Source organism: Parvibaculum sp. MBR-TMA-1.3b-4.2 (assembly GCF_053628815.1).
Map to the genome: position 1 here is coordinate 1,288,771 of NZ_JBRJHC010000001.1, position 228,813 is coordinate 1,517,583.

General features: G+C 61.4%; 196 protein-coding genes, 3 tRNA genes, 3 pseudogenes and 3 riboswitches (2 of these 205 cut by a window edge). Of the genes and pseudogenes, 78 read left to right on the forward strand and 124 right to left on the reverse strand.

The features are described from left to right. From ACSSVQ_RS06310 to ACSSVQ_RS06325, 4 genes are all read right to left on the reverse strand, one after another. Window positions 1-577 carry the 5' portion of a glutathione S-transferase family protein gene (locus ACSSVQ_RS06310; RefSeq protein WP_454181564.1) on the reverse strand. Its footprint begins 89 nt before the window's first position, so the window shows 577 of its 666 coding nt (coding positions 1-577); it begins with the start codon at window positions 575-577; its stop codon lies beyond the left edge, outside the window. Between the two features lie 106 nt (window positions 578-683). After that, a complete protein-coding gene (locus ACSSVQ_RS06315) occupies window positions 684-2,540 on the reverse strand; it encodes an alkyl/aryl-sulfatase (protein ID WP_454181566.1) in 1,857 nt (618 codons plus the stop codon). Window positions 2,541-2,713: 173 nt separating this feature from the next. Beyond that, a tRNA-His gene (locus ACSSVQ_RS06320) sits at window positions 2,714-2,790 on the reverse strand. 152 nt (window positions 2,791-2,942) lie between these two features. Next, complete coding sequence (locus tag ACSSVQ_RS06325) at window positions 2,943-4,319, reverse strand: sodium-dependent transporter (RefSeq protein WP_454181567.1); 1,377 nt, start codon at window positions 4,317-4,319, stop codon at window positions 2,943-2,945. A 163-nt stretch (window positions 4,320-4,482) separates the two neighbouring features. Here ACSSVQ_RS06325 and ACSSVQ_RS06330 point away from each other — a divergent pair, with 163 nt between their 5' ends. Further along, window positions 4,483-5,406, forward strand: a complete 924-nt coding sequence (locus ACSSVQ_RS06330) for an alpha/beta fold hydrolase (RefSeq protein ID WP_454181569.1) — start codon at window positions 4,483-4,485, stop codon at window positions 5,404-5,406. 132 nt (window positions 5,407-5,538) lie between these two features. Here ACSSVQ_RS06330 and ACSSVQ_RS06335 read toward each other — a convergent pair whose 3' ends face one another. Further along, complete coding sequence (locus ACSSVQ_RS06335) at window positions 5,539-7,515, reverse strand: acetoacetate--CoA ligase (RefSeq protein WP_454181571.1); 1,977 nt, start codon at window positions 7,513-7,515, stop codon at window positions 5,539-5,541. Window positions 7,516-7,662: 147 nt separating this feature from the next. Then, window positions 7,663-9,513 carry an ABC transporter ATP-binding protein gene (locus ACSSVQ_RS06340; RefSeq protein ID WP_454181573.1) on the reverse strand — a complete coding sequence of 617 codons (1,851 nt, stop codon included), beginning with the start codon at window positions 9,511-9,513 and terminating at the stop codon, window positions 7,663-7,665. Between the two features lie 512 nt (window positions 9,514-10,025). On the opposite strand from ACSSVQ_RS06340, the gene ACSSVQ_RS06345 reads away from it, so the two are divergent. Further along, window positions 10,026-12,089: an AsmA family protein gene (locus ACSSVQ_RS06345; protein WP_454181574.1), complete on the forward strand. Its 2,064-nt coding sequence runs from the start codon at window positions 10,026-10,028 to the stop codon at window positions 12,087-12,089. 4 nt (window positions 12,090-12,093) lie between these two features. On the opposite strand, the gene ACSSVQ_RS06350 is transcribed toward ACSSVQ_RS06345, so the two are convergent. Continuing rightward, window positions 12,094-12,582, reverse strand: a complete 489-nt coding sequence (locus ACSSVQ_RS06350; protein WP_454181576.1) for a cupin domain-containing protein — start codon at window positions 12,580-12,582, stop codon at window positions 12,094-12,096. Between the two features lie 107 nt (window positions 12,583-12,689). Here ACSSVQ_RS06350 and ACSSVQ_RS06355 point away from each other — a divergent pair, with 107 nt between their 5' ends. Beyond that, entirely contained in the window at window positions 12,690-12,941 is a 252-nt protein-coding gene (locus tag ACSSVQ_RS06355) for a DUF6460 domain-containing protein (protein ID WP_293329278.1), read from the forward strand. Window positions 12,942-13,034: 93 nt separating this feature from the next. Continuing rightward, the gene (locus tag ACSSVQ_RS06360; RefSeq protein WP_454181578.1) at window positions 13,035-13,835 is read left to right on the forward strand and encodes an SDR family NAD(P)-dependent oxidoreductase; all 801 of its coding nucleotides are present in this window, start codon (window positions 13,035-13,037) and stop codon (window positions 13,833-13,835) included. 11 nt (window positions 13,836-13,846) lie between these two features. Here ACSSVQ_RS06360 and ACSSVQ_RS06365 read toward each other — a convergent pair whose 3' ends face one another. From ACSSVQ_RS06365 to ACSSVQ_RS06385, 5 genes are all read right to left on the reverse strand, one after another. After that, window positions 13,847-14,116, reverse strand: a complete 270-nt coding sequence (locus tag ACSSVQ_RS06365; RefSeq protein WP_454181580.1) for a hypothetical protein — start codon at window positions 14,114-14,116, stop codon at window positions 13,847-13,849. A gap of 96 nt (window positions 14,117-14,212) precedes the next feature. Further along, window positions 14,213-14,656, reverse strand: a complete 444-nt coding sequence (locus tag ACSSVQ_RS06370; protein ID WP_454181582.1) for a hypothetical protein — start codon at window positions 14,654-14,656, stop codon at window positions 14,213-14,215. After that, a complete protein-coding gene (locus ACSSVQ_RS06375) occupies window positions 14,653-15,591 on the reverse strand; it encodes a YegS/Rv2252/BmrU family lipid kinase (protein WP_454181584.1) in 939 nt (312 codons plus the stop codon). The genes ACSSVQ_RS06370 and ACSSVQ_RS06375 overlap by 4 nt, the downstream gene beginning before the upstream one ends. A 67-nt stretch (window positions 15,592-15,658) precedes the next feature. Beyond that, window positions 15,659-16,639, reverse strand: coding sequence for an NADPH:quinone oxidoreductase family protein (locus ACSSVQ_RS06380; protein WP_454181585.1), 981 nt, complete (start codon window positions 16,637-16,639; stop codon window positions 15,659-15,661). 50 nt (window positions 16,640-16,689) lie between these two features. Beyond that, window positions 16,690-17,409 carry a TetR/AcrR family transcriptional regulator gene (locus ACSSVQ_RS06385; RefSeq protein WP_454181587.1) on the reverse strand — a complete coding sequence of 240 codons (720 nt, stop codon included), beginning with the start codon at window positions 17,407-17,409 and terminating at the stop codon, window positions 16,690-16,692. 78 nt (window positions 17,410-17,487) lie between these two features. Between ACSSVQ_RS06385 and ACSSVQ_RS06390 the strand changes: the two genes are divergently transcribed. From ACSSVQ_RS06390 to ACSSVQ_RS06405, 4 genes are read left to right on the forward strand one after another with little or no spacing between them, the layout of a single operon-like run. Beyond that, window positions 17,488-18,531: a phosphotransferase family protein gene (locus ACSSVQ_RS06390; protein ID WP_454181588.1), complete on the forward strand. Its 1,044-nt coding sequence runs from the start codon at window positions 17,488-17,490 to the stop codon at window positions 18,529-18,531. A gap of 39 nt (window positions 18,532-18,570) precedes the next feature. Next, entirely contained in the window at window positions 18,571-19,305 is a 735-nt protein-coding gene (locus ACSSVQ_RS06395; protein WP_454181590.1) for an SDR family NAD(P)-dependent oxidoreductase, read from the forward strand. A gap of 43 nt (window positions 19,306-19,348) precedes the next feature. Continuing rightward, complete coding sequence (locus tag ACSSVQ_RS06400; protein ID WP_454181592.1) at window positions 19,349-20,566, forward strand: acyl-CoA dehydrogenase family protein; 1,218 nt, start codon at window positions 19,349-19,351, stop codon at window positions 20,564-20,566. A 60-nt stretch (window positions 20,567-20,626) separates the two neighbouring features. After that, window positions 20,627-21,397 (forward strand): SDR family NAD(P)-dependent oxidoreductase, encoded by a 771-nt coding sequence (locus tag ACSSVQ_RS06405; protein ID WP_454181594.1) that lies wholly within the window; start codon window positions 20,627-20,629, stop codon window positions 21,395-21,397. A 74-nt stretch (window positions 21,398-21,471) separates the two neighbouring features. Here the strand turns inward: ACSSVQ_RS06405 and ACSSVQ_RS06410 are convergent, their stop codons facing one another. Continuing rightward, window positions 21,472-21,963 carry a VOC family protein gene (locus tag ACSSVQ_RS06410; RefSeq protein WP_454181596.1) on the reverse strand — a complete coding sequence of 164 codons (492 nt, stop codon included), beginning with the start codon at window positions 21,961-21,963 and terminating at the stop codon, window positions 21,472-21,474. A gap of 139 nt (window positions 21,964-22,102) precedes the next feature. After that, window positions 22,103-22,330 (reverse strand): hypothetical protein, encoded by a 228-nt coding sequence (locus ACSSVQ_RS06415; RefSeq protein ID WP_454181598.1) that lies wholly within the window; start codon window positions 22,328-22,330, stop codon window positions 22,103-22,105. Window positions 22,331-22,708: 378 nt separating this feature from the next. Between ACSSVQ_RS06415 and ACSSVQ_RS06420 the strand changes: the two genes are divergently transcribed. Beyond that, window positions 22,709-24,997, forward strand: a complete 2,289-nt coding sequence (locus tag ACSSVQ_RS06420) for an arylsulfatase (RefSeq protein WP_454181600.1) — start codon at window positions 22,709-22,711, stop codon at window positions 24,995-24,997. A 60-nt stretch (window positions 24,998-25,057) separates the two neighbouring features. On the opposite strand, the gene ACSSVQ_RS06425 is transcribed toward ACSSVQ_RS06420, so the two are convergent. The 3 genes from ACSSVQ_RS06425 to ACSSVQ_RS06435 form a co-directional block, all read right to left on the reverse strand. Beyond that, entirely contained in the window at window positions 25,058-26,323 is a 1,266-nt protein-coding gene (locus tag ACSSVQ_RS06425; RefSeq protein ID WP_454181602.1) for a cytochrome P450, read from the reverse strand. 107 nt (window positions 26,324-26,430) lie between these two features. Continuing rightward, the gene (locus ACSSVQ_RS06430; RefSeq protein WP_454181604.1) at window positions 26,431-27,018 is read right to left on the reverse strand and encodes a TetR/AcrR family transcriptional regulator; all 588 of its coding nucleotides are present in this window, start codon (window positions 27,016-27,018) and stop codon (window positions 26,431-26,433) included. A 214-nt stretch (window positions 27,019-27,232) separates the two neighbouring features. Further along, entirely contained in the window at window positions 27,233-27,865 is a 633-nt protein-coding gene (locus tag ACSSVQ_RS06435) for a TetR/AcrR family transcriptional regulator (protein ID WP_454181605.1), read from the reverse strand. 142 nt (window positions 27,866-28,007) lie between these two features. Between ACSSVQ_RS06435 and yghU the strand changes: the two genes are divergently transcribed. Further along, window positions 28,008-28,862, forward strand: coding sequence for a glutathione-dependent disulfide-bond oxidoreductase (yghU, locus tag ACSSVQ_RS06440; protein WP_454181607.1), 855 nt, complete (start codon window positions 28,008-28,010; stop codon window positions 28,860-28,862). Window positions 28,863-28,904: 42 nt separating this feature from the next. Here the strand turns inward: yghU and ACSSVQ_RS06445 are convergent, their stop codons facing one another. The 15 genes from ACSSVQ_RS06445 to ACSSVQ_RS06515 all read right to left on the reverse strand — a co-directional run bounded on the left by ACSSVQ_RS06445 (window position 28,905) and on the right by ACSSVQ_RS06515 (window position 44,096). Continuing rightward, entirely contained in the window at window positions 28,905-29,780 is an 876-nt protein-coding gene (locus ACSSVQ_RS06445) for a fatty acid desaturase (protein ID WP_454181609.1), read from the reverse strand. Beyond that, the gene (locus ACSSVQ_RS06450; RefSeq protein WP_454181611.1) at window positions 29,777-29,971 is read right to left on the reverse strand and encodes a hypothetical protein; all 195 of its coding nucleotides are present in this window, start codon (window positions 29,969-29,971) and stop codon (window positions 29,777-29,779) included. Before ACSSVQ_RS06450 ends, ACSSVQ_RS06445 begins: the two co-directional genes overlap by 4 nt. Before the next feature lie 37 nt (window positions 29,972-30,008). Further along, window positions 30,009-31,238, reverse strand: coding sequence for an FAD-dependent oxidoreductase (locus ACSSVQ_RS06455; protein WP_454181613.1), 1,230 nt, complete (start codon window positions 31,236-31,238; stop codon window positions 30,009-30,011). Beyond that, a complete protein-coding gene (locus ACSSVQ_RS06460) occupies window positions 31,231-32,415 on the reverse strand; it encodes an L-2-amino-thiazoline-4-carboxylic acid hydrolase (RefSeq protein WP_454181615.1) in 1,185 nt (394 codons plus the stop codon). Before ACSSVQ_RS06460 ends, ACSSVQ_RS06455 begins: the two co-directional genes overlap by 8 nt. Before the next feature lie 105 nt (window positions 32,416-32,520). Continuing rightward, the gene (locus ACSSVQ_RS06465; RefSeq protein WP_454181617.1) at window positions 32,521-33,744 is read right to left on the reverse strand and encodes a tetratricopeptide repeat protein; all 1,224 of its coding nucleotides are present in this window, start codon (window positions 33,742-33,744) and stop codon (window positions 32,521-32,523) included. Window positions 33,745-33,760: 16 nt separating this feature from the next. Beyond that, complete coding sequence (locus ACSSVQ_RS06470) at window positions 33,761-34,186, reverse strand: ExbD/TolR family protein (RefSeq protein WP_339614568.1); 426 nt, start codon at window positions 34,184-34,186, stop codon at window positions 33,761-33,763. A 13-nt stretch (window positions 34,187-34,199) separates the two neighbouring features. Further along, window positions 34,200-34,631 carry an ExbD/TolR family protein gene (locus tag ACSSVQ_RS06475; RefSeq protein WP_454181618.1) on the reverse strand — a complete coding sequence of 144 codons (432 nt, stop codon included), beginning with the start codon at window positions 34,629-34,631 and terminating at the stop codon, window positions 34,200-34,202. Between the two features lie 27 nt (window positions 34,632-34,658). Further along, a complete protein-coding gene (locus tag ACSSVQ_RS06480; protein ID WP_454181620.1) occupies window positions 34,659-35,600 on the reverse strand; it encodes a MotA/TolQ/ExbB proton channel family protein in 942 nt (313 codons plus the stop codon). Between the two features lie 80 nt (window positions 35,601-35,680). Then, window positions 35,681-36,322 (reverse strand): energy transducer TonB, encoded by a 642-nt coding sequence (locus tag ACSSVQ_RS06485; protein WP_454181621.1) that lies wholly within the window; start codon window positions 36,320-36,322, stop codon window positions 35,681-35,683. Between the two features lie 191 nt (window positions 36,323-36,513). After that, the gene (locus ACSSVQ_RS06490; RefSeq protein ID WP_454181623.1) at window positions 36,514-36,999 is read right to left on the reverse strand and encodes a flavin reductase family protein; all 486 of its coding nucleotides are present in this window, start codon (window positions 36,997-36,999) and stop codon (window positions 36,514-36,516) included. A gap of 52 nt (window positions 37,000-37,051) precedes the next feature. Next, window positions 37,052-38,422, reverse strand: a complete 1,371-nt coding sequence (locus ACSSVQ_RS06495; protein ID WP_454181625.1) for a peptidase M20 — start codon at window positions 38,420-38,422, stop codon at window positions 37,052-37,054. A 2-nt stretch (window positions 38,423-38,424) separates the two neighbouring features. Further along, window positions 38,425-39,087, reverse strand: a complete 663-nt coding sequence (locus ACSSVQ_RS06500) for a cysteine hydrolase family protein (RefSeq protein ID WP_454181626.1) — start codon at window positions 39,085-39,087, stop codon at window positions 38,425-38,427. After that, window positions 39,084-40,136, reverse strand: a complete 1,053-nt coding sequence (locus ACSSVQ_RS06505) for an LLM class flavin-dependent oxidoreductase (protein WP_293328333.1) — start codon at window positions 40,134-40,136, stop codon at window positions 39,084-39,086. Before ACSSVQ_RS06505 ends, ACSSVQ_RS06500 begins: the two co-directional genes overlap by 4 nt. Before the next feature lie 68 nt (window positions 40,137-40,204). Then, on the reverse strand, window positions 40,205-41,518 hold the full coding sequence (locus tag ACSSVQ_RS06510; RefSeq protein ID WP_454181628.1) for an MFS transporter: 1,314 nt from the start codon (window positions 41,516-41,518) through the stop codon (window positions 40,205-40,207). Between the two features lie 49 nt (window positions 41,519-41,567). Next, entirely contained in the window at window positions 41,568-44,096 is a 2,529-nt protein-coding gene (locus ACSSVQ_RS06515; protein ID WP_454181630.1) for a TonB-dependent siderophore receptor, read from the reverse strand. Between the two features lie 572 nt (window positions 44,097-44,668). On the opposite strand from ACSSVQ_RS06515, the gene ACSSVQ_RS06520 reads away from it, so the two are divergent. Then, window positions 44,669-45,517 carry a TauD/TfdA dioxygenase family protein gene (locus ACSSVQ_RS06520; RefSeq protein ID WP_454181632.1) on the forward strand — a complete coding sequence of 283 codons (849 nt, stop codon included), beginning with the start codon at window positions 44,669-44,671 and terminating at the stop codon, window positions 45,515-45,517. A gap of 42 nt (window positions 45,518-45,559) precedes the next feature. Beyond that, a complete protein-coding gene (locus tag ACSSVQ_RS06525) occupies window positions 45,560-46,411 on the forward strand; it encodes an oxidoreductase (RefSeq protein WP_454181634.1) in 852 nt (283 codons plus the stop codon). A gap of 81 nt (window positions 46,412-46,492) precedes the next feature. Here the strand turns inward: ACSSVQ_RS06525 and ACSSVQ_RS06530 are convergent, their stop codons facing one another. Continuing rightward, window positions 46,493-47,308 (reverse strand): TauD/TfdA dioxygenase family protein, encoded by an 816-nt coding sequence (locus tag ACSSVQ_RS06530; protein WP_454181636.1) that lies wholly within the window; start codon window positions 47,306-47,308, stop codon window positions 46,493-46,495. Window positions 47,309-47,464: 156 nt separating this feature from the next. After that, a complete protein-coding gene (locus ACSSVQ_RS06535) occupies window positions 47,465-48,070 on the reverse strand; it encodes an NADPH-dependent FMN reductase (RefSeq protein ID WP_454181638.1) in 606 nt (201 codons plus the stop codon). 459 nt (window positions 48,071-48,529) lie between these two features. Here ACSSVQ_RS06535 and ACSSVQ_RS06540 point away from each other — a divergent pair, with 459 nt between their 5' ends. The 4 genes from ACSSVQ_RS06540 to ACSSVQ_RS06555 all read left to right on the forward strand — a co-directional run bounded on the left by ACSSVQ_RS06540 (window position 48,530) and on the right by ACSSVQ_RS06555 (window position 54,381). Continuing rightward, entirely contained in the window at window positions 48,530-49,714 is a 1,185-nt protein-coding gene (locus tag ACSSVQ_RS06540) for an aromatic ring-hydroxylating oxygenase subunit alpha (RefSeq protein ID WP_454181640.1), read from the forward strand. A gap of 39 nt (window positions 49,715-49,753) precedes the next feature. Continuing rightward, on the forward strand, window positions 49,754-50,548 hold the full coding sequence (gene ygiD / locus ACSSVQ_RS06545) for a 4,5-DOPA-extradiol-dioxygenase (RefSeq protein WP_454181642.1): 795 nt from the start codon (window positions 49,754-49,756) through the stop codon (window positions 50,546-50,548). Between the two features lie 186 nt (window positions 50,549-50,734). After that, window positions 50,735-51,817, forward strand: coding sequence for an acetamidase/formamidase family protein (locus ACSSVQ_RS06550; protein WP_454181644.1), 1,083 nt, complete (start codon window positions 50,735-50,737; stop codon window positions 51,815-51,817). 188 nt (window positions 51,818-52,005) lie between these two features. Then, complete coding sequence (locus tag ACSSVQ_RS06555) at window positions 52,006-54,381, forward strand: acetamidase/formamidase family protein (protein ID WP_454181646.1); 2,376 nt, start codon at window positions 52,006-52,008, stop codon at window positions 54,379-54,381. Here the strand turns inward: ACSSVQ_RS06555 and ACSSVQ_RS06560 are convergent. After that, window positions 54,374-55,306 (reverse strand): carbohydrate kinase family protein, encoded by a 933-nt coding sequence (locus ACSSVQ_RS06560; protein WP_454181648.1) that lies wholly within the window; start codon window positions 55,304-55,306, stop codon window positions 54,374-54,376. The genes ACSSVQ_RS06555 and ACSSVQ_RS06560 overlap by 8 nt on opposite strands. Window positions 55,307-55,647: 341 nt before the next feature. On the opposite strand from ACSSVQ_RS06560, the gene ACSSVQ_RS06565 reads away from it, so the two are divergent. Genes ACSSVQ_RS06565 through ACSSVQ_RS06580 form a run of 4 tightly spaced genes read left to right on the forward strand, consistent with a single transcriptional unit; the run spans window position 55,648 to window position 61,269 of the window. Continuing rightward, entirely contained in the window at window positions 55,648-56,208 is a 561-nt protein-coding gene (locus ACSSVQ_RS06565; RefSeq protein ID WP_454181650.1) for a helix-turn-helix domain-containing protein, read from the forward strand. A 16-nt stretch (window positions 56,209-56,224) separates the two neighbouring features. Then, window positions 56,225-57,865, forward strand: coding sequence for an amidohydrolase (locus ACSSVQ_RS06570; RefSeq protein WP_454181652.1), 1,641 nt, complete (start codon window positions 56,225-56,227; stop codon window positions 57,863-57,865). Then, entirely contained in the window at window positions 57,865-58,788 is a 924-nt protein-coding gene (locus tag ACSSVQ_RS06575) for a CobW family GTP-binding protein (RefSeq protein ID WP_454181654.1), read from the forward strand. The genes ACSSVQ_RS06570 and ACSSVQ_RS06575 overlap by 1 nt, the downstream gene beginning before the upstream one ends. 15 nt (window positions 58,789-58,803) lie before the next feature. Beyond that, complete coding sequence (locus ACSSVQ_RS06580) at window positions 58,804-61,269, forward strand: GcvT family protein (RefSeq protein WP_454181656.1); 2,466 nt, start codon at window positions 58,804-58,806, stop codon at window positions 61,267-61,269. A gap of 115 nt (window positions 61,270-61,384) precedes the next feature. Here the strand turns inward: ACSSVQ_RS06580 and ACSSVQ_RS06585 are convergent, their stop codons facing one another. Next, on the reverse strand, window positions 61,385-62,323 hold the full coding sequence (locus tag ACSSVQ_RS06585; protein WP_454181658.1) for a MurR/RpiR family transcriptional regulator: 939 nt from the start codon (window positions 62,321-62,323) through the stop codon (window positions 61,385-61,387). Between ACSSVQ_RS06585 and ACSSVQ_RS06590 the strand changes: the two genes are divergently transcribed. Genes ACSSVQ_RS06590 through ACSSVQ_RS06605 form a run of 4 tightly spaced genes read left to right on the forward strand, consistent with a single transcriptional unit; the run spans window position 62,322 to window position 67,438 of the window. Further along, window positions 62,322-63,506 (forward strand): mandelate racemase/muconate lactonizing enzyme family protein, encoded by a 1,185-nt coding sequence (locus tag ACSSVQ_RS06590; RefSeq protein WP_454181660.1) that lies wholly within the window; start codon window positions 62,322-62,324, stop codon window positions 63,504-63,506. The genes ACSSVQ_RS06585 and ACSSVQ_RS06590 overlap by 2 nt on opposite strands. 3 nt (window positions 63,507-63,509) lie before the next feature. Beyond that, window positions 63,510-64,583: a DUF2817 domain-containing protein gene (locus ACSSVQ_RS06595; RefSeq protein WP_454181662.1), complete on the forward strand. Its 1,074-nt coding sequence runs from the start codon at window positions 63,510-63,512 to the stop codon at window positions 64,581-64,583. Window positions 64,584-64,589: 6 nt separating this feature from the next. Then, window positions 64,590-65,783, forward strand: a complete 1,194-nt coding sequence (locus tag ACSSVQ_RS06600) for a hypothetical protein (protein ID WP_454181664.1) — start codon at window positions 64,590-64,592, stop codon at window positions 65,781-65,783. Window positions 65,784-65,809: 26 nt separating this feature from the next. Beyond that, window positions 65,810-67,438 carry an amidohydrolase gene (locus ACSSVQ_RS06605; protein WP_454181666.1) on the forward strand — a complete coding sequence of 543 codons (1,629 nt, stop codon included), beginning with the start codon at window positions 65,810-65,812 and terminating at the stop codon, window positions 67,436-67,438. A gap of 31 nt (window positions 67,439-67,469) precedes the next feature. Here ACSSVQ_RS06605 and ACSSVQ_RS06610 read toward each other — a convergent pair whose 3' ends face one another. From ACSSVQ_RS06610 to ACSSVQ_RS06625, 4 genes are all read right to left on the reverse strand, one after another. Further along, window positions 67,470-68,813: a cytochrome P450 gene (locus ACSSVQ_RS06610; protein ID WP_454181668.1), complete on the reverse strand. Its 1,344-nt coding sequence runs from the start codon at window positions 68,811-68,813 to the stop codon at window positions 67,470-67,472. A 79-nt stretch (window positions 68,814-68,892) separates the two neighbouring features. Further along, the gene (locus tag ACSSVQ_RS06615) at window positions 68,893-69,930 is read right to left on the reverse strand and encodes an NAD-dependent epimerase/dehydratase family protein (RefSeq protein ID WP_454181670.1); all 1,038 of its coding nucleotides are present in this window, start codon (window positions 69,928-69,930) and stop codon (window positions 68,893-68,895) included. 9 nt (window positions 69,931-69,939) lie between these two features. Continuing rightward, a complete protein-coding gene (locus ACSSVQ_RS06620; RefSeq protein ID WP_454181671.1) occupies window positions 69,940-71,919 on the reverse strand; it encodes an SDR family NAD(P)-dependent oxidoreductase in 1,980 nt (659 codons plus the stop codon). Between the two features lie 21 nt (window positions 71,920-71,940). Continuing rightward, window positions 71,941-73,176 carry an aminotransferase class III-fold pyridoxal phosphate-dependent enzyme gene (locus ACSSVQ_RS06625; RefSeq protein ID WP_454181673.1) on the reverse strand — a complete coding sequence of 412 codons (1,236 nt, stop codon included), beginning with the start codon at window positions 73,174-73,176 and terminating at the stop codon, window positions 71,941-71,943. Between the two features lie 93 nt (window positions 73,177-73,269). On the opposite strand from ACSSVQ_RS06625, the gene ACSSVQ_RS06630 reads away from it, so the two are divergent. After that, on the forward strand, window positions 73,270-74,181 hold the full coding sequence (locus ACSSVQ_RS06630; RefSeq protein ID WP_454181675.1) for a carbohydrate kinase family protein: 912 nt from the start codon (window positions 73,270-73,272) through the stop codon (window positions 74,179-74,181). Then, window positions 74,171-74,827 (forward strand): class II aldolase/adducin family protein, encoded by a 657-nt coding sequence (locus tag ACSSVQ_RS06635; protein ID WP_454181677.1) that lies wholly within the window; start codon window positions 74,171-74,173, stop codon window positions 74,825-74,827. The genes ACSSVQ_RS06630 and ACSSVQ_RS06635 overlap by 11 nt, the downstream gene beginning before the upstream one ends. A 152-nt stretch (window positions 74,828-74,979) precedes the next feature. Here the strand turns inward: ACSSVQ_RS06635 and purU are convergent, their stop codons facing one another. From purU to ACSSVQ_RS06670, 7 genes are all read right to left on the reverse strand, one after another. Further along, window positions 74,980-75,843, reverse strand: a complete 864-nt coding sequence (gene purU, locus ACSSVQ_RS06640) for a formyltetrahydrofolate deformylase (protein WP_454181679.1) — start codon at window positions 75,841-75,843, stop codon at window positions 74,980-74,982. Between the two features lie 108 nt (window positions 75,844-75,951). Continuing rightward, complete coding sequence (gene glnT / locus ACSSVQ_RS06645; protein ID WP_454181681.1) at window positions 75,952-77,259, reverse strand: type III glutamate--ammonia ligase; 1,308 nt, start codon at window positions 77,257-77,259, stop codon at window positions 75,952-75,954. 46 nt (window positions 77,260-77,305) lie between these two features. Further along, the gene (locus ACSSVQ_RS06650) at window positions 77,306-78,634 is read right to left on the reverse strand and encodes an FMN-binding glutamate synthase family protein (protein ID WP_454181683.1); all 1,329 of its coding nucleotides are present in this window, start codon (window positions 78,632-78,634) and stop codon (window positions 77,306-77,308) included. Window positions 78,635-78,644: 10 nt separating this feature from the next. Then, a complete protein-coding gene (locus ACSSVQ_RS06655; protein ID WP_454181685.1) occupies window positions 78,645-79,331 on the reverse strand; it encodes a GltB/FmdC/FwdC-like GXGXG domain-containing protein in 687 nt (228 codons plus the stop codon). Beyond that, window positions 79,331-80,230, reverse strand: a complete 900-nt coding sequence (locus ACSSVQ_RS06660; protein WP_454184657.1) for a class II glutamine amidotransferase — start codon at window positions 80,228-80,230, stop codon at window positions 79,331-79,333. Before ACSSVQ_RS06660 ends, ACSSVQ_RS06655 begins: the two co-directional genes overlap by 1 nt. Window positions 80,231-80,334: 104 nt before the next feature. Next, the gene (locus tag ACSSVQ_RS06665; protein WP_454181686.1) at window positions 80,335-80,988 is read right to left on the reverse strand and encodes a helix-turn-helix domain-containing protein; all 654 of its coding nucleotides are present in this window, start codon (window positions 80,986-80,988) and stop codon (window positions 80,335-80,337) included. Window positions 80,989-81,074: 86 nt separating this feature from the next. Beyond that, window positions 81,075-82,019, reverse strand: a complete 945-nt coding sequence (locus tag ACSSVQ_RS06670; protein WP_454181688.1) for a GlxA family transcriptional regulator — start codon at window positions 82,017-82,019, stop codon at window positions 81,075-81,077. Window positions 82,020-82,131: 112 nt separating this feature from the next. On the opposite strand from ACSSVQ_RS06670, the gene ACSSVQ_RS06675 reads away from it, so the two are divergent. The 4 genes from ACSSVQ_RS06675 to ACSSVQ_RS06690 are packed head-to-tail and all read left to right on the forward strand — an operon-like array spanning window position 82,132 to window position 87,162. Continuing rightward, a complete protein-coding gene (locus ACSSVQ_RS06675; protein ID WP_454181690.1) occupies window positions 82,132-83,382 on the forward strand; it encodes a sarcosine oxidase subunit beta family protein in 1,251 nt (416 codons plus the stop codon). Window positions 83,383-83,391: 9 nt separating this feature from the next. Next, window positions 83,392-83,667, forward strand: a complete 276-nt coding sequence (locus ACSSVQ_RS06680) for a sarcosine oxidase subunit delta (protein WP_454181692.1) — start codon at window positions 83,392-83,394, stop codon at window positions 83,665-83,667. Next, on the forward strand, window positions 83,664-86,621 hold the full coding sequence (locus tag ACSSVQ_RS06685; RefSeq protein ID WP_454181694.1) for a sarcosine oxidase subunit alpha family protein: 2,958 nt from the start codon (window positions 83,664-83,666) through the stop codon (window positions 86,619-86,621). Before ACSSVQ_RS06680 ends, ACSSVQ_RS06685 begins: the two co-directional genes overlap by 4 nt. Continuing rightward, window positions 86,614-87,162, forward strand: coding sequence for a sarcosine oxidase subunit gamma (locus ACSSVQ_RS06690; protein ID WP_454181696.1), 549 nt, complete (start codon window positions 86,614-86,616; stop codon window positions 87,160-87,162). The genes ACSSVQ_RS06685 and ACSSVQ_RS06690 overlap by 8 nt, the downstream gene beginning before the upstream one ends. Here the strand turns inward: ACSSVQ_RS06690 and ACSSVQ_RS06695 are convergent. Then, a complete protein-coding gene (locus tag ACSSVQ_RS06695; RefSeq protein ID WP_454181698.1) occupies window positions 87,159-88,154 on the reverse strand; it encodes an alpha/beta fold hydrolase in 996 nt (331 codons plus the stop codon). The two genes, ACSSVQ_RS06690 and ACSSVQ_RS06695, sit on opposite strands and share 4 nt — an antisense overlap. Window positions 88,155-88,166: 12 nt before the next feature. Continuing rightward, window positions 88,167-89,522 carry a type III glutamate--ammonia ligase gene (gene glnT / locus ACSSVQ_RS06700; RefSeq protein ID WP_454181700.1) on the reverse strand — a complete coding sequence of 452 codons (1,356 nt, stop codon included), beginning with the start codon at window positions 89,520-89,522 and terminating at the stop codon, window positions 88,167-88,169. 157 nt (window positions 89,523-89,679) lie between these two features. On the opposite strand from glnT (ACSSVQ_RS06700), the gene ACSSVQ_RS06705 reads away from it, so the two are divergent. Beyond that, entirely contained in the window at window positions 89,680-90,330 is a 651-nt protein-coding gene (locus tag ACSSVQ_RS06705) for a TetR/AcrR family transcriptional regulator (RefSeq protein ID WP_454181702.1), read from the forward strand. A gap of 204 nt (window positions 90,331-90,534) precedes the next feature. On the opposite strand, the gene ACSSVQ_RS06710 is transcribed toward ACSSVQ_RS06705, so the two are convergent. Both ACSSVQ_RS06710 and ACSSVQ_RS06715 read right to left on the reverse strand, forming a co-directional pair. Beyond that, complete coding sequence (locus ACSSVQ_RS06710) at window positions 90,535-92,295, reverse strand: ShlB/FhaC/HecB family hemolysin secretion/activation protein (RefSeq protein ID WP_454181704.1); 1,761 nt, start codon at window positions 92,293-92,295, stop codon at window positions 90,535-90,537. A 53-nt stretch (window positions 92,296-92,348) separates the two neighbouring features. Continuing rightward, window positions 92,349-99,641: an MBG domain-containing protein gene (locus tag ACSSVQ_RS06715; RefSeq protein WP_454181706.1), complete on the reverse strand. Its 7,293-nt coding sequence runs from the start codon at window positions 99,639-99,641 to the stop codon at window positions 92,349-92,351. Window positions 99,642-99,920: 279 nt separating this feature from the next. Between ACSSVQ_RS06715 and ACSSVQ_RS06720 the strand changes: the two genes are divergently transcribed. Continuing rightward, on the forward strand, window positions 99,921-100,865 hold the full coding sequence (locus ACSSVQ_RS06720) for a LysR family transcriptional regulator (RefSeq protein ID WP_454181708.1): 945 nt from the start codon (window positions 99,921-99,923) through the stop codon (window positions 100,863-100,865). Between the two features lie 121 nt (window positions 100,866-100,986). On the opposite strand, the gene ACSSVQ_RS06725 is transcribed toward ACSSVQ_RS06720, so the two are convergent. From ACSSVQ_RS06725 to ACSSVQ_RS06760, 8 genes are all read right to left on the reverse strand, one after another. Then, window positions 100,987-101,412 (reverse strand): ExbD/TolR family protein, encoded by a 426-nt coding sequence (locus tag ACSSVQ_RS06725; RefSeq protein WP_339614568.1) that lies wholly within the window; start codon window positions 101,410-101,412, stop codon window positions 100,987-100,989. A 13-nt stretch (window positions 101,413-101,425) separates the two neighbouring features. Beyond that, a complete protein-coding gene (locus ACSSVQ_RS06730; protein ID WP_454181618.1) occupies window positions 101,426-101,857 on the reverse strand; it encodes an ExbD/TolR family protein in 432 nt (143 codons plus the stop codon). A 27-nt stretch (window positions 101,858-101,884) separates the two neighbouring features. Then, the gene (locus tag ACSSVQ_RS06735) at window positions 101,885-102,826 is read right to left on the reverse strand and encodes a MotA/TolQ/ExbB proton channel family protein (RefSeq protein ID WP_454181620.1); all 942 of its coding nucleotides are present in this window, start codon (window positions 102,824-102,826) and stop codon (window positions 101,885-101,887) included. An 80-nt stretch (window positions 102,827-102,906) separates the two neighbouring features. Continuing rightward, complete coding sequence (locus tag ACSSVQ_RS06740; protein WP_454181621.1) at window positions 102,907-103,548, reverse strand: energy transducer TonB; 642 nt, start codon at window positions 103,546-103,548, stop codon at window positions 102,907-102,909. 32 nt (window positions 103,549-103,580) lie between these two features. Continuing rightward, entirely contained in the window at window positions 103,581-104,600 is a 1,020-nt protein-coding gene (locus ACSSVQ_RS06745) for an isopenicillin N synthase family dioxygenase (RefSeq protein ID WP_454181710.1), read from the reverse strand. Continuing rightward, window positions 104,593-106,026, reverse strand: coding sequence for an AtzE family amidohydrolase (locus ACSSVQ_RS06750; RefSeq protein ID WP_454181712.1), 1,434 nt, complete (start codon window positions 106,024-106,026; stop codon window positions 104,593-104,595). Before ACSSVQ_RS06750 ends, ACSSVQ_RS06745 begins: the two co-directional genes overlap by 8 nt. Beyond that, window positions 106,023-106,211, reverse strand: coding sequence for a DUF4089 domain-containing protein (locus ACSSVQ_RS06755; protein ID WP_454181714.1), 189 nt, complete (start codon window positions 106,209-106,211; stop codon window positions 106,023-106,025). The genes ACSSVQ_RS06750 and ACSSVQ_RS06755 overlap by 4 nt, the downstream gene beginning before the upstream one ends. Window positions 106,212-106,697: 486 nt before the next feature. Beyond that, window positions 106,698-107,432 carry a GntR family transcriptional regulator gene (locus ACSSVQ_RS06760; RefSeq protein WP_293328999.1) on the reverse strand — a complete coding sequence of 245 codons (735 nt, stop codon included), beginning with the start codon at window positions 107,430-107,432 and terminating at the stop codon, window positions 106,698-106,700. Window positions 107,433-107,771: 339 nt separating this feature from the next. On the opposite strand from ACSSVQ_RS06760, the gene ACSSVQ_RS06765 reads away from it, so the two are divergent. Then, window positions 107,772-108,176, forward strand: a complete 405-nt coding sequence (locus ACSSVQ_RS06765; protein ID WP_454181716.1) for a VOC family protein — start codon at window positions 107,772-107,774, stop codon at window positions 108,174-108,176. Window positions 108,177-108,235: 59 nt separating this feature from the next. Here the strand turns inward: ACSSVQ_RS06765 and ACSSVQ_RS06770 are convergent, their stop codons facing one another. The 4 genes from ACSSVQ_RS06770 to ACSSVQ_RS06785 form a co-directional block, all read right to left on the reverse strand. Further along, complete coding sequence (locus ACSSVQ_RS06770) at window positions 108,236-108,769, reverse strand: nucleoside deaminase (RefSeq protein ID WP_454181718.1); 534 nt, start codon at window positions 108,767-108,769, stop codon at window positions 108,236-108,238. A gap of 8 nt (window positions 108,770-108,777) precedes the next feature. Beyond that, window positions 108,778-110,136 carry an FAD-binding oxidoreductase gene (locus ACSSVQ_RS06775; RefSeq protein WP_454181720.1) on the reverse strand — a complete coding sequence of 453 codons (1,359 nt, stop codon included), beginning with the start codon at window positions 110,134-110,136 and terminating at the stop codon, window positions 108,778-108,780. Window positions 110,137-110,177: 41 nt separating this feature from the next. Beyond that, entirely contained in the window at window positions 110,178-111,179 is a 1,002-nt protein-coding gene (locus ACSSVQ_RS06780; protein ID WP_454181721.1) for an ABC transporter substrate-binding protein, read from the reverse strand. A 99-nt stretch (window positions 111,180-111,278) separates the two neighbouring features. Further along, the gene (locus tag ACSSVQ_RS06785) at window positions 111,279-113,600 is read right to left on the reverse strand and encodes a TonB-dependent receptor (protein WP_454181723.1); all 2,322 of its coding nucleotides are present in this window, start codon (window positions 113,598-113,600) and stop codon (window positions 111,279-111,281) included. 413 nt (window positions 113,601-114,013) lie between these two features. Here ACSSVQ_RS06785 and uraD point away from each other — a divergent pair, with 413 nt between their 5' ends. The 6 genes and pseudogenes from uraD to puuE all read left to right on the forward strand — a co-directional run. After that, the gene (gene uraD / locus ACSSVQ_RS06790) at window positions 114,014-114,520 is read left to right on the forward strand and encodes a 2-oxo-4-hydroxy-4-carboxy-5-ureidoimidazoline decarboxylase (protein ID WP_454181725.1); all 507 of its coding nucleotides are present in this window, start codon (window positions 114,014-114,016) and stop codon (window positions 114,518-114,520) included. Next, window positions 114,517-115,986 carry an NAD(P)-binding domain-containing protein gene (locus ACSSVQ_RS06795; RefSeq protein WP_454181727.1) on the forward strand — a complete coding sequence of 490 codons (1,470 nt, stop codon included), beginning with the start codon at window positions 114,517-114,519 and terminating at the stop codon, window positions 115,984-115,986. The genes uraD and ACSSVQ_RS06795 overlap by 4 nt, the downstream gene beginning before the upstream one ends. Then, entirely contained in the window at window positions 115,983-116,330 is a 348-nt protein-coding gene (uraH, locus tag ACSSVQ_RS06800) for a hydroxyisourate hydrolase (protein WP_454181729.1), read from the forward strand. The genes ACSSVQ_RS06795 and uraH overlap by 4 nt, the downstream gene beginning before the upstream one ends. Window positions 116,331-116,340: 10 nt before the next feature. After that, window positions 116,341-117,618 carry an allantoate amidohydrolase gene (locus tag ACSSVQ_RS06805; RefSeq protein WP_454181731.1) on the forward strand — a complete coding sequence of 426 codons (1,278 nt, stop codon included), beginning with the start codon at window positions 116,341-116,343 and terminating at the stop codon, window positions 117,616-117,618. Further along, window positions 117,618-118,877 (forward strand): pyridoxal-phosphate-dependent aminotransferase family protein, encoded by a 1,260-nt coding sequence (locus ACSSVQ_RS06810; protein ID WP_454181733.1) that lies wholly within the window; start codon window positions 117,618-117,620, stop codon window positions 118,875-118,877. Before ACSSVQ_RS06805 ends, ACSSVQ_RS06810 begins: the two co-directional genes overlap by 1 nt. After that, a pseudogene (gene puuE / locus ACSSVQ_RS06815) lies at window positions 118,874-119,770 on the forward strand (allantoinase PuuE); the annotation flags it as partial. The gene ACSSVQ_RS06810 and the pseudogene puuE, both read left to right, overlap by 4 nt. Window positions 119,771-119,793: 23 nt before the next feature. Here the strand turns inward: puuE and ACSSVQ_RS06820 are convergent. Continuing rightward, complete coding sequence (locus ACSSVQ_RS06820; RefSeq protein WP_454181735.1) at window positions 119,794-121,386, reverse strand: gamma-glutamyltransferase family protein; 1,593 nt, start codon at window positions 121,384-121,386, stop codon at window positions 119,794-119,796. Window positions 121,387-121,725: 339 nt separating this feature from the next. Here ACSSVQ_RS06820 and ACSSVQ_RS06825 point away from each other — a divergent pair, with 339 nt between their 5' ends. From ACSSVQ_RS06825 to ACSSVQ_RS06835, 3 genes are all read left to right on the forward strand, one after another. Continuing rightward, complete coding sequence (locus ACSSVQ_RS06825; protein ID WP_454181737.1) at window positions 121,726-122,667, forward strand: isopenicillin N synthase family dioxygenase; 942 nt, start codon at window positions 121,726-121,728, stop codon at window positions 122,665-122,667. Between the two features lie 66 nt (window positions 122,668-122,733). Continuing rightward, on the forward strand, window positions 122,734-123,585 hold the full coding sequence (locus ACSSVQ_RS06830) for an ABC transporter ATP-binding protein (RefSeq protein ID WP_454181739.1): 852 nt from the start codon (window positions 122,734-122,736) through the stop codon (window positions 123,583-123,585). 8 nt (window positions 123,586-123,593) lie between these two features. After that, on the forward strand, window positions 123,594-124,454 hold the full coding sequence (locus tag ACSSVQ_RS06835) for an ABC transporter permease (protein WP_454184658.1): 861 nt from the start codon (window positions 123,594-123,596) through the stop codon (window positions 124,452-124,454). A 435-nt stretch (window positions 124,455-124,889) separates the two neighbouring features. On the opposite strand, the gene ACSSVQ_RS06840 is transcribed toward ACSSVQ_RS06835, so the two are convergent. From ACSSVQ_RS06840 to ACSSVQ_RS06870, 7 genes are all read right to left on the reverse strand, one after another. Continuing rightward, window positions 124,890-125,309 (reverse strand): DUF1636 domain-containing protein, encoded by a 420-nt coding sequence (locus tag ACSSVQ_RS06840; protein ID WP_454181741.1) that lies wholly within the window; start codon window positions 125,307-125,309, stop codon window positions 124,890-124,892. 10 nt (window positions 125,310-125,319) lie between these two features. Then, the gene (locus ACSSVQ_RS06845; RefSeq protein ID WP_454181742.1) at window positions 125,320-126,120 is read right to left on the reverse strand and encodes an ABC transporter ATP-binding protein; all 801 of its coding nucleotides are present in this window, start codon (window positions 126,118-126,120) and stop codon (window positions 125,320-125,322) included. Further along, complete coding sequence (locus tag ACSSVQ_RS06850; protein ID WP_454181744.1) at window positions 126,117-127,151, reverse strand: FecCD family ABC transporter permease; 1,035 nt, start codon at window positions 127,149-127,151, stop codon at window positions 126,117-126,119. Before ACSSVQ_RS06850 ends, ACSSVQ_RS06845 begins: the two co-directional genes overlap by 4 nt. Beyond that, window positions 127,138-128,013: an ABC transporter substrate-binding protein gene (locus tag ACSSVQ_RS06855; protein ID WP_454181746.1), complete on the reverse strand. Its 876-nt coding sequence runs from the start codon at window positions 128,011-128,013 to the stop codon at window positions 127,138-127,140. The genes ACSSVQ_RS06850 and ACSSVQ_RS06855 overlap by 14 nt, the downstream gene beginning before the upstream one ends. After that, window positions 128,006-128,584, reverse strand: a complete 579-nt coding sequence (locus ACSSVQ_RS06860) for a DUF7676 family protein (RefSeq protein ID WP_454181748.1) — start codon at window positions 128,582-128,584, stop codon at window positions 128,006-128,008. The genes ACSSVQ_RS06855 and ACSSVQ_RS06860 overlap by 8 nt, the downstream gene beginning before the upstream one ends. Window positions 128,585-128,644: 60 nt before the next feature. Beyond that, window positions 128,645-130,555 carry a TonB-dependent receptor plug domain-containing protein gene (locus ACSSVQ_RS06865; RefSeq protein WP_454181750.1) on the reverse strand — a complete coding sequence of 637 codons (1,911 nt, stop codon included), beginning with the start codon at window positions 130,553-130,555 and terminating at the stop codon, window positions 128,645-128,647. 165 nt (window positions 130,556-130,720) lie between these two features. Further along, a riboswitch (cobalamin riboswitch) is annotated at window positions 130,721-130,917 on the reverse strand. 43 nt (window positions 130,918-130,960) lie between these two features. Next, window positions 130,961-131,893, reverse strand: coding sequence for a FecCD family ABC transporter permease (locus ACSSVQ_RS06870; RefSeq protein WP_454181752.1), 933 nt, complete (start codon window positions 131,891-131,893; stop codon window positions 130,961-130,963). On the opposite strand from ACSSVQ_RS06870, the gene ACSSVQ_RS06875 reads away from it, so the two are divergent. Beyond that, complete coding sequence (locus tag ACSSVQ_RS06875; protein ID WP_454181754.1) at window positions 131,796-132,953, forward strand: ABC transporter substrate-binding protein; 1,158 nt, start codon at window positions 131,796-131,798, stop codon at window positions 132,951-132,953. The two genes, ACSSVQ_RS06870 and ACSSVQ_RS06875, sit on opposite strands and share 98 nt — an antisense overlap. On the opposite strand, the gene cobO is transcribed toward ACSSVQ_RS06875, so the two are convergent. The 3 genes from cobO to cobW are packed head-to-tail and all read right to left on the reverse strand — an operon-like array spanning window position 132,950 to window position 138,389. Continuing rightward, window positions 132,950-133,570: a cob(I)yrinic acid a,c-diamide adenosyltransferase gene (gene cobO, locus ACSSVQ_RS06880; RefSeq protein WP_454181756.1), complete on the reverse strand. Its 621-nt coding sequence runs from the start codon at window positions 133,568-133,570 to the stop codon at window positions 132,950-132,952. The genes ACSSVQ_RS06875 and cobO overlap by 4 nt on opposite strands. Continuing rightward, complete coding sequence (gene cobN / locus ACSSVQ_RS06885; protein ID WP_454181758.1) at window positions 133,570-137,334, reverse strand: cobaltochelatase subunit CobN; 3,765 nt, start codon at window positions 137,332-137,334, stop codon at window positions 133,570-133,572. Before cobN ends, cobO begins: the two co-directional genes overlap by 1 nt. After that, window positions 137,334-138,389: a cobalamin biosynthesis protein CobW gene (cobW, locus tag ACSSVQ_RS06890; RefSeq protein WP_454181760.1), complete on the reverse strand. Its 1,056-nt coding sequence runs from the start codon at window positions 138,387-138,389 to the stop codon at window positions 137,334-137,336. The genes cobN and cobW overlap by 1 nt, the downstream gene beginning before the upstream one ends. A gap of 115 nt (window positions 138,390-138,504) precedes the next feature. Then, window positions 138,505-138,712, reverse strand: a riboswitch (cobalamin riboswitch). Window positions 138,713-138,754: 42 nt separating this feature from the next. Between cobW and cbiB the strand changes: the two genes are divergently transcribed. The 3 genes from cbiB to ACSSVQ_RS06905 are packed head-to-tail and all read left to right on the forward strand — an operon-like array spanning window position 138,755 to window position 142,187. Further along, window positions 138,755-139,735, forward strand: coding sequence for an adenosylcobinamide-phosphate synthase CbiB (gene cbiB, locus ACSSVQ_RS06895; RefSeq protein WP_454181762.1), 981 nt, complete (start codon window positions 138,755-138,757; stop codon window positions 139,733-139,735). Continuing rightward, window positions 139,732-140,727 carry a threonine-phosphate decarboxylase CobD gene (cobD, locus tag ACSSVQ_RS06900; protein ID WP_454181763.1) on the forward strand — a complete coding sequence of 332 codons (996 nt, stop codon included), beginning with the start codon at window positions 139,732-139,734 and terminating at the stop codon, window positions 140,725-140,727. Before cbiB ends, cobD begins: the two co-directional genes overlap by 4 nt. Beyond that, window positions 140,724-142,187 carry a cobyric acid synthase gene (locus tag ACSSVQ_RS06905; protein ID WP_454181765.1) on the forward strand — a complete coding sequence of 488 codons (1,464 nt, stop codon included), beginning with the start codon at window positions 140,724-140,726 and terminating at the stop codon, window positions 142,185-142,187. The genes cobD and ACSSVQ_RS06905 overlap by 4 nt, the downstream gene beginning before the upstream one ends. On the opposite strand, the gene cobU is transcribed toward ACSSVQ_RS06905, so the two are convergent. The 5 genes from cobU to ACSSVQ_RS06930 all read right to left on the reverse strand — a co-directional run bounded on the left by cobU (window position 142,162) and on the right by ACSSVQ_RS06930 (window position 147,015). Continuing rightward, a complete protein-coding gene (gene cobU / locus ACSSVQ_RS06910) occupies window positions 142,162-142,716 on the reverse strand; it encodes a bifunctional adenosylcobinamide kinase/adenosylcobinamide-phosphate guanylyltransferase (RefSeq protein ID WP_454181767.1) in 555 nt (184 codons plus the stop codon). The genes ACSSVQ_RS06905 and cobU overlap by 26 nt on opposite strands. 3 nt (window positions 142,717-142,719) lie before the next feature. After that, entirely contained in the window at window positions 142,720-143,511 is a 792-nt protein-coding gene (locus ACSSVQ_RS06915) for an adenosylcobinamide-GDP ribazoletransferase (protein ID WP_454181769.1), read from the reverse strand. Further along, on the reverse strand, window positions 143,478-144,128 hold the full coding sequence (locus ACSSVQ_RS06920; protein WP_454181771.1) for a histidine phosphatase family protein: 651 nt from the start codon (window positions 144,126-144,128) through the stop codon (window positions 143,478-143,480). Before ACSSVQ_RS06920 ends, ACSSVQ_RS06915 begins: the two co-directional genes overlap by 34 nt. After that, complete coding sequence (gene cobT, locus ACSSVQ_RS06925) at window positions 144,050-145,123, reverse strand: nicotinate-nucleotide--dimethylbenzimidazole phosphoribosyltransferase (RefSeq protein WP_454181773.1); 1,074 nt, start codon at window positions 145,121-145,123, stop codon at window positions 144,050-144,052. The genes ACSSVQ_RS06920 and cobT overlap by 79 nt, the downstream gene beginning before the upstream one ends. 272 nt (window positions 145,124-145,395) lie before the next feature. Continuing rightward, window positions 145,396-145,529, reverse strand: a riboswitch (cobalamin riboswitch). Between the two features lie 1,063 nt (window positions 145,530-146,592). Then, entirely contained in the window at window positions 146,593-147,015 is a 423-nt protein-coding gene (locus ACSSVQ_RS06930; protein WP_454181775.1) for a very short patch repair endonuclease, read from the reverse strand. A gap of 524 nt (window positions 147,016-147,539) precedes the next feature. Between ACSSVQ_RS06930 and ACSSVQ_RS06935 the strand changes: the two genes are divergently transcribed. Then, window positions 147,540-149,051: a DNA cytosine methyltransferase gene (locus tag ACSSVQ_RS06935; RefSeq protein WP_454181777.1), complete on the forward strand. Its 1,512-nt coding sequence runs from the start codon at window positions 147,540-147,542 to the stop codon at window positions 149,049-149,051. Here the strand turns inward: ACSSVQ_RS06935 and ACSSVQ_RS06940 are convergent. Genes ACSSVQ_RS06940 through ACSSVQ_RS06955 form a run of 4 tightly spaced genes read right to left on the reverse strand, consistent with a single transcriptional unit; the run spans window position 149,048 to window position 156,265 of the window. Next, window positions 149,048-151,126, reverse strand: a complete 2,079-nt coding sequence (locus ACSSVQ_RS06940; RefSeq protein WP_454181779.1) for an AIPR family protein — start codon at window positions 151,124-151,126, stop codon at window positions 149,048-149,050. The genes ACSSVQ_RS06935 and ACSSVQ_RS06940 overlap by 4 nt on opposite strands. After that, window positions 151,119-152,105, reverse strand: a complete 987-nt coding sequence (locus ACSSVQ_RS06945; RefSeq protein ID WP_454181781.1) for a PD-(D/E)XK motif protein — start codon at window positions 152,103-152,105, stop codon at window positions 151,119-151,121. The genes ACSSVQ_RS06940 and ACSSVQ_RS06945 overlap by 8 nt, the downstream gene beginning before the upstream one ends. Further along, window positions 152,098-154,797, reverse strand: a complete 2,700-nt coding sequence (locus ACSSVQ_RS06950; protein WP_454181783.1) for a Z1 domain-containing protein — start codon at window positions 154,795-154,797, stop codon at window positions 152,098-152,100. The genes ACSSVQ_RS06945 and ACSSVQ_RS06950 overlap by 8 nt, the downstream gene beginning before the upstream one ends. Beyond that, entirely contained in the window at window positions 154,790-156,265 is a 1,476-nt protein-coding gene (locus ACSSVQ_RS06955) for an ATP-binding protein (RefSeq protein ID WP_454181785.1), read from the reverse strand. The genes ACSSVQ_RS06950 and ACSSVQ_RS06955 overlap by 8 nt, the downstream gene beginning before the upstream one ends. Window positions 156,266-157,146: 881 nt before the next feature. Here ACSSVQ_RS06955 and ACSSVQ_RS06960 point away from each other — a divergent pair. Continuing rightward, window positions 157,147-158,397 (forward strand): hypothetical protein, encoded by a 1,251-nt coding sequence (locus tag ACSSVQ_RS06960; RefSeq protein ID WP_454181787.1) that lies wholly within the window; start codon window positions 157,147-157,149, stop codon window positions 158,395-158,397. Window positions 158,398-158,445: 48 nt separating this feature from the next. Here ACSSVQ_RS06960 and ACSSVQ_RS06965 read toward each other — a convergent pair whose 3' ends face one another. The 5 genes from ACSSVQ_RS06965 to ACSSVQ_RS06985 all read right to left on the reverse strand — a co-directional run bounded on the left by ACSSVQ_RS06965 (window position 158,446) and on the right by ACSSVQ_RS06985 (window position 167,136). Next, window positions 158,446-159,888 (reverse strand): N-6 DNA methylase, encoded by a 1,443-nt coding sequence (locus ACSSVQ_RS06965; protein WP_454181789.1) that lies wholly within the window; start codon window positions 159,886-159,888, stop codon window positions 158,446-158,448. Continuing rightward, entirely contained in the window at window positions 159,878-161,545 is a 1,668-nt protein-coding gene (locus ACSSVQ_RS06970; protein ID WP_454181791.1) for a DUF262 domain-containing protein, read from the reverse strand. The genes ACSSVQ_RS06965 and ACSSVQ_RS06970 overlap by 11 nt, the downstream gene beginning before the upstream one ends. An 83-nt stretch (window positions 161,546-161,628) precedes the next feature. Continuing rightward, window positions 161,629-163,119 (reverse strand): restriction endonuclease subunit S, encoded by a 1,491-nt coding sequence (locus ACSSVQ_RS06975; RefSeq protein WP_454181793.1) that lies wholly within the window; start codon window positions 163,117-163,119, stop codon window positions 161,629-161,631. Further along, the gene (locus tag ACSSVQ_RS06980) at window positions 163,119-165,881 is read right to left on the reverse strand and encodes a type I restriction endonuclease subunit R (RefSeq protein WP_454181795.1); all 2,763 of its coding nucleotides are present in this window, start codon (window positions 165,879-165,881) and stop codon (window positions 163,119-163,121) included. Before ACSSVQ_RS06980 ends, ACSSVQ_RS06975 begins: the two co-directional genes overlap by 1 nt. A 679-nt stretch (window positions 165,882-166,560) precedes the next feature. Then, complete coding sequence (locus ACSSVQ_RS06985) at window positions 166,561-167,136, reverse strand: hypothetical protein (RefSeq protein ID WP_454181797.1); 576 nt, start codon at window positions 167,134-167,136, stop codon at window positions 166,561-166,563. Window positions 167,137-168,125: 989 nt separating this feature from the next. Between ACSSVQ_RS06985 and ACSSVQ_RS06990 the strand changes: the two genes are divergently transcribed. Then, window positions 168,126-168,302 carry a helix-turn-helix transcriptional regulator gene (locus ACSSVQ_RS06990; protein ID WP_454184659.1) on the forward strand — a complete coding sequence of 59 codons (177 nt, stop codon included), beginning with the start codon at window positions 168,126-168,128 and terminating at the stop codon, window positions 168,300-168,302. Between the two features lie 316 nt (window positions 168,303-168,618). Here the strand turns inward: ACSSVQ_RS06990 and ACSSVQ_RS06995 are convergent, their stop codons facing one another. The 6 genes and pseudogenes from ACSSVQ_RS06995 to ACSSVQ_RS07020 form a co-directional block, all read right to left on the reverse strand. Continuing rightward, a complete protein-coding gene (locus tag ACSSVQ_RS06995; RefSeq protein ID WP_454181798.1) occupies window positions 168,619-169,164 on the reverse strand; it encodes an HD domain-containing protein in 546 nt (181 codons plus the stop codon). 107 nt (window positions 169,165-169,271) lie between these two features. Then, a complete protein-coding gene (locus ACSSVQ_RS07000; protein WP_454184660.1) occupies window positions 169,272-170,165 on the reverse strand; it encodes a tyrosine-type recombinase/integrase in 894 nt (297 codons plus the stop codon). A gap of 57 nt (window positions 170,166-170,222) precedes the next feature. Then, window positions 170,223-170,467, reverse strand: a pseudogene (locus ACSSVQ_RS07005) (Arm DNA-binding domain-containing protein); the annotation flags it as partial. A 406-nt stretch (window positions 170,468-170,873) separates the two neighbouring features. Continuing rightward, window positions 170,874-171,428, reverse strand: coding sequence for a phosphatase PAP2 family protein (locus ACSSVQ_RS07010; protein ID WP_454181800.1), 555 nt, complete (start codon window positions 171,426-171,428; stop codon window positions 170,874-170,876). Between the two features lie 145 nt (window positions 171,429-171,573). Continuing rightward, window positions 171,574-172,974 (reverse strand): sensor histidine kinase, encoded by a 1,401-nt coding sequence (locus tag ACSSVQ_RS07015; protein WP_454181802.1) that lies wholly within the window; start codon window positions 172,972-172,974, stop codon window positions 171,574-171,576. Beyond that, window positions 172,952-173,629: a winged helix-turn-helix domain-containing protein gene (locus ACSSVQ_RS07020; RefSeq protein WP_454184661.1), complete on the reverse strand. Its 678-nt coding sequence runs from the start codon at window positions 173,627-173,629 to the stop codon at window positions 172,952-172,954. Before ACSSVQ_RS07020 ends, ACSSVQ_RS07015 begins: the two co-directional genes overlap by 23 nt. A 206-nt stretch (window positions 173,630-173,835) precedes the next feature. On the opposite strand from ACSSVQ_RS07020, the gene ACSSVQ_RS07025 reads away from it, so the two are divergent. From ACSSVQ_RS07025 to ACSSVQ_RS07045, 5 genes are read left to right on the forward strand one after another with little or no spacing between them, the layout of a single operon-like run. After that, on the forward strand, window positions 173,836-175,149 hold the full coding sequence (locus ACSSVQ_RS07025; protein ID WP_454181804.1) for a TolC family protein: 1,314 nt from the start codon (window positions 173,836-173,838) through the stop codon (window positions 175,147-175,149). Then, window positions 175,146-176,186 carry an efflux RND transporter periplasmic adaptor subunit gene (locus ACSSVQ_RS07030; RefSeq protein ID WP_454181806.1) on the forward strand — a complete coding sequence of 347 codons (1,041 nt, stop codon included), beginning with the start codon at window positions 175,146-175,148 and terminating at the stop codon, window positions 176,184-176,186. The genes ACSSVQ_RS07025 and ACSSVQ_RS07030 overlap by 4 nt, the downstream gene beginning before the upstream one ends. Then, window positions 176,183-179,281 (forward strand): efflux RND transporter permease subunit, encoded by a 3,099-nt coding sequence (locus tag ACSSVQ_RS07035; protein ID WP_454181808.1) that lies wholly within the window; start codon window positions 176,183-176,185, stop codon window positions 179,279-179,281. The genes ACSSVQ_RS07030 and ACSSVQ_RS07035 overlap by 4 nt, the downstream gene beginning before the upstream one ends. Next, on the forward strand, window positions 179,278-179,805 hold the full coding sequence (locus ACSSVQ_RS07040; RefSeq protein WP_454181810.1) for a PepSY domain-containing protein: 528 nt from the start codon (window positions 179,278-179,280) through the stop codon (window positions 179,803-179,805). Before ACSSVQ_RS07035 ends, ACSSVQ_RS07040 begins: the two co-directional genes overlap by 4 nt. A 53-nt stretch (window positions 179,806-179,858) precedes the next feature. After that, on the forward strand, window positions 179,859-180,449 hold the full coding sequence (locus ACSSVQ_RS07045) for a cation transporter (protein WP_454181812.1): 591 nt from the start codon (window positions 179,859-179,861) through the stop codon (window positions 180,447-180,449). An 87-nt stretch (window positions 180,450-180,536) separates the two neighbouring features. On the opposite strand, the gene ACSSVQ_RS07050 is transcribed toward ACSSVQ_RS07045, so the two are convergent. The 12 genes from ACSSVQ_RS07050 to ACSSVQ_RS07105 all read right to left on the reverse strand — a co-directional run bounded on the left by ACSSVQ_RS07050 (window position 180,537) and on the right by ACSSVQ_RS07105 (window position 189,020). Continuing rightward, window positions 180,537-180,612, reverse strand: a tRNA-Phe gene (locus ACSSVQ_RS07050). A 153-nt stretch (window positions 180,613-180,765) separates the two neighbouring features. Then, window positions 180,766-181,014, reverse strand: a complete 249-nt coding sequence (yacG, locus tag ACSSVQ_RS07055) for a DNA gyrase inhibitor YacG (RefSeq protein WP_293328213.1) — start codon at window positions 181,012-181,014, stop codon at window positions 180,766-180,768. Then, the gene (locus ACSSVQ_RS07060; protein ID WP_454181814.1) at window positions 181,011-182,546 is read right to left on the reverse strand and encodes an Rne/Rng family ribonuclease; all 1,536 of its coding nucleotides are present in this window, start codon (window positions 182,544-182,546) and stop codon (window positions 181,011-181,013) included. Before ACSSVQ_RS07060 ends, yacG begins: the two co-directional genes overlap by 4 nt. Window positions 182,547-182,640: 94 nt before the next feature. Then, the gene (locus tag ACSSVQ_RS07065) at window positions 182,641-183,267 is read right to left on the reverse strand and encodes a Maf family protein (RefSeq protein ID WP_454181816.1); all 627 of its coding nucleotides are present in this window, start codon (window positions 183,265-183,267) and stop codon (window positions 182,641-182,643) included. Next, the gene (gene infA, locus ACSSVQ_RS07070; RefSeq protein ID WP_293328207.1) at window positions 183,264-183,482 is read right to left on the reverse strand and encodes a translation initiation factor IF-1; all 219 of its coding nucleotides are present in this window, start codon (window positions 183,480-183,482) and stop codon (window positions 183,264-183,266) included. The genes ACSSVQ_RS07065 and infA overlap by 4 nt, the downstream gene beginning before the upstream one ends. A 126-nt stretch (window positions 183,483-183,608) precedes the next feature. Continuing rightward, window positions 183,609-184,334 (reverse strand): SIMPL domain-containing protein, encoded by a 726-nt coding sequence (locus ACSSVQ_RS07075; RefSeq protein WP_454181818.1) that lies wholly within the window; start codon window positions 184,332-184,334, stop codon window positions 183,609-183,611. Window positions 184,335-184,480: 146 nt separating this feature from the next. Then, a complete protein-coding gene (locus ACSSVQ_RS07080) occupies window positions 184,481-184,942 on the reverse strand; it encodes an arsenate-mycothiol transferase ArsC (RefSeq protein ID WP_454181820.1) in 462 nt (153 codons plus the stop codon). A 2-nt stretch (window positions 184,943-184,944) separates the two neighbouring features. Continuing rightward, window positions 184,945-185,445, reverse strand: coding sequence for a UPF0262 family protein (locus tag ACSSVQ_RS07085; RefSeq protein ID WP_293328240.1), 501 nt, complete (start codon window positions 185,443-185,445; stop codon window positions 184,945-184,947). A gap of 111 nt (window positions 185,446-185,556) precedes the next feature. Continuing rightward, window positions 185,557-186,852, reverse strand: coding sequence for a histidinol dehydrogenase (gene hisD / locus ACSSVQ_RS07090; RefSeq protein WP_454181821.1), 1,296 nt, complete (start codon window positions 186,850-186,852; stop codon window positions 185,557-185,559). A 29-nt stretch (window positions 186,853-186,881) separates the two neighbouring features. Beyond that, entirely contained in the window at window positions 186,882-187,331 is a 450-nt protein-coding gene (locus ACSSVQ_RS07095; RefSeq protein WP_454181823.1) for a DUF2948 family protein, read from the reverse strand. A 21-nt stretch (window positions 187,332-187,352) separates the two neighbouring features. Beyond that, window positions 187,353-188,627 (reverse strand): UDP-N-acetylglucosamine 1-carboxyvinyltransferase, encoded by a 1,275-nt coding sequence (gene murA, locus ACSSVQ_RS07100; protein ID WP_454181825.1) that lies wholly within the window; start codon window positions 188,625-188,627, stop codon window positions 187,353-187,355. Between the two features lie 213 nt (window positions 188,628-188,840). Further along, entirely contained in the window at window positions 188,841-189,020 is a 180-nt protein-coding gene (locus ACSSVQ_RS07105; protein ID WP_293328195.1) for a hypothetical protein, read from the reverse strand. Between the two features lie 250 nt (window positions 189,021-189,270). Between ACSSVQ_RS07105 and ACSSVQ_RS07110 the strand changes: the two genes are divergently transcribed. From ACSSVQ_RS07110 to ACSSVQ_RS07120, 3 genes are all read left to right on the forward strand, one after another. Next, window positions 189,271-189,345, forward strand: a tRNA-Thr gene (locus tag ACSSVQ_RS07110). 254 nt (window positions 189,346-189,599) lie between these two features. Then, window positions 189,600-191,042: a TrkH family potassium uptake protein gene (locus tag ACSSVQ_RS07115; RefSeq protein ID WP_454181827.1), complete on the forward strand. Its 1,443-nt coding sequence runs from the start codon at window positions 189,600-189,602 to the stop codon at window positions 191,040-191,042. A gap of 67 nt (window positions 191,043-191,109) precedes the next feature. Then, complete coding sequence (locus ACSSVQ_RS07120) at window positions 191,110-191,880, forward strand: TrmH family RNA methyltransferase (RefSeq protein ID WP_454181829.1); 771 nt, start codon at window positions 191,110-191,112, stop codon at window positions 191,878-191,880. Window positions 191,881-192,046: 166 nt separating this feature from the next. Here ACSSVQ_RS07120 and ACSSVQ_RS07125 read toward each other — a convergent pair whose 3' ends face one another. Together ACSSVQ_RS07125 and ACSSVQ_RS07130 are read right to left on the reverse strand one after the other, a co-directional pair. Beyond that, window positions 192,047-193,492, reverse strand: a complete 1,446-nt coding sequence (locus ACSSVQ_RS07125) for a cryptochrome/photolyase family protein (RefSeq protein WP_454181831.1) — start codon at window positions 193,490-193,492, stop codon at window positions 192,047-192,049. Window positions 193,493-193,551: 59 nt separating this feature from the next. Then, on the reverse strand, window positions 193,552-194,346 hold the full coding sequence (locus ACSSVQ_RS07130; RefSeq protein WP_454181833.1) for a TauD/TfdA dioxygenase family protein: 795 nt from the start codon (window positions 194,344-194,346) through the stop codon (window positions 193,552-193,554). Between the two features lie 121 nt (window positions 194,347-194,467). Here ACSSVQ_RS07130 and ACSSVQ_RS07135 point away from each other — a divergent pair. Both ACSSVQ_RS07135 and ACSSVQ_RS07140 read left to right on the forward strand, forming a co-directional pair. After that, window positions 194,468-194,656, forward strand: a pseudogene (locus tag ACSSVQ_RS07135) (LysR family transcriptional regulator); the annotation flags it as partial. Between the two features lie 96 nt (window positions 194,657-194,752). Beyond that, window positions 194,753-195,370: a LysR substrate-binding domain-containing protein gene (locus tag ACSSVQ_RS07140; protein ID WP_454184662.1), complete on the forward strand. Its 618-nt coding sequence runs from the start codon at window positions 194,753-194,755 to the stop codon at window positions 195,368-195,370. A 4-nt stretch (window positions 195,371-195,374) separates the two neighbouring features. Here ACSSVQ_RS07140 and ACSSVQ_RS07145 read toward each other — a convergent pair whose 3' ends face one another. The 5 genes from ACSSVQ_RS07145 to ACSSVQ_RS07165 form a co-directional block, all read right to left on the reverse strand. After that, entirely contained in the window at window positions 195,375-196,163 is a 789-nt protein-coding gene (locus ACSSVQ_RS07145; protein WP_454181835.1) for an ABC transporter ATP-binding protein, read from the reverse strand. Next, the gene (locus tag ACSSVQ_RS07150; RefSeq protein WP_454181837.1) at window positions 196,160-197,161 is read right to left on the reverse strand and encodes a FecCD family ABC transporter permease; all 1,002 of its coding nucleotides are present in this window, start codon (window positions 197,159-197,161) and stop codon (window positions 196,160-196,162) included. Before ACSSVQ_RS07150 ends, ACSSVQ_RS07145 begins: the two co-directional genes overlap by 4 nt. Then, the gene (locus ACSSVQ_RS07155; protein WP_454181839.1) at window positions 197,158-198,033 is read right to left on the reverse strand and encodes an ABC transporter substrate-binding protein; all 876 of its coding nucleotides are present in this window, start codon (window positions 198,031-198,033) and stop codon (window positions 197,158-197,160) included. Before ACSSVQ_RS07155 ends, ACSSVQ_RS07150 begins: the two co-directional genes overlap by 4 nt. A gap of 93 nt (window positions 198,034-198,126) precedes the next feature. Further along, a complete protein-coding gene (locus ACSSVQ_RS07160; RefSeq protein ID WP_454181840.1) occupies window positions 198,127-199,095 on the reverse strand; it encodes a hypothetical protein in 969 nt (322 codons plus the stop codon). Window positions 199,096-199,218: 123 nt separating this feature from the next. Next, the gene (locus ACSSVQ_RS07165; protein WP_454181842.1) at window positions 199,219-199,647 is read right to left on the reverse strand and encodes an HU family DNA-binding protein; all 429 of its coding nucleotides are present in this window, start codon (window positions 199,645-199,647) and stop codon (window positions 199,219-199,221) included. A 426-nt stretch (window positions 199,648-200,073) separates the two neighbouring features. Between ACSSVQ_RS07165 and ACSSVQ_RS07170 the strand changes: the two genes are divergently transcribed. Next, window positions 200,074-200,382 carry a MazG-like family protein gene (locus ACSSVQ_RS07170; RefSeq protein WP_454181844.1) on the forward strand — a complete coding sequence of 103 codons (309 nt, stop codon included), beginning with the start codon at window positions 200,074-200,076 and terminating at the stop codon, window positions 200,380-200,382. Between the two features lie 276 nt (window positions 200,383-200,658). On the opposite strand, the gene ACSSVQ_RS07175 is transcribed toward ACSSVQ_RS07170, so the two are convergent. Genes ACSSVQ_RS07175 through ACSSVQ_RS07185 form a run of 3 tightly spaced genes read right to left on the reverse strand, consistent with a single transcriptional unit; the run spans window position 200,659 to window position 204,264 of the window. Further along, window positions 200,659-201,618, reverse strand: coding sequence for a ribonucleotide-diphosphate reductase subunit beta (locus tag ACSSVQ_RS07175; RefSeq protein WP_454181846.1), 960 nt, complete (start codon window positions 201,616-201,618; stop codon window positions 200,659-200,661). A gap of 45 nt (window positions 201,619-201,663) precedes the next feature. Further along, window positions 201,664-202,254 carry a hypothetical protein gene (locus tag ACSSVQ_RS07180; protein ID WP_454181847.1) on the reverse strand — a complete coding sequence of 197 codons (591 nt, stop codon included), beginning with the start codon at window positions 202,252-202,254 and terminating at the stop codon, window positions 201,664-201,666. 21 nt (window positions 202,255-202,275) lie between these two features. Next, window positions 202,276-204,264 carry a ribonucleoside-diphosphate reductase subunit alpha gene (locus ACSSVQ_RS07185; RefSeq protein WP_454181849.1) on the reverse strand — a complete coding sequence of 663 codons (1,989 nt, stop codon included), beginning with the start codon at window positions 204,262-204,264 and terminating at the stop codon, window positions 202,276-202,278. A 451-nt stretch (window positions 204,265-204,715) separates the two neighbouring features. Here ACSSVQ_RS07185 and pip point away from each other — a divergent pair, with 451 nt between their 5' ends. The 3 genes from pip (at window position 204,716) to ACSSVQ_RS07200 (ending at window position 207,719) form a co-directional block, all read left to right on the forward strand. Next, window positions 204,716-205,684: a prolyl aminopeptidase gene (gene pip, locus ACSSVQ_RS07190; RefSeq protein WP_454181851.1), complete on the forward strand. Its 969-nt coding sequence runs from the start codon at window positions 204,716-204,718 to the stop codon at window positions 205,682-205,684. Window positions 205,685-205,691: 7 nt separating this feature from the next. Continuing rightward, window positions 205,692-206,444, forward strand: coding sequence for a type 1 glutamine amidotransferase (locus ACSSVQ_RS07195; protein WP_454181853.1), 753 nt, complete (start codon window positions 205,692-205,694; stop codon window positions 206,442-206,444). 168 nt (window positions 206,445-206,612) lie between these two features. Further along, window positions 206,613-207,719, forward strand: coding sequence for an FUSC family protein (locus tag ACSSVQ_RS07200; protein WP_454181855.1), 1,107 nt, complete (start codon window positions 206,613-206,615; stop codon window positions 207,717-207,719). Between the two features lie 161 nt (window positions 207,720-207,880). Here ACSSVQ_RS07200 and ACSSVQ_RS07205 read toward each other — a convergent pair whose 3' ends face one another. Together ACSSVQ_RS07205 and ACSSVQ_RS07210 are read right to left on the reverse strand one after the other, a co-directional pair. Further along, complete coding sequence (locus tag ACSSVQ_RS07205; protein ID WP_454181857.1) at window positions 207,881-208,651, reverse strand: SDR family NAD(P)-dependent oxidoreductase; 771 nt, start codon at window positions 208,649-208,651, stop codon at window positions 207,881-207,883. Between the two features lie 115 nt (window positions 208,652-208,766). Continuing rightward, entirely contained in the window at window positions 208,767-210,617 is a 1,851-nt protein-coding gene (locus tag ACSSVQ_RS07210; protein ID WP_454181859.1) for a potassium/proton antiporter, read from the reverse strand. Between the two features lie 192 nt (window positions 210,618-210,809). On the opposite strand from ACSSVQ_RS07210, the gene ACSSVQ_RS07215 reads away from it, so the two are divergent. Both ACSSVQ_RS07215 and ACSSVQ_RS07220 read left to right on the forward strand, forming a co-directional pair. Continuing rightward, on the forward strand, window positions 210,810-212,021 hold the full coding sequence (locus tag ACSSVQ_RS07215) for an acyl-CoA dehydrogenase family protein (protein WP_454181860.1): 1,212 nt from the start codon (window positions 210,810-210,812) through the stop codon (window positions 212,019-212,021). An 85-nt stretch (window positions 212,022-212,106) separates the two neighbouring features. Then, window positions 212,107-212,574: a GFA family protein gene (locus tag ACSSVQ_RS07220; RefSeq protein ID WP_454181862.1), complete on the forward strand. Its 468-nt coding sequence runs from the start codon at window positions 212,107-212,109 to the stop codon at window positions 212,572-212,574. 3 nt (window positions 212,575-212,577) lie between these two features. Here ACSSVQ_RS07220 and ACSSVQ_RS07225 read toward each other — a convergent pair whose 3' ends face one another. Then, entirely contained in the window at window positions 212,578-213,204 is a 627-nt protein-coding gene (locus ACSSVQ_RS07225; RefSeq protein ID WP_454181864.1) for a TetR/AcrR family transcriptional regulator, read from the reverse strand. A 142-nt stretch (window positions 213,205-213,346) separates the two neighbouring features. Here ACSSVQ_RS07225 and ACSSVQ_RS07230 point away from each other — a divergent pair, with 142 nt between their 5' ends. Beyond that, window positions 213,347-214,264, forward strand: a complete 918-nt coding sequence (locus ACSSVQ_RS07230; protein WP_454181866.1) for an oxygenase MpaB family protein — start codon at window positions 213,347-213,349, stop codon at window positions 214,262-214,264. Between the two features lie 29 nt (window positions 214,265-214,293). Next, on the forward strand, window positions 214,294-215,496 hold the full coding sequence (locus ACSSVQ_RS07235) for an acyl-CoA dehydrogenase family protein (RefSeq protein ID WP_454181868.1): 1,203 nt from the start codon (window positions 214,294-214,296) through the stop codon (window positions 215,494-215,496). A gap of 69 nt (window positions 215,497-215,565) precedes the next feature. Here ACSSVQ_RS07235 and ACSSVQ_RS07240 read toward each other — a convergent pair whose 3' ends face one another. The 3 genes from ACSSVQ_RS07240 to ACSSVQ_RS07250 form a co-directional block, all read right to left on the reverse strand. Further along, window positions 215,566-215,871: a hypothetical protein gene (locus tag ACSSVQ_RS07240; RefSeq protein WP_454181870.1), complete on the reverse strand. Its 306-nt coding sequence runs from the start codon at window positions 215,869-215,871 to the stop codon at window positions 215,566-215,568. Beyond that, a complete protein-coding gene (locus tag ACSSVQ_RS07245; RefSeq protein WP_293324836.1) occupies window positions 215,868-216,335 on the reverse strand; it encodes a MaoC/PaaZ C-terminal domain-containing protein in 468 nt (155 codons plus the stop codon). Before ACSSVQ_RS07245 ends, ACSSVQ_RS07240 begins: the two co-directional genes overlap by 4 nt. A gap of 534 nt (window positions 216,336-216,869) precedes the next feature. Continuing rightward, complete coding sequence (locus tag ACSSVQ_RS07250; protein ID WP_454181872.1) at window positions 216,870-218,090, reverse strand: acetyl-CoA C-acyltransferase; 1,221 nt, start codon at window positions 218,088-218,090, stop codon at window positions 216,870-216,872. A gap of 376 nt (window positions 218,091-218,466) precedes the next feature. Here ACSSVQ_RS07250 and ACSSVQ_RS07255 point away from each other — a divergent pair, with 376 nt between their 5' ends. Then, window positions 218,467-218,964: a hypothetical protein gene (locus tag ACSSVQ_RS07255; protein ID WP_454181874.1), complete on the forward strand. Its 498-nt coding sequence runs from the start codon at window positions 218,467-218,469 to the stop codon at window positions 218,962-218,964. A 164-nt stretch (window positions 218,965-219,128) separates the two neighbouring features. On the opposite strand, the gene ACSSVQ_RS07260 is transcribed toward ACSSVQ_RS07255, so the two are convergent. Then, complete coding sequence (locus ACSSVQ_RS07260) at window positions 219,129-219,545, reverse strand: secondary thiamine-phosphate synthase enzyme YjbQ (RefSeq protein WP_454181876.1); 417 nt, start codon at window positions 219,543-219,545, stop codon at window positions 219,129-219,131. A gap of 89 nt (window positions 219,546-219,634) precedes the next feature. Here ACSSVQ_RS07260 and ACSSVQ_RS07265 point away from each other — a divergent pair, with 89 nt between their 5' ends. Both ACSSVQ_RS07265 and ACSSVQ_RS07270 read left to right on the forward strand, forming a co-directional pair. Then, complete coding sequence (locus ACSSVQ_RS07265; RefSeq protein ID WP_454181878.1) at window positions 219,635-220,093, forward strand: PaaI family thioesterase; 459 nt, start codon at window positions 219,635-219,637, stop codon at window positions 220,091-220,093. Next, window positions 220,090-220,533 carry a PaaI family thioesterase gene (locus ACSSVQ_RS07270; protein WP_454181880.1) on the forward strand — a complete coding sequence of 148 codons (444 nt, stop codon included), beginning with the start codon at window positions 220,090-220,092 and terminating at the stop codon, window positions 220,531-220,533. Before ACSSVQ_RS07265 ends, ACSSVQ_RS07270 begins: the two co-directional genes overlap by 4 nt. Before the next feature lie 2 nt (window positions 220,534-220,535). Here the strand turns inward: ACSSVQ_RS07270 and ACSSVQ_RS07275 are convergent, their stop codons facing one another. Next, window positions 220,536-221,273, reverse strand: a complete 738-nt coding sequence (locus ACSSVQ_RS07275; RefSeq protein WP_454181882.1) for a transglutaminase-like domain-containing protein — start codon at window positions 221,271-221,273, stop codon at window positions 220,536-220,538. Between the two features lie 274 nt (window positions 221,274-221,547). On the opposite strand from ACSSVQ_RS07275, the gene ACSSVQ_RS07280 reads away from it, so the two are divergent. The 8 genes from ACSSVQ_RS07280 to ACSSVQ_RS07315 all read left to right on the forward strand — a co-directional run. Further along, complete coding sequence (locus ACSSVQ_RS07280; protein WP_339614288.1) at window positions 221,548-222,402, forward strand: MaoC/PaaZ C-terminal domain-containing protein; 855 nt, start codon at window positions 221,548-221,550, stop codon at window positions 222,400-222,402. A 176-nt stretch (window positions 222,403-222,578) separates the two neighbouring features. Next, window positions 222,579-223,844, forward strand: a complete 1,266-nt coding sequence (locus ACSSVQ_RS07285) for a methyltransferase domain-containing protein (RefSeq protein WP_454181884.1) — start codon at window positions 222,579-222,581, stop codon at window positions 223,842-223,844. Between the two features lie 19 nt (window positions 223,845-223,863). Continuing rightward, entirely contained in the window at window positions 223,864-224,316 is a 453-nt protein-coding gene (locus ACSSVQ_RS07290; RefSeq protein WP_454181886.1) for a hypothetical protein, read from the forward strand. 117 nt (window positions 224,317-224,433) lie between these two features. After that, window positions 224,434-225,258 carry a TonB family protein gene (locus tag ACSSVQ_RS07295; RefSeq protein ID WP_454184663.1) on the forward strand — a complete coding sequence of 275 codons (825 nt, stop codon included), beginning with the start codon at window positions 224,434-224,436 and terminating at the stop codon, window positions 225,256-225,258. A gap of 75 nt (window positions 225,259-225,333) precedes the next feature. Next, a complete protein-coding gene (locus ACSSVQ_RS07300) occupies window positions 225,334-226,392 on the forward strand; it encodes a GlxA family transcriptional regulator (protein ID WP_454181888.1) in 1,059 nt (352 codons plus the stop codon). After that, a complete protein-coding gene (locus tag ACSSVQ_RS07305) occupies window positions 226,382-227,011 on the forward strand; it encodes a DJ-1/PfpI family protein (protein ID WP_454181890.1) in 630 nt (209 codons plus the stop codon). The genes ACSSVQ_RS07300 and ACSSVQ_RS07305 overlap by 11 nt, the downstream gene beginning before the upstream one ends. A gap of 60 nt (window positions 227,012-227,071) precedes the next feature. After that, entirely contained in the window at window positions 227,072-228,103 is a 1,032-nt protein-coding gene (locus tag ACSSVQ_RS07310; RefSeq protein WP_454181891.1) for a hypothetical protein, read from the forward strand. Window positions 228,104-228,198: 95 nt separating this feature from the next. Further along, on the forward strand, window positions 228,199-228,813 hold the 5' portion of the coding sequence (locus tag ACSSVQ_RS07315) for an alpha/beta hydrolase (RefSeq protein WP_454181893.1). It continues 357 nt past the right edge of the window; 615 of the gene's 972 nt are visible here — the first part of the coding sequence; the start codon lies at window positions 228,199-228,201; its stop codon lies off the right edge, out of view.

A 228,813-nucleotide genomic window follows, 5' to 3' on the forward strand; every position in this document is an offset into this window, starting at 1 on the left:
TGAGTTCGGGATAGCGGCCGGCCTCCGGCGTCACGCCCGCATGGGCCAGATTGCAGAACTGGGTCCCGATGGAGATGTCGGCAATCGAGAAGGCGTCACCCGCCGCGAATTCGCGGTCCGTGAGTTCCTTTTCCAGATAGTCGAAGAAGCGCGGCAGCTTTTCCGCCACCGTCTTGTCCGCGGTCTCGCGATCCGGCTCCTTGCCCATCAGCTTGTTCACCACGATGGGGCGGAAAACGCCCATCCCCGCCGTCGCGGCCAGTTCACTGTCGCAATATTCCTCCAGCCAGAGCGCGCGGCCATAGTCGCGCGGGTCTGCCGGGTAGAGCGCCGGGCCGCCCTCTTTCTTCTCCAGATAGGCGCAGATGACGGAGCTGTCCGGGAAGGTGACGTTCTGGCCGTCGCTCTCGTCGCGCAGCACGGGGATGCGCTTCAGCGGCGAAATTTCCGCAAACCAGTCCGGCGCGGGGAAGATGTTCACCTGCTCCAGCGTGTACTCCAGCCCCTTTTCGGCCAGAAAGACGCGCACCTTGCGCACGAAAGGCGAAAGCGATGCGCCGTAAACGGTATAGCTCATGGGTCTCCTCCCCGAATTTTGGTCGGGGCGAAGGAAAGCACCGCCGGGCCGCCGGATGCAACGCAAATCGCAGCCGGCGGCCCTTAATCGGGGCTTATTCTGGCACTCAGGGCGTCACAATATTGAAATTGGGCGTCGGCGCCTCGATCATGCCGGTCAGCGTTTCATAGAGCGCGGCATCGCCTTCGATGACGATCGTCTCTTTGAATTGCGACACCGGCATACCGGCCAGCAGGGTCAGCACCAGTTCCATCCAGGCGAGCTTCACCGTCGCGCCCGCCGATTTGTCCACGACACCGGTTTCGTGGATCAGCACGCCGTTTGCCACGGTGACGAGATGGGTTTCCTTGCGGTCGGTCAGCTCGATATTGATGCTGAAATTCGCCGCCGAGGCCTTGTCCGGATTGGTCCGCACGGCTGCGATGTCGAGCAGCATGGGCGCTGTCATCGCCATGAGAACATCGGCGTTGGGGGCGGCGGGCATGAGCTCGGCCACGCCGTCCGTGAGTTCCTGCGCGCCGGTGAGATACATGTTGCGCCAAGTGCCCGCCTCGGACTCGAAGCCGAGCTTCGTGTAGACGCTGGCGAGCTGCTCGCGCGCCTGCTCGTTCTCCGCATCGGCAAAGACGGCATGGTTGAGAAGCGTCGCCGCCCAGCGCAACTCGCCCTTCTCTTCGGCTTCCGCCGCGAGCTTCAGAACGGCATCCATGCCGCCCATCGCCTCGACATAGCGCTGGCCCGCAGGCTCCGGCGGCAGCGGGTTGAGGTTCGCCGGGTTACCGTCATACCAGCCGATATAGCGCTGATAGATGGCCTTGGAGTTGTGGCTCATCGTGCCGTAGTAGCCGCGATTGTACCATTGCTTGGCCAGCACATCCGGCAGCTGCAGCACTTCGGCGATCTCGGTCGCCGTCAGGCCGGTATTCATCAGCCGGATCGTCTGGTCATGCAGGAACTTGTAGGCGTCGCGGTGCTTCATCAGGAAGTCCACGATCTCTTCGGTACCAAAGCGCGGAATGCCGTGGGCGGCGAACATGACGTCGCTCTTCACCGCGAAGAGGCGGATCGATTCCGTCAGATAGTCGGCCCATGCCTTGCTATCGCGGACCAGCGCGCCGCGCGCGGGCAGCAGGTTGTGCATGCAGAGGTTGGCGTTTTCCGCCATGAAGACGGCGCGGAACTCAGGCAGGTAGAAATTCATCTCCGAGGGCGCTTCCGTGCCCGGCGTGAGCTGGAAGACCATCTTCACATTGCCGACCGTGATTTCCTGACCGGTATGGGTGACGTCGATGGTCGGCGCGATGAGCGAGACCTGGCCCATGGACGGCCGGGGCCCGAGGCCGCAGGTCGTCTCGCCGCAGGGCCCGTGATCCAGCGTCAGGCCGAACTGGTAGCGCGCGCGGCGCAGCATGGCCGGACCAGCGATGATGTTTTCCGACACCGCTTCCTTGAGGAAACCTTCCGGGGCGATGATCGAGACCTTGCCGGCCGCGACTTCCTCCGGCGTCGTGACGCCGCCCACGCCGCCATAATGGTCGGCGTGGCTGTGGGAATAGATGACGGAGAGGACGGGCTTCTCGCCCAGATGTTCGGTGACGAGTTCGAACGCGGCGCGGGCCGCCTCGACGCTGGTGAGGGGGTCCACCACAATCCAGCCTTCGCCCGCGTCGATGAAAGTGACGGTGGAGGTGTCGAAGCCGCGCACCTGATAGATGCGGTCCATGACCTTGAAGAGGCCGTGCTTCGTCAGGATCTTGGCGTGGCGCCAGAGGCTGGGGTTCACCGTGTCGGCGGCGTCGCCGTCCAGAAACTCGTAAGCGGACAGGTCGTAGGCGTTGCCCTCCGCGGTGTCGCGGGGAATCACCGGGTCCTTGCGGGTCGCGATGAAGCCGCGCTCGGCGAATTCGAAATCCCGGCGGTCGTCATTGGCGACCAGTTCGCGTGCTTCTTCCAAAGAGCTCATGTCAGCCTCCCTTGATGCCCTTGGACGGGCGTTATGGGAGCAGATGTAAGCCGCTGGCCGGGGCCAGACTGCTACTTATGTAACAATTTGAATTTTCCGCAAAAAAGCGCCGAAATACGGCCCGCAAGCGGCCTGTCGCGGCGTTTCGGCGATGAGGATGGTTCGGGGGGAGATGGTACAGCCACCCCGGTTCGAACGGGGGACCTCTAGATCCACAATCTAGCGCTCTAACCAACTGAGCTATGGCTGCACAGACCCTCGGAAGCGTGGGCCTCTATATAATGAGGGCCGCTTCCCGCGAGTGGCCGGGAACTTAATTCCGCAACGCGCCGATGACAAGACCTCGTTCAGGGTCCTGCAGGGCTTTTGCGCCTTTTCCCGGCGATTTGGGAGGCTGCCTCCTCAGGCCAGGCCGTTGGCGACGAAAATCGAGACCACGCCCAGCGGGGCGACATAGCGGATCAGGAAGCGCCACCAGCGGAACCAGGCCGCGTTCGGATCGACATTCAGCGCCTCCGCCGCGGTTTCCGCGCTCAGCGCCCAGCCCGCAAAGAGCGCAATGAGAAGGCCGACCGTCGGCATGACGAGGCTGGTCGATGTGAGGTCCAGCGCGTCGAAGATGGTCTTGTCCGCGAAAATGTGGATGCCCGAGAGCGGGTGGAAATCCGACCAGATATTGAAGGAAAAGGCGCTGCCAAGCCCGACGAACCAGGCCGCCGCGCCCATCGCCGCGGCAGAAACCTTGCGCTTCACCCCCAGGCTTTCCTCCGCCCAGGACACGACCGGCTCCAGGAGAGAAATGGCGGAGGTCACGGCGGCCACAATGAGCAGGAGGAAGAAGGCCGCACCAAGCTCGATGCCGGTGCCGAGCTTGCCCAGCGTGATCGGCAGCGTGACGAAGATGAGGCCGGGACCGGACCCGGCTGCCAGCCCGTAGGAGAAGACGAGCGGGAAGATGACCATGCCCGCGAGAATCGCGACCAAGGTATCCGCAATCGCGATGATGATGCCCGCGCGCGCGATGTTTTCGTTCTTATCGAGATAGGCGCCATAGGTCATCATCGCGCCCAGCGCGACGCTGACGGAGAAGAAGCCCTGCCCGATCGCCGTCAGGAAGGTGATGGAGGTCACCCTGCTGAAATCGAAATCGAAGAGAAAGGTCACGGCCTTATCGAAGCCGGGCGTGGTGGAGGAATAGACCGCCATGCCGACCAGCAGGATGAAGAGAAGCGGCATCAGAATCGTCACCGCCTTTTCAATGCCCGCATGCAGGCCCCAGATGACGATGCCGACATTGATCCCGATGAAGACGGTGTGCCAGAGCACGACCTGACCGGCATCCGCGGTAAAGGCGTCGAACAGATCTTTCGACGCCGCATTGTCCATGCCGGAGAAAGTGCCGGAGATGGCATAGAGGAAATAGCGGATGGCCCAGCCGCCGATCACCGAATAATAGGAAAGAACGACAAAGGCGCCCAGCGTGGAGCCGATGCCGATGATGACCCAGAATTTGCTGCGCCCGGCCTTCTGCGCCACGGCGCGCATAGCGTTGATCGGGCTTTGCTGCCCCATGCGGCCCAGCATGACTTCGGCGATCAGGATGGGCAGTGCGATGAGGGCTGTTGTCACCAGATAGATGAGGATGAAGGCGCCGCCGCCATTCTCGCCGGTGATGAAGGGAAAGCGCCAGATATTGCCGAGACCGACGGCGCTGCCGATTGCCGCCATAAGAAACGCAAAGCGCGACGACCAATGTTCATGCCGAACCTGAGCGGCCATGTTTTCCCCCGATATTCTGTGCAATCCACCCCTTACGGTAACAAAACTCTACGCAATCCCGGCGGGTTTGTCAGCGTCCGCCCCTTGCACTGCCCCAGGGGAAAGACGCAGATATCCATGTTAAAAATAGTTCAGGCGACGACACGGCTGCGGGGAGAAGGACATGACCAACGACATTCACACGGAGTTCGTGGAAGCGAACGGGCTCCGCTTCGAGACCGATATGTGCGGCGAGGGTGAAAAGCTCGCCCTGCTGCTGCATGGCTTTCCCGAAAGCAAGTTCAGCTGGCGCCATCAGCTGCCGGTTTTTGCCGAGCGCGGCTATACGGCCTGGGCGCCCAATCTGCGCGGCTACGGGCAGAGTTCGCGGCCGCTGGGCAAGGAGAATTATACGCTCGATCACCTGACCGACGATGTGGCGGGGCTGATCGACGCGGCCCGCGCCCGTGGCGTGACCGGCCCGGTGACGCTTGTCGCGCATGACTGGGGCGGCGCCATCGCCTGGCAGTTCGTGCTGCAGAAGAAGCGGCCGCTGGAACGCTTCATCGTAATGAACCTTCCGCATCCGGCCCTCTTCATCAAGGGTGCGCGGACCTGGCAGCAGATGAAGAAATCCTGGTACATCCTTTTCTTCCAGATCCCCTGGCTGCCGGAGAAGGTGACGCTCGCCAACCGGGCGCGCGCCATCGGCGAGGCGTTTTCCGGTATGGCCATCGACAAGAGCCGTTTTCCGGCGGAGGTAACGGAGCATTACCGGCAGAACGCGCTCATTCCCGGCGCGATGACGGCAATGATGAATTACTACCGCGCGAATTTCAGCGGCGGCGCACCGGCGGAATGGACCGATCCGCCCATGGTGGACGTTCCCACACTGATGATCTGGGGCGAGGCCGACACGGCGCTCGGCAAGGAACTTACCTATGGCACGGACAAGCTGGTGACGGATTTCACGCTGCGCTATCTGCCCAAGGTTTCGCACTGGGTGCAGCAGGAAGCGCCGGAGAAGGTCAATGCCATGATCGCGGCCTGGCTCGAGGGCAAGACTGTGCCGGAGGCGGGTGAGATCGAGGCGACGCGCGCGGCGTAAAGCCGCCACTGCAAAGGAATCGTCATTCCGGGCTTGACCCGGAATCCATATGACCGCCCAGCTTCCCGCAAAGGCAGAATGGACCCCGGCTCAAGGCCGGGGTGACGCGATTAACAACGTGGAAATCACTCTCTACTGCTGCAACTGCGGCAGATCCTTGTAGAGGTCCAGCGCGTCCGGGTTTGCCAGCGCTTCCTTGTTCTTGATCGCGCGGCCATGCACCACGTCGCGCACGGCGAGTTCGGTGATCTTGCCGGATTTGGTGCGCGGAATGTCCTTCACCTGCACGATACGGGCGGGGACATGTCGCGGGCTTGCGCCTTCGCGGATGCGGGTGCGGATCTTCTTTTCCAGCGCTTCGTCCAGCGTGAGGCCGTCGGACAGGATCACGAAGAGGACGACGCGCACGTCCCCATCCCATTCCTGACCGATGGCGATGGCTTCCGTCACTTCCGGCAACCGCTCCACCTGCGCATAGATTTCTGCCGTGCCGATACGCACGCCGCCGGGGTTCAGCGTTGCATCCGAGCGGCCATGAATGACGAGGCCGCCATGCGAGGTGATTTCGGCAAAATCGCCATGGCACCAGACGCCGGGGAAGCGCTCAAAATAGGCGCTGTTGTATTTCTCGCCATCGGGATCGTTCCAGAAGCCGATGGGCATGGAGGGGAACGGCTTCACGCAGACCAGTTCGCCCTTGCTCGCCTCGCCCTGCCCAGGCGCGAGCGGCTTTCCTTCCTCGTCCCAGACATCGACGGCCATGCCGAGGCCCCTGCACTGGATTTCGCCGCGCCAGACGGGAAGGATCGGAGAGCCCAGCACGAAGCAGGACACAATGTCGGTGCCGCCGGAAATGGAGCAGAGCGCCACGTCCTGCCTGATGTCGCGATAGACGAAATCGAAGCTCTCCGGTACCAGCGGCGAGCCCGTGGAGAGGATCATGCGCATCGACGACAGGTCATGCGTCTCGCGCGGCTTGAGGCCCGACTTCTTCACCGCGTCGATGAATTTGGCCGATGTGCCGAAGACGTTGATCTTTTCCGCATCGATATAGTCGAAAAGCACGCGCTCGTCGGGTGCGAAGGGCGAGCCGTCGAAAAGGCAGAGCGTCGCTTCCGCCGCGAGGCCGGAGACGAGCCAGTTCCACATCATCCAGCCGCAGGTGGTGAAGTAGAAGAGGCGCTCGCCGGGCTTGATGTCGCAATGAAGCTTGTGCTCCTTCAGATGCTGGAGAAGCGTGCCGCCCGCCGAATGGACGATGCATTTGGGGACGCCCGTCGTGCCGCTTGAAAACATGATGTAGAGCGGGTGGCTGAAGGGCAGCCGCGTGAAGGCAAGCGCAGGATCGCCCGCGCCCTCCAGCAGCGCCGTCCAGCTTTCCGCCTTGGGGACATCGGGTATTTCGTCGCCGAGGAAGGGCACGATGACGGCGTGTTCGAGCGAGGGCAGCCCCGCCACGATTTCTTTCAGCTTGTCGCCGCAAGGGAGTTCCTTGCCCGAATAGCGATAGCCATTGCAGGCCACCAGCACCTTCGGCTCGATCTGGCCGAAGCGGTCCAGCACGCCCTTCACGCCGAAATCGGGCGAGCAGGAGGAAAAGACCGCGCCGATGGAGGTCGTCGCCAGCATGGCGATGATGGTTTCGGGGCAGTTCGGCATGAAGGCGGCGACGCGGTCGCCCGGCTCCACGCCCCAGCCTTTCAGCACGGCGGCGAAGCGGGCCACTTCGGCGCGCAGATCGTCCCATGAGAGGGGCGCGCGCATCCGGCCTTCATTATTGAAAAGAATGGCGGGCTCGCTACCCGTCCGCCGCAGCAGGTTTTCGGCAAAATTCAGCCGGGCATCGGGAAAGAAGCTGGCACCGGGCATCAGTTCGCCCTGTTCCAGCACCGCCTCGCCCTTTTCGCCGATGACGCCCGCAAAGTCCCAGATCTCGTTCCAGAAAGTCGCGATATTCTCGATCGACCAGTCGTGCAGCTCCTCATATCCGCTCAGATGGACGGTATGGCGCTCCCCGAGCCAGTCCATGAAGGCGCGCATATTGCTCGCGGCCACACTGTCGGGAGAGGGGGTCCAGATCGGCGTCGCGCCGGTGGAGCTGTCGGTCATGGTCATCCTGAAACTCAAATAGGGTTACGGAAGAGGGCGAAAGGGACCGCCTTCGCATTTGCAGCAAGCCTAGACCGATTTCCGGGCGGGAGAAAAGAACACACAAGTTCATCGGTCGGACAGATTGGCGGTCCCTCTGGATTTAGCTCACCGATTTCCGGCGGTTTCCGGCTCCACATTTTCGGGCACGGCATCGCGGATGCCCGCAAGCTGGACGGCATGGAGCGCGCGGAACCTGCCGCCCTTTCGGGCCATCAGTTCCGCATGGCTGCCCTCCTCCACGATCCGGCCTTCCTCGAAAACGAGGATGCGGTCCATGCGGCGGATGGTGGAGAAGCGGTGCGCGACCACGATGGTCGTGCGGCCTTCCATCAACCGGTCCATGGCGTCCTGGATCAGCTCCTCCGTTTCGCTGTCGAGGCTCGAGGTCGCCTCGTCCAGCACCAGGATCGGCGCATCGGCGAGGAAGGCGCGCGCGATGGCGATCCGCTGACGTTCGCCGCCGGAGAGCTTCACCCCGCGCTCGCCCACCAGCGTGTCGTATCCCAGAGGCATTTTCGCGATGAACTCGTCGGCATTGGCAAGGCGCGCGGCCTCCTCGACCTCGGCGGGCGTTGCCCCGGGCCGGGCATAGGCGATGTTCTCGGCCAGCGAACGGTGGAACAGCATGGGTTCCTGCGGCACGAGCGCGACCGAGCGGCGCAGGCTCTCGCGGGTCACCCCGGCAATGTCCTGCCCGTCGATGAGAATGCGCCCGTCATCGAGATCGTAGAGCCGCTGCATCAGCTTGACGAAGGTCGTCTTGCCGCTGCCGGACCGTCCGACCAGCGCGACCTTCTCGCCGGGTTTCACATGAGCCTCGAGACCGCGATAGACCGCGCCCTTGCCGTTCGGATAGGCAAAGGAGACATGATCGAAGCGGATATCCCCGCCCTGCACCGTAAGAGGCACGGCATGGGGCCCGGCGGGCTCGGCCGGTTCGTTCTCGGCGAAGCGGATCACATCCTCGATCTCATTGGCCCCGCGCTGGAGGTTCTGCACATGGAACCCGACATCGCGCATATAGCCGGAGATGAGGAGGTAGCTCGTCATCGCATAGGCGACATCGCCCGGCGTGGCCTCGCCAGCCGTCCAGTAGCGAATGACGAGGCCCAGCAGGCCGAGTTGGAGCAGGACGAGCACGCCCATCTGCGCCATCATCACGAAATCCATGGTGCGCCAGGCATACATGGCCTTGAGCGACCAGTCGTGAGAGAGGGTGCCAAGCCTGTTGTCCTCGCGGGGCTCCGTGCCGAAGGATTTCACCACCGTATTGCAGGTGATCGCATCGGCAATGGCGCCGCCCACGGCGGAATCCGCGGCAACGCTCAGCCGGTTGCGCGGCGCCACGAAGCGCCCCAGCAGCCAGATGGTGACGCCCGCATAGGCGATCGTCCCGACCAGCACGTATAGCCCCACCAGCGGCCAATAGAACATGAGGCTCAACGTGATGCCGACCATGACGAGCACGGTGGGCAGGAAGCCCATGAAGAGCGTATCGGCCAGTGCATCGTAAGCCCACATGCCGCGTGTGATCTTGCGGACGGTGGCGCCCGCGAAATTGCTGGAATGCCAGTCCGTGCTGTAGCGCTGCACGCGATGGAACGCTTCATCCACGATGGCGCGCATGACGCGGGTCGCAAGCATGCCCCAGAAAACCATGGAGGTCCGGCGGGTAATCTGAAACCCGACCGTCTGGCCGACGAAAAGGGCGAGCGCGATCCATGCCGCCCTCGTCTCGGACGCGGCGGGCGGGAAGCCGGCCTTCGCCACGGCATCGACCAGGCGGCCCGAGACGATGGGGAAAAGGACGTCGAAGACGATGGAGGCCAGCATCAGGCCCAGCGTGGTCAGTGCAACCAGCGGAAAACGGCGCCAATAGGACCAGAGAAAGCGTGCGGTCCGGACGGCCCCGACCCCTTTGCCTGTGTCGGGGGACTCGTTCATTTGAATGGTCATATCGTTCGACCGCCGGACGATATCCGGACGGTCTCCTTTTGAAGATGGAATCGAATCCGGCGGCACGAGGCCGCGCGTATCAGCAATACCGGGAGAGGATTAGAGAGCGATCTTGGATATTCGCGGCCATATATGGCGGCAGATATGATGGAAAATCGCGGGTAGAAACGCCCGGTGGAAACCCGGGCGGAGCGGAAAGCTCAGCGCGCGCCCGGGAGCGTGATCGGTTCAATGCATACGTCTGCATATTCCATCTGCTGCTCCCTTCTTTGTTCGGTGTGTGACTGGTTCATCGAAACGCTGCGCTGCAACCATACTGGCGATTGCATATTCATACGCATACACACTCCCCGCGCGATTTGGAAGCTCGGCCAGGCATTTCTTCCGCACTGTGACAAATAATTCACGGGCTGTTGCATGAACGCCAAGTGTTTCGCGGCGGGACGCGGCTTGCTATGGTTTCGCGCCGAATTTTTCCGCCTCTTGCCGGAGGCGTCAGCCAGGAGCTTTCCATGTCCCGTGTGATTGCGATTCTCGCAGGCATCATCGTCATCCTCATCGCCGTGGTCGTCGCCGTGCCGATGTTCATTCCGATGGAAACCTACAAGTCGCAGATCCAGAAGATCGCGCAGCAACAGACCGGGCGCGAGCTCAAGATCGGCGGGGACATCTCGCTCTCCTTCTTCCCGAGCATCGGCGTGGAGGTGAACGACGTCGCCTTCGCCAATGCCTCCTGGGCGAAGGCCCCGGAGATGGCGACGATGAAGTCGATGCATGTGTCGCTGAAACTCCTGCCGCTCTTTTCCGGCAATGTGGAGGTGGACAGCTTCACGCTGAAAGACCCCGTCATCAATCTCGAAGTCCGCAGGGACGGCACCCCCAACTGGCAGTTCGACACGGCGGCATCCGCGGCGCCCGCGCCTGCCGACGGCGCGGCGCAGGCAAATGGCGACAGCGGCGCCGGTGCGAGCCTCAATCAGGTGAAGCTGGGCGAGGTCTCGATCAGCGGCGGCACGGCCAGCTATACCAATGCGCAGACGGGCGCGGCCTACAGCTTCAAGGACGTGAACCTCGACCTTTCCCTGCCGAGCCTGGACGATCCGTTCAAGGCGGACGGGTCGCTCGTATGGAACGGGGACAAGATCGATATCGACCTGGCCGCGGAACGCCCGCGCGCACTGATGGAAGGCGGCGAGACGCCGGTGTCGCTGGAGGTTTCCTCTCCGAAACTCAAAACAACCTATAAAGGCGTCTGCAAGGTGATCGACGGCGTCGCCTTCGAGGGCGATGTCTCGGTGGATGTGCCCTCGGTGCGCAAGCTTGCTGCCTGGGCGGGCAACCCCATGCCCGCCGGGAACGGGTTCGGCCCGCTTTCCATTACCGGCAAGGCGAAGGGAGCGGGCGACCGCTACTCCTTCCAGAATGCGAAAGTCTCCTTCGACGGCATGAATGCGAACGGCAATCTCACCGTCCGCACCGGCGGCGCACGTCCGAACATCAGCGGCGACCTTTCCGTCGACAAGATCGATGTGAATACCTATTCGGCCGGCGGCGCCGGGAGCGGCGGGTCATCGTCGGGCGGCGCATCCTCCGGGAGCGGTGGCGATGCGGGCTGGAGCACCGAGCCCATCGACTTTTCCGCGCTCAAATCCGTCGATGCGGACCTGAAGCTCAAAGCGGGCAAGATCCTCGTTCAGGATATCGAAATCGGCGAAAGCGCGGTGGATGTGAAACTGAATAACGGCGTCCTCAATGCCAACCTCACCCGGCTTGCGCTTTACGGCGGCGCGGGCAACGGCACGCTGCAGGTCAATGGCGCTAGGTCGACGCCGCAGATCGGTGCGAACTTCAACATCTCCGGCGTTCAGGCCCAGCCCCTACTGCAGGCGGCGGCGGGCTTCAACAGGCTGACCGGCAGCACGGCCATGAATATCGCCGTGACGACCGCGGGCAAGAGCCAGAAGGCTATGGTGAGCGCGCTGAACGGCAAGGGCGCCTTCAAGTTCACCGACGGCAAGATCAAGGGCGTCGACCTCGCCAATCTCGTGCGGACCGTTCTTTCGGCCACGAAATCGGGCTGGGATGCGGGCGGCAGCAAGGATACCGACTTCTCCGAGCTGAGCGGCAGCTACACCATCACCAGAGGCACTCTGAAAAACGACGATCTGCGGCTCATGAGCCCGCTCATCCGCGTGACCGGTTCAGGCACGGTGGACATGCCCGCCAAGACGCTCAATTACCGCGTCGAGCCGAAACTGGTCGGCACGCTCGAGGGACAGGGCGGCACGACGGATGCCAAGGGCATTCAGGTGCCGATCCTCATTCGCGGACCCTGGTCGAAACCGAGCTTCACGCCCGACCTTGCCTCCATGCTTTCCAATCCTGAGCAGACCAAGGAGACGATCGACACGATCCGCAAGGAAGGCATCAAGGGCGTTCTGAAGCAGTTCGGGGGCGGCGGCGGCGATGCCGCGAACGACAACAGCACAACGGACAGCGGGGCAACGGATAGCGGCACGACCGAGAAAAAGAAAGTCACGCCGCAGGACGCGCTGAAGAGCCTGTTCGGGAAATAGGCGCTTACACCCGCCGGAAGTCGTCGATTTTGGCGACTTCCTTGACGCCGTCGGCGCGGGTCATTTTGAGGCCCGCCGCCGGATAGGTGCAGATGTCGACGGGCGCGCGCGTGCCGCCCATCAGATAGACGAGATCCTCGCCCGCCCCTTCCGGCACCCGCATGACATGGGCGGGCGAGTTTTTCGGGAAGGCCATCACGTCGCCGGCGCCGACCTCGATCCTCTCCTCGCCGATCTGCGCCTGCCCATGACCCGACAGGATCATCAGAAATTCCTCGTCCTGCCCGTGGAAATGGAATTCCGTGCTCTCGCGCCCCGGCTCCAGCCTGACGATATGGAGGCCCATATCCTCCAGCCCCGCCAGATCGCCCAGGGTTCGGGTCATCCGGATGGCATTTTCATTGAACTGATGCTGGTGGCGGCGCTCGGGCAGGCTCGCGATTTCGGCCGCTGAAAAGTAGTATTGGCGGGTATTTCCGTCTTTTCCGCTCATTTCCGTCCCTTTCCGCCTTGCCTGTGTCCGCCCCGGCCTTTGTGTGAACGCCCTTGCGCGACTAAACTGCCTCAGACCCGATTCCCCGGGGGGTTATCGATCGGCACATGCTTTACAATGCGCTGTCAACACTCGCCAAGTTCGTAATCGCCGCCGTCGCCGTCGGCGCGCTGCTGAATGCGTTCGACATTTCGGCGCAGGAAGTGCTGGGCGATCTCGGGGTCACGCCGGATGCGATCATCACATTCGTTCAGGACGGGATCGACTGGGCGCTGCCCAATTTCCTGCTCGGCGCCATGGTGCTGGTGCCCATCTGGGTCGTGATCTTCCTGCTCAAACCCCCGAAAATCGGCCGCTGACGGCCTTTCTGCGTCCCTCTTCGCGGGGTGTCGCCGCGTCAGCCCGATGGCTAGACTTGGCGCAAGCAAAATCACGATTCGGGAGATGAACGCATGGGCAGGCTCACAGGCAAGAAAGCCATCATCACAGGCGCGGGCAGCGGCATAGGCCGGGCGAGCGCCCTTTTGTTTGCGCGCGAAGGCGCCTCGCTGGTCATCATGGACCGGGCGGAAGACGCCGTGGACAAGACGGCGACGCTGATCCGCGACGAGGTGCAAGACGCCAATGTGGTCTCGGTCGCCGGCGATGCGGGGAATGAAGACGACGTGGCCGCGCTGGTTGCTCATTGCGTCGAGAAGCTGGGCGGCGTGGATGCGGTCTATGCCAATGCGGGTATCAGCGGCGGCATGGTTCCGCTGCCCGAACAGACAGCGGATTACTGGCAGGAAATCCTGCGGATCAATCTGATCGGCCCCTTCCTCGCCATCAAACATGTGACGCCGCATATGGTGAAACAGGGCAAAGGCTCGATCGTCTGCACGGCTTCCGTTGCCGGACTGCGCGCCAATGCGGGTGGCCTGCCCTATTCCGCCAGCAAGGCGGGCGTCATCAGCCTCGTCCAGACCTCAGCCAATGCGCTTTACGGCACCGGCGTGCGCGTGAACGCGATCTGCCCCGGCCTGATCGAGACGGGCATGACGAAGCCGATTTTCGACGGCGCGCGGGCGCGGGGCTCGGAAGACAAGATCGGGCAACTCAACCCCACGGCCCGTTACGGCCATCCGGAAGAGATCGCCCATATGGCGCTCTTCCTGGCCAGCGACGACGCGTCCTATGTGAACGGGCAGGCCTATGCGGTGGATGGCGGGCTTTCCAGCACCCATCCTTTCGCCCCGAGCCGCCGGGGCGCCTGACCCGTGGCGGGTTAAATCACCGCAGTCACGCTGGTGGAGGCAGAGGCGTTGGCAAGCGTTGCGCGCAGGCGGCAGGGGCCCAGCGCGAAGCCGCCAACGCCTTTTTCCTGCAACACGACCTGCGAGCCCAGCGCAAACCAGGTCTCGCCGTCCGGGCTCGCCTCCAGCGAGACGGTGGCCCCCTCGAAATCGCCCCATACCCAGAAGGCGCCCGTACCGCCCTGCCAGTCGATAGGCGTGGAACTCATATCCGCCGTCGCCTCGGCCAGAAGTTTCGCCATGTCGTTCTCCCATACCGTCCGTTTCAAGTTCGCGCGGGATCCGTTCCCGGGCGCCATCAGTATGGAGACCGATCTAAAGGCGGGGATAAAAGCGGGTTATTTCTTCCGCAGACGCCATATTCCGGCGATGGCGGCGACACAGCCATGTCCGCCCTCTTCCGCCGCCTGGGCGAAGGGCTCGTCCATCGCCGTGATGGCCGCCTCTCCAAGCGCGGCGAGCAGGCGTTGCTCCATGCGGGCGCACATGTCGAACAGGGCCGCTTCTTCATCCGCACCGAGCGTCATGCCGGCGAAGAGCGTAATCCGGCGGAGCGTCTCGGCATCCTCATCCGGCGTACCGGGCAGAATGTCCCTGTCTTTGAGATTGCCGTTCCACGCCGCCGATGCGCCCGCGAGCGCATCCGCGCGTTCGTTGAGAAAGGCGCGCAGATCCCCATGCGACAGCTCGCGCGCATGCACATAAAAGGTCGCCGCCGCTTCCAGAGCGACGCCGAGGCCCATCAGGGCCGTTTCCTCGGGGCTTCGAAACAGGTTGTTCATTGCGAGGCGAACTCCTTCGATGCCAGAACCTTGAGCGCCCGGTGCTTCACCTCGAAGGTGACGGGCGTTTGCGTCAGCCTTTCACCATCGGCATGAACCGGCAAGGGGCGGCGGGTTTTCAGACGGAAGCCCGTTCCCGACGCGACGACGGCGTCGGGCGACAAATCCACGCGGCCCAGCCCGATCAGCGGGCCGTGCAGGATCAGCGCGAAAGTCGATGCCGGTTTCAGCGCATAGAGATAGATTTTGCCGTCGTCGATGCGCGTGTCGTGATGGACGACCATGCCGCCGCCGAAATAGCGACCATTGCCGGCAAGAAGCTGGACGCAGCGCGTCTTTAGCGGGGTCTCGTCGGGCTCGTCGAGATTGACGACCTCCGCCCGAAAGGGCCGGGAGACCTGCACCGCCTTGAACGCACTCACAATATAGCTGACGGAGCCGAAACGGCTCTTTCGTTCCGGTGTCTGATATTTCGTGACCTGCGCCGTCAGCCCGACGCTTGCCGCGTTCACGAAGGGCTTGCCGTTCGCAAAGCTCACATCGACATCCGCCAGCATTCCCGTATCGAGCAGGGAGAGAGCTTCATCCCCTTCAAGCGGTATGCCGAGAGAACGCGCAAAATCGTTTCCGGTCCCGCGCGGCACGACCAGCATGGGAACGGAGAGATCCATCAAACAGGAAAGAAGACCATTGACCGATCCATCCCCGCCCGCGACGACGACGAGATCGACGTCGCCCGATTTTTCGCGCGTGATATCGCAGGCTTCCTCAATGGAGGAGGTGTCGGGCGCGAGCACCTCGCGGCCCGTCTCGCGGAGCCGTTGCGCGATCTCGCTCTCCCCGCCGCCGCCCGCCTTGCGGTTTTCCAGAAGCAACAGACGGGGAAAGGCGAGCGTTGCGGCGGAAGCCCGCGCGTCGTGTGTCGTTTCATCCATGCACATGATTATGACAGGCGAAAGCGGCCGCGAATATTGCGAAAAACCGGCGAAAGCGTGACGCCTCTCAGGCTTTCATACGGATGACCGGCTTGCCGACGCTTTTACGCTCCAGAAGGGACTGCAATACCGCCCCCGCTTCTTCCAGCGGGAAGGTCGCGGCGGGTTCGGGATGGATCTTTCCGTCCACGACCCATTCCGTCAGCGTCTTCATCAGCGGCACATTGGCGGCGGCATTGACGCGAATTTCCCCGCCCCAATCGACGCCGACCAGCGAGGCACGCTTCAGGAGTGCGAGGTTGAGCGGCAGTTTGGGGATGTCGCCCGCCGCGAAGCCGACCACCAGATGCCGCCCGCCCGGCGCGAGGCAGCGGAAAGCGGTTTCGGAGAAGGCGCCGCCGACGGGATCGTAAACGACATCGACCGCGCTCTTGCCGATCATCTCTTCAAGCGCCTTGCGCCAGTCCTCCTTGGAATAGTCGAGTGTCAGGTCGGCGCCATGGGCGCTCGCAGCCTGACGCTTTTCCTCCGTCGAGGCGGCGGCCACGACTTTCGCGCCCATGGCCTTTGCGACATCGATGGCGGCCATGCCGACACCGCCCGCCGCGCCGAGGACGAGAACGGTTTCGCCCGGTTGCAGCTTGCCGCAATTCTCAAACCCGTAAAGCGCGGTGCAGTAGGAGACGAGGAAACCGGCGGCGGCTTCGGCGCTCATGTTATCCGGCAAAGGAGTACAGACCGCGGCAGGAAGCGCGATCCTTTCCGCCAGCGCGCCGCGCGGGGAGAGCGCCATGACGCGGGTGCCGACGAGCTTTTCCGGCACGCCCTCGCCCACCGCCTCGACGCAGCCTGCGACTTCCGACCCCGGGATGAAGGGGAGCGGCGTCTTCACCTGATAGGCGCCCTGCACGAGAAGCCCATCGACATAGCCAAGGCCGGCGGCCTCCACGGCAAGGAGACATTCGCCCTTGCCCGGCACGGGGGCGGGCACATCCTCGACCGTCAGACGTTTCGGGCTTCCATACTCGGCAACTCGCACGGCACGCATCTCTAACTCCCTGATGAATTTTGTTGTTGGCCGAAGCTTACCAGCGCGGTCTAACCCGGCAAGATACCGAGCGGACCGAGCACCACAGGGTCCGGATCGGGCAGGTCCGGCGCTTTGCTGTCGGCAGGCGCCGGGGCTTCCAGAAGGGCCGTCAGAGTGACGGCGAGATGGGTGAGCGTTTCGTCGGAACTCCAGGTGGGGTGCTGGCGCGAGGCGTCCGACAGGGCGGCTTCGCGAGCGGAAATCACGCTGCCGAGATAGCCGCCCATGAAGACGAAGCGCTGATTGAGCGCGCTCTTGTCGAGGTTGGTCTCCAGCCTGCGCAGATGATCGAGGCAGCGCAGATAGCCCGAGTTCCATTTCCCTTCGAGCGTCTCCATGAAGAAGGCGCGATGGGTCATGCCCAGCATGTAGACGAAGCGGTTGTAGCTGTTTTCAAGCTGCGACCCCTCAAGCGCGCGGATGGACGTCTGGACCAACACCTCGACCACTTCGCGCACGGACGTCGGGCCGCCCCGGGCCTCCAGCGCGTCGAGCATGGCGTTGCGGTATTCGTCGATCGCAATGGCGCCGTCGAGCACAAGCTCGCGGATGAGCGCTTCCTTGGAGCCGAAATGATAGCCGACGGCGGCATGGTTCTTCTGGCCCGCGGCCTCGGCGATTTCACGCACGGTGACGCCGTCGACGCCGCGTTCGGCAAAGAGCCGGCAGGCAATCTGCTTGAGATGTTGCGCGGCCTCGCTGCGCGGCTTGGGTTCCAGTCTGACCATGGATGTCAGAATCCCATTGCATCGCCGGATCGTCAACTGCATTATCCATTTGACTTAAAAATAAGAACGGGTGCGACGGTGGCGGAAACGACAGAAGTGCCGGGCGTGGATCTCAACGCGCTGCGCGGCTGGATGGACGGGAAAGGGCTCGGCGAGGGACCGCTCGAAAATGTCGAGAAGCTGGCGGGGGGCACGCAGAACATCCTGCTGAAATTCGCCCGCGCGGGCCGGACCTATGTGCTGCGCCGGCCGCCGGAGCATCTGCGCGCAAACTCCAACGAGACGATGCGGCGCGAGGCCCGCGTGCTGGCGGCGATTGCGGATACGGATGTGCCCCACCCCCGGCTCATCGCGGCCTGCCCGGAAGAGGATGTGATCGGCGCGTCCTTCTATCTCATGGAGCCGGTCAACGGCTTCAACCCGACGACGGGGCTGCCCGACTATCACGCAGGCTCGGAAGAGGTGCGCCACCGGATGGGGCTGTCGCTGGTGGAAGGGATCGCGGCGCTCGGCGCGCTCGACTACAAGGCGCTGGGGCTTGAGGGGCTCGGCAAGCCGGAAAACTATCTCGAACGGCAGGTGGCGCGCTGGAAAGCGCAGCTCGAGAGCTATCGCGAGCTTGAGGGTTGGACGGGACCCGCAGAAATCCCCGGCGTCGAAAAAGTGGCCGCATGGCTCGACAGCCACCGCCCCGCCGACTTCCAGCCCGGCATCATTCATGGCGATTATCACCTCGCCAATGTGATGTACCGCCATGACAGCCCGGAGCTTGCCGCCATCGTGGACTGGGAACTCACCACGATCGGCGATCCGCTGCTCGATCTCGGCTGGCTGCTTGCCACCTGGCCGGAGGGCAATGGCAGCGGCGCTTCCGCCGTGGCGGTGACGCCATGGAAAGGCTTTCCGAGCGCGGAGGAACTTGTCGCGCATTATCGTCCGCGCACCACGCGCAATGTGGATTCCATCGAATGGTATGCGGTGCTCGCCTGCTACAAGCTCGGCATCATTCTCGAGGGCACGCATGCCCGCGCCTGTGCCGGTCGCGCGCCGAAGGAAACGGGCGACATGCTTCACAACCAGACCATCGGCCTGTTCGAGCGCGCGCTGCGCTGGATCGGCTGAACGACTTCAAAAACCAGAGCAGACTTTGGGGAGGATCTCATGACGGATACGGATTTCAGCGGCAAGACGGTGCTTGTCGTCGGCGGCTCCAGCGGCATCGGCAATGGCATCGCGCACGCCTTTCGCGAGCGCGGCGCGGAGGTGCATATCTGGGGCACGCGCAAAAGCGCGGACGACTACAAGGGCGTGGAAGGCTCCGACATGGAGGGGCTGCACTACGCCCATATGGATGTGTCAGATTTCGACGCCATCGAAGCCTATGTCCCACCCTTCAAATCGCTCGACGTGCTGGTGCTCTGCCAGGGCACGGTCATCTACAAGAAGGGCGAGTTCAAGATGGACGGCTTCCAGAAGGTGATGGACGTCAATCTGAACAGCCTGATGGCCTGCGCTATCAAGTTCCACGACATGCTGGCGGCCAGCAAAGGCTCTCTCATCACGATCAGTTCCACCGCCGCCTTCCACGCGACGCGCGGCAACCCCGCCTATAACGCCTCCAAGACCGGCGCGGTCGGCCTCACGCGCACGCTGGCGCAGGCCTGGGCGAAGGACGGCATTCGCGTGAACGGCGTCGCGCCGGGGCTTGTCGACACCAAGCTCACCAAGGTGACGACCGACAATCCCGACCGCCTCAACGCTTCGCTGCAGGGCATTCCCATGCATCGCCTCGGCACGCCTTCGGACATGGCGGGCGTCACACTCTTCCTCGCCTCGCCGCTGGCGGCCTATGTGCTCGGCCAGACCATTCCGGTCGATGGCGGGCTCATGCTCTGACTTCAAGAAACAAGAAACCAAGACACCAGAACAGGACGGCATCATGAATTTCGATCATACGGGCAAGGTGAAGGAGCTGATTGCCAAGCTCGAAGCCTTTATGGACAAGCACATCTATCCGGCGGAAGAAGAACATTACGAGTGGGTGACGGACCCGGCCAATCTGTGGAAGCACTGGCCGGGCGTCGAGGCGCTGAAGGAAAAGGCGCGGGCGGAGGGCCTGTGGAACCTCTTCCTGCCGGAAGAATATGGCGACCTGAGCCCGGGGCTCACCAATCTGGAATATGCGCCGCTGGCCGAGATCATGGGCCGCGTGCCGTGGTCGTCGGAAGTCTTCAACTGCGCCGCGCCGGACACGGGCAATATGGAAGTGCTCGCGAAATACGGCAGCCCGCAGCAGCAGGAACGCTGGCTGAAGCCGCTGCTCGACGGTAAGATCCGCTCCGCCTACGTGATGACGGAACCGCAGGTCGCCTCCTCCGATGCGACGAACCTTGAGACCACCATCTTTCCCGACGGGAACGACTACGTTATCAATGGCCGCAAATGGTGGATTTCCGGCGTGATGGACGAGCGCTGCGAAGTCATGCTCGTCATGGGCAAGACGCTGATGGACAATCCGCGCCACCAGCAGCACTCCACCATCATCGTGCCGCGCGATACGCCCGGCTGGAAGATCGTGCGCAACCTGAAAGTCTTCGGCTCGAAGAACTCGCCCGGCGGCGAAGCGGAACTGCTGTTCGAAAACTGCCGCGTGCCGAAGGAGAACCTCATTCTCGGCGAAGGACGCGGCTTCGAGATCGCGCAAGGCCGCCTCGGCCCGGGCCGCATCCACCATTGCATGCGTTCCATCGGACAGGCCCAGCGGGCGCTCGAAATCATGGCGCGGCGCGTCGAAAACCGCGTCGCCTTCGGCAAGAAGCTCTCCGACCAGAGCAGCATTCGCCAGGATGTCGCAAAGTCCTTCTGCGAGATCGAACAGGCGCGCCTGCTGACGCTCAAGGCTGCGGACAGCATGGACAAGTACGGCAACAAGGTCGCGAAGGATCTGATCGCGGCGATTAAGATCGTCGCCCCGCAAATGGCGCAGAACGTGACCGACCGCGCGATCCAGGCGCATGGCGGCATGGGCGTCAGCGACGACACGCCGATTGCCGGTTTCTTCACGCTGAACCGCTTCGTGCGCATCGCGGACGGGCCGGACGAGGTGCACATGTCGCAGCTCGGCAAGCAGAAGATCAAGGAATACAACGGCGCATAAGGCCGGTGCGGGCGCTCCCGAGGGAGCGCCCGTTTCCTTTTCAGATAGAGGGAGGAAGCGATGACGGAATTGAGCCGGTCGGTGAAAGGGCTGACGGTGCTGGTGACGGGCGCGGCAAGCGGCATGGGCCGCGCGACGGCGGAAGTCTTCGCCGCCGAGGGCGCCAATGTGGCGGTGACGGATTACAATGGCGAGGGCGCGGCGAAAGTCGCAGACGGCATCACCGCGAAAGGCGGCAGCGCGAAGGCCTGGACCTTCGATGTCGGCAACAAGGACGAGATCACGCGCGTCGTCAGCGACGTGGCGGCGCATTTCGGCGGGATCGACTCCGTCGTCAACAATGCGGGCATTTCAGGCTTCCTGCCCATCGACGACGAGGGCTATGACGCGCTTTTCGAACGGATGCTGACTGTGTGCCTGACGGCGCATCAGCGCATCATCCGGGCGGCGCTGCCTCACCTGCGCAAATCATCCGCGCCGCGCATCGTGAACATCGCCTCCACCGAAGCGCTGGGTGCGACGGCGCTGGACAGCCCCTATTCCGCCGCCAAGGCGGGCGTGACGGGGCTCACCCGCGCACTGGCCGTCGAACTCGGCAAGGAAGGCATCACGGTCAATTGCGTCTGCCCGGGGCCGATCTCCACCGGCATGACGGAAGCCATTCCCGATGAGCACAAGGAAATCTATGCCAAGCGCCGCACGGCGATGCGGCGCTACGGGCTGCCGGAAGAGGTCGCGCATATGACGCTGAGCCTCTGTCTGCCCGCGGCGTCCTACATTACCGGGGTGACCATACCGGTCGATGGCGGACTGATGGCGCGCAACGCCTGAGCGAGACGCTAAACAAAAACAGGGCGGCGCGCCTATGAGCAAAACGCGCCGCCCGGCCCCCCAATTTCAATTCGCTATTCGCGAGTGTAATGCGCCGGGATTTCCGGATTTTCCCCGCCCTTGCGCCAGAGCACGATTTCATTGCCCCAGGGATCGCGGAAGGAATGGTTCAGGCCGTTGAACTCCTTCCAGTAGTGATCGCGCCAGAGGATTTCCGCGCCGCGCTTTTCCGCATCCGCCAGAATGCGCTCCGGGCTGTCATCGTCACTCACGAGAATCCAGAGGCGGGGTTTACGCCCCTCGCCCGCCAGCACGCGCGGCTCCACGCCATCCGGGTTCGGATGGGGGCGCGCATTAGCGGCGTTGTGGATACCGATATGGAAATTGCCGATCTGGCTTTCCGACCCGTCCGGGTTCAAGGCGTTGCCGCCGGGCACCATGCGATGAAAGACGCCATAGGGCCGGGGATCGTTTTCCCAGCCGAATATGTCGGCATAGAACTCGGCGCAGGCCGCCGGATCGTCGGAGGAAAGGTCAACAAAGATAAGCGTATTGGGATAAGGCAAAGTCGGCGTCCCCGTCGTCAAAAACCGAACGCCGGCATGGCGCTCTCAGGGGAGTCTCGTCGGAGCGGGCGAATATTGTCTTGTCCCAATACGCCCTATTGCTGGACCGGCTTCATCGCCCGGGGGCGGACGTCGCTTTTCAGGCGACTTCCACGCCCGGCATGGGGGCCGATGTCCAGCCGAGGATGCGCGGCACGCCGTCGCCATTCATCCAGTCCGATGCCTGCTTGACCGCCGCGACCTCCTCTTCTTGACCGAAGGCGGCCAGCGCATGCTCCCGCGACGGCGCAAGGACAAGGCAGATATCGAGGGGGTGTTCCGATTCCTCGTGCTTCAGATGCAACTCATACAGTTTCATGAGAGCCATGATCCTCTCCCTGTTTTCTTCTTGCTTCTTCAGAGCTCGAAAGGAGTTGCCTGGAGTGCCTTCCGGCATCCTAAGGTAGGGAGAGACTGAGCGCTTTTCCACGCAGTTTTATGAACTCGATCAGTATTATGGAGTGTCTTTGGAATAATTTTTTGTCATGTCGCATTGCACTGCGAATTTTTTGCAATAACCCTGTCTTCAGTGCTGAACGGAAAAAGTAATAGAGGACACAGAATTAATTTAACTCAAATTCTCACAGGCGGGCGCATGCCCCGCCTTGGACAGACCGGATCCCGCCTACTGCCCAACTTAATGATTTACATTAATTATGGTGCGCCCTAGCCTTTCTCCGGAAACATGCTCTGGGAGGAGACAGGAATGAGCTATCGGCACCCCGCGGAACCGGATTTCGAAGGCGAGATCGGCAAGACGGTCCAGGACTCGCAACCGGCCTGGCCGGGCGGTGCCTCGGCCAACGGCAAGCCCAATGTGGTGATGATCGTGCTCGACGATACAGGGTTTGCGCATCTGGGCTGCTATGGCTCCACCATCACCACGCCGAATATCGACCGGCTGGCCGGCGAGGGGCTGAAATTCACCGGCTTCCACACCACCGCTCTCTGCTCCTCTTCCCGCGCCTGCCTGCTGACGGGCCGTAACCACCATGCGGTGGGGATGCGCGCGGTCTCCAATATGGATACGGGCTATCCGAATATGCGCGGCGCGGTGACGAAATCCGCCGCGACCATCGCCGAGATATTGCGCGAAGATGGCTTCACCACATTCGCGACCGGCAAATGGCATCTGGCGCCGATGGCGGAATGCACCGCGGCGGGGCCCTATCACAACTGGCCGCTGCAACGCGGCTTTGACCGCTATTACGGTTTCCTGCAGGGCGAGACGGACCAGTTCTACCCCGAGCTCACCCATGACAATCACTTCATCGACCAGCCCGCTTCGCCGGAAGAGGGCTATCACGTGTCGGAAGACATTGTGGACAAGTCCATCGGCTTCATCCGCGACACGGTGTCGGTGGTGCCGGAACGGCCCTTCTTCCTCTATCTCGCTTTCGGCGCGATGCATGCGCCGCATCAGGCACCGGATGAGTATCTCGAAAAATATCGCGGCAAGTTCGACGAGGGCTGGGACGTCGCACGCGAACAATGGTTCGCGCGGCAGAAAAAAATGGGCGTCATTCCGGAGAACACCGAACTCGCGTCGCGCAATCCCGGCGTGAAGCCGTGGGACGAGCTTTCCCGGAATGAGCAACGCTTTGCCGCCCGGCTACAGGAAGCCTTCGCGGCGATGCTGGACCATACCGACGACCAGATCGGCCGGCTGATGGCGGCGCTGGAAGAGCTGGGCCTCGACGAAAACACGATCTTCCTGCTCGTCTCGGATAATGGAGCCAGCCAGGAAGGCGGGCCGACCGGCGTTTTCGACGAGATGAAATATTTCAACATGATGCCGGAGGATGTCGACAAGGCCGTCGAGCGGCTCGACGATATCGGCACGCTGAACAGCCACAGCAATATTCCCTGGGGCTGGGCGCAGGCGGGAAACACGCCGCTCAAATGGTACAAGCAGAATACGCATGGCGGCGGCGTGCGCGATCCACTGATCGTGCGCTGGCCCGCAAAGCTCGGCAAGGAGGGCGCCATAAGGCGGCAGTTCTGCCATGCGATCGACATTGCGCCGACGCTGATGGACCTGATGGGGATCGAACCGCCGGAAACGGTGGCGGGCGTGCCGCAAATGCCGATCCACGGAGCAAGCCTTAAAGAGATATTGTTCGACGGGTCCGCCGCGCCTTCCCGCTCCACCCAATATTTCGAGATGGGTGGCGACCGCGGCATCTGGGTCGATGGCTGGAAGGCGGTAACGCATCACACGCGCGGCGTGCCTTTCGAGGACGACCAGTGGGAGCTATATCATCTCGATACAGATTTTTCGGAATATCACGACCTTGCGGCGACTGAGCCGGAACGACTGAAGGAGATGGTGGAAATCTGGTGGCGGGAAGCCGAAAAGCACGGCGTGCTGCCGCTGGACGACCGGGGCGCGTTCGACCTCTTCCGCGCCTCACGCCGTCCCGGCATGCCGACCTCGCGCAACCGCTTCGTCTATTATCCGCCGCTCTCGCATATCGTGGCCGATGCCTGTCCGCCCGTCTTCCGCGGCTGGCGCATGACATTTTCGCTGGATCATCCCAAGGGAAACGGCGACGGTGTGCTGGTAGCGCGCGGCAACATCAATAGCGGTTATGTGCTCTATATCGAAAACGGGCAGCTGCATTTCGACTTCAACTGCTTTCACGACCACACGCTGGTGAGTTCCACCCTGCCCGTTCCGACGGGCGCGCATGAAATATCGGCCGAGATCTCGCCCAATCTCGAAGGCGGCGCGGCGGTGGCGCTCCGCTTCGACGGCGAGGAAGCGGGACACGGCACGATCCCCAAAATGCTTTTCATGATTTCAAGCATCGGGATGGATTTCGGCCGGAGCCCCGCTCCCGTCAGCAATGCCTATGACGCGCCTTTCGCCTATCCGGGCCGCATTTCCCGGGTGACGTTCGACCTGCCGCCGCGAAAGCGCGACAAGGACGCCCGGGAGGCCGCCGACAAGGCCGATGAGGCGCAGGTCCGCGCCGCGCTGTCCCGTCAGTAAATGAAAAAGCCCCTCGCCTTTCGGCGAGGGGCTTTGCGTTCATTGCGTTATCCGCGTCGCTCAGTTGCGCTTGGGGATCACGACCTTCATGGACTCATAGCCCTTCACGAAGGTCGAATAGACACGCTTGGGCTCTTCCACCAGCACGACTTCCGGGAAGCGCTTCAGGATTTCCTCCCAGATGATGGTGAGCTGCAGCTCGGCCAGGCGATTGCCCACACAGCGGTGAATGCCGAAGCCGAAGGAGATGTGCTGGCGCGGACGCTCGCGGTCGATGATGTAGGCGTTCGGGTTGTCGATGACTTCTTCATCGCGATTGCCGGAGACGTACCACATGACGACCTTGTCGCCTTCGCGGATCTTCTTGCCCTTGAACTCGGTATCCTGGTTTGCCGTGCGGCGCATATGCGCGAGCGGCGTCTGCCAGCGGATCGTTTCCGAGACCATGGAGGGGATCAGATCCGGGTTTTCGCGCAGCTTCTTGTACTGGTCCGGGTTCTTGTTGAGCGCATAGATCGAACCGGAAATGGTGTTGCGCGTGGTGTCGTTGCCGCCCACCGTCAGAAGCACCACATTGCCGAAATATTCCCGCGCTTCCATGTTCCGGGTTTCGGGATGGTGCGCGAGCATGGAGATGAGGTCGGCATGCGGCTCCGCATTGACCTTCTTGTTCCAGAGCTCCGTGAAATAGGCGTGGTAGTCCTGGAAGATATCCATCTTCTGCTCGAGCGACTCCACCAGGCCGCCCGGCATGGGCGCGGCGGTGACGACATCCGACCAGTAGGTGATCTTGCGGCGATCTTCCTGCGGCGCATCGAAGAGCGTGGCGAGCGTCATTGCCGTCAGCTCCTTGGAGACGAGATCGACCCAGTCGAACTCTTCGCCGATGGGCAGGCCGTCGAGAATGCCCGCTGCGCGCTCGCGGATCTGCGGCGCCATCTCGGCCAGCGCATTGGGCGCGACAGCCGGGCTCACCGCCTTGCGCTGCACATCGTGCTTGGGCGGGTCCATGGCGATGAACATGGGCAGCGGATCGAAATTCGCCTGACCGCCGCCAATGGTGATGCCGCCCTTCGCGAAGTCGGAGGAGAACACCTGATGGTTCGTGTCGATGGCGACGATGTCGTGGTATTTCGTGATCGACCAGTAAGGGCCGAACTCACTCTCGGCGGTGTAATGCACCGGATCTTCCCGGCGCAGGCGCTCGAAATAGGGCCACATCGCATTGGCCTGAAAAAGCGCGGGCTGGGCGGGATCCAGCGTTTCGAGCGGTTCGGCATAGGCGGCTTCGCGTGCCTCTTCCGGATCAAGCAGTGCCATGCTCATCTCAATCTCCCTAAGCCTTTGATATTGTTCATTCGACGCATAGTAGAAGGGCTTCGAACAGCGTTCGGCAATCCCCAAAAAGGGTCCTCCGCGCCCCGCGCCCTACCTCACTCCCGGCGATTGATGAGATAGGAGGCGCCGGTAAAGAGCTTTTCGGCAATCTCGGGCGGCAGCTTGCCGTCCGGATAGGAGGACATGATCGCCGCGATCCCGCGCCCCAGCGCCCAGAGCGCGTAGGCGACATTCGGCCTTTGCCCGGCGGGCATGCGCTCATCGGCCTCCACGACGGCCTGATAGGCCAGAAAGGTCTCATATTCCGCATCCCTCAGGGAGACATGCCGCGCCATCAGGCGCTCGCTGAACATGAGCGAGAACAATGCCGGGTGCGTCTCTGCGAAATCGAAGAAGGCGCGCGCGCTGGCCTGCATCGCATTGTCGTATTCGGGGCTTGTCTGGAACCTGACGATCTGGCGGTGCAGGTCGCGAAAGCCCATCAGCGCTAGATTGAGCAGAAGCTCATCCTTGTTTGCGAAGTAGTGATAGATGGAGGTCGTGCCGATACCCGCACTTTCGGCGATGGCCCTCAGGCTCATCTTTTCAGGTCCGCGTGTCGCCAGAATGTGCGAGGCCGCCGTCAGGGCCCTGGCCCTGACGCCGCCAACTTCCAGGGACGTGAAATCGGGTCCCGACCTCATGTCTTTGCAATCCTCCCGAAGCCGGTGCAACTCCTCTTCCCGGCCATGATGCGGCACGCCCGCCTCCGAAAAAGAGGGCGTTCGCTGCTTTCCCTTATTTTAGCATGTAGGAAAGCCGCACCAATATGTCACGCGTTTGCAGCCAACTAACCGGAAGGCACGCAAGAAGCCGATGAATTTCAGCTATTTAGCGTGGGGAGCATTAAGGGGCCGATCAGGGGGCGATCACGGCCCGGACCGCGCGCGCCGCCCGGTCGATGACGCGCTCGCGGTCGCACTCGGCGGTTTCCAGCAGCATCTCGATGGAGGCATAGCCGAGTTCGACGGCCAGCCGGCACCGATCATAGGCGTCGTCGCGCGCGATATCCGGAAAGGCCTCCAGAACCCGGTCGGTGAGGAACCCGGCCACATAGGCATGGGAGGAAAGACGGATGGGCCGGAGCGAGGGGATCGCCCGGAGCGACACGATCAACGCATAGCCGCCTTCGAATGTTTCGGTGATTTCCAGGGTACGGCGGAGCAGTTCGCGTGTTCGCACCAGCTGCGCGCCGGGCTCTTCGGACATATCGACGGGCGACTCTCCGAGCGCCGCGTTCTGCGCCTCCATCAACTCTCGCCCGAGCACGGCCAAAATGGCATGCTTGTCCTCGAAATAGCGATAGAAGGTCGGCGCCGTCAGACCGGCCCGTTCAACGATGGCATTGGAGTTGAGCGCCTCCAGTCCCGCTTCGCTGAGGATTTGCTGCGCGGCGGCCAGCAGGCTGCGATAGGTCGCCTTGGCGCGGCGCTGTCGAGGTTCGACAACGGGTTTTTCCTGGAGGCTTTCGGGCGCGGAAGTTTCTTTCATACCGAGAACTTAAGAGATCGACGGGCATGCCGCAAAGGGGGAGGCAAGAGGCTTTCGGCATCCGATCACAGGGATTTGCATTGCCTTTGCGCGCGGCAGCCTCCAATTACTACATATGAAATTCCGGGAAGGAGAGTTTTACATGTCAGATAGTGAATATACGCCGCCGAAAGTCTGGACCTGGGAAAAGGACAAGAGCGAAAACCGTTTTTCCAATATCAACCGCCCCATCGCAGGCCCCACGCATGAGAAGGAACTGCCCGTCGGCAAGCATCCCTTCCAGCTCTATTCGCTGGCGACGCCCAATGGCGTGAAGGTAACGGTGATGCTGGAAGAGCTGCTGGAAGCCGGCCACAAGGGCGCCGAATACGACGCCTGGCTCATCAATATCAGCGAAGGCAACCAGTTCGGGTCGGATTTCGTGGCGATCAATCCGAATTCCAAGATCCCCGCTCTGATGGATCGCAGCACGGACAAGCCGACGCGGATTTTCGAAAGCGGCGCGATCCTGCTCTATCTCGCCGAGAAGTTCGGCGGCGCCTTCGTGCCGAAGGATCTTGCCGCGCGGGCGGAATGCTATTCCTGGCTGATGTGGCAGATGGGCTCCGCACCCTATCTCGGCGGCGGCTTCGGGCATTTCTATGCCTATGCGCCGGTGAAGATCGAATATGCCATCAACCGCTTTGCCATGGAGGTGAAGCGCCAGCTCGACGTGCTGGACCGGCAACTTGCCGACAATGAATATATCGCCGGGCCGGACTACACGATTGCCGATATGGCGATCTGGCCGTGGTACGGCGCGCTGGCCAAGGGGCTGATCTACGACGCGGGCGAGTTCCTGAGCGTGCATGAATACAAGCACGTCAATCGCTGGACCGACCAGCTTTCGGAGCGGCCCGCCGTGAAGCGGGGCCGCATGGTCAACCGCGTCTGGGGCGAGCCCGAGAGCCAGCTTCCCGAACGGCACGACGCGAGCGACTTCGAAAAGGTGAAGTAACGACGCAGAAGAGACGCATGGGCGGCGGCCCCGCCCATGCGCTCAAATCCCGTCGAGGCGGCAGCCGCGGGCTTCCAGTATCGGCCTCAGCTCCCGATAGGCCGCAGGGTTGCGGTCGAGCGGAATGCGCGGATGCAGGTGGTGGACGATGTGGTACTGCATGCCGAGCGAGAGCACGTTGCCCAGACGGGAACGGAAGGCCCGTGTGTCGCGATAGCGGCCCGTCGCCTCAGCCGGGTGATGCGGCGCCCAGGACAGAAAAAAATCGATATAGATGAAGGCGAGCTGCAAGGGCAGCCACCAGAGGAAGAAGGCTTCCAGCCCATAGCCCGACCACGCCGCCACACAGAGAACGGCCAGATAAACGAGATTATAGGCCGCTGCGTGCAGGAGAAGATCCGAGCGGCCGATGCGCATCAGACATTCCTCATAAGCCTTCCCACGCTCGCCATCCGGCTGGCGCTCGCGGATGCTGCGCCAGATCGCATGCCATGCGCCGCGCGCGCTCGTCGCGTAATCGGGATCAAGAGCGGGATCGTTCGTATGCCGATGATGTTCGAGATGGGTCTGGCGCAGCACCTCGAAGGACGAGGCAATCATCCAGCTCGTCGCATGCCCCAGGAACTCATTGAACCATCTGAGCCGTTCGCCGGGACGGGCGATGATGTCATGCTGGGCGTCATGCGTGGGCAGATAGACGAGCGTCATGTTGATGGTAGCGATGAGGAAGCCGGCCCATAGCGGCAGGAACCCGTAAAGCACCAGAGGCCAGAGCGACAGCCAAACCGCCATATTGGCGAAGGCCCAGACGACCATGAACCAGGGAAACCTACCCATATGGCGGCGCGCAATCTCGCGCTCACGTCTCATCAGCTCGGTTTCGCTCAGGCCCGCATAATCGGCTGCGTCCACGGTCATATCCATCTCCTCCAGAATTGCGCGACCAAACCCCATGCGCCGCAGACGATGGCCGAGAAGGCCAGCGGCGACAGGCCAAAGGGCGGCAGCCACCCGATCGCGTGGATTGCCTGCGCCATGACGGGCGCCATAAAACCGAACGCGAAAATGAGCGGCATGATGTAGAAGACACCGCCTATGAGCTTTTCCATGCCAGCCTCCCTCTCCTGTCGTCATTTCCACGCATCGTCATTCTCCCTCGATCATCCTGCCGAGACTCTTCAGCAGCGTTTTCTGCGTGTAGAGATACATGGACGCATTTCGCAGGCGGACGAGCGCAGGCGAGTTGACGAACATCAGCCGGGCGAGCGAACGGGACCCGTCCTGCGCCGCCTCGACACGGGAGCGCTGGCGTTTTTCATAGAGCGTCAGGGCGCGTGTCATGCCCGCCGCATCGGTTCGCGACAATTCGTCTGCCAGCGCCGCCGCCGAATCCATTGCGACGGAAGCCCCCGCCCCCGCCGTCGGCAGGAAGGCGGCGGCCGCATCGCCGAGCAGCACGACGCGTCCCTTGCTCCAGCATTTGGCGCGGCCATCATCAAGGGCCCAGAAAAAGGGTTCGTCTTCCGGTTCGAGGCTCTCCAGCGCATCGGCGAAGGGGCCTTTGCGCTTGCCGAGCTGCGTCTTCAACTCATCGACAAGCGACCGGGCCGATTTCTCCTTCAGCGCGTCGATGCGGCCGGCGAGGAAAATGCCCGTCCGATCCTTCACCGGATACAGGCCCATGCCCCAGCCGGGGCCCCAGAGTTCGCGATAGGTGCCGCCCATGGCGGAGGGGGCGTCCGTCCACATGACCCAACCGCCCCAGCCGGTGCGATAGGGCGTATATTCATCCGCCGACAGGATGAAGTCGCGCGTAGTTGAGTGAATGCCGTCGGCCGCAACGACCAGATCGAAGCGATGGCGCGATCCATCGTCGAAGGTCACATCGACACCGCCCTCATCCTGGACGAGATTGCGAATGGTCGTCCCGTAATGTACGGGCAGATCGCCAAGGCTGCCGCGCAGAAGATCGAGAAGCGCGCCGCGCTCAATGCCCTGATAGGCGCCATAGCGCTCCATGATCGGGGTGAGCGAATAATGCCGCAGCCTTTTGCCGGACATGCCTATGAATTCATAGGCATTCATAGGCCTGCTCTCGGCCAGATAAGCATCGTGAAGACCAAGCCCGTGCAGGACCCGGCCGCCAAGCGGCAGGAGGCCGAGCATGTAGCCGCTTGCTGTGACTGCGGGATTTTTCTCGATGAGGACAGGCGCCTCTCCGCGCTGCTTCAGCAGGGCGGCAAAGGTTGCGCCGGCGATCCCCGCCCCCACGATGAGGATACGAAGCCGGGCGCGGGAAAGCGTCGGCGCTATCGCATCGGCGAACGACACTTTTTGGGGCAGGCCTTCTTCATCTGTATGCGGACCGCTACTCATCGCTTTTACTCTCCGCCTCTTCGTCCTCGTCATGTTCGGGATGGAACCGGTAGCGGAAGGTGCAGCAGGGAGCCCCCTGCATCAGCGTCTGCTCGCGGGTCAGCTCCACATCCGGTGCATTCGCCGTCGCCATGTCGGTGTCGATGTCGCAAACCAGTGCGCGGCCGAGGTCCGGCTCGCCCATGGCCCGAAAGAGTTGCGCAAAGGCGCAGGACGTCACGTCATAGTCGAGGGCGCCCTCCTCCTGTCGCAACCATTTGTAGTCGACGCTGTCGCCGACGCGGCGGCCGAGATCGGCCATGGCGCTGGCCCATGCCTTTCTGGAGGGGCCGCCCGCGTTCTGCGCCGCGCGCTGCGACTTGCGGCGACGCTCCTCCGCGACGGCGCCCAGCACCAGCCTGTTCGCCTTTTCCTCTCCGATTTCCGCACGCAAGGCATGCAGGACCGGCACCAGAACCTCCGCCTGCGCTTCAACTTCACGCATAAGAGAGTCGTCAGGCTGCGTTGCAGGTGATGCAGCAGGGGCGAGCATGTTTCGGCACAACTCGATGGATTGCTGCGTACGCTCCAGCGCTTCCTCATCGGTAAGTTCCGACCAGTGTTCGACGAACCAGCGATCTGCATGAAGCGCCGCGCCGAGGGCATTGGCGACAAGGAGCGTGATGGGCATGTCGCGCCGCACGGCACCCGCCGCCTGACCGGTTTCCAGCGCCTGACGCACCCAGCCTTTCACCCGCTCGACAAGCGGCGCAAGTTCGTCGCGCAGCAGCGGCGTATCCGAATAGATGCCCTTGGCGAGCTCTGCCAGCTGGACCTTGTCGGCCATGACGAGGGTCGCCCGCATTAAAACATCGGACAGCGAGTCCCAGAAGGCGTCGGGGGATTCCGCCTTGAGCGCGACGGGCGCGGCCTCTTCCGCGATCCGGTTCAATGCGCGGTCCACGACGAGCCGGTAGAGGGCCGCCTTGTCGCGCGCATAGTGATAGGCCTGCCCCTTGCTGATACCCGCGCGCTCCAGAATGCGGTTAAGGGACGCGCGGTCGAAACCATGTTCGGCGAATTCGGCCTCCGCCGGATCCAGCAATTGCGCCTGACGATCCGGCGAAAGGGCGCGAAACCGTTCCTCCGGGCTTTCAGGAGCCCGGGGCCGGCGTTTTTTGTCATCGGAAGCTGTCATGCGCCCTTTTTAGACCGGCGGTCTAAACAAGGCAAGAAATTTTAGACCACTGGTCTAAAGTCGCTTTAGCGCCGCCCGGAGAGAGGCCGACCGGCTATTCGTCTGTCAGACCAGCAGCAACCAGGCCTGTGCCAGCCGCGCCGCCTTCCCGTCCTTGATGCCTGCAAGAGCCTTTCGCGCCTCGGCCTTCCTGCCGGTGGCAAGATAGGCCTGCGCCAGATGCAGGCGCGTCAGGCCGGCTTCCGGGAGAGAGGCCGCCAGCGCCGATTTGTAGAGCGCGATCGCCTTGTCGTATTGGCCATAGCTGGCATAGGCCTCGCCGAGCGCCGCCTTGCCCTTCGGGCCGGGGGCGTCCTTTGCCAGCGACAGCTTGTCCTCGGCCGCAAGCTTCTTTGCCATATTGAGCAGGCGCAGTTCGCGGTTCTTGTCCTTGCCGCCGAGCACACCTTTCTTGAAGCCTTCATCCATCAGCGCCTTCGCCTCGCCCGGCAGGCCGAGTTGAATGGCGATCTGGGCCGCCTCCATGTAGCGGCGGGAGCTGTCCATATAGCCTTTCGCGCGCAGGATACGGTCGAGTTCCAGCGTCATGCGGTCCGATGTGCCGATGGCGCGCTGCGTATCCGCCAGATACTGCTTCCAGTACACATCTGACGGCGCATATTTTACGAGCTTCCGGAGTGCCGAGGCGCGCATCTTCTTGTCGCCCGCCTGCTGGGCGCTGGCCATCTGGATCTGCAGCCAGGATTCCTCCGGCGCCTTCCCGGATTTTTCCGCAGCCGCCACAAGCGCGGCGGCGGATTTCACGGCAGCTGGATAGTCCTTACGCAGATAGTCGCTCTGCATCACCAGAACCTGCATGTTCCGGTCGGGTCCGAAGGACTTCTGGTACTGCGTCGCAAAGGACGCAGCCTTGCCATACATCTTGCCGCGATAGGCCATGTCGGCCAGCGCCTGAAGCCGCTTGGGCTTTTGCGCGGCAGGGACATAGGACGAGCCATAGGACGCCTCATAGGCCTTCACCGCCGAGGCGTAGTCGCCGAGGCGGGCGGCGAGATAGCCCATGAAATCGTTCACGACGAAGCTCTCATAAGCCGTCTTCTTTTTGACGGCTGCGGCTTCGCGCGTCTTCTTCATCGCGGCTGCGTATTTTCCAGCCTTGGCGAGTTTCTGCGCGGCCTGAAGCGGCTTGCCGACTTCAACAGACATGGTTTCGGCGGCCTGCGCGGCGGCGGGCGCCATCACCGCTGCCGCCATGCCGAGGGGCAGGGCCGCTGCCAGAATGAGGCTGCGTGCGAATTTGAAGATGTCGAATTTACTCAAGCTACTCATGGGAAACCGTTTCCCCTCAATCCATATATTGTTCATTACCGACGAAGCCGATTTTGGTGACGCCGAGGCGTTGCGCAGCGGACAGCACCTTGGCGACATAGTCGTATTTGACGAGCCGGTTGGGCCGCAGATGCACTTCCGGCTGCGGCTGCATCCCGGCGATCTCGGTGAACTTGTCTTCAAGGTCCACCGTGGTCGGGACGGCGTTGCCGTTCCAGAACACCGTGCCGTCGAAGTCGACTTCGAGATCCACGACGACGGGATCGGGACGCTCGTCGCTCACCGTCATCTGCGGCATGTCCAGCTTCACAGCCTGGGTCTGCAGCGGAATGGTGATGATGAGCATCACGAGAAGAACAAGCAACACGTCGATCAGCGGCGTGGTGTTCATCTCCACCATCGGTTCGTCGTCGCCGCCTTCCGTGCCCACATTCATTGCCATGTCGACTTACTCCTCATGCACCATTGGGCGGGGTGGGCTCCGTGATGAAGCCGACCTTGCGGATGCCTGCGCGCTGCGCGGCCACGATCAGCCGCCCGATCGCCTCGAAGCGGACCTCCGCATCGCCGCGCACCTGGATCTCCGGCTGCGGGGTCATCGCCGACACCTCCTTCAGCTTGTCCAGAAGCGCCTGCCTGTCCGGCACCGCGGACGCGTTCCAGTAGTAGTTGCCGTCCGCATCCACCGCGACGGTGATGTTCTCAGGCTTGGTGTGGTTCGCTTCGCTGTCGGCCACCGGCAGGTTCACCGGCACCGTCTGGATCGCCACGGGGATGGTGATCAGGAAGATGATGAGAAGCACCAGCATCACATCCACCAGCGGCGTGGTGTTGATCGCCGAGATCACTTCCTCGTCGCCATCTTCGCTACCGACATTCATTGCCATGACATCACCTCCATTCCGATGACGACATCAGGCCCGACGGCCGGTGAGAATGCGCAGATGGACTTCCGTGGCAAAGCGCTTCGCGCGGGAGGTGACGCCCTTGTTGCGGCGCATCAGCAGGTTGTAGCCGAGCACCGCGGGCACGGCGACGGCAAGGCCGATGGCCGTCATGATGAGCGCCTCGCCCACCGGGCCCGCCACCTTGTCGATCGAGGCCTGTCCCGACATGCCGATCGCCACCAGCGCGTGGTAGATGCCCCACACCGTGCCGAAGAGACCGACAAAGGGCGCGGTGGAGCCGACGGTGGCCAGGAAGGCGAGACCGCCCTGCAGCTTCTGCGTCAGCGTTTCCACGCCACGATTGAGCGCGGCGGCCGACCAGTCGGCCAGCGTCACCTCGCCCGACAGGCCCTTGTCATATTGTTCCACCGCTTCTTCGCCTTCCATCGCGATGGAGCGGAAGGAGTTTCGCTCCGGCAGGGCGGCGATGCCTTCCTTCAGCGTGGAGGTCGGCGCGAAGAGCTTGATCACCCGGTTGAACTGATCGAACAGACGGCGCTGTTCGAAGAGCTTTGTGATGAGGATGTACCAGGATCCCATCGACATCAGCGCGAGAATGAGCAGCGTGCCCTTGGACACGAAGTCGCCCTGGTTCCAGAGCGCGCTCAGCCCGTAGGGATTGGCCGGTTCTTCATCCATGGCCACATCGGCCATCGGCCCTTCGGCGGGAACTTCGCCCTCTTCCGCCGCCATGGCGTCTTCGCCGGCGGGCAGGTCACCCGGTTCCGGTAGGCCCGCTTCATCAGTCGCAGGCGCCTGGTCGTCCGCCGCGGGCACCGGGTCGTCCGCCGGTGCAGCGTCTTCCGCCGCGGGCGCCGCCGCCTCCTGCGCATGGAGGGCGGGCGAGATCAGCAGGCCCGCCCCGAGCGTCGCGGCGACAGCGAGTGCTTTCAGGGAAGGGATCGTCAAAACAAACCGCGTATTCATCTCATCAGGTCCTTTAACTCGTCTACGCTTGCGCACCTCGACGGCGCGGCTTCACACTCTCGTCAATCCGTCAGCTTGAATGCGACGGCAAACTTGATCCAATGGCCCACCGGCTTGCCGTTCTGCATCGCCGGCAGGAAGTGCCATTTGCGCTTGGCGTGAATGAGGGCCGTCTTGTCGAGACGGGGAAAGCCGCTCGACTGCGCGATCCTGCCCTTCGTCACATCGCCGGTTTCGTCCACATAAAGCTCCAGTACGACGCGCCCCTCTTCGCCCATGCGCCGCGAGGCGGCGGGATAAGGCGGCTGCGTATTGCCGTGGCTCGGGTCGGCCCGGGGACCCGTCACTGCCGGCTTCTGCTGACGCTTCACGGGCTGCGGCTCCGGCTTCGTCTCCTGCACCGCCTGGATGGCCTTGGGCGCGGGCGGCGGCGTTTCGAGCTTGATCTCCGGCGGCGGTATATAGGCAGGCTCCGGCGGCGCCAGATCCGGCGGCGGGGGCGGCGTCTCAGGCGCGGGCGGCTCCGGCGCGCTTTCCTCTTCCAGGAGCGTCACCTGAAGCGGCACCTGCGCTTCTTCCTCATCCTTGCTGCCCAGCCCGAAGACAAGCGCCGCCAGCAGCACGACATGCAGCCCCAGCACAATCGCCAGTCCAACAACGCGGCTCGATCCCGGATGGCCTTCCCGAAAGTCCAGCGAACTCAAATAATCAACTCCTCGAACTAATACTGTCGCCCGCCATGCCGGAACGATGGCATGCAGCCGATAGGCACTCCCGCATTTGCACAACCGGTGCCACGATCATTTGCGGCTCCGCACTTCCCGGCCGAGCGGTGCGTCTGCACGGTAACCAGTTTCCGTAACAGTAAGATCACCCCGTTTGCGACAGGGACGTTTCATGACGAAACCAGCTCCCGGAACGCGCTCTTGAAGTAGAGAAGCGGTTCCGTTTCGCCCGGGCAGTCCACGAAAAGCACCCGCCCCACAAGGATTTCGTGGTCGCCGCCGTCGTGAACCATTTCCAATGCGCAATCGATCGTGGAGCTGTTCTCCGCAAAGAGCGGCGCGCCCGTGACTTCGCTCTGCCAGTCCACACCCTCGAATTTCGGTCCGCCTTTGGAAGAGGCGAATTTTCGGGCAATACCGGCCTGTTCTGCCGAAAGAATGTTCACTCCGAAAAAACCGGCGTCGCGAATGGCTGCGAGCGTGTTGCTGCCGCGGTCCATGCTGACCAGCACCAGGGGCGGGTCCATGGAGAGCGCGGAGAAGGCGCTGACCGTGGTGCCCGCCGGGGCGCCGTCCTTTAGCGTGGTGACAATCGTGACGCCGCTTGCGAAGCAGCCCAGCGCGCCGCGGAACAGATCCGCATCTATTTCGGCCATATCCCGCCTGTCTTTCAATTGAGCGTTCGATCGAGCGTTCATGGGCGCGACCTCAGAACGGCTTGTCGCCATAGACGGGCTTGTAGGTGTCGGCATTACGCCGCCCTTCCGCCCGGCCGCAGACCGAAAGCGCGGTCAGCGCATAGATGAGCGCGCTGTCGGCGAGATCGTCCGGCGTGGGCCGCCAGCGCGGCATGCCCGTGGTGACGGCGGGAATGCGATGCATGTTGAAGACGTTCTGATCGCGCCACATGGAGGAATAGACGGGGTTTGCTCGCTCGAGCGGCCGGCCGAGAGAAAGGCTCGTCGCCCGCCCCACGGCGGAAACGAGCGGCGCAACCTCATCCGCATCCGCTTCGAAGCCGTGACGCACCACCATGGGCTCGATGTCGAAGCCGTCGAGATCGAACTGGCGCATGAGCGCCGTCAGCTCATGCTGCACGTCGGCTGCCTTCTGCTTCGGCGTCAGGCCTGCCTCGGTATAAAGGGATACGACCTCCGTGCCCGCCCCGAAGGAATGCGGAATACCGGCGCGAATGCTGTCGATCTGCGTTTTCGGGATGGAGATGCCGCCTTCGCTTTCATAGCGATGACGCTCCGGATAGGTGCGCCCCCATTCATGCAAAGCTTCGAGAATGGGACCCAGCCGGTAAATCGGGTTGGGATGCTCCAGCATGTTTTCCGGCGTATCGAGAATGGGCGTGAAGATGCCCTGCCCGTATATCCGGATACGGAAAACGACATAGCCGCAGCCCTGCCAGGTGAGACCGAAATCCGTACCTTCCGCCGCGATGGCGAAATCGGGCGAGACGCCGCCATGATGGAAGAGGTAATGCGCGCCGATATCCTTGCCGAGATAGTCGACACCCCGGCGCTCCTCGATGGGCTCCGGGCCGATTTCGCCGGGACAGGCCGTCAGGTACAGCTTGCCGGAGAGATCGAACCCGGCCTTCTTCAAGGCCTTGGCGGCGATCAGGAAGCAGCTCATGGGGCCGCGGTCATTGGCAATCGGGTAGCCGAAGAGCTTGCCGTCTTCGAGCCAGCATTCCTGCCACTCGCGGTTTTCCAGTGTTTCGGGCCGGTAGCGCGCCGCGTCGAGATCCGGTTCCCATGTCGGGCTTTCCGTATCGAGATGCGCGGTGAAGAGAAGGTTCTTGCCATCGCCATAGCCGCCATATTCGCCGATGACGTTCTGCCGCTCCGGCGTGGCGCCGACGGTGCGGGGGGTGAAGCCCTCGCGCTGCAACCATTCGAAAACGTAGTTGCTCGCCTCCGCCTCATGACGCGAAGGGCTCGGAATATTGCCCAGCTCAAGCGCCAGCTCGGTCAGCTCATCCTTGTCGATGGAGGCGGAGAGCGCGGCGCGCTCCTCTTCACCCACCTGACAGGGTGCGGGCATTTTGATGTTCAGAAGATCGGTCATTTTCAGTTTTCCCAAGCACCCTGGATGTCCGCTGTCTTTTTCAGGATGGCGCAATTGAGTTCCAGCGACTGGAGCGCCGCCTCATGCACATCCGCGCCATAGGCAGCGCAGGCGTCGTCCGCGATGAAGACGTGATAGTCGCGGTGGAAGGCATCGCGCACCGTGCAGTCCACACAGCATTCCGTGGTGAGGCCGCAGACGACGAGCGTGTCCACGCCCGCGTCGCACAGCACATCCGCAAAGTCCGTGCCGTAAAAGGCGGAGTATTTCGGCTTCAGCACCACGCGGTCGCCCGGCTGGGGCTGAGGACCGTAGAAGGCAGCGCCCGGCGACCCGGCGCGGCAGACATTGCTTTCCGCTTCCGGATCGCCATGGCGGCGGCGCATCCACTCGCCCCATGACGGGCTGTCGGTTTCCGGCGAGGTGGAAAGGCCGATGAAAATCACCGGCACTCCCGCCTTCCGCGCGGCGGCGATCAGACTTTCGGTCTTGGCGATTGCCGCCGGCACGGCTGACATATCGACCCCGAAGCCTGCCAGCAGGCCGTCCGGCGCAGCGAAATCGACCTGGATGTCGATCACGCACAGCGCCGTCCGGTCCGGAGCGATCCAGGCCTTCAGATCGCCAGCACCCTCAGACGAGGTATTTTCCGCAAGCTCCGTCATGCGAAGTGAGCCCGGAGCTTCGGCAGCACTTCGGCGCCCATGATCTTCAGCCCCTCGACATAGTCGGGGAAGATCAGCATGACGCCGTCGAGCTCGCAGCCTTCGACCTGCTCTTTCAGCTTTTCAAGGCAGGTCGCAGGCGTGCCATGCACGACATGGGTCATGAAGGTTTCCTTCGCCTTCTCGCCCATCACGCTGGAACTGCCATCGGCTTCCATACCGTAGGAGCGCATCATGCCCTGCACGGCGCCCCAATCGAGACCTTCCTTGTAGTAGGCGACTTTTTCAGCGGCCTCCTCGTCGGTTTCGCCGAACACGACCGTGCTCATGGCGAAAACCTTGATCGTCTCGTTGTATTCATCGGCAACGCGGCGGGCCATGCGGCTGATGCGCAGCGTGTCTTCCGCCGTCTTGCCGCCGATGAAGCAGGCATCGGTGTTCTGAACCGTGAAGCGAAGGCCGCGCTCCGACTGCCCGGCGCAGATGAGATAGGGGCGCGGGCTCGACATCGGCTTGGGCTCGGAGACGCAATCCTTGAAGGTGAAGAACTCGCCTTCATAGTCGACATGGTCCTTTTCCCACATCGTCCTGACGAGCTTTGCCCACTCCTCCGCATAACGGTAGCGACCGTCATGATCGAGGTTCTCGGGCCAGGCACCCATCTGGTCGAACTCGTCCTTGTAGGAACCGGACACGATGTTGAGCCCGGCGCGGCCGCCCGAAATGTGGTCGAGCGTCGCGATCATCTTCGCGACGACAGCAGGGTTCTGCAGCAGGGTGTGAACCGTGGCGATGATCTTCGCATTCTTCGTCGCCTCGGCGATGCCGGCCATCATGGTGACGGATTCGAGCGAGGTGCCCCAATGCTCTGTCTCGCCGCCAAAGCCGCGCCATTTCATCATCGACATGATGAAATCCAGCCCGATCTCGTCGGCAAGCACCGCCGCGTCGCGGTTCTGCTTGTAGGACGCGTCCAGCTTGGGCGTGTTCTTGGAAATGATCCATCCGCCATTCGCTATGGGGAGGAAAACGCCGAATTGCTTCGTCATCTTGGTACTCTCGTTTCTGGTTTCGCGGGACGACCGTGTCCCGTCCTTACTCATGTCATTCGGGGGCGTCAGCTCGACGAGCCGACAGCCTCCATTCGCAATCCCTCTTCTCCCCCGTCTTCAGCCTGATCCTCGGCAGCCGCATCGCCTTCATCGCTTCGCACCGGCGGGCGCATCAGCAGCACCGCGCCGCCGACCACCGCGGGCACGATGGCAAAGAGCAGGAAGGCCGGCACGAACGACCCCGTGGTGTCGCGCACATAGCCGCCGATGAACGGACCGAAAGAGGCAAGGGTCGCCGCCACGTTCACCATCGAGAAAAGCTCAAGATAGGGGCCGCGCCCGAAATAGTTCATCAGCAGCACGCTGGTGGCGAGGAAGGTGGCGCCATAACCGATACCGACCCCCGCCGCATAGAGCAGCAAAATGGGAAAGCTGGTGCCGAGCGTCAGCGCCACCATGCCCACCACGAGGCACATCAGCGACATGAAGAGGAGCTTTTTCGGCTCGAAGAACTCGCCAAGGAAGCCACTGCCCGCGCGCGCCGCGGAATTGAGAAAAGCCTCGACGCTGAGCAGGCTGCCGGCGAGCGCCATGGCCACGCCATGCTCCGTCAGATGCGCTACGGAGAGGCTGTTCACCGTGATGCCGCAGAGCAGGAAGGAAACATAGGCCGCCGTGATGATATAGAACTGCGGCGTGCGGAGCGCCTGCGCGACGGTCCAGGTTTCTTTCGTCATGTGGACGCCGGGCGCGGCATCGACAACCGCGTCATTCGCGATCTCTTCAGCCTTCTTGTCCTGCTCTTCGCCTTCGCGGAGGAAGAGCGCGATGATAAGCGCAGCGATACCGGTCAGGACGGCCGCAATCATCCAGTGCATGCGCCAGTTGTCCCAGACGCCCACCGCGGTGAAATAGATCAGCGGACCGACAATGCCGCCCAGACCGCCCAATGTGTAATAGATACCGAATGCCATGGACTGCTTCTTGAAGCAGCGCGCGATGACATAGGTGCCGGGCACCGTCGCCACGAAGGAAAACCCCGTGCCCGCGAGTATCGTTCCCAGGAAATAGACCCCGATGCCTTGCACCTCATAGAGGCAGAGGAAGCCCGCGACCATCATGGCGCCGCCGAACAGGACGGTCAGGCGCACATTGGTGTAGCGGATCATCAGTGCCGGCGGATAGCTCGACAGGCCGCAGGAGATACCGAGCAGGGTGAAACCGAGACCGGCCGAGGTCCAGTCCCAGCCGAGGTCCCGCACCATGTCGGGCAGGACCACGCCGAGAGAGGTGAAAGTGGTCGCGGTGACGAGAAAGAACATCAGGCTGAAAGACAGCAGGACGAACCACGCATATAGGTTGTCACGAAGTTCACTCATAGCGCCTTTTGCCTCCAATACTCTTTCTCGTCACACGCATCATTCGCCGTCAGAAGCGATAGGTCGCCGTCACACGCCACTCGCGGCCCTTGCCGGGCAGAGCGGCGACGTCGCCATAAAGATCCTGAAGCGGGGTGAAGTACTCTTCGTCGAACAGGTTGTTGACGTTGAGCTGCACTTTCCAGTCATAGAAGTCCGCATAGGCCGAGGCCTGCACGAGGTAGTAGTCCGGATAGTGGATGGGGTTGGCGGAGAGACCGGCGGTCTCCGACACGTATCTTACGCCCGCTGTCGCCCCGAGCTGACCCCAGGAGTATTTGTCCGTGGTGTAGGTCGCGAACAGGCTCGCCACGATCTCCGGAATACGGCGGTCTTCGATTTCGCCCGAGTAGTAGGAATTACCCGTGACGCCAGCCATATCGCTGAAGGAGTAGGCAGCCAGCGATCCGCCATAGTTGGTCGCCACATCGGCATAAGGCGTGCCAGCAAAGTCGGACGGGCGGAAGTAGTAGAAGGCGTTGTAGCTGCCGAGGATCTTGGTCTGCTGAGCATTACCCGCGAAGGTGAAGCTCAGATTGTCCGTCGCCAGATAACGCATCTCCAGCTCGATACCCTTGCCTTCGGTCTTGTCGACGCTACCGCTGACGGTGTCGTAGATGGTCCTGTGCTGGCGATAGGCGGCGAAGGAGCCCGTGAGGATGCCGTCAAAGGCCTCCAGCTTGATGCCGGCCTCGGTGAGGTCGCCATCGGACAGCCAGGAGCCATTGGCCAGGTTGCCCGGGGCCACGTCGCCTGCCTGACCGAACTCGATGGCCGCGGTCTTGGCATAGGTCACATAAGGACGGAAGCCGTAGGGCAACGGCACCATGGCCATGGCCGAGTAGGTGAACTTCCCATCGTCATTATACTGATGCCCCGGCGTGCAGTAGCAGAGCGTGCCGCGATCGATGGTCTCTGCCGCATACCAGTCGTAACGGCCGGTCAGCGTGATATCGATGGCGCCGCCAAGGTCGGAGTCGAGCATGGCGTAGATACCGGCATCGTTCCAACTCGACTCGACATTGCTGTCCCATCCGTAGCCGGACCCGGCATCGAAGGGAGAGCCCAGCGTATCGTTCGGCGTGGCGCCGACCGAGATGTCGCGGCGATCGAGCGCGATGCCGCCATAGTTGAAGGACTCTTTCTTGGTCGCCGAGTAGTAGCGGTTGGACACACCGACATTGTAGTCGAGCGTGAACGGCACGAATGCCAGATCCGGCGCGAAGCTGCCGGTGTAGCTGAGGCGCCCTTCGCCCGTATAGGCTTCGTAGTCGGCCGGGAAGCCGTAGCTCACGAAACGCTCATTGCCGAGCGAGTCGAAGAAGAGCTGGAACCTGAGCTTCGAGCCGTCGGAGTATTCGTGAACGAGATCCCCGAACAAGGTAACCGTGTAGGTCTCGGAGAAATCCCTGTCGCTGATGTAGACGTTTTTAGGGTCCAGTTTGGTGGTTCCAACACCGGTGTCCAGGGTGCGTGCCGTGGGATCGGCGTCACAGAAACCGAAACACTGCGGATAACTCGTCAGCCCGCCGGCCGGCAACTCGCCATAGTCGAGATAGCCATTGCCATTCGCGTCCGTGACACTGGTATTGCGGCCGGTGGTGTAGGTACCATTGTCGATCAGGTCCTGGGTCAGACGGTTCCAGCCCGGCGTCTGCACATAGCCGTCGGAATGGTAGAACATGCCGCCTACCTTGAACGACCAGCCGTTGTTCATATCGAAATCGCCGGTCGTCTGCAGGAGCTGATGCTCCGGCGTGATGCCATTGTAGAAGCTGCCGGAATCCTCGATCTCGCCATAGACATAGAGGCCGCCGTCGGTATTGCCGAAGCTCATCGGAATACCGGCCTGGAAGCTGCCGTTCTTCTTGTCATAGGATCCGAAAGTGCCCGAGACCTCGCCCGTCACGTCGGTGAGGTAGCCGGCTTCTTCCGAAATCTTCGCGGTCTTGGGCTCGAGGTTCATCGAGCCGCCGACCTTGCCCGGTCCGAAATTCGCCGTGGGCGGGCCGCGCAGAATGTCCACGCGCGAGGTGGAGCCAAGCGGCGTCTGATAGGTGCCGCGGTTTTCGATGCGCTTGAAGCCGTGGAAATAGGTTTCGGCCAGAAGACCGCGCACATTCAGCGCGCCTTCCACACCATAGAAAGACGCGGTGAACGTGCCCGGCGATACGGCAGCCAGGTCGTTGACCGTCGTCACGCCATAAGCGTCAAGCGTATCGTCGCTGACGAATGTCGCAGAGCGCGCCGTTTCGAGCAGCGGCTTGTCGATACCAAAAAGCAGGTCGCTCGGCTGTTGCTCCAGCAGCCCCGCCTTGTCGCGTTCGGAAATCACGACCATCTCGGCCGCCTTCTTGCCGTCGCCCGCTTCGCCATCCGTGGTCTCGGAAGACGAGGTGGACAAGGTCATCACAGGTGCGTCGTCACCCGTCGCAGTTTCTCCACCTGCTTCCTGCGCGTGGACAACACGCGGCAAGGTCGTGGTGCCGATCATCAGCACCATCATCGAAACAGAGGAGAGAAGTAATTTTCTTCGCATGCCAGAAGCCCCCTTCACACAAACAAGGCCGCGCTACCAACAAGGTGCATGAGCGGCAGGGACTAGAAGAGCAATAGGCGTGCCAGACAGACAATTTGTTGATTCAATTGACTTTTTTGTTTTTCAGCACTCCGGAACTGACTTCTTGTCAGCCTCTATCCCCAAGGCTACGGCATGACCTGCCACCGATTTCGGCACCGACGAGGCGCCGGGCGTATTCAGACAAGTATGCGTTCGCCTTCCCTCGCTCAGAGGACAGATTGATTGCTGAAAGACGCAGCGCCTAGCCGCATTCGCCGCAACCGGCTTTGCGGGAAACACGGCCACGCGACGGACCACAGCGGGGCCAATGCCGCATGAAACATGGCTATTTCGTCACTTTCGCAAAGCCATTCCCCGTTTATGTACGATTTCGTCCCGCCCGCATCTCTGCCGCATTGTTCAGCACCCGCGTCGCAGGGGCAGATCGCGCGCTTCATCTGCGGCAAAGGATTGGGCGCATCGAAACAAGATCACTTCATAGAAGATGAGTAGCCTTCTTCAACCAAGTGACAGTGATTGATGAAGTGACCATGGCGCCTCAATTGAAACTGCGTGAGCTGAAACCAGGCTTTGGCGCGGAAATACTGGATGTCGACCTCAAGACAGCGGATAACGAAACGCTGGAAGCGGTCGTGGATACGTTCAACAAGCGCGGCGCCATCCTGCTGCGCGGCCAGGAAATGGAGCCGGACGACCTGATGTCGTTCATCTCGCGTTTCGGCCAGCCGGAAGGCCATACGCAGAAACAGTTCACTCTGCCCGGCTATCCTGAAATTTTCATTCTCTCCAATCGCGAAGTCGACGGGAAACCGATCGGTGCCCATAATGACGGCGTGGGCTGGCATACGGACTATTCTTACAAGGAAGAGCCCGTGAAATGCACCATGCTCTATGCCAAGGAAGTGCCGCCGGAAGGCAGCGACACGCTGCTGGCCGATCAGTGCGCCGCCTACAACGCATTGAGCGAGGAGCGCAAGGCGGAACTCGATGGCCTCAAGCTGCATCACAGCTACCAGCATTTGATGTCCACGCGCGAATTCGGCCGCATGGAACTTTCCGAAGAGATGAAGGCGGCCAATCCCGATGTCATCCATCCGCTCATCCGGACGCATCCGGCCAATGGACGCAAGGCACTCTGGGTGAGCACCGGCACGGTGAAAGAGATTGTCGGCATGCCCAACCCGGAAGGGCTGGAGCTTGTGGACGAACTCGTGGATTTCGTCACAAGGGACGAATTCGTGCACCGGCACAAATGGCAGGTCGGCGACATTCTCATGTGGGACAATCGCTGCACGCTGCATACGGGCACGGTCTATGACGACACCAAATATTACCGCCTGATGCATCGCCTCTGGGTGAAGGGCGACAAACCCTACTGAGCGGCTTTTCCCGTCAGTTCCGAATTTACGGGAGAGGATCCCATGACAGAGCGCGACACGCGTATTTGGTGGATTACGGGCGTCAGCAGCGGTCTCGGCCGCGCCGTCGCCCTCGCCGCGTTACGGCTGGGCGATCATGTCGCCGGCACGGTACGACGCGAAGAGGACCGGACGGCCTTCGAGGCGCTCGCCCCGGGCCTTGCGCATGGCTATCTGCTCGATGTGACCGAGCAGGAAGCAGTGCGGGAAACCGCCGCGCGCATCGAGGCCGACCTCGGCCCCATCGACATCTTGGTGAACAATGCAGGCTATGGGCTGGTGGGCGCGGTCGAAGAAGCGTCCATGGACGAAATCAGGGCGCAGTTCGATGTGAATTTCTTCGGCGCAGTTGCCGTCATCCAGTCGGTTCTGCCCTATATGCGGGCACGCCGCGCCGGCCGCATCATCAACATCACCTCGGTGAGCGGCCTTGCGCCCTGGTGGGGCACCGGAATCTATGGGGCCAGCAAATTCGCGATGGAGTGCATAGGCCAGACGCTGGCGGAAGAAGTCGGCCCGCTCGGCATCAAGGTCACGAATGTGGAACCGGGCGGCCTTCGGACGGAATTTGCCGGCGGATCCATGTCCTTCACGGCGCGCGAGATCGAGGATTACGACGCGACCGCGCATGAGGCGCGGCGGATTTTCGGCGATCATGCGGGCGAAGAACCGGGCGATCCGGTGAAGGCGGCGCTCGCCATTCTGCATATCGCGGATGCGGAAGAGCCGCCGCTGCACCTGCTGCTGGGGGCCGATGCGCTTTTCTATGTCGGCCGGAAACTCGGCGCTTTCCATGCGGAGATCGCCCGCTGGGCGCAGATCAGCCTTTCGACCGGTTTCGACGAACGCGAGTGACGTCATTCACGCCCCGAGAAATGACCCGAGAAATGAAAAGGCCCGCACATCGGCGGGCCTTTTTCGTTCGTGCATGTCCGTTCAGGCGGGACGCTTGTCCCCGGCGATGGTCACGCGGAAACCGGAGCGTGTCTGCGGGAAATAGTCCCAGACGGCAAGATGCCAGGTGCAGCGATTGTCCCAGAAGGCGATCGAATTTGGCTGCCAGCGGAAACGCACCTGGAAGTTCGGGTTAGCGCAATGCTTGTAGAGCATCTGCAGGATGCCGTCGCTTTCGTCTTTCCTCATGCCCACGATTTTGGTGGTGTAGGAAGGATTGACGAAAATGCCCTTCTTGCCCGATACGGGATGCGTGCGCACCACGGGGTGTTCGTTGCAGGGGAACTTCTTGTCCGGATCGTTCGTGATCGGACGATAGACATGCTCCCCATCATGTACCGCATAAAGCCCCTCAAGGTAGTCCTTCATGCGGTCCGACAGCGCATCATAGGCTGCATACATGCTGGCAAAGAGCGTGTCGCCGCCGACTTCCGGCACGGTATGCAGATAGAGAATGCTGCCCATGGGCGGAATTTCATTGCAGGTCAGGTCGGAATGCCAGTTGTCGCCTGCGATGAATTTGGAGTTCGCATCCGCATGGATCGCCACGATTTCCGGATGATCGGCAAGGCCGGCCACGCCGCTATGGATCGCCAGCTCGCCAAAAGCCTTGCCCAGCGTCTTGTGCCCGTCATGGTCGATATGCTGATCGCGGAAGAAAACGACCTGATAATCGGTGATGGCCTGCCGCAGCTCGGCAATGACCGGATCGGTTAGCGGTTCCGAAAGATCGACACCAAAAATCTCGGCGCCGATATTCGCCGTCATCGGTTTGATCTCAAGGATTTCGTAGTCCATCTGCACTCATCCTTACAGAAAGTCCGGTTATTGCCCCGGCGGGGCACCGCTGCCGGAAATATGTTGCTGTTTCAAACCTATCCAAAAGCCGTGCCAGATACTTGTTCTGAAGCGCCCTTCGCTTTGACCGGCGGGCGCCGCCCTTACCTGCCGGGCTCACATACCGAATGCATAGGTCTCGTAGTCGGTGACGCCGCTTTCGCGCACGGCCCTCAATGCCTTTCCATATTCCACGAGAATACGCAGTGCGTGATCGCACCGTCCGGCGACCATCTTTTCCTCGTCCGAGGAAGGCTCGCCGTTCAGCATTTTCGAAACGTGGCGGATGATGACGTGGTCGGGAATCCAGCAAATATGATTGTTCTTGTAACCGCTGGTGCGCAGCTCCGCGACGGGATAGGAGCCACCCAGCGAAGCGGACACGGACACGATCAGACCCGGCTTGTTGGCCAGTTCCTTCGAGCACAGGAGCAAGAAGTTCTTGAGCGCGGGCGGCACCATGCCATGCCATTCCGGCGTCACGACAATGATGGCATCGGCTTCGGTCAACTCCGCGGAAACGGGTGCCCAGGCTTCCTTGAGCGGCGAGGGATCGCCGGTGAACATGCTCTGATCCCAGAGCGGCAGCGGGCCCGAGCCCAGCTCCAGCAGATAGACCGATGTTCCTTCGCATAACTCCGCGACGCGCTTTTCAAGGTAGCGCGCGACTTTCAGAGATTGCGATTCCGGGCGCTGGCTCCCGGAAACGATAGCGATCTTCATGGGCTAAACCCTTTCGGCTCTTCTTCGTTCAAAATGCCGGCAAAGCCTAGAAGAGAGCCGGGTCGAGCGTCTTGCGCCCTCACGCTCGATTGCTTGCACAAAACGCCTCCGCCCCGGACTGCAGCAGCGCGATGCTGAAAATCCGGGCAGCGATGCGGCAAAGCTGTGCAGACCGCCATCCCCGCTCCGTCCGGGAACAAAGTTTTTGGGCGGCATACCGCAAGAGTGCGCAAGCGGAAGCCGATAGTCTTTTCGGTGTGAAGGGCCTTCTTCCGCCGCCTTTGGCGCCTATGCGCCGCCGGCTCGGACCGTTCCTCGGGCAGGCCCCGACACGGCAACCCTCCATCGGCCCGATTGTTGCGTAGGAGGCCGTATGGAGGGCCCGTGTCATTCGCAAGGGACCGCCGCGCACCCTGCCGGCGGCGAGCAAATGTCACAACCGACAAGAGGCAAACGCATATGACCGACAATCCGCTGAACGAGGAATTTTTCCAGAGCCTGGAAAGCTCCGTTGTCGACGTGCTGGATGCCGAGACGCTGCCGCCGGCCTGCTACACCAGCGAAGCCTTTTTCGAATTCGAGAAGGAAGCGCTCTTCAACCATGAATGGCTCTGCGTCGGCCGCGTGGAACAGGTGAAGAATCCGGGCGACTACTTCACGGTCACTCACATCAACGAACCGCTCATCATCTGCCGCACGCGGGAAAACGAGCTGAAAGCGCTGTCGGCCGTGTGCCAACACCGCGCCATGCTGGTGGCGGAAGGACGCGGCAACACGCGCGGTTTCGTGTGCCCCTATCACCACTGGACCTACGCGCTGGACGGACGCCTTTCCGGCGCGCCGGCCATGAACAAGACCTGCAACTTCCGGCGCGAAGACGTCCGCCTGCCGGAAATCAAAACCGAGGTGTGGGAAGGCTTCATCTTCGTCAATTTCGACGAGAATGCAGCCCCCCTCTCTCCGCGCCTGACGACGGTGCAGGAGACGTTCAAGAACTACGACCTTGCCAATGCCGAAGGTCCCGCGCCGGACGAACCCTTGAAGTTCGAGTGGAACTGGAAGGTCCAGATGGAAAACAACAATGACGGCTACCATGCCAGCCGTCTGCATCAGGGGCCGCTGCACGAGTTCATTCCGAGCGAGTTGTGCAGCTTCCCGCCGGTGCCCGAGGGAGCCGCGGGCTATCTGCGCTTCAACGGGGCACGCCATATGGACCCGGCCTTCAACCCCACGCAAAAGGCGGTATTGCCGGTATTTCCGAAGCTGACGGACGAAGAGCGCCACCGCGTGATGTTCGCCAATGTACCGCCGACGCTGTCGCTGGTGATGACGTCGAGCATGGTGATCTATCTCATCCTGCATGCGGAATCGGCGCAGGAACACTCCATGACCATCGGCCTTTTGATGGCGCCGGGCGCCATGGAACACCCGATGTTCGAGGAACTCATGGATTTCACCATGAAGCATACGATCGAGATCACAAGCCAGGACCAGCATGTAGACGAGCTGGTGCAGGTGGGCCTCAATTCCCGCTTCGCACCGCGCGGACGCTATTCATGGCAGGAGCAGGCTCAGAGCGATCTCAATGTCTGGCTGGTGCAGCGCTACAAGGAAACCTGGGACCGCATGAAAGCCGGCGCCTGACCTTATTTTCACAACCGCCGAGAAACGAAAGAGCGAAAAATGACACCCCCCGCCGCGACCAAGCGCATGCCCGCCATCTTCATCGGACATGGAAGTCCGGGCAATGTGATGGAAGACAATTTCTTCACGCGCATGTGGGAAAGGCTGGGAGAAGAAATCGGCAAGCCCCGCGCCATCATCTGCGTCTCCGCCCATTGGTGTACAAGGGGCGTTCGCGTGACGGGGCAGATCCACCCTCGCACCATCCATGATTTCGGCGGCTTTCCGCAGGAAATGTATCAGATGGAATATCCTGCGCCGGGCGATCCGGCGCTGGCTGCGGAGCTTGTCCGCCGTCTCTCCCCGCTCGATGCCGAAATCGACCATGAGTGGGGCTACGATCATGGCAGTTGGGCGGTCCTCAAGAAAATCTATCCGAATGCGGATGTTCCCCTTATCCAGCTCAGCATGGATATTCGCAAACCCCATGACTGGCATTATGAGGCGGGAAAGAAACTTGCCGCTTTCCGCGACGAAGGCGTTCTCGTCATGGGCAGCGGCAATATCGTGCATAACCTGCCGGAAATGAACTGGCGCATGCGCGACGGGAGCTATGACTGGGCAGCCCGTTTCGGCGACTACATTCGCGAAAGCATCGCCTCGGACGAACCGGAAAAGCTTGTCGATTACGAGAGTTTCGGGCGGGATGCCAGGCTTTCCGTCCCCTCGCCCGACCATTACTGGCCGCTTCTCTATGTCATGGGCGCGCGCGCGGAAGGCGAGCCGGTGCATTTCGAAACGCCCGTCGTCGAATATGGTTCGCTCGACATGACGACCATCGTTATCGGGGCCTGAGCCCCAGCTGTTTTTGCGGCAATTTCGTGCGCATGACTGCCTGAATAGAAGGCAGCGTCGATCTGCCGGGCCAAATCATCAATTTCCGCTGCGCGGGCATGCAAGACGTTCCGCCCTTGTCGCCTCTACTCTTTTCGTCAGGGTCGAAATTGTGTCCGGCCCCCGGCGTTGGAAGAGGAGTGGACGATGGATCAGATGTTGGCAAGCAAGGGCTCTGCCGGAACCGACCGTAGCGAGCCGACCGGGCTCCACATGCTGCGGGCGACCCCCGAAACGGTGCATTGGGGCTATTTCGATGCCTCGATTGCCCCGGTGCTGACCGTCAAGAGCGGCGCTCTCATCCAGGCCGAAGCGCTGACGCATCACGCGGGCGACGCGCCCGAGCTGATGATGGACGAATCCGTGCGCCACATCTACGACACCGTGCCGGAAGCGGACCGCAATCCCGGCGTGCATCTGATGACCGGCCCGATCTATGTGGAAGACGCCAAACCCGGCGACATGCTGGAAGTGCGCTATCTGCGCATGGTGCCGCGCTTCGACTATGGCTCGAACCTCGCCGCCAACTGGGGTCATCTCTACAAGGAATTCGGCGAGAAGGAACGCGTGACGATCTACAAGATCGACCGCTCCACCAATCTCGCCGAGGCGCATTACGCCTATGACTATCCGGGCCTCTACGAGACGCCCGGCAAGATCACCAATTGCCCGGAATGCGACCGGCAGCGCGCCTTGAACGGCGTGCGGGTGCCGATCCGCCCGCATCTGGGCACGGCGGGCGTGGCGCCCGACCAGCCGGGCCGCGTCAGCACCATTCCGCCGGGCGCGCATGGCGGCAATATCGACAATTGGCGCATCGGCGCGGGCGCGACGATGTTCTATCCGGTGCAGGTGGAAGGCGGGCTCTTCTCCATCGGCGACCCGCATGTCTCGCAGGGCGACGGCGAAATCAGCGGCACAGCCATCGAGGCCTCGCTCGACGTGCTCTTCCAGATCGTGCTGCGCAAGGACTTCGAGTTCCCCTCGCCGCTGCTGGAAACGCCGAGCTACTGGATCGTGCACGGCTTCGACGAAGACCTGGACAATGCGATGCGCAACGCCTCGCTCGACATGCTCAAATTCCTCAATGAGGAGCAGGACCTCAGCAAGGACGACGCCTATTCGCTGATGAGTATCACGGCGGATTTCACCGTAACGCAGGTGGTGGATGGCCGGCAGGGCGTGCATGTGAAGGTGCCGCGCAGCATCTTCCCCACCGGCAAGAAATGAACTTCTCGTAAGGCGGGCACGCTTCTTGCTGCCGTAGGGGCAGGTATTTGCAGCCAGCGGCATGGATGCCGGGTTCTTTGGCTGACAGGAGCGCGCGAGGCCGTTGCGGCTGCACAAATTGTCAGCATACAGCATCCCGAACAGGCAATGTTCGGGATGCACGTTTGTAACAAGAGTGCGTGAACCCAATGGAAGCCTGGCGCTTTTCCACAGAAGCCTATCCGAAACCCGACCGCTATGAGGCCTGGCAGGATGTCATGCGCCGCCTGGCACTGAAGCCGACCGGCCATGAAACGGAAGAAGGCGCCTATGGCCTTCTCTCCGTCGTCACCACCCATTCCGGCATCAATTTCACCCGGCTCATCTCCACACCTCAGGAACTCACCCCGATCCAGGAGATCAACCGCGAGATCGGCAAGGACGGCGTCTGGGTCGTCTCGGTTCTCGAAGGCCGGATGACGTTTCACGATGGCGGCAACGACCTCAAGGCCATGTCGGGCGATATCGTTTACGCAGCCGTCGGCTCTCACACCACGCTAACGCTCGACACGAATTGCCGCCTCATCATGATCCATATTCCAAGCTCGGCTTTCCGGCCGAAGTTGATGGCGCCGCTCCCGACCAAGGTCATCCATATGTCGGGCCGGGCGGGTGTGGGCCATGTGCTGGCGGGCTTCCTCGCCTCCGTGGGCGAGGCGCTTGAAGACCTCAGCGTCGATCAGCTCCGCCCCATCGAGATGGCATTGCCGGAATTCCTGATGGCGGGGATTTTCCGCCAGGCGGATACGCGCGCGCTTGGCGGGGCGGCGGGCGTGCGCGCGGCGCTGCTGCATCGCATCTGCCAGACCATCGAATCCCATCTCAGCGATCCCGATCTCTCGCTGACGCGGATCGCGGAAGAACACGGGATTTCGCCGCGCTATGTGCAGAAGCTGTTCGAATCCGTCGGGCAGAGCTTCGGACGCTATGTGCGGTTCCGCCGTCTGGAGCGCTGCCGCTACGACCTGGAAAGCCCGGTGCATGCGCAGCTGTCGATCTCGGATATCTGCTTTCGCTGGGGCTTTAACGATGCGGCGCATTTCAGCCGCGCGTTTCGCGACCACTACAAGGTATCGCCGCGCGAGTTCCGCCGCTCCGGCCTTGCCGCCGTGCCGGATGACGGTCCCTGGACGATCAATCGCGGGCGGCCCGACGACAAGGAGAGCGGCAAGTCCGACCTGCAGGAGACGGAAGCTTCCTCCAGCCCCGCCCCGGCAGAAGAGGATGGCGAGTTGCAGGTGCTCTCGCCGCCCGAGGCGACGACCACCGAGTCCAAGGGGGGTGGGCCTGCCCATCACTATCTGCCGGTCACGCGAAAGACGGTGCATTGGGGCTATTTCAGCCGCTTCCTGCCGCCTGTGGTGGAAATGAAGTCGGGCGATTTCATCACCATCGAAACGCTGACGCATCACGCCAATGACGACCATGAGCGCATGGTCGAAGGCGATCCCGGCGCGGAAGATGTGTTTCACTGGACGGAAGACAGCAAGAATGTGGACCGGCGCGGGGCGGGCCCGCTCGACGCCTCGACCTATGGACGCGGCGCGGGCGAAGGCTTCGGCGTTCACATCATGACCGGTCCCGTCGCCGTGGAGGATTCCAAACCCGGCGACATTATCGAGTTGCGGATTCTCGATATCGCGCTTCGCCCCAGCGCGAGCCAGCGTTTTGCCGGGCGCAGCTTCGGCAGCAATGCGGCGGCCTGGTGGGGCTTCCATTACAGCGACCTCATCACACCGCCTGCGCAGCGCGAAGTGGTCACGATCTACGAGATCGACAAGCGCCACGGGAAGGAATGCGCCCGCGCCGTCTACAATTACCGATGGACGCCGCAGACCGATCCGTTCGGCGTGACGCATGAGAAAATCGACTATCCCGGCGTGCGGGTGGACCCGACCACCGTGGAAAAGAATTTCGACGTGCTGAAGGATGTCGAAATTCCGCTGCGCCCGCATTTCGGTGTCATTGCACTGGCGCCGGATCATCGCGGCATCGTGGACAGCGTGCCGCCGGCGCATTTCGGCGGCAATCTCGACAATTGGCGACTGGGACCGGGATCGCGCATCTTCCTCCCCGTCGCCGTGGCGGGCGGGCTTTTGTCCATCGGCGACCCGCATGCCTCGCAGGGCGATTCCGAACTTTGCGGCACCGCCATCGAGTGCTCGCTGACCGGCGTCTTCCAGGTCGTGCTGCACCGAAAGAGCGATCTGACCGGCAAGCTTTTCGATCTCGACTATCCGCTGATCGAGACGGAGGACGAGTGGGTGATCCTCGGCTTCAGCCATCCGAACTATCTGAAGGAACTGGGCAAGAACGCACAGGCGGAAGTCTATAAGCAGTCTTCCATCGACATGGCGATGCGCGACGCCTTCCGGAAGACGCGGCGCTTCCTTATGACCTCGAAAGGGTTGAGCGAGGACGAAGCGATCTCGCTCATCTCGGTCGCGGTGGATTTCAGCGTGACGCAGGTGGTGGACGGCAATTGGGGCGTCCATGCCTGTATCCGGAAGAAGCTCTTTACCTGAGCTTCGGCATCAAACCGGCGCCCAGCGCGTGCAGCGCTTCCGGCGGGCTCGACGGTCCGGCATGAGCGCATTTTACGGCGGCGATTGCTGCGCCGAAGCGTAGCGCATCCTCGAAGCCTGCGCCGGATATATCCGCAAAAAGGAAGCCGGCATGGAAGGCATCGCCCGCGCCCGTCGTGTCCACGATGCTCTCCGGCAGGACGGCGTCCACGCGGCATGACTCTCCCGCCCCGTCCAGACCGACACTCCCCTCCGCGCCCATGGTGACCGCCGCACGGCGCGCGCCCAGCGCGACGAGCTTTTGGAGCATGGGCTTCAGTTCATTGGTGCCCGCAATCTCCGTGGCAACGGCACGCGGTAGAATGACCGTGTCGCAGGCTGCGATGAGGGCCAGCGTGTCCTCCGACACGACTTCGACATCGCAAAGCGTCGGCACGCCACGCTCGCGCGCCTCCTGCGCAATCGCCACGGATCCGGGCATGTCCATGCCGTCGAAATAGGCATAGCTCGCGCCTTTCCAGATGCTTTCCGGCAGCGAGGAAGGGTATGGCGGGTAATCTTCGGGCACGGTTTCGACGATGCTGCGCTCGCCCGTTTCCCGGTCGAGCAAGATATAGGCCGCCGTGTTGGGGAGGCCCACCGCGGTGATGCAGCCTGCGCCGTCGATGCCGCGCTCCGTCAGGAACTCGCGCACGCGCACGCCGTTCTCGTCATCGCCGGTCACGCCCGCATAGACGACGGTGAAGGCTTCTCCCCGGCTTTCCCCCAGCGCGGCAAGCGTCGCCGCCGCATTCATACATTGGCCGCCCATGACGATACGTGCCGGGCCGGAGGGCTGCTTGGTATCGGGCCGCAGCCGACCAAGCTCGACATCGAGAATAACGTCGACATTGTTCCGGCCGACGCAAATGATCCTGTCTCTCACCCCTTGTCCTCCGCTTCCACGTCACCGCGGGGCCTCTGCAAGATTGACGCCGGATGCGTTCCCTCCCGAGGGCCACGGGCAAGACATGGAACAGATGCGCAGCTAGTCGGCGAGAGCTGCGTCCGCAAGATTGCCCCTACATGGCCGCGCCCAACACAGCATCCATATATTGACGATGAGCCTGCCCGCGGGCCGGACGACGGCGTGGCAAAAAAGGGTTGCATCGCTTCGGGATTGTGAAAGTATTTTCAGAATAATGAAATTATTGGATGGATTTTTCATTCTTGGCAAAGCCCCGGACCAAAACAGCACCCGCTGGAACCGATACCAAGCAGACAGATTTGCGCGTTCCTATCGGCACGCAGATCCGCGAGTTGAGACGCGCGCGCGGCCTGACGCTGACGGACCTCAAAAATCTGACCGGGCGGTCGCTCGGCAATCTCAGCGAGATGGAACGCGGCGTCAGCCCGATCAATCTCGACGCGCTGGACGCCATCGCCCGCGCGCTGGACGTGTCCATCAACTGGTTCTTCTCCGGCGCCGATAACGGTCCGGCCGACGAACGCGACTATGTCGTGCGCAGGAATGCGCGCCGCGGGATCAATCTCAGCCAGGCGGGCACGCGCGAAGAACTGCTCTCCCCTCACCTCACCGGCGCACTGGAACTCGTCATGACCACTTTCGCACCCGGCATGGGAACGGGCGAAAACGGCCGGGAGCGGCGGGGGGAAGAAGGCGGCTATGTGTTGTCGGGCACGCTGGACCTCACCGTCGACGGCAAAAGTTTTCACCTCGAAGCCGGCGACAGTTTTCAACTCCCAAAGGCCGGCAAGCACTGGTGCCACAACCCCGGTGCCACCGACGCCGTGGTTCTCTGGGCCATCAGCCCGGCAACCTACTGAAAAGAGATCGGACCCCATGAGCGAGATCACCGTCTATACGGCCCGCAAGATCAGGACCATGAACCCGTCCATGCCGGAGGCGACGGCGGTCGCGGTGCGCGAGGGCCGGATCGTGGAGGCCGGCTCGCTGGAAACGCTGAAGCCCTGGCTCGACGCTTATCCGCACAAGGTCGATACGCGCTTCGAAAATCATGTGCTGATGCCGGGCTTCATCGACCCGCATCTGCATCCCTCGCTCGGGGCGATCCTGCTGCCCTGCCATTTCATCACGGCGATGACCTGGCATCTGCCCGACCGGGTGAGCCCGCCCGTGACCAGCCATGAGGACTATGTCGCGCGGCTTCGCGAGATCGAAACATCCATGACCGATCCCGACGAGCTGCTGCTGACATGGGGCTATCACAAGATCTGGCACGGGGTTGTGGACCGCACGGTGCTCAACGACATCTCCGCCACCCGCCCGATCATCGTCTGGCAGCGCTCGTTCCACGAAGTCATCGCCAATGACGCCGCCATCGACTGGATGAAGCTCGACCGCGCGGAGCTTGAACGCCATCCGCAAATCGATCTTGCATCCGGGCGTTTCTTCGAAACGGGCCTCGCGGTCGCGACGAAATCCATGAACCCCTACCTCTTCGCACCGGAGCGTTTCGGCAAGGGGCTCGAGCTCGTCAAGAAAGCCATTCACTTCGGCGGGCACACGACCATCGGCGAACTCGCCTATCCACTCATCAATGACGAGCTGGAATGGGACATTCTCGCCAACACGATCGAGCAGGACGATGTGCCCTTCCGCATGCGACTGGTGCCGCGCGGCGCAGGTCCCGGCGAAACGGACAAAGCCGTGGAGCGGGTGAACGGGTTTCAGTCGCGCAAGACCCGGCGTCTGAGCTTCGGCAATGGCGTGAAACTTTTCAGCGATGGCGGCTTCTTCGCCGAGCTGATGCAGATGCAGCCGCCGGGCTTCATCGACGGCCATCACGGCGAATGGATGACCGCGCCGGAAACGCTCGAGGCGCTTGCCCGCGCCTTCTGGAACGAAGGCAAGCAGATCCATGTGCATTGCACCGGCGATATGGGGCTCGAACTTGCCCTCGACATATTGGAGAAGCTGCAATTCGAGCGGCCGCGCTTCAACCACCGCTTCACCATCGAGCATTTCGGTGCCTCGACACCGGAGCAGGCGCGCCGCATCAAGGATCTCGGCGCCATCGTTTCAGCTAATATCTATTACCTGCATGAGCTGGGCGAGGCCTATTGGCGCCAGTCCATCGGTTTCGAGCGCGCCTCGCAAATGGCACGGCTGGGGACACTGGAACGGCTGGGCGTGACGACCGCGCTCCATTCTGACTTCACCATGGCGCCCGCCCTGCCGCTCAACTCGGCCTGGGTGGCGGTCAACCGGCTGTCGGAATCGGGCACCGTGCTCGCGTCGGAAGAACGCATTTCGCTCGACAGCGCCATGCGGGCCATCACCATCGACGCGGCCTATATGCTGGGCATGGAGGACGAAATCGGCTCCATCCGGGCGGGCAAGATGGCGGATTTCACCGTGCTCGAAGCCGACCCGTGGGAGACGGCGCCGGAAGACCTGAAGGACATTCCGATCTGGGGCACCGTGTTCGAGGGCGAACCCTTTCCCCTCGGGGAGCGATGATGCGCATTCCCATCACCTTGCTGACCGGCTATCTGGGAGCAGGGAAGACGACCATCATCAATGCCCTGCTTTCGCAAAACCCGGATCGCCGCATGGCGGTGCTGGTGAACGATTTCGGCGCCGTCAATATCGATGCCTCGCTGATCGCATCGCGTGACGGGGATACGGTGCGCCTGGCCAATGGCTGCGTCTGCTGCTCTATCAAAGACGATCTCGGCACGGCGCTGGATGAGCTCGCCAAAAGCCCGCATCCGCCCGAGCATGTATTGCTGGAAGCAAGCGGGGTGGCCGATCCGCAGCGCATTGCGCGCCATGCCGGGCACTGGCCGGGCTTCGAACTCGACGCCATCGTTACCGCCGTGGATTGCGAAACGGTGCGCGAACGGGCCGCCGACAAATTCGTCGGCCATCTGGTCGAAAGCCAGATCCTCACCGCCGACATCATTGCCCTGACGAAATCCGATCTGGTCGCGCCGCGCGACGCGGACAGCACGACACGCTGGCTTCACTCACTGAACGGCGACGCCCTCGTCACGGATGCCCCTCATGGCAGGGTCGAGCTGGCGCTTCTGCTGGGGCCGCGCCCGGGCCGCCCATCCCCGCCTGCTATGCCCGATCAGCCACATGATGCGTTCAGAACCATGCATTGGGTGCCGAAGCACCCTGTCGACACGGAAAAGCTGTCACGTGTCCTGAGCGAGATGCCGCGCGCCGTGCATCGAATAAAGGGGTTCTTCGTCGATGCGCGGAGCGGACGTATGACCCTGCTACAGCAGGTGGGACGGCGCTTCCGGTTTTCCGACGCGCCCAAGACGGCCGCCCCCGGCCTCGTGCTGATCGCTTCGGGGCCCGACATGGATCTGGCGCGCTATCGCCGCGACATTGAAAGCTGCCAATCCACTATTCCGTCCGAGCGTGTGTAACCGGAGGTTTCTTCCTTGCCCGACATACAAGACAAAGCGCGCGTTCAAGACAGGGCCCGCGTCGTCATTGTCGGTGGCGGTATCGCGGGATGCTCCGTCGCCTATCACCTCACCCGGCTCGGCTGGCGCGATGTCGTGCTGCTGGAGCGCAAGCAACTGACCAGTGGGACGACCTGGCACGCGGCAGGGCTCATCGCGCAATTGCGCGCGACGGCAAACATGACGCGGCTCGCGAAATATTCGCAGGAACTCTACGGTACGCTGGAGGCGGAGACGGGGCTTGCCACCGGCTTCAAACGCACCGGCTCGATCACCGTCGCCCTTACCGAAGACCGGCGCGAAGAGCTGTTGCGCTCCGCCGCCATGGCGCGCGCTTTCGGCGTTGAAATCGAGGAAATCTCGCCGGCCGAGATCGGCGCGCGCTATCCCCATCTCAATCTCGACGGGGTGCTGTCGGGCGTTTATCTGCCGAAAGACGGACAGGGCGATCCCGGCAATATCGCACTGGCGCTGGCGCGTGGTGCGCAACAACAGGGCGCGCGCATCCATCAGCAGGTCAAAGTCACCGGCATGGCCGCCGAGGGACGACGCATCACGGGTGTCGACTGGCAAGACGAAGACGGAAACGAAGGGCATATCGCCTGCGAGGCGATCGTCAATTGCGCCGGCATGTGGGCACGCGATGTAGGCCGGATGGCAGGTGTCAATGTGCCACTTCACGCCTGCGAGCATTTCTACATCGTGACGGAATCCATTCCCGATCTTGGCGCGCTTCCTGTGCTGCGCGTGCCGGACGAATGTGCCTATTACAAGGAAGACGCAGGCAAAATCCTGATGGGTGCTTTCGAACCGGAGGCGAAGCCCTGGGGCATGAACGGCATTCCCGAGGATTTCGAATTCGATCAGCTTCCAGATGACTTCGACCATATCGCGCCCGTACTCGAGCAGGCGGTAAACCGGGTGCCGGTCCTTGCGCGCACCGGTATCCACACTTTCTTCAACGGGCCGGAAAGCTTCACGCCGGACGATGCCTATCATCTCGGCCTGGCACCGGGCATGGACAATGTCTGGGTCGCGGCGGGGTTCAACTCCATCGGCATCCAGTCCGCCGGCGGGGCGGGCATGGCGCTTGCCCAATGGATGGAAGGCGGCGAACGGCCGTTCGACCTCGGCGATGTCGACATTGCGCGGATGGAACCCTTTCAGGGGAACCGATCCTATCTCCATGCCCGTTCGACGGAGACGCTGGGCCTGCTTTTCGCCGATCACTATCCCTATCGGCAGAAAGCAACGGCGCGCGGAATCCGGCGGTCGCCCTTTCACGATCAGCTTAACGCACAAGGCGCGGTCTTTGGCGAGTTCGCGGGATGGGAGCGCGCCAACTGGTTCGCGGCGCCGGGGCAGGCGCGCCGCTATGACTATTCATGGAAGCGGCAGAACTGGTTTCAAAACGCCGCTGCCGAACACCGGGCCATCCGCACGGGCGTCGGCATGTACGACATGTCGTCCTTCGGCAAGCTGCGCGTTGAAGGACGCGACGCGGAGGCCTTTCTCAACCATATCTGCGGCGGGGACATGTCCGTTCCCGTCGGCAAGATCGTCTATACGCAGTTCCTCAACACGCATGGCGGCATCGAGGCGGATGTCACCATCAACCGGCTGTCGGAAACCGCCTATCTCGTGGTCACGCCCGCCGCGACGCGGCTTGCAGATGAAAACCGGATGCGACGGTATCTCGGCGACTACTCGGCCGTCATTACCGATGTGACGGCGGCGGAGGGCGTGCTTGCCATTATGGGGCCGGGGTCGCGCGATCTGCTGCAAGCGTTCTCTCCCAACGACTTCTCGAATGCGGTGAACCCTTTCGGGACCGCGCAGGAGATCGAACTGGGCATGGGGATTGTCCGGGCGCACCGCGTTTCCTATGTGGGCGAACTTGGCTGGGAACTCTATATCGGCGCCGATATGGCTGCTCATGCCTTCGAAACGATCTGGCAGGCAGGGCTCGACCACGGACTGAAACTCTGCGGGCTGCATATGATGGATAGCTGCCGTATCGAGAAAGGCTTTCGCCATTTCGGGCATGACATCACCTGCGAGGACCATGTACTGGAGGCTGGCCTCGGCTTTGCCGTCAAAACGGCAAAGCCCGATTTCATCGGTCGCGACGCGGTCCTGCGAAAAAGAGAAGCGGGACTTGAGCGGCGGCTGGTGCAGTTCCTGCTGAACGATCCGGAACCGCTTCTCTTTCACAACGAACCCATATTGCGAGACGGCGAGGTCGTCGGACATCTGACGTCGGGCGCCTATGGACATCACCTCGGCGGCGCCATGGGGCTGGGCTATGTACCGTGCAGCGGCGAGACCGCCGATGACCTGCTCTCATCAACCTATGAAATCGACGTTGCCGGCACTCGGGTCCCTGCCAAGGCTTCGCTCAAGCCGATATACGATCCAAAAGGCGAGCGCGTTCGGCTGTAGCGTCCAGCGGGCTGTGTATCGGGAAATTCTGCACCACATTCCGACGCTCATACGCTGCAGATGACGCTCAAGGCCAAGCCTGGTCCGCACTATACGGGACAGCATTCCGAACGACCTAGACCGATCCCAGCAGGTTCTGCTTCGACCAGATCTGTTCCATGTGAGCGAGGCGGGATACCACGCTTTCCCCCATGCGCTTCGCGACGGCATCCAACAGATAGTTGAGCAGAGCCGTCAGCCCGGTCTTGCTGTCGAAAAGGCCGCAGGTCGCCTGGGATATGCGAAAGTTCGTTTCGCTGCGGGTGGCGATAACGTTATGCGGGCCATCCGTGATCGCGATCGTATGGAGCCCCATTCCGCACACCATTTCATGCACATCCACAACCCAGCTCTCATTGCGCTGTGCATCCATGACCAGCAATACATCATCGGGAGCGGCTTTCCCCAGCTCGGTCGAGACACGAAAGGGCGACCCCTCCAGGCTATAAACGCGCGGGCGCACGATCCTCAGGAAATCATGGAAAGTTGTCGCCGGGCCCGCCCACTGCTCGCTCGACAGAATGAACACCCGCCGCTCGGTATCCGCGAGAAGGTCTACTGCCCTTTCAAGGTCCCGTTCGCCGATCGCCGAAAGCGTTTCCTTCACGTTCAGCATTTCGATTTCGATCCAGGCGGCAAGGTCGTGACGCGCCGCCGGATCCCTCGCCCGCTTGTATGCGGACGATATTCGGTTCGACAATTCGTGCCGGATGCTGGCCTGCAGCCCGCTGAAGCCGGGATATCCCAGTTTATCCGCAAAGCGGACAATGCTGGGGGCGGAGGTTTCAGCCTCCTTAGCCACACTCGCCGCCGTCCCGAAGGCCACAAGCTCCGGATAGCTGCTGACGAGGCGCGCTATCCGCTGCTCGGTCGGCGTCAGCTTTGCCGAGAGCTGCTCAATGCGGTCAAAAATATTTTCTGTAACATTCATTACATTCTTTCTCACTTCGTAATGATCATTATAGTTCGGCTCCTGGATCCGACAAGTACGCGACAAAGGGGTACCGGCACGCATGAATGAAGACAGGATTGTCCGTATCGAGCTGACCGAGGTCGCCATTCCTTTCAAAAAGGAAGTCCAGGAGGTCATGCAAGGCTCCGGCAACGGCCTTGGCATGGCCATTCCGGCCGAAGAGCCGTGGCTTGGGGGAGATTTCGTGATCTGCCGCCTCTTCAGCGCATCCGGCGCGACAGGCATGTCGGAGGCCTTTGTCTGGCTGCCGGAATCCGGCGTCTCTCCCGGTGGGATCATCGAGACCATTCGGAGCGACATGGCGCAGTTCGTGCTCGGAGAATCCCCCTTCGACACCGAACGCCTGATGGCGCGGCTGAACAACAACGTCACGCGTAACGAAATCGCCAAGGGCCTGCTCGATTCAGCCTGTTTCGAGTTGAAGGCGCAACTGGCGGGGCAGTCGGTCGCCAATCTTCTCGGTGGCGTTCAGAAGCGGGAGCTACCGCTTGCCGCCCTCATCCCTCTCCACAGCGACACGTCGACCATGGTTTGGCTCGCGCAACACTGGCACGCGCAAGGAAGCCGCACCATTCGCGTGAAGCTCGGCGAAAGCATCGAACGCGATGTGGAAATCATGAGCGCCATGCGCGACGCGCTCGGCAGCGAAGTGCGTCTGCGCGTCGATTACAATCAGGCCTATTCGGCATGGGACGCGATCGCCGCGATCAACGCCATCGAGCCCTTCCATATCGAGGTTGCGGAGCAGCCCACAAGCGCGTCGAACTACCTTGCCATGGCAGGGGTTCAGAAGCGTGTGAATGTGCCGCTCATGTCACATGAAGGCTGCTTCTCGCTCAGCGAAATCCATCAGCTACATGCATTGGGCGCCATCGGGGCCGTCGGCATCAATGCCGAACGCCCCGGCGGCCTCAGCGCGGCTGTTCGCGCGATCCATTTCGCCGAGCAAAACGGGCTGGGCGTGATCCTGCACAACCAGCCGGCCGGCCTCGGATCGGTGTGGCAGGCGCATCTCGGTGCTGCCTTCCACTCCTCGCTTCACTATGACATGGAGCTCTTCGGTCATGTGATGCTGGAGCACGATCTTCTCAAAGCGCCGATGGACTATAGCAACGGAACACTGACGCTGCCGGAGGGGACAGGCTGGGGCGTGGAGCTCGATCTCGACGCGGTCGAGCACTATGCCGTGCGGCCTACAGTCGTCATCGAGAAGACGAGGAACTAAGCCATGATCGACACCACCCTGATGGCCGAGCGATACCAGTCAGCTCGTGATCTCTTTCTATCCAATGCCGACAAGGCGGGATGGGAAGCGCATAGCCTGCTTCATCCGCTGAAGGGGCCCCAGGGCATCGATCTTTACACGGATGTCATTCACACGGGCAATCCAGACAGCGAAAACCTCCTGATGATCTCCTCGGGCACTCACGGTATCGAGGGATATCTCGGCTCGGAGATCCAAAGCCGCCTGCTTGCCGAAAACGTGATTGCGCCGGACCGCGCGGACCGCCATGTCGTGATGGTGCATGCGGTCAATCCTTACGGCTTTGCCTGGCACCGGCGCGTCAATGAAGACAATATCGACCTCAACCGGAACTTTATCGACTTCGGTGCGCCGCTCCCCGAAAACGAAGGGTATGAAGCGTTTCGTGCGCTCCTCAATCCCGCGGAGTGGGACGAGGGGTATGAAGAAAAGCTGAAGGCGGAGGCCGCTCTGGCAATCGAGCGAATGGGACTGGGCGCCCTCTTCAAATCGGTCAGTGGCGGTCAGTATGAACATCCCTCCTGCATCCAGTATGGCGGCCAGGGGCCATGCTGGTCACGGCGCATGATGGAAGATGTTTGGACGCAGGTCATGGCGAACAAGCGCCGCGCGACCCAGATCGATCTTCATACCGGTCTCGGATCTCCCGGCGAAGGCGTTCTGATGACCTATGGCAAGGATGAACAGACGCGCATCAAGCGGGCCCGCGCTATGTGGCAGGATATTTTCGTCTCCCCGCCCGCGGAGACGGACGATACTCTCACCACGGGCGTGCTCGGGCCGCATCTGGAAAATATGTTCGCCGACCGGGATATTCTCGCCGTCGTGCTGGAATACGGCACGAAAGAACCGGTCGACGTCCTGCATGCCATCGCCGCCGATAACTGGCTGCATCACCACGGGGACGTCGACAGCGAACGGGGTGCGCTGATCAAGCAGCTCATGCTCGACGCCTTCTATCTGAGCGACACCTCTCTCCGCGAGAAGTCCTATCAACGCGCCAGGAATGTTGTCGTCGCGGCCGAAAATGCCGGCTGACACGTCATGCCCTGCTATTCATCCCTGCCGGCCCTGATCCGGGACGCAGCCCCGCGCACTCCCCTGCTCTGTCTTTCGCCCCGCCGCATCACGGAACGGGTTCGCCTGTTCAGAGCGCATTTTCCGGGAGAGACGAGCTGGGCGGTAAAGTCCAATCCCCATCCCCGGGTGGTCGAGGCTGTCGTCGATGCAGGTATCCGGACATTCGACGTGGCGTCGCGCCAGGAAATCGACCTGATCCGGCATCACTGTCCGTCGGCCATGCTTCACTTCAATCATCCGGTTAAGACGCCGGACGATATCGCCTATGCCATTCACGCCGCCGGCATCCGCAGCTTCGTGATCGACAGCCCCGAGGAACTGGAAAAGATCGATATCACTCTCGACAGCATGGAGGCGGGCCTGCGGAGCGACATCACGCTGACGATCCGATTTCGGAGCAAAAACGCAGCGGGAACAGGCAATTACAATTTCGACGAGAAATTCGGCATCCCGCCTCAACAGGCCGCCGAGCTTCTGCAGTTGGCCGCGCATCGGGGATACCGAACGGGCCTCACCTTCCATCCCGGCTCCCAGAACCGGCGGCCGGAAAGCTATGCGCTATCGATCGAGACGGCGCGCGACATTGCCGGACGGGCTTTCCCGCAAGGAGAGTCTGCACTTGCCCACCTGAATATCGGCGGGGGCTTCCCTTGCGCCTATCCGGGGGGCAGCGGACCTTCGCTGCATTGCTACTTCAAGGCCATTTCCCAAGCGGCGTCGGATCTTGCCTGCCCGCTCGTCTGCGAGCCCGGCCGCGCACTGGTTGCCGAAAGCACGAGCCTGCTGACCCGGATCAATCTCCGCCGCAAGGACGATTCCCGCCTCTACATCAATGACGGGATATACGGCTCGTTCATGGAAGCCGCCTTTGTCGATTTTCAACCACCCGCTCGCGCCTATTCCGCCGCCGGCGCCGCGTTTCCCGAAGACGAGCCCCGTGAGGCATTTCAGGTTTGGGGCGCGACCTGCGACAGCCTGGACCGGCTGCGGCAGCCCGTCTGTCTGCCATCTGCCATCCGCACCGGCGACTTCATCGAATTCGGGATGATGGGGGCTTACAGCAACGCCACGGCAACCCGTTTCAACGGTATCGAACCAGCAGGTCTTGTGAGCGTCGAGGAAATAGCTCCCTGGTCGGCGGATGCAAAACGCGCGTGAAATCAACCGATAAGGAGAGGCTTCAGATGCCGCAACCGGACACCGGCAATACAAGTGAGGCGACCTTGTTGTTCAATGTCGAAATCCTGTCCATGGATGACGACCGGACCGTCGCCGAGGCCATGGTCTATCAGCACGGTATCATTCGCTTCGTCGGCGACGAAGCAGGCGCCAGGCACTGGCTGAACGAGGCGGGCCTTTCCGCCCGTAAGGTAGACGGCCGGGGAAACTGCGTCCTGCCGGGCTTCATCGACACGCATCTCCATCCCATCCTGCTCTCCATATTCGAGGTGAATGCGGATTTGAGCGCGGCCTCCTCGATCGACGACGTCACCTCCCTCATCGCCGGCAAGGCAACCGCACTCGAAACCGGTGACTGGCTTCTGGGCCTACAGCTCGACGAACAGCGCTTCTCAGGAACCGGATTGCCGGATCGACACATCCTCGACCGGGTCTGCCCCGACAATCCTCTCGTCATCTTCTGCAGAGACGGACATAGCCTGATCGCCAACTCCGCCGCTTTACACGTGGCAGACCTGGCGGACGCGCCGAAAGACATCAATGGCGGAACAATCGAAGTCGATGAGAAAGGCAAGCCGACGGGAATATGTCGCGAGGCGGCGACAGGCCTCGTCATGATGCATTTCAAGCCGCCGGGAGAAGCCCAACTCAAGACGGCTACGCTTCACGCCATTCGCAAGCTCCCTGCCCATGGGATCACCTCCATCGGTGCAATCCTGCAAACGGATGCGGAGGGGCCCAGTGGTGCAAGCGGCCAGCGCGAAAGCGCGCTGATGGCCGAGCTCGCCCCCGACCTGCCGCTTTCCATCTACAATATTTTCATCGGCACGACCCCTGCCGACACCTTCCCGAGTGGCCCCGACAAGGCTTCCGACGTCTTTACCGATCTCAAATATCGCGCCTTCAAGATTTTCTCGGACGGCACGCTCGGCTCATGCACCGCCTGCATGCATCATGGTTTCTTCGATCACCCCGAACAGACCGGGTATCTGACGCTTGGACCGGATGAACTCTACCGGCGGATGGTCGAGGCGCATGGCATGGGCCTCCAAATATGCATACACGCCATCGGCGACAAGGCGGTTACGACCTGCCTCGATCTCTATGAGAAACTACTCGAAGAATATCCGCGCAAGGACCACCGACACCGCATCGAGCATGCCTCCGTCGTCACGTCAGGCGACATCGAACGCATGGCGAAACTCGGTATCGCACTCAGCTGCCAGCCACTCTTCATACGTTCCGAAGCAGGCTGGCTGCCGCAACGCCTCGGGCCGGACCGGGTGCCGATGACCTACCCGTTCCGCTCGTTCTTCGACGCAGGCATTCCCGTTGCCGGCTCGTCCGACGCCCCCATCGAGAGCACCAGCGTTCTCGCCGCCATAGAATGCTGCGTTACACGAGATGGCTTCTCAACCGGACAGAAATTGAGCGTAGATCAGGCAATCGCCATGTATACGCGCAATGCGGCTTTCATCCAGTTTGAAGAGGCGGAGAAGGGAACACTCGAAGCGGGCAAGCGAGCCGATTTTGTAATGCTCGACAAAAACCCGCATCGCGTCCTACCCGAAGATATCGGGAAGATCTGTATCGTCAGAACCGTCCGCGGCGGAGAGACAACTTACGAATGTTAGCCAGGCCACCGCGCCTTAGGTAGCGCGCGGCCTATTGGTGCATGCGCTGAATCTCGATTGGCATCTGCTTGAGCTGCGCCATGGCCCATTTCTCGTACCAGTCGCAATCGGTTTCCTTGAAACCGACCGAAAGGTCCTGGCTGACCAGTGCGTCGAGCGTTTTCTCTGCCAGCATGAAGGCGAGGATCCGGCCGGGACAAATCTGTGCGCCCGCGCCGAATGTGGAATGACCGCGCATCGGCCGATCGAGCCTGAACTGCTCCGGCTCAGGGAATGCTTTGGGATCTAGATTACCGGCCCCCCAACACATCATGATCGTGGTTCCCTTCGGAATCCGCACGCCTTCAAAAACGATTTCCTCAAGCGCATATCGATGCAGATGCAGCACCGGCGGCTCAAGACGAAAGCCTTCGAAGGTCGCAGCCGGCAGCAGAGAGCGATCTGCGCGAAGTCGGTCGAGGACACCGGGATGGCGGAGCATGGTGTAGACCACATTCGATGCGCCAAGAGCCGCCGTGTGGAAGGCATCGATGAGATTGGCCGCCAGATAGTCGCCCGCATCCCTGGGCACGATACCGGCTATGGCAGGATCGTCACTGAACTCAAGTCCCTTGATGTCCTCCGCGATGGCATCGACAAGCGGAAAGCCGCCGGACGCGACGGCGCGTCGAACAGCCTGGACAACTGTTTTCCCATAGCCGTCGGCCGCCATATCGAAGACATGGACATCATGTTCGGTCGGATCGATATTGAACATTCCGCTCATATCGCGAACGAATTCAACAAGCGCGCCTTTCTCCTCTGCCGTCATCCCAATCAGGGCGGCCCAAAACCGGCATGTCAGCTCATCGCCAAAATGCCGTTGAAAGTCGACCTCGCCGACATCGGTAATCTCGGCCAGCAGCTCTGCGATGATCGTCTCGGCCAGTGGCTCCAACGCCGCAACCGCTTTGGGACTCAGTTGTTTGGTCAGTATGCGCCGAGCGGGATCATGCAGCGGCGCATTGGTGAAAAATACCTGATTGGCGAGGATCCGGACGAGGGCGCCGCCCGTTCCGGCGGGCGCAGCAGCTTCATCGCGCAAGGCCTCGAAGGACCCTGCGGAGAGCGCGTCCGGTGACATATTTCCGGCTGCGGGCAAGGTCGAGAGTGTCCGCAGATGCTCATTGCGGAACACGACGATCTGGCCGTCAGGGGTTCGCAAGAACGGAACGTCAGACAGGGCGAACAATTTCCGGCATGTATCGCGGAAGCTGTCGCGTCCACTGAAAGAGCCGCAGGTCTCTACCAGGGGCAGGTCGGCGATTTCACGAATACTCCCCTCGGAGTGCCCTGCGTTCTGCCTGGCAGAATCCGGTTCATCGGTGTGGGACATTTAAAACCTCATGTTAAACCGTGCAAAACTCGAACGGGGAACTCACCCGGGGCGGCGTTCCATCGCGGCCCCTGCTTCATCAATCACGCCACGCCTGCCAGGACCGGTAGTGATCGGCCAGCGTTTCTTCCGCGGGCCGATAGACGATTCCAAGCTCTTCAATGCTGCGATGATTATCGACGGTGAAGCGAATGCCGAGATGATGGCGGATATATTCCTGGGTCAGACCAAAAAACGGACCGACGAGGCGGATCACCCAATGCGGTAGCTGATAACGCGGCAGCAGATAGGGCTTGCGATGATATGGCCTGATCATCTTCGCCATATCGAAAAGCGAGATCATGCCCTTCTCGGCGAGGATATAACGGCCGCTCGCTTTCTCGTTCAACGCGGCGCGCATATGCGCGAGCGCGACGTCACGTACATCGACATAGGTGAAGGCGAAATCCGCCGCCCCGTAAAAGAAGGAACCTCTGAGCAATTCATCGAGCAAAAAGAGACTGCCGGAATCGGAGGACGGCGTCAGTGCGGGTCCGAGGATGAGACCCGGATTGATGGCGACCATGGTCCAGCGCTTCTGACGGTCGCAGATTGCCCAGGCTTCCTTTTCCGCCACCACTTTGGAATAGTGATAGGGGTTATTTTCCACCGTGCTCGTCGTATTGAAAAAGCGCTCCTGCAGGATATTGCCCTGCAAGGTGGGCACATCGATGTAGTCGCCGAATATCGCACCGACCGTCGAGGTGAACACGACACGAGAGACACTTTCGCATTCATCGACGGCGCCGAGAACATTCCTCGTTCCCTGAAGCGCAGGCTCGACGAGTTCACGCCGGCCATCCTTGATCTGCTCGGGAAGCAGGAATGGCGACGCCACGTGGAAGACCGTGTCGCAATCCTGCATTGCGTCCTTGAAGGACCCGGATTTCAAAAGGTCGGCTTCGAAAAGTTCAAGCTGTCCGGGGTATCGCTCCATCAATGCGGCGAGGCCAGGAAGCTTTTCACGCCTGGCAAGGCTGCGAACCGTCGTATTGACCCTGTAGCCTTCTTTCAGCAGCAGCTCGACGAGATGCCCCGCGACATAACCGCTCCCGCCGGTAACCAAAGCCTTTTTCATGATCCTCTCCTACCTCGCCTTGAGCGTTCCCGCCGCCTTCATCGAAAGCAGGTTCTCATGTTGGGTTCGATAATCGCTTTTCAGAATCCTCGCCGTCACGGGCTTCGGCAAAAGTCCGGCGAGTTTCACAAGCAGGCTCGTCGAGACCGGAAACGCATAATCCCAACGCTGTTGACGGATCGCCGTCAGCAAATGCTCGACTGCCAGGTCTTCGGAAATTTCCCGCGGCGCCGGCATACCGTCATTTGCCGTCGCTTCCGTTGCGATGAACCCGGGATAAATGGAGACGAAATGTATTCCCCGATCCCCAAACTCCACGCGGCAGGTATCGAAAAGAAGCCTTAGCGCTCCTTTGGCTGCCGAATAGGGGCCCTGGAGCGGCACCCCGAGGAAGCCGGCAAGCGAATTTGTGTGCGCGATCACCCCGCCCCGCTGCGCCGACATCTGATTGATCACGGGAAACAGGTAGTTTACAATCGTGTCGTAGTTGGACCGCATATAAGCCATTACATCGCGCGCGCTCATCGTTCTCATATCAAGCGCCGGCGCGCCGCCGATATTCAGGACCGCCAGATCGATCCGACCGAACCTCTCGACCGCCGCGGCCACGACACCTGCCGCATTATCCGGATCTCCGGCATCCGCCGCCAGCGCCAGACAGTGACCGCCCCTCTCCGCCACTTCCCGCGACAGTTCTTCGAGGCGCTCTTTTCGGCGCGCGGTAACAACCAGATGCGCACCTTCTTCGGCCAGCCGCAAGGCGAGCGCACGCCCCATGCCCGAAGAAGCCCCGGCGATCAGAACCGTCTTTCCCGTATAGCGTTCATGAGCCATCGGATCCGCCTGCTCCCAATATTTTCGTCCCGCCCAGACCAGCACGGCCGACACGAGCGCAAAGACAAAACTGACCAGCGCGACCGGTCGCGCCTCGTCGCCGATCACAACGAAGGATGCCGCAAGAGGCCCGAAGGCAAGGCCAAGAAGCTGCGCCGCCGGCATCAGCACAGCGACGCGGCCAAGACCGTCCGCCCTGAAAGCCAAGGCGAACTGGAACGGGTTGAGAAACAGCCAGGTAAAGCCGAACGCCGCGCACAGCATCGCGAAGCCGGCGCGCGCGCCATGGGGGAGAACATATATTCCGCCGGTTGCGACCGCGAGGATGAGAGCCCCCATGCAAAGCGCGAAAACGACGTTTAGCCGCCGCACGAGGAGCGTCGCCAGAATGCCGCCCGAGACCTGAACCAGAAGGAGTATCGAGACCAAAGACTGGACCTGGTTCTGGCCAAAGCCTGCCTCTTTTCCCAGTGGCTCCAGATAAGCCCACAGCGCCCCGAGGGCGGCCATTTGCAGAAATGCGACGACAAGCACGATCCGCCTGCTCATAGACCATTTCGGTTTCTTGCCTTCGGTATGTGCAATCGGCACAAACCCGGACGGGAGGGCAAAGGAGAGCAACGCCGCGACCGCCAAAAGAACCGCCAATGCGACGAATCCGCCGGGCCATCCCATCTCCGGAACGACGAGGCCGGCGAGAAGAGCGGCAACGGCGGCTTGCGCCACTGTTTGCGCAACCACGAAAATGGCTGCGATCCTGTCGGGTTTCGCCGTCCGGACGACCGTACAAGTCGCGACCCAGATCAAGGCGCCCTCCAGCACCCCCGCACCGCCGCGCAGGGCAACCAAAACGCCATTCCCCTCAACATGCACCGTCATGGCATCCAGTGCCGCAACGCCAATTGCCGCCAGGAATGCCACCAGCTTGTACTGCGAAACGGGCAGGACCGTTTCACTCAAAGCTACGCCAATACCGACCGCGACGATTTCGCCCATCGCCACCAGCCCGACACCGGACATGGTGATCCGTCCCGCCCCGGCCAATCCACCCAAAAGGATCGGCTGCAAGCCAAGGACAAGAAGCGCCAGGGAGCCGATCGCCAATGCGGCGGCAGTCTGACCTGCCGATATCCCGGATTGACGATTGCTGTTCATGGTCCCGACCTCTTGCGACGATCAGGCCGCGACCGGATCGGGAAGTTTTTTCATCACCGTCTCCGCAACTTCCAGCGTCCGGTCGATATCCGCCTCCGTCATGGCGGCGCCGACGAACATATTGTGGAAAGGGTGGAAATAGACGCCGCCGGCAAGCATGCCGTCGGCAAAGGCGGTGCTGCGATCGAAATCGCAATTTCCGTCCTCATTCACAACCATGACGAGCGGCATTTGGGACGGCCCCGTCTGACTGAGATCGAGACCGCAAGAATTCGCGATGGAGGCGAGCCCCGCTCTCAACCTGTCGCCCAGCGCAATCGTCCGCTCCAGGTAATCGGTTTCGCGAATAAGGCGAAGCGTTTCCAGCGAAGCCGCCATGGCCGCGCCCGCAAACCAGAACGAGCCCGTCACATAGATATGAGACGCAGCCTCCTTCGCACGTTCGTTCCCCAGCAGCGCGGATATCGGATGGCCATTGGCAATGGCCTTTCCCCATGTCGACAGATCGGGCTGCACGCCCAAATGGTTCCAGCTGCAGTTGCGCTCGATACGAAAGCCAGCGCGGATGTCGTCGACAATCAATAACGCATCCTTTTCGTCGCAGAGCTCGCGTGCCCTTCGCGCATAGGCCGCATCCGGCAGCTCCTGATCGACAAAGACATCGTGCTTGAAGGGCGAGGCAAAGATGGCGGCCAGATCATCGCCAGCCTCAGCCACCGCATCCTCCAGGCTTTTTACGTCATTGTACTGATAATAAATGAAGTGAGCGCGGTCTTCTTCCACCGTCCCGGCAGGGATGGGCGTGCACCAGGGCGCTGCGCCATGATAGGCCCCGCTCGCCATCAAAATCTTCTTGCGTCCCCGATAGGCCCTCGCCGTCAGCAACGCCATGCTGGAGGCGTCCGTGCCGTTCTTGCAGAACATTGCCCAGTCGGCATGCGTGACCATCGCCACAAAGGCTTCGGCCAGTTCCACCATGCGCGGGGTCGGCCCCGTCGCCACGTCAATCTGCGACATCTGCTTGCGGTAAGCGGCGTCCACCTGCTCGTTGCAGTAGCCGAAGAGATTGGGGCCATAACCGCACATGAAATCGATATAGCGGTTTCCGTCGACATCCCAGAGATAGGCGCCTTCCGCACGCTCGAAGAACTGCGGCGCATGCGGCGGCAGCAGGCCGACGGACTGATGCCCGTACATACCGCCCGGAATAACCCTGCTCGCCCGCGCTCTCAGTTCCCGATCGACCTGCCCGCTCATCATGCTTCTCCGGTTGCCAAAATATAGTATTTACTATTATTGTGTCATCGGCCTCGTTGCAAGAGGCTTTTTAGAGAGAGGAGAAAGACGGCCATGACCGACCTGATCTGCGCAGGTCTAACCACGCTGGACATTCTCGTTCGTCCTGTGGACGCCCTGCCGGACGCACAGCAACCGACGCTGGTCGAGGAAATTGGGCTCGCACCGGCGGGTACCGCTTCCGGTACGGCCATGGTCGCGGCAACGCTCGGCCTCAAGGCCGCCGTTATTTCCGCCGTTGGCAAAGATGTGAATGGCGATATTACGCTGAGCTTTCTGGAGAAGATGGGCGTGGATTGCACGCATATAGAGCGGCTCGACGAGTTGCCGACATCCACCAGCGTGCTTACCATCCGCTCCGATGGCGAACGCCCCGTCTTTCACATGCTCGGCGCAAGCATTCTCACCTCGCTGTCCACCCAAGCCGTCGAGGCGGCAAAACAGTCCCGCTTCTTTCACTTTGGCGGCGTCGGCTTCCCCAACCTTTCAACGGCCGAAGCTATTGCTGCCATTGCGGATATTCGCGCAAGCGGTACCTTTACAAGCTGCGACATCATTGCGCCCCAACCGGAAACACTGGATGTCTTGCGGCCATTGCTGCGCAATATCGATTGCTTCATGCCAAGCGAAGCGGAAGTCCATGTCCTGCTGGGGGAAACGTCTCCGGAGGATGCCCTCAAAACCTTTGTCGGCATGGGCGCACGTGCCTGTATCATCAAACGCGGCGACAAAGGCAGTATCGGATTTTACGAGAACGAGATCGTGGAAGTCCCGGCAAAGAAAATTACACCGGTCGATACAACAAGCTGTGGCGATTCATATTGCGCCGGTTTCATAGACGGCCTCTCGCGCGGTCTTTCCTTCCGCGAAGCGATGACCGCCGCCACGGAAACGGCCGCCCAGGTCGCACAAGGCGCGGGAACGCTCGGTGCCCTTAAAAAAAGAGACCGCTCCAATGAACGCTAGATCCGACGAGCTGCGCAACGCACTGGTTGCCGTGATGCAGCAAATGGAGGCCTCCGGCCTCAACCACGGCACAGCCGGCAATGCGTCCGCCCGATGGGGAGAAAAGTTTCTGGTCACGCCCTCAGGCATTCCTGCCGCGCAACTCACACCGGACTCTATTGTGGAGATAGACCGGTCGGGCGCATATGAGGGAGATTTCCGACCAACCAGCGAGTGGCGCATGCATGTCGGCCTCCTGGCCGGTCGCCCCGACATCAACGCGGTGGTCCATTGCCATTCGCAATATGCAACCACGCTGGCCTGCGCCAACAAACCCATTCCACCGCTTCACTATATGACAGCCGTCAGCGGCGGCCCGGATATTCGCGTTGCCCCCTATGCTCTGTTCGGGTCGGAAGAACTGGCGTCTGTCGTCATCTCGACACTGGAAGGACGACGCGCCTGCCTCATGGCCAATCACGGGCAGATCGCACTGGGCCGGACCCCTGCCGAGGCTCTCATGATTGCTAGTGAAGTCGAAGTGCAGGCCTCCTTCTACTATGGGACGCTTGCCATAGGCGGGCCTGTGCTGCTTTCCGACGAACAGATGAACGAGGTTTTCAGCGCGTTTCTTTCATACGGACAAAAGCCGAAGAAAGAAGTCTGACGCCGCCGGAACGCCTGTCCGAACGAGACCGCATCTATCGCCCTGGCGGTCTGAACGAGTGCCAGCTCTCGCTCGCCTCGAGCAGCATTTCGATGCAGGCGTAACCGAGTTCCGTCGCGAACCGGTCTCCAAGCCGGAGATTGCTCCGCGTTCTATGCAGCAAACACAACCGTCTTGCGGCCGTTCAGCATGACGCGGTTTTCAAGGTGAAGCTTCACGGCACGGGCCAGCACACGGGATTCGATGTCGCGCCCGGTGGCGACCAGATCGTCCGGCGTCATCACATGCGTCACGCGTTCGGTTTCCTGTTCGATGATCGGTCCCTCATCGAGATCGGGCGTGACGTAATGCGCCGTCGCGCCGATGATCTTCACACCCCGCTCATGAGCCTGATGGTAAGGCTTCGCGCCTTTGAACGAGGGCAGGAAGGAATGGTGGATATTGATCACCTTTCCATAGAGCCGCGTGGATAGCTTGTCGGACAGGATCTGCATGTAGCGGGCAAGCACGACGAGGTCGGCACCGGTTTCCTTCACCAGTTCCACGATCTTCGCTTCCTGCTCCGCCTTGTTGTCCTTCGTAACGGGCAAATGATGAAAGGGAATGTTTTCCAGCTCGGCGGTGCGCCTGGCGTCTTCATGGTTGGAGACAATGGCCACCACTTCCGCGTTCAGCCAGTTCACCCGGATCTGATAGAGGATGTGCAGCATGGCGTGATCGAATTTCGAAACCATGATGACGATCTTCGGTTTCCGCTGCGCGTCCGTAACACCCATCATGATCTCGAAACGGTCGACAGCCGGCTTCAGCACGCGCTCAATATCGTCCCGCTGGACGGTACCGGGCGCCTGAACGGCAATGCGCATGAAGAACTTGTTGCTGCCCCGGTCCCAGAACTGATTGCTTTCGGAAATATTGGCGCCAATGGCGGCCAGCTCGGTCGTGACAGCGGCCACAATGCCCGGCCGGTCGGCGCAGGACAGGGTCAGGACGAATTCGGAAATGTCTTCAGCCATGGGTGAGGGTCTCTAATCGAAAAATGGACGTGACGCATCGCCCGGCTTGCGCTTCCAAGCGCCTGCCGGCGGCGACACCCGCCGCTTCTGCATATAGTCGTGTGCGTATCAGATATCGAGCGTGTTTTCCCGTTCCCACTCAGTGAAGTGGGAAACATAGGAGTGCCACTCCTGCCTCTTGAGTTTCAGGAAGGCCGAAGAGAAGGAAGAGCCCATCGCCCCCTTCAGCCCCTCATCGGCCTCGAATGCCCGGAGCGCATCCTGAAGGTTGAGCGGCAGTTTGGGCGCATCGGTCACCAGGTGACCTTCCTCATACATATCAATGTCGTAGCGCGGGCCCGGGTCGGCATTCGTCTTCAGCCCGTCGAGACCCGCCGCGATGACCACCGCCTGCAACAGATAGGGGTTCGCGGCACCGTCGGCGAGGCGCAGCTCGAAGCGGCCCGGATCGGGCACACGCACCATGTGGGTACGGTTGTTACCGGTCCATGTGACGGTGTTGGGCGACCAGGTCGCACCGGACAACGTCCGCGGCGCATTGATGCGCTTGTAGGAATTCACCGTCGGATTGGTAATCGCGGCGAGCGCGGGCGCATGTTTCATGATGCCGCCCAGAAAGCGCAGCCCCTCGGACGAAAGACCGAACTCCGCCTTGTCGTCGGCGAACACATTTTGCGTGCCGTCGGCATTCCAGACAGAGACATGGCAATGACAGCCATTGCCCGTCAGCTCCTTGAAGGGCTTGGGCATGAAGGTCGCGCGCAGCCCATGTTTTTCGGCGACCGACTTCACCATGAATTTGAAGAAGGAGTGCTTGTCCGCCGTCTTGAGCGCATCGTCATACTTCCAGTTCATCTCGAACTGGCCGTTCGCGTCCTCATGGTCGTTCTGATAGGGCTCCCAGCCGAGTTCCAGCATGTAGTCGCAAATCTCGGCGATGATGTCATAGCGCCGCATGACCGCCTGCTGGTCGTAGCAGGGCTTTTCCGCGGTATCGCGGATGTCGGAGATCGCATCGCCTTCCGGCGTGATGAGGAAGAACTCCGCCTCGACGCCCGTCTTCACATATTTGCCCTGCCCTTCAGCCTCGGCGATGAGCTTCTTCAACACATTGCGTGGTGCCTGATCGAGCGGCATGCCATCCATCACGCAATCGGCAGCCACCCAGGCGACATCCTTTTTCCAGGGAAGCTGGATCACCGAAGAGGCGTCCGGTATGCCAAAGAGGTCGGGATGGGCGGGCGACAGGTCGAGCCAGCTCGCGAAACCGGCAAAGCCTGCACCGTCGGCCTGCATGTCAGCAATCGCCGCAGCCGGCACGAGCTTTGCCCGCTGCCCGCCAAAAAGATCGGTGTAGCTGATCATGAAATATCTGATGCCGTTTTCGTCGGCAAAGCTCTTGAGATCGACGGTCATATCTTCCTCTCCGGTTTGTTCGGCACCATGCAAATGAGAGGCCGGGTCAGAAAACTGTCTTGCCCGGGACCCATCCCGTCCCAGCCAAGGGAACCTGGGCCATCGCCGAGGCTTCGATCGTAAGCGCACAGAGATCTTCCGGTTCAAGATTGTGCACATGGCTCTTTCCGCAGGCACGCGCGATGGTCTGCGCTTCCAGCGTCATCACCTTCAGGTAATTGGCGAGGCGCCGTCCTGCCGCAACAGGATCCACGCGCTTCATGAGTTCTGCGTCTTGCGTGGAAATGCCTGCCGGATCCGCTCCCTCATGCCAATCGTCATAAGCGCCCGCCGTGGAGCCCAGCGCCCGATATTCTTCTTCCCAACGCGGATCATTGTCGCCTATCGCCACCAGCGCCGCCGTCCCGATGGAGACCGCGTCCGCGCCCAGCGCCAGCGCCTTGGCGACATCGGCGCCGTTTCGTATCCCGCCGGAAATAACAAGCTGCACCTTGCGGTGCATGCCGAGATCCTGCAGTGCCTGCACGGCGGGCCGGATACAGGCGAGCGTCGGCTGACCCACATGCTCGATGAAGACTTCCTGCGTCGCCGCCGTGCCGCCCTGCATACCGTCCAGCACGACGACATCCGCGCCGGCCTTCACCGCCAGCGCCGTGTCGTAATAGGGCCGCGCGCCGCCCACCTTGATATAGATGGGCTTTTCCCAATCCGTGATCTCGCGCAGTTCGAGGATCTTGATCTCCAGATCGTCCGGTCCCGTCCAGTCCGGGTGGCGGCAGGCGGAGCGCTGGTCGATGCCTTTGGGCAGTGTGCGCATTTCCGCCACGCGGTCCGAAATCTTCTGGCCAAGCAGCATGCCGCCGCCGCCGGGCTTTGCGCCCTGACCGACCACGACTTCGATGGCGTCGGCGCGCTTCAGATCGCGCGGGTTCATGCCGTAGCGCGACGGCAGATACTGATAGACGAGCATTTGCGAATGACCGCGCTCTTCCTCCGTCATGCCGCCGTCGCCGGTCGTGGTGGACGTACCGGCGATGGTCGCGCCGCGCCCGAGCGCTTCCTTTGCGCCTGCAGAGAGCGAGCCGAAGCTCATGCCCGCAATGGTGATCGGAATCTTGAGTTCGATGGGCTTTTTCGCAAAGCGCGTGCCCAGCGTGACGCTCGTCTCGCATTTCTCGCGATAGCCTTCCAGCGGATAGCGTGACATGGAGGCGCCAAGAAACAGAAGGTCGTCGAAATGCGGTACGCGCCGCTTGGTGCCGCCGCCGCGAATGTCATAAATGCCGGTCGACGCGGCACGCCGGATCTCCGACAGCGTGTAATCGTCGAAGGTTGCCGATTTGCGAGGCGTGGTGCGCGGTGTCTGATAGCTCATCTCGGTATCCTCAATAGGCGTCGGCGTTGTCGACATCGAAATTGTAGAGCTTGCGTGCAGAGCCGTAGCGCGTGAACTCTTCCGGCTTCACATCCGTCACGCCCGCTTTCGACAACAGGTTGCCGAGAAGCTCGATATGTTCGGGGCGCATTTCCTTTTCGATGCAGTCCGCACCGAGGCTCTTTACGCTGCCGCGCACGAAGAGCTTGGCTTCGTAAAGCGAATCGCCTAGCGCATCGCCCGCATCGCCCAGCACCACCAGATTGCCCGACTGCGCCATGAAGGCGGACATATGCCCGATATTGCCTTTGACGACGATGTCTGCGCCCTTCATGGAAATGCCGCAGCGCGAGGACGCATTGCCTTCAATGACGAGGAGCCCGCCGCGCGAAGTCGCACCGGCATACTGGCTGGCGTTGCCTTTGATGACGACACTGCCGGACATCATGTTTTCCGCAACGCCCGGGCCGGCCGATCCATGCACGGTGATCGAGGCCTGCTGGTTCATGCCGCCGCAATAATATCCAACACTTCCGTGAACGGATATTTCCAGCGGCGCGTCCACGCCGACCGCAACCGCATGGCTACCGCGCGGGTTGAGAATTTCCCACAGCTCGCCGCCCTCGTCGCGCCCCAGACTGTGGAGCGCCTGGTTGAGGTCGCGCAGCGATGCCGTTTCGAGGTCGATGGTGGGCATTACTGATGCTCCCAGAAATAGACGGTGGCAGGCTCGGGTTCCCAGACCCGCGCCTCCTCAATGCCGGGCAGCCCGGCAAGCGCGCGATATTCCGAGCCGAAGGCGACATAGCGATCGGTTTCGGCCATCACGGCTGGCTTGCACGCGATCGCATCGCGCACCACGCCGAAACCGTTTTTCGTGCCGACCACGAAGGTGAAGAAGCCATCGAGATCGGAGAGCGCGCTTTCCAGCGCTGCGCCCAGATTCTTGCCCTTCTTCATCTCGGCGGTGAGATAGGCCGCCGCGACTTCGCTATCGTTTTCCGTTTCGAAATGCATGCCATCGCGCGCAAGCTCACGGCGCAGATTGTTGTGGTTCGACAGCGAACCGTTATGCACCAGGCATTGGTCCGCGCCTGTCGAGAAGGGATGCGCGCCCATTGTCGTGACGGCGGATTCCGTTGCCATGCGCGTGTGTCCCACGCCATGCGTGCCGCTCATGCCCGACAGGCCGAAGCGCTGAACGACGCTCGCTGGCAGGCCCGCTTCCTTGTAGATCTCGATGGCCTCCCCCACGCTCATGATCCGAAGCGTGGGATGGTTTTCAGCGAGCAGATTGCGCGCCGCCTCCATCGCCGCCTCATCCACCGTGATGACGGCGTGCGTGTTGTTCGGCGCCACGGAAACGTCGTCGCCCAGCACCGCCTTCAAGCTGTCTTCCAGGCCTGCGAAATCCGTCTCCGGATCGGCTGACCGCACGGTGATCTTCACCTTCCCGTCGGCGGCGTCGCCATAGATCGCCATGCCGGCGCTGTCGGGCCCGCGATCCGTCATGATCACCAGCATTTCCGACAGCATGCGTCCGAGCTGTGGCTCAAGCTCCCGGTCTTTCAGAAACAATCCAACAATGCCGCACATAGTGCTCACTCTCCGATCCTGCGTCTGGATCAAGAGCTAGCAGGTCCGGGAAACAAATTCAACTGTTAGGAAATAAATTTTCCTATGAGAAAACTTTATGCCGGTCAGCGCTGGGGATAGGCGATGATGGAGATGTATCGGATGGGAAACTTCCGCAGCTTGTTCGGCCCATGGGGCGAATCCGCATCGAAGAAGAGGCTGTCCCCCGGTTCCATGTTGAAAGTCTGGTCGCCATGGCGGTATTCGACCTCCCCTTCCAGCAGGTAGATGAGTTCGATCCCTTCATGCTGGAAGGCGGGGAAAGTGTCGGACTCCGCCGTCAGCGTCAGTTCATAGGGTTCGACGACCACGCCGCTCGTGTTGTTCTCGATGTAGCCGAGCAGGCGATACTGGTGGCCGGCGCGGGTGCCGCGGCGTTCGATCTCGACGCCTTCGCCCTTTTTCACGAAGACCGCGTTGCGCGGCTCTTCGTAGCTGCGGAAGAAATCGGTGACGGGCACGCCCAGCGCACGGGAAAGCGCCTGAAGCGTCGCCAGCGAGGCGGAGGTGTTGCCGTTCTCGATCTTCGACAGCATGCCGACGGAAATGCCGGTGGCCTGCCCCAGATCGGCGACGGTCAGGCCCAGCTTCTTGCGCAGGCGGCGAACCTCGTGGCCGATGGCGATCTCGAGGTTCTTCTCCTTCTCCGCTTTGACCGAGTGAGGATCCTGGGTGAACTTCGGGTTTGCTTCGTCCTTCGCCGCCTTCTTGCGTGCCATGGCCCCCGGCTCTCCTGCTCACTGTGACTGGTCCGCCCGATACGGGCTTTCACCACAGTAGGGAAAATGTTTCCGCTGAGTAAACCCTATCCGCGCGTGGGCTGGCGGTCCGCGCGCGGGGTCACGCCCATCTCGGCGCGGTAGACCCGCGAAAAATGGCTCGCGCTGGCAAACCCTGTTGCCATGGCGACTTCGGCAACGGACATGGCGCTCTGGCGCAGAAGACGGCGGGCATGCTCCAGCCGCATGCGCCGATAGACGGCCTGGAAGGTCGTACCCATTTCGCCTGCGAAGAGCCGATCGAGATGGCGCGGGGTTATCCCCGCAAACGCAGCCATGGCGGCGCGATCCATGGGCTGCTCGAGCGTCGTTTCCATCTTTTCAAGGAGCGTCAGCAGCCTGGGGTGATGCGTGCCATAGGTCTCCGCGCGCGAGGCCCGCTGAGCGCCGGAGGCTTCCTCGATATGGGTGTGGAGATACCAGTCGGAGACACGCCGTGCGAAATCCGCGCCCAGCCGCTCGGCAATGACAGCGCTCATCATGTCGAGAGGGGCGATACCGCCGCCGCAGGTGATGCAGTTGCCGTCGATCACATATCGGGCGCGCTCGGGCACAAGGTCGGGGAAAGCTTCCATCAGGGCCGGCGCATGTTCCCAGTGGATGGTAAAGCGGCGATTGGCGAGCACCCCCGCCTCGGCCAGCAGATAGGGGCCGCCGGAGATGCCGCCGATGCGGACCCCTTCGCGCGTCAGACGGCGAAGCGCCGCCGCGATCTCCGGGCTCTCCCAATCGGCCGGACTGCCGCCCGCGCAGACGAAGACCGTGTGAAGGCCTTTACCCCCCTTCGCCAGCTTTTCGGTCGGCACGCATACGCCCGACGAGCTTTCCACCATGCCGCCCGCAACCGAGAACGCCTCGACCCGATAGAGCTCTTTCCCCGCCAATATGTTTGCCGCGCGCAACGGCTCCGTCGCAGCGGCGAAGGACATCAGTGCGAAGCCGGGCAGGAGGATGAAGCCATAGGTCTGCATGGGCGGTTTCCGGACACAAAGTCTCTTACATACTTTTTTCAGTCTCTTATGGGCAAGTCAAGGCGCGCGCCACCCGCCATGATTTCCGGCAGACCTCAAGCGGAAGAGAGCGATGCGCTATTCGGCCCTGTCGATTTTCCTCAATGCGCTCAGCGGCAACCGGCGCTGGCAGCCCGCATGGCGGGAGCCGGCGCCGAAGCCCCATTACGACGTGGTGATCGTGGGCGGCGGCGGGCACGGGCTTGCCACCGCCTACTACCTCGCCAAGGTGTTTGGCGTGCGCAACATTGCCGTGCTGGAGAAAAGCTATCTCGGCTCCGGCAATATCGGCCGCAACACGACCATCATCCGCTCCAATTACCTGCTTGAGGGGAACCAGCCCTTCTACGAATTCTCGCTGAAACTGTGGGAAGGGCTGGAACAGGATTTCAATTTCAACGCCATGGTCTCGCAGCGTGGCGTGCTGAACCTCTATCATTCCGATGCGCAGCGGGACGCCTATACGCGCCGGGGCAATGCCATGCTGCTCTCGGGCGCGGATGCGGAACTGCTCGACCGCGACGACGTGCGCCGCATGCTGCCCTTTCTCGATTTCACCAACGCGCGCTTCCCCATACGCGGCGGCCTGCTGCAGCGCCGCGGCGGCACGGTTCGCCATGACGCGGTCGCCTGGGGCTATGCGCGCGGAGCGGATGCGCTTGGCGTCGACATCATCCAGCATTGCGAGGTCACCGGCATTCGCCGCGAGGGCGACCGGGTGACCGGCGTCGACACAACCAGGGGCATGATCGGCTGCGGCAAGCTCGCCCTTTCCACCGCCGGACATTCCAGCGTGACCGCCTCCCTGGCGGGACTGCGCCTGCCGGTCGAAAGCCATGTGCTGCAGGCTTTCGTCTCGGAAGGGCTAAAACCCTTCATCGACAATGTCGTGACCTTCGGCGCGGGGCACTTCTATGTTTCGCAGTCCGACAAGGGCGGGCTCGTCTTCGGCGGCGATATCGACGGCTACAACTCTTACGCGCGGCGCGGCAACCTCGCCACGGTCGAACATGTAATGGAAGCGGGTGTCGCCATGATCCCCGGTCTCTCCCGTATTCGCGCCCTCAGAAGCTGGGGCGGCATCGTGGACATGACGATGGACGGCTCGCCCATCATCGACAAGACGCATCTGCCCAATCTCTACCTCAATGCCGGCTGGAACTATGGAGGCTTCAAGGCAACGCCTGCGGCGGGCTGGTGCTTTGCGCATCTGATCGCAAGGGACGCGCCGCATGAAGTCGCCACCGCCTATCGCCTCGACCGCTTCGCGCGCGGCTATCTCATCGACGAGCGCGGCGCGGGCGCGCAGGCCAACCTTCACTAGGAGCCGGATATGGCAAGCCTCATTCCCTGTCCGCATTGCGGCATGCGCCCGAAAGAGGAATTCACCATCAAGGGAAGCGCCGACGTTGCAAGGCCCGCACCGGAAGCAGGCACGCAAGACTGGCTCGACTATGTCTATCTGCGCGAGAACCCGATGGGGCGACTCAGCGAATATTGGCACCACGCCTCCGGCTGCCGCCGATGGCTCGTCGTCTCGCGCGACAGCGTGAGCCATGACATCTACAGCGTGCAGGATGCCGCGCAGGCAAAGGGAGGCGGGGCATGACGGCATACCGGCTTGCCACGGGCGGTCTCGTCGACCGCGACCGCCCTGTCGGCTTCAGCTTCGACGGCAAGCGCATGCAGGGATATGAGGGCGACACGCTCGCTTCCGCCCTTCTGGCCGACGGGCAGACACTCGTCGGACGCAGTTTCAAATATCACCGTCCGCGCGGCATCCTCACCGCCGGCGCGGCGGAGCCCAATGCGCTAGTAACGCTCGGCCGGGATGGACGGACGGAGGCCAATTGCCGTGCGACCATGGTGGAGCTTCACGAAGGGCTCGAGGCCCGAAGCCAGAATTGCTGGCCGTCGCTCACACACGACATCGGCACGGTGAACCAGCTTGCCGCGCCCTTTCTCGGCGCGGGCTTCTACTACAAGACCTTCATGTGGCCCGGCGCTTTCTGGGAAAAAGTGTATGAGCCCGCCATCCGCCGTGCGGCGGGGCTCGGGCGCGCCAGTTACGAGGCCGATCCCGACCGTTATGAAAAAGCCTGGGCGCATTGCGACCTGCTGGTGATCGGCTCGGGCCCCACCGGGCTTGCTGCGGCGCTCACCGCCGCCCGCGCGGGCGCTCGTGTGATCCTTGCCGACGAACAGTCAAGGATGGGCGGATCATTGCTGAGCGAGAGCGGCGAGATCTACGGCACGACCGCCCCCGCTTTCGCGGAAGCATGCCTCGCGGAACTTTCTTCCCTCGACAATGTAACGCTGATGCCGCGCAGCACGGTTTTCGGCTGGTATGACGACAATGTCTTCGGCGTTGTGGAGCGCGTACAGAAACATACCGCCGCCCCCGACCCGAACCGGCCCGTCGAACGGCTCTGGCGGGTCGCCGCGAAACAGGCCGTGCTGGCGACGGGCGCGGAAGAACGCCCGCTTGTTTTCGGCGGGAACGACCGTCCCGGCGTGATGATGGCCGGCGCCATGCGGAGTTATGCCAATCGCTATGGCGTGGCGGCGGGCGAGCGCGTGGCCGTCTTCACCAACGGGCTTTCCGGCTACCGCACCGCGCACGATCTCGAGCGGCTTGGGGTCGAGGTCGCGGCAATCGTCGATCCGCATGAGACGCGCATCGCCTACGAAGGCAAGGCGCGCCTCATGCGCGATGCCGTCGTGACGGAAACCAAAGGCGGCAAAGCGCTGTCCTCCATCGAGGTTCGGCAGGGCGGAAAATCGGAGACGATCACCGTCGACGCGCTTGCCATGTCGGGCGGATGGAGCCCGGTCATCCATCTTGCCTGCCATCGCGGCGCAAGGCCGGTCTGGTCCGAGGCCCATGCGGCTTTCCTTGCGCCCGACGGCCTGAAAGGCCTGGTGGTGGCGGGCGCGGCGGCGGGACGTGCAACGACAGAAACCTGCCTGGCGGATGGCGAAGCTCATACGCAGGAAATACTCCAGGCCCTCGGCTTTTCAACCACCGCGCCCGCCTTCGGACAACCGCATGAGGACGATGAAAAAGCGGCACCCTCCTTCTGGTATGTCGCCAATTCCAGCGGCAAGGCTTTTGTCGACTTTCAGAACGACGTGCATCTGAAGGACCTGCAACTCGCCACGCGCGAAGGCTATGGTCATGTCGAACATGCCAAGCGCTACACGACGAACGGCATGGCGACGGATCAGGGCAAGCTTTCTAATGTAAATGCCATCGGCATTCTGGCGGGCGAGCGAGGCGTTTCGCCCGGCGAGATCGGGACGACGACCTTCCGGCCCTTCTATACGCCGGTTTCTTTCGGCGCGTTCGCCGGCGCGCATCGCGCGGAACATTTCCAGCCCGTGCGTCACTCGCCGCTGCACCAATGGGCCAAAAAGCGCGACGCGGTCTTCGTGGAGACCGGCCAGTGGTATCGCTCGCAGTATTTTCCGCAAAGCGGCGAAACGCATTGGCGCGAAAGCGTGGACCGGGAGGCGAAAGCGGTGCGCTCATCGGTCGGGCTCTGCGATGTCTCCACCCTCGGCAAGATCGAGATTACGGGTGCGGATGCGGCGGAGTTCCTGAACCGGGTCTATTGCAATGCCTTTCTGAAGCTGCCGGTGGGCAAGGCGCGCTACGGCATCATGTTGCGCGAGGATGGCTTCATCTATGACGATGGCACGACGAGCCGGCTTGGCGACAATCACTTCTTCATGACGACGACCACGGCACTTGCGGCGGGCGTGCTGGCGCATCTGGAGTTCTGCGCACAGGCGCTCTGGCCCGAGCTCGATGTGCATCTCGCCTCGGCGACCGACCAATGGGCACAGATGGCGATTGCGGGCCCCTGTGCGCGTAAGGTGCTGGAACAGATCGTCGATGAGGATATTTCCAACGAGGCGTTCCCCTTCCTCGCCGTGCGGGAGGTAACCCTCTTCGGCGGTGCGCTTCGCGGTCGGCTTTTCCGTATTTCCTTTTCCGGCGAACTCGCCTTCGAGCTGGCCATGCCCGCGGGCTTTGGCGAGCCGGTCGCCGAGAGGCTGATGGAGGCAGGCGCTCCCTTCGGTATCACGCCCTATGGCACGGAAGCGCTCGGCGTGCTGCGCATCGAGAAAGGGCATGTCACCCATGCCGAAATTGACGGGCGCGTGACGCCGGGCGATCTCGGTATGGGGCGGATGGTCTCTGCGAAGAAGCCCGATTTCATTGGCCGCGCCATGCTGAGGCGCGAGGGGCTCACCGATCCCGACCGGCCGCAACTCGTGGGGCTGACACCGCTCGACCCGTCGGAGTCTTTCGGCAGCGGGACGCATATCTTCAATCCGGACGACACGCCAAACATGGGCAGCGATCTCGGCCATGTGACCTCGACCTGCTTCTCGCCCCATCTCGGCCACACGATCGGGCTGGCGCTGGTTAAACACGGGTCCGAGCGGCATGGCGAGGAAGTAATCGTCTGGAACGGTGTGAAGAAGGAAACAACGCGCGCCCTGCTTTGTGCGCCGGTCTTCGTCGATCCGGAGAATGAGAGGCTTCATGTCTGACGCAGCCCTGAAACCGGTCCCCGCCCTCGCCGATGCACCTGCCGGGCATTTCGGCGCGCCCTCGGCGGCACATTCCGTCGTCATGACAGCGATGCCGGAAGGCCATGTTTGGCAGCTCTTCGCCGCAACACTTTCCAGCGAGGAGATCACGCAGGCAGCGGGCGGCGACGCCGTGCGTGAAGCCGGACCGGGGCAATGGTTCGCCGTCGGCGATGCACCGCTTACGCCATCATCGTTCACCTTGCTGGAGGGCCGCGCCACGCTGATCGACCAAAGCCATGGGCGGGTGCGCATCCGCCTCGAAGGCGAAGCGGTGACGGCTTTGCTCGCCAAGGGCGTTGCCATCGACCTTCACGACCAGGCCTTTCCCGTGGGCCGCGCCGCCATCACGCTATGCAGCCATATCTCGGTGCATCTGACGCGGCTTGCACCGCACAGCTTCGAACTGATGGTGTTGCGCAGCTACGCGCTATCGCTGTGGGAAAGCCTGATTGAGATGGGACTGGAGTTCGGGATCGAGGCCCGCGGGCCGGGCGCCTAGTCGGATAGAATGCGCTGCATCTCCGTTTCGATCTCCCGGGCTTCTGTGTCAAAGCGGCCCGGCGCCCCCGCACAATGGCCGTAGGGAGAGTGCAACACCTTCACCTCCGCATGGCCGATCTCCGCAGCCTCCAATTCCGTTTCCCTGACGGTGAAATAGGTGTCGGTGTCGCAGGGCATCAGCACGGTGCGCGCGGTGATGTCAGCGAGCGCTTTACCCGTATCTGCATGACGCCAGGCATGGAGCACGGCCAGCAGATCGTTCGCATGATGCTCCAGATGGTCGTCTTCCCAGCCCTTCAGAAAAGCTTCGAGGTCGGCATAGCCGAGGCCTTCGTAAAGGCGCTCGCGGAAAAACTCGGCGGAATAGGCCCACCCCGCATAGACGCGGCCGAAAGCGCGAAGTCCCGTTTCCGGCGGTGCGCTGTAGCGCCCCCCTTCATAGGCTGCGTCGGCCCGCAACGCCGCCGACACGCCTTCGAGAAACGCCTGATTGAGCGGCCAGCATTTCGCGTTGCCACAAACGGCCAGCACCCGCTCCACAAAATCCGGATAGAGCGCGGCCATATGCAGGCTCTGCATGGCGCCCATCGACCAGCCGGTCGCAAGTTTCAGTTTCGAGATACCGAATTGCTCGCTCAGCAGCCGATGCTGGGCGGCGGCATTGTCGCGGATAGTTACCTTCGGGAAGCCTGCCCCCGCACATGAATTCGTCATTGTGCTGGGGGATGCCGAGACGCCATTCCCGAACATGTTGGTCAGCACGATGAAATAGCGCTCCGGGTCGAGCGCGCGGCCCGGCCCGATAATCGGGTCGTAGGAGGTGTCGGTGCCGGAATAATAGCTCGGCAGGAGGATGCAATTGTCGCGCGCGGGCGAGAGCCGGCCCAGCATGCGATAGATAAGGAAAGCGCCTTGCAACACCTCCCCGCTTTCCAGAGGGAAATCTCCGAGGTCGAACCGCTCGCGCCCGCTTGTCTCTGCCGCGCCCATTCCCGCCTTACCTCAATAGAATTTCAGATAACGATCTTTTTCCCAGTCGGAGACGTGATTTATATAGCTTTTCCATTCATCGCGTTTGAACTCGACCCAGGCCTCGAACATGTCGTCGCCAAACACCTGCCGCGAGAAGGGGTCGGCTGCGAATGCTTCGACGGCCTCTTCCAGCGTTTCCGGCAACATGCGCACGCCGAGAGCCTCCAGCTCTTCGGGCGTTTTCACATACATGTTGTCAGTATGAGGCTCGCCGGGGTCGAGACCTTCCCTGATCCCTTCAAGACCCGCGGCCAGCACCATCGCCGCCCCGAGATAGGGGTTGCAGGAACTGTCTGCCGCGCGAAGCTCGATACGCTGGCCGTCGCGGGGAATGCGCACCGTGTTCGTGCGATTGTTGTTGCCATAGCAGGCAAAGATCGGCGCCCAGGTGAAGCCTGACATGCTGCCCTGCTTGATCAGGCGCTTGTAGCTGTTCACCGTCGGCGCCACGACCGCGCAGATGGCAGGCAAATGACGCAGCACGCCGGCAATGAACTGGTAGCCCAGTTCCGACAGGTTGCAGCCGCGCGGATCGCTCCCGGTCTTGAAGAGGTTTTCCTGCGTCTTGAGGTCGTAGAGCGACATATTGAAATGCGCGCCGCTGCCTGCACGGTTGGCATAGGGCTTGGGCATGAAGCTCGCGAAACCGCCGTGCTTGCTCGCGATTTCCGTCGCCATCATCCGCAAGAAGACGAAATTGTCGGCCATCTCCAGCGCGGGGAAATATTTGAAATCGATTTCGAACTGCCCGATGCCGTCTTCATGGTCGAAGGAATAAACCCCCCAGCCCAGAGAGTTCATGGCGCCGACCAGCTCCGACAGCCAGGGCATATTGTCGAGCAGACGTACCGTGTCATAGGCGGGTTTTGCCAGATGATGACGGGAGGAGAGCGGCTTGAAGCCTTTCTCCTCGTCGTCCTGCAACACGAAGAACTCCGCCTCGATCCCGAGATTCATGCCGAAGCCCATTTCCGCGGCGCTGGCCAGCGTGCGCTTCAGAATGTTGCGGCTGCAGGCCTCGAAGGGCTTGCCTTCGCAGTGAAGGTCGGAGGCGAACCATGCGATGTCGGGCTGCCAGGGCAGGATGCGTCCGCTCGCAGGGTCGGGATGGGCGGCGACTTCCTCGTCGCTCACATCCTGGGGCACGCCATCGAGCGCTGCGCCGGTGAAGAGTTCGGATCCGCCCATCATTCGGTCGAGATGGTCAACCGGGACCATCTTTGCCTTCGATACGCCATGCATGTCGACATAGCTCGCGATCAGATAGTCGACATTCGCAAAATCCGCTGGGGCGATGGCAGTCGTGTCCTGGTTTTCCCTGATCATCTCGAAACTCCGGAAGAGGGGTGGCCGTTTCCCAACAGGAAAGCAAGCCGTATGCCAAAATAAATTGATTGTTTAATTAATATTATGGGGCGAAGATGGAGCATATCGCACAAGGATGCGGCAGCAGATGCGGAAAAGATCGGCAGTTCGTCGAAAAATGAGTAGTACGACCAGAAACAAGAAAGCCCGGCCTGCTCGTCGCGGCCCGGGCCGTCCGGCAGGAGAAAAGAGCGATGACAGCGTGGCGATCCTGCAGGACGTGGCTCTCGACCTCTTCTCACAACGCGGCTTCCACGCGGTCACGATCAAGGACATCGCCAAGGCCACAGGGCTGAATGCCGCGCTCATCTATTATTATTTCGGCAGCAAGGAAGACCTCTTCCAGCAGAGCGTGCAGGTCGCGGTGGACCGCGCCTTCGAACAGTTCGAGACGCTGGCGCAGGGCCATACCGCGCCCGACCAGATCATTCGCGACTGGATCGAAACCCATATCAAGCAGCGCGAACTGATCCGCAAGCTCGTGCAGGTCAGCCTCGACTATTCGAAGATGGAACACCGCGTGCCCGAAACGGATGCCGCCATCCGTCAATTCTATGACCGCGAACGCGCGGTCCTGTCCAGCGCCATCCGCAAGGGCGTGCGGCAAAAGCTGTTCCGCAAGGTCGACCCCGATCAGACTACGGAATTCATCTCGACGTTTCTCGATGGCGCAATGGTTCGCTCACTGATTTTCGATGACTTTAATTCATCAAAGGCGATCCGCAGCTTACAGAAATTCATCCTCTCCCACCTGCAAGATGGCACCTAAGAACCTTAAACTCTCTCCCAGATCCTGTTTCGCTATCCAAGCACCTTACCCAAAGATGAAGCCCAACATCCGGGGGCCGGTCGGGCGTGGATCCATATAGATGTCCCAGTCGCTCATCCAGACCCAATTGGCAGCACGAGCTTCGGAGGATTGCGAAGTTCAACCTCTCCGCATTTACCGCCTCAGGCCGGTTGAATCGCGTGCCTAGTAAGAGAGTGTGATCGAAATCGCCCCTCTTGCGCCTCGTTCCGATGCGCCCGGCAGGCGGCGAAGCTGCCAGCCCATATCGAAGCGCATGGAAAGGTAGCGGTCGAGCACATAGCGTGCGCCGACGCCCGCCCCCTGAATGGCTGCCTGTTGGGAGGTGCCGGCAACCTCATCGGCATCGACGAGCCAGGCATAATCCCAGAACGCGACGAGCTGTCCCTGATCTTCGATACCGTTCACGGCCCGCCCTAGAAGACGGAAAGAGGGCGAGCGCAGTTCGTTCGACAGAAGGAGGCCTTCCGAGCGGTTCAGGGCGCGGACTTCATACCCGCGCACGCTGTCCGTGCCGCCTGCGCCGAGCTTCTCGCTCGCCGGGAGATTGCCGTCGGCCACCTGCCCCTTCAGCCGGACAACCCAGCTTGCTCCTTTCGGCAGGCCCGTCACACGAGTGACGGTCGCGCTGTTGTAAACATAGTGGGCATCGGCGTCCGCCTGCCCCGCCGCGGCATAGGCACTGTCGGTATTGTCGCTGCTCATGCCGCCGGGACTGAGGTACAGCGTGTTGTTGAAGCTCGTCTGCCCCCAATCGTCCGCCGCCGTCAGATCGTAGCCGAGCAGGAACTGATCGACTTCCGTCCTGCTGGCAAATATCTGGACGCCCCCAAAGGCGAGGTCGTTATTGGACGACTTGTAGTCGAAGCCCGCCATGACGGATTGGTTGACCCAGTCCAGCGAAGGCAGATCGTGCCGGTAGCGCAGGCTTGCCTGCCAGCTCTCTCCCACCTGGCCGAAAAAGGGGCCAATATCGGGGACCTGCCGATCGTAGGAGCCGAAGACCTCCAGCGTGTCGAGCCAGGGTAGCGGCACGGTATAGGTGAGCGCATGAGCCATGAAGCGGGGATCGTCCGGCAGGCCGGGGCCCCGATCGCGGCTTTTCAGGAGATCGCCACTGGTTGTGAACTGGTAGGACAGACGGTGACCCGCCCAGAAAGCATTGCCCCAGTTAAAGCCCGCGCTCCAGCGGTCGCGTCCCGTGGCGCGCAGGCCGGTATTGTCGTAGCTGACATAGACGCGGAGGGGGAAGCGGTCCCGCACCTGCAAGCCGATATCGGTCTCGCCCAGCGAGGCGCCGGGCTTCAGCACCGCGCTCACCTGCCGGAAGGGATTGGCGTTCAACTGACTGAGGCCACGCTTCAGGCGGTCGACATCGATCGGCTTGCCCTGTTTCTGTGCCAGCCCGTCGCGATACTGGCTCGCATCGAACCACTTGTTGCCGCTGACACCGATCTTGCCGAGGTGGAACTCCATCACCAGAAGCTGCACCGTGCCCGAGGTCACATCCTGCGGCGGGAAGGTTACATCGACGAGGGGCTTGCCCTCACTACGGAAGGCGGCGATGACGGCGCGGGAGATGGCAGCGAGGTCACGCTGCCTGAGCGGCTGGCCGATAAAGGGCTGAAGCACCTTGTCGAGCGCGGCGGCATCGGCACCCGACAGGGCCGACACATCAACGCCCTTTGTCGGAACGCCAGCCTTTGCGACAGCGCCCGGCGCAGTGCGTACGACAATGCCCTTAAGCTCGGGGAGGATAGCCTTGTCCGCTCCCGTTTCCGGCGCAGCCTCGGGCGGGGACGGCAATTCAAGCCCACCCTCCTCGCCTGCCGGCGGCTCCTGCGGGGCCACGCGCTCGAAATCCTGCGCGAAAGCGAGGGTCGGCGCGAGCGCCAGGCCGAGCGTCAGCCCGAGGACAGCAGGCACAAGCCGGTTTGCGGCGCCCTTTCGCGGGTACCGTGTTTCGTTGCGCAAGGCTCTCACTCCCGATGCGAATTGACCGGCAAGATGCCGACGTTGAGGTAGAGGTGCGGATAGCGCACACCGATTGTCGTCCTGCCGTTCAGACGGCCGGGCGTGCCGAGCAGCAGGTTCCACCGATCGTCGACGGCGTCATCGCCATCCCCTTCCAGGATGGAACCGGCCGTGATGTCTGCTGTATCGGCGAGGACAGGAAGACCTGCCCGCACAATGAGCGGCAGCGACCAGAAGCCGCCAACGCCGGCCCCCGGTCCGACCTCGCTTTCCGACAGGTTCCAGGTTGTGGCGCCCGGCCGGGACTCGATGGAACGGATCGACTGGCCGGGCACCCTATCGCGAACTGTCAGCGTGCCGTCCACATAGTGGATGTCGTAGTTGGAAAGCCCGCTACCCGTCGCGTTGCTCACGACAATCGCATAGCTGCCCACCGGGGCATTCGCATCTGTACCGCTGCTTGCCAGCATAACGCCCGTTACCGTATCGCCGGACACGAGGCCATTTACGCGATAGCCGGACAGGACGATGCTTTGGCCAGTATTCTTCTCTTCGTCATCCGCCGTAATGGTGAGCGTGGCCGGATTGACGGTCAACGTTCCGGCCACAAAGGTCAGCGCATAGTTGGAACCGAGCCCGAAAGTGCCTTGCACAATGCCGTAGGTGCCGACATCCGACGAGGCCGTGGCAGAGGTCGCCAGCGCGCCCGACGGCGTATCGCCATTGGCGAGGCTTCCGCTCGTGACATGCCAGCCGAGCACCGGATTGGATGCACCATAGACGCGGGCAAGATTGTCCGCCGTCACGGTAACGGCACGGGCTGTGACCGCCAGATTGGCGCCGGTGAAATCGATCAGATAGTTGCCACCCGCCGAAAGCGTCCCCTTCGTGATGACATAGGAACCGACATTCGATGTGGTGTCCGCAGCGGTCGTCAGCGCACCGCTGAAGAGGCCGGCGCCATCGCCATTCACAAAGCCGCTATAGCCATAGGTGAGCGCAGGATTGCTGTCTCCATAGCTACGGCTTTGCGTATCCGCCGTCACGGTGAGCGTGGCCGGATTGACGGTCAGTGTGCCCGGCACGAAGGTCAACGCATAGTTGGAGCCGAACCCGAACGTACCCTGCGTGATGCCATAGGTGCCGACATCCGACGAAGCCGCGGCCAACGTCGTGAGCCCACCCGAAGCTTTGTCGCCATTCACAAGGTTGCCGCTCGTCATCTGCCAGGTGAGGCCGGGATTAGACGCGCCGTAGAGACGAGCAAGATTGTCCGCAGTCACCGTGATCGGACGGGCCTTAACTGTCAGCCCGTCGGTCAGCGTGTTGTAGTGAATGTCGTAATTCGAGGCCGAGCCGGTGCCGAAGACGGCGTTCGAGGAGGAAATGTCGTAGCTGCCGGCATTGGCCGTCGCGGCCGTTCCCGCGCTGGTCAGCGTGACGCTCGAAATGCTGTCAGACCCGACGAGCCCGCTGGTTGAGAAGCCAGTCAGGCTCAGCGCATCGCCATAGGTCTTTGTGGCCGCGTCGGGCGTAATCGTCAGATTGACCGTAGCGACGCCGATGGTCAGCGTGCCTGCAACATAGCTGATGTCATAGTTGCCGGAGGAGAGGCCCGAGGGCGTGATCGCATAGGTCCCGGCGTTGACTGCGCCTTGCGAGGTACCGCCATAGCTGAGCGAGCCGGAAAGCACTAAAGCGCTCTCACCGTTGACGAAACCCGCATAGGTCACGCCGTTGCCACCGGAATAGGCGTTGCCGTCATAGGTCTTGCTGTCGTTCTTGGCCGTCACCTCCAGCGAGGCCTTGCCCACCGTCAGAGAGCCGGACACGAAGCTTATGTCGTAACCGAGCTGTGACGAATAAAGTCCGTCAAGCGAGAGGTCAGAGCCGGAGTAACTGCCCGCATTCGCGCTGGAGGCGGTGTATTGGGCCGTCCCCAGAACGAGCGAAGAATCATATCCGGAAGGATTGTAGGCAAGCGTCCCGACATCCGCGCTCACTGCGCTGCCGTCATATGTCTTCGTGCCGGCGCCACCGGTCACGGTGAGGCCAGTCATGAAGTAACGAATGAGGGGGGCCGTCTGCCCTTCATAGATACGCCAGATCGAGCTCGTGCCACCCTGGCCATCGATGTTCCAACCGACATCGGTGAAAGTCGAAAGCGTCTTCAGGCCAGCGGTATCCACGCCGATCGCACCGGCCACCGCGGTGCCGGTGACGCCGTTCGATTGACCGGTGGTTTCCGTATTCCAGAAGCTCCCCGTCACCGAGCCGGACGCATTCGGCAAGAGGTAATTTGAACCAATCAGCCCGGCAACCGCCGAGCTGCCGTGCACAGCACCGGTGGCGTAGCTGTTGGCGACCGTATTGCCATAGGTGTTGCCCAGATAATTATTGCCGATGAGACCGCCGACAGTGCTGCCGCCCGTTACCGACCCTGTCGCATAGGTGGTGGAAATCACGGCTTGCGTATTGAGGCCGACAAGGCCGCCAAGATTGGCGCTGCCCGAGACCGCGCCCGTGGCAAAGGCCGTCGTAATTGCAGCCCCATTGGCGTTGATCCCCACGAGACCGCCAACATTCGAGACACCGGATACATCACCCGTCGCATAGCTGCGCGTGACGGTGCCCGTATTGGCGCCGGCAAGACCACCGACACTGCCGCCAGTCAAGACCTCGACCTTGCCGGTCGCATAGGAATCCACAACCGCGGCAGACGCGCCAGAGTTGATACCGACAAAGCCGCCCGTGTTATTACCGGACCCGTTCACCGTTCCGCTTGCATGCGACTGGAGGATCGTGCCGGTATTCGCGCCCGCGACGCCGCCGGCCATCGCGTAAAACGACCCATTGTTATAGATATCGCTGCCCGTAGCCGTGACATCGACGTCAGCAGCCGAATAGCTGATCGTGCCGCTCGCATTGTTACCCACGAGACCGCCGACGTAGCTTTCACCCCCGACCTGGCCGCTTGTCGACACATTGGTGAGGAGACTCGTGTTTCCGCTGAAAGAGCCAATGACCCCACCAACATATTTTTGACCGGTGATGTCGATACCATCGAGCGCGACATCTTTGAGCGTGACGTTGCTGCCCGTATACCCGAAGAGGCCGACATAGTCCGTCGTCGCCCGATCGATGGTCAGACCTGTGATCGTATGGTTCTGGCCGTCGAAACTTCCGGTAAAGAGGTTGCTGTCGTCACCGATGGGATCGAAGCCCGCACCACTATGCCATGTGGCCGTGCCCGATGCATCGATGTCGTTTGCGAGTACGAAGGACTTGCCAAGCAGACTCTGCGACGCCATGCCCTGCAGGCCGTAGACGTCGGCGATCTGGTAGGGCGTACCGGCGACGCCGTTCCCGCCGAGCGCGCGCACGAAGGTGGCGCCGCTGCTCAGACGGAAATCGGTGGCGCTGAACGACGGCAGGCTGGTGGCAATCTGCTCCCAGTTCGTGTCGGTGACGAACCTGTCGACATTGATGCCGCCGGTGGCGGTCGAGCTGATGCCCGTCGCCGGTCCCGTCCGTTCGATGTCGAGCGTGCCGTTCGCCGCTGTGACCGAGCCGTTGATCTTGATCGACGTGTTGCCGGTGTTGGCATAGAGGTTCAGGGTGTTGCCGTTGCTCCAGGCGATATCCCCATTCACGGTCAGGTCGCCGCCAACGGCCCACAGTGTCATCAGGCTCTTGCCGACGGAGAACGTACCGCCAGTGGAAGCGGTCAGGCCGCCCCCGGCATACATGTTCTGATCGAGCGAGAAGTCCGAGCCGGCGTCCAGATCGATATCGAGGCTCTTGCCGCTGCCGTCCGATCTCAGCACGGAACCCGGAATGTTGTTGATGAAATTCAGGTCAGCATCGCTGTAGGAGCCCAGCGTCGTGTCCAGAGCGGTCGAAACGCTGCTCAGCGAGGGAGCGTCGGTTCTGATCCCGAAGGTGTTGCCCCGGATGTCCACACTGGAGATCCCCGTGGCGGTCAGCCTATCGGAATAGGTGGCCGCCTGGCTGCTTTCCCCATCGAGATAGGCGAGCACACCATTGGTATCCAGCGAGCCTGCCGCAGATACAATGTAGTAGTAGCCGTTGGCCCCGGTCGTTGCTGCGCCGAACAGTGAACCGCCGGACAGCGCGCTGACATTGATGCCGGCAAGTGTCGTACTGCCGCTCTGGTTATAGGCAAAGCCTGAGACGGCTTCCGCGCCGCTCGGATATTGCCAGTTGAAATAGGGATAGAGGTTCGTGCCCGTGCTCCAGAGGGCGCCGGAGAAACCGGTAGGCAAGACGCTCTGCAGCTGAGCCGTGGTCATGCCCGTGCCATAGCCGCCGGTCGTCCCCGAGGTCTCCGTGTTCCAGTATCCCGCGGTGATCGTCCCGACATTGTAGGGCGTCAGACCACCATTGGTGCCGCTGCCGGTGACCAGACCGGTGGCATAAACATTGGTCAGGGTAGCGCGATTGCCGCCGGCGAAGCCGCCGGCAAAGGTGGCGGCGCTAACCGCTCCTGTGGCATAGGAATCCGAAATCGTCCCGTCATTCACGCCCACGAGGCCACCGGCGGAGGAGGCCGTGCTGGTCACCGGCCCTCCGGCATAGGACAGCGAAATGGTGCCGCTATTCTGCCCGACCAGACCGCCCGCGAAACTGCCGTTGGCGGAGATCGCAGCGGTCGAATAGGCGCGCGTCACGCTGCCCGAGGCATTGACAACGCCGACCAGTGCGCCGCTCTGCCCGCTACCGGTGATGCTGCCGCCGACGAGGCCGATATCGGACACGGAGCCGGTCAAATAACTGAACAGACCGACGTTGTCTGTCGAGCCGCGATTGATGGTCAGGTCGGTGATCGTATGGCTTTGGCCGTCGAAACTGCCCAAGAAGGTTCCGACCGGCACGAAGCCCGCCGTTCCCCAGACATCGCCGTAAGTACCGCCGCTGGCCGTGAAGCCGCTCGTCATGTCGAGGTTGGTGCCGAGCTTGTAGTCCGCGCCCAGGTCCTGCGACATCAGTTGCAGGGCGTGAGGGGTGAAGATCGTCGTGGCGTATTCGTTTCGCAGCATCGGCCGCGTTTCGCCCGCGAGCATCACCCAGGTATCGGTGAAATCGAAACCGGAATAGGTGGTCGCCGTGAAAGCATCCGCATTATTGATGCCGGTGCCGGCGAAGCTGGTGCTCTGCCCCGTTGAATCGACATCCCAATAGGCGTTGTTGGCCGTCACCGCTCCGGCAAAGGAGGCACCGCCGACCAGCCCCCCGACATTGGTCGTGCCCGTCACATTGCCGCTGGCATAGACGTTGGTCAGCGTGCCGCCCTGATAGGTGCCGCCGGCCAGGCCGCCGACATAGTCGGTCGTTCCGGTGACGGCGCCGGTGGCATAGGAATCGGTGATGCTGGCAGCGCGCAAGCGCCCGACCAGGCCGCCGACCTCACCAAAACCAGTGACCGTCGCCGTCGAGGAACTGTCGGAAATCGCGCTCTGATCGCTCCAGCCGATCAGGCCGCCGACCTGGCCACCACCGCCAAGGGAGGTGACGTTGCCGGTGACATGGACATTGCTGACGCCGCTCCCCCCGTCGAGCCGATAGGCCAGGGCTCCGACGCTCCCACCGCTCACGATCGAGACGTTGGACAGGGTGAAGTCCCGGAACCCACCGCTGGTCGAGGCGAACATCCCGACCGCGGCATCGCTCGAACGATCGATCGTCAGGCCGTCGATCGCGTGGTTGAGCCCGGCGAGGACACCGGAAAAGCTATTGATCGGGGCAAAGCCCGCGCCGCTGTCCCATGAAGCGGTTCCGCTCGCGTCGATATTGTTGGCAAGAGCGTAATAGCCGCTGCCGGTGATCGCCTGAAGGTCGTTGGCATTGTGAACGAGCGTATAGGTATTGCCGCCCATGCTGAGGCCGGCGCCCGCGCCCGACAGCGTTACCGTGCCGCCGTCGGCGAAGCTGTAATTGCCGCCATAGGTGAGGACCAGCCCCGCGCCGGTGCCGCTCGCCGCGATACCGTCATTGATCTCGATATTGCGCACCGCATTGAGCGTGAGCGTTGTGTTCGCGCTCCATGTGACGGCATCGTTGACGAAGATATCGCCATTGCCCGAGGTCGCGCCGTCATTACTGGAAATGGCGACATTGCCGCCGGCGAGATTCGTCGACAGCGTGGCGCCCGTAATGTCGCCGCCCGACGCTGCGATGGTGAAGTCGTTGGGATCGAGAAGCCAGGTGCCGGATTGCCCGCCCTCGGCCAGCGTGGAAACACGGGCGCTGTCGGCAACATTCAGGTGTTCGCCCGACGTTTCGACCTCACCGCCCTTCGCACCCGCTCCGCCTTCCGCCTTGATCGAGCCGGAGAAATCGGTCGTGCCCGTTGCGATGACGGACACATCGCCGCCGTTCCGGCCCGGCTTTGCCGCCGAGGCATCGATGCCGCCCGACATGTCAATATTGGCGCCGCGCACCGATACCGTGCCGCCCGAACCATCCGCATTGGTGGCGGCGAGCTTGCCGGCCACCGAGATATCCCCACCGGCGGTGAGCAGGATGCGCCCATCTTTCGTTGCGCTTCCTGTGGCGCGGATCACCCCGTCGGTGTTGCCTGCCAGCGCATAGACATTGCCGCCGGCGGCGGCGAGTTCGGCCTGGGCTGCCGTGACCGCGCCGTCATTCGTGACGTTGCCGTCACCCGCGCTGCCCTGAATGTAGATTCGCCTGTCGCCCCCCACCGGCTGCAAAATGACATCATTGCCCGCAGCCATGGCGGCCGCACCCTCTGGCGCATCGATACTGCCGCTATTCGATACGTTGTGCCCGATGAGCACCGCGTCACCGCCTTCCGCGCGGATGGTGCCCTGATTAACGACATCGCCCGAAGACGTTCCGGAGAACCGGCCGGCGCCGCCGTTCAGGAAATCCTCATTGGAGATATCGCGCGTGGAGCCGACGAAGGAACCACCGGTGATGACCTGACCACCGGGACCGACAACGATGCCGTTGTGGTTGATGAGATAGGCGGACCCCGTGGCGCTGAACAACCCATCGATGCGCGACAGGTCCGAACCGGTTACGCGATTGAGGGTTGCCCCGGAGCCATTATCGATGACAACGCTGCGCCCTGAACCGATTGAAAAGGAATTCCAGTCGATAATGCCGGTGTTGCTCGACTGACTGACCGCAAGTGCGCTACCGTCCCCCGCAATCGAACCGGTGCCGGCCGTGAAATGACCGCCCGTGGGCAACGCATCGGCTGCATACGCCGCCGACGCGGCGCCCTGCGCCAGCACCGCTCCCAACAGCACCGCACGGCAACGCCTGCACCGGAAAAAATACCCACCCATGTTCCTGGCCCTTGCATCCCTTAAATACTTCGTGAACAAAAAGCAGAAGTTCAGTAAAGGAACCAGAGGAGCTGGTTACGTGATCAGGACTGAAGATTGGAAATAACGAGCAAAATCAACAACATACCGTCGCCACCCAGGCACTATTTTATTTCCGAATATGAAGTATTCGATCCGGGAATTTTGTAGCGTCTTCCCGGCGAGCGAAGGCCAAAAAGGCGTCAGGCATAAGGTGCCGAAATGAATATCCGACAACTCGACCTCAATCTCCTGCTCATCTTCGACGCAATCTATCGCGAGAGAAGTATCAGCGGCGCGGCGCGCAAGCTGAACATGTCGCAGCCGACGGTCAGCAATGCTCTTTCGAGGTTGAGGAATTTCACCGACGACCAGCTCTTTTACCGCTCCGCGAACGCCATGCTGCCGACGCGCGCCGCGAATGCGTTGGCCGTACCCATCAGCCATGCGCTCAACGCTGTGGAAATCGGGTTTTCAACGATGAGGGATTTCGATCCGAAGACATCGGAGCGGACCTTCAGCCTCGGCATCAACGATCACATGCGGCTCATGCTCATTCCGGCACTCGCCAATGTGGTGGAGCGCGAGGCACCGAATATCGTGCTCGATTTTCAGCAGGACATAAAAAGTCCGTCGCGAACGATCGACGACATTCGACGGGGTGGTATAGACCTCACCATCCTGCCTGCGCATATGCACGGAAATGATGAGGACATTTCCATGGAGGTCCTGTATGGCGACAAGCTCGTCTTCGCTGCGCGTATGGGTCATCCAGTGGCGGGAAAGCAACTTGATGACAACGATCTGGCGTCACTCAAATTCGTGACGACCGGCGTGGCCCCTGCCATCAGACCAATTGTCGAAGCTGAATTCTCAAAGCGCGGCATCCAGCGCAAGGTCAGCTGCATCATGCCCGACACGATCACCATTCCCGCCATCATCGAGATGACGGACAATGTGGCGATCATGGGCGGCCACGACTTCCGTCGCCAGCAGCAGGAATATGCGATCACACAGCTTCACTTCCCGTTCGAGCTTCCGGAAGTTCACGGTGCGCTCTTCTGGTCGAAATCCATGGACGACGATCCCGGCCATCAATGGCTCCGCGGACAGGTAGCCCAGATCATGAAGGCCGCCATCTCGGTGAATGCTCCAGTGGGCGCGTAGTTGCTGAGTTTTCAGGGAAAGTGATGCCCAGGGGCGGATCGGGACCGTCCAGCGGGACCTCGCTCCTGAAAAACGCTATGGCGAATACAATTCCCATGCCCGCCGTCGGTGTCTGCCTTGCTCAATCCATATATTGTTCATTACCGACGAAGCCGATTTTGGTGACGCCGAGGCGTTGCGCAGCGGACAGCACCTTGGCGACATAGTCGTATTTGACGAGCCGGTTGGGCCGCAGATGCACTTCCGGCTGCGGCTGCATCCCGGCGATCTCGGTGAACTTGTCTTCAAGGTCCACCGTGGTCGGGACGGCGTTGCCGTTCCAGAACACCGTGCCGTCGAAGTCGACTTCGAGATCCACGACGACGGGATCGGGACGCTCGTCGCTCACCGTCATCTGCGGCATGTCCAGCTTCACAGCCTGGGTCTGCAGCGGAATGGTGATGATGAGCATCACGAGAAGAACAAGCAACACGTCGATCAGCGGCGTGGTGTTCATCTCCACCATCGGTTCGTCGTCGCCGCCTTCCGTGCCCACATTCATTGCCATGTCGACTTACTCCTCATGCACCATTGGGCGGGGTGGGCTCCGTGATGAAGCCGACCTTGCGGATGCCTGCGCGCTGCGCGGCCACGATCAGCCGCCCGATCGCCTCGAAGCGGACCTCCGCATCGCCGCGCACCTGGATCTCCGGCTGCGGGGTCATCGCCGACACCTCCTTCAGCTTGTCCAGAAGCGCCTGCCTGTCCGGCACCGCGGACGCGTTCCAGTAGTAGTTGCCGTCCGCATCCACCGCGACGGTGATGTTCTCAGGCTTGGTGTGGTTCGCTTCGCTGTCGGCCACCGGCAGGTTCACCGGCACCGTCTGGATCGCCACGGGGATGGTGATCAGGAAGATGATGAGAAGCACCAGCATCACATCCACCAGCGGCGTGGTGTTGATCGCCGAGATCACTTCCTCGTCGCCATCTTCGCTACCGACATTCATTGCCATGACATCACCTCCATTCCGATGACGACATCAGGCCCGACGGCCGGTGAGAATGCGCAGATGGACTTCCGTGGCAAAGCGCTTCGCGCGGGAGGTGACGCCCTTGTTGCGGCGCATCAGCAGGTTGTAGCCGAGCACCGCGGGCACGGCGACGGCAAGGCCGATGGCCGTCATGATGAGCGCCTCGCCCACCGGGCCCGCCACCTTGTCGATCGAGGCCTGTCCCGACATGCCGATCGCCACCAGCGCGTGGTAGATGCCCCACACCGTGCCGAAGAGACCGACAAAGGGCGCGGTGGAGCCGACGGTGGCCAGGAAGGCGAGACCGCCCTGCAGCTTCTGCGTCAGCGTTTCCACGCCACGATTGAGCGCGGCGGCCGACCAGTCGGCCAGCGTCACCTCGCCCGACAGGCCCTTGTCATATTGTTCCACCGCTTCTTCGCCTTCCATCGCGATGGAGCGGAAGGAGTTTCGCTCCGGCAGGGCGGCGATGCCTTCCTTCAGCGTGGAGGTCGGCGCGAAGAGCTTGATCACCCGGTTGAACTGATCGAACAGACGGCGCTGTTCGAAGAGCTTTGTGATGAGGATGTACCAGGATCCCATCGACATCAGCGCGAGAATGAGCAGCGTGCCCTTGGACACGAAGTCGCCCTGGTTCCAGAGCGCGCTCAGCCCGTAGGGATTGGCCGGTTCTTCATCCATGGCCACATCGGCCATCGGCCCTTCGGCGGGAACTTCGCCCTCTTCCGCCGCCATGGCGTCTTCGCCGGCGGGCAGGTCACCCGGTTCCGGTAGGCCCGCTTCATCAGTCGCAGGCGCCTGGTCGTCCGCCGCGGGCACCGGGTCGTCCGCCGGTGCAGCGTCTTCCGCCGCGGGCGCCGCCGCCTCCTGCGCATGGAGGGCGGGCGAGATCAGCAGGCCCGCCCCGAGCGTCGCGGCGACAGCGAGTGCTTTCAGGGAAGGGATCGTCAAAACAAACCGCGTATTCATCTCATCAGGTCCTTTAACTCGTCTACGCTTGCGCACCTCGACGGCGCGGCTTCACACTCTCGTCAATCCGTCAGCTTGAATGCGACGGCAAACTTGATCCAATGGCCCACCGGCTTGCCGTTCTGCATCGCCGGCAGGAAGTGCCATTTGCGCTTGGCGTGAATGAGGGCCGTCTTGTCGAGACGGGGAAAGCCGCTCGACTGCGCGATCCTGCCCTTCGTCACATCGCCGGTTTCGTCCACATAAAGCTCCAGTACGACGCGCCCCTCTTCGCCCATGCGCCGCGAGGCGGCGGGATAAGGCGGCTGCGTATTGCCGTGGCTCGGGTCGGCCCGGGGACCCGTCACTGCCGGCTTCTGCTGACGCTTCACGGGCTGCGGCTCCGGCTTCGTCTCCTGCACCGCCTGGATGGCCTTGGGCGCGGGCGGCGGCGTTTCGAGCTTGATCTCCGGCGGCGGTATATAGGCAGGCTCCGGCGGCGCCAGATCCGGCGGCGGGGGCGGCGTCTCAGGCGCGGGCGGCTCCGGCGCGCTTTCCTCTTCCAGGAGCGTCACCTGAAGCGGCACCTGCGCTTCTTCCTCATCCTTGCTGCCCAGCCCGAAGACAAGCGCCGCCAGCAGCACGACATGCAGCCCCAGCACAATCGCCAGTCCAACAACGCGGCTCGATCCCGGATGGCCTTCCCGAAAGTCCAGCGAACTCAAATAATCAACTCCTTGCTATGCGGCCCCAAGGATCACCGCGCCTGTATCTGCCGCAGCTTGATCTCCAAGTGCTCTCCGGAACTCACCGGTTCATAGAACAACCCCTCGGCGCCACGACAACTCGGCAGGCATTCAACGACTGCGTCATAATTTGGCTGATGAAAGAACGCGATCGACAGCCGGTCGCTACCGTCAACCTTGTCTGCCGGTGGGTTCACGACTCGATGGATGGTCGAAACCCAGCGGTCATTCGTCCATCGGGCCATCAGGTCGCCAATATTGACGACAAAGGCGTCGGGGATGATCCGGACGTTTTTCCAAGCGCCGTCGGTGCCGAGCACCTGCAGCCCGCCGGGCCTGTCTTCGGCATGCAAGATGGTGAGACTTCCATAGTCCGTATGCGCACCAGCCCGGACCTCATTCGCCATTGATCGGGTGGTTGGTTGGGGATAGTTCGACACCAGCATGTTGCTGATGTGACGGTCGATCTTGTCTGCAAAGAAGGATTCTTCCAGACCCAGCGCGACCGCAAAAATGCACATCAACTCCGCGGCCAGCCTTTCCATTTCGCCGTAATAATCTTCCCAGGCGGGGCGGAAGCCTTCGATCCTGTCGGGCCATATGTTGGCAGCAAAGAAATCACGACCGGCTTCGGAGAAGAAGTAGGGGTTGTTCTTGTCCGCGACCTCAGGCCCGGCGGTGAATGTCTCCCGAAAATCCGGCACGGCCTTTTCATCATTAAAGGCGCGCGCGAGCGCAGCGGAGTCAATCCTCGTGTAACCGCGATAGACCTCCGGGTTCTGCGAGGAGACGGCCTGCTTTTCCTCGACCGGCAGGGAGAAGAAGTTACGCACGACCCGTTCCAGTCGCCCGATCGTTTCCGCCGGAACACCATGCCCCTTTATGACAAGGAACCCGATTTCCCGGCATGCCTCATCAACCTGCCGCGCAATCCTGCGTCGGAACTCGGGGTCCTTCGACCTCCACATCGAAATGTCGATGAGGGGAAGCGCTGCGTCCGGCGCACCATCTATCGGCTTCAAGTCATCCATTGCGGGACGTCTCCTCAACACCTATTGCCGACTCGAGCGAAGCCGCGACGGGAGCCGATGCAATCCCCAGACGTTCCAGTTCCGCGGCGACACGCAGCGCCATATCCTCACGCCAGGGCGCAGCAACGACCTGCACGCCCAGCGGCAGCCGCGCCACGCCATGCAGCGGCGCGACGACAACGGGAAGCCCCGCAAATGAAAGCGGTTGAGTGAAGACACCGAGATTGGGGCGCAAAGGCAGCGTCCGATCTCCGACGGTCAGCCATTTTTCTCCCCGCTCCGGTGCCGGACAGGGCGTCGCCGGCGCGAGGATGACGTCGACCTCACGAAAGAGTTTCAGACATTGCTCGTGAAACCAGCGGCGGAAACGCTGCGCGGCGACATACCAGTGCGCGGGCAATACCGCGCCTGCCAGGAAACGATAGCGCGTATCCGGATCGAAATCAGCGGCGCGTGTCCGCAACCGGTCCAGATGCAGCGAACCGCCTTCACTCGCCGTCATGACGAACGCGGCCGCCCGCGCTCGCGCGGCTTCAGGCAATACAACTTCGCGGCGGACAGAGAGGGCGCGCGCGGCACGAACGACCGCTTCATGCGCCTCCGATGCGCCGCCACTTGCAAAATAGTCGCCTGCGACAGCAATGCGAAGGCCGTTCGCGCCTTCACTCAATGATGAAACCGTTTGCCGCGTCGGTTTTTTTGCGCAGACCGGATCGCTTGCTTCGTATCCCTGCATCGCATCGAAGGAAAGCGCCAGATCGCTTGCGCTTCTCGCCATCGGCCCGACATGGTCCAGGCTATCGCAAAAGGGGAAGGTCCCCGTTCGCGGCAGCCGGCCATAGGTCGGCTTCAACCCGAAGACGCCGCACAGCGCCGAGGGCACACGGATGGAGCCGTTCGTGTCCGACCCGAGCGCGAGCGGCACCATACCGGCGGCAACGGCCGCACCGCTACCACCAGACGATCCACCCGTCATATGTGCAGTGTCATGCGGATTCCGGCTGGGGCCGTCATGCGCGTTCTCGCCCGTGAAGTCATAGGCGTATTCGCCCATATTCAGCCCGCCGAGCAAAACGGCGCCCGCTGCGCGAAGCCGACGGATCAGCAACGCATCCCCTTCAGCCGGAGGACGATCCCGATTGATCTTCGAGCCGGCGCGTGTCGGCAGGCCTTCGATATCGAAAAGGTTTTTGACGGCGAAAGGCACACCGGCGAGCGGCCCCGGGTCCCGCCCCGCCGTGATAGCGGCATCGACGCCTTCCGCTTCGCGCGCCGCCCGCTCCGACGTCAGGTCCGAGAACGCATTGACGATGCCGTCCACCCGCCCGATCCGCTCGCAAGAGGCGTTCAGGATTTCCACGGCCGAAATTCCGCCGCTTCGGACGGCCGCCGCCATTTCGCTCGCAGTCATATCACCCACAGTCATTCGACATCACCCGGGCAAAAGACGGAAGCTGCCTCGTCGCATTGCGCGGCCGGAGGACAATCCAGCAGAAGCGCCGCGATCGCCTGTATCCGCTCCAGATTCACGAGAACCTCGTCGCGATATTCGGACGGAATCTCCAGGCCGATCATGGCGGCAGCGTCATCGAGATACCGATCGAGCGACATGTAAAGACGACCCCTGCGTTACTTCGGGCCTGCACGTCACCCGAAGCCAGCCGAACTGCCGAATGCACACCGATTTCTTGGCACATCTCAGCAACAAGGCATCATTTATTTATCAACTTCGCGGACATGGGACGCTATGCAGTAAAATTGGGTCCCGCCGCGCTCTATTTTCTGTTGATGTACATATAGCAAGCCCCATGCCATTTCCCCTCGACCGGAGGATGATCAGAAAACGGCGGAGTTCCGGGCTTTTTCAACGCGACTTTTCGGGGTGAGACCGCGGAGATACTGCCGAGACGACATTTTGTATGCAGTTTGAGATTTCCTGCATAAATATTATGCATCAAATGGATGCAAGGGGAGCATCCCTCACCCGATGACGGGGGACGAACAGCCCCGTGCCGCAGGACAATGCAGACACCCGGCCGAAAATCGCTGATATGGATGGCCGACGGCCCAAGAGGACGGAACGATCCAGGCGGACGGCTACTCGGATGCCGGTTTCACATTCGCAGCGAAGGCGACATAAGCCCCCTGAGCCGCCGCGATATGATCGCGCATGACGTTCATCACCGTCATCTGGTCGCCGCGCAAAATGGCGCGGATTATGTACTCATGCTCCTCGCAGGAACGCGCCATGCGCTCCGGGGTCTGAAACTGCGCCCTTCGGAAAGGCGACAGACGCACCCGGACGAGATGTGCGGCGTCGGCGAGATAAGCGTTGTGGCTTCCCGAATAGATGATGCTGTGAAAAACGGCATTGGCCTTGGCATAGCCGTCAGCATCTCCATCACGCATGAGCTGGCGGCACACATCGTGCTGCTTCTCCAGCAGCGCCCGCTCCTCGCTCGTCATCTTGATGCTCGCCAGCCGCGCGCAAGATACCTCCAACTCACCCATCAACTCGAACAGGCTGGAGAGCTGATCGGGGGACACTTCCGCGACAGTCATCGTCCGCCGCGCACCGCGCTCGACAAGCCCGATGGAATTGAGCTGCTTCAATGCCTCGCGCACCGGCGTGCGGGAAACATTGAACCGCTCCGCCAGTTGGATTTCGTCGAGCCTGGTTCCAGGCGGCATCCGGCCGCTGGTAATTTCGTCGGATATACAAAGACGGAGTTCCTCGGCGCGCGTCTTCGCAGGCCGCTTCTTACCCCCATCCAGAGGCAGCGCGATAAGCCCACCGTAATCGACGCGCAAAACATCGTTTTCAGTAGGCATCGTGGCTTCTTTCGTTGACCGCTCTTTCTTCACAACCTGCTCCTGAAATCACCTCAGAAACGGCCGCACAGGGCACTAATCGGTCTTGTCGCCACAAACCTTCATACGATAAGCCCCTCACCGACCTCCGTATGTCACACCTTAAACGCAACAGCATCCAGAGCAAGCTCCCCCTCAACTACGAACACAACGGACCTCCTTAGACACCTCGACACGGATCTCCGACCAAGCGGCTCAATTCCGAAAACGTGCTGTCTCGCGCTTCCCTAAGATCATCATTATACGAATAATATGCTATATTCCCTCACGACACACGAGAAAACCCTGTTGGAGTGAGCCATGCAATTCGGAAAGATCGATCACATCGCCATCGCCGTCGAAGATTTCGACGGGCGCATCAACCAATTGACCGGCACCGGGGCCCTGCGGGTTATTCGCCACGGCAAGACGGGGAGCGGGCAACGCCTCGCCATGCTCGGCGACGGCACGGGCATGAAAATCGAGATCGTCGAATCCGTCGACGACAAGGCGCCCCGCTTCCTGCACATTGCCTTTCTCAGCGAAGATGTCGACGGCGCCGGCGCCATGCTCGACCAGCTCGGATGGTCTACCAAATTCGGACCGGCGGAGCTTGCCGCCGCGAAGGCCTATACCGTCATGATGACGGATGGCGAAGGGCTCGACCTGCAGGCGATCCGCTACGACACCGACAGCCCCGACCTGGCACAGTGGCGGAAAGACTGACCCCCGCCGCCGCGCTGTCCGGCGAAGCTCGCATCCACCGTCTTTCGACCGTTTCACCCTCATATACTTGTCGGCCTGTGTGCGAACAGATCGTCATTGTCACCGATAAGCACGCCGCCCAAAACCTTCCCGCCATAGAAAGGAGCGTGCGCGCATATTTGCGATGCCTCGATCATGATCTGGTCCATACCGAGTTCTCTCAGCCGATGGATCCCGATGCCGAATACGACGCCGCCGATCCCCGCCCAGATCAAAGCCGACATACACATCGGACAAGGTTCCGCCGTGCTGTAAAGAACCTTGTCGCTCAGTTCGATATTACCGATTTCGTTCTTTCGGCTATCAGCGCCATGCGCCCGCACGAAGTTGTTCAAAGCAACGATTTCGCCGTGAAAAATCGGATTGTCGGTTGCTTCATTGGCGCCCGTCGCAACGGTGCGGTCGCTTGCCGGATCGACGATGACCGCACCGAAAGGCCACATCGGATTGCGCATGCCTTCCTCAATGGCGAGGCGCATGTAGCGCTCATGCGCCTCCATGGGAATCGTCGAGATATCCACTTGCGGGGCCTGCATATCCTTGGGAACCGTCATCGACAGCATCACCCCGCCTGGCGAATCTTGGCCGGCGTGTAGTCGCGCATCTTGCCGGGATTGAGAAGACCGTAAGGATCGATGCCAAGTTTGAATTCCGCCCGGTCGCGATACGACACGACGTCGCGCGCGCCATCTTCCAGATTGGAAACATGCGGATTGACGACGGTAACGCCCTGCTTTTCGTGGAGCGACATGACCTCTTCCAACCGATCCGCCGTGGTGTAGCGTACCACCGACGCGCCGGTGCATGCGATGTCGGAGCCGGCTCGAATGAATTCGAGATGCCACAGCACTTCATCTCCGAAAAGCTCACGCAAGGCTTCGATATCCCGGTACATGGTTTCAGAAGGGAAGACCGTCTGGATATAGGTCACGCTGCGATCATGCTTCAGCACCTGAAGCGTGGTGTGGTTCCAGCAATATTCGTAGACGGGCTCTTTGGCGGGATTGCTTTCTCCCTCCGCCATGTCTTCCTCATAGACGATCGTACCGCCATGCCCGGCGGCAATCTCGGCGGTCGGGATGACGCCGGAGGGGGCGACCATCAGAAGGACGACGGGCTTTCCCTCGGGAATGACTTTGGCGAAGTGGACGAAATAGGGCGTAATCGTTGAATCGACCACGGCGCATGCATACTTGGCGATTCCCGGGCTCGCCGTGAACTCTTGTGCAAATTGAACGGCGGATATGAAGTCGTCGAATGCGACGATCATGTCGCGCCAATGCGTGCGGTTTTCTACCGGCAGTTCCAGCTCCACCACGATGCCCGTCGTCCCGAAGCTGCGATTGATGAGATCGGTGTCATTGCCACGCAGCTCGATGATGCGCGGCTCCTCTTCCAGCGTCACAATGCGGGCACCCACAACATTGCCGCGATCGTCAAGGAAACCCCAGGTCAGCGATCCGAGACCGCCCGCGCCACCACAGATGTGCCCGCCGATCGTCGCCGTCTTCTTGGTGGATGGGAACATACGCAGTTCCTTGCCCTGGGCCCATAATTCCTGGTCGAGGTCATAAAGAAGCTTGCCCGCCTGAACGCGCGCGACGCCGTCTTTCACCCATTGCAGCTGATCGAGCCCCATCATGTCGAGCACGATGCCGCCTTCGAACGGCATGGACTGACCGTAATTGCCCGTGCCGCCGCCACGCGGCGTCAACGGCACCCCGAAACGCGCACAGGCGGACGCCACCGTGATGACGTCCTTTTCGTCTCGCGGGCAAACCACGAGTTCCGCGGTCTTGTCGCGCAGCTGCTCGAAGAGAATGGGGCTGTACCAGAAAAAGTCCCGGCTCTTCCTCTTGATCCCCACCTCATCGTCGATGACGGGAATGTCGCCAAGGGCGGCCCTGAAATCTTCATGCATAACTCTACCTCAACTTATAGAAACAAGACCCGGGTTTACCTTCAGGGCTTCGTCAGCTTGTCGGGGTGAACGAAGTCCAGCGTGTAGGCGCTTTTGTAGTCGAAGGAGTCCGGGATGTTTCCCGCTTCGACCTCGGTCTGAAAGAACTCCTTCCAGCGCGCATTCGTCATCGTGCCGATGCCACCGGTTTCGGCATCTCCACCTTCAACTATTCCGCTTTCCAGGATCGCCTGCTTTGCATCCTCGAAGGTCTCGGGCGTGTAGTCCTGATTGCCGGCCAGGATCAGCGCTTCGGCCCCGGACGAATCCCCGTGAAAGAACTCTTTCCACCCCTCGCTTGTCGCCGTGATGAACCTTTGCAGCACATCGGCGTTCTCTTCGGCGAATTTGTGCGTGGCGATGACAGTGTTGCCGTAGGGATTGTATCCGTTGTCGGCCAGCAGGAACGTCTTGACCTCGATCCCCTCACGCTTCAACTGCCCGACATCGTTCGTCAAAAACCCCTGCTGAATGGCCTTCTCATTGGAAAGGAAGAAGGCATAGCTATAGGGATACGGCCTGATCTGATCGTCGGTGAAACCGTATTTCTTCTTCAATGTCGGCCAGAAGGACATAACGCTCAGATTGGTGATCGCAGCCGGATGCCCTTTCAGGTCCGCAATGGTTTCGATCTCCGGGTCGTCATGCGCGAACAGAATGGTCGGCTCCTTCTGGAAGAAGGCTGCGGCGGTGACAAACTCCAACCCCACGGCATTCGCATTGAAGACAATGGAGGAGTTGCCCAGCACCACGTCATAGGCCCCCGCAGCCAGCAGCTGACCTAGATTTTTCTGCGGACTGCCCGGATCGATTTCGACGTCGAGCCCGTAGCGTTCGTAAATCCCGTCAGCCTTGGCCTGGTAGAAACCGCCATATTCCGCCTGGGGAAGCCAGCTCAGGCCGAGTCGAATCCGGTCGGCCGCGCCGGCCGACGACGACGCGACGAAAACGGCCATCGCCGCGAGCATAATGAATCCACGTATACCGATCATCGAACCTGACATTTCATCACGCTCCCTCATCTTTCCAATCACCGTTTCATGGCGGCGACAACCGCCGCGCATGCCGTACTCTACAATGGCATACGCGGCGGCCCTGACGCATCAGAACGAATAGCTCACGCGAGCAATCACCTGACGCGGAGGTACGTATTGACTGGCCGTCGTCCCGATACCGAAGGAATTGGTGAAGCGGGAGACGACTGCATCATTGTCGAAGACATTCGTCGCCGTCAGCGAGAACTTCCAGTCGCCGGCCGGCGGCATATAGTCGAAGTAGAGGTTCCACAACCCATAGCCGTCGATGCTGTCCAGGCTACTGCTGTTGAAGACGCGGTAGATGAAGTCACCCTGGTAGACATACTGGACGCGGGAGGTGAAGGTGCCGCCATCGTTGAAGCCATAGGTGTGCGTCAACGCCAGAGAGCCCGCGAAGGACGGCGTCTTGGGAAGTTCGTTACCCTTGATGTTCTTGATCGCAAGACCGCGGTAGTAGGTCAGACAAGAATAGTCGAAGGGGGAACAGCCGGAGGTCGCCGCCGCATTGTTGGCCGCCACGCTGTCCAGCGTGTAGAAGTCCGATGTGACTTCGCTGTGGAGCACCGTCGCGTTGCCGTCGAGACGGAGATTGTAGGGCAGACGCGCACCGAATTCGGCTTCCGCGCCATATACTTCGGACTTCGGAATGTTCGCAACGCCGCCTTGATAGGGCACCGGGTCGTCGCTGATGAACTGAAAGTTCTTGTAGTCATAGTGGAAGGCGGCAAAGTTCGCCGTCAGCGCGTTGCCGAAGAACCTGTTCTTCGACCCGACCTCAATGGAGTCGACCGTTTCCGACTCGAACGTCTTCTCGACAAGCGTCGGGTTCGAGTTGAGGTTGGTACCGCCCGGCTTGAAACCGCGCGACCAGCTCGCATAGAGCATATTGTCGTCGGTCAGGTCGTATTCCAGCGCCACCTTGCCGGTAAGCTCGTTGCCGACCGTGCTCGCGGTCGATGCCGGGCCGTAAGCACCGAAATTGGAGAGCGACCAGCCTTCCACTTCGTCATGCGTGAAACGTGCGCCCGCCGTGAACCGCAGCGCATCCGTGAAGTGATAGGTCCCCTGACCGTATCCCGAATATGACCTCCGGGTCGTGACGGCCTGTACGCCATACCCCCAGTTCGACGGCAATCCGCCGGGCGGCATCTCGGTGATGTCGGGCGTCGGCTGGTTGGGAGCCGTGTTGTAGTACTCCACGACGCGCGACTTGTTGGACGTGTAGAGATAGAAGGCACCGACGATCCAGTCGAGAGACGTGTCGGCCGAGGTCGGCGAGGTCAGATTGACTTCCTGGGTCCAGCTCACATTGGTCTGTCCCGTGAACGGCATGATGTCGTGCCCGGTCGGGTAGTGAGCGAGATCGAGCCGGTCATTGTCGAAAGCGGCGTGCCATGCGGCATTCTGATAGCTCGTGATCGACTTCAGCGACGCCCAGTCGAAATCATAATTCAGCGTCAGCGCTTCGATATACTGGCGCGTCTTCATCCAGCCGGGATAATCCTGCGTCAGCTTGCGGGGATCCGGCTCGGGATCGAGAATGTTCTTCAGCGCAGCGTCATTCGTATTGGAATCGTAGATCTGCGAAAGGAATGTGGCCGAGAAACGATCGTTGGGCGACCAGAGAACTTCCGCACGACCGGTCGTATTGTTGGCGTCGTCGAGGTCGTAACCGCTCAGCGCGACCGACTCGGCAAAACCGTCATGCTGCATGTGCTCGAAGGTGCCCCTGACGGCAAGCTCGCCTTCAACCAACGGCACATTGAAGGTCGCAATCGTGTCGGTGAGGTTGTAGGTGCCATAAGCCGCGCTCAGATTACCGCTGTAATCGTAAAGGTTGGGCTTGTTGGTGACGACATTCAGTGTGCCGCCCACCGAGTTCTGGCCGTAAACGGTTCCCTGCGGACCGCGCTGCACTTCGACACGATCGACGTCGAGAAAGCTCTGCTGAAGCGCAACTGGATTGACGATATAGATCCCGTCGACATGGAAGGCGACCGAAGGCTGGGCAATCGAGTTCTGCGCCGTCTCGTATCCGACGCCGCGAATGGCCACCACGCGCGACCAGCCTTCATTCGGCGTCACGGTCAAGCCGGGCACGACGCCATTCAAATCGACCGCACTCTTGATATTCGCCTGTTCGAGCGCTTCCGCCGGCAAGGCGGTAATGGCGGCCGGCGCCTTTTGAAGCGAAACTTCGCGCTTGTCCGCGGTCACGACGACTTCGCCGTATTCCGCGCCGCCTTGCGTATCATCCAGGGTTGCGACGGCTTCGTCCGTCTCCGCCGCCGTTTCCTCTGCTCTCGCTCCCGCGCTCGCCAGCACAAGCACCGACGCCGTCCCCATGAGCAAAGCAAGCCGGCAGGCCCACGCTTTACTATTCGTCATGTTGCTCTACTCCAAACTGTTACTGTACGGACTAGTGGCAACGACTAATCGCGACACGCCCTTCCGGAACGCGCAGCTCGCCCTGGCGAGATCGTTTGCCGCACTTCGCACGCACAACTGAACCAAGAGCCCCCCGGGGCTCGATTGCATACAATTGCCAAATCCATGCCAGTTGCGATCACTTCCAAAGATCGCGGTATTGTGCGGATTTTTTCGAAAAGCCTTTTTTCGCGCGGCGCCCGAATTGCATACATATTGCACATGCGAAAAATATTTATGACCAATTTTTAGCCAAAAACCTGCTCACGTCGTCTTTTTGTGTACATTTTCGGCCGTTTTTGCTGGCACGGGCATTGCTCTAGGCCTGACAGGCCCCTTATTCCGGCGGCCAATGTGCACAGGACCCACCCGGTATGACCTTGTCGGAGTTGAATGCGTTGGATGAAGAAGGGTTCGTCGACACCCTTGGCGGCGTCTTCGAACACTCACCCTGGATCGCCGCCGCAGCCTGGAAAGAACGTCCCTTCGATACTCTTTCAGACCTCTACGATGCCTTCATGCGGGTGGTGGCCGACGCAGGCGACGAAGCGCAATTCGCCCTGATCGACGCGCATCCGGATCTGGCGGGAAAGCTTGCCCTAAGCCGCGACCTCACAGCCGCCTCCCAACGCGAACAGGCAAACGCGGGGCTGGACGCACTGTCGCCTGAGGAATTCCAACGCTTTCACGAGCTGAACAATGCCTACCGGTTGCGCTTCGGCATGCCATTCATCATTTGCGTCCGTCTCAATACCAAAGAGACGATCCTCGCCGAGTTCGAGCGGCGCCTGCTCTGCGAGCCGGCCGCCGAAAGGCAGGAAGCGTTAAAGCAGATCGGGCTTATCGCCCAACTAAGATTGACGGAGTTGCTGGGTCAATGAGTGAGATCGACAGGGTCGATGCAAAGATGGCTTTTACCGATGCCCCGACGCCGGAAGCCGCCGGTGCACTAACGCGGCTGTCGGCACAGGTCCGCCACGATCTGGAAATGCTGGATTATCCTGCGCGGGAATGGGTGAGACCGCACACCCATCGTTCGGGCAGGCATGTCTATGACGTCGTCATCGTGGGCGGCGGGCAGTGCGGTCTCGCCGCCGCCTTCGGCCTGATGCGCGAAAAGGTCGGCAACATTCTTGTCGTCGATGAAAACCCCGAAGGGCTGGAAGGCCCGTGGGTCACCTATGCGCGTATGGTCACATTGCGCACGCCGAAGCATCTCACCGGGCCCGATCTGGGTGTCCCCTCGCTCACCTTTCGGGCCTGGTGGGAAGCGCAATTCGGCGCCGAGGGCTGGGAAGCCCTCGGCAAAATTCCCAGGGAAGAGTGGATGCGCTATCTGCGCTGGTTCCGGCGTGTACTGGATATTCCCGTCCGCAACTCCCTGAAAGTCCGGCTCGTCGAGCCGTTGGAACCCGGCCTCTTCGAGGTGAAAACGGACGCAGCCTCATCCATACCGCCAATTCTTGCGCGGAAAGTCGTGTTCGCCACCGGCATCCAGGGCGGTGGCGAATGGCATGTGCCGGCGTTCATAAAGAGCGCTGTCTCGCCCGCGCGCTACGCCCACACTTCCGAGCAAATCGACTTCGGAGCGCTCAAGGGCAATAAGATCGGCATACTGGGCGGCGGCGCCTCCGCGTTCGACAATGCGCAATATGCGCTGGAAGCGGGCGTCGGGGAGGCGCATGTCTTTATCCGGCGCGAGCGCATACCGCGCATCAATCCCATTCGCTATATGGAGAATGCGGGTTTCCTCCGGCATTTCGCCACGCTGGACGATGCAACGAAATATGCGGGCATCTCTTTTTTCCTGCAGCACAATCAGCCGCCGACCAACGATACCTATAATCGCGCCGCCGCCTTTTCCGACTTCCACCTGCATCTCGGCTCGCCCTGGACGCATGTCGAGGAAATCGCGGACGGCGTGCGCGTCGTCACACCGAAGGGCGAGTTTCTGTTCGACTTCATCATCCTGAGCACGGGCCTTCTCACCGACGTCGCTCTCAGGGAAGAACTTTCCGCCGTCGCCGACGACATCGCCCGCTGGCGCGACCGATACACACCGCCGAACGGCGAAGACAATGCGTTGATCGACAAGCATCCCTATCTGGGGCCGGGTTTCGAGTTCACGCCGCGAACGGCGGAAGGCGCCGCGCGCATACACGGTCTTTTCGCATTCAACTATTCGGCGCTGGCAAGCCTCGGCCTGTCGGCATCGGCCTTGTCCGGCATGAAATTCGCCATGCCGCGCCTCGTCGAGGGCGTGACGAACCAGCTCTTCATGGATGACCGAGGCGTCATTCTCGATGAGTACTTCGCTTACGATACAGAGGAGTTCCTGGGGGCATGACTGGCAAGCTCACCACACATGTCCTCGACACGGCGCGCGGCATGCCCGCGGCGGGACTTCGCCTGACCCTGCGCAGGCTTTCGCCCGACCCGCTCGGGCCACGCCATTTCACGCTTGGCGATGACGGGCGGGCAACGCTCGTCGAAAGCCCGACGCTGGAATCCGGACTCTACGAAATCGTTTTCCTTGTCGCCGAATACCAGAGAGAAAACGGGCTCGACCTTCCCGAGCCGCCCTTCTTTGACGAAATCCCGATCCGCTTCGGCATCGCGGATGGCACGGCGCATTATCATGTGCCCCTGATCCTCAGCCCCTATGGCTACTCGACCTATCGGGGCGGCTAGGCATACCAGCATGGAAACGGCCCTCTCCAACATAGAAGTCTTGTCCCCCGGTGCCCGCGCTGTTGCCCGCTGCGACATCTTCGGCAAGCCGCCCTATAGCGAAACCCCGGCGATGCTGACGCGACGCTTTCTGACGCCTGCCCATACCGCCGCCATAGCGAGCCTTCAGCGGTGGATGCGAAAAGCCGACATGTCCGTGACGCTCGATCCGCTCGGCAACCTCATAGGGCGGTATGAAGGCAGCACAGCAGACGCACCCGCTCTCGTGATCGGCTCTCATATCGACACGGTGCGCGATGCGGGCCGCTATGACGGCGCGCTCGGCGTCATGCTCGGCCTTTCCTGTATCGAACAGCTCGCCGCCGCGAAGCGTCGTCTTCCCTTCGCCATCGAACTGGTCGCATTCGGCGACGAGGAAGGATCGCGCTTTCCTTCCGCCATGATCGGCAGTCGCGCCATGGCCGGCCTCATTTCCGACTATGCGTCCATCGCTGCACTGGAAGACGAAGACGGCGTGATGCTTGCCGACGCCCTGGAGCGTTTCGGCCTCGATCCCGCAAGCATGTCCGGAACGGCCCGCGCGCCCGAGAGCGTCCTTGCCTATCTCGAAGCTCATATCGAGCAGGGCCCGCAACTCGAAGCGGAAGACCTCGCTCTTGGCGTCGTCACCGGCATCGCGGCACAGCTTCGCTTCCGCGTCAGCTTCACCGGCACCGCGGGTCATGCCGGCACCACGCCGATGGGCCTGCGGCAGGACGCGCTGGCCTGCGCGGCGGAAGCCATTCTAGCGATCGAGGAAATGGCACGGCAGCAGGCCGTCCATGGCGCGGTCGCCACGGTGGGCTCTATCGATGCAAAACCCGGCGCAGCGAATGTCATTGCCGGTGAGACAGGCATGTCGCTCGACATTCGCGCACTCGACGGAACACTGCGCGACGAGATGGCACGACACATGATGTCGTGCATCGCCGATATCGCGGCCCGGCGAAATGTCGGTGTCGAATTCGAGCAATTGCAGGATTTGCCGCCGAGTCCCTGCGACCCGGCGCTTTCCGGTTTGCTCGAAGAGGCACTTGGCGAGATGGGGCTTCCTCCGTTTCGCCTGGCAAGCGGTGCCGGACACGACGCCGCCGCGCTCGCGGCGATTGCGCCCATGGCCATGCTTTTTATCCGGTGCGCGGGCGGCATCAGTCACAATCCGGCCGAAGCCGTCGATCCGGCGGATGCCGATCTGGCCGTCGAGGCCATGCTCCGATTTATCGACCGCCTTGAAGCGAGTACTGCATAATGCCCGATCCCCTTTTCGACGAACTGGACCCTCCCCCGCGCCTTTTGATGGGGCCGGGGCCCGTCAATGCGCATCCGCGCGTGTTGCGCGCCATGTCGGCGCCACTTCTCGGCCAGTTCGATCCCGAGTTCACGACCTATATGAACGAAACCATGGCGCTTTATCGCCGGGTCTTCGAAACGGAAAATCGATGGACCTTTCTCATCGACGGCACGTCGCGGGCGGGTATCGAGGCCGCGCTGGTCTCCGTCCTCGAACCGGGTGATCGCGTCGTGGTGCCGGATTTCGGGCGCTTCGGCCTGCTGCTCACCGAGATCGCGCAACGTTGCGGTGCGGAAGTGACACCGGTTCCCGCCGAATGGGGCCACACCGTGCCGCTCGACGCCATCGAGGAAGCGGCCGCCAGGGTCAAACCGCGTCTCGTCGCCTGCGTGCATGGCGACACCTCGACCACCATCGCCCAGCCTCTCGAGGGCATAGGCGACATCTGCCGCAGATATGATGCGCTCCTTTATGTCGATGCGACGGCGACACTCGGGGGCATGCCGCTGCCGGTGGACCGGCTCGGCATCGATATCGCCACGGCGGGCCTGCAGAAATGTCTGGGGGGACCGTCGGGGAGTTCGCCCATCACCATTTCCGATCGCGCGGCGGAGCGCATCTTTTCCCGTCGTCACATCGAAAAAGGAATCGCGCCCGACGGCGCCGCCGCGGCAAACGGTGTGCGGATCGCCTCCAACTATTTCGACCTTGCCATGATCATGGATTACTGGTCGGAAAAGCGGCTCAACCATCACACAGAGGCAACCTCCATGCTGTATGCGGCACGCGAATGTGCGCGCATCGTGCTGCAGGAAGGTCTTGCCGCCCGCCAGGCCCGTCACGCACTTGCCAGCCGCGCCATGGTCGCAGGACTGGAGGCAATGGGCCTCACTCTCTTTGGCGACCCGAACCACAGGATGAGCAATGTGACCGGCATCGCGATCCCCGACGGGATCGATGGCGAAACGGTGCGCGCGCGCATGCGACAGGATTTCGAGATCGAGATCGGCAGCTCCTTCGGCCCCTTGCAGGGACGCATCTGGCGCATCGGCGCCATGGGGTACAACTGCCGCAAGCACAATGTGCTCATCACGCTCGGCGCGCTGGAAGCTGTGCTGCGCGGCACCGGCTTTCCCGTGACCTCCGGCGCCGCCGTCGACGCGGCGCGCGCCGTCTACCAAGCAAGCGAACGAACTGCCGGAGAGACCACGTCATGACTGCCTATCCCCGTGACCTTGTCGGCTATGGCGCAACGCCTCCGGATGCCAAATGGCCCGGCGGGGCGCGCATCGCGCTCCAGTTCGTCCTCAACTACGAGGAAGGTGCGGAAAACTGCATTCTTCACGGCGACGATTCATCGGAATCCTTCCTGTCGGAAATGATCGGTACGCCACCGATCTTCAACATGCGGCACATGTCCATTGAGAGCCTTTACGAATACGGCTCCCGCGCCGGTTTCTGGCGGCTGCACCGCCTTTTCACCGAGCGGAAACTGCCGCTCACCGTCTATGGGGTCGCCATGGCGATGGAGCGCAATCCCGGCGCGGTCGAGGCGATGCTGAGAGCCGATTGGGAGATCGCCTCGCATGGCTATCGCTGGATCAACTACCAGTTCGTGCCCGAGGACATCGAGCGCGAGCACATCGCACGGGCGGTCGACATTCACACGCGCGTCACCGGGTCGCGCCCGCTCGGCTGGTATCAGGGCCGCACAAGCCCCAATACGGCGCGGCTCGTCGTAGAGGAAGGCGGCTTCGTCTATGACGCCGATTCCTATGCCGACGACCTTCCCTATTACGACACCGCGCATGGCAAGCCGCAGCTCATCGTGCCCTATACGCTGGACACCAACGATATGCGCTTCGTCGCGCCGCAAGGCTTCAACTCGGGCGATCAGTTCTTCGCCTATCTGAAGGACAATTTCGACATGCTCTATGCCGAAGGCGAGACGCAGCCGAAAATGATGTCGGTGGGGCTGCATGCCCGCGTCGCCGGCAAGCCCGCGCGCGCGGCGGCGGTTGCGCGCTTCCTCGACTATGTGACGGGGCATGACAAGGTGTGGGTGGCGCGCCGTATCGACATTGCGCGACACTGGCTCGAAACCCATCCCTATGGCACCTGACGCCAGCGCTCTCAAAGCCCCATGGCATCGCCATCGGAGCGCGGATCGGACGCGGCTTCAAAACGCCCATCCGGCGAGAGCGTCACCATGCCCGCATGGCCCATCATGTCGTTCATCGGTGCAACCAGTTCGACGTCATGTCCCGCCGCCTTCAGCGCATCGACCAGGGCGGGGTCGAAATCGCTTTCGAGCTTGAGGGTAATGGATTGCGCGCCCCATGTGCGGCCCAGCAGCCAGCGCGGGGCGGCAATCGCCTCCCCGGGATCGCGGCCGAACAGCACATGCCGCGTGAAGATCGCCGCCTGTGTTTGCGGTTGCCCCTCACCACCCATGGTGCCGTAGACCATCTGCCGTCCGTCATCGAGCCTCGCCATGGCGGGGTTCAACGTATGGAAGGGCTTTTTGCCCGGCACCAGCGCATTGAGCCGTTTTTCATCCAGCGCGAAGCCGATGCCCCGGTTCTGGAAAAGGACGCCGGTCGACGGCGATACGATACCGGCGCCAAACTCCCAATAGATCGACTGGATGTAACTTGCCATGCGCCCTTCCGCATCGATCACGCCCATCCAGATCGTATCGCCGGGCTCTGCGACATGCGGCCAGGGCGCGGCCCGGTGGCAGTCCACGTCGTTAGCCATACCGTCGAGTTCGTCGCCGGCAATCAGCGACGCGGGATCGCATGTCATGAAAGCCGGGTCGCAGACCTGCGCATCGCGCATGCGGAAGGCCTGTTTCGTCGCTTCGACGAGCCCGTGAATATGCGCGAAGCTTTCGCCGTCGCGCACGTTCAGCCGGTCGAATATGCCGAGGATGGCAAGCGAGGCGATACCTTGCGTGGGCGGCGGCATGTTGAAGACCGTGCCGCAGGAAAGCCTCGTCGAGAGCGGCTCCACATATCTCGCGGCATAACCGGCCAGATCGCCCGCCCGGAGCGGCGACCCCGCCTCTTCCAGATCCTGCGCCAGCACGGCGCCGATCTCTCCCTCATAGAAGTCGCGCAGGCCCGCTTTGCCGAGGCATTCGAGCGTATCGGCCAGTGCCGGCTGGCGCAGCCTCGTACCGCGCGACGGCACCTTGCCGTCTGCGAGGAAGGTTTGCGCAAAGCCGGGTACGTCCTTCAATTCGTCGAATTTCTCCGCCGTCAGCCGCTCCTGGCTTTCGCTGACCGCCACGCCGTCGCGCGCGAAGAAAGCAGCGGGCTCGAGCAATCGCGACAGGGGAAGTTTGCCGCCCCAGCCCTGCGCCATGCGATGTGCCTTTTCCCAGCCGGATATGGCGCCGGGTACCGTCAGCGCGGCAAGGCCGCCACGCGGGGGAATGGCTTCCGTCGCGCCCCGGTCGCGATAGAAGTCGATGCTTGCCGCCGCCGCCGCGGGGCCGCAGGCCTCGATCCCGACGGGCGCCGCACCGGGCGCGGCGAGTAGCCAGAAACCGTCGCCCCCCAGATGGTTCATATGCGGGTAGACAGCGGCAATCGCCGCGGCGGCGGCAAGCATCGCTTCGGCGGCATTGCCGCCTTCCGCCAGCACATCACGGGCCGCAGCGGCGGCGAGATGGTGAGGGGCTACCGCCATACCGCGATAGCTCATCCGGGTTGCAGGCATTCTCGATATCCTGTGATCGCTTGAGGATGACGGCTTCCCTCCGATAGAGAGCAGCGCATAAATTCAACATGCATATTTTTTATGCATCATATTGCCGGAGAGCTGTTCAACAGCCCTGCAGGAAAGAACGATTTTCACCCGCTTCACTTCTCTCTTTCTGTTTTATGCAACAAAAACATAGGCCTCTGATCCGCGAGGTGGGTTCGGCATATGAATTGCAGAATTCCTGTCTTGTATACAATTTTATGCAGCCTTGCATACCCCCCGGCGAAGCGCGGCAGGATCGATTGTCCATGACGGCCGCACCTCGCTCTCGCACGCTTCTGGAAGACATCGCCGATGCCTCGCAATCCGCCCGACCCCGCTCCGGTCATTCCCGTCATCGACCTTGCCGGCAGTTTTTCTCTGTCGCTCGATGAGCGCATGAAAGTCGCGCGCGAAGTCAACATTGCCTGTCGCGACATCGGGTTCTTCTATGTCCGCAATCACGGCGTGCCCGACGACGCGATCCGGGCAGCACGAGGGGTTGCGCGTCAGTTTTTCGACCGGCCGGACGAGCGGAAGATGCAGCTCGTCGGCGGCCATGGCTTTGGCTACGACCCGCCCGGCAAACAGGCACTCGAACCCGGTACGCCGCCGGACCTGAAAGACAGTTTCCTCATGGTGGCGCCGCCGCAGAAACGGGCGGACGATGTGCCATGGCCCGACGAGTTGCCGGCCTTCCGCTGGAAACTCGAGGCCTATCAGGCGCATCTGCAGACACTCGGACAACATCTCATGCGCTGCATCGCGCTGTCTCTCGACCTCCCGGAGGATTATTTCGACGAGGCGTGCGAAGCGCCCAATTGCGCCATCCGCGTGCTGCATTATCCGCCGCGTCCGCCGGGAGCCCTTTCAAACCAGATCGGCGCGGGCGCACACACGGATTGGGGCGCGATCACCATGCTGCATCAGGACGAGATCGGCGGCCTTGAAGTTCTGAACGCCGATGGCGAATGGATCGAGGCGACACCGATTGAGGGCACCTTCGTCATCAATCTCGGGGACCTGATCCGCCGCTGGACGAACGACCGCTACCGCTCGACGACGCACAGGATCGTCCACAACGCAGCCGACCGGCCCCGCTTTTCCATGGCGGCGTTTTTCAGCCCGCGAGACGACTATCCGGTGCGCTGCCTGCCGAGCTGCCGCGAAGAAGGAGAAGCGCCCCACTATCCGGCCTGTTCCGTCGACGAGCACTTCCAGGAAATGATGCGCCGAAGCTACGAGATCACAGTTTAGTGCGATGCAAGTAATGCGTAGGAAGAACGGTTTTTGCGTCGCTTCGCCAATGCGGAGCCAGAGAATATGAACACCATCGAAGCGACGCCCCCGGAGAGCGCTTCCGACACCGGATCGCCGGCGGGGATGCCTCCCCGTTCGCTCATCTCCATAAAATCCGTCAGCAAGGTCTATCCGAACGGCACGGAGGCGGTGCGGAAAGTCAGCCTGGAGGTCCCGGGCCGGCCGCAATTCATCAGCCTTCTGGGCCCGTCCGGTTGCGGCAAGAGCACGCTGCTGCGCATGATTTCCGGCCTCGAAAGGCATACGGGCGGCGGGATCGACTGGCCGACCACCCCCTATGACTCCAAGGGCCGCCCGCTTGCGGAAATCGGTTTTGTCTTTCAGGAACCGACGCTCATGCCCTGGGCGAGCGTGTTCGACAATGTTTATCTTCCGCTGCGCCTCAAGAAACACAAGAAGGCGGTCGTCCGCGATCAGGTCATGGATGCGTTGCGCATGGTCGGGCTGGAAAAATTCGCCGACAGCTATCCGCGAGAGCTTTCGGGCGGCATGAAGATGCGCGTCTCCATCGCACGCGCACTGGCAACTCGGCCGAAGGTCCTGCTCATGGATGAGCCCTTTGCCGCGCTCGACGAGATCACGCGCCTTAAGCTCAACAACGACCTGCTGTCCCTATGGGAGAAGCAACGCCTGACGGTGATCTTCGTCACGCACAGCGTTTTCGAATCCGCCTACCTCTCGGATCGCATCGTCGTCATGGCGGCACGGCCGGGCCGCGTCATCGCCGATATCGGCATCGACGCGCCTTACCCGCGGACCGAGGCTTACAGGACCTCATCCGCCTACAATGAGTACTGCAAAGAAGTATCCGGGCTGCTGAAGCAGGCCATGGCCGGCGTTGAGGACGAACACTGATGGACGCAATGGAACAGCTCTCGACACCAGAGCCCGAGGACGATGCAGAGACACCGGAAGCGGCAAACGGGGATCGGATACGAGCCGTCGTCCACAATGTCGCGTTCCAGATGGCCCCCGTCATTTTCGGTTGTCTTCTCCTTGCCGCCTGGGAGATTCTGGTCCGGATCAATCACGTTCCGCCCTATATCCTGCCCGGACCCCTGCTGATCGCGGAAACGCTCTACAAGGATTTCGGCACCCTTTTCCCCAGCCTTCTCATCACATTCAGGATCACGGTCGTGGCCTTTGCCATGGCTGCGATCGGCGGTCTCCTGCTGGGGATGCTGTTTGCGAGTTCGCGCTGGATTGAGCGCAGCCTATTTCCCTATGCGGTGGTTCTTCAGGTGACGCCCATCGTGGCGATCGCGCCACTCATCATTATCTGGGCAAAAGATACACAGCTTGCCTTGCTCATCTGCGCCTGGCTCGTCGCCTTCTTCCCCGTGGTGTCGAATACCGCCGTCGGCCTCAACAGCACGGACCGCAACCTCACCCAGCTCTTCCACCTTTACGGTGCCAGCAAGTTCCAAACCATGTGGATGCTCAAGCTGCCCGCCGCCATGCCCTATTATCTGGCCGGGCTGCGTATCGCAGGCGGGCTCGCCCTGATCGGTGCCGTCGTTGCCGAATTCGTCGCCGGCACGGGCGGCACGCAATCGGGTCTCGCCTATCGCATTCTGGAAGCCGGCTACCGCCTGCAGATTCCGCGCATGTTCGCCGCCCTGGTTCTCATCTCGCTTACCGGCGTTCTCATCTTTGCTGCGCTGTCGCTTCTCTCACGCCTCATCCTCCGCAAGTGGCATGAGAGCGCGGCTGGCGGGCACTGACGATCTTAAGTCGATAGTACTCTCTTCAACAGACCCGCTAGGGCCGTCCATTTGAATGATCGGGCACATCGTAACTGTCGCGGTCACCCGGCGATGGCCAGATCAGCAAGCGAGTGCAGAAGGCACTAAATGAAGCGCGCCGCCCAACGGAAATTCATCCGACCGAACACCGCCATGCAGGGCTAGTTTCCGGATTTTCCCGAATGTGTAGGAAAGTGGTGCTAGGGGCGGCTCTCTTTCTACGCACAACCGGTTGGATTCATTTGTCTTTTGGAGCCCGAGTGCACTAGCACCATGTCTGACACCAACTTTTTTCATGCGCTTTGGCGGTCTCGGGTGTTCGCGTAGGTTCTGTTTTGTGCGGCCATGGCCTTGCATGCGGTTTGACGTTCTCCTTGGAGCCATCCGGTTTGCCCTCTATTGAAGAAATGTCTGCTAGCCCGCCTCCAGAACATAGCCCTCGGGCGGCATGCGGGTGATGAAGTGGCCTTTCACGCCTTCCGGCCATTCGCGGAAGGGCACGATGCCTTCCTCGCTTTCCCGATAGGCCTTGAAAAATGCAAGCACCGCCTCCGCGGATTCACGGTCGGGCGTAAAATTGCCGAGGACGTAACCGACCTTGCCCGGCGCTCTCAGATGCACGGTGCAGAAGCGGGAACAGGCAAAGAGACAGGGCATGCGTTGCAACGAGACATGAGCACCCGAAGGGTCGTCTTGCCTCGCCAGCGCCTCCAGCTCGCGGAACAGCAATTCACCGCCTCGCTCGCCTTTCTCATTCTCGCGATTGTCCGCGTCGCGCCGACAGGTGCTGCACACGACGATAGACGCCCCTCTTTCCACGCTTTGCATCGGCATTGCTAACTCCTCATACCGGATTGGTGTCGCCATCCCGTTCCAGGCAGCGCCAGGGGAGCACGTAGTCCTCACCCGCATTGCGCCCGTGCAGCCCTTCGATGGCATAGGCTGCTTCCAGGTTCGGTTCGCTTAGAACCTCTTTCGGTTCTCCGTCCGCGACGAGCCTGCCTTCGCTGAGCAGAAGGAGCCGTTCGCAGAAACGCGCGGCAAGCGGCAAGTCGTGCAGCACGACAATGACAAGCCGCCCTTCCGCAGCGATGTCGCGCAAGAGATTCATCACCTTGATCTGGTGAAACGGGTCGAGCGAGGCGATCGGCTCATCGACCAAAAGCACCGGGCTTTCCACGGCAAGCGCGCGCGCGAGCATAACCCTCGCCCGTTCGCCGCCGGACAGCGTGCTCACGTCCCGATCCAGAAACGGTTCAATATCCGCCTTGTCGATCGCACGCTGGACGGCGGCTGCATCGGCGCCGGCCAGAGAGGATAGCGGCCCAAGATGGGGAATGCGCCCGAGCGCCACGACCTGAAAGACATCCAGCGCCCAGTGCACCACATGCCCCTGGGGCATATAGGCGATACGACGCGCCAGTGTCCTGCGATGGATGTCACCGACAGGCTCGCCATCGAGCCGGATCTGTCCTTCGCCTGCAGGCTGCAACCCGGCGATCAACCGCGCCAGCGTCGATTTGCCTGCGCCATTGGGCCCGATGAGACCGATCAATCGCCCTTCACCGACGGTAAAACCGATATCGCTCAGGATCCTGCTTCCACCGATTGAGAAGCCGACATTTTCTACCGCAATCTCCGTCATCGCATCGATCCTCCGACCTTGAAAAGCAGATAGAAAAAGAAGGGTGCCCCGATCAGCGAGGTCACCACGCCCAGATGAAGTTCAGGCCCGCTATTTGCCAGCAGCCGGACACCGATATCGGCGGCCATGAGCAGGCAGGCACCGGCCAGCGCGCTTGGCAGAAGAAGGCGGCTCGGCATGTGGCCCGTCACCGGACGCAGAAGATGGGGCACGACCAACCCGACGAACCCGATGGTGCCGGCGACGGCGACACCCGCCCCCACCGCGGCGCTCGTCCCGACAATGGCCAGGATGCGCAGGCGGCGCAGGTCCACACCCAGACTTTGTGCCCCTTCCTCGCCAAGGCTCAATGCATCGAGCGCGCGGCCGGACGACATGAGCACAACGGACCCAAGCAGGATGAACGGCAGCGCGAGGTTGACCTCGTAGAAGCTGCGATCCTTCACCGAGCCCATGAGCCAGAAGAGAATCTCCGACACCGCCCAGGGATTGGGAGAGAGGTTCATCGCGAGCGACGACAATGAGATTGCAAAGCCGCTGATCGCAACACCCAGCAGGATCAGAGTCAGCACGCTGCCCGAGCGCGCCGCGACGATATAAAGAATGATTGTGGCGATGGCCGCTCCCGCCATCGCGCTTGCCGGCAGGGCGAGCGGCCAGACCATGCTCCAACCGAAATAGAGCGCGATCACCGCGCCGAGCCCCGCGCTGGAGCTGATACCGATAATACCCGGTTCGGCGAGCGGGTTACGCAACAAACCTTGCAGCACGGCACCGGAAAGCCCCAGCGCGCCACCGATCGCGAGACTTAAGAGCGTACGCGGCAAGCGGAGTTCCCAGACAATCGTCTGCAACTTCTCACTCGCCGTGCCCATCAAGGCTGCGAGCGTATCGCCCAGCGACAGCGGTACGTAGCCGATGCCGACCGAAATCAGAAACAGCGCAAGCAGCAAGGCGCCAAGCGCGGCGTTCAACTGCCAGTTCGCGCGGCGGTTGCCGGCAAGGCGCGCGCTAAGACTATCTGCGGTCATGGCTTACCTCCACATGGCCTGTTCCGATTTCATGGTGTGTGCGGGCGAGAAGCTCCACTGCATTCACAAGGAGCGGGCTCGAGCAGGGCCATAACTTGCCGGGCACCTGAACCAGTTTTCCTTTCTGCACCAGTTCCCAAAAGACAGGGTTGTGGCGAAACAGTCTCCGTACGGATTGGTAAGGCGCATCGAAAAAGCTGGTGACGAAAACATCGGGCGGTGTCATGACGGCCTGTTCCAGAGGAAGCGTTCCCCAGCCTTTCTTGCCCAGTTCACGTTGCAGGTTCCGAAAGCCCGCAGCGCGGATGGCATCGTCCACGAAGGTGCCCGCCCCCGCTCCGCCGCCATCGGAACGAAAGTAAAGCGCAAAGGGCTTTTCCTCGCCCTCCGTTTCCCGGGACACCGCCGCCATTCGTTGCCGGATTTGCCGCACCAGGCGGCGCCCCTCGGCTTCGCGGTCGAGCTTCCTCGACAGGTCGATCACCGTCTCCTCGACATCACCGACGGACTCGCCGACCGGCAACTCGAAATAGTCGATCCCGAACTTTCGCAGGATCCGCTTCAGTTGCGTGTCGCCATAGGCGTTCAGGACGACCAGATCGACATCGGAGAGGATCAGTTCCTCGACCGATCCGCGGTTCTGAGGAAAAGATGCCGCATGCTTCGAAAAATAGGAGAGAGGCGACAGGGACTGATGACTCAGCGACGCGACCTGCTTCGGATCCGCGAGCATCATCAGATACTGATCGCCGCAAAGCGAAACGGACGCGACCTTCGGCGGACCTGCCGCACAGGCTGCGCCCGATCCCCAGCAAAACAGGGCGAGCCAGAGAGCCGGCCATATGGCGGCCCGTTCAGCCACCCCCGAACCCCTTGCCCTTGCGGTCGAGCCCGTCCGGCTCGCACCCCGTATAGGCAGGCAGAAACTTCGCCCACATGGCAAGGCGGGACCAATCCGGCTTATCGGCGACCCGGTCTTCGTCCGAGATGAAGGGATTGGGGAAGAAGAGCGTAATCTGCGGCGTCGCGTCGCCATTGAACATGCGGAAGCCCCAAGTCACCGGGTGCCCTTCCTTATCGAGCCCGCGATAAAACTCGGCCCGGCTCGGACGGCGCTGCACGATGAGCTCGGGCTGGTTGGGCGACTGCGCCGAGCCGTAATTGGTGCCGAGACACAGATGAAAATGTCCGCCCCGTCCCCAGTGAATTGTCATATAGCCGCCGCCCATGGAGATACGCTCGGGCTTGCCCGGACATTTCAGCTCATAGGCAGCTCCGGGGATAAGCGGACCGAATGTCAGCTCGTGGTAGTGGTTCTCAAAGGCATCACGTAGCAGCTTCTCCAGAAACGCCTCTTCGATGGGGAGCGACCATATGTGCTCGACGACGCGGCCTTCCTCGTTCTTCTTCTCCGCTCTCGGGGTGGGTTGCATGTTGCTCTCTCCTTCCGGGAAAAAATACGAGCGGGCGCAAACACGCCCGCCCGCTCTGACTCAAAACCGGTATTTCAGACCAGCATAGAAAGCGCGGTCGGACGTGCCGTAACCGTATTCAGTCTGGTATTGGTCATTGAGGAGGTTTTCGATACGCGCCGTGATATCGAGATTGTCGAACAAGCGATATCGCGCCGCGAGCTTGACGACAAAGGGGTCGTCAAGACGCACGGTATTACCGCTATCGCGAGTATCCACCGTGTGGAGTACGTTGAGATTTACGTTTGCGCGACCGCCAAGCAATACGTAGTTCGCGTTGAAATTGATGTCATGACGGGGTGCGTTGTCGTAGCGCTTACCCGTAGCGTCCTGCACCACATTCCAGGTGTATGCGAGGTTCAGCCGCAGATCGTTCGTCACCATCCAGTCGGCACTCGCTTCCACACCGCGCGAGCGCGACTCTCCGGCGATATTGAAATAGTTGGGAGCCGGCGTACCGAAGGTACCGCTATACTTGATGGCGTTTTCGGTATCGATGTTGAAGTAGGTAACGGAAACCAGCACATCCCCGTTCAGGAAAAGCTGGTCGATACCCGCGTCCCAGCTCTTGCTTTCCTCCGGCTTGAGATCCGGATTGCCGAAATTCGGGTCGCCACAGCACTTGCCATAGAGCTCGAAGAGGCTCGGTGCGCGGAAGCCTGTCGAATAGCTGCTCCGGATTGTCGTCCCGGTGCTCGTGAAGCGATAAGCCGCCGTAGCGCGATATGTGTCGTAGACGCCGAATGCCTCGTGATCGTCCAGACGGGCACCTGCCGAGAGATAGAGATTCTCGACAGGGCTGAACTGGTACATGCCGAACCAGGAATTCGTCCAGACATCGGCGCCTGCCGGGCTGGAATCGGACTCGTAGCTCTCTTCATTCCGCTCGGCACCAACAATGACAATATTGTCCGGATTGAAGGTGAGCGTTCCCTGAACGTCATAGGTCACACGGTCGCCGATGTAATAGTAGGATTGCGTGCCGTTATCGAAACCGTCCCGCTTCGAATAGCTGTAGGCGACACCCGCCTCGCCCACGAAAAAGCGATCCTGCGTCGCAAAGGTGACGCCGCCTCGGCCGGAATACTGAAGGAAATCATCGCCCCGGTCCGGATCGTCTCCGTAGGAACCGCTAGAGGCGTCATAGTTCAACGTCCCCTGCGCGTAGCGGAAATTTCCCTTGATGCCAATACGGTCCGTCAGCTGATAGTCCAGCCGGCCCAGCGACGAGATATTGTCGTAATCCTCGCCCTCGCTATTGCCGGGGAGGTTTTCATCCGCAGCAGAAAACCCGCCCGTATCCAGATACTGCGCGCTGACATTTATGCCGCCGCGATCATCGTCGAAACCGCCCTGCGTACTACCGCCCACAAGGTAGGTATCGTAACTTCCGACCTCACCAAATACGCTGCTCTTGAAGTCGCCGCGCCCGCGGGCTGTCACGATATTGACGACACCGGCGACGGCCTCTCCGCCATAAAGCACGCTCTGCGATCCGCGAAGCACCTCGATCCGGTCGATCCCTGCGGTCCCTAGCTGGGAAAAATCGAACGCCGTCTGCGAACGACTCGGGTCGGACACTTCGACGCCATCGATCAGAACCGAAGTATATTGCCCCGGCAGTCCGCGCATGCGCACGTTAGAATCGGTGCCCTTCGCACCAAACTGCGAGACGGAAATGCCCGGCGTCGTCGTCAACACGTCCAACACCTGGCGCGTCTGCTGCTCTTCCATTTCCTCTTTGGTTACGACGGAAATGGAGGAGCCGGTCTTTTCGATCTGAGTGGGTATCTTGGTGGATGTGACGACAATCCCGTCCGTATTCTGATCAGAATCGTCCGAATTTTCCTGTGCATGTGCCGGCATCGCCAATGCGATACAGGCAAGCGCTGTCGCGCCGAGCAGCGCCCGGCGGAAAACAGTCTGGTGCATAATCTCACCCCGTTAGGCAGGCCTAAGCCCCCGATTGACAAACGGGTGAGCACAAAGTTCTCAATGTCTGATACGGCATAGCCCGCCGCGGAATCCCCTGCACTCAACCCAGTTTACGGTTGTCGCCACTACGGGTTTCCGCTCCTTCGGCTAGTCCCGGCCAAAGGGGGGGCGACGCAGGTAGCAGGTCTCCTGACTTTCGGATCATCGCCCTTGCCGTGCCTTCCCAAAGCGTTTCGCTTCAGTGGCTTCTTACGGTGGGCTCCCCGATCACAGTTGCGGGTACAGTCCCGGATTTGCCGACTAGCGGCTCACCGGATTCCCTTTTATCCCTTGCGGGCACTACCTGACCGGCACATTACATATGAGACATATGCCCGGCAACAATCTTTTGGCCAAATCCCCTCAGAACATTCGTCTCTGCCGGATCAGGAGATAAATGAAGAAGGGAATGCCGAAAAACGCCGTGACGACACCCAAACGCAACTCGCTCGGGGTCGGCAGTAGACGGACGAAACCGTCCGACAGCGTAAGCAGCAATGCACCCGCAACCGCCGAGGGAAGCAGTAGACGGGAGGGCCGGTGTCCAACCATCGGTCTGAGAAGATGGGGAACGACAAGGCCCAAAAAGCCGATCGCACCACTCACCGCAACGGCCGCGCCAACTCCGATCGATACCCCAAGAACAATCCACCCCTGAAGCCTACGCATGTTGATGCCCATGCTTTCGGCCGCCTCTTCACCCAGAGCAAGCGCATCGAGCGCATTGCGTTGGCTGTAGAAAATCGCCCAGGCAACCATCATCAAAGGCAGCGAAAGCCAGACATGCATCTTGCTCCGATCTTCAAGCGAGCCCAAAAGCCAGAACGCTATTTCCGACATGGCGAATGGATTGGATGACAGATTGAGCGCGAGCGAGATGCAAGCGCCCGCCAGCGAACCAACGGCGAGGCCGGCGAGAATGAGCGCCACTGCGGAAACATGGCGGCGCATCATGCCGAAAACGCAGGACAAGGCGAGAAACGACATGCCGATGGCGAGCCCGGGGAGAAGCAAGGGATATTTGTTCGCATATCCGAAGTAGAGCGCGATCACCGCACCGAATGCCGCCGCGTTCGACGAACCAAGCACGGAGCTGTCTGCCAACGGATTTCGCAAATAGCCTTGAAGAACCGCGCCGGCCATGGCCAGCGTCGCGCCGACCCCCATGGCAAGCAACAATCTGGGCAGGCGGATTTCCATGACGATTGCGCGATGGATCTCTGTCCCCTGCCCTGTGAGGGCAAGAAACACCTGTTCCGGCGATATCGATACGGGCCCGACCAACAGCGCACCCAACCCGACAACAAGAAGTAATGACAGCAGAACCGGCCAGAAGGACAGCCACTTGATGTTTCGACGCTCACTTACGAATTGTGCAATAGACACAACAGACCTCGTCCAGATCGGCCCAGCTCTTCGACAGAGCATCCCGTCACTTCAAGTGTCCCGGGATTGTGATAAAAACACCGGCATTCCGGTGCTGGTGAAAGAAAGAGACGCCCAGTTGCGCTTAGCCCGTATTACACTTCATTTCCTGCTCCTTGCCTGCCTCGCTGTCGCGACGCAACGCCCTGCCCATGCGGAGACATTCCACCGGATCGTGTCGCTCAATGTCTGTGCCGACCAGTATTTGCTAGCCCTCGCCGACCCGTCCCAAATCGCAGCGCTGACGATTTTTGCGCAAGACAGGAGCATATCCTTCCTCGCCGACAAGGCCGGCGCCTTCATGACCGTTCCCAGCGCGGCGGAAGCCATCATCAAACTCGATCCCGACCTCATCATCGGCAGCCGTTTTCGCGATACCGACACGAAAGCCATGTTGCGCCGGCTCGGCTACAAGGTTGTCGAGATCAAACGAGCGAACAGCGCGCCGGAGATGATCGAGCAAACGCGCCGAGTAGGAAAACTCCTCGGCAAGCCGGAACGGGCACGCGAGCTGATCGGAGAGATCGAAAAGGCAGCATCGGCCCCGCCTCTTCGCGGCGATGCACCGAGTGCGCTTGTTTATCAGAGAAGAGGTTATGTCTCCGGCTCCAAAAGCATTATTTCCCATGTGATGCGATATGCGGGCCTGCGCAATGAAGCGGAAAAGCTCGGCCGGTCCTCCATCTCGCGCATCTCGCTCGAAGAACTGGCCGTCGCACGACCCGACTTCCTCATTCTCGATACGGAGGCGCTCGGCAAAGGCGATATCGGCTCCGAGGTTCTTCATCATCCCGTTCTCGATCGGCTGTTCAGGAAAGAGCAGGTCATTCGCATGCCCTCTTCATTGACGGTATGCGGCGGACCGTCCTTTCCCGCAGCCGTCGATTTTCTGCGACATGCCGTCTCCCGGATCAGGACGAAGGGCGGCTAGAATTCGATCCCGGCCTGCGCCTTTATCCCTGCGCGGAAGGGATGCTTGATTTCTTTCATCTCCGTCACGAGATCGGCAAGCTCCATCAGCTCCTCCTTCGCATTCCTGCCTGTGATGATGACATGCGTGTCGGCCGGTTTGTTCCGGAGTGTTTCCAGAACTTCTTCCATCGGCAGATAGCCGTACCGCAGAACGATGTTGAGTTCGTCGCACAGCACCATGCGATAGGCAGGGTCCTCGATCATGGATTTCGCCTGATCCCAGGCGCGCCGCGCAGCAGCAATGTCCGCTTCCCTGTCCTGCGTGTCCCATGTGAACCCCTCACCCAGCACGTGAACTTCCACAAGATCCGGGAAGGCCTCGAAGACTTTCATCTCGCCCGTTTCCCACGCACCTTTCACGAACTGGACGATGCCGGTTTTCATGCCGTTCCCGATAGCCCGGCAGACCATGCCCATCGCGGCGGTGGACTTGCCCTTTCCCTTGCCGGTGTGAACGGCGACGAGACCTTTCTCGACCGTCTTTCCCGCCACGATGCGGTCATGGGCGGCCTTCTTCTTCTTCATCTTCTCGTTATGTCGAGCCGTGCGTTCTTCTTCCGTCAAAACCTTGCTCATCAAACGCTCCTTTGGGTGGAAAGGGTGTCGAGTGTGGCGGCAACCGAGTTGCGCAGCGGACGCCACAATTCGCGACGAATGGCTTCGTCGAACCGGTCGGCTATTTCCCGCATCGCGTCCGGATTGTTCTCCTGCAGGAATCCCCGCACTGCTTCGTCGCCCAGATAGGCGTCGAAGACGAGATCGAAGTGATGGTCTGCGACTGCGCTTGTGGAGGCGGCGAAGGCGAAGAGATAGTCCACCGTCGCTGCCATTTCATAGGCGCCCTTGTAGCCATGGCGCATCGCGGCCGCGATCCATTTGGGGTTTGCGGCGCGGGCGCGGACGACACGGCCGATCTCATCGGCGAGCGTCCGGACCTTCGGCGTTTCCGGACGCGAGTGATCGTTGTGATAGAGCACGGGCTCGGCCCCCTTCAGCTCCGTCACGGCAGCGGCCATGCCGCCCTCGAACTGATAGTAATCGTCGGAGTCGAGAAGATCGTGCTCGCGATTGTCCTGGTTCTGCACAATCGCATCGACACCGCCCAGACGCTTTTCGAAGTTGCGACGGTCATTCACACCGTTCGCGCCCTCGCCATAAGCGTAAGAGCCCCAAGTGAGATAAGCCTCGGCGATGTCGGCCTTGCTGCCCCAGACCCCTTCATCCATCAGCACCTGAAGTCCCGCGCCATAGGCACCGGGCTTCGAGCCGAAAACCCGGAAGCCCGCTTCCTTTTCCGCATCGGCGCGGTCCGCGCCCGACGCCACATTCTCATTCACCTCGCGGGCATAGCGCGCGGCCAGCGGATTGTCGGCCTCGTCTTCGTCGAGCTGCATGACGGCGCGGAACGCCGAGGAGAGAAGGTCCGTCTGGGCGGGAAAGGCGTCCCGGAAAAAACCGGAGATACGAAACGTCACATCGACGCGCGGGCGCCCGAGCTTGGCGACCGGCAGAATCTCGAAGTCCGTCACGCGGCCCGACGACAAATCCCATTGCGGGCGCACACCGATCAATGCCAAAGCCTGGGCGATGTCGTCGCCGCCGGTGCGCATGTTCGAGGTGCCCCACGCCGAAATCGCCATTGCTTCCGGCCACCGCCCATGACGCTGGCGATAGTCTTCCACAAGAAGCTGCGCCGAGCGCCAACCCAGCGTCCAGGCCGTCTGTGTCGGCACGGCGCGGCTGTCCACCGAGTAAAAGTTCCGACCGGTCGGCAGGACTTCGGGCCGCCCCCTCGTCGGCGCGCCGGACGGTCCCGGCATGACGAAACGCCCATCGAGACCAATTATCACCGCGTCGAGTTCCGCTTCGCCGCAGGCAGCCAGATCAGGCGCAATCGTCGTTTCGATGCCGCGCAGTACCTGCGCCGTGGCCGGCCATTCCGCGGGGCAGACCTCCTCGCCCGAGACAAGCTCTGCCGCGAGCGCTTCCAGCCGTTCGAGTGTGTCACCATTGCTGCGCCAGACGCCCTCGCCCCGCGACCGCAGGAGATTGGGCGTCGGACCTTCATAAGGATCGCCGAGGTTGCAATCGAGCGGGTCGAAAGGACCGAGGTCGAGATCGGTCGCGAGCGCTCGGAGCAACGATGCGTTTTCACCTTGCCCCGCCTCGCGCGGCGTGCGCGTGAGCGCGACCAGGGTATCCGTTTTCAACCTGCCAACGGGCGAGCGACCGAAGACGTGCAGCCCATCGCGGATCTGCATTTCCTTCAACTCGCAAAGATAATTGTCGAGTTTGGAAAGGGCGTCGTCCTCCGCTGTGCCGTCATCGAAACCGCAATCCCGATCAAGGCCGGCCGAGCGGGCGAGGTCCAGGATCTCCTTGCGCAACAGATCCATGCGCCGCGGATCGACGTTGGCGGCTTCGTAATACTCGTCTACCAGCGCTTCGAGATTGCGCAAGGGGCCGTATATCTCCGCCCGCGTCAGCGGCGGCGTCATGTGGTCGATGATGACGGCCTGAGCGCGACGCTTTGCCTGCGTCCCCTCGCCAGGATCGTTGACGATGAACGGATAGAGATGCGGCAAGGGGCCGAACACGGCATCCGGAAAACATGTTTCCGACAAGGCGATAGACTTGCCGGGCAACCATTCCATCGTGCCGTGCTTGCCCATATGGATGACGGCGTGAGCGTCGAACACTTCTCGTAACCAGCAATAAAATGCAAAATAGCTATGGGGCGGTACGAGGGCCGGGTCGTGATAGGTGCTCTTGGGATCAATATTATATCCGCGCGCGGGCTGGATACCGACCACGACATTGCCGTACTCAATGGCAGGTAAACGGAATTCCTTCCGGTCCTCCCGCCCCGAAACAAACGGATCGTCCTCCGGCATCCCCCAGCGGGCGATAACCTCCTCACGAAGTTTGCCGGGCAGGGTTTTGAAGAAATGCCGATAGGTTCGGAGATCGAGCCCTACGCCACCCTTGCGGCTCTCCCGGTCGGTTAACGCATTCGTCGGGCCCGCGATCAAAGCCTTCATCAGCGCGTTGCCGTCGTCCGGCAAGGCATCGATCACATAGCCTTGCGCTTTCATGTGGCGCAGCATGACGAGTGTGCTTTGCGGCGTGTCGAGGCCAACACCATTGCCGATGCGTCCATCCCGATTGGGGTAATTGGCGAGAACGACCGCGACCTTCTTTTCGGCGGCAGACGTTGCCGCGAGGCGCGTCCATCCTTCAGCCAGCGCCGCGACAAAGGTCACGCGATCTTCGATGCAGCTGTAACCCACCACCGGGCATTGCGCCGTCGGGTCGAATTCCATCTCGGCCTTGAAGCCGATGGCGCGGGTGATGATCCGCCCGTCCACCTCGGGCAAGGAGACATTCATGGCGATGTCGCGCGCGGAAAGCCCGCTCAGTCCTTCACGCCATTTGGTTTCGTTCTGCGAGGACAGGATCACCTGCAGCACAGGACAATTCGCCTTCTCCAGCACCGACGCGCGGCGTTGCCGCCCCGGCACGGAAACGGCGAAGCTCGTCAGGTTAAGCGCGATCGAGGGCTTCATCTCGCCCATAAGCTCTTCGAGCAGGGTTTCGCAGAAGGGGTCCTTCAGGCTCTGCACGAAAACCGGGAGCGGATTCAGGCCATGCCCACGCAGCGCCTCGACAAGCGTATCTACCGGCTGCGTCGCGCCCGACTGCACCAGCGACCGATAAAAGGTGACGAGCGCTACAGGCGCCTCTTCCTTCCAGTGCGCCCGGATATCGTTCATTGAAGGCCGGTCGAGACCCGGCCAGTACAGTCCGGCATTGAGCAGCGGTACCGGCTCCTGCCAGTCGTTTTCCCCGGACAGGTCGATCTGCGAGCGCAGGTAGCGCAGAAAATTCGCAGCATTCGCGACACCGCCATAAGCCAGATAGGACCAGAGCCGCATATAGCTCTCGCCCTTCACGCTCGACCAGGCGGCCAGTTCGCTGTCCGGCTGGTCGTCCCCCGGCACCACGGCAAGCGGAATGCCGCGCTCTGCACAGACACGTCGGATTTCCGACAGGCCATAAGGCCAGTACCGCGACCCGCCGAGAAGCCGTATGCAGACGAAACGCGCAGTCTCGATCACGTTTTCGACATAGAGATCGACGGAAAGATTATGCTGAAGCTGCAGGAAATTGGCGAGGCGTAGTTCCGGAAAACCCGCTCCCAACGTCTTGCGCGCAGCGACCAGCGACGCGAGGTCGGAATCCGCCGCCGACAGAACGACGATATCGCCAGCCGTCTGCCCGAGATCCACAGCCTCAGAGCCATCCGAAATGTCGCCGGGCTGGACCGCGAGCAGATGCATCAGCCAATCGCCTCCCGCAACGCGTCGCGAGTCTCGGCTTTGTCTATGCCCTTCTCGCCGATCACGACGAAACGGGAGCGCCGAGCCTCACCGTCCTGCCAGTCCCGGTCGAAATAATGCTGGATGCGAGGGCCAACAGCCTGCACGGCAAGCCGCATCCCGCTTCCCTCAACGGCGGCAAATCCCTTGAGCCGCAATATGTCATGCGTTTCCAGCACGGGCCGGAGCGCGTTCGCCAAAGACCCGGCATCGGCGATCTCGCCCGCCTCTACGACGAAACTCTCGAAATCGTCATGGTCGTGATCGCCTTCGGCGTCATGATGGGACGGGCGCGCATCGAGGTCTTCCTCCACCGCGAAGGAGAGCCCCAGCAGAACATCCGTGCTCACGGCAGCATTTTCGGAACGCAGGAACTTCACACTCGAGCGCACTTCTTCCCGCAGGCCGTCTTCCAGTTGGTCCAGCTTTTCCGGTGCCACAAGATCGGCCTTGTTCATGATGACCATGTCGGCGCAGAGAAGCTGATCCTCAAAAAGTTCTTCGAGCGGGCTTTCATGATCGAGCATCTCGTCGGCCTGGCGCTGCCGGTCCACGGCAGCTTCGTCGCTCGCGAAACGCCCCTCGGCGAGCGCGGCAGAATCGACCAGCGTGATAACGCCGCCGACCGTCACGCGCGTGCGGATTTCCGGCCAGTTGAAGGCCTTCACCAGAGGCTTCGGCAGAGCGAGGCCGGAGGTCTCGATCACGATATGGTCGGGCAGCGGTCGCCGTTCCAAAAGCCTCTGCATGGTGGGCAGGAAATCGTCTGCGACGGTGCAGCAGATGCAGCCATTGGCCAGCTCCACCACATCGTCTTCGCCGCAGGTCTCCTCCCCGCAGCCCTTGAGCAGATCGCCATCCACCCCGACATCGCCGAACTCGTTGATGATGAGCGCAATACGCCGTCCGCCCGCATTTTGCAGCAAGTGACGGATCAACGTCGTCTTGCCCGAGCCGAGAAAGCCTGTGACGACAGTTGCCGGTATCTTGCCGAGAGGTTCGCCTGTTTCGCTCATTCCATGCCTCGCGTGATGCATCGGACAGGAATGGCGGGGATTTCCAAAGCGGACACCGCTCCATGGAGCAGGCAACAGAAACCCGTGCGCCGTTTCGCCCCGCCCGGGCTCTACGGTGTTCATCAGGCTTCAGGCCGGTATCCTGGCTCGCACCGTTTTCTTCCGGGCTTCGCCGCCGCCTTCCCGGTTTCCCAGTGGCGATCATGGCGGCATTATCCCGGCCGGTGCTTACAGTTGCGGGGGCAGCCACGGCATTGCGATTTCGCGCGCACCGTGTTCCCGTTTAGGCGCTTTCACGCCCACCTGGAAGCCTTTTGCTGGTAAACCATCCCCCCTTTGGTGTCAAACGGGACCGCCCTCGCCACATGATCGTTCTGTCGCTTGCCGCTCCTTCCCTCGCCCTTCTGGCTCTCGTCGCGGAGAGCCTTTTCGGTTATCCGCAAGTGCTGTTTCGTGCGATCGGTCATCCCGTGACCTGGATGGGGCGCGTCATCGCCGCCGGCGATGTTTTCCTGAACCGCGAAAGCATGGGGGACGGAAAGCGGTTTGCAGGCGGATGCGGTCTGGTTGTTCTGCTCGTTGCGCTTTCCGTTATCGCCGGCCATGCGCTTCACCTGTTCCTCTCTTCTCTTCCTTTCGGCTGGGTCGGCGAAGTACTGATCGCAAGCACGCTTATTGCTAGCCGGAGTCTTGCCGACCATATTCGCGACGTGGCACATGCGCTGGACAAAGACGGGATCGCGGGCGGGCGGATCGCCGTCTCAAGGATCGTCGGACGCAATCCGGCCGAACTCGACGAGCATGGCGTGTCGCGCGCGGCGATCGAAAGCCTTGCGGAGAACTATTCGGACGGTATCGTTGCGCCGCTTTTCTGGTGCGCGGTGACGGGCCTTCCCGGCCTCATCGCCTACAAGGCCATCAACACGGCGGACAGCATGATCGGACACAGAAACGCGCGATACGAATATTTCGGCAAGGCTGCCGCCCGCCTGGACGATCTGGCCAATCTGATCCCGGCACGGGTTTGCGGCTGTCTTGTCGCCGTGAGCGCGCAGCCCACGCGCCGCATAGGAAAAGCTTTCTCGATCATGTTTCGCGATGCGGGGCAGCATGTGTCGCCCAATGCGGGCTGGCCGGAAGCGGCGATGGCGGGGGCACTCGATGTGCGTCTCGGCGGCCCGAGAAGTTATGGTGCCGTTCAGACGGATGGTGCCTGGTTAGGCGACGGCGCAGCGGACCTCACGTCCCTCGACATTCGCAAGGCGCTTCTCATCTACAAACGGTCTTTGGTATTGCTTGCTCTCCTGTTGGCCCTGTTAGCCGTTTCAACCGGGGTCACGGCATGACGGCCAGGCTTGTCCATGGCGGAGACCTCGGGAGCCTGCGCAGCGCGTTTCCCGAAGCACCGCAACCATTTGTCGACCTCAGTACCGGGATCAATCCATGGCCCTACCCCGTCCATGTTCCTAACGACGCATGGACACGACTTCCGCAGCGAGATGCCGAGGTGCTGTGCAGGGAGGAGATGGCTGCCTATCTTGGCGCGCCGCCATCCAGCCTTCTACTCACACCCGGCACCCAGATCGCCATTTCATTGCTGCCGCTTCTCGTTTCCCGGTCGCATGTCGCTATCGCTTCGCCCACCTATGGCGAACACGAGCAGGCATGGCGAACGGCCGGGCATAGCGTGACGGCTATCGATGTCGGCAATATCGCCGGCCTCGCGTCCGACGTCATCGTCATCACCAATCCCAACAATCCGGACGGCAGACAGATGTCCTCCGACCTGCTGCTCGATCTCGCGCGGCGACAGGCGGCGAAAGACGGATTGCTCGTCGTCGATGAAGCCTTTGCCGATGTCGCGCCCGAGATCAGCCTGGCCGCGCATGGGGGTATGGAGGGGCTCGTCGTGTTGCGGTCCTTCGGAAAGTTTTTCGGGCTTGCCGGGCTTCGGCTCGGCGGCGTTCTGGCACCCGAAACATTGCGCAGAAGGATGGAAGCCGCTTTCGGACCATGGTCGGTGAGCGGTGCGGCGCTTGCCGTCGGCGCGACCGCTTATGCCGATGCGGGCTGGGTAGCGGATATGCGTCAACGCCTGTCTGCGGCCGCTGCACAACTCGATAAATTGCTGGACGGAAACGGGCTTCAACTTATCGGCGGCACATCTCTCTATCGGCTGGCCACCGCGCCCGACGCAGCGCGGCTTCACCGGCACCTCTCATCGCACGGCATTCATGTACGGCGCTTTCCCTATGCAGAAAGCTGGCTGCGCTTTGGCCTGCCGTCCGGCGAGGAGACGACGCGCCGCCTTGCTGCGGCGTTGGAGAGCTTCTCATGAGCGCCGCCCTGATGTTTCAAGGCACGGGCTCGGATGTCGGCAAGTCCGTACTCGTCTCCGGTCTCGCTCGCGCCTATGCGCGCCGCGGGCTTCGCGTGCTTCCCTTCAAACCGCAGAATATGTCGAACAATGCCGCCGTCACCGCCGACGGCGGAGAGATCGGCCGGGCCCAGGCGCTGCAGGCACTGGCCTGCAATGTCGAACCCCGCATCGACATGAACCCCGTGCTGCTGAAACCGCAAACGGATGTTGGCGCGCAGTTGATCCTGCATGGACGTGCCATCGGCAACGCCAGCGCCATGGATTATCACGCCCTGAAACCAAAACTGCTTCAGGCCGTGCGCGACAGCTTCGACCGTCTCTCCGTCGAGGCGGATCTCGTGCTGGTCGAAGGTGCGGGAAGCCCGGCGGAAACCAATCTCAGGGCGAACGATATTGCCAATATGGGCTTTGCGACAGCGACCGGTACGCCCGTCATTCTGATCGGGGATATCGACCGGGGCGGCGTAATCGCAAGCCTTGTCGGCACCCATTCCGTACTGTCGGATGCAGACCGCGCCATGATACGCGGCTTTCTCATCAACAAGTTCCGGGGCGATGTCCGGCTTTTCGAAGAGGGGCTTCGCGATATAGAGCGGCGTACGGCATGGCGGGGGATGGGTGTGATGCCCTGGCTTCCCGCCACGTCGCGGCTACCGGCCGAGGACGCTGTGGTGCTGGAACGCCGAGGCGAAGCACGGCATGGCGCCTTCCGTATCGCCGCACCCATGCTGTCGCGGATTTCCAATTTCGACGATTTCGATCCGCTTCGCGCCATGCCGGACGTCGAGTTTACATTTGTGCCGCCCGGCAAGCCGATGCCGCGAAACACCGATCTCATCATTCTGCCCGGCACGAAAGCAACGGTCGCCGATATGCATTTCATCCGGACACAGGGCTGGGATATCGACATCAAGGCGCATTGGCGGCAGGGGGGCGCCGTGTTCGGCATTTGCGGCGGCTATCAGATGCTCGGCACTCGCATTCTCGATCCGCATGGCATCGAAGGAGAAGATCGCAGCACCGAGGGGCTGGGGCTTCTCGACATCGAAACGACGCTACAGCCGGAAAAGCATCTGGGTCTCGTGACCGGGACGGATGAAAGCGGTGCCGCGTTCACCGGCTATGAAATTCATAATGGCCGAAGCAAGGGGCCGGATACGTCCCGGCCCGGTTTCACGCTGGAAGGCCGCCCACATGGCGCGCGTTCCGCCGACGGGCGCGTTGCCGGGTGCTATGTGCACGGTCTTTTCGACAAGGCGGGTTTCCGGCAATCCTTCCTGCGCTCGATGGACCTTGCCGTGACGGGCAGCACCGACCATCTGGCAACCGTCAATGCTGCACTGGACGAGATTGCCGAGGCAATGGAACGCCATCTCGATCTCGATACCATGCTCAGGATTGCGCAAGAGGCGCCTTGAGCACGAGCGGCAGGCCCGCCATGACGGCCACGACGCCGTCGGCCTGTCCCGCAATGCGCTGATGCATCCGGCCCGCTTCGTCGCGGAAACGCCTTGCCATTTCGTTGTCGGGCACGATGCCCCACCCCACTTCGTTTGAAATGAAAACGATGCCGGCCTTACAGACCGAGATAGCGTCCAGCAAATCATCCGTCGCCGTTTGCACATTCCACTCAGCACCCATGAGATTGGACAGCCATAGCGTCAGGCAGTCCACCAACACAGCATCGCCACCACCAACCTCGTTGCGCAGAATGTCCGCGATGGCCAAAGGCTCTTCAATCGTGCGCCAGCGCTCGCCGCGACGCGACCGATGATGCGCGATACGCACCGCCATCTCACCGTCATGCGCTTCCGCCGTGGCGAGGTAGACGTGACGAGCCGCACTCGCCGCCACGAGACCTTCGCCATAAGCGCTTTTTCCCGATCGGGCGCCCCCCAGAACGAGAAGCGAAAACGGCCCATGTTTAGGCAGGTGGATTGCGGACATCGCTTACACTCCCATGAGGATCAGCAGAACCATGACGGCGAGCGCGCTGCTTTCTACCATCTCGACGCCTGCGCCGAGGCAGTCGCCTGTCTGCCCGCCAAGACGGTATTTGAGAAAGAGCCACCAGGCCCCGCAGGCAAGCGGAGCAGCCAGAAGCACCGGCGCGACGATTACGGGAAGCACAAGCAGGATTGCCATGACGATTATGGCGAGCTTGTCGATTTCCCAACCGAACCGCTCGCCCATACCTGCTCCTTCCGCTCCCGGCGGCCTGAGAACGGGCAGTGTTGCCGACCAGAGAAGAGGGCCGAAACGGGCCCAGGCGAGAAGCGGCACAAGCAACCAGCCGCCCCCCTCCCTCGTCAGGAGCATGAGGAAGACGAGCTTCGTCATGAGCTGCATCGCCAATGCGATGGCAGCAAAGGAGCCGACATGCGGATCCTTCAGGACGGCATGGAAACGCGTCGGATCGCCGTGCGCAGCACCCAGCGCATCTACAAGATCGCCCAACCCGTCGAGATGAAGCCCGCCTGTCACCCACACCCAGAAAAGAAGCGCCAGCACCGCGCCCGCCCACGGGTCGAGGCCAGCACCCAGCATGAGGATGACCGCAAGCATGACCCCAAGCACCAGGCCGACAAGCGGAAAATAGAGCGAGGAACGGGAAAGATCGGTGGACGAAAAGTGCTCCGTTCGCGGCATAGGTAGCCGCGTCAGGAACTGAAAGGCAAGGATGGCGCCGCTGTAGTGCCTGTCCATCTTCATCCGCTGAGCCCCGTCAGGCCAGCGCGCCATACTCCAAACGTTTCGTCTCGGAAGAACTCGAACTCAAGCATCGAGGCCGGCGGCAGGGCAATGTTCCAGGCCGCCGCGAGCGGGATGCCGACATAGAGTTCCAGCATGGCGCGCATGACGCCTGCGTGGGTGATGAGCAATGCGGAAGCAGCGCCGCCGAATAGGACGCCGCGTATCGCGCCATCGACCCGCGCCGTGAAATCGCTCCAGCGCTCTCCTTCCGGCGGTGGAAAGCGGTCCGGATCCTGCCAGAACAGGGAGAGAGCGGATTCGCTCTCTTTCCAGAGATCCTTGCTGCTGCGTCCTTCCCATCGGCCGAAATCGAGTTCGCTCAAGCCGGTTTCAAGCGCACAGTCTTGCGCAAAGAAACTGGCAAAATCGGCGCAGCGGCGAAGAGGCGATGAAACAACACGATCCCAACGACGTCCGCCGCAGCGCTCGCGCATTGCCGTCCATCCGCTCTCCATCAAGGGCGGATCGGAGCGGCCGCAAAAGCGCCCCTGCATCTCCGTTTCGCCATGCCGGAGCACGGAGAGCTTCATGCCCCGTCCTCTTCCGAAGCCTTTTCCGAAACGCCCGCGCTTTCGAAAGTCGCCATGCCCGCGTGAAGGGCGCATGCCAGACGCAACAGCGGGAGGGCCGCCGCCGCGCCGCTCCCCTCGCCCAATCGCATGCCGAGATCGAGAAACGGGGATGCGTTCATCTCGTCCAACAGAATCCGGTGCCCCGGTTCCGCGGATGCGTGAGCGAAGAGGAGCCAGTTCGCCACACCGGGATTTACCCGGCAGGCTGTAAGCGCTGCAGCGGAACAGATGAACCCGTCGACCAATACGGGAATGCCGGCCTGCGCCGCGGTTACGAAGGCCCCGGTCAATGCCGCGATCTCGTGCCCGCCGACACGCATCAAAATATCGAGAGGATCACCGCCATCCGTCAGCCCATGATGTTTCAGCGCGTCCGACAGCACCCGCGCCTTGTGGGCAACTCCGTCCTCTGTCAAACCGGTCCCCGGGCCGCAGATTTCCGAAACAGAACGCCCCGTCAACACAGACGCAACCGCCGCGGCGGAACTGGTATTGCCGATCCCCATTTCGCCGAAGATCAGCAGATCTGCGCCCTCTTCCGCCGCGCGCCGAACCGCCCGCTGCCCGGCGGCAAGGTCATGTGCCAATTCCTCATCGCTCATCGCTGGCTGGTTCCGGAAGTTGGCCGTGCCCCTCGCTTTCTTGTCGATAACAACCGCCTCCGGCAGCTCATCGGCTCGGGACCCCGCATCGACGACCGACAGCACGGCGCCCTGCTCGCGCGCCAGCACGGAAATCGCAGCACCACCCGACACGAAATTGAGGATCATCTGACCGGTCACTTCCGCGGGGAAGGCGGATACGCCTTCCTCGACGATGCCGTGATCGCCCGCAAACACGACAACATGAGGCGCACAGATTGCGGGGCATTCGCGCCCCTGCATGGCGGCAAGGGAAATCGCCGCCTCTTCCAGCCGCCCGAGCGAGCCGGGTGGCTTTGTCAGCTGAAGCTGCCGCGACGCCGCGGCCTGCCGGGCCTTCAGGTCCGGCGACCGGGTGGGCGCACTCAGCCAATCATTCGTCGCCATACCGTCACTCATCACGAAGCATGCCGCGCCAGAGAAGGTAACCAACCATGTCTGCCTCCCTCAATGACAGGGAAAGCTGAGCGAGTGGCGGCCGTCATGCACATACATGCCCTTGATGAGAGAGGTTGCCCCCTCTTCAGCGCCCACGAAATAGATGGCCAGCAAAAACAGCCCAAGGCAAAAACTCGAGCACCGGAATGGGGACCGGCGGGCGGAAACATAGGAGGTGTCGGGCATTCTCATTCTCCCTGGGATTACGCGTCCCGTTGAAGGAAAGTCAGGCAGAATGAACGAGGGTCTGGCTACGGAACAAAAGACATTCCGATTACAGTGGCGCGACCGCGCCGGAATTACACCGGCTTCCCCGCTCATCGACGGAAGGCGAAGCTATTCAGCGCCCGCAGTTAAGTCAATCCAACCTGTCAGGCGCTCGCGATCGCTGAAAAGTTCATCGATCGCGAGTTTTGAATTGACGAAATTTGCGATCCGAGCCGGTGCCGAGTATCAGAACCGACATTCGAGTGGAACACAATCGCTACGGTCTGACACCTTGAATTGCCGAGATTATGCTTTCGTGCATGTGCACAAAGACAGTCCACCAAAGAACAAACCTACCCGGCAGACAGATCGCGAACAGGACTCTTTACAGATTGAGAAATCAGGCGGCTACATCCATGTCGAGTTTGCTGCCGACAATCTCCGCGTGTCCCTGGATCCACCCGACGACTGCCGCTCGACCTTACCGGATGAATGTCGCGACACGGATGTTTACTCAAACCGTGCAGCGTCTTGGTGGCGAACAAACAGAGCAGATGGAAATTCCGGCATTCGAGCTTCCATTCACCGACAAGAGACGCATCCAGCAGGCAATCAGCTCGCTTCGCAACCGAGTCTCGCGCACTTTCGATGCCCCTATATCCCCCGCTAGGTCGAACGCATACTCAACATCACTCCGAAGGAGCGCCGCCTCTGGACAAGAGACGGCCGACTGACCCTGGCAGGTAAGCGGCACTCGAACCGAAGCGGTTCCGGCTTCTCCGTACGCCTCTTTTCGGCAAAGCAAATCGCCCATCTGGAGAAGCAGCCATCTACAATAGAAGCTTGGCGAAGACAGGATAGGTACGCTTCCAGCGCGGCAACTGATCAAACTGGAGTCGAGAAGTAGATCCGTGCAATTTCCCTCGAGCGATTCAGCACTCAGCACTAAATTTGGGAGATACATGGCGCAAGGAGCTGTCCCGTTGCCCTTTGGCGCATTTGGGAGGTTCACGGGGTCCAGGTCAAGAAAACCCAAGCACAACCTGAGAAAACATTCACCTCGTGCCCAAGTGGACAGCCATGTTCGTCTATGTGGGGGCTATGGTGCCCAGGGGCGGAATCGAACATTTCTGATAACCTGCTGATTTTATTTAACAAGTGGATCGCTTAGGGGCGAAGATACCGTCAGAGATACTGTCGGGTGATCAAGCTCATGCAAGTCCGCGAAGCAGCCGCTCTCTGACCCGCTCTACTACACCCGAGGGATCGTCATTCAGTTCGCATTCCCAGACCGTCAGGACCGTCCAGCCGGCCTGTTCAAGCTCCCACTGTTTCTGTCGATCTCGCGCCACGGTACGCTGAAACTTGTTTTGCCAGAAGTCCACTCGAGTCTTTGGAGTTGTCGCTCTAGAGCACGCATTGTGACGGTGCCAGAAGCAACCATGGACAAAAATGACTGTCCGGTATTTCGGAAAGATGATGTCCGGCTTGCCTGGCAGATCAGCTCCGTGAAGGCGAAACCGGAACCCCTCTCGATGAAGCAGGCTCCGTAGCAATCGCTCCGGCTTGGTATGCTTACCTCTAATGCGAGACATGTTCCAGCTTCGGCGCTCGACAGATATCCGGTCGGCCATTTTCTCCTGTCCGAGATTACGTCCAAAACCTCAGCGACAAACCATGCAGTCTGCCAAGTAAGATATTGCGGCACCACTTTGCCGATTTGATAATACTGGGCGACACACAACCCATCGAACCTACAGCTACCAGCGGAAGCCTTCAGATGGGTAGACACATTTGATAATGTTACGACATTTCGAAGGATCGCTCCAGGCAAGGTAGTGCACATCATTGGATCTGCGTGAACATTCCAGACGCGCCGCCGACATGTTGATTTCGGCAAATCACTACAGACCGATGGTCAAGACTGGGGCCGAAGCCATCACTTGTTTGGGAGAGATAAGTAGGAATTACAACGAATATCCAGTCCTTTCCTGATGGAACCGGGGAAGGTATCCGCACGGATATATTTCCTGAAAAGAAGTTCGGATTTAGTATTGCAGGAACGAAGCCTCGCCATCATTCTTGATCTGACTTCCTTTGACACGATGTTCGCCGTTTCTGCCTTGGTCGTCTTGCACAGACCTCGTATAAAATCGCCATGAAATCAAATCAGGTTTTTCGTACCATTGATCTCTTCGCGGGCCCCGGTGGCCTCGCCGAAGGCTTCTCGACGTCGGTCGGCCCTGCAGAGTTCAAGATTGACCTTTCTGTCGAGATGGACCCGGGGGCGTTTGCTACCCTCAGATTGAGAAGTTTCTATCGCAACCTCGATTCAAAGGGACGACAGGACTACTTCGATTTTGCCAACGGCGAAATTCCACTGGAAGAGGTCAGACGACGTCATTCCGTCTCGTGGAAGCAAGCGGAAGTGGAAACCGCTATGCTCGAACTTGGCAAGCCGATCGATAACGAAAAGCTCGACAGACACTTGGATGAACTGCTTGAGGATGACGCCGACAATTTTGTGGTGATCGGGGGGCCTCCCTGTCAGGCCTACTCGCTTGCCGGCAGGTCGAGAAACGCAGGTATAGCCGATTACAGTGCCGAGAAAGACAGCAGACACTTCCTATTCCGGGAGTACATCCGCATCCTTGAGAAGCTGCGTCCTAAGGCTTTCGTGATGGAGAACGTGAAAGGGATACTGTCTTCTTCAGTGTCGGGCGGCAGGATCTTCGAGCTCGTTCGGCGCGATCTCGCGAGCGCGGCCGGCCGCGACAGCTATCGTCTCTTCTCTCTTTCGCCCAATCCGGAGAAATCGGGTTATGTTCTAAGAGCTGAGGAACACGGAGTGCCTCAGGCAAGACACCGGGTCATCATTCTCGGATTGCGTCAGGACATCGCCGCAAATCTTGACGACGAAAAAATTCGTCTCACAAAAGCAATGGAAGAAGTCTCGGTCAAAGATGCAATCGGCGACCTACCAAAGCTAAGAAGCGGACTGAGCCGAGAAGAGGAAGGTTTTGAGCGCTGGCAAGAAGCGGTGGCCGGCGCGTTTATCATCGCCGCCGATGCCGCTCCGGACGGCTCGGGTCTTCGCAAAAGGCTATGGCAGCATCACAAGGCCGTCTTGCGCAGAAAGGAAATGACCCGCACTTCGCAGACTTATGGCGTCACGCGTCCGTCGGAATACGCGATCGCGCTTCGCGACGGACGGCTGGTGCGTCCACCGAATCACGAGACGAGGGGACACATGATCTCGGATCTGGCACGCTATGCCTTCTGCTCAACCTTTGCAGAACTCAAGGGGCGCGCCCCGTCTTCGAAGGATTTTCCTGGGGCGCTCGCCCCAGATCATAAAAGTTGGAATTCCGGAAAGTTCGCCGACCGCTTCAAGGTACAAGTGTGGGACAGTCCATCATCAACAGTTACCAGTCACATTTCCAAAGATGGCCACTACTTCATCCACCCCGACCCAACGCAATGCCGAAGCCTGACGGTGAGAGAAGCCGCCCGCCTTCAGAGCTTCCCCGACGACTACATTTTTCTCGGCAACCGAACTTCTCAATACGTCCAAGTAGGGAACGCCGTTCCGCCACTTCTCGCAAGGCAGATCGCTGTGGTTTTAGGGCAGCTACTTTCGGGCAATCTTGAGCAGGCCAGCGCCGCCTAACTCATTGATTCTATAGGCGTTCCTTCTTCGGCCAATCGATTGATGAGAAGCTTCATCGCATTCTTTTCAGGCTTGGTGAGCGCCAGATTGCCGGCCGCCAATTTCTCGAGAGCACGATTGGACTTTTCCGAGAGTAGGCGCCGCTGATTTGCATTGGCGCGAACCATGTCAGCCTTGGGAACGATCGAGAGTAACACGACATCAAGCTCGACCTCATTGTCGATTTTTTTGGTATCGCGCCCGGTCTTCTTTAGGTCGTTCGAGTCATCAAAGCTAAGCGTGACGTACTCCGGAAGAGTGCCCACATCGAAAGTCCGCTTTGAGATCGCGTCCCAACATGCCTGCATCTTGCAGTACTCGCCAACGTTTCGTGCATCAGCCGGGGTATCCTTGATTGCCGCAGACACCTGCGGTGCAAGCTCTTCCAGAAAATCCTGCAGCTCTTCAGGCACGTCCTGAGTCGACCAGATATTGTCCCAGTTAAGCGAAGCGCGTCCGAGATTTCGAACATGGTGTGCCAACCAAGCCAATGTGTACGTTACCGTCTGTGACTTGAAACCCCGATCGATCTGATACCAATCCGATTGCGCGATCATCTTGTCGGTCCATCTAAACAGCAGGGCCATCGAGCAGGCATTCCTGAACCAGGTTTCGTTGTAGTCCGCCTGGTGCGTCTTCCATGACTTTGCCGTCTCGTTCGCAAAATACATGAAGCACTTTTGAGCGCCCTTCGACACAATATCGGGTCTACACTCGAACGTGACGAAGTATTTTGCGAGGTCCGTTTTCACCATGACCTTCGCTTTTGGGAACTCCAGCTGGTATTTTCGTTTTTCGGCTTGACTCGCATATGCCATACCGTCGCGGTATTGGCCTCTGGCCCGTTCGTAGAACCATTTCTCGCCGGAAAGCGCGCCGTCCTGCGGCGGCGCCGCTAAAAGCCTTGAATAGCGCTCCATCTGCAGATGGAATGGATGATTGGAAAAAAAGTCCGCTTCCGAAATCCGGTTCTGCGTGTTCGCGTAGCGCGAAATGAGAGGCACCACCTTCTCGACCGATTCTCCGGGGACGACCGAGAGCTTCATCTGGACGTGCACTTTTTCGAGTGGCGACTTCCCCACATCCTTTGCATAGAGAATCGAGGCGGTGGTCTGGCCGCCATTCACGATCTGAAGATCATGAATAGATGAGATGCCGAGCTGATCATTAGTAAGCTCTTTGAGTTCCACTCTTGATGCCGTCGCAGTCAGCCCGTTATTGTAAGCGAAAAACATTTCCGGCTCTTCACGGATCGTTTTGAGAATGCCTTTGTTCACCTTCGTCCTCGCCTGAAGGTAGGTTCGCACATTTTGCTCGAGGAGCCTCGCACCATACAGCCCGTAGACATCGGCCAGCACGTTCCCCGGAAGCGCAAGAAGATAGGATTCGTAATCACCAGATGCCGTCGAGGCCCGAAGGCAGGGCAGTGCCCTTCCGGCAATTTCTTCTAGATCGACTTCGATGGCTTCGGGTGCCGCTCGAGACTTCTGAATGTCGGCGTACCTTGCCACATCCAGAACGGAGTAAACCACCGGCATTCCCGCAACGTCGGCCATCAGCTGCGGAGGTTTCCGTGCCGTCAGACGGGCATTGGACAGCAGGATGACCCGGAGTCGACGGATCGCCTGCTGATTCCTGTAGATCGGATAGGCAGCTGAAAATGCCGGGCTGCTGTCCTCAAGCGCGTTGATGAAATCGGCTGACAACGCATTCTCGAAAAAGTTTGTAGCCTGCTTCAGCGCTGAGTCCATCCGAGCTGCCTGAAGGGACTGAAGCTCGCGACCTTCGCGATAGTCGCAAGTCGCCAGATAAAAGGTTCCACGATCCGCGTCAAATGCATGTCCGTCAATTCGATAGGGACGCGAGCCACCTTCTTTTCGACAATGCGCATATTCGAGATCAATCGTGTCGCCATTCCCGCTGGCGGCTTCCGCAAAGATCTCGAAGAAAGCCTCTTCCTGAAACAGGCCTCCTGCCTCTGCCTCGAGCATCACGTCTTCGCGCAGATCCTCAAACGCTTTCTCAACCTCATCCATCGATCAGCTCCTCGAAGGTAGCTTGCAGATCAACGCTGTAAGGCTGACAGGCGGAGACACGAACCTTATAACGCACCTGCTCGACTCCAGGTCTGAGTTCTCCTCGCTCGATCCGTGGAAAATCATCCCGAATTTCGTAGAGCGCCCTGTCTACCAGTATCCAGGTCTCGTCGTCATATTCGGGGTGTGGTTCGTACCCCGCCGCCAACATTCCGATACCGAGCAGATCGGACGCCGTCCCACCTGCCTTTTTCGCCAAAACAGTAAGTTCCTTTACAATCGAATTCAGCGTACACGACCCGGCCAACCCTTCGGGAGCAGGGGCTAAGCCTTGGTTGCAGATGAGGACCCTGCCTTGGACAGGGTCCAGCTGGTCTTCCGATGAAATCGAGATCATCCGATCGGCTGTCACAACCTGGGTTTTCACTTCGAAGATCGACGAAGCTATTACGAAATCCTGTTCATGCCGCTCGTGTCCTGTCCATGCCATCAGTGCAGAAAAAAGCCCTATTCGAGGTAGGAGCTCGTCCCTCAGAAACAGAAGCTCACCGACAAGGCCTATCCTCTCGCTCCGGGTCAGACGATTTTCGCGCCGCCGCTTCAGCATCTCGTGCCAGCGGTTCAACTCTTCGAGCGTTCTTATAAGGGCATCGGAGGAGCGCGAACGCGGCATCGACTTAGTCGCCAGCATCAAGCCGGTGCACATGAGCGCAAAGTTCTGCAGATCCGCCTCGTCCTGCAGGGTCAGAACGAGACGCTTTTGATCAGTCGACGCGGCCTCTAAGTCTATGGTTATCCCCATGACTTTTGGTAATACAGGCCTTCTATCGATGGGTTCATCTGCATCTAGAAGGAAGACATAATGTCCCCGGCTGTCACGTCCTATACGAAAGTCGAGCGGGTGATTGCTGTCTGCAATGAGGACGTTCCTTGTGCCGCTCTCCGGCGGAACCGCTAGGGATTTCCAAGCCTCAATCATCCTGATCTCCCGATATCGCTTCGGCGTCGTCGTCCTCCTCCTGCTCATATTGCAGTTCCAACTGCGTTCTGTAGACCGAATTGACCTGGTAGGTGTGTTCCCTCGCCGGCTTTCTCGTCTCCGGCATGCAGAAGGAAAGTGTTACGACCGGACTCCCGACTTTCAGGTTGTCGTCCGACTGTTCCTTATGCTGTTCGTCGTCGCGCAAGCTGGGCTCGAAGACATGAACCAGCATCATCGGACGCTCGCGTACGCTGCATGCGGCACGCTCCTTTCGATATTCGTCTTTCTCAAACCGCTCCGTTGCGATCCGTTTTTGATCGCTGTTGAGCCCGATCCATGCATCCGGTTGATCTGCCACGCGGCTCCTCGCACCGTAAACCCTGTAGGTCCCGTCTTTTACGATGCCCTTGTCGCGACTTCTCATGCGGACGGTCTGACCGGCAAAGGAAGTGCCGCTGCCATTCTGACGCATAGGTATTGCAACATCCCACTTGGACATTTCGTCGGAAATGCGGTCCTGAACATAATCTTGGAAAAGCGAAGTATCTGAAATTTTGGCGAGATCGACGTGGGCGCCGAATGTGAATTTGTCGATAAGATCCAGTACTTCTCTGCCATTTGCCTTCCAGACGACGTAGGCCGGATCGACTTCCGTCGGATTGCCCAATTGTTCCAGAAAGTCTGAGACCGCGTTGAAATTGCGCAAGGCGATCTTGCTGTCGTTCGGTAGAGCGTGCCCCTCGACGTGGCGCGCCGAGTAGTCCTGCGCAACCGTCAGTTTTTCTGCCGTCCGCATCTTGTTGGCCGCAGTAACGCGGATTGCCAATGGGCTTTGGCGAACTTTAAGACCAAAGTCAGCGGGCGTACGATTCGCGGCTTTCATACGCTTCACTTCTTTGCGCAGTTCCTCTGTTGCCTCATCAACATATTCATAATGGTCGAGGGACATTTTTGGGAGATAGAGTCTGCAGATATTCTCGTATCCGGGACGATATCCGAACCATCGCGCCATCTGCATAAGCGTGTCGCTCGCAGCTACGTTTCTGAGAAGGTATGAAACCGTAAGGCCCTCGAGTGTGAGACCGCGCGAGAGTGCTAGACCGCCAATCGCGATGACGTGAAGACCATGTTCTTTATTGAGCGTGTAATCGAGCACGCCACCTTTCATATTGACGGTGCGGACCTCGATGCTTTGGATCCCCTCGTTAAGGCTCGAGAGTACTTCCGGCCATTCGTACTCCACCATCGAATACTCTTCTTCGAAGCTTGTTTTTATTTTATCCATTGTCTCGTCCCGGATGTCTTCAGGGTCGAGCGAACCATGGACCGAGACCGCATCCTTAAGTTCTGAGAGATATTCGTAGACGTGTCCCAGCACCTGTCCTTGGATGGCATTGAAACGGCTCACGTTGATCATCATCGAACAGTGAGCTTTTCCCTTTCCCTGTAGCACACGGATCGCACGGGTCAGGCAGAATACACGGACTGCATGTTTCAGAGACTCTGGAAGGTCTGTGACCAGATCCCCGCTCTTGTGCTTTAGAGGCAGTGCCGTCCGATAATCGTCAATGACATTGACCATTTCATCCCGGAGATTCCCTCCTTCCCGAAAAACTCGGTGAGAACCCACATAGTTGGAGGGAGGGTCGAGAGCCTTGATAAAATTCCCTGGAAACAGATCGTCATGCTCCATTTCTTCGGGGGATTCCGGATCGATAAAGATATTGGCGAATGGAGTGGCAGTGTATCCGACATAGGCAGACCTCGGGAAACGGGCCAAGATCTGTCGGATGATGCCGTTAATCGCGGTTGTGAGTTTCGGATCCTTGGCGGTATTTATCGACGCGTTGTCGGCCTCATCGTCAATAAGAAGCAGAGGCAGTTCGAAGCCGCCGGTCTGCTCCTGTTCATCGATCCACTTCTCGAGTCTTTCAAGCACCGACTTGTTCTTCTTGGTCACAAAGATCATAGGTTCCTTATGGCCGGTAAGACCAAAATAAATCCCGTCCATGCCGGCCTTGAAGTCCGAATCCCTAGTCGTGCCGACTGCGGGAATCCGCCTTTCCGCTGCGTATCTCTGAATCGGCAAAGATTGCTGCGCGGCGGCATTCGCGACTGAGATCTTTCCGATGAAGGTCTCATCAAGGCGTTCCTGTGTCTGCGTGCGCAGAGAATTCGTGATACCGGCTAGAAGAATAATTACGCGATATCCGGCATCCGCCGCCTTGCAGATAAGAGCCGAGTAGTTGGTCGTCTTGCCCATCTGCACGTTACCCATGACCATGCCTCGAACCGCTTGATACGAAGGCTCGAGCGGATCCCCGCAACGGTCGAGGATCTCGTCGGTGTCGGAATCCAGGGTCGCGACAACGTTTGAGGGGAGGATTCCGGTTTCGCGATAGTATTTACTGAGACGATTCCAGTAATAGAAGTGCAGGCCTGACTTCTTTCTCGAGAGCCACGGACGGTGTCCCTTCGAAATTACTGCGCCGCGACGCTGGGTTACCCTGAAGCTCGCTTGCAACTCGCGAACAATAAAGGAGGTCGCATCCTCGTCGAGATTGTTAAAAGGCCCATCGCGCACGATCTCCTCGATCGTGCCTTCTGGCAGACCGGCACCACTGGCGAAAAGATCCGCAAACTCTTTTTCGATGTTCAAACGGAAATAAGCCAGCTCTGCGTCATACATTCTCCCACCATCCCTTTGCTTTCAGATGTTCCTCGACTACTGCGGCCTGAGCAGCCCATGGCTCGGTGGCCTGCAGCAGCTCCCACAGTTTCGCGAATGATCCTTCCGAACGTGTCAGCAAAGCAGGTAAGGCGGCATCCAGCCGCTCGATGAACGCATCTCGATCGAGCGCACTCTGGTTCATCATTTCGGGTCGGGCGGAGAAATCCTCGCCGATACTTACTGCCGGGAAGCTGTCTTCTATTATCCCAAGCGCAGCACCGAACGAGTGAGCGACACTGGGGTCGTCGTGTTCCAGCATCTCCGCCATTAGCGGGTGCTCCCGATTGATGTAGTACCGCACTTCGCCGTTACGGACGTACTTTGCCCATACGGGCGTCTTACCTTCCGCCGGCTTGATCCGCCCCCCCCGCGACTGGAAAACCTTCCCGGATTGCCCCTTCAAGCCGTTTACGATTTCCCTCAATCGCGACCTCAGACCGGACGGAAGCTGTGCCTCAGACTTATCCACCGTAATCTTCCAGATCGCGTCGAGGCTATTGGGAATGTTCACGGCGATCCTGACCAGTTGCGATAGTTCGCCATGTCGAACGAGTCGAAACCAAGTTCCATGCATGATCAATCGGTGCTGGCGGTAGATGTAGAAGCCCTGATTCCGGACAAAGCCTTCCACACCACCAAGCTTTTCATGCTCGTGCGACGAAATCTTTGAGAAATGCGGGAGAATGAAAGCCTGAACGTTGAAGCGCTTTCCTTCCAGTTCTAAGGGCTCGACCGGCTTGACCTGAGTTGCCGGATGATTCCGAAGGAAAGGATCAATGGGTTCGAGCGTCTGTCCATTAAAGGAAATTTTTAGCTTTCGGACGCCTTGGTCCCCCGCAAGATAGCGGTGAAATGTGAGAGCCAGCTCCGACTTCGCGTGCGCTACCAGCTCATTGAACTCCCTGCTCCCGACTTTCCCAAATTCAGATAGTCGGTCGCACTTGGTCCAGATGATTTCTGTTCCGTCGTGCCCAAGAAGCTTAGAATCCGCAAGCTTCTCGATTTCACTCGGCTCGAGAATACCCATCTTCCAGTCCGCCAGATCGTCGAGATCCCAGCTTGCTCCGGAAAGCACCCCGCCCTTGCGAGTCAGAACGGTCAGGTGTCGGCACTGTGAAAGAGAGGCAGATTTCATTCCCCAGCCGAAGCGCCCAAGATCATCGGTAGCGCGTTCATCGTCGGGATTGGCGCTGGCCGGACGCATAGCCCTGCAAAGCTCGCTCTCGGTCATTCCATAGCCATCGTCGACAATTCGAACACTGGGTTCGCCGTCGTTGCGGACGCAGAGAATATCAACCTTCCGGGCGGCTGCCTTTATGCTGTTATCCAGCAGGTCGGCTAATGCGCTCGGCAGATCGTAATTACCGAAGCTACGCGCCGAGGTCATCAACGCGGCCGCATCCGGCGGATTATTTGTGTATTTCACCAAACTTCCCCCCAATCCCTCGTCACTATAGTGATCATTTTTTCGAGACGAAATGGTTGTTTAACCAGGCATTCAAATCCGGAACTTCATGAAACGCTTACAGCCCACCGTCTTGACTGCGACTGACATGACCTCCTTTGAGTCCGCTTACATAAAGAGGATGTTCGCATCTGCGATCGGTTGCCTGAGCGGATCGCGGATCTGCTACCGGTTGGGCGGGCGCGCTTCTACCATCCGAATCAGAAGGCAGTTGGAGCACAAAAGCAGTGCTGCCCGCCATCGTCCTCTGATCTCCGGTGTGATGCGCGTGACGATATTCGGGATGGCTATGGACGCCTACTTTGAAGCAATCTCGCCTGACAACCCCTTAGACCGAAAAAGCGAAATAAACCTTCAACTGAGAGCGAATTGCCAATTCAACACATTCGCGGTGGTGCGCCTCTGATAGTTTTTTTACTGGATGAGCCCCTTGACCTCTTCACGGGTGATCTCAAAGACAGCACTGTCGAAATGAACTCAAGGTTATTCAACTCCAAGCTGGTTCTTATAACTGCCGTTAAATACCAACAAGGAAGAAGGCGCCGTCTTCGTCCCGCCACCCCCCAAAGCACCTGCCGACTGCATTGTAGTGTTCGCTGTCGGCCATAACCACGACCGGGGCCGGAATCAAAATTTCGAACCAAGCGCTTGAATCAGAATTGAAAGCGAGAATACACAACCACCAGATATCGCAAAAAATATTGCCCGCACGACATTGAAAAATATTTGTGCGTTCCTGCACTTCTCGAATGCGGTCTTGTAGCCACTTTCCGAATCTCAATTCCCCGATATAGATTCTCTAAATCTGCTTAGAAAATTCTATGTTAAGCGAAGGTGGGACTATGACGACTCGGTGGACCAATCATCGATTACATGACGCTGCAGGCACCACCACAGGCGGTAGAATTCCTATCAATCTATGGCACGTCGCTCAAGCCGCTGCTGAAGAAACCCTGCAAGGCTCACTGCTAGCACCCGCTTGGCTCAAGCTATTTCAATCGCATCTTAGCGTGCGGGATCCCTACTTTCTAAGATGGAGGGAAGACTTTGCAGAGAGCGCAGAAATCAGACGTGCATACTCAGGACTCTACGGTCGCTTCTTTGCCCGCGCGTTGCTGACACAGCATCTTGGCTTTTCCCGGTTCATATCACTTGCCCGCAACGGTGTAAAAATCTCCGGATCGGTTGAAGTCAAGCGTACGAAGAGTGGCGATATTCCTGATTGGCTGGCATGGGATAGCCGCAACTCAAATTTTGTCTTGTGCGAGGCCAAAGGAAGCCTCACTGCAAATGACTTTCATAACGCTTCAGGACCTAGCTGCGTCAGAAGCGGGAAGGCCCAATTCGGCCGTGTTCAAACCACATCGAATGGCACAACGATTTATCCTGCCCAATGGGTTGCGGCCGTTCGGTGGGCTACTGATGAGCGTGGGGGTACGCCCACTACCGTGCTTTGGGATCCGCCGAGCGATGGGCAACCATTCACAGATGGAGAAGCGCAGGTACACTTCGAAGCCATGACGCGCGCGTGGCTCAATAGTATTGCGTCGGGTTTTGGCTATGAGTCTGCCGACGATATACTCTCTGCTGAACGAGAGAAAAATGCAGTTGTCGTCGTTGCCCCAAACGGCCCCGTCCCAGAGGAAAGACATTGGAAAGACGAAGACATCCACGATGACACGCTTACGGATACCATACCGGATGTTGGACTCGCAGAGTCACCTGCGGACGAACCGGATATCCCTTTCTCTGACTCGCCAGTTTATGAAGATCGATCTGACCTGCTAATGCCGCTTCCGTCAGAAAAGAAGCCTCATTCTGCAAAGTATCTGCTAGCGGTGGTTAATCGATTTGGCATACGCCCAATCAGAACGTCGGCTGAATTAGATAGCGCGAGACGTGATCAAGAACGCGCACAAGCTCTTAAAGAGCCCGCAATGCTGATCGGTCTGCCCTCGAAATTCTCGCTAGAGCAACGCCTAGGGGAAAAGCGCTGGGTCGACGAAAGCGGGATCGCGGAAAGCGGAAGCCTCGCGCTCTTCGATCTGAGAACAACAGAAATGAAGGCGCCGGAAGGTGGATTGCCGAGCTGATTTGGTACGTTCGAAGAGCCCGACCCGCCTCAGTACCAATTATAGCCGCTACCCTTCATCGCCCGTGAGTTCGCGGCTGACGCTTCGAAATTGTTCCAGAGCCGACTCCAAGTTTTCAACGATTTCCGCAGCCAGAACGTCCGGGTCGGGCAAGCTGTCTATGTCTTCAAGGCTGTCGTCCTTCAGCCAGAAGATGTCGAGGTTCAGCTTGTCGCGCTCGGCCAGCTCCTCATAGGTGAAGCGGCGGAAGCGGTCGGTTTCCTTGCGCTCCCGATAGCAGCGGATGAAGTCGTCGAAGTCGCCGCTCGTGAGGCGCTTGGTCTTCAGCGTCTTGTGGATGTTGGTTCGGTAGTCGTAAACCCAGAGTTCCTTCGTCTGCACGTCGCGTGAGGCGGGACGCTTGTCGAAGAAGAGCACGTTCGCCTTCACGCCCGGGCTGTACCAGATGCCAGTGGGCAGGCGGAGCAGCGTGTGGAAATTGAACCCTTCGAGCAGGCGCTTGCGAATGCCTTCGCCGGCGCGGCCCGCCTCGAACAGCACATTGTCCGGCAGCACGACGCCTGCCCGGCCGTTCGTCTCCAGGATGGTCATGATGTGCTGCAGGAAGTTGAACTGCTTGTTCGAGGTGGTGAACTTGAAGTCCTCGCGCTCATAGCTTTCGCGCTCGGTCGTCACCGATCCGTCTTCGCCGACCACTTTGTAGCTCGACTTCTTTCCGAAGGGCGGGTTGGTCAGCACCACATCAAAACGCTTGCCATTGTCGGCCGCCAGCGCATCGGCCTGCATGACGGGACTGCCGCCATTGCCTATCCCATGGAGATAGAGGTTCATGGCGCAGAGACGGACGACCTCATCCACGATATCGAAGCCGGTAAAGGCAGTATGGCGCAGCTTCTTGAGCTTCTTTTTGTCCTGCGTCTGCCCCTTCATGTGCTCATAAGCCGCGAGAAGAAATCCGCCTGTGCCGCAGGCCGGATCGCACACCGTCTCATCAGCTTGGGGGTCCACGCATTTGACGATGGTTTCGATTACCGGGCGAGGGGTGAAGTACTGTCCCGCGCCGGACTTCACTTCGGAGGCATTGCGCTCCAGCAGACCTTCATAAATCTCGCCTTTTACATCGACTTCGAGGCCAATCCATGGGCCTTCTTTGTCAATGAGGCTCACCACGCGTTTCAGCTTGGCGGGATCGGATAGCTTGTTCTGCGCCTTGCGGAAGATGGTGCCGACAAGCCCATCTGCCTTGCCGAGTGCTTCGAGCATCCGACGATACTGGAGCTCTAGAGCGTCACCGTCATTTCCCACGAGCGCCGCCCAGCTCCATTTTTTCGGCACGGCGGAGACTTCGCCCAGAAAGTCCTTACGTTCCTGATCCATCTTCAGGAAGAGGAGATAGGTGATCTGCTCGATATAGTCGCCATAGGAAATGCCCTGGTCGCGCAGAACATGGGCATAATTCCAGACTTTTGAGACGAGCTGTTCATTGGTCATTTTTCAGGTCCCACAGATCGGCAAGCGTCTGGATACATTCTTTCTGTCGCTGCGCCACAACGCTGGGCGTCCATTGTTCTTTTGCCAGAACCTGGGACGTGATGGAGAAGGGAGTCGAGCCCGTCGTGGTGAAATATTTGTTCTTCTTCTCTTCAAAGCTCCAATTGCTCGCGGACGCGTTCTTGTAGCGGGAGAGTAGAACAAGATTGCCAAGTCGGTGCGTCCATTCGGCGCGCTCTTCCTCATCAGGAAACAACTCCATCCAAGGCCCATCCTGTTTGGGATTCTGCGGCAGCACATGCTCGATCGTGACGACGGGAAGATCATATTTCGCAGACCCTTCCGAAGTCGCCTCATCAAGCCGCAGCAGTACCTGCTTGCTGATGCGTTTCACCTCGTATATCGGACCATCCAACGCCTCCAGGGTCTGCTTCTGCGCGGCGTCGGATAGGCCGAGCAGGCCCTCGCTCTGGATATCCGTGCCATCTTCCATGGCCCGGAGAATTGCCGCATAGCGATTGATCCGTGCGTTTATATCCTCACGGCGGATAAACAGCGAGTAGGCTAGGCGGTCTAGTCGCCTCAGAAAGTCGTATATGGCTTCCGGGTCGTTTCGGTGATCTGCGATAAACTTGATAGCCGGGGGTTGCCAGTCATAATTGTCCAGCAATGACAAGCCACCGAGAAGCCGGTTGATCGTCGTGCCGTATTGAGGGGAGTCCACGGTCCGACTCAGAATGACCTCATATGCATTCGCCGCTGCCTTGAGCTCATCATCAATGAACTGTTGCGGACGCACGGTGGGATTCACGTGCTGCCGGAATTCTGCTTCAAGTGTGGCGCGCGACTTTGCCTTCTGGTGGATCATTCGGATATGCGCAAAAAGATCGCCGAACGCTTCGCGACCGAGATCTTCTTCAATATCCTCCCACTTTTCGTTGTAGGCCTCCTGGCGATCTTCAGGAATCGCACCGACCACATCGGCCTTGAGAATGTCCGTTGCCGTCAGGTCCAGTCCTCGATTGTTCATCACGGAAAACACACGATAGGCCGAGGCGCGATCCGACGCCTCCACAACCACAAGGAAGCAGCGCTGCGCGGTGAATTGCAAAAGCCGCCCGCGTCTTTCCTCGGACTCCTTCTCCAACCGTCCTTTCAGCCTTTCGTAGTTCGCCATCATGTTGCCTTGCGAATCCCGAAGGGGAGGGCCAGCGTATGGCGTGCCCATTTGAATATGGTCTCGAAAGAATTCGCTATCCCGCTGACGAACAGTGAGACGGAACGTATCTTCCGTCCCGGCGGCAAAATCTCCGCGCTGCAATATGAACCTATCAGCGCTCTTGCGTGCAGGGTCTTCCAGAAGGCTGCGCAGGACGGAGAACATGATGACCAGCGTGGTCAGTCTCTGCTGGCCGTCGATCACCTCTGCTTTGGGGCTCTCGCCCTGCTTGATGACGACGATGCTGCCTAGGAAATAGGGTGCCAGTTCTGCCACTGGTCCAGCCCCTTCGCTCGCAACCAAGAGATCGTCGAGAAGCGTTTCGGCCTCGGAGGTCGTCCATGCGTACGGACGCTGATAAGGTGGAATTTCAAACTGATACTTGTCACAGAAGACGTCATTCAGCTGACGTTCTCCCGCTTTAATCGTTTCCACCATAGTTCCCCCCTTGGTTGTTTATCGATATCCAACTGCTGTGCTTGGCACATGAAAAAAATGATCGCTTGGACCCGCTCGCATTCTCATGCGGTCATCTTTATGCGGCTCTTTTTTTTCGGGGTGTCGGCCTTTTCGGCCCTTATGCGGGCTAGCAATTCGCTGGCCGGTTCGTCGGACGGATCCTGTGGCACGAGACGGCCTGCGAAGGCGTCTTTCAGGATGGATTGGCGAAGAGCGGCGGACCGGGTGAGTTCGGTTTCGCAGAAATGAGTCACATACTCGAAACGCGCCTCCTCTTCTTTTACCACCTCCAAGAGCCGCACAATCTCTTCATGGGGAGGCAATGGGATCGCCAGCGAACGCACCGTGGTCCCATTTATTTTAGGCATATTGCCTGCAATGCCAGTGGCCAAACGGCGAAAATGCCTCTTAGCATATTCAAAGTTGATCCACCTGACCGCCCAATCTGCAATGGGAGTATCTGAAAAACGTATGCGCATCATCAGATCAGGATAAATGAACTTATTATCTGGGCCGGGGAAAACCGCTGCTGTTCCGACGTACTCAATGGTATTTCCCCTCTGCAACAATACGTCACCGGTTTTCAGCCAGCGCTTGTCGTTTTCTTCGACCTCCAATGAGACCCACTTCACCGTATTCTCATTGATGACAAACTTGCCGGACGTTGTTGCCGTCAATTTAAACGACGGACTTCCCTCATGCTTCCACGCTTCTTTTGGGGAAACCCCGTTGGTAGGTCCGTCCGTTATAAGCATATCCAAAGAAGCCCAAACCCATCCGTTCGGAATAGAAGGTAGCTCTGAATCATTTGGCTTCACCGGCTCCTTGTATTTTCCTTGGCCTTCCCATGTTCTTCTGCGGGTTTGCAGGATGCGGGCGAGGAGGTCCTTGCCGTGTTCGAGCTTGCGCGCGTTTTGCGCGCGCCAGTCGGCGGTCAGTTCGCCGGTGACGGCGGCCTTCAGGACGGACTGGCGGTAGCGCGCAAGCTGGCGCTGCACCTCGCACAGCGCCTCTTCGCCCTTATCCAACCGGGTGAAGAGTGTTTCGATTTTCTCAACAATGCGGCGCTGTTCTTTGAGTGGAGCGATTGGAACTGAGAAGTTTTTCAATCGCTCCGTATCTATGCTCGCGACCGTAGTTCCGTGCTTCGCACACGCCTTCAAGATTTGACCATTGCTGGCACGCAGGTACCAAGCAACGTAATCAACATCTATGCCTGACAACGGCGTGAGCGTCTTAAGGTCTTGGTTTACCGTTACAGTGCACTCCGATACCGCAACAGGAAATGTATGCGACAGAATCCCCGATCGCGTGACCATCAAAATCGAGTTCGCTGGTATAAACTTAGCAGAGGATTGCGTAACCGCATCCTCAGTTATCATATCTTCAGCCGTTCGAACGCGGCCAAACTTCATATCCTTTGGCGACACCCAAGGAATTGTTCCATTTTTCCAAAAGTCCTTGTTGGCTTTTGAAGGTGTACCGCCACCAGACCAAACCCCCAAAGTTCCGAGCCGGTTCCGAACCCATCCCGATGGCAACTCTCCGTCCATCACGCCACCAGCGCCCCTTGCAGATCATCCAGCATGTCGTTCAATCCCGGCCCGAAGAGTTTGCGCGCCTGCACGATGCCGCCCTTGTCGGCGAGGCTCGGGGCCTCCTGAAAATCGGCGGGCGCGATTTCGGCGTTCACCGCTATATAGGATGCGATGGCGCGTAGCCAGGTTTCCTGCTCGGGCGTGTATTCCCGGCCTGCGCGCTTTTCCCGCCCCATCCACAGATTGAAGCGCTGCTCCACGACCGTGGCGAAAGGTTCCAGCACCTCCGTCTGCCCGAGCGCGAAGCGGACGAGACTCACCACCTCCGTCAACTGCTCGTCCACCGGCGCGCCGCGCACATGGGCCGCATCGAGCCGCTTGTAGGCCTGCCAGACATTGGCCGTCGTGAGATAAAGCGGCGGGTCCGTAAGCCGCTGCACGAGGTCGCTGATCGCCTGATAGGTCAGGCGTTGTTTGCCCATGGGCTGGTTGTAGAGGATCTGAAGCGCCGTCAGCTCGTCTCGGTTCTCCGAAATGAAATCCTTGAAGCTCTTCACCGTCTTTTCGGCCAGCTTTTCGTCAAATTCCGCCCCGGTCAGCTCGTCCGTCGTGATTTCGTCGATCACGATGTCGCTCTTCTGCTTGATGTCCTTCAGCAGGTTGCGCGTGCCGGGATTGTCAAACGGCTTGCAGGCCTCATCCATCATCTCTTCGATGACTTCTTTTTCCTGATCGGGCGTCGGCGCCGCGCCGTGGCGCGCCTTGATCGCCTGTTCCTGACGGTCCGGGTCTATGGCATCCAGCAGGTCGTTTGCCAGATCGCGCGGGGCCTTGCCGCCGGTGGTTTCGACGATGCGGGCGCGATCCTCCGGCGTAAGCTTTCGGTCCAGCGTGGCAAGGCGGGCGGCGAGTGAGGAGAGCGCGTCCTCATCGCGCCGGCCCATGGCGATCTGCTCCAGCAGCGCATCGAAACTCACCGTGCGCTTTCGCTCCAGCGGCTGGGAGGCGTTTTTCTTCGACTCCGTGACGCCGACCGCATCGATCAACACAAAGCGCGTCTTGGTTTTCGCATCCGGCGTGACGGCCTTCAAATCCGCATCGGGAATGGAGCGGACGCCACGCCCGCGCATCTGTTCGTAATAGCCTTCCGACTTCACATCGCGCATGAAGATCAGCACTTCGACGGGCTTGATGTCCGTGCCAGTGGCAATCATGTCCACGGTGACGGCGACGCGCGGGAAGGGGTCCACGCGGAACGCCTTGATGAGGGATTTGGGGTCCTCGCCCGTGTTGCGGTAGGTGATCTTCTTCGCGAAGTCGTTGCCTTCGCCGAAGACCTCGCGCACGGCATGGACGATCTCCTCGGCGTGGTTGTCGTCCTTGGCGAAGATGAGCGTCTTGGGCAGCCATTCGCCCGTCCTGTCGGGGAAGAGCTCGGTAAAGACCCGGTCGCGATAGGCCTGGAGCACGGTCCGGATCTGGTTCGGGTTCACGACCGAGCGGTCGAGCTCCTTCGCGGTGTATTCCAGATCGGCATCCAGCGCCTCATAACGGCGGATGCGGGTGCGCTTGTCGAGAACCGGCACCTGGAAGCCGCTTTCATCGACCCCCACCTTGCCGCCCTGCTCACTGACGCGGGTGCGGATGCGGTAGACCTCGTAGCCAACATTGACGCCATCGGCCACCGAGCGCTCATAAGGATATTCGGCGACGAGGTTCTGATTGAAGAAGCCCAGCGTGTGTTTGGAGGGCGTTGCCGTCAGGCCGATGATGAAGGCGTCAAAATATTCCAGCACCTGCCGCCACAAGCCATAGATCGAGCGGTGACATTCATCGGTGACTATGAAATCGAAGGTCTCGATGGGGATATCGGGGTTGTAGTTGAGGGGCGGGATCTCACCTTCTTCGCCCTGCCACTTTTCAAAGGCGGAACCCTCCTCCTCTTCTTCCGGCAGCTCCTGACCGCGCAGCATGGAATAGAGGCGCTGGATGGTGGTGATGACGACCTTCGCATCCGGATCGATGCGGTGGGAATGGAGGTGCTGAACGATATAGGTGTCAGTGAAGCGGTTGGCTGTGCCCGGTGGCTGATAGGCTTGGAACTCGCGCAACGTCTGATCGCCGAGATTGTTGCGGTCCACCAGGAAGAGAATGCGCTTTGCGCCCGCCTCGCGAATGAGGCGGTGGGAGAATGAGCAGGCTGTGAAGGTCTTACCGGCGCCGGTCGCAAGCTGGATCAGCGCGCGGGGCCGGCCTTCGGCGAGCGATTTCTCCAGCCCCTCGATCGCCTCGACCTGGCAATCGCGTAAGCCCCGCGTATCCAGCGGCGGCATATGGCCGAGCCGGCCGCGCAGCGTCTCCGGCTGCTGGAGCCATTCCAGAAGCGTTTCGGGCTGGTGGAACGCAAAGAGCCGACGGGAGCGCGCCTTGGGATCGCGCAGATTGCGGAAGAAGGTCTCGTCGCCGGTGCTCTCATAGTCGTAGACCAGCATATCGTCCCATCGGGCCAGATGGTCCGGCAGCCTGTGCATGTATTTTTCGGATTGCTCGGCCACGCCGCTCAGGGTGACGCCGGATTTCTTGGCCTCGATCACGCCGGCGGCCTTGCCCTTCACGAAGAGGAGATAGTCGCAGAACCCGGCGGGAAGCGAGAATTCGCGCACCGCAACGCCGAGGGCCGCATTGCGGTCCATCTCGTCACGGTCCTGCAGCACCCAACCGGCCGATGTCAGCAGGCTGTCAATATGCTCCCTAGCTTGCTGTTCAGGCGTCTGCAAGACGGCGTCCCCAAGCAACAACTGGCCGAATCCGAGGCCAGCCTTCCCTCAACTTGCAGGCAGATATGCTCCGCACGGCAACTCCCCCATTACGCTGCTTCGACACCGAGAAAGGCGCCCTTCATGCCCCTCGCCAAATCAAGATCGGCGCTTCCTTATTCCCGGCGCGGTGCGGGGCGTCGAAATTCAGGAGGCGCTGCAATAATCGCAGAGAAAGCCACCGATCTCAAAGCCCGAGCTGAAGCCTCCATTCAAGCACATTGGCCAATTACCGGTATGCTGCCGCACTGCCAGTTCCGGAAATATCTTCCGGCACTTGGCAGTAACCTGGCTTCCCGACGACGCGCCCTCCAAATGCTTCCTCTACTCCGCCCCGACACTGACTGCTGCACCATGTAAGGCAGCTGCTTTCACGACAATCTCAGACGGATTTGAAGAGGTTACATCGGGGTTTCTTTGGCAACGGAAACCCGCGTTCCGCATGTCGGTCTTGCCGGTTCCGTGGACCTGAAAACCGCAGCAGCAAATTTCCTCGACAGCCCCTTCACCTTCGAGGCCGCAATTCGAGCACCGGAAACGGCTGCCTGCGGTGTGTCCATCCAAGGGCTCCTTCAGGGCTAAAAGGCGCCCGCAACAAGTCCGGCATAGGTGGTCTGTGAGTTCGTATAGCTGCGCCATTTCACGCCCCTCCTTCGCACTGAAACTCGATTTTCGGACCCGCGAAGTCAAAGCTGACCTCTCCCTTCGTACGCCTGAGGATTTCGATCATCGGTTCCAGCCGATCTACTGCCAGCGGGTGTCGATGCCTGGTGCTAACGCCATCCACGACAACATTGAGCTCGACCGGAAAGAGCTTCCCTAGCTTGCTCGGCGCAGTTCCCTTCGCGTTCTTCCCGGAAATGATTTCACGCTCACGGTTGTAGCAGGAGACGCACCGGGTGCCCTGGATGATACGGGTAGCGCCGCGCCTGCAGCGGGGACAGATCATCGAATTGTAAAACCCGGAGATCGGCATCAGCTCCCGCCCGGCATGACAAGCCCCAACAGAACAAGACTGGCAGACTTCGAGGCGCTCGGCCTTCGGACCCTCAGCATCCTGCGCAGCATCCCACATCGCAGCGCAAGCTTTGGCGGAAAGTGTCGCGCTCCGCCGCTTGCAGCGGAACGTATCGAGACCGGTTTCTGGCATGACAGAATATTCGATCCCCTCCGCCTTGCGGATCATATCAGGCTGAAATTCTGTTCCGGTTTTCATCCGCAACCCCTCCACTCGATTACTTGTCGATTGAAGCACCAACCATACCGAGTAATCGGTTTTCGGCGGACATCGACCAAGTCACAGCGAAGGGAAATATCATTAAAAATATTTTGAAATCAATTGGTTACCGAGGGAAATCGCGGGAACCAGCGGGAACCAGCGGGAACTTCCGGGACCTTCCGGGAACCAAAGGGAAGTCGACGGATACTTGCGGGAATTGGCGGGAACAAAAAAAATTTCGCAGCGCTAGGTACAGCCAAAAATTCAACCTCAGACCGACCACGCCCCAACTGTGACGCCCGTCAGACCACCGTCATAGCTACCGTCATACCTTATCTCTTTGATTTTATTGACTTTATATCTATCTATGACGGTAAATATAATATAAAGGAACACACTCTCTCATACCCTTCGCATCCGAAGGGATTACCCCTGTATTTGTATTATAGGGTATTGTATCCAGGAAATCGCGCCATACCGTCATAAATTCTATTTTCTTTTTTATTTTTATATACTTAGCCTATGACGGCAGGTGTCATAGCGACCGTCAGACCGTCATAGATCGAACCCAATTGATTCCGAATTGATACGATCTACTTTAATTGAAAATAATTATTAGCTGAGTGTAAGCTCCGCGGCACAGTCATGCGCAGCGGGTGGCACTAATCTGCCAAGACTAGTGCAGGATGGCACTTGCGCGCGAAAAGTAGCGCCCTCGGCGTCCCACGGAACCACGACACGTATGTTCCAGAGGGGTTTCTGGCCTAGTTTAGGAGATGCAGATGGAATGCAACACGCTCCTCATGCCTCTCTGAAACCAGATGGCTCTGACCTTCTTCCCAAGAGCATTCCTCTCTTCCATTCTCCGCTCATTCGCAAACAAGCGGGCAAAGCGAGGCGCATTCGATGAAGATAATGAATCTCAGCAGCTTCGAGTCGTGATGAGACAATCCGTCTCGATCCAGCTGCAGGAGATACCAAATTCCATGACACAGAAACTACTTCGACGCGCCGAGGTTACGGAGCGATATGGCATTCCGCGATCGACCCTGTACGACCTGATTGCAAAAGGCCGCTTCCCCCGTCCTGTGAAGGTCAGTCCGAGGTTTGTGGCCTGGCGAATAGAAGACCTGACTGGATGGGAGGAGAGCCTGACTGAATAGAGCGCCACGTTCTGGTTTCAGGCAAAGTCAATTGGATTTGGAGCAAAGCCATCAGACAACTCCCTGCCAAAGTTTTTCATGGCCGCCTTCATGGTTTTCATGCCGGGCTTCGTTAAGCAGCCCTTCGGCTTGACGTAGCTATCGATGCGGCGCTCGGGTTTTTCGTGTCCTGAATGTTTACTACCCAAAATTTGTCGGGGTGGATACGCCGGTGGGCCTGCGCATGCAGGCTGACCTCCAAGGTAGTGAGGACGTCGAATAGCGCTCTCACCAAGCGGTCCTACAGGGGCATCAAACCTTTCGCACATCAGCCCGACTACAGTTCTGATCGCCGCTTCCAAGTCTCCCAGAATTGGGCCTCCAGCTGAGCGTGCGCACCCCGAAGCCCCTCGCCAACGCTAGCAGCCCACTCGAAATATTCCTGCTTTCGTTGAGTTGACCAGTCCATTGGCGGGTTGGCCAAGATGTCACGGAGATTGCAGATCTTGTCCGCGAGCTTCACAAGTTTGGCCTCAGGGGAACTGTGAGGTGCATGCTCGATCTGAAGCCGCTTCCGGGTTTGCTTGTCCAGCGACTTGTCGTCCGTCACTTCGGACACAATACCAGCGATCACAGAGCCAAATGTGCGCTCGAGTTCTTCGACACTCGTATCCGTGTCTTCAATCGTATCGTGAAGAATGGCGGCACACAGCACTGAGGCGTCATCAATCCCAGCTTCATTGGCAAGAACATTAGCCAGCGCAATTGGATGATTGATGTAAGGCGATACGTCAGCGTCTTTACGACGTTGATTACGGTGCTTCTCCGCGGCAAACGCGACTGCTTTGATAATGAGGTTCCCTAGGGGCATATCCGATTTCATTTTCTACGCTTTCCTTTCATCTAGCGTTCTCCGCGCAGAGAGGTCTTCTCTTCACGTGATCTCATTTCGTTTTGACTGTGAAGAGCCGTGCAAGATCCGGCTTTCATTCACTTGGCCGGTTTCACGCGTAGCTCATCGAGATAATCCGACCAGTGCTGCATCATCTGGATGCGCTCATCCCAGAACTCAGCGCGAGCATAGGCACGCCTGACATCGTTCGCTTCTACATGGCCAAGCTGTCGTTCGATGGCATCGGGGTTCCATGTGCCCATCTCGTTCAGGAGCGATGCAGCCATGGCCCTAAAGCCGTGGGTTGTCATTTCCGACTTGTCGTATCCCAAACGCCGAAGAGCGGCATTCAATGTGTTCTCCGAGAGAGGTCGTCGGCGATTTCCTACTCCGGGAAAGACAAGTGGCCCATTGCCTGTTAGTTCCCTGATATTCTCCAGGATTTGGAGCGACTGGCGCGAAAGAGGTACCTTCTGGACGCGGCGCATCTTTGTCTTGGCTGCCGGGATGGTCCACAAGGCCTGCTCCAGATCGAACTCATGCCATTCGGCAGTCCTTAATTCTCCGGGACGTACAAATACATGCGGCGCAAGTTTCAAGGCTGCCCGGGTCGCCGGCTGCCCATCGAAACCATCGATCGCTCGTAGCAACGCTCCGGCACCTGAGGGATCAATGATGGCCGCCCGATGGGTTACCTTTGGAGTGGTGAGCGCCCCTTGGAGAGCAAATGTCGGGTCGGTTTCAGCCCGGGCGGTTGCCACGGCATAGCGGAAGACGATCCCGCATGTGCTGCGGAGCCGTCGAGCGGTCTCATAGGTCCCCCGGCTTTCCACTTTCCGCAACACGATAAGGATCTCAGGCGCCGAAATGTCGCGTATCGGTCGATCGCCAATGATCGGGTAGGCAAACTCGAGCAGCCATCTGTTCTTCTTGATCGTCGCAGCTGCCCTGCCTTCACGGTCCTGCTTGGCGAGCCACTCTTCGGCAATCACCCGAAACGTGTTGCTCGCAGAATCTGCTCCAGCGATCTTCTCGAGCTTTCTTATGTGAGCGGGGTCCTCTCCCCGCGCCACAGCCTTTCGCGCGCTCCGATGCGCCTCGCGGGCCTCGGCCAGAGACACTTCAGGATACACACCCAGCGCCAGAAGCTTCCTGCGCCCCCGTGGCGATATTGATACCGCCAATAGCGTTGCCCCTTGGTAGTGACCAACAGGAAGAGACCATTGCCGTCAAAGAGCCGATAAGCCTTCGACTTTGGTTTTGCCGTTCTTACGGCCACGTCTGTCAGCGACATGGAGGTACCTCGCTGCTGAGGTGCGAAAAAGTACCGCCAGAAGTACTGTCACGACGCTTGGATGCCCAAAGACAAGGTCGGACCTTGTTGGACTCAAGCGGTTGATTTTGTTTGGAATTTGAACCCGTCTCGGACTTTCTCGGACGTCCTTGGATGGGTAGGTGGTGCCTAGGGGCGGCTTACCTGCCGCGCACAATCCATTGAAATTATTTAACTATCCCGCAGTCAAACGCCTCAGCACCATGTTTCTGGCCAACATTTTCGGTGCGCTTTGACGTTCAACCATCTTCACCCTTGTTCCGGCAAATGGCGGGAGCAGGCACGATGAGCTTCGGTCTTTCCCATTGGAGCCAACGCCGGCCAATCAATACGAGGCACAGAAAAATCCCACATACAAAATGGAGGATCAGTTCGTCTCCGGAGGCGAAGAGGCCGGCCTTGCGGCCCAGATGGCGAACACCCAGAAAGCCAACGCCCACAGGGATCCCGCCGCCCAGCCCGCGAGTACGTCGCTCGGCCAATGGACGCCCAGAAAGACGCGGCTCGTCCCGACGAGCAGCGTGAGCGACAGGCCGACCGTCAGAATGAAAATCCGCAGGCCTCGCTCCGGCTCCGCCGAGGCGAGGAGCGAACCGAGCGTCAGATAGGTAATGGCGGACAGCATGGCGTGCCCGCTGGGAAAGCTGAGCGTGTGCACCTCCACCAGATGCGGCACCAGGTCGGGCCGCAGGCGGGCGAAGGAGAGCTTCAGCTCCCGTTCCAGAAGGGCCCCGAGCGAGACGGACGATGCGGCGATCAAGGCCGTCCGATAGCGAGCAGCGACGAGGAGATATCCGACCGAGATCGCGACGACCATGGTGAGGGCCGTATAGCTACCAAGGCTGGTGACGTCCCTGAACGCCTGTTCAAGCCAGGCAGGACCGATCATCTCGTTGAGGTGCCCGGGGACACGAAGCCACAAGAGAAGCTCCCTATCGTAGCTTATATGTTCGCCTTCAAGAACATCCTCTCCGATCGCCATGAATATCCAAAGAAAGCCGATGACAGGCCGACAAGCAGAAGCACGGCCGGCGTCCCCACGACGGTGCGGCGCAGGGATCTGAGGTTCACGGCTCTCCTCCAGTTGGCGGCATGCCGGCAAGAAACGAAATCGAAATCGTCAGGCCCCTTTCGCCGCCTTTCGCTTCGGTTTCGGCGGCATGAAGATCGGCGACGGCGAGAACGAGCGAAAGTCCGAGACCGTTGCCCGGCGTCGTGCGGCTTCCTTCCAGCCGGTAGAAGCGCTGGAACACCTTGTTCCGTTCCGCCTCGGGGATGCCCGGCCCTTCATCGGACACCGACATCGTGACCCGGCCGCCCGCTTCATGCAGGCCGATACCGACAGGCGTCCCGGACGGTGTGTGCCGGAGGACGTTCTCGATGAGATTGGAGAGCGCCTGGGAAATGAGTTCCCGATCGCCGCGAACCGTCAGGCCGGGTTCTATCCGCGCCGTCACTTCCCGTCCGTCATCTTCCAGCGAGGCCCTGTAGGCCTCCAGCACGGAGTTGCAGGTCCCGCTCAGGTCGAACGCCGCAAACCCGGCCCTTCTGGCGCCGGACTCTATCTGCGCAATCCGCAAAAGCGCGGAGAAGGTTGCGAGGATGGCGTCCGTCTGGTCGAGAGCATCGCGAATGGCGTCGGCATGATCTTCCGTCGTTCTCGCGTTCGCAGACGCCGCCTCGAGCCGTTGCCGAAGCCGCGTCAAGGGCGTCCGCAAGTCATGCGCGATATCGCTCGAGACCTGGCGAAGGCTCGCCATCAGACCTTCCACACGTTCCAGCGTTGCATTCACAGACACCGAAAGTTCATCCAGCTCATCCGCGCTGCCGCGTACCGGCAGGCGCGTATCGAGCTTGCCGCCTTCGAACTCACGAAGTTTTTCATTGAACAGGTCGATACGATAAAGCGCGCGGCGGCCCACGAATATCCCGCCACTCGCGGCGACAAACAGCATGATGAGCGCGCTCCAGGTGAAGGCCCAGGCGATGGCTTCCTGAGTTTCCACAATATTGTAACGGTCGAAGCCAAGGAGAAGCAGGCTCCCGTCAGCAAGCTTTCCCGCATAGGCGGAAAGCACATGCTCGTCGCGGTCTTCACCCTTTATCGAGGGGATGTTTGCTTCCGGGTAGTCGTGCCAGCCGATCTCTGCACGTTCAAGGGACACAGATCCGAAGGACGCGCCGTCAGTCGTTTTCACCAAGGCAAACACGGGAAAACCCGATCGCGGCGTGCTTTCTTCCGAAATCGCTCGCCTTACCGCCTCCATGCCGCCGCGCAGGAAACGGTTTTTCATTGCGGCAAATTCCTGCTCGATCGCGCCCCTGCGCTGCGAGATCAGGGCGTGCGTGGTTTCCCAATAGGTGACCGAGAAGACGACGACATAGGACAGTATGAAGATCGCGGTGAAAATCGCGGAAAGGCGAAAGGCCGTCGAGCGGAGGGCTCTACTCAGGCGTTCGAAGTGCATAGCCTGCCCCGCGGATCGTGTGAATCAGTTCCCGGTCGAACCCCTTGTCGATCTTGCTCCGCAGACGGCTGATATTCGTCTCGACGATATTGGTCTGCGGATCGAAATGAAAATCCCAGACATGTTCCAGCAGCATGGTGCGCGTTACGACCTGGTCGGCATGACGCATCAGGAATTCCAGAAGCCGGAACTCCTGAGGTTGCAGCTCGATCGTCTTGCCGTCGCGCCTCGCCAGTCGTTTCAGGAGATCGAGTTCGAGATCGCCAATATTGAGAGTTGTTTCATGCGCCACCGGCACGGGCCGGCGTGAGAGCGCATTGATACGAGCAAGCAATTCGCTGAAGGCAAAGGGTTTGACAAGATAGTCGTCGGCGCCGGCGTTCAGGCCTTCGACGCGATCATCGATCCCGCCCATCGTCGTCAGAAACAGGATGGGAAGCTTGATATCGGCGGCCCGCACGGCCTTGACCATGGCGAGCCCGTCCATGCCCGGCAGCATGCGATCAACGACGGCCACATCGTGAGCGGCCTCGGTCGCAAGGAACAGCCCGTCCCGACCGGTCTCCGCCAGATCCACGACATGGCCATGTTCCCTCAGACCGTTCGCGATATAGGCGGCCGTCTCCGCATCGTCTTCAACCAGCAGTATTTTCATGCTGTCACTATAATTCGTCGGCACGGGGGCTCTCCATAGAGAAATCCGGCGAAAATCCATCGCCATCGCGCCCAAGACTGCGACCATCGGCCTTCCGGCTGGCTGGGGCAAAATACACAAATCTGTATAGTTCGCCCCATCCTGCGGCGAAGGCCCGCCCATCATGATCCGCGCATCCTGTCCAACCACCCGGATGAGCGCCGCCCATGCAGGGTTTTCGACTTTCAGTCCTCGTTTTTGCGGCCCTATTGCTGACGGGCTGCGCGACCTATCACGCCGAGCCGCTGCCGGAGGGGCCGGACCTGCGCAGCCAATTGCCGGATATGGGCAAGACGCGGCTTTCGATGACGCAGGCGGCAGGCTTCGCGGTGCTGGGCAATCCCGGCCTCAAGGCAGAGCGCGCCAAGTGGGACATCGCCAGCGCACAGGCCTTCCAGGCGGGGCTTCTGCCCAATCCGCAGGTTTCGGCAAGCATCGACCAGCCGACGACGCAAGGCCAAGGGCTCGTCAAGGGATACAGCTACGGCCTGACCTTCGATCTTCAGTCGCTTCTCACGCATTCGGCTACCTCGGCTTCCGCAAAGGCTTCGGCCGAGCAGGCTCGTCTCGATCTTCTCTGGCAGGAATGGCAGACGGCGGCGAAAGCGCGAACGCTTTTTACGCAGGCTGCAACCGAGGAGACCCGCATCTCCGCAATCTCATCTGCGCTTGAAGAAGACCATGTTTCCGATAGCGCCGTCAGCGCGGCGCTTTCTCGCGGCGACCTCGCGCCGGACCAGGCGGACGCACTCACGAGCCCGCGCAAAGACCTCGAAGGCCAGCTCCTGAGCGCGGAAAACAATCATTCATCGGCCATGTCCGATCTCAAGGCGCTGCTGGGGCTTACGCCGCAGGCAGATCTGCACCTTGCGGCGCCGGTTCTTCCGGCGCTTCCCGACAAGGCTCAGATGGAGAAGGCGCTTTCGACGCTGCCGTCGCGCCGCCCCGATCTGCTCGCGCTTCAGCAGGGCTACAAGGCGCAGGAAGAGGCCGTCTTCAAGGCCGTTCTCTCGCAATTCCCCAATATCCAGATCGGCTTCACCCGCGCCAGCGATACGAGCAACGTCCATACGACGAGTTTCGGCGTGAGCATGGATTTGCCGATCTTCGATCAGGGTCAGGGCCGGATCGCGATAGAGCGCGCGACGCGCAAACAGCTCCGGCAGGAATATCAGGCGCGCATCGACCGGACACGAGCCGACGCCTGGCGCCTCTGGCGGGAGAGTCGTCGGATTTCAGCGCGCCTCCAAACACTGACCGGGCAACTTCCCACCCTTCAGAAACATGCTGCGGCTGCGACGAAGGCAGCCAGTGCGGGCGATCTCGACCCCTCCCTTGCCGCACAACTCCAACAAGCCTGGCTCAGCCGGCAAACCGAATTCTTCGACCTGCAGGATGCGCTCTGGAGCGATCTCCTGTCGCTCGACACCACGCTTTGCCTCCCGGCCGGTACGCCGCCCGAAAAGGATCGCTCTTCATGAAACACTATTTCCGCTCACCCCTGCTCCCCATTCTTCTGAGCTTCACGGTCCTTCTACCCATATCGGCGAACGCCGCGCCAAGCGCCGGGGTCACCACGATGGCGGCGCATAGCGGCTCCCTTTCGGAGACCGTGCTGTCCTATGGCACGCTTGCCGCCGCCCCGGCGGGAAGCCGGAATGTGATCGTGCAATATGACGCCATCGTCGAGGAGGTGATGGTGCATGCGGGAGAATATGTCGCTCAAGGCACACCCCTTGTTCGCATCACCACCACACCGGCTGCCGCCGCGCAATATGCACAGGCCCGCAGCGCCTATGATCTGGCCCGCTCGGAATTCCAGCGGCAGAAGCGGTTGAACAAGGCTGGGCTTTCTTCCAACGATCAGCTCGCCACCGCGCGCAAGTCGCTCAACGATGCGCTTGCACAACTGAAGGCTCAGAAGAAGGCAGGTGCGTCGACCGGATCGACACTTCTCAAAGCGCCGGTCGGCGGCGTCGTCACCTCATTGAGCGCCGCGCAGGGCGACCAGCTCACCGCGGGAAGCGCCGTCGCCTCTGTCTCCAGCAAGAAAGGGCTCGTCGCCAGACTGGGTCTCGAACCCGAAGACGCGACCCGCCTGTCGCCCGGCGACAAGGCCACGCTTTCGATGCCGCTCGACGGGAACCGGAAGATGCAAGCGACGCTCCGCTCCGTCGGGGGCATGATCGATCCGCAGAGCAGGCTCGTTCCCACTATCGCCACCTTCGACAACCCACCCGAAAACCTGCCGGTCATCGGCACGACCATGGTGGCGCATCTCTCGCTGCCACCCCGCGAGGGCATCCTCGTGCCGCGCAGCGCCATCCTCGAAGACGGGGAAGGCACCTACACCTACACCGTCGAGAACGGCAAGGCTGCTCGCCACAATGTGAACATCCTTGCCGAAACCGACACGACATCGCTCATCGGCAAAGGCATTGCACCCGACGCTACGGTGATCGTCTCGGGGAATGCGGCGCTTGAAGACGGTATCGCAGTGCATGAGGTGTCGAAATGACGATCGCCGAATGGGCCGCCAAGCACCGCTACTCGATCCTCTTCCTGCTGGCCGTCGCCGCGATCGGCGGCGCGATGAACGGCTTCGGGCTCCCGGTCGCACTCTTCCCGCATGTGAGCTTTCCGCGGATCGCCGTGACCGTCGATGCGGGCGACAGGCCCGCGCCACAAATGGTGGCGGAAGTCACGCGCCGCGTGGAAACAGCGGTGAAGACCGTCCCCGGTCTTCAGGAAACACGCTCGACCACGAGCCGCGGCAGCGCCGAGCTTTCGCTCAACTTCGCCTGGGGCGAGGACATGGCCACGCGTACGTTACAGGTCCAATCCGCCATCGGCCGCATCCTGCCGAGCCTGCCGCAGGGGACGAGCTTCGAAGTTCGACGGATGAATCCGACGGTCTTTCCGATTGCTGCCTATTCGCTGACATCCGACCAGATCGGCACGACCAAGCTGCGCGAAATCGCCAAATACGAACTGGTGCCGCTTTTGTCGTCCATCAACGGGGTCGCGCAGGCCTCGGTGATGGGCGGCAGCGCGCCGGAAATCAGGGTCGATGCCGACCCCGGCCTGCTGGCAAGCTACGACCTGACGATGAAGGATGTGGCGGATGCGCTTTCCGCATCGAACATTCTGCAAGTCAACGGGCGGGTCGAAGACCGGCACAAACTCCTCTTCGCGCTGACCGATACGCGTCTCAAGACGCTTGATGACGTGCGTAACGTCGTGGTGCGCGCGAGCGCGGGTGGTGTCGTCCGGCTGTCCGACATTGCGAAAGTTCATCCCGCCGCCGCGCCGAACTGGACCATCATCCGCGAAGACGGCAAAGATGCCGTCATTCTTCAGATCTTCCAGCAGCCGAGCGGCAATACGGTTCAGATCATCAACGACGTGAAGAAGACGCTGGCGGGTTATAAAAACAAGCTGCCGCCAAGCGTGAAGATAACGAACTGGTACGACCAGAGCGAGCTGGTGGTGGAAACTGCGAAGACGGTCCGCGATGCCGTGTTGATCGGTGTGGGACTTGCCGCGGTCGTTCTCTTTCTCTTCCTCCGGAATCTCAAGGTCACCATCATCACCCTGGTGGTCGTGCCCGCCGTTCTCTCCGCCACGGTGCTTTTTCTCTATGCCCTTGGCATGAGTTTCAACATCATGACGCTGGGTGGCATGGCGGCCGCGATCGGCCTTATCATCGACGACGCTATCGTGATGATCGAACAGATCGTGCGCCATCTCGACGGCGGCGAGCAGTCACTGCACGACAAGATCCGGCGCGCGGCGCGCGAATTCTGGAAGCCGCTCATCGGATCGTCTTCGGCCACCATCATCATCTTCCTGCCGCTGGCTTTCCTCTCCGGCGTGACGGGCGCCTTCTTCAAGGCGCTGTCGCTGACCATGGCAAGTTCGCTGGTTGTTTCTTTCTTCGTGGCCTTCTTCGTTATTCCCCTGCTCGCCGATTTTCTGATTTCAGAACAGGATCGGGACATCGAACATGAAGGCCGTACCTTCGCCCGCGTTACGAAAAGCTATCGGGCGGCCTTTCTGCGCATACGCCGCACACCGCTCATCCTGCTGGCCGTGTTGGCGGCGTTCGCGGGCACGGGCTATTTCGCCTATCGCAATACGGGCTCGGGCTTCATGCCGGTGATGGATGAGGGTGGCTTCATCCTCGACTATGTCGCTCCGCCCGGGACATCGCTCACCGATATGGGCAAGCTTCTGGGCAAGGTCGGCGACATTCTCTCCCAAACCCCCGAGGTCGCGACCTATTCGCTCCGGGCGGGCGCCCAGTTGGGCGGCGGTCTGACCGAGACCAATACCGGGGACTTTTTCGTGAAGCTGAAACCTCTGCCACGACGAGGGATCGAAAAAATCATGTCGGATGTACGCGCGCGTATCGCCGACAAGGTGCCCGGTCTCGACGTCGATACGGCACAGCTTATGGAAGACATGATCGGCGATCTGACGTCCGTGCCGCAGCCTATCGAAATCAAGATCTATGGAGACAATGAAACGCAGCTGCGCGAGATTGCGCCGAAAGTCGCCAATGCCATTGGCAACGTCAACGGCGTCGCCGAAATCCGCGACGGCGTCGTCATTGTGGGCGATGCGCTGGATATCAAGGTCGACCGCATTCTGGCAGGGTTGGAAGGGCTGACGCCGGACGAGGTGAACAAGCAGCTCTCGACCTATCTCTCCGGCAATGTCGCGACATCCATCCAGCGCGGCGACCGGACCATCGATGTGCGGGTATGGATCCCTGCCTCGCGCCGAGCGACGCCCGAAGACCTGAAACAGCTTCGGATCATTGCGCCCGACGGCCACAAGATCGCGCTCGGACGGATCGCCTCGGTGAAGCTGCTGACGGGGCAGCCCCAGATCACCCGCGACGATCTGAAGCCCATGGTGGCGGTGACAGCACGCATCGAAGGACGCGATCTCGGCAGCACGGTCTCCGACGTGAAGACGCTTCTCGACAAGTCGGACCTCTTCCCGCCCGGCACCTATTACAAGCTGGGCGGTCTTTATCATCAGCAGCAGATCGCCTTTCAAGGGCTGGTGCGCGTCATCATCGCGGCCTTCGCGCTGGTGTTCCTTCTGCTGCTCTTCCTCTATGAGCGGCTCTCCCTGGCGCTTTCGATTATCGCCATGCCGCTCTTTGCCATGTCGTCGGTCTTTGCCGGCCTCTGGGTCACGGGGGTCGAGCTCAACATCACCGCGATGATGGGCATGACCATGGTGGTGGGTATCGTGACGGAAATCGCGATCTTCTACTTCTCCGAGTACGAAGACCTGCGGAAGGAAGGCATGGCGTCCCCGGATGCACTTCTCCAGGCGGGGCTCAACCGGCTGCGGCCCATCGCCATGACGACGCTTGCCGCCATTCTGGCCCTGATGCCGCTGGCACTCGGGATCGGCCAGGGCTCGGCCATGCAGCAGCCTCTCGCCATCGCGATCATTTCCGGGCTCATCGTGCAGATGCCGCTCGTCCTCATCGCCATGCCGATCATCTATTCCACCCTCCAGACCGCCGGTACCCGCATGAACAGACTTGTCGGCGGAACAACCGGCCCATTCGACGAAAGGACCGACCCATGAAACTCGCCCCCTTGACCGCTCTGGTGCTCATCTGCGGGATGACCGCGGGCTGCACCGCCCTGACGGAACCGACCAATGATACGGGCGCGGAACTTGCCGCCGCCCACGCGGCGAAAGTATCGCTTCTCGATGCCGTAGCGACTGCGAAAAAGCACTCGGACGGCACACCGGCCAATGTCGATTTCGAGGAAGAAAACGGCATCTATTATTACGAAGTCCGCTTTCTGACGTTCGATCGCTCGGAAACAGTGCTGGTAGACAGCGCGACGGCAGAGGTTCCGGATGTACGGTCCGAACACTACGCCTCGAAATCGCTGCGCGCCCGTTTCGGCAATATGCGTGCAACGCTGAAAGGCGCGAAAGTGTCCCTCAGCGGCGCGATACAAATTGCGCAGAACAAAGCCGGCGGCGCAGGATTTGAAACCCATATCGACGACGTCGACCGCCCGGACCACATGATCGTGGAGGTCGCCACAGCAAACGCCATCGAACCCGTTACCGTCAAACTCGAATCGGTCGAGTGACGACAGGGAACTAGACCTTTCGTCCGGGCCGGAGCGCAAAGAGGGAGGCACGCATGCTCGAGAGGACACAGGATTTTCGTCAGGCGGTTCGCCTCGTTGCCCTGTTCAACCTCGCCTATTTCGGGGTTGAGTTCGCGGTGGCACTCTCAATCGGCTCTGTGTCGCTCTTTGCCGACAGCATCGATTTCCTCGAGGATGCTTCGGTCAACTTCCTGATCGTCATCGCGCTCACCTGGCCCGTCCTGTGGCGGGCAAGGCTCGGCAAAGCGATGGCGCTGATCCTGCTCGTGCCATCGCTTGCGGCTGTCTGGGTCGCTTACCAGAAAATCGGGCACTTCGTCCCGCCGACGGCGGGGCCGCTGACATTGACCGGCGTCGGCGCACTTATCGTCAATGTGGGATGCGCTTTCATTCTCGTGGGGCACCGGCATCGAAGCGGGAGCCTGTCGCGCGCGGCTTTCCTCTCGGCACGCAACGATGCCTTCGCGAACATCGCCATCATCGCAGCCGGGACGATAACGGCCCTTTACCCCTCCGCCTGGCCGGACCTCATCGTCGGGATCGGCATCGCGATCATGAACGCCGACGCCGCCCGCGAAATCTGGGAAGCCGCGAGCAAGGAGCATCTGACGGCCGAGGCGTAAATGGCGGCGTGCGTTTTTCGGGGCGGTCGGTGCTCAGCAAGCGACGCAAGGATACTAGATGGGAGGACCGCTCATAAGCAGGGGAAGTGGTGCCCAGGGGCGGAATCGAACCACCGACACTGCGATTTTCAGTCGCATGCTCTACCAACTGAGCTACCTGGGCGGAAGCTCCAAAGCGGGGCGGGCTCTTGAGGCCCCGGCAAACCGCCTTGGTGAGGTTCGCGGGTTATAAGAGATTGATCCGGCACTGTCCAGAGGTGCCGCACAGCTTTCGGTCAGAATATCGAAAGCCGAATTGGCGAACAGGGTTAAGGGCTTACCTGCCTCCGCCGCGCTCGCCCTCTTCGTCGAGGTCGAGGCTTTCGGGGTCGAAATCGTCGGGTGGCTCCACGGCGGGAATCGCATAGCCCTCGCTCAGCCAGCGATTGAGATCGACATCCGCGCAATGCTTCGAGCAGAAGGGATGGACATCGGGCGCAGATTTCTTGCCGCAAATCGGGCAAGGCCTTGGCGCGCGCAAGGGAATGACCTTACCATCCCGCTCTCCACTCTCCTTCCCGCTCATTGCAGCACCCCGACATCCAGCTTTTCGCGGGCGTAATCGGGCTCCGGCACGAGACTGACCGCCGCGGCGACTTTCTCGCTAAGCCGTTCCAGCAGATAGGGGTTGCCTCGTTCCAGCCAGTCCACCACTTCGGTGGACGCATGCGCAACGAGCGTGCGGCCCGGAGCCCCTGCCGCTTCGCGCTGGATGCGCCGCAAGAGATCGTTTGCCACCGTCGCACAGGTCTTGCGGCGCGGCCTGCAATTGGCATAGGCGGGTTCGGTCAGCAGCTTGTCCAGCGGCTCGCGCACGCGCTTCCTTGTCATCTCTACCAGGCCGAATTCCGACATGGCCGAGATCTGGGTCGGCACGCGGTCGCGCGCAAACCCCGTTTCCAGCGCGTCGATCACCTTTGCAATGTTGTCGGGTTCGTTCAGGTGAATGAAATCGATCACCACGATGCCGCCCGTGCCGCGCAGGCGAAGCTGATGGACGATTTCCTCTACCGCTTCAAGATTGATGCGCGCGCTTGTTTCTTCCAGGCCGGTGGCTGCGGTGTAACGGCCGGAATTCACATCGATCGCGGTCAGCGCTTCCGTCGTCTCTATGGTGATCCAACCGCCCGAGGGCAGTTCCACACGCGGCTCCAACGCGGTTTCAATCTGTCCGTCCACGTCGTAAAGGGCAAAAAGAGGCCCCGGCCCGTTGAAAAGCTGTACCCGGTCCAGCATTTCAGGCATGGCACGCTTGCAGTAGTGCTTTGCTTCCGCAAAGGCTTCCGCATCGTCGATCAGCACACGTTCGGTGTCGGCATTCACACAGTCGCGCAGCGTCTTTGCCACCGGATCGAGATCATGAAAGACGACGGAAGGCGGCGAGGATCGTTTCTGCCTGTCGCGGACCTGGCGCCATTCCTCGGCGAGCTGTCGTGCGTCAGCGGCAATCTCTTCCGCCGTCGCACCGATGGCGGCGGTGCGCACGATGAAGCCCGCAGGCTCGCCCGTAACGCCACAGGCATTGAAGCGCTCGACCATTTCTTCCACCAGCGCGGTCAGCCTTTCGCGCTCAGGCTCGTCCTCGATACGGCGCGACAGCGCAACGCCGGACTGGTTGGGCACCAATACAAGCAGGCGTCCGGGCAGCGTGACATTGGCGGAAAGACGCGCGCCCTTTTCGCTTATCGGATCCTTCACTGCCTGGACGAGAATTTCCTGCCCTTCCGTGACGCAAGCGGAAATAGGCGGCAATGTGCCTTCATCAAGGCCCGTCAATTCGCAAAGGCATCTCGCCTCGCGCGCGCCAAGAAAGCCCGCGCGCTCCAGACCGATTTCCACGAAGGCGGCCTGCATGCCCGGCAGCACACGCTGCACACGGCCCAGAAAGATATTTCCGATGACGGAATGCCCTGCACGTCCCGTCCTGTCCTTCAGCGCATCCGCCATGGTGCGCTCCAGAAAGAACTCGACAGGACGACCGCTTTCGACGACCGCGACGCGCGTTTCGCCGGGGCCGACATTGATCAGCACTTCCTCCGACATCAATCCCCTTGCCATCTTCCGACCGCGACCCCCATCACAGACGGATACGGAACCCCTAATTTGCAAACCAATTCTGGAAAAATGATCCTAGCAGCAATTTGCGCTGCGTTCATAGATGCGGCGAAAGGACCCGATAGCCCCTGCCGGTCAGCAATTGAGCGGTCTCATAGAGCGGCAGGCCAACTACGGATGAGTAGGATCCCGAAATTTCGCGCACAAACGCTGCGGCAAGCCCCTGAATAGCATAGCCACCCGCCTTGCCGTCCCACTCGCGACTATCGAGATAGGCGGCAATTTCCGTCTCGGAAAGGCGCTTGATGCCGACCTTCGTCGCCACAACGCGGCAACTGAACGTACCGTCGCCGGCAAGGCACAGCCCGGTATAGACCCTGTGTGTGCGGCCGGACAGAAGCCGCAGGCATCGCTCTGCTTCCGCCCGATCGAGCGTTTTGGGCAGGATACGCCGCCCGCAGGCGACGACCGTATCGGCCGCCAGCACGAAAGCGTCCGGCTCGGCCGCAGCCACGGCTTGCGCCTTTTCCCGCGCCAGCCTGCCGGCATGGACGCGCGGTGGCTCGTCGCGCAGCGGTGTCTCGTCGATGTCCGACGGAATTACCGCATCGGGAGCGATGCCGATTTGTGCCAGGAGAGCAAGGCGGCGCGGCGAGGCGCTGGCAAGAACCAGCCTGCGGCACGCACCGCCGGAAGCGTTCGCACTGTGAGGGGCGACGCTCACTTGAATCGGTAGGTAATCCGGCCCTTGGTAAGATCATAGGGCGTCATTTCGACGAGCACCTTGTCCCCCGCCAGCACGCGGATGCGGTTCTTGCGCATCTTGCCTGCCGTGTGGGCAATGATCTCGTGATCATTTTCCAGCTTCACCCGGAAAGTGGCATTCGGGAGGAGTTCGACTACGACCCCCTCGAATTCGAGTGTTTCTTCCTTCGCCATTCACAACCCTTTGAAATTTGGCCGAAGAATGGTCAGAAAGGCGCCCGAAATCAAGTACTGCATGCACCCTCTTTTCGCAGGGGCAGCAAAGTACTCACAAAAAAGCGACAAATCCGCTGGAATGGCTCAGTTCGCCAGCAGATATTCGATCGTCGAAACGACGCGAACGGTCTTGTCGATCTGCTCGCTTTGCTGAATACCGGGGGCATTGTCGCGCGGCAGGATCTGGAACTGGCCCTGATAGGCGCGGCGGATGCCGTTGAGGCTAGTGCCGGAATCCTTGGCGAAGGTCTGTGCGGCTTCCTTGGCACGGCCCATCGCCTCTTCGATCATCTCACCCTTTACCTTGTTGAGGCCGGTGAAAAGATAGGAGGGACGGCTCGGACCGCGGTCGCTGGAAAGAACAATCCCCGCCGCGACCAGATTGCCGGTCGACCGGTTCGCCTCGGCAACCTTGTCCACATCGGTAGAGCGCACCATCACGAGCTGGCTGATGATGAAACGAATATCCACCGGCCCGGAGCGATAGGCCTGCGCCATGCGGTCGGTCACTTCGGGGCTTTCCACAGAGATTTCATCGTCAGAAAACCCTTCGCTTTTCAGGAATTTGATCACCGCCTTCGTACTCACCGCGATCTGGGCCTGAACACCTTCGACATTGTTGCCGGTCGCCACGAACCGAATGGGCCAGAGAGCAAGGTCGGCTTTCACATCACGCTCGGAAAGCCCTTTCACGGTGACCGAGCGGTCGCCCAGCCGGGATTCAACGAGGCCCTGCCCGCCGAAGTAGCCACCAAGGGCTATTCCGACACCCAGAATGGCGGCGGCGGCGATTGCGAAAACATTATTCATGAGCGAACTTCCTCCCGGCAGAACGGCTTACCCCGTGTGCGGTTATTATAGGGAGGCTTGTGTCGAGAATGCGACCCCGGCAGACGCCGCATGGCCCAGAATGGGTAGGCCGGTCGCCGGAGGGGGGGATCTGGCAATCCCGCCCGCTATCCGACGCGCCGCTCGATCCGCCCGAAGCGCTTCTCGATCAGGCGTTTGAGCTGGTCGCGCAATTCACGATAGGCGACGAGACGGCGCTCTCGGCTACCGCCGGTAGGGGTAGCCAGCGGATCGATCACGTCCCAGTATTCGACTTCCGTCGCCGCAGACCGGGTAGCTCCTTCGGCGGCTTCCTTCGCCTCCGGCGTCAGCGCCACAATCACGTCATAGGATGTGAGGTCGTCCAGCTCATCGACCCCGCGCGGCATATGGGATGCAATGTCGATCCCAACTTCGCCCATCACCTCCGCGGCGAAGGGATCGGGGTCGCCGGGCGTCACGCCCGCCGACTGCGTGAAGATGCGGCCCGGATAGAGCGCCTTCATCAGCCCCTCGGCCATGGGGGAGCGGATCGCGTTGAGGTTGCAGATAAACAGCACCGAGCCCGGCAATTTCCCTTCTCCCGCCATGCCTACCCCTTGATGTGAAGTACGCAGATAAGCGTGAAGAGACGGCGGGCGGTGTCGAAATCCATGTCGATCTTACCCGAGAGACGCTCCTTCAGCAGCGTCGAGCCTTCATTGTGCAAGCCCCGGCGCCCCATATCGATCGCCTCGATCTGGGCAGGCGCTGCGCTTTTGATGGCGTCGTAATAGCTCTCGCAGATCAGGAAATAGTCCTTGATGATCCGGCGGAACGGGGTCAGCGAGAGCATGACCTTGCCATGCTCTTCGTCGTCTTCCAGGCGGATATCGAAGATAAGCCGGTTTTCCTCCACCGACAGACGCAGGCGATACGGGCCGCCTTCGCTGCCGACGGGCATGAAGAGATTTTCTTCCAGCAGGTCGAAAATCGCCACCTTGCGCTCATGCTCGACGTCGGGGCTGCGGCGCACGACGGAAGTCTCGTCGAGGGCGAGATCGACAATGCGATAGTGCGCATCCCGCTCGGGGGACGATGCCGCCTCTTCCATTCCGCCTTCTGCGCTCCGATCGCTCATATGGGGTACTCTAAGCCCAATCGCACTTGCGATGCGAGGCCCGAAGCGCATCTCAATGGCGCGGGCATGCGCCTGGGTCGAGGCTCAGCGGTTGAGCCGGATGGAAACGGAGCGTCCATGCGCCTGAAGTCCTTCCGCATCGGCCAGCGCCACCGCCGCCGGCCCGATTGCCGCGAGCGAGGTCGCATCGCAGCGCACCAGCGAGGTCCGCTTCATATAGTCGAGCACGTTGAGGCCTGAAGAAAAGCGCGCGCTGCGGGCCGTGGGCAGGACGTGATTCGTCCCTGCCACGTAATCGCCCACCGCTTCCGGCGTATAGCGCCCGAGGAAAATGGCGCCCGCATTGGAAATCCGGTCTGACAGTGCATCGGGGTCGGCCGTCGCTATTTCCAGATGCTCCGGTGCGAGCCTGTCTACCAGCGGCACCGCATCTTCCAGCGCGGCGACCGTGATGACGGCGCCGAACTCTTCCCAGCTCTGCGCGGCCGTTTCCTTGCGCGGAAGGGCCTCCAGCTGGCGGGTAACCGCCTCTTCCACCCTGTCGGCGAAAGCGGCATCATCCGTAATCAGAATGCTTTGCGAGCTTGCATCGTGTTCCGCCTGGCTCAGAAGGTCCGCCGCGATCCAGTCCGGATCATTCTCGCCATCCGCGACAACGAGAATTTCGGACGGCCCCGCGATCATGTCGATGCCGACCGTACCGAAGACCTGCCGCTTGGCCGCCGCCACATAGGCATTGCCGGGACCGACGATCTTGTCCACCGGCGCGATGGCGTCGGTGCCATAGGCCAGCGCAGCCACCGCCTGCGCACCGCCGATGCGATAAACTTCCGAAACGCCGGCGAGCTTTGCCGCCGCCAGCACGAGCGGGTTCACCACCCCGTCCGGCGTCGGCACCACCATGACGATGCGCTTCACGCCCGCGACTTTCGCGGGGATTGCATTCATCAGAACCGAACTTGGATAATTCGCCGTGCCGCCCGGCACATAAAGGCCCACCGCGCCCACAGGCGTCCAACGGTGGCCGAGCTCCACGCCTTGCGGATCGGTGAAGCAGGCATTCTCGGGCAATTGCCGCTGGTGATAGGCCGCGATGCGTTCCGCCGCCATCTTCAGCGCCTCGACGGTTTCAGGCGCGCATGCCGAGGTCGCGGCATCGATATCGGCAGCGGGGATGGCAAGCGTCTCGGGCGTGATGCCGGGCAAGCGGTCGAATTTACGTGTGTAGTCGACCACGGCTTCGTCGCCGCGCTTGCGGACATCGGCAATGATCGCCGTCACGGTTTCGTTCACATCGACAGAGGCTTCGCGCTTTGCCGTCAGAAGTTCGGCAAATCGCGCGTCGAAACCCGCATCGGCACTATCGAGGCGCTGGGCCATCACTCAATCCGTCAGTTCGTTTCATGCCGTCAATCTTCGTGTCTGGGCGCGAGCGGCGTTTCGCGCATCAGCCCCAGATCGGATAAATGGGCTTCAAGTGCCTCCACGTCCAGCCGAATTTCCCCGCCGCCGGAAAACACCAGCGTGACGACACCGGCAGGCGTATCGGTTTCCTCAAAGCGAATGGCGAGCAGGTTCAGCACGCCGTCGGGCTTGTCCTGCGCAATATTGCGCGTCCGGACTTTCATCACATTCTCGAAATGAAGACCGGTGCGGACACGCTCGTGCCGGGCCTTGGCGAACCAACCACGCCGCTTTACTTCGCTCTCCCAGCGAAAACGGTTCGCGACCAGCACAAAGCGCCGCGTGCCGGGCAGGTGGGCCAGATCGCCCACTTTCAGCACCGCATCCTGCATCTGCGCGGAAATGACTTCGAGGTCTTCGGCATCCCGCGCCGAGAGCCGTAATTCTTCGCTCATGCTGTCTCCATCGCGATCACGTCAGGAGGCTTTCTCGCGCCAGATTTCGGCCCCGCAGGCACTGAGTTTTTCTTCTATGCGCTCAAAACCCCGATCGAGGTGATAGACGCGATTGATCACTGTTTCGCCTTCGGCGGCAAGGCCCGCAATAATCAGCGCCGCCGATGCGCGCAGGTCGCTCGCCATCACGGGGGCGCCTTTCAGCTTTTCCACGCCATGCACCAGCGCCTTGTCGCCATGCAGCGAGATATCCGCGCCAAAGCGGGCCAACTCCTGCACATGCATGAAGCGGTTCTCGAAAATCGTCTCGGTGATTTCCGACTCGCCCTCCGCCATGGTCATCAGCGCCATGAACTGCGCCTGCAGGTCGGTCGGGAAACCGGGGAAGACCTGCGTCACCACATCGGTGGCCTGAAGCCGCGCCCCGTTGCGGGCGACACGCACCTCGCCCTGGCGGCTTTCCACCTCAACGCCCGCCGCGCGCATAGCGACGAGTGCCGCCTCGAAAGTGGAGGCATCCGCGTTTTTCAGCGTCACATCGCCACCGGTCATGGCCGCGGCAATGGCGTAGGTGCCGGCCTCGATCCTGTCCGCGACCACGTGATGGGTGGTGCCGTGGAGCCTGTCGACGCCCTGTATGCGCAGGGTGGAGGTCCCGACCCCTTCGATCTTCGCGCCCATGGAAACGAGACAGTTGGCGACATCGGTCACTTCCGGCTCGCGGGCGGCATTTTCGAGAATGGTTTCGCCCTCGGCAAGCGTCGCGGCCATCAGCAGCGTATGCGTGGCACCGACCGAGACGACCGGAGAGCGGATGAGCGCGCCCTTGAGCCCGTCCGGGGCGGCGGCGACCACATAGCCGTCCACTAGGTCGATCTGCGCCCCCATCTTCTGGAGGCCCTTGATATAGAGGTCCACCGGCCGCGCGCCGATGGCGCAACCGCCGGGTAGCGAAACCCGCGCCTTGCCGCAGCGCGCCAGCAGCGGCCCCAGCACCCAGAAGCTCGCCCGGATTCGCGAAACGATCTCATAGGGAGCGGTGGTCGACGCAATGTCGGGCGTGGTGATGGACAGCGTATAGCTGTGACCGGCGATTTCGGGTTCCAGCTCGGCACCCAGCACGTTCAGGAGCTTGCCCAGCGTCTGCACGTCGGTGAGCTGGGGCATATTGTGGAACTTGACCGTCTCGTCGGTCAGCAGGGCAGCCGTCATCAGCGGCAGGGCCGCGTTCTTCGCGCCTGAAATAGGGATATCGCCGGTCAGGCGATTGCCGCCCCTAATGTGAATGCTGTCCATCTGCCGTTCCGATCCGATCGCTGAGTGTCTTATAGATGAGGTGGCCGGGGAGAGTCACGAAAAGGGACGTCCCCTGCTCCCCGCTGGCCTATCCCAGCAAGTACCGGACCAGCGCGGCCTTATCATGTCGCGGAGGTGACGCCCGGGAGGCAGATCATGGCGACAATCGGGGAACGGCGCCGTTGATCGCCCGTCGGAGGTCTCGCGACCGACTCACTCCTCGTCGGCAGCCTTGCGGCCCCGGCTTTGGGACTTCCGCTTCTTCAGGTTTTCCCGAAGGGCTTCGGCGAGCCGCGCCTGTTTGGCCTTGGCGTCCCTGGCCTGGCTCGCCCTGTCGGTGCCTTTCCCGTTGGGCGCGCGGCCGCTCATATTCGTTCTGGAGGTCTTGTTCATCGCTTGGGGCTTCCTTTACGGGCCAAACCGGCCCCTTCCGGGCGCGATTTAGGGGCGAAGGCGTGGCGCCGTCAACCGGGGACGCCATTCCCGGCCCGGACGAGCCCCGAGGCCGTTTTACAGGGTTGCAGATAATCGGGGCATGTGGCAGTTTCCGCGCGCTTCGCACACCTGCGGGTTGCGTCGCCTGTCAGCTTTCCGTTTACCAAAGAAGGCTAGACTTTTCGCGGATCAGCCATCCCGGCTCCGGGCTGCTGTAGCTCAGTGGTAGAGCACTCCCTTGGTAAGGGAGAGGTCGACAGTTCAATCCTGTCCAGCAGCACCATTTCCCGCGCTCCCAGCATTCAATTTTCCTCCTGACAGCCTGTTTCAAGGCAATTGTCCGGGCTCGGGCAATGATGCGGCCGGATTCAGTTTCCGCATCCGTCCGCACATGAGCTATTTTTCACTTGAACCCCGCCAAGGCCGACCCATTAATCCCGCTGGGGAAGAGGGTATCCGACATACCGGCCGCTCCCGGGCGGGAGCATATCCCCGGGCAGGGCCGCCGCAGCGCCCCAAAAAGCAGTACAAAAAGCCATGCTCAGAACCGTGCTTTATGTCATCGGCCTGCTTTTGTGCATTCTGGCTGCCACCATGCTGCTGCCGGCCATGGTCGACTATGCGGCCGGCGATGTGGATTGGCGCGTTTTCATCGCTTCGGCCGGGCTTACCGCCTATGCGGGCGGCTCGATGATCCTCGCTTTCCGTGCGCCCCATGTTCATATCCGGGCGAGGGAAGGTTTTCTGCTGACCACCGGAAGCTGGCTTGCGGTGAGCGCCTTCGGATCGTTGCCGCTCATATTCAGCTCGCTCCATCTTTCGCTTGCCGATGCCGTCTTCGAAACCGTGTCAGGCCTGACCACGACGGGCGCCACCGTGCTGACCGGGCTCGATACGATGGCGCCAGGGCTCTTATTCTGGCGTTCGCTGCTTCAATGGATAGGCGGCGTCGGCATCATCGTCGCAGCAATCTTCATGCTGCCGCTGTTACGTGTTGGCGGGATGCAGCTCTTCCGTTCGGAATCTTCCGATATATCGGAGAAGGTCGCCCCCCGCGTTTATCAGATCGCATCACTGACAATCGTCATCTACGCGGCGCTGACATTTGCCTGCGCGATATGTCTCGTCGTTGTCGGCATGACGCCGTTCGATGCGATCAATCATGCCATGGCCACTCTCGCGACAGGAGGCTTTTCAACCCGGGACGCCTCGGTGGGCTTCTACAACTCCCTGCCGATAGAACTTGTCCTCGTCGCATTCATGGTGGCGGGCGCGTTGCCGCTCGTTTTCTACGCCATGCTCGTCAAGGACGGGCGGCGCGCATGGCGGCAGGAAAAGCAGGTTCCCGCCTTCTTGCTGACTTTGGCAGCCGCCATTCTGGCCGTCACCTTCTGGCGTATCTCATCGAGCCCCGAGGATTTCGGTCACGCACTGAGGGAGGCGGCCTTCAACGTCACCTCCGTCATTACCGATACGGGCTTTGCCTCCACCGATTTCAGCAAATGGGGCACGGGTGCACATGCATTGTTCCTCTTGCTGATGTTTATCGGCGGCTGCGCCGGCTCCACCTCCGGATCCATCAAGATTTTTCGCTGGCAGATCCTCTTCAGGTCGTTCGCCGTGCACCTGAAGCGGAACATTGCGCCCCACCGCATGATCGTACCGCGCTATCGAGACAAACCCGTGGACGACGAAATGGTCTCTTCGGTGCGCAATTTCTTCTTCATGTACATCCTGACATGGGGTGTCGTTTCGACCCTGCTCATGTTCACCGGGCTCGACTTCCTCTCGTCCGGCAGCGCCGTCGCTACCGCAATGGCCAATGCAGGGCCAGGCCTCGGCCCTATCGTCGGCCCCGGCACCACTTTCGCCTCGGTTTCCGATCCTGCGAAATGGCTGCTGTGCGCCGCGATGTTGCTGGGCCGGCTTGAGCTGACAACCGTCTATATTCTGTTCCTGCCGGATTTCTGGCGGAACTGACGCCTGCCCCGTCGCGCACTCACGAGCTTGCGGACGAAAACGCCTGGATGTGCTACTCGCATGGGGCATGAGGAAGATTGAATATCTGGAAAGCGCCCAGAACCCGCGGGTAAAGCTCTGGCTCGGACTTGCCGAGCCGAGAGCGATCCGAAAGAGCGGGCGCTTCCTTCTTGCAGGTCGGAAAACCGTGCCCGAAGCGCTGAGCCGCTGGCCCGGGCAATTCGAAGCGCTCATCGCCACCGATGAGGCCGCGCTGGAAGACCCTGCCATTCCGGACGAGCTGGCCCGCATCCTTGTACCGAAAGCCATTTTCGAGCGGCTGGATCTGTCCGGAACCGGCCATGCGCTGCTTGTCGGGCTGGTCCCGGAGATGCCGCGGACCGATCTTTCCGCCGCACCGCAGGGACTGGAACTGGTCTGCGCGCTCTCCGATCCGAACAATCTCGGCGCACTCATTCGCTCCGCGGCCGCCTTCAATGTCAGCCGCCTCATTCTAATGCCGGAATGCGCTCATCCGTTTCACCCGCGCGCCTTGAGGGCGGGCTCCAATGCCGTCTTCGAGCTGCGGCTGGAGACGGCGTCGAGCTGGGAAGCGCTCAATACCGCCCAGGGTTCGATCTTCGCGCTGGACGGTCACGGCACCGATATGACGACGTTTGAGTGGCCGGCGGATCTTCGTCTGGTCCTGGGCGAGGAAGGCCGTGGCGTACCGGACAGTCTCAAAATGAAACGCCTCTCCATTCCAACCAGCGGCAAGGTCGAATCCCTCAACGCCATGGCTGCGGCCAGCATTGCGCTTTCCCAGTTTTTTCTGTCCCGTCGTAAAGTCGGCATGTGAACCGGCGCGTGGCGCATCGCGTAGAAGGCTGAGAGGACCGGGCAATGCCCGTGGCGAGCCGTCCCAGTCAGGACCCCATGGGGAGGCACGCGGCGACAGGCGTTTTCCGGTTCTCACCCCTTCGCTTCGCCGCTGTCTGCAACGAGCCTGTTTCAACCGGCCCTTTTCAACTGGCCTGTTTCACCGCTTCATAGGCGTCAAGCGCGCGCTGTCTTGCTTCGCGATGGTCGACGATGGGACGGGGATAACTGTCGCCTAAGACGATACCGGCCGCCTCCAGCATGGCGGGCGGTGCCTCCCATGGTTTGTGAATATATTTCGTGTCGAGCCCGGCCAGCTCCGGCACATAACGCCGGACGTAATCACCTGCCGGGTCGAACTTCTCGCCCTGCAGTACCGGGTTGAAGATACGAAAATAGGGCGCTGCATCCGCGCCCGAACCCGCCACCCATTGCCAGCTCGCCCGGTTCACCGCGAGGTCGGCATCGACCAGCGTATCCTCGAACCAGCCCGCGCCACGCTTCCAGTGGATGAGCAGATCCTTCACCAGGAAAGAGGCCGCGATCATGCGGACACGGTTGTGCATCCAGCCGGTCTGCCAGAGTTCGCGCATCCCCGCATCGACAATTGGATAGCCCGTCTTTCCCACCGTCCATTTCCGAAACGCCTCGTCATCATCGCTCCATGGAAACGCGTCGAAGGCCGGTTTCCAGTTTTCATCCGCGATGGATGGCCAGTGATAGATCAGGTGATAGGCGAAATCGCGCCAGGCAACCTCGGAGAGGAATGTGTCGAGCGACTTTTCGGCGGATGGGTTGTCGCCGCGATGCGCCTCGACTGCCGCCCATATCTGGCGGGGAGAGATTTCTCCCCAACGAAGATGCGGCGAAAGCCGTGAGGTTCCTTCCACCCCCGGCAGGTCGCGCTGTCCCCGGTAATCGCTTACCGCGTTTTCGAGGAAATGACGCAGGCGTTCATGCGCACCTTTTTCACCCGGGGTCCAGCGCTCCCTTATGCTGCCCGCCCAATCCGGCGAAGACGGACGGAGATGCCAGTCGTCCAGCTCGTCCGACACCGGATCGCAGCCTCCCTCCAGCTTGCGCATCGGCGCCAATGGCGCACCGAAAGGAGCGGATGCGCAAAGCGCTTTCCAGAAAGGCGTGAAGACCTTGTAAGGGTCGCCGGTCTTCGTTTTCACCTGCCAAGGCTCCGCCAGAAGCGAGGCGGCAAAACTCCTTGTTTCGATACCGGCCTTGGCCAGAGAGGATTTGAGGCTCTTGTCGCGTTCTGTGACGGTCGGCTCGTAACAGCGGTTCCAGAAAACCGATTTGGCGCCGGTCTCCCTCACCAGGGCAGGAAGTTCCTCTTCAGGCTTTCCCCATCTCAGGACCAAATTCGCACCGCGTTTGCCCAGCGCTTCCGAAAGACCGGAGAGGCTTCCGTGAAGCCACCAGGCGGAAGCTTCGCCCGGCAGGTCGCGCTCGTCGAGAATGAACAATGGCAGCACGGGCACTCCCCGCTCGGCGGCCGCGGCAAGCGCGGGGTTGTCGGCGACGCGCAGATCGCGACGAAACCAGACAATGATCGGCGGAGTTGATTTGCTTTCTGTCATGTCCTGCTGTCAGTGCGGCGGCGCGGTTTTTCTCGATACGCTTTTCAGCCGGTGCCGGATCAGTCAGGCGCGCCTTTCCCCTTCAATGCGGCATAGGACACCGGAAACGATATGTCGTCGTCCCCAAAAGGGTAAAGCAGCGTGGCACTTGGTTTCCAGATCACCACGAGCCCGTCCTCCCACTCAATGCGGCGCTGGACATCGGGTTCCTCGAACAGCGCCTTGAGGTAGTCGAGAACGGCGCGCCCCTCTTCTCCCGGCACACCATGAATGGCGCGGGTAAAGGCGGGGCTCACGCCCAGCGCCATCGTACCGCTTTCGGCCTGCCATGCTGCAAGCGCGCTCCGCCTCGGTGGATTTCTTTCGCGAAGGGTCGCCAGCCAGCGCAATTGCTCCGGCGTCTCACAAGTCTGCGCCAATGGCAGAGCTGCGTCGTGACATGCTTCCAGTCCCGCAAGATAACGACGCATCGCGGGCGAGAGAGCCTCATAAACCGCAATGCGGGACGCGGATATCAGTCCCCCACGCCCGGCAGCCCCCTTTCCCGCCGCGAGGAGCGCGAGCTCAGGCGGCGACCGCTGCCATATCGGATCGGCAAGCAGCTGCAACGCATCGCGTGTCGTCCTGTCCCGGAAGGTCGTCAACGGCGGGTTGCCCAACGGGTCACCGACGATGGAAGCAATATCGGCAAGGATGCCGGCGGACAGGTCGGGCAGATAAAGGGAGACGAAACCACGCGTTCCCAAGGTGCGGCGGATACACGAGACCATCTTGTCCCGCTGAAGTTCCGGAAAGTCTCCCGGCATCACTTCGATGAGACGATCGATCTCCCCCTCCAGTGCCTGCGGGGTCAATCGCCGCATAGGCCTCGCCGCCAGATCACCTTCATTCCCCACCCCTTGTTCGAGACAATGTTTGTCTCTGATTTATGCATTTAATTCAAATTGATGTTCATTATGACTAGTTATTAGTCTTATGAATTTACGCAACATTGACCTGAACCTGCTTACGATCTTCGAGGCCATTATGGTCGAGAGAAGTATTACGCGGGCCGCCGCCAGGCTGAACATGACGCAGCCTGCCCTCTCGAATGCCTTGTCGAGATTGCGGGCTCTGGTCAATGACCCGCTTTTCGTTCGTCAGGGTAATGAAATAGCGCCAACGGCGCGCGCCCGTGCAATGGACGCCCCGGTGCGACGGGCTCTCAAGCTCGCCAGACACGCTTTTCAGGAGCGCCACCCGTTCCATCCGGGGGAAATCATGCGCAGATTCAGCCTGTTTCTCGGCGACCTCGGGGAAACGCTCTACTTGCCCCGGATCATGCCGCGCCTGCGTTTACAGGCTGCGGCCGCCAGCATCGCTCTGAAGCAGCCGTCGGACGACACGCTCATTCAGGACGTGAAAAAAGAACGTCTCGACCTTGCATGGCTCAGCATTCCGCCTGACGACAAATCGGTATGCAACGAAGCGCTGCTGCATGACGAGTTCGTCTGTGTGACGGCGGCGGCGACGATTGCCGGGCGGATACTCGACGAAACGACCTTCTTCAACCTGACGCATGTCCGGCTTGCCGCCCGTCATGCGCCCGGCCATATCGGAGAGCATGCTTTCAGGCGGAAGGGCAAGGCACGACGGGTCGTCGCGGAGGTCGATACGCTTCACGCCATGGCATTTCTGGCGGCAAGTTCCGACATTGCGGGCTGCATGCCGCGCATGCTCGCGGAACGCTATGCGGCGCTGCTGGGGCTTCGCGTCGACAAGATGCCGTTTGAGGTGCCGCCTGCCTTCGTGCACCAGGCCTGGCCTGCGATCCTTGACGACGACCCGGACCATATTTGGCTCAGGACCCTCATTCGCGAAGCTGTGACAGGAGGTTAGACGCCTATTCCGTCCGGGAGAGGGGAACGACGAAGCGGGTTTGCCCTTCCATGCCGGTGAGGGCTTTCACGCGATAGACGTCTTCGAGATTCCGGTCGGTCAGGACGTCTTGCGGTGCGCCGGATGCGCGCACTTTTCCCTCGTGCAGCAGGACCAGCCGGTCGCAGAAGCGCGAGGCGAGCGACAAATCGTGCAGCACGGCGATGACGATGCGGCCTGAATTTTTCGCATAGTTTTCAAGCACTTCCATGATGCGGAGCTGGTGATAGGGGTCGAGCGAGGCGACCGGTTCGTCGACGAGGAGGAGCGGCGCTTCGACCGCCAGCGCGCGGGCGAGCAGAACGCGGGCGCGCTCGCCGCCCGACAGCGCCATCACGTCGCGGCCGCGATAGCGCTCGACATCGGCGAGCTGCATGGCGTGCGCGACCGCCTTTTCATCGGCTTCGCGCATTTTCCGGAACGGTTCCAGATGCGGCAGGCGGCCCAGCGCGACGAGGCGGGAGACCTCTATCGGCCAGTGACTTTCTGCGTTCTGGGCGAGATAGGCGAGCCTGCGGGCAAGGTTGCGCGCATGATTGGGCGAGGTAGAGCGAGAGAGCGGATCGCCGTCCAGCAGAATGTCCCCCTCGAAGGGGATAAGGGAGGCGATGGCGCGGATCAGTGTCGTCTTGCCCGCCCCGTTGGGACCGACGAGACCGACGAAACCCGGACCGGGGATATCCAGCGAGACATCGTGAACGATGCGCGTCCCGCCCAGCGCGGCATTGAGGTGGCGGAGGACAAGTTCCGTCATGCCGTGTCCCTCCTCATGCGCATGATGAGGAAGAGGAAGAAGGGCGCGCCGAGCAGCGAGGTGACGACGCCGAGCTTCGGCTCCGGCCCGCCGACGGGCAGGCGGACGATGATGTCGGCGGCGAGCACCAGCGCCGCGCCGCCCAGCGCACTCGGCAGCAGCAGGCCGCCCGGCCGGTAGCCGACGAAGGGGCGCAAGAGATGCGGCACGACGAGACCGACGAAACCGATGACGCCGGTGACCGACACCGCCGCGCCGACGGCGAGCCCCGTGCCGATAATGGCGCGCGCCTTTACCGAGGTCTGGTTGAAGCCGAGCGTCGAGGCCGTGTCCTCGCCCAGCGTCAGCGCGTCGAGCGCGCGGGCGGTGGAGGCGACGAGCGCCCAGCCGACGAGCATGAAGGGCAGGACGAACCAGACCTGCGTCATGGAGCGGTCCGACAGCGAGCCCAGCATCCAGAAGACGATTTCCAGCGCCGCATAGGGGCTTGGGGAAAGATTGAGCGCGAGCGAGGTGAGCGCGCCCGCAAAGGCGGTGATGGCGACACCGCCGAGAATGAGCGTCACGATGGGCGCATTGCGGCCCACCAGCAGATAGAGCGTGACGAGCGCCAGCAGCGCACCGGCCACGCCGCCAAGCTGCACCGCCATGGCGCCGCCCGCGGCAAAGCCGAAATAGAAGACAAGGACTGCGCCCAGCGCCGCGCCCGAGGAGGCGCCGATAATGCCGGGCTCGGCCAGCGGGTTACGCAACAGGCCCTGAAGCGCCGCGCCGGTGAGCCCCAGCGTCGCGCCCACCAGCACACCCAGCAGCGCACGCGGGAGGCGGACCTGTTCGAGCACCAGCCAGGCAAGATCGCGGTCGATCTTCGCGATGGCCTCGAATTTCTGCGGCAGCATCTCGAAGCCACGACCGATGAAGACGGAGCCCACGAAAAGGAGCAGGACGAGCCCCAGCAGCACGGCATTGACCGTCCAGTATTTGCGGGTCTCGGTCATGGCGTCTCCCCCGCCGCGAGGCTGTCATGCGCGCCGGCGAAGCGATCTGCCGTGGCGGCGATGAAATGGGTGCTGCATTGCCAGAACTTCGTCGACAGGCGGAGCTCATGCGCATAGCGCGTCATGTAGGCGGTGAGTGCCGGGTGGCGCAGCATGGCGCTCGCCAGCGACGGCGCGCCGGGGCGGTAGACACCGATGGCAACGAGATCGGGATGCATTTCTATGACGTCCGTCAGATCGGGATAGACGATCCCCACCGCATTCTCGCGCGTGATGACATTGCGAAAGCCGGTGAGCGCCATGATGCGGCCGAGAATGGAATTGGGCGTCGAGGCGCCGCCGAGGTCCTGATAGAGCAGGATGCTCGGGGACTTCGTGGTGAGGGGGCGGCGGTCGGCGGCCAGCGCATGGTCGAAACGGGCGATGAGGGCCCTGCCCTGCTTCTCCCGCCCGATGGCCTTCGCCACGGTGCGAATGTTGTCGCGTATGTCGTCGAAGGTCGCCGCGTTCTTCACCTTCGCCACAGGGATGTTCAGCCGCTTCAGCATGTCGAGCACGAAGGGCGAGGTGAACTGATGCGCCAGCACGAGATCGGGCGCGAAGGGCAGAACGTCCTCGATGCGGCCGTCATTGGCGGGAATGTCCTTCACCTCATCGGCCACGGGCGAATCCGCCGGGTCTTTCGAGAGGCGATAGACGGATTTGACGGTGCCGGGCTTTGCCAGCGAGGCGAGGATGATGTCCGAGCACAGATTGATGGAGACGATGCGCTGCGGGGTCTCTCCGGCATGGACATGGGGCGCGGCGAACAAAACACCCGCGAGAGCGCATGCAGCCAGCTTCTTTCCCCAATTGTCGCTGTGTCCCGCCACGCCGCCTCTTTCGCCCGTTCCCTGAAAGCGCGCGAGTGTAGCCAGCCCGTCCGCATGAAGAAAGGGCAGTCGCTCAGGACTGTTTCAGACGCATTATTTGAGAGGGGGCAGCGCGTCCATGACGAGTTTCGGTTTGCGGTCCACGGTAAAGAGGCCCCATGCGCCCTCGGCAGGGTCAGGCGCGTCCACCCCCGGCGTCTCGTCATAGACGCGCCAGGGTGCATCGAAGGCGGCGAAACCGGCAAAGGCGCGGTTGCGGGAGGGCGGCATCTTCTCCTGCAGAGCCTTCCAGAATTCGGCCTGACGGGCGGGCGTGAAATTGCGCGAGGCGGGTTTCGTCGGCAGGCCCGTTTCTTTCACCAGGATGGGGCCGCAGTAAACGGCCGCGACCTGCCCGGTGACATCGACGACGAACTCCGCACCGTTCCTTGCCGGCGCATCGCGGAACCAGGGTTCGAAGGCGGGATGCATGTTTGCGAGCAGGAAGTCGAGCTTCCCGAGGACCGGTTTCGCTTCCGGCTTCAGCCACCAGGCGAAAGGCTCGGTCGCGCCGAGGGGCAGCGACGGCGCTTCTTTGCGCATATGGGCGATGGCTTTTGAAAGATCGTCCCAGCTTGCGCGCTGGCCGAAGACAAGCTCATTGCCGAGCGAGAGACCGACGACGAGATGCGGATGACGCTTTGCCGCGGCGAGCGCGCGGTCGATCTCGTTCCTGTCGGTAATGTCCCAGATGCCGAGAATGACTGCGCGGTAGCCGAGCTTCGCGGCGACATCCGGCACGCGGTCGAGCCCGTCCAGCGCGCCATAGGTGATGACACCATCGAACCACGGATGGAGCGCGACGAGATCGTCATGGATGCTCTTCTCGTCCGGCGTCGCCGTGCCTTCTCGCCATTTCTTCAGGCCCGTCGGCGAATAGGAGACGAAGCGGCCCGTCGCCATCGTGCCGCGCAACGTGTCGAGGCGGGGCTGCACGGCCTCGCGCTGTGCGCAGACGGGCGCCGCGTCCGCCATGTGAGGCAGCATGAGAAGGAGCAGGGAAAGGAACCACAGGTACCGCATGGGCCCGAGCTTAGCCGCCTATGAGGCGGTATCGTGGCACACGCCCCAAAGAAAACGCCCCGCCTGCGGAAAATCTCCGCGGACGGGGCGCCTGAAACTCAACTCGCCGTCAGGCGGGAAGGATCAGATCATTTCCTTCAGATCCTTGGCGACGCGGAACGCCACCTTCTTGGAGGCCTTGATCTTGATCGCTTCACCCGTGGCCGGGTTGCGGCCCATGCGGGCGGCGCGCTTGCGAACCTGCAGGATGCCAAGGCCTGTGAGACGGATCTTGTTGCCCTTCTTCAGGTTCTTCTGGGTCATGTCGACGAAATCCTGGAAGATTTCGTTCATCTGCTTCTTCGGCATCTCGTGCTTCTCGGCCAGTTCGGCGATGAGCTTAGACATCGGAATGGTGGGCGGCGTTGCGGGCTTCGCAGCCGTCGTCCTGGCAGCCGTGGTGCGGGCAGCCGGCTTCTTCGCAGCGGCGGCGGGCTTCTTGGCGGCAGCCGCAGGCTTCCTCGCGGCCGGTTTCTTGGCGGCGGGCTTCTTCGCAGCAGGTCTCGTTGCCATGGTCTTGATCCTCATTGCTGTGTTCGTTCACGCCACCCGGCCGCATCTTTTTTCCGATGACGGGTTGTCTTTCCGGATCGGGCGTCGCCCGAGAAAGACAAGCATGAACGAAGCAGTTTCCCCGGGACCACATGAGGGAAATCCCTCTTTGATGATAGCGACAGGTCCCTCGTGCCGAATCACCCGATAAACACCCAATTATCAGTCATGAATCTCACTCCGCAATAAGGGGATTGCGAGAAATGCCTGTCTGACAGGGGTTTTTCGTTCTTCAGGACGAGAAATCACCATGTGGAGGGCATTTTTCGCCCTGCAACATGCAAGGGCCTGCAGATTTTCGGATGCGCCCTGACGTGAGGTCATGCGTGCCGAAGGCGCTGCCACGCGCTACTCTTTCCCTTATCGAGACGATTTGGGGAGGAGAGAATGAGCGACGCGGCAAGCGAAACGCAGCAGAGCATTTGCGCATGGGCGGAAGAAACATTCGATCCTGCAAAGAGCGCGGCCACGCTCCATGCGCGCGCCCTGCCCGAGATGGAGGAACTCGCCGACGCATTGAGGACAGGCGACCGGCAAGAGGTCGCCCATGAGCTGGCGGATATCGTCATCCTGCTTTACCGCGTCGCGCAGGAGAGCGGCGTGGACCTGCACACGGCCATCGACGAGAAGATGGCGATCAACCGGGCGCGCCAATGGGTGCCCGCCGACGACGGCACGGGCCAGCATGTGAAGTAGCAAGGCAGCATTAGCGGAGAGGTGGATTGGGTCCCGGCAACGAGTGCCGGGACGACACTGGAGTTGGGTTTCCCTCAGAGGTCAAACAAGCGATGTCATCCCGGGACTTGTTCCCGGGATCCATTGGCGCCGCAGCAAGTGGATAGGCCAATGGGTCCCGGCCCTCCTTGCGTGTGAAGGTGGCCGGGATGACACTGTGTTTTGATTTTCTTCTTCCCCAAAAACAAAATGCCCGGGCGCTGGCCCGGGCATTTTTCGTTCCGCTTTGAAGAGCGCTCAGTCGAAGGCTTCTTCCCAGCTGCCTTGCGTGGAGGCCTTGGAGTACTCCGTCGCGCGGTTTTCGAAGAAGTTGGCGTGCTCAATGCCGTTGAGCATCTCGTCCATCCAGGGCAGCGGGTTCTTGTCCGTGCGGTAGATGGGCTGGAGGTGGAGCTGGGTCAGGCGGCGATCCGCGATGTAACGGATATACTGCTTCACCTGCCCGGCATCGAGGCCTTCCACGCCGCCCATCTCGAAGGCGAGGTCGATGAAGGCGTCCTCGTGGTCGATGATGGTTTCGCAGGCCTTGTAGATGTCGCGCTGCAGCTGATCGGTCCAGATTTCCGGGTTTTCTTCCACGAAGGTACGGAAGAGCTTCATGGCGGAGAGCGTGTGCAGCGTCTCGTCGCGGGCGGACCATGTCACGATCTGGCCCATGCCCTTCATCTTGTTGAAGCGCGGGAAGTTCATCAGGATCGCGAAGGAGGCGAAAAGCTGTACGCCTTCGGTGAAGGCGCCGAAGACCGCCAGCGTCTTGGCGATGTCTTCCTTGGTCTCCACACCCCATTCCTGCATGTAGTCGAACTTGTTCTTCATCTGCTCGTATTTCAGGAAGGCCTCGTATTCGGCTTCCGGCATGCCGATCGTATCGAGCAGATGGCTGTAGGCGGAGATGTGGATCGTCTCGATGTTGGAGAAGGCGGCCAGCATCATCTGCACTTCCGTGGGTTTGAAGACCCGCGAATAGTGCTTCATGTAGCAATTGTTCACCTCCACATCCGCCTGCACGAAGAAGCGGAAGATCTGGGTGAGGAGGTTGCGCTCGGACTCAGTGAGGTTCTTCGACCAGTCCTTCACGTCGTCGGCCAGCGGCACTTCCTCCGGCAGCCAGTGAATGCGCTGCTGGGTGAGCCAGGCATCATAGGCCCAAGGGTAACGGAAGGGCTTGTAGACGTGACGTTCTTCGAGAAGGGACATGGTGACCTCGCTCTCTTCCGATTTCTCTAATGGGCCTCAGCCGTTTCAGGGTCGGCGAGGCTGGTCGTTCATTCTGCGACAGGTCAGGCAATAAGCGCCATGCCCGTCATCGTCTTCATGGCAATTCGTTCGATCTATCTCGCGCCAGCCAAGTTTTGACTTGTCGCGCTCGAAGGCCTTTTCGGCAACTTGAACAAATGGCGCGGTCTCTATCCGAATGCGTTCGATGCGCCAGTCGTAGATCAATCCCGGACTCTTCGCTCGCCTACCGTACTTCTCCTGATAGGAGAAATGGTCGACGCAGTAAGAGAGCACTCCTTCAACCCAGTCTCCCTTTCGGAATCCCGGTGACGCACCCCGCAAACCCAGCTCCCGATAGGCGCAGATTCCTGCATCAAGAGCCAGCCACTCCTCATCAACATGGATGACCTCCCCCACCACGTTGTACTGAGGAAAGTCCTTGCCTCCCTTTCGCCGGTAGGAAGCCGCCGGCCTGGAAGGATGCGGCAGCTTCGCGAGGTCTTCGGAGAAAAATTCCACCGCGAAGCTGTATTCACGCCCTACCTCGAGGTCAGGGTAATTGCCGTCCTGAACGATCCATGCATCAAGGCCGATCTCCAGAAGTTCCGGAACCACATAACCGCTCCCAAGCAATCCCTACTGACAGGCGAGGCATTCCTCGTAGTCGTTCTGCTCGGCCGGGTTGGGGCGGCGCGCTTCGGCGGCGACGTCTTCCAGCGATTTCACTTCCATCTTGGCGACCGGGGCCAGCGTGCTGGCGGCCGGACGTTCGGCGCGTTCGGCGCGCTGGATGGAGAGCGAGCGGCAGTAATAGAGGCTCTTCACGCCCTTCTTCCAGGCCTGCAGGTGAAGCTGGTGCAGCTCGCGCTTGTGCACGTCGGCGGCCAGGAAGATGTTGACGGACTGCGCCTGGTCGATCTTCGAGGCGCGGTCGCCGGCATGCTCGATCACCCAGCGCTGGTCGAGTTCGAAGGCGGTCTTGAAGACGTCCTTCTCCTCATCGCTCAGGAAGTCGAGTTCCACGACCGAGCCGCCATTCGTCACGATGGTGGACCAGGTTTCGTCGTCGTTGCGGCCCTTGGATTCCAGCAGCTTCGTCAGGTGACGGTTGCGGACATTGAAGGAGCCCGACAGCGTCTTGTGCGTGAAGCTGTTCGCCGCGATGGGCTCGATGCCCGGCGAGGTGCCGCCGCAGATGATGGAGATGGACGCGGTCGGCGCGATGGCCGTCTTGTTGGAGAAGCGTTCCATCATGCCGTAATCGGCCGCATCCGGGCAGGGACCGCGCTCTTCCGCCAGCTTGCGGGAGGCAGCGTTCACGCCCTTGTTGATGATGTCGAACATCTTGTTGTTCCACACCTTCGCCATCACGCCCTCGAAGGGGATCATGTTGGCCTGAAGGAAGGAGTGGAAGCCCATCACGCCGAGGCCGACGGAGCGTTCGCGCGCGGCGGCGTATTTGGCCTTGGCCATTTCGTCGGGCGCGCGGTCGATGAAGTCCTGCAGCACATTGTCGAGGAAGCGCATGACATCCTCGATGAACTGCTCATTGTCCTGCCACTCGAAATAGGTTTCGAGGTTGAGCGAGGACAGGCAGCACACCGCGGTGCGGTCGTTGCCGAGGTGGTCGCGGCCCGTGGGCAGCGTGATCTCGGCGCAGAGATTGGAGGTCTTGACCTCGAGGCCCGCGAGCTTGTGATGCTCGGGGCGGGCGTTGTTCACCGTGTCCTTGTAGATGACATAGGGCTCGCCGGTTTCGATGCGCGCCATCAGCAGGCGGATCCAGAGCGAGCGGGCGGAGATGGTCTTCTGGACCGTGCCGTCCTTCGGGCTCAGCAGCGACCATTCGCTGTCGGTCTCGACCGCGCGCATGAAGGCGTCCGAGACGAGGACGCCGTGATGCAGGTTCAGCGCCTTGCGGTTCGGGTCGCCGCCGGTGGGACGGCGGATCTCGATGAATTCCTCGATCTCGGGATGGTCGACCGGCAGATAGACCGCCGCCGAGCCGCGACGGAGCGAGCCCTGGCTGATCGCCAGCGTCAGCGAATCCATCACGCGGATGAAGGGAATGATGCCGGAGGTCTTGCCGACACCGCCGACCGTCTCGCCGATGGAGCGCAGATTGCCCCAATAGGAGCCGATACCGCCGCCCTTGGCCGCGAGCCAGACATTCTCGTTCCAGAGGCCGACAATGCCGTTGAGGTTGTCGGTCGCCTCATTGAGGAAGCAGGAAATGGGCAGTCCGCGCTGCGTGCCGCCATTGGACAGGACGGGCGTCGCGGGCATGAACCAGAGGCGCGAAATATAGTCGTAAAGGCGCTGCGCATGAGCGGCATCGTCGCCGTAATAGGAGGCGACGCGGGCAAAGAGATCCTGGAAGCTCTCGCCCGGCATCAGATAGCGGTCCTTCAGCGTCGCCTTGCCGAAATCGGTCAGCAGCGCATCGCGGCTGTAATCGACCTTCACGCGGTGCTTGGGCCCCACCTGCACCGCCTGGTCGTCGTCGCCGAAAGGCATTTCCGGCTCGGCCACCACGCCCATGTCGCCGCGCGGGCGCACCCGGCTGCGCTCGACAGCGCCCTCGCCGGTGACGATGGCGGAAAGACGGGCCTCAATCTCACTCATATCGATTGCCTTACTCGTGTCGTTCAGCATGTCATCCCCCAATTCGACCTGCCCACCGCCGCGTGATGCAGGCAAAGAGTGACCGATCCGGCGCCCGCATGACGGTCGCCATTCCTCTGCCCGGAGCGGGCAGATAACGCTGTGAATTCGGTGTTTACGCCGCCGCCTGCGAACCCCCTTGGCGATCCCCTATTTGGCGTCGGCGCGTCCAGATATAGTAGCTGCTTCGCTCCAAGATGCAATCGCTTGTGGAGGGGTCGAGTCGAATTTTTAGTTAACCGATTCCCCAAATCGCATGACGAGGGCGATAAAATTTTGTGACAGCAAAGGTTTAGCCCTCCGCAGCGGCATGCAGATTTTTTCGGGCACCCCGAGATTGACGGCGGGCATCGGCGCGCGCCTAACTGTTCGCTATATATAGTGTCCCGCCCCGCCCCCGGAGAGTATCGAAATGCCCGACATGACCGCCGACCGCCGCTCGCTCTACCCCGAAATCGAGCCCTACAACACAGGCATGCTGGAGGTTTCCGGCCTTCACACGATCTATTTCGAGGAATGCGGGAACCCCAAGGGCAAGCCGGTCGTGATCGTGCATGGGGGCCCGGGCGGCGGCTCCAACCCGACCATGCGCCGCACCCATAACCCTGACGCCTATCGCATCATCCTGTTCGACCAGCGCGGCTGCGGGAAATCGACCCCGCATGCGGAACTGCGCGAGAACACGACCTGGGACCTCGTCGCCGATATGGAGCGGCTGCGCGCACATCTGGGCATCGACAAATGGCAGCTCTGCGGCGGCTCATGGGGGTCCACCCTGTCGCTGGCTTACGCGGAAACCCACCCGGACCGCGTCACCGAGATCATCCTGCGCGGCATCTTCACGCTGCGCGAGCGGGAGCTCGACTGGTTCTACCAGCAGGGCACGGATGCGCTTTTTCCCGATGCATGGGAGGGGTTCGTCGCGCCGATTCCCGAAGCGGAGCGCGGGAACCTGATGGCCGCCTATTACAAGCGGCTGACCGGGGACAATGAGGCCGAAAAGATCGCCTGCGCCAAGGCCTGGAGCATCTGGGAGGGGACGACGCTCTCTCTCATGTCCGACCCGGAACGGGTGAAGCGCTTCGCGGACGGGCATTTCGCCCTCGCCTTTGCGCGGATCGAATGCCATTTCTTCATGAATCAGGGCTTCTTCAAGCCGCAGGACCAGCTGATGCGCGATGCGGGCAAGCTCAACGGCATTCCGGGCGTGATCGCGCAAGGCCGCTACGATGTGGTGACGCCGATGTTCACCGCCTGGGAACTCTCCAAGGCGTGGGAGACGGGCGAGCTTCACATCGTGCCCGACGCAGGCCATACGGCGACCGAGCCCGGCATTGTGGATGTGATGGTGCGGGCCGCCGACCGCTTCGCGAAGGCGTGACGCAACGATGCATATTCTCTATCTCGTGAATGCCGCGGATTGCGGGCCGGGTGTGCTTCTCGACGAAGCGCATGAGGCGGGCGCGGATGCAACGCTCATCCTTACCACCGAGCAGCGCGACATGACGAGCGGCGAGACGCGCGACGTGCCGTCCGAGGCGGACGACTTCGATGCGATGGTGGTGCTGGGCGGGCCGATGGGGGTCTATGAAGAGGCGGATTATCCCTTCATCGACAAGACGCGGGCGCTCATCCATCGCTTCCATGAGGCCGAGAAGCCGATCATGGGCGTGTGCCTCGGCGCACAGATCGTCGCCAGTGCGTTCGGCGCGCCCGTCTACAAGATGAAAGAAAAGCTCGCGGTGCGGGAGGAATGGGGGTTCCTGCCGCAGTCATGGCTGCCGGAAGCGGCGCGCGATCCGCTGCTTTCCGATGCCGAGCCCGAGCTTCGCCTGATGCAGTGGCATGGCGACACTTTTGATATGCCCGACGACATATCCGGAGGCGTGGTGCCGCTTTCGACGCGGGAGGGATGCCCGAGCCAGTCCTTCCGGATCGGCGAAAAGACCTATGCGTTCCAGTTCCATCTGGAGGTGACGCGGGACATCCTCGACGAATGGTCGGCTTTCCGCGCCAAGGCGCTCGACCGGCCCAAGGCGGAGATCGATGCGCTCATCGAACCGCAGATCGCGGCGTCGCTCGATGCGCAGGAAGTCTTTGCGCGCCGCGTGATGCGGCGCTGGATGGGGCTCAGAGGGTAAGACCTCCACCTCCCTGTCAGCCCTGGGCTACGTCCCGGGGTCCAGAGCCGCATATTCCGAGCGCGCGGCCCTGGATCCCGGCCACCTTACAATGCAAGGAGGGGCCGGGATGACAGTTCGGGTATGGTCGGAAAATGAAGCGGACGGTCGATCAGGAGACATGAGGCGATGACACTCAAAGCGATCCGAGCGCGGCTTCGCAACGCCCTGCCCCTGCTCTACCGGTTCAACCCGACGGGGCTTCGCTTTGCGCTGCGCGTGGTGATTGCCGCGCTCGCCGCCTATGGGCTTGCCCGCGTGCTGAACCTTCCCTTCGGCTATTGGGCGGTCATCACCGCCGTCATCGTCATGCAGGGCAATATCGGCGGCTCGTTGAAGGCGGCGCGGGAACGCTTCATCGGCACCGCGCTCGGCGCCGTGCTCGGCTTTCTCGTTACGCTCATTCCCCTGGGACCGGACTATCAATGGGTGAAGCTCGCGCTTGCCCTCGGCGCATCGGCCTATGTGGTGAGCCTCGATGCACGGTTTCGCGTGGCGCCCATCACCGCCATCATCACGCTCATCGTGCCGCAGACCGGCGTCTCCGCCCTCGCGGCGGCGATAGACCGGGTGATCGAAATCCTGCTCGGCGGCGCCATCGGCGTGATCGTGGCGCTTACCGTGCTGCCGGAGCGCGCGAACCGAACGCTGGTCAAACGCATCGCGACGGTGCTGCGGCAACTTTCGCAGATGCTCGCCATCGACATGAAAGGGCTGCACGAGCCGCGCGACGATGCGGCGCTGAGCGACCTCATCGAGACGAGCCGGGACCAGATCAAGGCATCGGCGACGCTGGCGGAGGAAAGCTCCGGCGAGCAGGCGGCGCGGCTGACCCGCGGCCCCTCAGCCGATGCGCTGGTGCGCACGACGCGGCGCGTGCGGGTGAACCTCATCATGATCGCGCGGGCGACGCGCGAGCCCTGGCCTCCCGAGGCCGATGCACAGCTCGGCAAGATGTTCGACAGTCTGGGCCAGACCATCGCCGGTCATCTGAGCGCGCAGGCCGACGCGCTGGAAGCGGGCCGACGCGTCGAGCGTGAGGATGGCTGGGAAGCGGCCTTCGAGACCTTCGAGGATCACATGGCCGCCTTCCGCGCGAACAAGGCGAACGATGCACTGCCGACAGAGCTCATGTCGCGCATCTTTTCGCTCGCCTTCGCCGTGCGGCAGGTGAAGGCCGACCTCGCCGATCTTGACGACCGCATCGACGAATTCGGCGGGACGCAGCGCGGGTAAGCGATGCGGGCGGCGTTGGATGCGCTTGCCGAGTATCTTTCCCTCTTTTGTCACCCCGGGCTACGTCCCGGGGTCCAGAGCCGCATATTCCGCACTTGCGGCCCCTGGATCCCGGCCACCTTAATGTTTGAAGGAGGGCCGGGATGACAGTTTGGGCAAGATCAGAAGTTGACCCGACCCGTCATGGCGCCGTCGACCACCATGTTGATGCCGGTGGTGAAGGAGGACATGGGGCTCGACAGGAAGACCGCCGCGTTGGCGATATCCTGCGGCGTTGCCATGCGGCCCGTCGGGTTGCGCGACATGGCGTCCTTGAAGGTGTCGGGCATGTGCTGCTCGATCATGTCCCAGACGCCCCCCTTGAAATAGACCGTGCCGGGCGAAACCGTGTTCACGCGCACATGCTTTGCCGCATTCGCCTTGGCGAGGCCCTTGGCCAGATGGATCTGGGAGGCCTTCATCGCGCCATAGGCATTGCCGCCGCTGGTTTCGGCAGCCGAAATCGAAGAGATGAAGACAGCGGAGGCATCGCCGTTCTTCTCCGCAGCCTTTTCAAGGAAGGGAGCCGCCGCCTCGAAGGCGTTCACCGCGCCCATGACGTCGATCTCGAAGCATTTGCGCCAGCTTTCCTCATCCATGCCGTTGGCGAGCGCGGAGGCGTTGGCGACGAGAATGTCGAGGCCGCCCATGTCTTTGGCGGCCTTTTCGATCCAGGCCTTGAGGCCCGCGCCGTCGGCGATGTCGGCGACGCCGCCCCAGGCGTTCACGCCCTTGGCCTTGAGCGCGGCGACGGCTTCGTCCACCTGATCCTGATTGCGGGCGCAGAGCGCGATATCGGCGCCTTCCGCCGCCAGTGTTTCGGCAATGGCGCGCCCGATGCCGCGCGTGCCGCCGGTGACGATGGCCTTCTTGCCCTTGAGTTGCAGATCCATTTTAGCCTCCCTCGATGATTGTTTTCTTGGCGGCACCTTAGACCGAGAGGGACGGGAAACGAAATGGCGGGGTGGGCCTTACGGCCCTCCTCGGGATGAGGCGCGGCGCAGGAAGTCAGTTCCCGCTGCTGTCGATGAAGAATGTGTCGCGGATCGAGCGCCAAGTGTCGGCTGCGCGCATACGCAGACGGGAGACGAGGGTCACGGGCAGCGCGGGCTCAAGATCGACGCCGAGGCGCGTGATGTGCTCTTCCTCCACGGCGAGCACGACCAGCTCCACCGGCCCGAGAGCGAGCTTCGCGCCCGTCGCCAGATTTTTGTCACCGAGACGGGAGCGCATGAGGTCGGCAATCGGGCGATCGGCCTCATGGGGCGTGACGCCGAAATCATAAAGCCCGGCGACCTCGGCCGCATTGGCTTGCGGGTCGAGCTCGAAGTCGATGGTCACGGGATCTGAGGCCTCGCGGCGCAGCCGCCGCGCCCCGAACAGGCGGTCGAATTGCGCCGTCTTGTCGCCCGAGGCGAGCAGCAGCACGAAATCATCGGGCTTGAGGCCGTCCGCCGGGAGGCCCTGATGCACGGCGCCTTCGCGCATCACGGAAATGATTTCGCTCTCCGCGGGCAGCGGCACGCGGCGCATGGGCCGGCGCGCGACAAGGCTCATCGGGTCGACCGTATAGGCGAGCACGCTGCGGCCCGCTTCCATCGGCAGGTCGAGTTCCGCACGCGAGCGCGCCCGGGGCCTTGGCGGCAATTCGACGCCGGTCAGCCTTGCCGCGACGCCGATGGTCCAGCCCTGCACCACGAGCGAGGTCAGCACGACGATGAAGACGACACCGAAGATTTCATGCGCGAAGGGGACGTTTTCCAGAACCGGGATCGTGCCGAGGAAGATGGGCACCACACCGCGCAGGCCCACCCAGGAAACGAAGCCGAGTTCGCGCGCGGTGTAGCCGAACGGCCCGAGACAAAGCAGCGTCGCCACGGGGCGCGCGACGAGAATGAGCACGGCGGAAATCGCCAGCGAGGGCAGCAGAATGGGCATCAGGTCGGTCGGCGTGACCAAGAGGCCCATCATCAGGAACATGACGATCTGGGAGAGCCAGGCGAGCCCGTCGGAAAAGCGGCTGATTTCATTGGTGGCGCGATGCGGCGCATTGCCCAGCGTGAAGCCGACGAGAAAGATCGCCAGAAAGCCGCTCGCGCCGAGGCTTTGCGCGGCGCCGAAGACGACGAGGCCCAGCGCGACCGCCAGAATGGGGTAAAGGCCCGGCGAGAGGTTCAGCCGGTTCACCGCGCGGCGCACCAGCGCGCCGCCGATGACGCCGAAAAAGAGACCGCCCGCAAACTGCCAGAGGAAATCGAGGGCAAGCTCCAGCGCAAGATCGAGCCCCGTCGCCTGCAGGTTCGCGCCCGTCAGGGCGCCGCCGCCCGCCGACAGGACCGCGACGAAAGCGAGCGTCAGGAAAATCGCCATCGGGTCGTTGAGGCCCGATTCCACTTCCAGCGTGGCGGCAACGCGCGGGCGCAGGCGCAAGCCCTTCAGATGGAGCAGGAAGAAGACCGCCGCCGCGTCGGTGGAGCCGACAATGGCGCCGATCAGCAGCGCGGTCGGCCAGCCCGTATCGAAGACCAGCCAGGCGGTGGCGCCGGTGATGCCCGCGGTGACGATCACGCCCAGCGTCGCCAGCCCGACGGAGACGGAGAAGGCCCGCGAAAGCGCCTCGCGCGTGGTCCGCAAGCCGCCGTCGAACAGGATCAGGGCCAGGCCGATGGAACCTGCGAGATAGGCCAGCGAAAAATCGTCGAAGCCGATACCGCCCAGCCCGTCCTCCCCCGCCAGCATGCCGAGCGCCAGAAAGACGAGCAGCAGCGGCGCGCCGACCCGCGAGGAGGCCACCCCGGCGAAAATCGCGAAGGTGACCATGGCGCCGGCGACGAGGATGAACTCATTGGCAAATTGCATTCGGTGGGCGGTCTCCTAAGTAGCTCGGAATTTCGTCTGCCGGAACGCCCGACGCGGGCCGGGCGGGACGCGCGCGGGAAGTTGGCGACAAAAAGTCAGTATCGCCTATAATTCGGGCAAGAGGCAGGCCGAACAAGGCATTGCCGCCAGAAGAACAACAAAAGCCGAATAAAGAAAGAGGGGAGGATCATCATGGATCTCGCCATGCGGGAAGAGGATGTCGCGTTCCGGGACGAGGTGCGCGCATTCCTGAAGGAAAACCTCACGGACGATCTGAAAGCCCATGCGAAGCTGACGCCCGGCATTCTGGCCGATCAGGATTTGCGGGTGGAATGGCTGAAGCGGCTCCACAAGCGCGGCTGGGCCGCGCCGAGCTGGCCGAAGAAATATGGCGGCGCGGGCTTCAACGTGATGCAGCGTTTCATCTGGGCGTCGGAATGTTCCGCCGCGGGTGCGCCGGCCGGTTCCAACATGGGTCTTTCCATGGTCGGGCCGACGCTGATGGGCCACGGCACGAAGGAACAGCTCGACCATTACCTGCCGCGCATTCTCGACGGCACGGACTGGTGGTGCCAGGGCTATTCGGAACCCGGCTCCGGTTCCGACCTTGCCTCTCTCCAGTGCAAGGCGACGTCGGACGGCGACGACTACATCATCAACGGCACGAAGATCTGGACCACGGGCGCGCATCAGTCGAACAAGATGTTCTGCCTCGTGCGGACCGACCCGAATGCGGAAAAGAAGCAGCAGGGCATTTCCTTCATCCTGATCGACGACTTCCCGGCGGAAGGCATCAAGATCGACCCGATCATCACGCTGGCGGGCGACCATGAAGTGAACCAGGTCTTCTTCGACGATGTGCGCGTGCCGAAGAAGAACCGCGTCGGCAAGGAAAACGAAGGCTGGACGGTCGCCAAATATCTGCTCGAGTTCGAACGCGGCGGCGCGGCGCATGGCGCAGCGCTTCGCAATGCGCTGAACCGGCTGCGCGCGATGGCCGATACCGAACAGACCGGCGGCGGCGGCAAGCTGATCGACGATCCGGCCTTCCGCCGCAAGATCGACGAGACGGAAGTGGAAGTGACCTCGGTGGAGTTCACCGAGCACCGCATCATGTCGCAGCTGTCGAACGGGCAGAACCCGGGCGCGGCGGCCTCGATCATCAAGCTCAAGGGTGCCGACACCAACCAGAAGATCACCGAGCTCGCGGTGGAGGCGATCGCCTATTACGCGCAGCCGGATGTGATCGAAGCCCGCACCTGGGGCGCGAATGTACCGCCGGTGGGACCGGATCACACGCTGATGGTGATGCCGAAATATCTCAACACCCGCGCGCAGACGATTTTCGGCGGCTCGAACGAGGTCCAGCGCAACATCATGGCGAAGGCCGTGCTGGGGCTTTAAGGGCCCTGCCTATCGTTCCCGATTGCTGTCATCCCGGCTTCATGCCGGGGTGACAGTATTTGTATAATGGACGAGGAGCGCACCGATGAGCGACTGGAAGCTTCCATGGGACGGCGGATGCCGCTGCGGGCGGGTGCGCTTTCAGGTGACGGCGCCGCCCGTCGTGACCATGGCGTGCCATTGCACCGGTTGCCAGCGCATGACGGCCAGCGCCTTCTCTCTCAGCCTGCTGACGCCAGCGGACGGGTTCACGGTGACGAAAGGCGAGCCCGTCATCGGCGGACTTCACGGGGCGACTCGGCATTCCTTCTGTCCGCATTGCATGAGTTGGATGTTCACGCGCCCCGAAGGCGCCGACGCCTTCGTCAATGTGCGGGCGACCCTGCTCGATGACGCAAGCTGGTTCGAACCTTTCATGGAAACCTATACGAGCGAAAAGCTGCCATGGGCGACGACGCCCGCCGCGCACAGCTTTTCCGAATTTCCGGCGATGGAAGACTATCCCGCGCTGATGAAAGAGTTCGCGGAGAAAGGCGCACGACCCAGGGGCTGAGTGTCAGCCTTCCGGGTCCCGCCCCACCGCCATACGGTAGGTGAGGCGCGCGAGTTCCCGCGTCAGCATCTGGCGGCGTTCGGACCCGATATCGAGGAAGGCGATTTCGAGCATGGCGTTGTAAAGCATCTCCGAAATCAGCCAGGCGTCCTCCTCGGGCATGGGCAGATCCAGCGCATCGCCCGCCGCGACGCGCACGCGCTGGGAGAGCGCGGCCAGCGCCTCGCGCGAGGACACCATGACCGGCAATTGCGGGACGAAAGGCACCTGACGCAGCAGGACGCGGAAGACGTCGCGCTCCTCCACCAGCGAGCCGACGGCCACCGCCACCATGTGCCGGACGCCCGCCCATGGGTCCGCCATCCGGCTCGCCTCGGCGAAGGCCTGCTCCATGTTCTCCACCACCCCCGCCATCAGCCGGCCAGTCAGCTCGGCGACCAAGGCCTCCTTGTTGGGGAAGAAGTCGTAAAGCGTGCCGATGCCGACGCCCGCCTGCTCGGCGATGCGGTTGGTGGTGAGTTCCTCATAGCCGCGCCGCGCCAAAAGCCGAGCCGTGGCATCCAGCATGGCGTCGAAACTGGCCTGCGAGCGGGCCTGTTTCGGTCTTTTTTTCGCTTTATATTCAGCCACTTGGTGCCCTTCCCGCCGCCCCGTGAAGGGGGCCGCAGCCCTGTCTTCAAATCCGAGTTTTCCGAGTAATTACTTGGATTATATTGAGGGCATGGAACGGCATGCAAATGCCGCGTGAGATTTGCCCCGGAGGAGACCCGACATGTCGGTAGAGAGCGATACCGCCAGGCTGAACCGCGACGGCGCCGGGACGGGCGCGCGGCTCGGGGGCGGCACGTCTGCGTTTCCCGGGATCGATTTCCTGACGCCGGAAGGCGATCCGGGCCTTCTCGGCCCCGGCTCCATGGGCTGGAAAGTGAGCGCCAACCCGGTGGTGAGCGCGGTCGGCGGGATCGCCGCCGTGATCCTCGAACTGTCGGAAAAACATGTGCGCGCGGGCGTATGGGACCATTCGACCTTCAAGACCGACCCGATCAAGCGCATGGAGCGCACCGGCATGGCGGCGGCCTGCGTGACCTATGGCCCGACCAAACTGGCGCAGACGACCTTCGACCGCGTGACGCGCATGCATGAGCGCGTGACGGGCACGACGCATGACGGCGATCCCTACAAGGCGATGGAACCCGAGCTGCTCACATGGGTGCATGTGACCGCGGCCTGGGGCTTCCTCAATGCCTATATCCGCTATGCCGATCCGAAGCTCTCGCTCGAAGATCAGGACCGCTATTTCCGCGAGGGCGAAATCATCGGCAAAGGCTTCGGCGCGGAATGGGTGCCGACCTCCAAGGCGGAGGCGGAGGCCTATATGGAGGAGATGACGCCCAAACTCTATGCGAACGAGACGGTGCATGAATTTCTCGCGCTGGTGCGCGACGCGACGCCGCTGGGCGCCGCCGGAAAGCCGATGCAGCGGCTCGTGACGCAGGCGGCGATCGATCTTTTGCCGAAAAAACTGCAGGACCAATGCGGCGTGCAGGTGTCGCCTTTTGTCAGGCCGACGGTACGTCCGATGGTGCGCACGCTCGCCGCTGCCGCAGGGGCAACCGTCCGCCGGATGCCCGACACGCCCGCCAACCAGGCTTGCCGCCGGATGGGAGTCTCGACAGACTGCCTGCGGTAACCCCATCCGACAGCGATAGAAGAAGAACAATGGATCTCTATTTCAAGCCCGAGGACGCGTCCTTCCGCGACGAGGTTCGCGCCTTTCTCGACGAGAAGCTGACGCCGGAACTGCGCGAGGCGGGCAGGCTCACCACATCGGTTTTCACCGACAAGCAGTGGAACCTCGCCTGGCAGAAAGTGCTCTATGAAAAGGGCTGGGTCGCGCCCAACTGGCCCGCCGAATATGGCGGCACGGGCTGGACGGAGATGCAGAAATATATCTTCGCCTCGGAATGTGCGCGCGCCGGCACGCCGCATCTGTCGCCCATGGGGCTTCGCATGTGCGGGCCGATGCTGATGAAGTTCGGCACGAAGGAACAGAAAGAGTTCTACCTGCCGCGCATCCTGTCCGGCGAAGACTATTGGTGCCAAGGATATTCCGAACCCGGATCGGGCTCCGACCTCGCCTCGCTGCAATGCAAGGCGGTGCGCGACGGCGACGACTATGTCATCAACGGCACGAAGATCTGGACGACGCATGCGCATTTCGCCAATCGTATGTTCTGCCTCGTGCGCACGGACAATTCGGGCAAGCCTCAGCAAGGCATCACCTTCGTGCTGATCGACATGGACACGCCCGGCATCAAGATCGATCCGATCATCACGCTGGCGGGCGAGCATGAGGTAAACCAGGTCTTTTTCGACGATGTGCGCGTGCCGGTGAAAAATCGCGTGGGCGAGGAGAATGACGGCTGGACGGTCGCGAAATATCTGCTGGAGTTCGAGCGTGGCGGGTCGTCGGCGCCGGGGCTTTGGGAAGGCGTCGAAAAGATCCGCGCCGTCGCCGAAGGCGAACAGGCGGGCACGGGCCAGCGCCTCATCGACGATCCGGCATTCTCGCGCAAGCTCGCCGACACCGAGATCGAACTCAAATCCATCGAGATGACGGAACATCGCATGATGGCGGAACTGGCGGGCGGCAAGAACCCCGGCCCGGCCTCCTCCATGCTCAAGACCAAAGGCACGGAGATGCGCCAGCGCCTCGACGAGATCGCCATCGAGACCATCGCCTATTATGCGGGCGTCGATCAGATGGATGCGCGCGAGCCGGGCTCCAATGTGGAGCCCATCGGCCCGGCGGAAGGCATGGTCTTCATGCCGAGCTATCTCAACAACCGCGCCGCCTCGATCTATGGCGGCTCGAACGAGGTTCAGCGCAACATCATGGCGAAACTCGTTCTCGGTCTCTGACGGCCTTCCCGACTGCCTCTTGGGGGAGAGGGCACTTGCGCCGGGACCTTTCGGGGTTCCGGCGCATTTTTATGTGCGGCGCGCAATCAACTTGCCGATGCGCAGCGCGAACCAGAGCGTGGTCACGACATTGCCGAGAATGAAGATCGGCAGCGCCCAGGCCGCGGCCACGAGCTTGTTTTCCTCCACGATGAAAATGATCGAGGCGGCGATCAGGAAGCCGAGATAGACATCGACCAGCGTGACGATGCCCCAGCCGTCGCCGGTGAGGAATTCGAGCGCGGGCCCGGCGGGCACATCCGCCACCATGACGCCCGTTATGAGGATGCCGAACGCGATGCCCAGCAGCAGGATCAGAATACGCCAGCCCGTCATGTCGTTGTCTCCTTCCCGTCCGCTTCGCGCCGCCGCGCGATCAGCAATGTCGTGATCTGGGTGAATATCGTCTCGCCGTCCCGATTGGTCAGGATGTGGCGGTTCTTCACCACGCCGCGGTCGGGCTTCGACGATGAAGGCTTCGTCTCGATGCATTCGATGGCGAGGCGGAGCGTGTCGCCGAGCCTTGCGGGCTTGTGAAAGCGCACCTCGTCATAGCCGAGCGCACCGATGACGGCGGTCTCTTCCGGCAGGCGCGCGGCGAGCCAGAGGACGACGGCCTGAATATGCGTGCCGCAGGCCGTGAGCGTGCCGTAGACGGATTTCGCGGCGGCCTCCTCATCGACGTGAAAGGGCTGCGGATCCCATTTGCTTGCGAAGGAGACGATCTCGTCCCGTGTCATCTCATAGGTCGCCGGGATGTCGTGACGTTCCCCGATTTCGAAATCGTCGAAATAGCGCATGGTTCCTCCCCGTGAATGCTCGTCTGTGGAGCATATAGGCGGGTCGGACAGGAAAGCGAGGGAGGTGGCATGCGCGGGTGTTTTTCGGGAGCAGAGAGGAACCAGTCATGTCACCCCGGCCCTCCTTGCATGTGAAGGGGGCCGGGCCCCACTCGCAATAGTCGCTTGCCGCAGCCGCCAATGGGTCCCGGGTTCCCGGCTTTCGCCGGGACAGGCGCCGGGATGACACTGAAGGATGAAAAAAGGCCTGCGCGTTTTCTGGCACCGAAAGCGCAGACGCTGTGCTGCGTGTTCCTTGGCAAAGCCGTGCGGCCAATCAAATCCTGTCACCCCGGCTTCATGCCGGGGTCCAGGGCCGCACGCTCTGCGCTCATCGCCCCTGGATCCCGGGACAAGCCCGGGATGACACTAGAGAAAAAAAACGGCCCACGAGTTTCCTCGCGGGCCGTAATGTTTTCTGGCAGCGCCCGCTGACATCACCTTCGTGATGTCAGCATCTTTTGGTGATGGGCGCTTTTGCGGTCTTCTTTGAAATCAGAAGATTTCAAAGAGACCCGCAGCGCCCATGCCACCACCGATGCACATGGTGACCACGCCGTACTTCACGTTCTGACCGGCGGCCTTGCGGCGCTGGCCTTCGAGAAGGATGTGGCCGGTGCAGCGGGCGCCGGTCATGCCGTAGGGATGGCCGATGGCGATGGAGCCGCCATTGACGTTGTACTTCTCGGGGTCGATGCCGAGCTTGTCGCGGCTGTAGAGGCACTGGCTGGCGAAGGCTTCGTTCAGCTCCCACAGGTCGATGTCGTCGACCTTGAGGCCCGCACGCTCCAGAAGGCGCGGCACGGCGAAGACCGGGCCGATGCCCATTTCTTCCGGCTCGCAACCGGCGACCGCGAAGCCGCGGAACGCGCCGAGCGGCTTCAGGCCGCGCTTCTCGGCTTCCTTGCCTTCCATGATGACCACGGCGGCGGCGCCGTCGGAAAGCTGCGAGGCGTTACCGGCCGTCACATACTTGCCTTCCTTGATCTTCTGGCCGCCCTTGAAGACGGGCTTCAGGCCCTGGAGCGATTCCAGCGTGGTGCCCGGACGGTTGCACTCGTCGCGATCGACGAGGTAATCGACGATGGTCTCTTCGCCGGTTTCCTTGTTGACCTGCTTCATCTTGGTCTGCATCGGGACGATTTCGTCCTTGAAGATGCCGTTTTCCTGCGCGGCGGCGATACGCTGCTGGCTGCGCAGCGCGTATTCATCCTGCGCCTCGCGGGAGATGCCATAGCGCTCGGCCACGATCTCGGCGGTCTCAAGCATCGACATCCAGAGCTCCGGCTTGGTCGCCATCAGGTGCTCTTCGGTGATGTGGTTGAGGTTCATGCCGCCAAGCTGCACGAGCGAGATCGACTCGACGCCCGAGCCGATGGCGACCGGCACGCCTTCATTGACCACACGGCCCGCGGCCATGGCAATGGTCTGGAGACCCGAGGAGCAGAAGCGGTTGACCGTGGTGCCGGAGGTGGTCACCGGGCAGCCGGCCCAGATGGCCGAGGTGCGCGCGACGTTCTGGCCCGTGGCGCCTTCCGGCTGGCCGCAACCCATGATCACGTCTTCGACGTCACCCGGCTCGATCCCTGCGCGCTCGATGGCGTGCTTGATGGCGTGACCGCCCATCGCGGCGCCATGGGTGATGTTGAAACCGCCGCGGCCGGACTTGGCCAGGCCGGTACGGGCGGTGGACACGATCACTGCTTCTCTGCTCATGGGGGCTCTCCCGAAAATCTGCTTCTGAATGAGGTGGGTGTTCGAACTCGCAGGCGAAGGTCTTGGTGCCTTTTTCGAACCCGCCTTTTGGGGCCGCAACATAACGGGCCGGGCGGGGGCCGCAAAGCGGAATCTCCCCCGGACCGCGCCCGGGCGCTACGTCAGCCCGCCTGAAGCGGGCCCGGAGCAGGCATCGGGAAAACGGCCGAAACACGCGGCAGAGCGGCTGCTATGCCCAAGAATCGCCCCAAAATTTCCCACCTTACGCCGGTTCACCCACTCTCCACGGCCACATTCGAGGGCCAGATTTGCAGCATCGAACAATTGGATTCGCAAAAATGCACCGGCACTTCCGCCGGGCAGGAAGGGGCGAGAGATGAAACGGATGCTGACGCTGACGGCCATTACGCTGACTGCCGCGACCATTGCCGCGGGGGCGACGACCCTCGCCGCGACCGGTGCCCTTGCATCCGGGTCCGCCCCGGCCGCCGAGCAGGATCTGACGCGCAGCCCCGTGGAGGAGCGCGCGGTCGTCATCACCGCCATGGCGGCGACCGGCGGCTATTCGCCGGTGGTGCTCACCCAGAATGACGGGAAACAGATCACCTATCCGATCTATTTCCGCAAAAACGGCGCCGCGCTGACCGACGAGGCCCGCCGGGCGATCAATGCGGCCGCCGACGAAATCGAGATGGGCGGGCTGCAGCAGATCACGGTCTCCGCCGCCGGGCTCGACGCCTCCGAACATGCGCCGCGCGACCTCACCCGCAAGCGCCTGTTCTCCGTGGTGGACGAGCTTGAAAACGCCGGCGTGCCGACGCGCTGGATCGGCGTGGTCCAGCCCGGCCCGCGCGCCACGGCCCCCGGCGTCTGAAAGAGACCGCCCCACAAGTAACCGAACCGCACGACAATTCCGGTGTCCTGGTCTTGCCCCCCAGTTTGAAGGGGCACCGGAAGAAGAGGGCCCGGCCGCCCCCACCCGGACAGACCGGGTCCTCTTCACGCCTTTCGATCCGGCCCCCCTCCGACCGGCAGGCCTCACTCGCCCAGCAGATGCAGCGCCAGTTCCCGCCGATGGGGCCTGTCGCGATGTTCCACGACATAGATCCCCTGCCAGATACCCAGCACCAGACGGCCGCCGATGAGCGGGATCGCCAGATGCGTCTGGGTCAGCGCGGCACGGATATGGGCGGGCATATCGTCCGGTCCCTCCGCGTCGTGCCGCCAGCCGCCATCGCGGGGCGCCAGCCGGTCCAGCGCATCGCGCAGATCGTCCAGCACCGCCGGGTCGGCATTTTCCTGGATGAGGAGAGAGGCCGATGTGTGGCGGATGAAAAGGGTCAGCAACCCTTCCCGCATCCCCGCTTCGCCCGCCCAGCGCGTTATTTCATGCGTCACATCGGTGAAGCCCTGCCCTTTCGTCTCCACCGCAACGATGCCGGTTGCCTGTCTCATTCCCGATGCCGCCCTTTCGTAACCTTGTGCCTTGTGTGTCGAGAGGATAGACAAGCGCCGTCTTCCACCTCCAGTCCAGACAGTAGCTTGTGACCGATTTTACCTATCCTCCGAAAGACCCCGAGCTCGCCGGCGAGCCGATCCATGCGACGGGATATGGCGGCTTTACGGGGCCGATCCACCGGCAGCAGCGCCCGGACGGCGTGCGCTTTGCGATGCGTATCGCGCCGCACCACCTGAACGGTATCGACCGGATGCATGGCGGCATGACGATGTCGCTCGCCTCGCTGGTGATGGGCGAGGTGGCACGGGCCGAGGCGGCATCGCGCTCGCCGGCGGCGCGGGCGAAGACGCTTTCGTTCAATTGCGATTTCGTGAGCGCGGGCGAACTCGGCGACGTGGTGACGGGCGAGGCCCAGGTGACGCGCGCGACGCGCAGCGTTCTTTTCCTGTCCGGCACGTTCAAGGTGGGGCCGCGCATCCTGATGACGGCGAGCGGGATCTACGGCATCGAGACCCTGACGGGTGAAGAGGGAGGCGCATCGTGAGCGGGCGCAAGACATATCCCTCCCCCGTCTCGCGCGAGGCGCCGGAAGGCTTCACCCAGGCGGAACTGCGCGATCCGTTCGAGGCGCATGTGGGGCCGCTTTTCGAACGCGAGACCGACGACGGCTCGCGCGTCGCCGCCTTCTATGTGGATGAGCGCCATCTGAACGAGCATGGCGAACTGCATGAAGGCATGCTGATGACCTTTGCCGACGCCTATCTCGGCAGCGCCGCGCATCGCGCGACCGAGGGCCGTAGCTGCGTCACGCTCAGCCTGCAGGCCAGCGTGACCGGCACGGCCAGAGCCGGCGATCTCGTGACCTGCCGGACATGGGTGGACCGCAAGACACGGGCGATCGTTTTCATCTCGGGCAGCTTCACCGTGGGCGAGGAAACCGTGATGACGGCGACGAGCCTCTGGAAGGTGCTTGGCGAGCGGTAAGCCTATTCCGCCGCGGTGGCGATGCGGCCGGGCGCGTGGCGGAGCGCCTCGCAGCGCGCATTGGCCGCCGAGACGAAGGCGGGCATGAACAGGCGCGACAGCAGGCCGACGCGGTTCCAGCTCTCCGCCTTTTCGTGAAACTCGTCGATGTCGCGGAAGAGCCCGTGATCGGTCGTGCTGAACCCGTCCACCGACCCGTTATCCACGAACTGGCAGAAGGTATCGCGGCGGCCGTCCCAGATGGATACGCCGTCGATATGCACGCCATAACCGATCATGCGGCCCTCGCGGCGCAGCCTTGCCCGGGCGGCTTCGGCCAGCGGCAGGTCTACGATGAAACTGTCGACGCGCACCCAGCCTTCGTCGAGCAGCACCTCGACATAGCAATGATCGGTGAAGGGGGTGCGGGAGGCCATGACGCCGTGGAGAATGTCCGCCGACATGTCCACGAAATGCTGGCGGGCGGGAATGCCCAGCGCGCGGAGCAGCGCCACGAAAAGCGTCGATTTGGTCAGGCCGTATCCGATACCGGCCTTCAGAACCTGCGAGGCGGACTGGTCGTATATCGGGGCGCAGAAGCCGTAGCGGATTTCGTCGCGCACATAATCATGCAGACGGATCGCCGCCTCGCGCGCCGTCGGCGCATCGCCGACATGCGTTGCCACCGCGCGCACGCCCGCATGGCGATGATCGATCTTCGCGGTCGCTTCCAGATAATCGGGCTCGGATATCGCCACCATGGCGGGTCACTCGCGAGTTGGACGGGTTGGCCTCGGCGCTGCGGGGCACCAACGGCAATCGCCGCAGCGAATCGTTTTTCATGGATGACATGAGTCTGTTACGGGTTCGCGACGGCCCTGCGCCGGTCCCGCAAAATAATCGTCAGACGCTTCAAACAACGCGCAATATTGGCCAGCGCGCGGGCTTGCGCCGCCATCGCGTTCGCGCTTTGCTAGCGCCCCAACAGACATGGCCCCGCCATCAGGGGCCGGAGAAAACGGGGAGAAGACGAAAATGGCGATCAATTACGATCACCTCATGTCGCTGAAGTCGACCGGGCAGGAATTCAGCTATGGCGACCGCGAAACCATGCTTTACGCGCTGGGCGTCGGCTTCGGGCGCGACCCGATGGACGACAAGGAACTCTCCTTCGTCTACGAAAAGAACCTGAAGACCGTGCCGACCATGGCGACCGTTATCTCCTGGGGCGCCGGGCCGATGGCCGATAGCGGCATCAACTACATGATGGTGGTGCATGGCGAACAGAAGCTGACGCTGCATCGCCCGCTGCCCGTCGCCGCGCAGATCACCGCCGACAGCCGCATCGTCGGCGCCTGGGACAAGGGCGAAGGCAAGGGCGCGATCATCGTCACCGAGACGGTGATTTCGGAAAAGGGCAAGGACAAGCTCTGCACGCTGGAATCCACCATCTTCGCGCGCGGCGATGGCGGGTTCGGCGGCCCGCGCGAGGGCGCGCCGACGCCCCACCAGATCCCCGACCGGGCGCCGGACCAGACGGTGGAAGCGGAAACCAAGCCCGACCAGGCGCTGCTCTACCGGCTTTCGGGCGACCGCAACCCGCTTCATTCCGACCCGGAATTCGCCAAGGCCGTCGGCTTCGACAAGCCGATCCTGCACGGGCTGTGCACCTATGGCACCTGCTGCCGGGCGATCATTTCCTCGGTCTGCGACTACGACCCGACGAAGATCACGGGCTTCGACGTGCGCTTTTCCGCCCCCGTCATTCCCGGCGACAAGATCGCCGTCGATCTGTGGAAGGACGGCAACACGATCTCCTTCCGCGCCCGCGTGCCGGGCCGAGGCGACGCCGTGGTCATCAATAACGGCAAGTGCACGCTCGCCGGCTGACATGGGCCGGTTGACGGGGGCCGGTTAAGCCGGGCCCGTTGAAAGGAGCCGGGTGGGCCGCTTGCGGAAATCCGGTTTCGGGATCATATAGCGCTTCACGACATGCCGGGCCGGGCGGCTTAGCCCCGGCCTTTTTAGTGGGCGACCACGTCCCGTTTTGTCGGAACAAGCGGCACATGACCCTGCCCGTTGACGACCCCGGCTCGATGGAAGCCGATGGCGAACATATTCTCGACAGGCTCGACCGGCTGATTGCCGAAGGCCGGAAAGAGGATGCTATTGTCTCGGCGCTGGAGGCGGGCGCGGCAAGCGACGACAGCTGGCTGCTGGGCGGCCTCAGCGAAAAACTGATCGATCTGGGCGCGGCGTCCGAGGCGACGGCCGTGCTGGAGCGACTGCGCGATGCGGGCAGCGCCGGATCGCGCATCCTCACCCTGCTCGGCCGCGCACAAAGCCTCGGCGGCAACCATGCGCAGGCCGTCGAGACGCTGAGAGAAGCCTGTTATCTCGACGGTCGGTCGGCGGATGCGCTGAACGCGCTGGGCGAGGCCCGTCTCAATGCCGACGACATTCCCGCCGCGATTGCCGATTTCGAACGCGCCCTCCGGATCGCCCCGGACGATGCGCGCGCGCATTTCCGACTCGGGGACGCCTGGGCGCGGGTGGACGAGCGCGACAAGGCGGCAAGGCATTTCAGAGCCGCCGCCGAGGCCGACCCGGCCGACCGACGCGGCGCGGCGATCCGGCTGGCGGAACTCGATCTCGCCCCGCCGCCCACCAAAGCCTCCAACAGCTATGTCCGGCACCTCTTCGACGGCTATGCGCCGCGCTATGACGAGCACATGACCGGCACGCTGCGCTATCGCGGGCCGGAAATCCTGTACAAGACGGCGCAGGGCGCGTGGGCCGCGGCAGGCGGTGCGCCGCCGCCCGGCGATGCCATCGACATCGGCTGCGGCACAGGGCTTTCCGGCGCGGCCTTCAAACCCCGCTGCGCCCGCCTGACCGGCATCGACCTGTCGCCGCGCATGGCGGCGGCGGCGATGGCCACCGGGCATTACGACGAAGTGGTTCTCGGCGAGGCGGTGAGCACGCTGGAAAGCCTCGCCGCGCAGCTCGATCTGGCCATCGCCTGCGACACGCTAATCTATATCGGCGATCTGGAGCCGATATTCGGGGTGCTTTCCAGGCTGCTGCGGCCGGGCGGATGGTTTGTCTTCACCAATGAGGAAGCGCAGAACGAGCCCGCCGCCGGGTATGAAGTCGGGCCGTCCAGACGGTTCGGGCATAGCGAAGCCTATCTGCGGGAGATGGCGGCGCGGCACGGTTTCGAGGTCCATGCGATCGAGCGCTGCGCGATCAGGACCGAGCAAAAGGTGCCGGTGCCCGCCTTCAGTTGCGCCTTCCGCCGCCATGACGGCGCGGCTATGCTCCCCGACTGAGAAGAGGGAGGGGACTAACATGACCAACAGAACTTTCGGGCTGCTCATCGCCAATGGGGCGCTGGTGCTGCTGGCGGGCTTTGCCGTCGGCTTTCCCTACGGGATGGTTGTCGGGCAATCACTCGATCCGTCCGTGCCGCAAGCGATCCCCGGCACGATCCGCGCCTGGCGCATGGCGCATATGGAAGGCGTGCTGAACGGCATGCTGATGATCGCCGCCGCAGCCGCCGCAACGAAGCTCAGCTTGAGCGCAGCCGGCGAAAAAGTGGTCTTCTGGGGGCTCGTGGTGTCGGGCTGGACGAATATCGTCGCCTCCACCCTTTCCGCGCTGACAGGCGGCCGGGGCACCGGCCTGACGGGCCTCGACTGGAACACGCTCAATTTCCTGCTGTTCGCGGCGGGGATCATCGGCGCGGTCGCGGCGGCCATCGCGCTCGTGCGGGCAGGGCTGGCAGTGGCGCGCCGCGCCTGACCCCGCTAGGTCACGCAGGATACAAAAATCCTATTTTCGCCGCCTTGTTTAGGGCGGCGGGCCGCCACATGATGCCTCTCCGCAAAGGGAAGCGCCGGAGATAGTGGTAATTTGAGTGTGGTGAGCGCAGGCAAGGCAGGTCCCGGCCGTATCGTGCCGGGCAGACAGGGCGGACCGCGCAAGCAGCGGCGCTTCGACACGCCCTTTGTGCTGGGCATGGCGGCGGGCGTTCTGATCAATCTTGCGCTCTTCATGGCGCTCTATTTTCGCGCCGATCCCGAAATCCCGCCGCGCGCGCCGGAAGCCATTCCTGTGGAACTGGTGAAACAGCCACCGGCGCCCAAGCCGAAGGACGAACCCGAGGATGAACTCACCCAGACCGTCGACACGAAATATCTAAGCTCGGGCGGTATGTCACAGACGGCCAAGCTCGGGCGTATGCGGCGAGGCAACCCCGATGCCGACCGGAAAGACCAAGGTGAGGCGGTTGAGGACCCTTCCGAAACCGACAGCGATGAGAAGAAAACCACCGCCAAAAAGATGCCTGACGAACCCATTGGGCCTATTCCGGACTGGGCACGTAACTTCTCCAATGGATACAACCGGCTTGCCGATAACCGCTCGCGTTATGGAGCTAGAAACGGAACCGAAGAAGACTGGGGCGGAAATGCCTATCTGAACAAAATGCAGGACCGCATCCACAAGATGATCGACACGATGGCCCCGCCCAAGCCGCCGGGGCCAGCCGACTACGACATTGCCCTGGAACTGAACGGACAGGTTTCAGACGTCCGACTGACCAAAACATCCGGCAATGATGATTTCGACCGAATTGGCGCGGCGGCCATCTTGCGCGCCGGACCCTTCCCGCCGCCGCCGGCCTATGTCCGGGCCTCGGACAATCGGGTTCACATCCAATGGACCTTCTATCCCAAGGACTGATTTCTGTTCCGATTGGCAGAATTTGCCTGTTTTTTGTCATTTCTGCCAAGCAGAAGCCGGGCTAGGCTTCCGTCCATGAACAGGAAACCAGCCGAACCCGTCCCCTCCTCCCCCCGCCGCATCATGATGATCGGCTATGAGAGGGCCAATGTGATCGACATTGCCGGGCCGCTTCAGCTCTTCGCCTCGGCGCGGGAGGCGGACGGGCGGCCTGCCTATGAGATCGAACTCGTGTCGGCGGAGCCCGGCGCGGTGCTGACGACGAGCGGGCTCGTGCTCCAGGCGAACCGCTCCATCGGGCAGGTGACGGATGCCGATCTCGACGGGCTCGACACGCTGCTCGTTTCCGGCGGCGAAGGCAGCCGCGGCGCCATGCATGACAAACGGCTGACCGGTTTCATCGCCCGCGCCGCCGCCCATGCGCGAAGGACCGGCTCGATCTGTACCGGCGCGATCCTGCTCGCGGCGGCGGGGCTCCTGAAAGGCCGGCGCGCCACCACGCATTGGGCCTATGCCGGCACGCTGGCGGCCCGGTTTCCCGACACGCATGTCGATGCGGACGCGATCTATGTGCGCGACGGAAACATCTGGTCGTCGGCAGGGGTGACGGCGGGGATGGACCTTGCGCTGGCGCTGATCGAAGCCGATCTCGGGCGCGAAACGGCGCTGATGCTGGCGCGCCATCATGTGATGTATCTGATGCGGCCCGGCGGGCAGTCGCAATTTTCCGCCGAACTTGCCGCGCAGAGCGCGGAGGACAGCCGCATCGCCAGGGTCTGCCACCATATCGCTGAAAATCCGCAGGCGGAGCTTTCCGTTCCCGCGCTTGCCCGAATCGCGGCGATGAGCGAACGCAGCTTCGCCCGGCATTTCACGCAGGAGACGGGCTTCACGCCCGCGCAGTTCGTGGAGCGCGCCCGGGTGGATGCCGCCTGCCGCGCGCTGTCGGGCGAGGATGCGAATTTCGACACTATCGCCGCGACAACCGGCTTCGGCACGGGCGAGCGGATGCGCCGAAGCTTTCTGCGCCATCTCGGCGTGACGCCGCAGCGCTACCGCGAACGCTTCCGCACCGCCGAGCGGCCCATGTCCCATCCCCTTTCCCAGACCTCAGGAGACATCCATGTCCAGTGACCGGAAGCACCGCCAGATCGGCCTCGTTCTTTTCGACGATGCGGAGGAGCTCGATTTCGTCGGCCCCTTCGAAGTCTTCACCATGGCCAATGAAGTGTTCGGCCATCTGGGCGAGCAGCCCCGGCACGATGTGCTGCTGATTTCGGAAACGGGGAAGCGCGTGCGCTGCGCCAAGGGCATGGAAATCACCGCCACGCATAGTTTCGCCGATGCGCCGCAGCTCGACGTGCTGCTCATCCCCGGCGGCAACGGCACGCGGCGGGAGGAACATCACCAGCCCATGCTGGATTTCCTCAAAGCCCAGGCCGGGTGCGCGGAATGGGTGACGAGCGTCTGCACCGGCTCGCTGGTGCTGGGCGCGGCGGGGCTGACCGAAGGCAAGCGCGTCACCACCCACTGGGCGTTCATTCCCGACCTCAGAAAGCGCGGTTATGCCGGCGAGGTGCTGGAGGCGATCCGCTATGTGCGGGACGGCAATCTCGTGACCTCGGCGGGCGTTTCGGCCGGGATCGACATGGCGCTCTGGCTGACGGGGCAGATCTACAGTCCCGAGCATGCCCGGTTCACGCAAAAGGCCATGGAATATGACCCGGCCCCGCCCTATAGCGCCGCCGTCTAACGCAATGGTGTGACAGGACCGGCGGAGCGGCTATCCTTCCTGAAAAACAGGGAGGAAGAAATGGCGAGCGAAACGGAACTGGCAGGCTGGCGAGCGAGCGCGGAGATGCATCAGCGTTACATGACGGGGATGCTGATCCGCGCCGCCGCCTTCAAGGGGGCCGACGCTTCCACCGAACTCAATTTCCGCACCTTCCGCACGCAGCACAATGAGAAGTTCAAGGCCGGGATCAAGAGCCTCGGCCTTGACGGCCTGCCGCATGCGGTGGCCTGCGCGCAATATATCTATCTCGCCAATCATGTGGGCGGCGTGAAATGCGAATTCATTCCCGAAAGCGACAAGAAAGCCTGGGTGCGCTATCTGCCGCCGCGCTGGGTGTGGGAAGGGGCCGCCATCTGTGCGGTGCCGAACGACACCAGCATCGCCTTCATGCGGGGCTTTCATGCGCAATGCGGCGTCACGCTCGACAATCCCCATCTCGGCTTTGTCTGCACCAAGATCACCACACGCTGCGACCCCTGCCTTGAGGGCTATTTCATCGAGGAAGACCGCCCGCTCGGCGACGACGAACGCCTGCGCTTCCACTTCGACGAGGACGGGCCCGACCCCGACCCGGCGAAACTTCCCGCCGTGGACTGGTTGGAAGAACGCATGGTGAAGGCCAAGCGCAACTACGCCGTGCAATATATCCGCACCATGCTGCCCGCCGCCGTCTCGCTGTTCGGCGAGGCGGAGATGCTTGAGCTGACGCATGAGGCCGCCCTGCTGATCGGCATGCAGACTTATGACTCGACGGCCGAAACGCTGGGCATGACCGGCAAGGATGCCGCGAGCTTCGGCGATTATCTCGCCGCCATGCTGGAGGCGGGCGGCGACCCGGTGGAACGGTCGCAGGATGGCGACGCCACGATCCTGCGGACGACGAGCTGGCGCATGATGGAGGGCAAGGAGGGCGTGACGCCTGCCTGTTTCGATGCGTGGAACGGGCTGTGGGAAGGCGCCAAGGCCGCGCATAACCGTCGCCTGACGCTGGATGTGACGCAGCGTATGGACAAGGGCGGAGAATGTTTCGAATGGCGGATCGCCGCCTGAGGCAGCAACCGCTTTTTGCAGCTCGCCGGCATTAGACGCGGCTCGAAAAATCCGGTCTATTACGGCCCAAGAACAAAACTCGCAGGGGAAACAAGATGTCAGGCAGCAACCCGTTCGATCCGGCCCTTTTCACGCCCGAGGCCGAAAGCGACGAGACCAAGGCCATCAACAAGGCGATTGTGGACGCGTTGACGGGCGGCCCGGAGTGGTGGGATGTCGGCGCGCAGGAAGTGCGCGATGCCCGGGCGCGGGGCGAAGGCCCCTTTCCGCTGGCGCCGCAATCGGACCGGGCGCGCATCATCGAAATCGACGGCAAGGCAGGCAACAAGATTCCGCTGCGCGTGATCGCGCCGTCCAAGGGCTCTCCCAAGGGCGTCTATTTTCATATCCATGGCGGCGGCTGGGTGCTGGGCGCGTCCGACCAGCAGGACACGCTGCTGGAGCGCATTGCCGACCGGACGGGTCAGGTCTGCGTCAGCGTTGAATATCGCCTTGCGCCGGAAAGCCCCTGGCCCGCGGGCGGGGACGATTGCGAAAGCGCCGCCGTCTGGCTTGCCAAAAACGCCAAATCGGAATTCGGCACCGACGTCATGACCATCGGCGGCGAAAGCGCGGGCGGACATCTTTCCGCCGTGACGCTCCTGCGCATGCGCGACCGGCATGGCTATACCGGCTTCAAGGGCGCCAATCTCGTCTTCGGCTGTTTCGAT

Excerpts from the sequence above, each read along its gene's own strand:
- ACSSVQ_RS06315 (WP_454181566.1), bottom strand. The coding sequence starts at position 2,540 with ATGAGCTCTTTGGAAGAAGCACGCGAACTGGTCGCCAATGACGACCGC.
- ACSSVQ_RS06325 (WP_454181567.1), bottom strand. The coding sequence starts at position 4,319 with ATGGCCGCTCAGGTTCGGCATGAACATTGGTCGTCGCGCTTTGCGTTT.
- ACSSVQ_RS06330 (WP_454181569.1), top strand. The coding sequence starts at position 4,483 with ATGACCAACGACATTCACACGGAGTTCGTGGAAGCGAACGGGCTCCGC.
- ACSSVQ_RS06335 (WP_454181571.1), bottom strand. The coding sequence starts at position 7,515 with ATGACCGACAGCTCCACCGGCGCGACGCCGATCTGGACCCCCTCTCCC.
- ACSSVQ_RS06340 (WP_454181573.1), bottom strand. The coding sequence starts at position 9,513 with ATGACCATTCAAATGAACGAGTCCCCCGACACAGGCAAAGGGGTCGGG.
- ACSSVQ_RS06345 (WP_454181574.1), top strand. The coding sequence starts at position 10,026 with ATGTCCCGTGTGATTGCGATTCTCGCAGGCATCATCGTCATCCTCATC.
- ACSSVQ_RS06350 (WP_454181576.1), bottom strand. The coding sequence starts at position 12,582 with ATGAGCGGAAAAGACGGAAATACCCGCCAATACTACTTTTCAGCGGCC.
- ACSSVQ_RS06355 (WP_293329278.1), top strand. The coding sequence starts at position 12,690 with ATGCTTTACAATGCGCTGTCAACACTCGCCAAGTTCGTAATCGCCGCC.
- ACSSVQ_RS06360 (WP_454181578.1), top strand. The coding sequence starts at position 13,035 with ATGGGCAGGCTCACAGGCAAGAAAGCCATCATCACAGGCGCGGGCAGC.
- ACSSVQ_RS06365 (WP_454181580.1), bottom strand. The coding sequence starts at position 14,116 with ATGGCGAAACTTCTGGCCGAGGCGACGGCGGATATGAGTTCCACGCCT.
- ACSSVQ_RS06370 (WP_454181582.1), bottom strand. The coding sequence starts at position 14,656 with ATGAACAACCTGTTTCGAAGCCCCGAGGAAACGGCCCTGATGGGCCTC.
- ACSSVQ_RS06375 (WP_454181584.1), bottom strand. The coding sequence starts at position 15,591 with ATGGATGAAACGACACACGACGCGCGGGCTTCCGCCGCAACGCTCGCC.
- ACSSVQ_RS06380 (WP_454181585.1), bottom strand. The coding sequence starts at position 16,639 with ATGCGTGCCGTGCGAGTTGCCGAGTATGGAAGCCCGAAACGTCTGACG.
- ACSSVQ_RS06385 (WP_454181587.1), bottom strand. The coding sequence starts at position 17,409 with ATGGTCAGACTGGAACCCAAGCCGCGCAGCGAGGCCGCGCAACATCTC.
- ACSSVQ_RS06395 (WP_454181590.1), top strand. The coding sequence starts at position 18,571 with ATGACGGATACGGATTTCAGCGGCAAGACGGTGCTTGTCGTCGGCGGC.
- ACSSVQ_RS06400 (WP_454181592.1), top strand. The coding sequence starts at position 19,349 with ATGAATTTCGATCATACGGGCAAGGTGAAGGAGCTGATTGCCAAGCTC.
- ACSSVQ_RS06405 (WP_454181594.1), top strand. The coding sequence starts at position 20,627 with ATGACGGAATTGAGCCGGTCGGTGAAAGGGCTGACGGTGCTGGTGACG.
- ACSSVQ_RS06415 (WP_454181598.1), bottom strand. The coding sequence starts at position 22,330 with ATGGCTCTCATGAAACTGTATGAGTTGCATCTGAAGCACGAGGAATCG.
- ACSSVQ_RS06420 (WP_454181600.1), top strand. The coding sequence starts at position 22,709 with ATGAGCTATCGGCACCCCGCGGAACCGGATTTCGAAGGCGAGATCGGC.
- ACSSVQ_RS06425 (WP_454181602.1), bottom strand. The coding sequence starts at position 26,323 with ATGAGCATGGCACTGCTTGATCCGGAAGAGGCACGCGAAGCCGCCTAT.
- ACSSVQ_RS06430 (WP_454181604.1), bottom strand. The coding sequence starts at position 27,018 with ATGAGGTCGGGACCCGATTTCACGTCCCTGGAAGTTGGCGGCGTCAGG.
- ACSSVQ_RS06435 (WP_454181605.1), bottom strand. The coding sequence starts at position 27,865 with ATGAAAGAAACTTCCGCGCCCGAAAGCCTCCAGGAAAAACCCGTTGTC.
- yghU (WP_454181607.1), top strand. The coding sequence starts at position 28,008 with ATGTCAGATAGTGAATATACGCCGCCGAAAGTCTGGACCTGGGAAAAG.
- ACSSVQ_RS06445 (WP_454181609.1), bottom strand. The coding sequence starts at position 29,780 with ATGACCGTGGACGCAGCCGATTATGCGGGCCTGAGCGAAACCGAGCTG.
- ACSSVQ_RS06450 (WP_454181611.1), bottom strand. The coding sequence starts at position 29,971 with ATGGAAAAGCTCATAGGCGGTGTCTTCTACATCATGCCGCTCATTTTC.
- ACSSVQ_RS06455 (WP_454181613.1), bottom strand. The coding sequence starts at position 31,238 with ATGAGTAGCGGTCCGCATACAGATGAAGAAGGCCTGCCCCAAAAAGTG.
- ACSSVQ_RS06460 (WP_454181615.1), bottom strand. The coding sequence starts at position 32,415 with ATGACAGCTTCCGATGACAAAAAACGCCGGCCCCGGGCTCCTGAAAGC.
- ACSSVQ_RS06465 (WP_454181617.1), bottom strand. The coding sequence starts at position 33,744 with ATGAGTAGCTTGAGTAAATTCGACATCTTCAAATTCGCACGCAGCCTC.
- ACSSVQ_RS06470 (WP_339614568.1), bottom strand. The coding sequence starts at position 34,186 with ATGGCAATGAATGTGGGCACGGAAGGCGGCGACGACGAACCGATGGTG.
- ACSSVQ_RS06475 (WP_454181618.1), bottom strand. The coding sequence starts at position 34,631 with ATGGCAATGAATGTCGGTAGCGAAGATGGCGACGAGGAAGTGATCTCG.
- ACSSVQ_RS06490 (WP_454181623.1), bottom strand. The coding sequence starts at position 36,999 with ATGGCCGAAATAGATGCGGATCTGTTCCGCGGCGCGCTGGGCTGCTTC.
- ACSSVQ_RS06495 (WP_454181625.1), bottom strand. The coding sequence starts at position 38,422 with ATGACCGATCTTCTGAACATCAAAATGCCCGCACCCTGTCAGGTGGGT.
- ACSSVQ_RS06500 (WP_454181626.1), bottom strand. The coding sequence starts at position 39,087 with ATGACGGAGCTTGCGGAAAATACCTCGTCTGAGGGTGCTGGCGATCTG.
- ACSSVQ_RS06505 (WP_293328333.1), bottom strand. The coding sequence starts at position 40,136 with ATGACGAAGCAATTCGGCGTTTTCCTCCCCATAGCGAATGGCGGATGG.
- ACSSVQ_RS06510 (WP_454181628.1), bottom strand. The coding sequence starts at position 41,518 with ATGAGTGAACTTCGTGACAACCTATATGCGTGGTTCGTCCTGCTGTCT.
- ACSSVQ_RS06515 (WP_454181630.1), bottom strand. The coding sequence starts at position 44,096 with ATGCGAAGAAAATTACTTCTCTCCTCTGTTTCGATGATGGTGCTGATG.
- ACSSVQ_RS06520 (WP_454181632.1), top strand. The coding sequence starts at position 44,669 with ATGGCGCCTCAATTGAAACTGCGTGAGCTGAAACCAGGCTTTGGCGCG.
- ACSSVQ_RS06525 (WP_454181634.1), top strand. The coding sequence starts at position 45,560 with ATGACAGAGCGCGACACGCGTATTTGGTGGATTACGGGCGTCAGCAGC.
- ACSSVQ_RS06530 (WP_454181636.1), bottom strand. The coding sequence starts at position 47,308 with ATGGACTACGAAATCCTTGAGATCAAACCGATGACGGCGAATATCGGC.
- ACSSVQ_RS06535 (WP_454181638.1), bottom strand. The coding sequence starts at position 48,070 with ATGAAGATCGCTATCGTTTCCGGGAGCCAGCGCCCGGAATCGCAATCT.
- ACSSVQ_RS06540 (WP_454181640.1), top strand. The coding sequence starts at position 48,530 with ATGACCGACAATCCGCTGAACGAGGAATTTTTCCAGAGCCTGGAAAGC.
- ygiD (WP_454181642.1), top strand. The coding sequence starts at position 49,754 with ATGACACCCCCCGCCGCGACCAAGCGCATGCCCGCCATCTTCATCGGA.
- ACSSVQ_RS06550 (WP_454181644.1), top strand. The coding sequence starts at position 50,735 with ATGGATCAGATGTTGGCAAGCAAGGGCTCTGCCGGAACCGACCGTAGC.
- ACSSVQ_RS06555 (WP_454181646.1), top strand. The coding sequence starts at position 52,006 with ATGGAAGCCTGGCGCTTTTCCACAGAAGCCTATCCGAAACCCGACCGC.
- ACSSVQ_RS06570 (WP_454181652.1), top strand. The coding sequence starts at position 56,225 with ATGAGCGAGATCACCGTCTATACGGCCCGCAAGATCAGGACCATGAAC.
- ACSSVQ_RS06575 (WP_454181654.1), top strand. The coding sequence starts at position 57,865 with ATGCGCATTCCCATCACCTTGCTGACCGGCTATCTGGGAGCAGGGAAG.
- ACSSVQ_RS06590 (WP_454181660.1), top strand. The coding sequence starts at position 62,322 with ATGAATGAAGACAGGATTGTCCGTATCGAGCTGACCGAGGTCGCCATT.
- ACSSVQ_RS06585 (WP_454181658.1), bottom strand. The coding sequence starts at position 62,323 with ATGCGTGCCGGTACCCCTTTGTCGCGTACTTGTCGGATCCAGGAGCCG.
- ACSSVQ_RS06595 (WP_454181662.1), top strand. The coding sequence starts at position 63,510 with ATGATCGACACCACCCTGATGGCCGAGCGATACCAGTCAGCTCGTGAT.
- ACSSVQ_RS06600 (WP_454181664.1), top strand. The coding sequence starts at position 64,590 with ATGCCCTGCTATTCATCCCTGCCGGCCCTGATCCGGGACGCAGCCCCG.
- ACSSVQ_RS06605 (WP_454181666.1), top strand. The coding sequence starts at position 65,810 with ATGCCGCAACCGGACACCGGCAATACAAGTGAGGCGACCTTGTTGTTC.
- ACSSVQ_RS06610 (WP_454181668.1), bottom strand. The coding sequence starts at position 68,813 with ATGTCCCACACCGATGAACCGGATTCTGCCAGGCAGAACGCAGGGCAC.
- ACSSVQ_RS06615 (WP_454181670.1), bottom strand. The coding sequence starts at position 69,930 with ATGAAAAAGGCTTTGGTTACCGGCGGGAGCGGTTATGTCGCGGGGCAT.
- ACSSVQ_RS06620 (WP_454181671.1), bottom strand. The coding sequence starts at position 71,919 with ATGAACAGCAATCGTCAATCCGGGATATCGGCAGGTCAGACTGCCGCC.
- ACSSVQ_RS06625 (WP_454181673.1), bottom strand. The coding sequence starts at position 73,176 with ATGAGCGGGCAGGTCGATCGGGAACTGAGAGCGCGGGCGAGCAGGGTT.
- ACSSVQ_RS06630 (WP_454181675.1), top strand. The coding sequence starts at position 73,270 with ATGACCGACCTGATCTGCGCAGGTCTAACCACGCTGGACATTCTCGTT.
- ACSSVQ_RS06635 (WP_454181677.1), top strand. The coding sequence starts at position 74,171 with ATGAACGCTAGATCCGACGAGCTGCGCAACGCACTGGTTGCCGTGATG.
- purU (WP_454181679.1), bottom strand. The coding sequence starts at position 75,843 with ATGGCTGAAGACATTTCCGAATTCGTCCTGACCCTGTCCTGCGCCGAC.
- glnT (WP_454181681.1), bottom strand. The coding sequence starts at position 77,259 with ATGACCGTCGATCTCAAGAGCTTTGCCGACGAAAACGGCATCAGATAT.
- ACSSVQ_RS06650 (WP_454181683.1), bottom strand. The coding sequence starts at position 78,634 with ATGAGCTATCAGACACCGCGCACCACGCCTCGCAAATCGGCAACCTTC.
- ACSSVQ_RS06655 (WP_454181685.1), bottom strand. The coding sequence starts at position 79,331 with ATGCCCACCATCGACCTCGAAACGGCATCGCTGCGCGACCTCAACCAG.
- ACSSVQ_RS06660 (WP_454184657.1), bottom strand. The coding sequence starts at position 80,230 with ATGTGCGGCATTGTTGGATTGTTTCTGAAAGACCGGGAGCTTGAGCCA.
- ACSSVQ_RS06665 (WP_454181686.1), bottom strand. The coding sequence starts at position 80,988 with ATGGCACGCAAGAAGGCGGCGAAGGACGAAGCAAACCCGAAGTTCACC.
- ACSSVQ_RS06670 (WP_454181688.1), bottom strand. The coding sequence starts at position 82,019 with ATGCAGACCTATGGCTTCATCCTCCTGCCCGGCTTCGCACTGATGTCC.
- ACSSVQ_RS06675 (WP_454181690.1), top strand. The coding sequence starts at position 82,132 with ATGCGCTATTCGGCCCTGTCGATTTTCCTCAATGCGCTCAGCGGCAAC.
- ACSSVQ_RS06680 (WP_454181692.1), top strand. The coding sequence starts at position 83,392 with ATGGCAAGCCTCATTCCCTGTCCGCATTGCGGCATGCGCCCGAAAGAG.
- ACSSVQ_RS06685 (WP_454181694.1), top strand. The coding sequence starts at position 83,664 with ATGACGGCATACCGGCTTGCCACGGGCGGTCTCGTCGACCGCGACCGC.
- ACSSVQ_RS06690 (WP_454181696.1), top strand. The coding sequence starts at position 86,614 with ATGTCTGACGCAGCCCTGAAACCGGTCCCCGCCCTCGCCGATGCACCT.
- ACSSVQ_RS06695 (WP_454181698.1), bottom strand. The coding sequence starts at position 88,154 with ATGGGCGCGGCAGAGACAAGCGGGCGCGAGCGGTTCGACCTCGGAGAT.
- glnT (WP_454181700.1), bottom strand. The coding sequence starts at position 89,522 with ATGATCAGGGAAAACCAGGACACGACTGCCATCGCCCCAGCGGATTTT.
- ACSSVQ_RS06705 (WP_454181702.1), top strand. The coding sequence starts at position 89,680 with ATGAGTAGTACGACCAGAAACAAGAAAGCCCGGCCTGCTCGTCGCGGC.
- ACSSVQ_RS06720 (WP_454181708.1), top strand. The coding sequence starts at position 99,921 with ATGAATATCCGACAACTCGACCTCAATCTCCTGCTCATCTTCGACGCA.
- ACSSVQ_RS06725 (WP_339614568.1), bottom strand. The coding sequence starts at position 101,412 with ATGGCAATGAATGTGGGCACGGAAGGCGGCGACGACGAACCGATGGTG.
- ACSSVQ_RS06730 (WP_454181618.1), bottom strand. The coding sequence starts at position 101,857 with ATGGCAATGAATGTCGGTAGCGAAGATGGCGACGAGGAAGTGATCTCG.
- ACSSVQ_RS06745 (WP_454181710.1), bottom strand. The coding sequence starts at position 104,600 with ATGGATGACTTGAAGCCGATAGATGGTGCGCCGGACGCAGCGCTTCCC.
- ACSSVQ_RS06750 (WP_454181712.1), bottom strand. The coding sequence starts at position 106,026 with ATGACTGTGGGTGATATGACTGCGAGCGAAATGGCGGCGGCCGTCCGA.
- ACSSVQ_RS06755 (WP_454181714.1), bottom strand. The coding sequence starts at position 106,211 with ATGTCGCTCGATCGGTATCTCGATGACGCTGCCGCCATGATCGGCCTG.
- ACSSVQ_RS06760 (WP_293328999.1), bottom strand. The coding sequence starts at position 107,432 with ATGCCTACTGAAAACGATGTTTTGCGCGTCGATTACGGTGGGCTTATC.
- ACSSVQ_RS06765 (WP_454181716.1), top strand. The coding sequence starts at position 107,772 with ATGCAATTCGGAAAGATCGATCACATCGCCATCGCCGTCGAAGATTTC.
- ACSSVQ_RS06770 (WP_454181718.1), bottom strand. The coding sequence starts at position 108,769 with ATGACGGTTCCCAAGGATATGCAGGCCCCGCAAGTGGATATCTCGACG.
- ACSSVQ_RS06775 (WP_454181720.1), bottom strand. The coding sequence starts at position 110,136 with ATGCATGAAGATTTCAGGGCCGCCCTTGGCGACATTCCCGTCATCGAC.
- ACSSVQ_RS06780 (WP_454181721.1), bottom strand. The coding sequence starts at position 111,179 with ATGTCAGGTTCGATGATCGGTATACGTGGATTCATTATGCTCGCGGCG.
- ACSSVQ_RS06785 (WP_454181723.1), bottom strand. The coding sequence starts at position 113,600 with ATGACGAATAGTAAAGCGTGGGCCTGCCGGCTTGCTTTGCTCATGGGG.
- uraD (WP_454181725.1), top strand. The coding sequence starts at position 114,014 with ATGACCTTGTCGGAGTTGAATGCGTTGGATGAAGAAGGGTTCGTCGAC.
- ACSSVQ_RS06795 (WP_454181727.1), top strand. The coding sequence starts at position 114,517 with ATGAGTGAGATCGACAGGGTCGATGCAAAGATGGCTTTTACCGATGCC.
- uraH (WP_454181729.1), top strand. The coding sequence starts at position 115,983 with ATGACTGGCAAGCTCACCACACATGTCCTCGACACGGCGCGCGGCATG.
- ACSSVQ_RS06805 (WP_454181731.1), top strand. The coding sequence starts at position 116,341 with ATGGAAACGGCCCTCTCCAACATAGAAGTCTTGTCCCCCGGTGCCCGC.
- ACSSVQ_RS06810 (WP_454181733.1), top strand. The coding sequence starts at position 117,618 with ATGCCCGATCCCCTTTTCGACGAACTGGACCCTCCCCCGCGCCTTTTG.
- ACSSVQ_RS06820 (WP_454181735.1), bottom strand. The coding sequence starts at position 121,386 with ATGCCTGCAACCCGGATGAGCTATCGCGGTATGGCGGTAGCCCCTCAC.
- ACSSVQ_RS06825 (WP_454181737.1), top strand. The coding sequence starts at position 121,726 with ATGCCTCGCAATCCGCCCGACCCCGCTCCGGTCATTCCCGTCATCGAC.
- ACSSVQ_RS06830 (WP_454181739.1), top strand. The coding sequence starts at position 122,734 with ATGAACACCATCGAAGCGACGCCCCCGGAGAGCGCTTCCGACACCGGA.
- ACSSVQ_RS06835 (WP_454184658.1), top strand. The coding sequence starts at position 123,594 with ATGGAACAGCTCTCGACACCAGAGCCCGAGGACGATGCAGAGACACCG.
- ACSSVQ_RS06840 (WP_454181741.1), bottom strand. The coding sequence starts at position 125,309 with ATGCCGATGCAAAGCGTGGAAAGAGGGGCGTCTATCGTCGTGTGCAGC.
- ACSSVQ_RS06845 (WP_454181742.1), bottom strand. The coding sequence starts at position 126,120 with ATGACGGAGATTGCGGTAGAAAATGTCGGCTTCTCAATCGGTGGAAGC.
- ACSSVQ_RS06850 (WP_454181744.1), bottom strand. The coding sequence starts at position 127,151 with ATGACCGCAGATAGTCTTAGCGCGCGCCTTGCCGGCAACCGCCGCGCG.
- ACSSVQ_RS06860 (WP_454181748.1), bottom strand. The coding sequence starts at position 128,584 with ATGCAACCCACCCCGAGAGCGGAGAAGAAGAACGAGGAAGGCCGCGTC.
- ACSSVQ_RS06865 (WP_454181750.1), bottom strand. The coding sequence starts at position 130,555 with ATGCACCAGACTGTTTTCCGCCGGGCGCTGCTCGGCGCGACAGCGCTT.
- ACSSVQ_RS06875 (WP_454181754.1), top strand. The coding sequence starts at position 131,796 with ATGACGATTGCGCGATGGATCTCTGTCCCCTGCCCTGTGAGGGCAAGA.
- cobO (WP_454181756.1), bottom strand. The coding sequence starts at position 133,570 with ATGAGCAAGGTTTTGACGGAAGAAGAACGCACGGCTCGACATAACGAG.
- cobN (WP_454181758.1), bottom strand. The coding sequence starts at position 137,334 with ATGCATCTGCTCGCGGTCCAGCCCGGCGACATTTCGGATGGCTCTGAG.
- cobW (WP_454181760.1), bottom strand. The coding sequence starts at position 138,389 with ATGAGCGAAACAGGCGAACCTCTCGGCAAGATACCGGCAACTGTCGTC.
- cbiB (WP_454181762.1), top strand. The coding sequence starts at position 138,755 with ATGATCGTTCTGTCGCTTGCCGCTCCTTCCCTCGCCCTTCTGGCTCTC.
- cobD (WP_454181763.1), top strand. The coding sequence starts at position 139,732 with ATGACGGCCAGGCTTGTCCATGGCGGAGACCTCGGGAGCCTGCGCAGC.
- ACSSVQ_RS06905 (WP_454181765.1), top strand. The coding sequence starts at position 140,724 with ATGAGCGCCGCCCTGATGTTTCAAGGCACGGGCTCGGATGTCGGCAAG.
- cobU (WP_454181767.1), bottom strand. The coding sequence starts at position 142,716 with ATGTCCGCAATCCACCTGCCTAAACATGGGCCGTTTTCGCTTCTCGTT.
- ACSSVQ_RS06915 (WP_454181769.1), bottom strand. The coding sequence starts at position 143,511 with ATGGCGCGCTGGCCTGACGGGGCTCAGCGGATGAAGATGGACAGGCAC.
- ACSSVQ_RS06920 (WP_454181771.1), bottom strand. The coding sequence starts at position 144,128 with ATGCGCCCTTCACGCGGGCATGGCGACTTTCGAAAGCGCGGGCGTTTC.
- cobT (WP_454181773.1), bottom strand. The coding sequence starts at position 145,123 with ATGGCGACGAATGATTGGCTGAGTGCGCCCACCCGGTCGCCGGACCTG.
- ACSSVQ_RS06930 (WP_454181775.1), bottom strand. The coding sequence starts at position 147,015 with ATGGCCGACCGGATATCTGTCGAGCGCCGAAGCTGGAACATGTCTCGC.
- ACSSVQ_RS06935 (WP_454181777.1), top strand. The coding sequence starts at position 147,540 with ATGAAATCAAATCAGGTTTTTCGTACCATTGATCTCTTCGCGGGCCCC.
- ACSSVQ_RS06940 (WP_454181779.1), bottom strand. The coding sequence starts at position 151,126 with ATGGATGAGGTTGAGAAAGCGTTTGAGGATCTGCGCGAAGACGTGATG.
- ACSSVQ_RS06945 (WP_454181781.1), bottom strand. The coding sequence starts at position 152,105 with ATGATTGAGGCTTGGAAATCCCTAGCGGTTCCGCCGGAGAGCGGCACA.
- ACSSVQ_RS06950 (WP_454181783.1), bottom strand. The coding sequence starts at position 154,797 with ATGTATGACGCAGAGCTGGCTTATTTCCGTTTGAACATCGAAAAAGAG.
- ACSSVQ_RS06960 (WP_454181787.1), top strand. The coding sequence starts at position 157,147 with ATGACGACTCGGTGGACCAATCATCGATTACATGACGCTGCAGGCACC.
- ACSSVQ_RS06965 (WP_454181789.1), bottom strand. The coding sequence starts at position 159,888 with ATGACCAATGAACAGCTCGTCTCAAAAGTCTGGAATTATGCCCATGTT.
- ACSSVQ_RS06970 (WP_454181791.1), bottom strand. The coding sequence starts at position 161,545 with ATGGTGGAAACGATTAAAGCGGGAGAACGTCAGCTGAATGACGTCTTC.
- ACSSVQ_RS06975 (WP_454181793.1), bottom strand. The coding sequence starts at position 163,119 with ATGGACGGAGAGTTGCCATCGGGATGGGTTCGGAACCGGCTCGGAACT.
- ACSSVQ_RS06985 (WP_454181797.1), bottom strand. The coding sequence starts at position 167,136 with ATGAAAACCGGAACAGAATTTCAGCCTGATATGATCCGCAAGGCGGAG.
- ACSSVQ_RS06990 (WP_454184659.1), top strand. The coding sequence starts at position 168,126 with ATGACACAGAAACTACTTCGACGCGCCGAGGTTACGGAGCGATATGGC.
- ACSSVQ_RS06995 (WP_454181798.1), bottom strand. The coding sequence starts at position 169,164 with ATGAAATCGGATATGCCCCTAGGGAACCTCATTATCAAAGCAGTCGCG.
- ACSSVQ_RS07015 (WP_454181802.1), bottom strand. The coding sequence starts at position 172,974 with ATGCACTTCGAACGCCTGAGTAGAGCCCTCCGCTCGACGGCCTTTCGC.
- ACSSVQ_RS07020 (WP_454184661.1), bottom strand. The coding sequence starts at position 173,629 with ATGAAAATACTGCTGGTTGAAGACGATGCGGAGACGGCCGCCTATATC.
- ACSSVQ_RS07025 (WP_454181804.1), top strand. The coding sequence starts at position 173,836 with ATGCAGGGTTTTCGACTTTCAGTCCTCGTTTTTGCGGCCCTATTGCTG.
- ACSSVQ_RS07030 (WP_454181806.1), top strand. The coding sequence starts at position 175,146 with ATGAAACACTATTTCCGCTCACCCCTGCTCCCCATTCTTCTGAGCTTC.
- ACSSVQ_RS07035 (WP_454181808.1), top strand. The coding sequence starts at position 176,183 with ATGACGATCGCCGAATGGGCCGCCAAGCACCGCTACTCGATCCTCTTC.
- ACSSVQ_RS07040 (WP_454181810.1), top strand. The coding sequence starts at position 179,278 with ATGAAACTCGCCCCCTTGACCGCTCTGGTGCTCATCTGCGGGATGACC.
- ACSSVQ_RS07045 (WP_454181812.1), top strand. The coding sequence starts at position 179,859 with ATGCTCGAGAGGACACAGGATTTTCGTCAGGCGGTTCGCCTCGTTGCC.
- yacG (WP_293328213.1), bottom strand. The coding sequence starts at position 181,014 with ATGAGCGGGAAGGAGAGTGGAGAGCGGGATGGTAAGGTCATTCCCTTG.
- ACSSVQ_RS07060 (WP_454181814.1), bottom strand. The coding sequence starts at position 182,546 with ATGGCAAGGGGATTGATGTCGGAGGAAGTGCTGATCAATGTCGGCCCC.
- infA (WP_293328207.1), bottom strand. The coding sequence starts at position 183,482 with ATGGCGAAGGAAGAAACACTCGAATTCGAGGGGGTCGTAGTCGAACTC.
- ACSSVQ_RS07075 (WP_454181818.1), bottom strand. The coding sequence starts at position 184,334 with ATGAATAATGTTTTCGCAATCGCCGCCGCCGCCATTCTGGGTGTCGGA.
- ACSSVQ_RS07080 (WP_454181820.1), bottom strand. The coding sequence starts at position 184,942 with ATGGCGGGAGAAGGGAAATTGCCGGGCTCGGTGCTGTTTATCTGCAAC.
- ACSSVQ_RS07085 (WP_293328240.1), bottom strand. The coding sequence starts at position 185,445 with ATGGAAGAGGCGGCATCGTCCCCCGAGCGGGATGCGCACTATCGCATT.
- hisD (WP_454181821.1), bottom strand. The coding sequence starts at position 186,852 with ATGGCCCAGCGCCTCGATAGTGCCGATGCGGGTTTCGACGCGCGATTT.
- ACSSVQ_RS07095 (WP_454181823.1), bottom strand. The coding sequence starts at position 187,331 with ATGAGCGAAGAATTACGGCTCTCGGCGCGGGATGCCGAAGACCTCGAA.
- murA (WP_454181825.1), bottom strand. The coding sequence starts at position 188,627 with ATGGACAGCATTCACATTAGGGGCGGCAATCGCCTGACCGGCGATATC.
- ACSSVQ_RS07105 (WP_293328195.1), bottom strand. The coding sequence starts at position 189,020 with ATGAACAAGACCTCCAGAACGAATATGAGCGGCCGCGCGCCCAACGGG.
- ACSSVQ_RS07115 (WP_454181827.1), top strand. The coding sequence starts at position 189,600 with ATGCTCAGAACCGTGCTTTATGTCATCGGCCTGCTTTTGTGCATTCTG.
- ACSSVQ_RS07120 (WP_454181829.1), top strand. The coding sequence starts at position 191,110 with ATGAGGAAGATTGAATATCTGGAAAGCGCCCAGAACCCGCGGGTAAAG.
- ACSSVQ_RS07125 (WP_454181831.1), bottom strand. The coding sequence starts at position 193,492 with ATGACAGAAAGCAAATCAACTCCGCCGATCATTGTCTGGTTTCGTCGC.
- ACSSVQ_RS07140 (WP_454184662.1), top strand. The coding sequence starts at position 194,753 with ATGCGCAGATTCAGCCTGTTTCTCGGCGACCTCGGGGAAACGCTCTAC.
- ACSSVQ_RS07145 (WP_454181835.1), bottom strand. The coding sequence starts at position 196,163 with ATGACGGAACTTGTCCTCCGCCACCTCAATGCCGCGCTGGGCGGGACG.
- ACSSVQ_RS07150 (WP_454181837.1), bottom strand. The coding sequence starts at position 197,161 with ATGACCGAGACCCGCAAATACTGGACGGTCAATGCCGTGCTGCTGGGG.
- ACSSVQ_RS07160 (WP_454181840.1), bottom strand. The coding sequence starts at position 199,095 with ATGCGGTACCTGTGGTTCCTTTCCCTGCTCCTTCTCATGCTGCCTCAC.
- ACSSVQ_RS07165 (WP_454181842.1), bottom strand. The coding sequence starts at position 199,647 with ATGGCAACGAGACCTGCTGCGAAGAAGCCCGCCGCCAAGAAACCGGCC.
- ACSSVQ_RS07170 (WP_454181844.1), top strand. The coding sequence starts at position 200,074 with ATGAGCGACGCGGCAAGCGAAACGCAGCAGAGCATTTGCGCATGGGCG.
- ACSSVQ_RS07175 (WP_454181846.1), bottom strand. The coding sequence starts at position 201,618 with ATGTCCCTTCTCGAAGAACGTCACGTCTACAAGCCCTTCCGTTACCCT.
- ACSSVQ_RS07185 (WP_454181849.1), bottom strand. The coding sequence starts at position 204,264 with ATGAGTGAGATTGAGGCCCGTCTTTCCGCCATCGTCACCGGCGAGGGC.
- pip (WP_454181851.1), top strand. The coding sequence starts at position 204,716 with ATGCCCGACATGACCGCCGACCGCCGCTCGCTCTACCCCGAAATCGAG.
- ACSSVQ_RS07195 (WP_454181853.1), top strand. The coding sequence starts at position 205,692 with ATGCATATTCTCTATCTCGTGAATGCCGCGGATTGCGGGCCGGGTGTG.
- ACSSVQ_RS07200 (WP_454181855.1), top strand. The coding sequence starts at position 206,613 with ATGACACTCAAAGCGATCCGAGCGCGGCTTCGCAACGCCCTGCCCCTG.
- ACSSVQ_RS07205 (WP_454181857.1), bottom strand. The coding sequence starts at position 208,651 with ATGGATCTGCAACTCAAGGGCAAGAAGGCCATCGTCACCGGCGGCACG.
- ACSSVQ_RS07210 (WP_454181859.1), bottom strand. The coding sequence starts at position 210,617 with ATGCAATTTGCCAATGAGTTCATCCTCGTCGCCGGCGCCATGGTCACC.
- ACSSVQ_RS07215 (WP_454181860.1), top strand. The coding sequence starts at position 210,810 with ATGGATCTCGCCATGCGGGAAGAGGATGTCGCGTTCCGGGACGAGGTG.
- ACSSVQ_RS07220 (WP_454181862.1), top strand. The coding sequence starts at position 212,107 with ATGAGCGACTGGAAGCTTCCATGGGACGGCGGATGCCGCTGCGGGCGG.
- ACSSVQ_RS07230 (WP_454181866.1), top strand. The coding sequence starts at position 213,347 with ATGTCGGTAGAGAGCGATACCGCCAGGCTGAACCGCGACGGCGCCGGG.
- ACSSVQ_RS07235 (WP_454181868.1), top strand. The coding sequence starts at position 214,294 with ATGGATCTCTATTTCAAGCCCGAGGACGCGTCCTTCCGCGACGAGGTT.
- ACSSVQ_RS07240 (WP_454181870.1), bottom strand. The coding sequence starts at position 215,871 with ATGACGGGCTGGCGTATTCTGATCCTGCTGCTGGGCATCGCGTTCGGC.
- ACSSVQ_RS07245 (WP_293324836.1), bottom strand. The coding sequence starts at position 216,335 with ATGCGCTATTTCGACGATTTCGAAATCGGGGAACGTCACGACATCCCG.
- ACSSVQ_RS07250 (WP_454181872.1), bottom strand. The coding sequence starts at position 218,090 with ATGAGCAGAGAAGCAGTGATCGTGTCCACCGCCCGTACCGGCCTGGCC.
- ACSSVQ_RS07255 (WP_454181874.1), top strand. The coding sequence starts at position 218,467 with ATGAAACGGATGCTGACGCTGACGGCCATTACGCTGACTGCCGCGACC.
- ACSSVQ_RS07260 (WP_454181876.1), bottom strand. The coding sequence starts at position 219,545 with ATGAGACAGGCAACCGGCATCGTTGCGGTGGAGACGAAAGGGCAGGGC.
- ACSSVQ_RS07275 (WP_454181882.1), bottom strand. The coding sequence starts at position 221,273 with ATGGTGGCGATATCCGAGCCCGATTATCTGGAAGCGACCGCGAAGATC.
- ACSSVQ_RS07280 (WP_339614288.1), top strand. The coding sequence starts at position 221,548 with ATGGCGATCAATTACGATCACCTCATGTCGCTGAAGTCGACCGGGCAG.
- ACSSVQ_RS07285 (WP_454181884.1), top strand. The coding sequence starts at position 222,579 with ATGACCCTGCCCGTTGACGACCCCGGCTCGATGGAAGCCGATGGCGAA.
- ACSSVQ_RS07290 (WP_454181886.1), top strand. The coding sequence starts at position 223,864 with ATGACCAACAGAACTTTCGGGCTGCTCATCGCCAATGGGGCGCTGGTG.
- ACSSVQ_RS07300 (WP_454181888.1), top strand. The coding sequence starts at position 225,334 with ATGAACAGGAAACCAGCCGAACCCGTCCCCTCCTCCCCCCGCCGCATC.
- ACSSVQ_RS07305 (WP_454181890.1), top strand. The coding sequence starts at position 226,382 with ATGTCCAGTGACCGGAAGCACCGCCAGATCGGCCTCGTTCTTTTCGAC.
- ACSSVQ_RS07310 (WP_454181891.1), top strand. The coding sequence starts at position 227,072 with ATGGCGAGCGAAACGGAACTGGCAGGCTGGCGAGCGAGCGCGGAGATG.